The 230,156-nt window shown below is 63.1% G+C and carries 210 protein-coding genes, 3 tRNA genes, 3 rRNA genes and 4 pseudogenes (2 of these 220 running past the window's edge); 108 read left to right on the plus strand and 112 right to left on the minus strand.

Translation table 11 applies throughout. The features are described from left to right. The 5 genes from B1756_RS08925 to B1756_RS08945 all read left to right on the plus strand — a co-directional run. Window positions 1-751, plus strand: partial view of a glycosyltransferase family 87 protein gene (locus B1756_RS08925; RefSeq protein ID WP_228434562.1) — the 3' portion only. It extends 560 nt beyond the left edge of the window; the window shows 751 of its 1,311 coding nt (coding positions 561-1,311); its start codon lies off the left edge, out of view; its stop codon occupies window positions 749-751. Window positions 752-774: 23 nt separating this feature from the next. Further along, a complete protein-coding gene (locus tag B1756_RS08930; protein WP_086888227.1) occupies window positions 775-2,010 on the plus strand; it encodes an MFS transporter in 1,236 nt (411 codons plus the stop codon). Between the two features lie 92 nt (window positions 2,011-2,102). Next, entirely contained in the window at window positions 2,103-2,576 is a 474-nt protein-coding gene (locus tag B1756_RS08935; RefSeq protein ID WP_086888228.1) for a plastocyanin/azurin family copper-binding protein, read from the plus strand. Window positions 2,577-2,731: 155 nt separating this feature from the next. Then, entirely contained in the window at window positions 2,732-3,844 is a 1,113-nt protein-coding gene (locus tag B1756_RS08940) for a pyridoxal-phosphate-dependent aminotransferase family protein (RefSeq protein WP_086890115.1), read from the plus strand. Between the two features lie 91 nt (window positions 3,845-3,935). Continuing rightward, complete coding sequence (locus B1756_RS08945; RefSeq protein ID WP_086888229.1) at window positions 3,936-4,349, plus strand: hypothetical protein; 414 nt, start codon at window positions 3,936-3,938, stop codon at window positions 4,347-4,349. Window positions 4,350-4,362: 13 nt separating this feature from the next. Here B1756_RS08945 and B1756_RS08950 read toward each other — a convergent pair whose 3' ends face one another. Both B1756_RS08950 and radA read right to left on the minus strand, forming a co-directional pair. Beyond that, window positions 4,363-4,551 (minus strand): hypothetical protein, encoded by a 189-nt coding sequence (locus B1756_RS08950; protein WP_086888230.1) that lies wholly within the window; start codon window positions 4,549-4,551, stop codon window positions 4,363-4,365. A 57-nt stretch (window positions 4,552-4,608) separates the two neighbouring features. Continuing rightward, a complete protein-coding gene (gene radA / locus B1756_RS08955; RefSeq protein ID WP_086888231.1) occupies window positions 4,609-5,640 on the minus strand; it encodes a DNA repair and recombination protein RadA in 1,032 nt (343 codons plus the stop codon). Window positions 5,641-5,805: 165 nt separating this feature from the next. On the opposite strand from radA, the gene B1756_RS08960 reads away from it, so the two are divergent. The 3 genes from B1756_RS08960 (at window position 5,806) to B1756_RS08970 (ending at window position 10,196) form a co-directional block, all read left to right on the plus strand. Further along, window positions 5,806-7,098, plus strand: a complete 1,293-nt coding sequence (locus B1756_RS08960) for an amidohydrolase (protein WP_086888232.1) — start codon at window positions 5,806-5,808, stop codon at window positions 7,096-7,098. Window positions 7,099-7,305: 207 nt separating this feature from the next. After that, entirely contained in the window at window positions 7,306-8,661 is a 1,356-nt protein-coding gene (locus tag B1756_RS08965; RefSeq protein ID WP_086888233.1) for a proline-rich domain-containing protein, read from the plus strand. A gap of 245 nt (window positions 8,662-8,906) precedes the next feature. Beyond that, entirely contained in the window at window positions 8,907-10,196 is a 1,290-nt protein-coding gene (locus B1756_RS08970; RefSeq protein ID WP_086888234.1) for an adenosylhomocysteinase, read from the plus strand. Window positions 10,197-10,460: 264 nt separating this feature from the next. Here the strand turns inward: B1756_RS08970 and B1756_RS08975 are convergent. Beyond that, a pseudogene (locus tag B1756_RS08975) lies at window positions 10,461-10,679 on the minus strand (DUF8008 family protein); the annotation flags it as partial. Between the two features lie 189 nt (window positions 10,680-10,868). Between B1756_RS08975 and B1756_RS08980 the strand changes: the two are divergent. Together B1756_RS08980 and B1756_RS08985 are read left to right on the plus strand one after the other, a co-directional pair. Beyond that, on the plus strand, window positions 10,869-11,213 hold the full coding sequence (locus B1756_RS08980) for a MarR family transcriptional regulator (protein WP_086888235.1): 345 nt from the start codon (window positions 10,869-10,871) through the stop codon (window positions 11,211-11,213). Further along, window positions 11,214-11,549, plus strand: coding sequence for a growth inhibitor (locus B1756_RS08985; RefSeq protein WP_086888236.1), 336 nt, complete (start codon window positions 11,214-11,216; stop codon window positions 11,547-11,549). 733 nt (window positions 11,550-12,282) lie between these two features. On the opposite strand, the gene B1756_RS08990 is transcribed toward B1756_RS08985, so the two are convergent. Further along, the gene (locus tag B1756_RS08990) at window positions 12,283-13,455 is read right to left on the minus strand and encodes a DUF8008 family protein (protein ID WP_228434564.1); all 1,173 of its coding nucleotides are present in this window, start codon (window positions 13,453-13,455) and stop codon (window positions 12,283-12,285) included. Then, entirely contained in the window at window positions 13,448-13,984 is a 537-nt protein-coding gene (locus tag B1756_RS08995) for a hypothetical protein (RefSeq protein WP_086888237.1), read from the minus strand. Before B1756_RS08995 ends, B1756_RS08990 begins: the two co-directional genes overlap by 8 nt. A 243-nt stretch (window positions 13,985-14,227) precedes the next feature. On the opposite strand from B1756_RS08995, the gene B1756_RS09000 reads away from it, so the two are divergent. The 4 genes from B1756_RS09000 (at window position 14,228) to B1756_RS09015 (ending at window position 16,066) form a co-directional block, all read left to right on the plus strand. Next, complete coding sequence (locus tag B1756_RS09000) at window positions 14,228-14,488, plus strand: hypothetical protein (protein WP_086888238.1); 261 nt, start codon at window positions 14,228-14,230, stop codon at window positions 14,486-14,488. A 132-nt stretch (window positions 14,489-14,620) separates the two neighbouring features. Then, window positions 14,621-14,908, plus strand: a complete 288-nt coding sequence (locus B1756_RS09005) for a transcriptional regulator (RefSeq protein ID WP_228434566.1) — start codon at window positions 14,621-14,623, stop codon at window positions 14,906-14,908. 389 nt (window positions 14,909-15,297) lie between these two features. Then, window positions 15,298-15,555 (plus strand): MarR family transcriptional regulator, encoded by a 258-nt coding sequence (locus tag B1756_RS09010; protein WP_186336523.1) that lies wholly within the window; start codon window positions 15,298-15,300, stop codon window positions 15,553-15,555. 247 nt (window positions 15,556-15,802) lie between these two features. After that, window positions 15,803-16,066 (plus strand): phage repressor protein, encoded by a 264-nt coding sequence (locus B1756_RS09015; protein ID WP_086888240.1) that lies wholly within the window; start codon window positions 15,803-15,805, stop codon window positions 16,064-16,066. Window positions 16,067-16,288: 222 nt separating this feature from the next. Here the strand turns inward: B1756_RS09015 and B1756_RS20220 are convergent, their stop codons facing one another. After that, on the minus strand, window positions 16,289-16,735 hold the full coding sequence (locus tag B1756_RS20220) for a PGF-CTERM sorting domain-containing protein (RefSeq protein WP_186336524.1): 447 nt from the start codon (window positions 16,733-16,735) through the stop codon (window positions 16,289-16,291). On the opposite strand from B1756_RS20220, the gene B1756_RS09025 reads away from it, so the two are divergent. The 3 genes from B1756_RS09025 to B1756_RS09035 are packed head-to-tail and all read left to right on the plus strand — an operon-like array spanning window position 16,640 to window position 19,458. Beyond that, on the plus strand, window positions 16,640-17,839 hold the full coding sequence (locus B1756_RS09025; protein ID WP_086888241.1) for a bacterio-opsin activator domain-containing protein: 1,200 nt from the start codon (window positions 16,640-16,642) through the stop codon (window positions 17,837-17,839). The genes B1756_RS20220 and B1756_RS09025 overlap by 96 nt on opposite strands. Before the next feature lie 53 nt (window positions 17,840-17,892). Next, complete coding sequence (locus B1756_RS09030; RefSeq protein ID WP_086888242.1) at window positions 17,893-18,939, plus strand: ABC transporter substrate-binding protein; 1,047 nt, start codon at window positions 17,893-17,895, stop codon at window positions 18,937-18,939. 6 nt (window positions 18,940-18,945) lie between these two features. Then, window positions 18,946-19,458: a desampylase gene (locus B1756_RS09035; protein ID WP_086888243.1), complete on the plus strand. Its 513-nt coding sequence runs from the start codon at window positions 18,946-18,948 to the stop codon at window positions 19,456-19,458. Window positions 19,459-20,154: 696 nt separating this feature from the next. Here the strand turns inward: B1756_RS09035 and B1756_RS09040 are convergent. The 8 genes from B1756_RS09040 to B1756_RS09075 all read right to left on the minus strand — a co-directional run bounded on the left by B1756_RS09040 (window position 20,155) and on the right by B1756_RS09075 (window position 27,562). After that, entirely contained in the window at window positions 20,155-20,658 is a 504-nt protein-coding gene (locus B1756_RS09040) for a hypothetical protein (RefSeq protein WP_086888244.1), read from the minus strand. Between the two features lie 120 nt (window positions 20,659-20,778). Continuing rightward, window positions 20,779-22,335 carry a sulfatase family protein gene (locus B1756_RS09045; RefSeq protein ID WP_086888245.1) on the minus strand — a complete coding sequence of 519 codons (1,557 nt, stop codon included), beginning with the start codon at window positions 22,333-22,335 and terminating at the stop codon, window positions 20,779-20,781. A gap of 115 nt (window positions 22,336-22,450) precedes the next feature. Continuing rightward, a complete protein-coding gene (locus B1756_RS09050) occupies window positions 22,451-22,831 on the minus strand; it encodes a PaaI family thioesterase (protein WP_086888246.1) in 381 nt (126 codons plus the stop codon). Between the two features lie 97 nt (window positions 22,832-22,928). Next, window positions 22,929-23,681, minus strand: a complete 753-nt coding sequence (locus tag B1756_RS09055; RefSeq protein ID WP_086888247.1) for an SDR family NAD(P)-dependent oxidoreductase — start codon at window positions 23,679-23,681, stop codon at window positions 22,929-22,931. 70 nt (window positions 23,682-23,751) lie between these two features. Next, entirely contained in the window at window positions 23,752-25,050 is a 1,299-nt protein-coding gene (gene hisS, locus B1756_RS09060; RefSeq protein WP_086890118.1) for a histidine--tRNA ligase, read from the minus strand. A gap of 56 nt (window positions 25,051-25,106) precedes the next feature. After that, window positions 25,107-25,715 (minus strand): DUF7411 family protein, encoded by a 609-nt coding sequence (locus tag B1756_RS09065; RefSeq protein WP_086888248.1) that lies wholly within the window; start codon window positions 25,713-25,715, stop codon window positions 25,107-25,109. Between the two features lie 27 nt (window positions 25,716-25,742). Further along, window positions 25,743-26,096, minus strand: coding sequence for a DNA-binding protein (locus B1756_RS09070; protein WP_086888249.1), 354 nt, complete (start codon window positions 26,094-26,096; stop codon window positions 25,743-25,745). Between the two features lie 194 nt (window positions 26,097-26,290). Then, window positions 26,291-27,562, minus strand: a complete 1,272-nt coding sequence (locus B1756_RS09075; RefSeq protein ID WP_086888250.1) for an RNA-guided endonuclease InsQ/TnpB family protein — start codon at window positions 27,560-27,562, stop codon at window positions 26,291-26,293. Between the two features lie 53 nt (window positions 27,563-27,615). Here B1756_RS09075 and B1756_RS19625 point away from each other — a divergent pair, with 53 nt between their 5' ends. Further along, on the plus strand, window positions 27,616-27,759 hold the full coding sequence (locus B1756_RS19625) for a hypothetical protein (RefSeq protein ID WP_174811710.1): 144 nt from the start codon (window positions 27,616-27,618) through the stop codon (window positions 27,757-27,759). Window positions 27,760-27,999: 240 nt separating this feature from the next. Next, window positions 28,000-28,548, plus strand: coding sequence for a DUF7529 family protein (locus B1756_RS09085; protein ID WP_086888252.1), 549 nt, complete (start codon window positions 28,000-28,002; stop codon window positions 28,546-28,548). A 330-nt stretch (window positions 28,549-28,878) separates the two neighbouring features. On the opposite strand, the gene B1756_RS09090 is transcribed toward B1756_RS09085, so the two are convergent. Then, a complete protein-coding gene (locus B1756_RS09090) occupies window positions 28,879-29,676 on the minus strand; it encodes a DUF5806 family protein (protein ID WP_086888253.1) in 798 nt (265 codons plus the stop codon). 180 nt (window positions 29,677-29,856) lie between these two features. Here B1756_RS09090 and B1756_RS09095 point away from each other — a divergent pair, with 180 nt between their 5' ends. Together B1756_RS09095 and B1756_RS09100 are read left to right on the plus strand one after the other, a co-directional pair. Continuing rightward, window positions 29,857-30,993, plus strand: a complete 1,137-nt coding sequence (locus B1756_RS09095; RefSeq protein ID WP_086888254.1) for a thiolase family protein — start codon at window positions 29,857-29,859, stop codon at window positions 30,991-30,993. A gap of 258 nt (window positions 30,994-31,251) precedes the next feature. Continuing rightward, window positions 31,252-31,677, plus strand: a complete 426-nt coding sequence (locus B1756_RS09100; protein WP_228434570.1) for a hypothetical protein — start codon at window positions 31,252-31,254, stop codon at window positions 31,675-31,677. Window positions 31,678-31,833: 156 nt separating this feature from the next. Here B1756_RS09100 and B1756_RS09105 read toward each other — a convergent pair whose 3' ends face one another. From B1756_RS09105 to B1756_RS09120, 4 genes are all read right to left on the minus strand, one after another. Beyond that, window positions 31,834-33,525, minus strand: a complete 1,692-nt coding sequence (locus B1756_RS09105; RefSeq protein WP_086888255.1) for an aldehyde ferredoxin oxidoreductase family protein — start codon at window positions 33,523-33,525, stop codon at window positions 31,834-31,836. A 114-nt stretch (window positions 33,526-33,639) separates the two neighbouring features. Then, window positions 33,640-35,610 (minus strand): AMP-dependent synthetase/ligase, encoded by a 1,971-nt coding sequence (locus B1756_RS09110; protein ID WP_086888256.1) that lies wholly within the window; start codon window positions 35,608-35,610, stop codon window positions 33,640-33,642. A 265-nt stretch (window positions 35,611-35,875) separates the two neighbouring features. After that, window positions 35,876-37,822 carry an AMP-dependent synthetase/ligase gene (locus B1756_RS09115; protein WP_086888257.1) on the minus strand — a complete coding sequence of 649 codons (1,947 nt, stop codon included), beginning with the start codon at window positions 37,820-37,822 and terminating at the stop codon, window positions 35,876-35,878. Window positions 37,823-37,951: 129 nt separating this feature from the next. Further along, window positions 37,952-38,872, minus strand: coding sequence for an MBL fold metallo-hydrolase (locus B1756_RS09120; RefSeq protein ID WP_086888258.1), 921 nt, complete (start codon window positions 38,870-38,872; stop codon window positions 37,952-37,954). A 179-nt stretch (window positions 38,873-39,051) separates the two neighbouring features. Between B1756_RS09120 and B1756_RS09125 the strand changes: the two genes are divergently transcribed. Further along, complete coding sequence (locus B1756_RS09125) at window positions 39,052-40,335, plus strand: ATP-binding protein (protein WP_086888259.1); 1,284 nt, start codon at window positions 39,052-39,054, stop codon at window positions 40,333-40,335. A 91-nt stretch (window positions 40,336-40,426) separates the two neighbouring features. On the opposite strand, the gene lysS is transcribed toward B1756_RS09125, so the two are convergent. The 3 genes from lysS to B1756_RS09140 all read right to left on the minus strand — a co-directional run bounded on the left by lysS (window position 40,427) and on the right by B1756_RS09140 (window position 44,017). After that, window positions 40,427-42,172 (minus strand): lysine--tRNA ligase, encoded by a 1,746-nt coding sequence (lysS, locus tag B1756_RS09130; protein ID WP_086888260.1) that lies wholly within the window; start codon window positions 42,170-42,172, stop codon window positions 40,427-40,429. Then, entirely contained in the window at window positions 42,169-42,894 is a 726-nt protein-coding gene (gene pyrH / locus B1756_RS09135) for a UMP kinase (protein ID WP_086888261.1), read from the minus strand. Before pyrH ends, lysS begins: the two co-directional genes overlap by 4 nt. A gap of 127 nt (window positions 42,895-43,021) precedes the next feature. Next, window positions 43,022-44,017, minus strand: coding sequence for a CapA family protein (locus B1756_RS09140; protein WP_086890119.1), 996 nt, complete (start codon window positions 44,015-44,017; stop codon window positions 43,022-43,024). 125 nt (window positions 44,018-44,142) lie between these two features. Between B1756_RS09140 and B1756_RS09145 the strand changes: the two genes are divergently transcribed. The 3 genes from B1756_RS09145 (at window position 44,143) to B1756_RS09155 (ending at window position 47,179) form a co-directional block, all read left to right on the plus strand. Then, window positions 44,143-45,009 (plus strand): molybdopterin synthase, encoded by an 867-nt coding sequence (locus B1756_RS09145; RefSeq protein ID WP_086888262.1) that lies wholly within the window; start codon window positions 44,143-44,145, stop codon window positions 45,007-45,009. A 375-nt stretch (window positions 45,010-45,384) separates the two neighbouring features. Beyond that, window positions 45,385-45,630 (plus strand): DUF7123 family protein, encoded by a 246-nt coding sequence (locus B1756_RS09150; protein ID WP_086888263.1) that lies wholly within the window; start codon window positions 45,385-45,387, stop codon window positions 45,628-45,630. A 400-nt stretch (window positions 45,631-46,030) separates the two neighbouring features. Continuing rightward, window positions 46,031-47,179 carry a site-2 protease family protein gene (locus B1756_RS09155; protein ID WP_086888264.1) on the plus strand — a complete coding sequence of 383 codons (1,149 nt, stop codon included), beginning with the start codon at window positions 46,031-46,033 and terminating at the stop codon, window positions 47,177-47,179. 41 nt (window positions 47,180-47,220) lie between these two features. Here the strand turns inward: B1756_RS09155 and thiL are convergent, their stop codons facing one another. After that, window positions 47,221-48,156 (minus strand): thiamine-phosphate kinase, encoded by a 936-nt coding sequence (thiL, locus tag B1756_RS09160; protein ID WP_086888265.1) that lies wholly within the window; start codon window positions 48,154-48,156, stop codon window positions 47,221-47,223. Window positions 48,157-48,286: 130 nt separating this feature from the next. Between thiL and B1756_RS09165 the strand changes: the two genes are divergently transcribed. Then, window positions 48,287-48,742, plus strand: coding sequence for a 30S ribosomal protein S19e (locus B1756_RS09165; RefSeq protein WP_086888266.1), 456 nt, complete (start codon window positions 48,287-48,289; stop codon window positions 48,740-48,742). Window positions 48,743-48,839: 97 nt separating this feature from the next. Here B1756_RS09165 and B1756_RS09170 read toward each other — a convergent pair whose 3' ends face one another. Next, a complete protein-coding gene (locus B1756_RS09170; RefSeq protein ID WP_086888267.1) occupies window positions 48,840-49,550 on the minus strand; it encodes a lipoyl protein ligase domain-containing protein in 711 nt (236 codons plus the stop codon). A gap of 58 nt (window positions 49,551-49,608) precedes the next feature. Between B1756_RS09170 and B1756_RS09175 the strand changes: the two genes are divergently transcribed. Both B1756_RS09175 and B1756_RS09180 read left to right on the plus strand, forming a co-directional pair. Continuing rightward, window positions 49,609-50,580 (plus strand): DUF8155 domain-containing protein, encoded by a 972-nt coding sequence (locus B1756_RS09175; protein WP_228434572.1) that lies wholly within the window; start codon window positions 49,609-49,611, stop codon window positions 50,578-50,580. 120 nt (window positions 50,581-50,700) lie between these two features. Then, window positions 50,701-51,183, plus strand: coding sequence for a PaaI family thioesterase (locus B1756_RS09180; RefSeq protein WP_086888268.1), 483 nt, complete (start codon window positions 50,701-50,703; stop codon window positions 51,181-51,183). Between the two features lie 51 nt (window positions 51,184-51,234). Here B1756_RS09180 and B1756_RS19385 read toward each other — a convergent pair whose 3' ends face one another. Further along, entirely contained in the window at window positions 51,235-51,390 is a 156-nt protein-coding gene (locus tag B1756_RS19385; RefSeq protein WP_161493164.1) for a hypothetical protein, read from the minus strand. A gap of 132 nt (window positions 51,391-51,522) precedes the next feature. Between B1756_RS19385 and B1756_RS09185 the strand changes: the two genes are divergently transcribed. After that, window positions 51,523-52,173 (plus strand): HAD family hydrolase, encoded by a 651-nt coding sequence (locus B1756_RS09185; protein WP_086888269.1) that lies wholly within the window; start codon window positions 51,523-51,525, stop codon window positions 52,171-52,173. A 692-nt stretch (window positions 52,174-52,865) separates the two neighbouring features. Here B1756_RS09185 and B1756_RS19200 read toward each other — a convergent pair. From B1756_RS19200 to B1756_RS09220, 6 genes and pseudogenes are all read right to left on the minus strand, one after another. Continuing rightward, window positions 52,866-53,804 carry a hypothetical protein gene (locus B1756_RS19200; protein ID WP_152031286.1) on the minus strand — a complete coding sequence of 313 codons (939 nt, stop codon included), beginning with the start codon at window positions 53,802-53,804 and terminating at the stop codon, window positions 52,866-52,868. 535 nt (window positions 53,805-54,339) lie between these two features. Continuing rightward, on the minus strand, window positions 54,340-56,721 hold the full coding sequence (locus B1756_RS09200) for a DEAD/DEAH box helicase (protein WP_086888272.1): 2,382 nt from the start codon (window positions 56,719-56,721) through the stop codon (window positions 54,340-54,342). Window positions 56,722-56,840: 119 nt separating this feature from the next. Beyond that, window positions 56,841-57,152: a TM2 domain-containing protein gene (locus tag B1756_RS09205; protein ID WP_086888273.1), complete on the minus strand. Its 312-nt coding sequence runs from the start codon at window positions 57,150-57,152 to the stop codon at window positions 56,841-56,843. A 99-nt stretch (window positions 57,153-57,251) separates the two neighbouring features. After that, window positions 57,252-57,863, minus strand: a complete 612-nt coding sequence (locus B1756_RS09210) for a DUF7978 family protein (protein ID WP_086888274.1) — start codon at window positions 57,861-57,863, stop codon at window positions 57,252-57,254. Between the two features lie 87 nt (window positions 57,864-57,950). Beyond that, a complete protein-coding gene (locus B1756_RS09215) occupies window positions 57,951-58,466 on the minus strand; it encodes a PH domain-containing protein (RefSeq protein WP_086888275.1) in 516 nt (171 codons plus the stop codon). 232 nt (window positions 58,467-58,698) lie between these two features. Then, window positions 58,699-59,031 (minus strand): annotated as a pseudogene (locus tag B1756_RS09220) (DUF7471 family protein); the annotation flags it as partial. Between the two features lie 451 nt (window positions 59,032-59,482). On the opposite strand from B1756_RS09220, the gene lipA reads away from it, so the two are divergent. The 5 genes from lipA (at window position 59,483) to B1756_RS09245 (ending at window position 66,137) form a co-directional block, all read left to right on the plus strand. Continuing rightward, complete coding sequence (gene lipA, locus B1756_RS09225; RefSeq protein ID WP_086890121.1) at window positions 59,483-60,451, plus strand: lipoyl synthase; 969 nt, start codon at window positions 59,483-59,485, stop codon at window positions 60,449-60,451. A 300-nt stretch (window positions 60,452-60,751) separates the two neighbouring features. Continuing rightward, window positions 60,752-61,882 carry a pyruvate dehydrogenase (acetyl-transferring) E1 component subunit alpha gene (pdhA, locus tag B1756_RS09230; protein WP_086888276.1) on the plus strand — a complete coding sequence of 377 codons (1,131 nt, stop codon included), beginning with the start codon at window positions 60,752-60,754 and terminating at the stop codon, window positions 61,880-61,882. A gap of 1 nt (window position 61,883) precedes the next feature. Continuing rightward, on the plus strand, window positions 61,884-62,909 hold the full coding sequence (locus B1756_RS09235) for an alpha-ketoacid dehydrogenase subunit beta (protein WP_086888277.1): 1,026 nt from the start codon (window positions 61,884-61,886) through the stop codon (window positions 62,907-62,909). 1 nt (window position 62,910) lies between these two features. Continuing rightward, window positions 62,911-64,512 (plus strand): dihydrolipoamide acetyltransferase family protein, encoded by a 1,602-nt coding sequence (locus B1756_RS09240; protein ID WP_086888278.1) that lies wholly within the window; start codon window positions 62,911-62,913, stop codon window positions 64,510-64,512. 110 nt (window positions 64,513-64,622) lie between these two features. Beyond that, entirely contained in the window at window positions 64,623-66,137 is a 1,515-nt protein-coding gene (locus tag B1756_RS09245; RefSeq protein WP_086888279.1) for a dihydrolipoyl dehydrogenase family protein, read from the plus strand. Between the two features lie 23 nt (window positions 66,138-66,160). On the opposite strand, the gene B1756_RS09250 is transcribed toward B1756_RS09245, so the two are convergent. Next, window positions 66,161-66,451, minus strand: a complete 291-nt coding sequence (locus B1756_RS09250; protein WP_086888280.1) for a DUF7521 family protein — start codon at window positions 66,449-66,451, stop codon at window positions 66,161-66,163. After that, a complete protein-coding gene (locus B1756_RS09255) occupies window positions 66,448-66,825 on the minus strand; it encodes a winged helix-turn-helix domain-containing protein (RefSeq protein ID WP_086888281.1) in 378 nt (125 codons plus the stop codon). The genes B1756_RS09250 and B1756_RS09255 overlap by 4 nt, the downstream gene beginning before the upstream one ends. A 1,067-nt stretch (window positions 66,826-67,892) precedes the next feature. Here B1756_RS09255 and B1756_RS09260 point away from each other — a divergent pair. From B1756_RS09260 to B1756_RS09305, 10 genes are all read left to right on the plus strand, one after another. Next, window positions 67,893-69,366 (plus strand): 16S ribosomal RNA (locus B1756_RS09260). Between the two features lie 163 nt (window positions 69,367-69,529). Next, window positions 69,530-69,601, plus strand: a tRNA-Ala gene (locus tag B1756_RS09265). A gap of 222 nt (window positions 69,602-69,823) precedes the next feature. Further along, a 23S ribosomal RNA gene (locus B1756_RS09270) occupies window positions 69,824-72,740 on the plus strand. 147 nt (window positions 72,741-72,887) lie between these two features. Beyond that, window positions 72,888-73,009: ribosomal RNA gene (rrf, locus tag B1756_RS09275) — 5S ribosomal RNA — on the plus strand. Together the 16S, 23S and 5S rRNA genes with 1 tRNA gene alongside form the textbook arrangement of a ribosomal RNA operon. A gap of 342 nt (window positions 73,010-73,351) precedes the next feature. Continuing rightward, window positions 73,352-73,567, plus strand: coding sequence for a hypothetical protein (locus tag B1756_RS09280; protein ID WP_152031287.1), 216 nt, complete (start codon window positions 73,352-73,354; stop codon window positions 73,565-73,567). A gap of 48 nt (window positions 73,568-73,615) precedes the next feature. Then, window positions 73,616-73,691: transfer RNA gene (locus B1756_RS09285), tRNA-Cys, on the plus strand. A 117-nt stretch (window positions 73,692-73,808) separates the two neighbouring features. After that, complete coding sequence (locus tag B1756_RS09290) at window positions 73,809-74,081, plus strand: DUF7563 family protein (protein ID WP_086888283.1); 273 nt, start codon at window positions 73,809-73,811, stop codon at window positions 74,079-74,081. A gap of 89 nt (window positions 74,082-74,170) precedes the next feature. Beyond that, window positions 74,171-74,773 (plus strand): DUF488 domain-containing protein, encoded by a 603-nt coding sequence (locus B1756_RS09295; protein ID WP_228434574.1) that lies wholly within the window; start codon window positions 74,171-74,173, stop codon window positions 74,771-74,773. Window positions 74,774-75,043: 270 nt separating this feature from the next. Continuing rightward, window positions 75,044-75,247 carry a hypothetical protein gene (locus tag B1756_RS09300; protein ID WP_086888285.1) on the plus strand — a complete coding sequence of 68 codons (204 nt, stop codon included), beginning with the start codon at window positions 75,044-75,046 and terminating at the stop codon, window positions 75,245-75,247. After that, window positions 75,237-77,021, plus strand: a complete 1,785-nt coding sequence (locus B1756_RS09305; protein WP_086888286.1) for a hypothetical protein — start codon at window positions 75,237-75,239, stop codon at window positions 77,019-77,021. Before B1756_RS09300 ends, B1756_RS09305 begins: the two co-directional genes overlap by 11 nt. Before the next feature lie 456 nt (window positions 77,022-77,477). Here the strand turns inward: B1756_RS09305 and B1756_RS19205 are convergent, their stop codons facing one another. From B1756_RS19205 to B1756_RS09320, 4 genes and pseudogenes are all read right to left on the minus strand, one after another. Continuing rightward, complete coding sequence (locus B1756_RS19205) at window positions 77,478-77,963, minus strand: GIY-YIG nuclease family protein (protein ID WP_152031288.1); 486 nt, start codon at window positions 77,961-77,963, stop codon at window positions 77,478-77,480. Window positions 77,964-79,054: 1,091 nt separating this feature from the next. Continuing rightward, window positions 79,055-79,333, minus strand: a pseudogene (locus tag B1756_RS09310) (IS4 family transposase); the annotation flags it as partial. Window positions 79,334-79,545: 212 nt separating this feature from the next. Next, a pseudogene (locus B1756_RS09315) lies at window positions 79,546-79,824 on the minus strand (IS4 family transposase); the annotation flags it as partial. Between the two features lie 212 nt (window positions 79,825-80,036). Next, complete coding sequence (locus B1756_RS09320) at window positions 80,037-81,365, minus strand: IS4 family transposase (RefSeq protein WP_086887708.1); 1,329 nt, start codon at window positions 81,363-81,365, stop codon at window positions 80,037-80,039. Between the two features lie 451 nt (window positions 81,366-81,816). Between B1756_RS09320 and B1756_RS19630 the strand changes: the two genes are divergently transcribed. Next, a complete protein-coding gene (locus B1756_RS19630) occupies window positions 81,817-81,963 on the plus strand; it encodes a hypothetical protein (protein WP_186336545.1) in 147 nt (48 codons plus the stop codon). 141 nt (window positions 81,964-82,104) lie between these two features. On the opposite strand, the gene B1756_RS09325 is transcribed toward B1756_RS19630, so the two are convergent. The 21 genes from B1756_RS09325 to B1756_RS09420 all read right to left on the minus strand — a co-directional run bounded on the left by B1756_RS09325 (window position 82,105) and on the right by B1756_RS09420 (window position 99,280). Further along, a complete protein-coding gene (locus B1756_RS09325) occupies window positions 82,105-82,692 on the minus strand; it encodes a tyrosine-type recombinase/integrase (protein WP_086888288.1) in 588 nt (195 codons plus the stop codon). A 172-nt stretch (window positions 82,693-82,864) separates the two neighbouring features. After that, on the minus strand, window positions 82,865-83,035 hold the full coding sequence (locus B1756_RS19390; protein ID WP_161493165.1) for a hypothetical protein: 171 nt from the start codon (window positions 83,033-83,035) through the stop codon (window positions 82,865-82,867). 72 nt (window positions 83,036-83,107) lie between these two features. Further along, the gene (locus B1756_RS09330) at window positions 83,108-84,079 is read right to left on the minus strand and encodes a DUF7983 family protein (protein ID WP_086888289.1); all 972 of its coding nucleotides are present in this window, start codon (window positions 84,077-84,079) and stop codon (window positions 83,108-83,110) included. Window positions 84,080-84,230: 151 nt separating this feature from the next. Beyond that, window positions 84,231-85,076 (minus strand): DUF6036 family nucleotidyltransferase, encoded by an 846-nt coding sequence (locus B1756_RS19395; protein ID WP_161493166.1) that lies wholly within the window; start codon window positions 85,074-85,076, stop codon window positions 84,231-84,233. Then, window positions 85,073-86,023 (minus strand): helix-turn-helix domain-containing protein, encoded by a 951-nt coding sequence (locus B1756_RS09340; protein WP_086888291.1) that lies wholly within the window; start codon window positions 86,021-86,023, stop codon window positions 85,073-85,075. The genes B1756_RS19395 and B1756_RS09340 overlap by 4 nt, the downstream gene beginning before the upstream one ends. Before the next feature lie 406 nt (window positions 86,024-86,429). Continuing rightward, on the minus strand, window positions 86,430-86,894 hold the full coding sequence (locus B1756_RS09345) for a hypothetical protein (RefSeq protein ID WP_086888292.1): 465 nt from the start codon (window positions 86,892-86,894) through the stop codon (window positions 86,430-86,432). A gap of 69 nt (window positions 86,895-86,963) precedes the next feature. After that, complete coding sequence (locus tag B1756_RS09350; RefSeq protein ID WP_228434576.1) at window positions 86,964-87,488, minus strand: DUF7342 family protein; 525 nt, start codon at window positions 87,486-87,488, stop codon at window positions 86,964-86,966. A 96-nt stretch (window positions 87,489-87,584) separates the two neighbouring features. Beyond that, window positions 87,585-87,938: a hypothetical protein gene (locus B1756_RS09355; RefSeq protein WP_086888293.1), complete on the minus strand. Its 354-nt coding sequence runs from the start codon at window positions 87,936-87,938 to the stop codon at window positions 87,585-87,587. Next, on the minus strand, window positions 87,935-88,252 hold the full coding sequence (locus B1756_RS09360; protein WP_086888294.1) for a hypothetical protein: 318 nt from the start codon (window positions 88,250-88,252) through the stop codon (window positions 87,935-87,937). The genes B1756_RS09355 and B1756_RS09360 overlap by 4 nt, the downstream gene beginning before the upstream one ends. After that, window positions 88,249-88,611, minus strand: a complete 363-nt coding sequence (locus B1756_RS09365) for a hypothetical protein (RefSeq protein WP_086888295.1) — start codon at window positions 88,609-88,611, stop codon at window positions 88,249-88,251. Before B1756_RS09365 ends, B1756_RS09360 begins: the two co-directional genes overlap by 4 nt. 11 nt (window positions 88,612-88,622) lie before the next feature. After that, on the minus strand, window positions 88,623-90,722 hold the full coding sequence (locus B1756_RS09370; protein ID WP_086888296.1) for a hypothetical protein: 2,100 nt from the start codon (window positions 90,720-90,722) through the stop codon (window positions 88,623-88,625). A gap of 100 nt (window positions 90,723-90,822) precedes the next feature. Then, window positions 90,823-91,107 (minus strand): hypothetical protein, encoded by a 285-nt coding sequence (locus tag B1756_RS19400; protein WP_086888297.1) that lies wholly within the window; start codon window positions 91,105-91,107, stop codon window positions 90,823-90,825. Beyond that, a complete protein-coding gene (locus B1756_RS09380) occupies window positions 91,108-91,353 on the minus strand; it encodes a hypothetical protein (protein WP_152031289.1) in 246 nt (81 codons plus the stop codon). It abuts the gene before it with no gap. After that, window positions 91,353-94,601, minus strand: coding sequence for a coiled-coil domain-containing protein (locus tag B1756_RS09385; protein WP_086888299.1), 3,249 nt, complete (start codon window positions 94,599-94,601; stop codon window positions 91,353-91,355). The genes B1756_RS09380 and B1756_RS09385 overlap by 1 nt, the downstream gene beginning before the upstream one ends. Before the next feature lie 2 nt (window positions 94,602-94,603). Continuing rightward, window positions 94,604-95,674, minus strand: coding sequence for a hypothetical protein (locus B1756_RS09390; RefSeq protein WP_086888300.1), 1,071 nt, complete (start codon window positions 95,672-95,674; stop codon window positions 94,604-94,606). Then, the gene (locus B1756_RS09395; protein ID WP_152031290.1) at window positions 95,667-96,008 is read right to left on the minus strand and encodes a hypothetical protein; all 342 of its coding nucleotides are present in this window, start codon (window positions 96,006-96,008) and stop codon (window positions 95,667-95,669) included. Before B1756_RS09395 ends, B1756_RS09390 begins: the two co-directional genes overlap by 8 nt. Further along, window positions 96,005-96,574 carry a hypothetical protein gene (locus B1756_RS09400; RefSeq protein WP_086888302.1) on the minus strand — a complete coding sequence of 190 codons (570 nt, stop codon included), beginning with the start codon at window positions 96,572-96,574 and terminating at the stop codon, window positions 96,005-96,007. Before B1756_RS09400 ends, B1756_RS09395 begins: the two co-directional genes overlap by 4 nt. After that, window positions 96,571-98,085 (minus strand): hypothetical protein, encoded by a 1,515-nt coding sequence (locus B1756_RS09405; protein ID WP_086888303.1) that lies wholly within the window; start codon window positions 98,083-98,085, stop codon window positions 96,571-96,573. Before B1756_RS09405 ends, B1756_RS09400 begins: the two co-directional genes overlap by 4 nt. After that, entirely contained in the window at window positions 98,082-98,384 is a 303-nt protein-coding gene (locus tag B1756_RS09410) for a hypothetical protein (RefSeq protein WP_086888304.1), read from the minus strand. The genes B1756_RS09405 and B1756_RS09410 overlap by 4 nt, the downstream gene beginning before the upstream one ends. Then, window positions 98,384-98,821 (minus strand): hypothetical protein, encoded by a 438-nt coding sequence (locus tag B1756_RS19405; protein ID WP_086888305.1) that lies wholly within the window; start codon window positions 98,819-98,821, stop codon window positions 98,384-98,386. The genes B1756_RS09410 and B1756_RS19405 overlap by 1 nt, the downstream gene beginning before the upstream one ends. 63 nt (window positions 98,822-98,884) lie before the next feature. After that, entirely contained in the window at window positions 98,885-99,280 is a 396-nt protein-coding gene (locus B1756_RS09420) for a hypothetical protein (protein ID WP_086888306.1), read from the minus strand. 128 nt (window positions 99,281-99,408) lie between these two features. Between B1756_RS09420 and B1756_RS09425 the strand changes: the two genes are divergently transcribed. From B1756_RS09425 to B1756_RS09480, 12 genes are all read left to right on the plus strand, one after another. After that, a complete protein-coding gene (locus B1756_RS09425) occupies window positions 99,409-99,633 on the plus strand; it encodes a hypothetical protein (protein ID WP_086888307.1) in 225 nt (74 codons plus the stop codon). After that, the gene (locus tag B1756_RS09430; protein ID WP_086888308.1) at window positions 99,626-100,192 is read left to right on the plus strand and encodes a hypothetical protein; all 567 of its coding nucleotides are present in this window, start codon (window positions 99,626-99,628) and stop codon (window positions 100,190-100,192) included. The genes B1756_RS09425 and B1756_RS09430 overlap by 8 nt, the downstream gene beginning before the upstream one ends. Then, window positions 100,192-101,109: a hypothetical protein gene (locus B1756_RS09435; RefSeq protein ID WP_086888309.1), complete on the plus strand. Its 918-nt coding sequence runs from the start codon at window positions 100,192-100,194 to the stop codon at window positions 101,107-101,109. The genes B1756_RS09430 and B1756_RS09435 overlap by 1 nt, the downstream gene beginning before the upstream one ends. A 171-nt stretch (window positions 101,110-101,280) precedes the next feature. Further along, window positions 101,281-102,057 (plus strand): hypothetical protein, encoded by a 777-nt coding sequence (locus tag B1756_RS19210; protein WP_161493167.1) that lies wholly within the window; start codon window positions 101,281-101,283, stop codon window positions 102,055-102,057. Between the two features lie 67 nt (window positions 102,058-102,124). Next, the gene (locus B1756_RS09440) at window positions 102,125-103,453 is read left to right on the plus strand and encodes an IS4 family transposase (protein ID WP_086887708.1); all 1,329 of its coding nucleotides are present in this window, start codon (window positions 102,125-102,127) and stop codon (window positions 103,451-103,453) included. Window positions 103,454-104,321: 868 nt separating this feature from the next. After that, window positions 104,322-106,184: an ATP-binding protein gene (locus B1756_RS09450; protein ID WP_086888310.1), complete on the plus strand. Its 1,863-nt coding sequence runs from the start codon at window positions 104,322-104,324 to the stop codon at window positions 106,182-106,184. Window positions 106,185-106,229: 45 nt separating this feature from the next. Further along, entirely contained in the window at window positions 106,230-107,138 is a 909-nt protein-coding gene (locus B1756_RS09455) for a DNA adenine methylase (protein ID WP_086888311.1), read from the plus strand. Window positions 107,139-107,368: 230 nt separating this feature from the next. Further along, window positions 107,369-109,024 carry a DNA phosphorothioation-dependent restriction protein DptF gene (gene dptF / locus B1756_RS09460; RefSeq protein ID WP_161493168.1) on the plus strand — a complete coding sequence of 552 codons (1,656 nt, stop codon included), beginning with the start codon at window positions 107,369-107,371 and terminating at the stop codon, window positions 109,022-109,024. Continuing rightward, window positions 109,021-110,475, plus strand: coding sequence for a DNA phosphorothioation-dependent restriction protein DptG (gene dptG / locus B1756_RS09465; RefSeq protein WP_086888313.1), 1,455 nt, complete (start codon window positions 109,021-109,023; stop codon window positions 110,473-110,475). Before dptF ends, dptG begins: the two co-directional genes overlap by 4 nt. After that, window positions 110,459-116,170: an FtsK/SpoIIIE domain-containing protein gene (locus tag B1756_RS09470; RefSeq protein ID WP_086888314.1), complete on the plus strand. Its 5,712-nt coding sequence runs from the start codon at window positions 110,459-110,461 to the stop codon at window positions 116,168-116,170. The genes dptG and B1756_RS09470 overlap by 17 nt, the downstream gene beginning before the upstream one ends. Window positions 116,171-116,265: 95 nt before the next feature. Beyond that, window positions 116,266-117,279, plus strand: a complete 1,014-nt coding sequence (locus tag B1756_RS09475; RefSeq protein ID WP_086888315.1) for a Cdc6/Cdc18 family protein — start codon at window positions 116,266-116,268, stop codon at window positions 117,277-117,279. Between the two features lie 138 nt (window positions 117,280-117,417). Continuing rightward, entirely contained in the window at window positions 117,418-117,681 is a 264-nt protein-coding gene (locus B1756_RS09480) for an AN1-type zinc finger protein (RefSeq protein WP_086888316.1), read from the plus strand. A 283-nt stretch (window positions 117,682-117,964) separates the two neighbouring features. Here B1756_RS09480 and B1756_RS09485 read toward each other — a convergent pair whose 3' ends face one another. Both B1756_RS09485 and B1756_RS09490 read right to left on the minus strand, forming a co-directional pair. Beyond that, window positions 117,965-119,134: an ISH3 family transposase gene (locus tag B1756_RS09485; protein ID WP_086888317.1), complete on the minus strand. Its 1,170-nt coding sequence runs from the start codon at window positions 119,132-119,134 to the stop codon at window positions 117,965-117,967. A 20-nt stretch (window positions 119,135-119,154) separates the two neighbouring features. Beyond that, window positions 119,155-119,709 carry a hypothetical protein gene (locus tag B1756_RS09490; protein ID WP_086888318.1) on the minus strand — a complete coding sequence of 185 codons (555 nt, stop codon included), beginning with the start codon at window positions 119,707-119,709 and terminating at the stop codon, window positions 119,155-119,157. Between the two features lie 317 nt (window positions 119,710-120,026). Between B1756_RS09490 and B1756_RS09495 the strand changes: the two genes are divergently transcribed. Continuing rightward, window positions 120,027-120,317 carry a hypothetical protein gene (locus B1756_RS09495; protein WP_086888319.1) on the plus strand — a complete coding sequence of 97 codons (291 nt, stop codon included), beginning with the start codon at window positions 120,027-120,029 and terminating at the stop codon, window positions 120,315-120,317. A 58-nt stretch (window positions 120,318-120,375) separates the two neighbouring features. Here B1756_RS09495 and B1756_RS09500 read toward each other — a convergent pair whose 3' ends face one another. Next, window positions 120,376-120,639 (minus strand): type II toxin-antitoxin system HicB family antitoxin, encoded by a 264-nt coding sequence (locus B1756_RS09500; protein WP_086888320.1) that lies wholly within the window; start codon window positions 120,637-120,639, stop codon window positions 120,376-120,378. Between the two features lie 37 nt (window positions 120,640-120,676). Further along, on the minus strand, window positions 120,677-120,937 hold the full coding sequence (locus B1756_RS09505; protein WP_086888321.1) for a transcriptional regulator: 261 nt from the start codon (window positions 120,935-120,937) through the stop codon (window positions 120,677-120,679). A 333-nt stretch (window positions 120,938-121,270) separates the two neighbouring features. Between B1756_RS09505 and B1756_RS19870 the strand changes: the two genes are divergently transcribed. The 3 genes from B1756_RS19870 (at window position 121,271) to B1756_RS19635 (ending at window position 122,746) form a co-directional block, all read left to right on the plus strand. Beyond that, on the plus strand, window positions 121,271-122,059 hold the full coding sequence (locus B1756_RS19870) for a PadR family transcriptional regulator (RefSeq protein WP_228434578.1): 789 nt from the start codon (window positions 121,271-121,273) through the stop codon (window positions 122,057-122,059). After that, window positions 122,056-122,376 carry a hypothetical protein gene (locus tag B1756_RS09515; protein WP_086888322.1) on the plus strand — a complete coding sequence of 107 codons (321 nt, stop codon included), beginning with the start codon at window positions 122,056-122,058 and terminating at the stop codon, window positions 122,374-122,376. Before B1756_RS19870 ends, B1756_RS09515 begins: the two co-directional genes overlap by 4 nt. A 205-nt stretch (window positions 122,377-122,581) precedes the next feature. Beyond that, entirely contained in the window at window positions 122,582-122,746 is a 165-nt protein-coding gene (locus B1756_RS19635) for a hypothetical protein (protein WP_186336525.1), read from the plus strand. A 20-nt stretch (window positions 122,747-122,766) separates the two neighbouring features. Here B1756_RS19635 and B1756_RS09525 read toward each other — a convergent pair whose 3' ends face one another. Further along, window positions 122,767-123,978: a tyrosine-type recombinase/integrase gene (locus B1756_RS09525; protein WP_086888324.1), complete on the minus strand. Its 1,212-nt coding sequence runs from the start codon at window positions 123,976-123,978 to the stop codon at window positions 122,767-122,769. A gap of 320 nt (window positions 123,979-124,298) precedes the next feature. On the opposite strand from B1756_RS09525, the gene B1756_RS09530 reads away from it, so the two are divergent. Continuing rightward, window positions 124,299-124,712, plus strand: a complete 414-nt coding sequence (locus B1756_RS09530) for a hypothetical protein (RefSeq protein WP_152031292.1) — start codon at window positions 124,299-124,301, stop codon at window positions 124,710-124,712. 99 nt (window positions 124,713-124,811) lie between these two features. Here the strand turns inward: B1756_RS09530 and glmU are convergent, their stop codons facing one another. Next, window positions 124,812-125,996 (minus strand): bifunctional sugar-1-phosphate nucleotidylyltransferase/acetyltransferase, encoded by a 1,185-nt coding sequence (gene glmU / locus B1756_RS09535; RefSeq protein ID WP_086888326.1) that lies wholly within the window; start codon window positions 125,994-125,996, stop codon window positions 124,812-124,814. Window positions 125,997-126,128: 132 nt separating this feature from the next. Between glmU and glmM the strand changes: the two genes are divergently transcribed. From glmM to B1756_RS09565, 6 genes are all read left to right on the plus strand, one after another. Beyond that, window positions 126,129-127,463 carry a phosphoglucosamine mutase gene (gene glmM, locus B1756_RS09540; protein WP_086888327.1) on the plus strand — a complete coding sequence of 445 codons (1,335 nt, stop codon included), beginning with the start codon at window positions 126,129-126,131 and terminating at the stop codon, window positions 127,461-127,463. Between the two features lie 94 nt (window positions 127,464-127,557). Beyond that, window positions 127,558-128,769, plus strand: a complete 1,212-nt coding sequence (locus tag B1756_RS09545; RefSeq protein WP_086888328.1) for a sugar phosphate nucleotidyltransferase — start codon at window positions 127,558-127,560, stop codon at window positions 128,767-128,769. Next, window positions 128,769-130,574, plus strand: a complete 1,806-nt coding sequence (glmS, locus tag B1756_RS09550; RefSeq protein WP_086888329.1) for a glutamine--fructose-6-phosphate transaminase (isomerizing) — start codon at window positions 128,769-128,771, stop codon at window positions 130,572-130,574. Before B1756_RS09545 ends, glmS begins: the two co-directional genes overlap by 1 nt. Before the next feature lie 32 nt (window positions 130,575-130,606). Beyond that, window positions 130,607-130,888, plus strand: coding sequence for a DUF8044 family membrane protein (locus B1756_RS09555; protein WP_086888330.1), 282 nt, complete (start codon window positions 130,607-130,609; stop codon window positions 130,886-130,888). Window positions 130,889-130,895: 7 nt separating this feature from the next. After that, window positions 130,896-132,158 (plus strand): DUF4350 domain-containing protein, encoded by a 1,263-nt coding sequence (locus B1756_RS09560; protein WP_086888331.1) that lies wholly within the window; start codon window positions 130,896-130,898, stop codon window positions 132,156-132,158. Further along, complete coding sequence (locus B1756_RS09565; protein ID WP_086888332.1) at window positions 132,155-133,222, plus strand: AAA family ATPase; 1,068 nt, start codon at window positions 132,155-132,157, stop codon at window positions 133,220-133,222. Before B1756_RS09560 ends, B1756_RS09565 begins: the two co-directional genes overlap by 4 nt. Before the next feature lie 17 nt (window positions 133,223-133,239). On the opposite strand, the gene B1756_RS09570 is transcribed toward B1756_RS09565, so the two are convergent. From B1756_RS09570 to B1756_RS09580, 3 genes are read right to left on the minus strand one after another with little or no spacing between them, the layout of a single operon-like run. After that, window positions 133,240-134,400: a bZIP transcription factor gene (locus B1756_RS09570; protein ID WP_186336526.1), complete on the minus strand. Its 1,161-nt coding sequence runs from the start codon at window positions 134,398-134,400 to the stop codon at window positions 133,240-133,242. A gap of 34 nt (window positions 134,401-134,434) precedes the next feature. Then, entirely contained in the window at window positions 134,435-135,091 is a 657-nt protein-coding gene (locus tag B1756_RS09575) for a hypothetical protein (protein ID WP_086888333.1), read from the minus strand. Further along, the gene (locus B1756_RS09580) at window positions 135,088-136,614 is read right to left on the minus strand and encodes a DUF58 domain-containing protein (protein ID WP_228434580.1); all 1,527 of its coding nucleotides are present in this window, start codon (window positions 136,612-136,614) and stop codon (window positions 135,088-135,090) included. Before B1756_RS09580 ends, B1756_RS09575 begins: the two co-directional genes overlap by 4 nt. 68 nt (window positions 136,615-136,682) lie before the next feature. Between B1756_RS09580 and B1756_RS09585 the strand changes: the two genes are divergently transcribed. Then, a complete protein-coding gene (locus tag B1756_RS09585) occupies window positions 136,683-138,953 on the plus strand; it encodes a hypothetical protein (protein WP_152031293.1) in 2,271 nt (756 codons plus the stop codon). 96 nt (window positions 138,954-139,049) lie between these two features. Continuing rightward, window positions 139,050-140,162 carry a DUF1616 domain-containing protein gene (locus B1756_RS09590; protein WP_086888335.1) on the plus strand — a complete coding sequence of 371 codons (1,113 nt, stop codon included), beginning with the start codon at window positions 139,050-139,052 and terminating at the stop codon, window positions 140,160-140,162. A gap of 10 nt (window positions 140,163-140,172) precedes the next feature. Here the strand turns inward: B1756_RS09590 and B1756_RS09595 are convergent, their stop codons facing one another. Beyond that, the gene (locus B1756_RS09595) at window positions 140,173-140,694 is read right to left on the minus strand and encodes a metal-dependent hydrolase (RefSeq protein WP_086888336.1); all 522 of its coding nucleotides are present in this window, start codon (window positions 140,692-140,694) and stop codon (window positions 140,173-140,175) included. Further along, window positions 140,687-141,343 (minus strand): OB-like fold-containing membrane protein, encoded by a 657-nt coding sequence (locus tag B1756_RS09600; protein WP_086888337.1) that lies wholly within the window; start codon window positions 141,341-141,343, stop codon window positions 140,687-140,689. The genes B1756_RS09595 and B1756_RS09600 overlap by 8 nt, the downstream gene beginning before the upstream one ends. A gap of 161 nt (window positions 141,344-141,504) precedes the next feature. On the opposite strand from B1756_RS09600, the gene B1756_RS09605 reads away from it, so the two are divergent. From B1756_RS09605 to B1756_RS19060, 4 genes are all read left to right on the plus strand, one after another. Beyond that, a complete protein-coding gene (locus B1756_RS09605; protein WP_086888338.1) occupies window positions 141,505-141,816 on the plus strand; it encodes a PqqD family protein in 312 nt (103 codons plus the stop codon). Window positions 141,817-141,828: 12 nt separating this feature from the next. Beyond that, complete coding sequence (locus B1756_RS09610; RefSeq protein ID WP_086888339.1) at window positions 141,829-142,332, plus strand: lasso peptide biosynthesis B2 protein; 504 nt, start codon at window positions 141,829-141,831, stop codon at window positions 142,330-142,332. Further along, the gene (locus tag B1756_RS09615; protein ID WP_086888340.1) at window positions 142,329-144,302 is read left to right on the plus strand and encodes an asparagine synthase-related protein; all 1,974 of its coding nucleotides are present in this window, start codon (window positions 142,329-142,331) and stop codon (window positions 144,300-144,302) included. Before B1756_RS09610 ends, B1756_RS09615 begins: the two co-directional genes overlap by 4 nt. A 64-nt stretch (window positions 144,303-144,366) precedes the next feature. Then, window positions 144,367-144,510: a lasso RiPP family leader peptide-containing protein gene (locus B1756_RS19060; protein WP_228434582.1), complete on the plus strand. Its 144-nt coding sequence runs from the start codon at window positions 144,367-144,369 to the stop codon at window positions 144,508-144,510. 174 nt (window positions 144,511-144,684) lie between these two features. Here the strand turns inward: B1756_RS19060 and B1756_RS09620 are convergent, their stop codons facing one another. The 3 genes from B1756_RS09620 to B1756_RS09630 form a co-directional block, all read right to left on the minus strand. Next, window positions 144,685-145,614, minus strand: coding sequence for a hypothetical protein (locus B1756_RS09620; protein WP_086888341.1), 930 nt, complete (start codon window positions 145,612-145,614; stop codon window positions 144,685-144,687). Window positions 145,615-145,744: 130 nt separating this feature from the next. Beyond that, window positions 145,745-147,559 carry an ABC transporter ATP-binding protein gene (locus B1756_RS09625; protein WP_086888342.1) on the minus strand — a complete coding sequence of 605 codons (1,815 nt, stop codon included), beginning with the start codon at window positions 147,557-147,559 and terminating at the stop codon, window positions 145,745-145,747. 99 nt (window positions 147,560-147,658) lie between these two features. Next, entirely contained in the window at window positions 147,659-148,930 is a 1,272-nt protein-coding gene (locus tag B1756_RS09630; protein WP_086888343.1) for a nucleotidyltransferase domain-containing protein, read from the minus strand. A 306-nt stretch (window positions 148,931-149,236) separates the two neighbouring features. Between B1756_RS09630 and B1756_RS09635 the strand changes: the two genes are divergently transcribed. Then, a complete protein-coding gene (locus B1756_RS09635) occupies window positions 149,237-149,635 on the plus strand; it encodes a hypothetical protein (RefSeq protein WP_086888344.1) in 399 nt (132 codons plus the stop codon). A gap of 118 nt (window positions 149,636-149,753) precedes the next feature. Continuing rightward, window positions 149,754-150,974 carry a polysaccharide lyase gene (locus tag B1756_RS09640; protein ID WP_152031294.1) on the plus strand — a complete coding sequence of 407 codons (1,221 nt, stop codon included), beginning with the start codon at window positions 149,754-149,756 and terminating at the stop codon, window positions 150,972-150,974. Here B1756_RS09640 and B1756_RS09645 read toward each other — a convergent pair. Beyond that, a complete protein-coding gene (locus B1756_RS09645) occupies window positions 150,967-151,914 on the minus strand; it encodes an NAD-dependent epimerase/dehydratase family protein (RefSeq protein ID WP_086888346.1) in 948 nt (315 codons plus the stop codon). The two genes, B1756_RS09640 and B1756_RS09645, sit on opposite strands and share 8 nt — an antisense overlap. A 347-nt stretch (window positions 151,915-152,261) precedes the next feature. On the opposite strand from B1756_RS09645, the gene B1756_RS09650 reads away from it, so the two are divergent. Together B1756_RS09650 and B1756_RS09655 are read left to right on the plus strand one after the other, a co-directional pair. After that, window positions 152,262-153,104 (plus strand): hypothetical protein, encoded by an 843-nt coding sequence (locus B1756_RS09650; protein ID WP_152031295.1) that lies wholly within the window; start codon window positions 152,262-152,264, stop codon window positions 153,102-153,104. 157 nt (window positions 153,105-153,261) lie between these two features. Beyond that, on the plus strand, window positions 153,262-154,716 hold the full coding sequence (locus B1756_RS09655) for a flippase (RefSeq protein ID WP_228434584.1): 1,455 nt from the start codon (window positions 153,262-153,264) through the stop codon (window positions 154,714-154,716). 50 nt (window positions 154,717-154,766) lie between these two features. Here the strand turns inward: B1756_RS09655 and B1756_RS09660 are convergent, their stop codons facing one another. Continuing rightward, window positions 154,767-155,759 (minus strand): FkbM family methyltransferase, encoded by a 993-nt coding sequence (locus B1756_RS09660; protein ID WP_161493169.1) that lies wholly within the window; start codon window positions 155,757-155,759, stop codon window positions 154,767-154,769. Then, window positions 155,756-157,711 carry a hypothetical protein gene (locus B1756_RS19410; RefSeq protein WP_161493170.1) on the minus strand — a complete coding sequence of 652 codons (1,956 nt, stop codon included), beginning with the start codon at window positions 157,709-157,711 and terminating at the stop codon, window positions 155,756-155,758. The genes B1756_RS09660 and B1756_RS19410 overlap by 4 nt, the downstream gene beginning before the upstream one ends. Before the next feature lie 73 nt (window positions 157,712-157,784). On the opposite strand from B1756_RS19410, the gene B1756_RS09665 reads away from it, so the two are divergent. Then, on the plus strand, window positions 157,785-159,107 hold the full coding sequence (locus tag B1756_RS09665) for a glycosyltransferase family 2 protein (RefSeq protein WP_086888349.1): 1,323 nt from the start codon (window positions 157,785-157,787) through the stop codon (window positions 159,105-159,107). A gap of 18 nt (window positions 159,108-159,125) precedes the next feature. Then, the gene (locus B1756_RS09670; RefSeq protein WP_086888350.1) at window positions 159,126-160,487 is read left to right on the plus strand and encodes a glycosyltransferase family 4 protein; all 1,362 of its coding nucleotides are present in this window, start codon (window positions 159,126-159,128) and stop codon (window positions 160,485-160,487) included. 19 nt (window positions 160,488-160,506) lie between these two features. On the opposite strand, the gene B1756_RS09675 is transcribed toward B1756_RS09670, so the two are convergent. The 11 genes from B1756_RS09675 to B1756_RS19640 form a co-directional block, all read right to left on the minus strand. Continuing rightward, window positions 160,507-161,244, minus strand: coding sequence for a hypothetical protein (locus tag B1756_RS09675; protein ID WP_086888351.1), 738 nt, complete (start codon window positions 161,242-161,244; stop codon window positions 160,507-160,509). Between the two features lie 3 nt (window positions 161,245-161,247). Continuing rightward, window positions 161,248-162,366: a glycosyltransferase family 4 protein gene (locus B1756_RS09680; RefSeq protein WP_086888352.1), complete on the minus strand. Its 1,119-nt coding sequence runs from the start codon at window positions 162,364-162,366 to the stop codon at window positions 161,248-161,250. Beyond that, window positions 162,363-163,553, minus strand: coding sequence for a glycosyltransferase (locus B1756_RS09685; RefSeq protein ID WP_086888353.1), 1,191 nt, complete (start codon window positions 163,551-163,553; stop codon window positions 162,363-162,365). Before B1756_RS09685 ends, B1756_RS09680 begins: the two co-directional genes overlap by 4 nt. A 294-nt stretch (window positions 163,554-163,847) precedes the next feature. Further along, window positions 163,848-164,972: a glycosyltransferase family 4 protein gene (locus B1756_RS09690; RefSeq protein WP_086888354.1), complete on the minus strand. Its 1,125-nt coding sequence runs from the start codon at window positions 164,970-164,972 to the stop codon at window positions 163,848-163,850. Beyond that, window positions 164,969-166,159 carry a glycosyltransferase gene (locus B1756_RS09695; RefSeq protein ID WP_086888355.1) on the minus strand — a complete coding sequence of 397 codons (1,191 nt, stop codon included), beginning with the start codon at window positions 166,157-166,159 and terminating at the stop codon, window positions 164,969-164,971. Before B1756_RS09695 ends, B1756_RS09690 begins: the two co-directional genes overlap by 4 nt. Beyond that, a complete protein-coding gene (locus B1756_RS09700; RefSeq protein ID WP_086888356.1) occupies window positions 166,156-168,126 on the minus strand; it encodes an alginate lyase family protein in 1,971 nt (656 codons plus the stop codon). Before B1756_RS09700 ends, B1756_RS09695 begins: the two co-directional genes overlap by 4 nt. A gap of 95 nt (window positions 168,127-168,221) precedes the next feature. Next, window positions 168,222-169,511, minus strand: a complete 1,290-nt coding sequence (locus B1756_RS09705) for a nucleotide sugar dehydrogenase (protein ID WP_186336442.1) — start codon at window positions 169,509-169,511, stop codon at window positions 168,222-168,224. Then, on the minus strand, window positions 169,508-170,635 hold the full coding sequence (gene wecB / locus B1756_RS09710; RefSeq protein ID WP_228434311.1) for a non-hydrolyzing UDP-N-acetylglucosamine 2-epimerase: 1,128 nt from the start codon (window positions 170,633-170,635) through the stop codon (window positions 169,508-169,510). The genes B1756_RS09705 and wecB overlap by 4 nt, the downstream gene beginning before the upstream one ends. A gap of 801 nt (window positions 170,636-171,436) precedes the next feature. Next, window positions 171,437-171,510, minus strand: a tRNA-Lys gene (locus tag B1756_RS09715). Window positions 171,511-171,658: 148 nt separating this feature from the next. Beyond that, a complete protein-coding gene (locus B1756_RS09720; RefSeq protein ID WP_086888357.1) occupies window positions 171,659-172,336 on the minus strand; it encodes a DUF7119 family protein in 678 nt (225 codons plus the stop codon). A gap of 106 nt (window positions 172,337-172,442) precedes the next feature. After that, on the minus strand, window positions 172,443-172,592 hold the full coding sequence (locus B1756_RS19640) for a hypothetical protein (RefSeq protein WP_186336443.1): 150 nt from the start codon (window positions 172,590-172,592) through the stop codon (window positions 172,443-172,445). 314 nt (window positions 172,593-172,906) lie between these two features. On the opposite strand from B1756_RS19640, the gene rimI reads away from it, so the two are divergent. From rimI to B1756_RS09740, 4 genes are all read left to right on the plus strand, one after another. Then, on the plus strand, window positions 172,907-173,383 hold the full coding sequence (gene rimI / locus B1756_RS09725) for a ribosomal protein S18-alanine N-acetyltransferase (protein WP_086888358.1): 477 nt from the start codon (window positions 172,907-172,909) through the stop codon (window positions 173,381-173,383). Between the two features lie 87 nt (window positions 173,384-173,470). Then, window positions 173,471-173,995 carry a DUF5810 domain-containing protein gene (locus B1756_RS09730; RefSeq protein WP_086888359.1) on the plus strand — a complete coding sequence of 175 codons (525 nt, stop codon included), beginning with the start codon at window positions 173,471-173,473 and terminating at the stop codon, window positions 173,993-173,995. Between the two features lie 25 nt (window positions 173,996-174,020). Beyond that, the gene (locus B1756_RS09735) at window positions 174,021-174,440 is read left to right on the plus strand and encodes a DUF5809 family protein (protein WP_086888360.1); all 420 of its coding nucleotides are present in this window, start codon (window positions 174,021-174,023) and stop codon (window positions 174,438-174,440) included. A gap of 56 nt (window positions 174,441-174,496) precedes the next feature. Further along, window positions 174,497-175,141: an NUDIX hydrolase gene (locus B1756_RS09740; protein WP_086888361.1), complete on the plus strand. Its 645-nt coding sequence runs from the start codon at window positions 174,497-174,499 to the stop codon at window positions 175,139-175,141. A gap of 41 nt (window positions 175,142-175,182) precedes the next feature. Here the strand turns inward: B1756_RS09740 and B1756_RS09745 are convergent, their stop codons facing one another. Beyond that, the gene (locus B1756_RS09745) at window positions 175,183-176,433 is read right to left on the minus strand and encodes an MFS transporter (RefSeq protein WP_086888362.1); all 1,251 of its coding nucleotides are present in this window, start codon (window positions 176,431-176,433) and stop codon (window positions 175,183-175,185) included. A 179-nt stretch (window positions 176,434-176,612) separates the two neighbouring features. On the opposite strand from B1756_RS09745, the gene hisG reads away from it, so the two are divergent. Further along, entirely contained in the window at window positions 176,613-177,464 is an 852-nt protein-coding gene (gene hisG, locus B1756_RS09750; RefSeq protein WP_086888363.1) for an ATP phosphoribosyltransferase, read from the plus strand. Between the two features lie 31 nt (window positions 177,465-177,495). On the opposite strand, the gene B1756_RS19415 is transcribed toward hisG, so the two are convergent. From B1756_RS19415 to B1756_RS09785, 7 genes are all read right to left on the minus strand, one after another. Continuing rightward, window positions 177,496-177,831 carry a hypothetical protein gene (locus B1756_RS19415; RefSeq protein WP_161493171.1) on the minus strand — a complete coding sequence of 112 codons (336 nt, stop codon included), beginning with the start codon at window positions 177,829-177,831 and terminating at the stop codon, window positions 177,496-177,498. A 5-nt stretch (window positions 177,832-177,836) separates the two neighbouring features. Further along, the gene (locus B1756_RS09760; protein WP_086888364.1) at window positions 177,837-178,358 is read right to left on the minus strand and encodes a hypothetical protein; all 522 of its coding nucleotides are present in this window, start codon (window positions 178,356-178,358) and stop codon (window positions 177,837-177,839) included. Between the two features lie 94 nt (window positions 178,359-178,452). Further along, on the minus strand, window positions 178,453-178,653 hold the full coding sequence (locus B1756_RS09765; protein ID WP_086888365.1) for a hypothetical protein: 201 nt from the start codon (window positions 178,651-178,653) through the stop codon (window positions 178,453-178,455). A 53-nt stretch (window positions 178,654-178,706) separates the two neighbouring features. Next, window positions 178,707-179,453: an SDR family oxidoreductase gene (locus B1756_RS09770; RefSeq protein WP_086888366.1), complete on the minus strand. Its 747-nt coding sequence runs from the start codon at window positions 179,451-179,453 to the stop codon at window positions 178,707-178,709. 51 nt (window positions 179,454-179,504) lie between these two features. After that, a complete protein-coding gene (locus tag B1756_RS09775; RefSeq protein WP_086890128.1) occupies window positions 179,505-180,143 on the minus strand; it encodes a phospholipase D family protein in 639 nt (212 codons plus the stop codon). Between the two features lie 138 nt (window positions 180,144-180,281). After that, window positions 180,282-180,884 (minus strand): metal-dependent hydrolase, encoded by a 603-nt coding sequence (locus B1756_RS09780; protein WP_086888367.1) that lies wholly within the window; start codon window positions 180,882-180,884, stop codon window positions 180,282-180,284. Between the two features lie 127 nt (window positions 180,885-181,011). Further along, window positions 181,012-182,613, minus strand: coding sequence for a carboxypeptidase M32 (locus B1756_RS09785; RefSeq protein WP_086888368.1), 1,602 nt, complete (start codon window positions 182,611-182,613; stop codon window positions 181,012-181,014). Window positions 182,614-182,776: 163 nt separating this feature from the next. On the opposite strand from B1756_RS09785, the gene B1756_RS09790 reads away from it, so the two are divergent. The 4 genes from B1756_RS09790 to B1756_RS09800 all read left to right on the plus strand — a co-directional run bounded on the left by B1756_RS09790 (window position 182,777) and on the right by B1756_RS09800 (window position 186,332). Continuing rightward, on the plus strand, window positions 182,777-183,133 hold the full coding sequence (locus B1756_RS09790) for a hypothetical protein (RefSeq protein WP_086888369.1): 357 nt from the start codon (window positions 182,777-182,779) through the stop codon (window positions 183,131-183,133). 70 nt (window positions 183,134-183,203) lie between these two features. Continuing rightward, entirely contained in the window at window positions 183,204-183,374 is a 171-nt protein-coding gene (locus B1756_RS19065) for a hypothetical protein (RefSeq protein ID WP_228434313.1), read from the plus strand. Window positions 183,375-183,518: 144 nt separating this feature from the next. Beyond that, window positions 183,519-184,526, plus strand: a complete 1,008-nt coding sequence (locus B1756_RS09795) for a DUF7351 domain-containing protein (protein WP_086888370.1) — start codon at window positions 183,519-183,521, stop codon at window positions 184,524-184,526. A gap of 180 nt (window positions 184,527-184,706) precedes the next feature. Next, window positions 184,707-186,332 (plus strand): outer membrane protein assembly factor BamB family protein, encoded by a 1,626-nt coding sequence (locus tag B1756_RS09800; RefSeq protein ID WP_161493172.1) that lies wholly within the window; start codon window positions 184,707-184,709, stop codon window positions 186,330-186,332. 6 nt (window positions 186,333-186,338) lie between these two features. Here the strand turns inward: B1756_RS09800 and B1756_RS09805 are convergent, their stop codons facing one another. Then, entirely contained in the window at window positions 186,339-187,322 is a 984-nt protein-coding gene (locus B1756_RS09805) for a hypothetical protein (RefSeq protein ID WP_086888372.1), read from the minus strand. Between the two features lie 394 nt (window positions 187,323-187,716). Here B1756_RS09805 and B1756_RS09810 point away from each other — a divergent pair, with 394 nt between their 5' ends. After that, window positions 187,717-188,154, plus strand: coding sequence for an ester cyclase (locus B1756_RS09810; protein ID WP_086888373.1), 438 nt, complete (start codon window positions 187,717-187,719; stop codon window positions 188,152-188,154). A gap of 118 nt (window positions 188,155-188,272) precedes the next feature. Beyond that, a complete protein-coding gene (locus B1756_RS09815) occupies window positions 188,273-191,251 on the plus strand; it encodes an outer membrane protein assembly factor BamB family protein (protein WP_161493173.1) in 2,979 nt (992 codons plus the stop codon). A 93-nt stretch (window positions 191,252-191,344) separates the two neighbouring features. Here B1756_RS09815 and B1756_RS09820 read toward each other — a convergent pair whose 3' ends face one another. Both B1756_RS09820 and B1756_RS09825 read right to left on the minus strand, forming a co-directional pair. Continuing rightward, complete coding sequence (locus B1756_RS09820; RefSeq protein ID WP_086888375.1) at window positions 191,345-192,484, minus strand: M20 family metallopeptidase; 1,140 nt, start codon at window positions 192,482-192,484, stop codon at window positions 191,345-191,347. 33 nt (window positions 192,485-192,517) lie between these two features. Beyond that, the gene (locus B1756_RS09825) at window positions 192,518-194,158 is read right to left on the minus strand and encodes a globin-coupled sensor protein (protein ID WP_086888376.1); all 1,641 of its coding nucleotides are present in this window, start codon (window positions 194,156-194,158) and stop codon (window positions 192,518-192,520) included. 177 nt (window positions 194,159-194,335) lie between these two features. Between B1756_RS09825 and B1756_RS09830 the strand changes: the two genes are divergently transcribed. After that, window positions 194,336-196,219: a PINc/VapC family ATPase gene (locus tag B1756_RS09830; RefSeq protein ID WP_086888377.1), complete on the plus strand. Its 1,884-nt coding sequence runs from the start codon at window positions 194,336-194,338 to the stop codon at window positions 196,217-196,219. Window positions 196,220-196,528: 309 nt separating this feature from the next. Here the strand turns inward: B1756_RS09830 and B1756_RS09835 are convergent, their stop codons facing one another. The 5 genes from B1756_RS09835 to B1756_RS09855 form a co-directional block, all read right to left on the minus strand. Next, window positions 196,529-198,181: a polysaccharide deacetylase gene (locus B1756_RS09835; protein ID WP_323368195.1), complete on the minus strand. Its 1,653-nt coding sequence runs from the start codon at window positions 198,179-198,181 to the stop codon at window positions 196,529-196,531. A gap of 416 nt (window positions 198,182-198,597) precedes the next feature. After that, window positions 198,598-199,269, minus strand: coding sequence for a metal-dependent hydrolase (locus B1756_RS09840; protein WP_086888378.1), 672 nt, complete (start codon window positions 199,267-199,269; stop codon window positions 198,598-198,600). Further along, on the minus strand, window positions 199,269-199,913 hold the full coding sequence (locus B1756_RS09845; protein ID WP_086888379.1) for a hypothetical protein: 645 nt from the start codon (window positions 199,911-199,913) through the stop codon (window positions 199,269-199,271). Before B1756_RS09845 ends, B1756_RS09840 begins: the two co-directional genes overlap by 1 nt. A 119-nt stretch (window positions 199,914-200,032) precedes the next feature. Continuing rightward, window positions 200,033-200,446 carry a hypothetical protein gene (locus tag B1756_RS09850; RefSeq protein ID WP_086888380.1) on the minus strand — a complete coding sequence of 138 codons (414 nt, stop codon included), beginning with the start codon at window positions 200,444-200,446 and terminating at the stop codon, window positions 200,033-200,035. A gap of 56 nt (window positions 200,447-200,502) precedes the next feature. Continuing rightward, the gene (locus tag B1756_RS09855; RefSeq protein ID WP_086888381.1) at window positions 200,503-200,796 is read right to left on the minus strand and encodes a MarR family transcriptional regulator; all 294 of its coding nucleotides are present in this window, start codon (window positions 200,794-200,796) and stop codon (window positions 200,503-200,505) included. Between the two features lie 335 nt (window positions 200,797-201,131). Between B1756_RS09855 and B1756_RS09860 the strand changes: the two genes are divergently transcribed. From B1756_RS09860 to B1756_RS09870, 3 genes are all read left to right on the plus strand, one after another. Next, entirely contained in the window at window positions 201,132-204,266 is a 3,135-nt protein-coding gene (locus tag B1756_RS09860) for a DUF7289 family protein (protein ID WP_152031297.1), read from the plus strand. Between the two features lie 117 nt (window positions 204,267-204,383). Then, window positions 204,384-204,713, plus strand: a complete 330-nt coding sequence (locus B1756_RS09865; protein ID WP_086888383.1) for an EMC6-like membrane protein — start codon at window positions 204,384-204,386, stop codon at window positions 204,711-204,713. A 1-nt stretch (window position 204,714) separates the two neighbouring features. After that, a complete protein-coding gene (locus B1756_RS09870; protein ID WP_086888384.1) occupies window positions 204,715-206,529 on the plus strand; it encodes a ribosome biogenesis/translation initiation ATPase RLI in 1,815 nt (604 codons plus the stop codon). A gap of 34 nt (window positions 206,530-206,563) precedes the next feature. Here B1756_RS09870 and B1756_RS09875 read toward each other — a convergent pair whose 3' ends face one another. The 3 genes from B1756_RS09875 to B1756_RS09885 form a co-directional block, all read right to left on the minus strand. Continuing rightward, window positions 206,564-207,388, minus strand: coding sequence for a hypothetical protein (locus B1756_RS09875; RefSeq protein WP_086888385.1), 825 nt, complete (start codon window positions 207,386-207,388; stop codon window positions 206,564-206,566). 67 nt (window positions 207,389-207,455) lie between these two features. Continuing rightward, on the minus strand, window positions 207,456-208,115 hold the full coding sequence (locus tag B1756_RS09880; protein ID WP_086888386.1) for a class I SAM-dependent methyltransferase: 660 nt from the start codon (window positions 208,113-208,115) through the stop codon (window positions 207,456-207,458). 71 nt (window positions 208,116-208,186) lie between these two features. Next, window positions 208,187-208,708: an archaemetzincin family Zn-dependent metalloprotease gene (locus B1756_RS09885; RefSeq protein WP_086888387.1), complete on the minus strand. Its 522-nt coding sequence runs from the start codon at window positions 208,706-208,708 to the stop codon at window positions 208,187-208,189. Between the two features lie 39 nt (window positions 208,709-208,747). On the opposite strand from B1756_RS09885, the gene B1756_RS09890 reads away from it, so the two are divergent. Continuing rightward, window positions 208,748-209,158 (plus strand): UPF0146 family protein, encoded by a 411-nt coding sequence (locus B1756_RS09890; RefSeq protein ID WP_267128185.1) that lies wholly within the window; start codon window positions 208,748-208,750, stop codon window positions 209,156-209,158. Between the two features lie 64 nt (window positions 209,159-209,222). On the opposite strand, the gene B1756_RS09895 is transcribed toward B1756_RS09890, so the two are convergent. The 3 genes from B1756_RS09895 to B1756_RS09905 form a co-directional block, all read right to left on the minus strand. After that, entirely contained in the window at window positions 209,223-209,996 is a 774-nt protein-coding gene (locus B1756_RS09895; protein ID WP_086888388.1) for a methyltransferase domain-containing protein, read from the minus strand. Between the two features lie 8 nt (window positions 209,997-210,004). Then, the gene (locus B1756_RS09900) at window positions 210,005-210,610 is read right to left on the minus strand and encodes an OsmC family protein (protein ID WP_086888389.1); all 606 of its coding nucleotides are present in this window, start codon (window positions 210,608-210,610) and stop codon (window positions 210,005-210,007) included. 248 nt (window positions 210,611-210,858) lie between these two features. Then, on the minus strand, window positions 210,859-211,683 hold the full coding sequence (locus B1756_RS09905; RefSeq protein ID WP_186336444.1) for a helix-turn-helix transcriptional regulator: 825 nt from the start codon (window positions 211,681-211,683) through the stop codon (window positions 210,859-210,861). An 89-nt stretch (window positions 211,684-211,772) separates the two neighbouring features. Between B1756_RS09905 and B1756_RS09910 the strand changes: the two genes are divergently transcribed. From B1756_RS09910 to B1756_RS09930, 5 genes are all read left to right on the plus strand, one after another. Next, entirely contained in the window at window positions 211,773-212,648 is an 876-nt protein-coding gene (locus tag B1756_RS09910) for a TIGR01548 family HAD-type hydrolase (protein ID WP_086888390.1), read from the plus strand. A gap of 133 nt (window positions 212,649-212,781) precedes the next feature. Further along, complete coding sequence (locus B1756_RS09915) at window positions 212,782-213,954, plus strand: tubulin/FtsZ family protein (RefSeq protein ID WP_086888391.1); 1,173 nt, start codon at window positions 212,782-212,784, stop codon at window positions 213,952-213,954. A gap of 24 nt (window positions 213,955-213,978) precedes the next feature. Beyond that, complete coding sequence (locus B1756_RS19875; protein WP_228434315.1) at window positions 213,979-215,355, plus strand: tubulin/FtsZ family protein; 1,377 nt, start codon at window positions 213,979-213,981, stop codon at window positions 215,353-215,355. Window positions 215,356-215,409: 54 nt separating this feature from the next. Continuing rightward, complete coding sequence (locus B1756_RS09925) at window positions 215,410-217,023, plus strand: FAD-dependent oxidoreductase (RefSeq protein ID WP_086888392.1); 1,614 nt, start codon at window positions 215,410-215,412, stop codon at window positions 217,021-217,023. 72 nt (window positions 217,024-217,095) lie between these two features. Beyond that, window positions 217,096-217,779: a hypothetical protein gene (locus B1756_RS09930; RefSeq protein WP_086888393.1), complete on the plus strand. Its 684-nt coding sequence runs from the start codon at window positions 217,096-217,098 to the stop codon at window positions 217,777-217,779. A 21-nt stretch (window positions 217,780-217,800) separates the two neighbouring features. Here the strand turns inward: B1756_RS09930 and B1756_RS09935 are convergent, their stop codons facing one another. Continuing rightward, entirely contained in the window at window positions 217,801-218,625 is an 825-nt protein-coding gene (locus tag B1756_RS09935) for a glycerophosphodiester phosphodiesterase (protein WP_086888394.1), read from the minus strand. 113 nt (window positions 218,626-218,738) lie between these two features. Here B1756_RS09935 and B1756_RS09940 point away from each other — a divergent pair, with 113 nt between their 5' ends. The 4 genes from B1756_RS09940 to purD all read left to right on the plus strand — a co-directional run bounded on the left by B1756_RS09940 (window position 218,739) and on the right by purD (window position 222,736). Continuing rightward, window positions 218,739-218,996: a hypothetical protein gene (locus tag B1756_RS09940; RefSeq protein WP_086890131.1), complete on the plus strand. Its 258-nt coding sequence runs from the start codon at window positions 218,739-218,741 to the stop codon at window positions 218,994-218,996. A 301-nt stretch (window positions 218,997-219,297) separates the two neighbouring features. Beyond that, window positions 219,298-220,644: a hypothetical protein gene (locus B1756_RS09945; protein WP_086888395.1), complete on the plus strand. Its 1,347-nt coding sequence runs from the start codon at window positions 219,298-219,300 to the stop codon at window positions 220,642-220,644. Between the two features lie 85 nt (window positions 220,645-220,729). Then, a complete protein-coding gene (locus B1756_RS09950) occupies window positions 220,730-221,263 on the plus strand; it encodes a DUF5815 family protein (RefSeq protein WP_086888396.1) in 534 nt (177 codons plus the stop codon). Between the two features lie 117 nt (window positions 221,264-221,380). Beyond that, the gene (gene purD / locus B1756_RS09955) at window positions 221,381-222,736 is read left to right on the plus strand and encodes a phosphoribosylamine--glycine ligase (protein WP_086888397.1); all 1,356 of its coding nucleotides are present in this window, start codon (window positions 221,381-221,383) and stop codon (window positions 222,734-222,736) included. Between the two features lie 65 nt (window positions 222,737-222,801). On the opposite strand, the gene B1756_RS09960 is transcribed toward purD, so the two are convergent. From B1756_RS09960 to B1756_RS09970, 3 genes are all read right to left on the minus strand, one after another. Further along, window positions 222,802-223,173 (minus strand): hypothetical protein, encoded by a 372-nt coding sequence (locus B1756_RS09960; RefSeq protein WP_086888398.1) that lies wholly within the window; start codon window positions 223,171-223,173, stop codon window positions 222,802-222,804. A gap of 137 nt (window positions 223,174-223,310) precedes the next feature. Beyond that, window positions 223,311-224,600, minus strand: coding sequence for an MgtC/SapB family protein (locus B1756_RS09965; protein WP_086890132.1), 1,290 nt, complete (start codon window positions 224,598-224,600; stop codon window positions 223,311-223,313). A 264-nt stretch (window positions 224,601-224,864) separates the two neighbouring features. Continuing rightward, window positions 224,865-225,314 carry a TRAM domain-containing protein gene (locus tag B1756_RS09970; RefSeq protein ID WP_086888399.1) on the minus strand — a complete coding sequence of 150 codons (450 nt, stop codon included), beginning with the start codon at window positions 225,312-225,314 and terminating at the stop codon, window positions 224,865-224,867. Window positions 225,315-225,520: 206 nt separating this feature from the next. On the opposite strand from B1756_RS09970, the gene B1756_RS09975 reads away from it, so the two are divergent. The 3 genes from B1756_RS09975 to B1756_RS09985 all read left to right on the plus strand — a co-directional run. After that, window positions 225,521-226,312 carry an electron transfer flavoprotein subunit beta/FixA family protein gene (locus tag B1756_RS09975; protein ID WP_086888400.1) on the plus strand — a complete coding sequence of 264 codons (792 nt, stop codon included), beginning with the start codon at window positions 225,521-225,523 and terminating at the stop codon, window positions 226,310-226,312. Next, window positions 226,309-227,262, plus strand: coding sequence for an electron transfer flavoprotein subunit alpha/FixB family protein (locus B1756_RS09980; RefSeq protein WP_086888401.1), 954 nt, complete (start codon window positions 226,309-226,311; stop codon window positions 227,260-227,262). Before B1756_RS09975 ends, B1756_RS09980 begins: the two co-directional genes overlap by 4 nt. Window positions 227,263-227,890: 628 nt before the next feature. Then, on the plus strand, window positions 227,891-230,156 hold the 5' portion of the coding sequence (locus B1756_RS09985) for a methyl-accepting chemotaxis protein (RefSeq protein WP_086888402.1). It continues 290 nt past the right edge of the window; only the first 2,266 of its 2,556 coding nucleotides appear in the window; it begins with the start codon at window positions 227,891-227,893; its stop codon lies off the right edge, out of view.

Here is a 230,156-nt window from a genome sequence, read left to right on the forward strand (position 1 = left end):
GGTCGCTCTCGCGGGTGCGGCCCTGCTCAAGGTCTTCCCGGCTGCGATCGGCGTCCTGTTACTGCACCTGCGCGCCTGGCGTGCGGTCGCCGGCGCGCTCGTGACCGGGCTCGGCGGTCTCGCCCTCGGCGCTTTGCTCTTCGGTGCGGGACGCACTCGACAGTTCTTCGTCGACGTGCTCTTCCCCCGCACCGACGACGAGGCGTTCGTCGGCGGCCTCGAGCCGTCTGCGGCCTACGTCACCGTCCGGCGGCCCATCTCCGTCCTCACGCCCGAGATCGAGCCGACGCTGTACACCGTCTTCGCCCTCGCCGTTCTCGCGCCGCCGGTCGCCTACGTCTACACCGACCTCGAGACGTCCACCGACCGGCTGGTCGCCGCCCACGCGACGCTGGTCGCGATCTTCGTCTTCTTCCCCTCCTATCCGCTCTACTACCCCATCGTCTTCGCCACGCTCGTTCCGGCTCTCTACCTCGTCGTCGACCCGCTCGCCCGGTGGTTGCTCGTCGCCGGTGCCCTGCTCGCCAACGTCGTCCTCATGGGACCGACCCTCGAGTCGGTCGTGCTCGCCGCGCCACCCGCGATCGGCGGCCCGCTCGAGACGGTCGGGTTCGCCGTCCTCACGGTCGCGTCGCCGGTCCTGCTGGGCTGTCTGGTAATGGTCGCTGGCTGCGTCGTCTACCGGTATCGTCGGTCACGAGGGATCGCTGACGGTGATCGGTCCGGTCGCTCGAGACGAACGAGTTCTTAGCCCCCCGGTTCCAACGACCGTTCGTGCACCCGACCGATCGCGACCGGATCGTGCTCGCCGCGGTCGTCTTTACCGTGCTCTTCTCCCAGCTGTTGCTCTACCCCGGCATCGCGACGCTCGTCGAGGCCCTCGGTGCAGACGCCGACGCGGGAACCTCGCCGTTCGCCGCGACCGAACTCGACGCCAGCATGTGGTTTCTCGTCGCCGAGTTCGTCGGCTACGTCACGTTCGTCGGCATCTGGGGCGTCCTGAGCGACGTCACCGGCCGGCGAACGCCGTTCGTCGTCGCTGGCGCGCTCGCCGGCGCAGTCGGTTACGCCACTCTCGCCGTCGTCCCCGCGATCGGTTCGCTCTCGTTCGACGCCGTCCTCGTCGTCCGGTTCTTCCAGGGTGCGATGACCATCGGGGCCTTCTCGCTCACCATCACCATGCTGATGGACCTGGAGGGCGGCCACGGCCGGAACATGGGGGCTGCGGGCATCGCCATCGGCCTCGGGGCCGCCCTCGGCGCGCCGATCGGCGGCCAGCTCACCGGCCTCTCACCCGTCGCGCCGCTGTTCGCTGCTGCTGCACTGCTCGTCGTGGTCGGCACGCTCGTCGCCACACTCGAGGACCGCGCGCCGGAGACGCGCCGGACTCCACGCGCACTGCTCGAGGGCGTCCGTCGGCGGCCGACGCTGTCGATTCCCTACGCGTTCGGGTTCGTCGACCGGATGACTGCGGGCTTTTTCGCGCTCGTGGGGACGCTGTACTTTCAGGCGACATTCGGCGTCGACGCGGCGACGACCGGCCTGCTGCTCGCGTGTTTCTTCGCTCCGTTCGCACTCCTGCAGTATCCACTCGGGATGCTCTCCGATCGCATCGGCCGGACGATCCCCATCGTCGTCGGCTCGCTCTGTTACGGCGGCGGAATCCTCCTCGTCGGTGCCGCGCCGTCGGTCCTGACCGCCGCACTCGCGATGATCCTCGTCGGTGTCCTCGGCGCGCTCGTCTCGCCCGCGACGATGGCGCTGGTTACCGATCTGGCCGACGACCGCGAACGTGGCGTCGCGATGGCCGGCTTCAACGTCGCCGGCAGCCTCGGTTTTCTCGGTGGCTTCCTCGTCGGCGGCGTCGTCGCCGGCCGCTACGGCTACGATCCGGCGTTTCTCGTCGTCGGCGGCCTCGAGATTGCGATCGCGGTCGTCGCCGTGCCGGCGTTTCTCAAGCTCGGCCTCGAATCGTCCGATGCAGTCGAACGCGGTGACCCAAATGCGTGAAGAACCTGTCGATATATCGTGGTATGTCCACACATGGCGATGTACGTTCGGAGGATATCCATTTTTATGTACGCACACCTAACCGGTCGGTGATGACGCGAGACAGTGCGATTTCGCGGCGAACGGCGTTGAAACTCACCGGTGGCGCGGCCGCGACAGCCCTCGTCGCTGGGTGTAATGATAACGGGAACGGCAACGGCGAGGACGACGATGCCGATGCCGAGCCCGACGGCTTCGAGATCGAGCCCGGGACGGAGATCGAGTTCGACGCCCAGACTCCCGGCTGGGTCGGTATGGAGCCTGCCGAAATCGACGGCGAGGAGAACCCGACGCTCATCCTCGAGGAAGGCGAGGAGTACACGATGGGCTGGAACGAGGGCGACGGTGCCGAACACAACATCGAGATCCGCGACGACGGCGGCGACGTCGTGGACGATCTCCAGACCGAGGAAGTCACCGAAGGCGGCGAGGACCAGTTCCTCACCTTCGAGGCCAGCTCGGAGATGGCTGCCTACGTCTGTGATCCCCACGAGACGACGATGAACGGCGACCTCGTCGTCGAGTAACTGCCTCGATCGATCTTCGATTCGTTCTCTCGACGGCCGGTAGTCGTGAGCCGCTGCTCTGGTTTTCTGCCAGTCGTCGGTCACCCCGACTGGCAGCAGCGCATCAAAAGTGCCATACCGTCTCCGCTCGCACAGTGGCCTATCAGGTGAGTTTCGTGACCGAGAAACGCGAGTACACGGGCGACTATCCCGACAAGACGCTGTACATTCCGGGCCCGACCGAGGTGCGCGAGGACGTCATCGAGGCGATGTGCGAACCAACCTTCGGCCACCGAATGGACCGAATGACCGACCTCTACACGACCATCGTCGAGGACACGAAGACGTTCCTCGGGACCGACAACGAGGTCATCATCCTCACGGGCTCCGGAACGGAGTTCTGGGAGGCATCGACGCTGAACCTCGTCGACGAGAACATCCTCGTTCCGACCTGTGGCAGCTTCAGCGAGCGCCACGCCAACGTCGCCGAACGACTTGGCAAAGACGTCGACCGCCTCGAGTACGAGTGGGGACAGGCGATCAAGCCCGACGACATCCGCGAGACACTCGAGACGAGCGACAAACACTACGACGTGGTCGCGACCGTGATGAACGAGAGTTCCACGGGCGTCCGCAATCCCATCGAGGAGATCGGCGACGTCGTCGCGGAGTACCCGGACACCTACTTCGTCGTCGACGCCGTCTCCGCACTCGGCGGTGACTACGTCGACATCGACGAGCACGACATCGACGTCATCTTCACCTCGACCCAGAAGGCCTTCGCCATGCCGCCGGGACTCGCCGTCTGCGTCGTCAGTAACGAGGCCTACGAGCGCGAACTCGAGAAGGAATCTGCCTCGTGGTACGGCGGCTTCCAGCGCTGTCTCGACTACTACGAGCGCAAGGGCCAGACCCACTCGACGCCCGCCATTCCGATCATGCTCGCCTACCGAAAACAGATGAAACACATGCTCGAGGAAGGCCACGACGCCCGCGACGAGCGCCACCGCGAGATGGCCGAGTACACTCGCGAGTGGGCCCGCGAGCACTTCGACATGTTCCCCGAGGAGGGCTACGAGTCCCAGACCGTCAGCTGTATCGAGAACACGCAGGAGATCGACGTCGCCGCCACCATCGACGCCGTCAGCGAGGAGTACGACTTCGTCTTCTCGAACGGCTACGGCTCCGCACTCGGCGAGCAAACGTTCCGTATCGGCCACATGGGCGAACACGACCTCGAGTCGATTCAGGCGTTGACCGACGCGATCGAAGACGTCGCTGGACTCTGAGTTGGCGGCGGCCCTCGTCGCGGGTCGGCCAGCAATTCGTTTCCATGGTTGCCAGCCCCGCGCTTACCCCTCCAGTTGCCGTGGAATGCCCATGGTCGACACCGCGATCGGGTTCGTCCTCGGGGCAGTCATCGGTGCCATCGCCACCGCCGCCGGCTCGTACCTGCTGTACTGGAAACGCGAACGCGACGCCACCCGTCGACTCCGCCGGGCGTTCGCCGAAGAACTTCGCTCTTACGAGTACGTCGACGACGTCGTTGCCGAGGGCGGCTACGAACGCATCACGGCGCGCGTCGAACGCCCGGTGATCTACGAGTCCGCCGCCGGCGACCTCGGCCTCCTCACGGAACGAGAAATCGGTCGCCTCGTGGCCTTCTACAGCGCGCTCTCGTGGCTCGAGGGACTCGAGGATCCGGAGGACAAGAAAGAGCGAATCGAGAGCGTCGTCGAAAAACGACAGGCAGCGCTCGAGACACTCGAATCTGCGGACACCCGCGACCGCTAACGGTTCGCCCCAGTCACTCCCAGTTCGCTCGCTCCTGCTCGAGAAATTCGGCTGAATCGGCCGATTTTCCAGTGGACTTTGCCCGCTCTCTTGCTCGCTCGAGACGATTGCGGGGGTCCGTGGGGACGCGAACGGTGCGATAGTCCCCGTCGAGAGTCGGCCTGACGATGGTCGTCGTCGTCTCGTTCGAGTCGTCACTCATCGGGTAGCAAAATGCGGGAGTGGAAAATATGCGTTTCCCAGGCGCGCGGTCGGACCGTTACTCGGGCTTCAGCCCGTCTTCTTCGACGCGCATAACGGCCTCGCCGTCGGCGAGGTTCGGCGCGTCGACCAGTCGGACGATCCGCTTGTCACCCTTCGACTTCCGGAGGTAGATTCGGAACGTCGACTTGTGGCCTAAGATGTTCCCACCGATGGGTTTGGTCGGGTCGCCGAAGAACGCGTCGGGGTTCGAGGTGACCTGGTTGGTGACGATGACGGCGGCGTTGTAGAGGTTGCCGACCTTGTCGATGTCGTGGAGGTGCTTGTTCAGCTTCTGCTGGCGGTTCGCGAGTTCGCCACGGCCGACGTACTCGGCGCGGAAGTGGGCGGTCAGCGAGTCGACACAGAGCAACTTGACGGGATACTCCGAGTCCTCGTGTTCGCCCGCGAGTTCTTTGGCCTTCTCTGCGAGCAGCATCTGGTGGTTCGAGTTGAACGCCTTCGCGACGTGGATGTACTCGAGGAACGAGTCGACCAGTTCCTCGAGGGCGGCCTCGTCGTCCGGCGTGCCTTCGATCTCGCGGTCTTCCATCGCGGCGGCGATGGCGTCGTCCGGCAGTCCCCGGACCATGTCGTCGATTCGCTCGGGACGGAACGTGTCCTCGCTGTCGATGAAGATACAGGAGCCGTGGAGTCCGCCGACTTCCTGGGGAAGCTGGACGTTGACGGCCATCTGGTGGGTGACCTGCGATTTACCGGAGCCGAACTCGCCGTAAACTTCGGTGATCGACTGGGTCTCGATGCCACCACCTAGCAGGTCGTCGACTTCGTCGATGTGCCAGCTCAGCTTCCCGATCTTGTTCCGGCGCTCGAGGACGGTCGAGCCGGTCTCGAAGCCGCCGACGTCGGCGGCGTCCCGGGCCGCACGGACGATGTCGCCAGCGGTCGAGTCACCGACGTCCGCGGTGTTCGACAGCTCTGCGGGAGCGGCGACGGCCAGGCTCTCGAACGAGTCGTAGCCTGCGTCTTTGAGTTTGTCTGCGGTCGCCGGTCCGACGCCGGGGAGTTCCTCGAGATCTGCTTCGGGCATACTCCACCGTTGTGCCGGACCCCTCATAAACCTCCGTTAACAGGAGAGTGAAAGTGAAAGTGCCGGACTGCGACGGGGTGATCGAGCCGCTGGCTCGTCGTGACTGGTCGTACGTCCGGTCCAGTGTGTGGGCGTATAAGGCGGTCGGGCGACTACCCTCGAGCGATGACGACGCTCTCGATCACCGGCGGGCAGGTCCTGTTGCCCGACGGGACGGTGACGCGCGCGGACGTACTGGTCGATCAGGATTCCGGCGAAATCCTCGAAACCGGGGCCGACCTGGAAGGCGACGCGACGCTCGATGCAGCCGACTCGCTCGTGACGCCCGGGTTCGTCAACGGCCACTGTCACGTCGCGATGACGCTCCTGCGTGGCGCAGCAGACGACAAGCCCCTCGACGCGTGGCTGCAGGAGGACATCTGGCCCGTCGAGGCCGAGTTGACCCCCGAGGACGTCCGCGCCGGGGCCGAACTGGGCATCCTCGAGATGATCAAAGGCGGCGTCACGGCCTTCTCGGACATGTACTTCCACGTCCCCGAGATCGCAACCGCCGTCGAGAAAGCCGGCGTTCGTGCCGTGCTCGGCCACACCGCCATCACCATCGGCAAGGACGAGGCGGACGCGAGGGCGGATATGGAGGAGAGCCTCGCGGTGGCGACCGACCTCGACGGGGCGGCAGACGGCCGAATCTCGACCACGTTCCAGCCACACAGCCTGACCACCGTCGGCGAGGAGTACCTGCGAGAGTACGTCCCGCGGGCGCGCGAGGTGGGGCTCCCGATTCACTTCCACGCCAACGAGACGACGAACGAGGTCGACCCCATCGTCGAGGAACACGGCGTCCGACCGCTCGAGTACGCCCGCGACGTCGGCCTGCTCGAGGCCGAGGACTTCGTCGCCCACGGGGTACACGTCGACGGGACCGAGATCGACCTCCTGTCGGAGACGGGCGCGAGCGTGATCCACTGCCCTGCATCGAACATGAAACTGGCGAGCGGGATGGCCCCGGTCCAGCGACTGCGCGAAGCGGGCGTCACCGTCGGCCTTGGAACCGACGGTGCGGCCTCGAACAACGACCTCTCGCTGCTCGACGAGGGCCGCGACGCCGCGATGATCGGCAAACTCGCCGCCGAGGACGCCAGTGCCGTCCCCGCCGATGCCGTCGTCGAGATGCTGACCCAGGGCAGTGCCGACGCCATGGGCCTTCCTGTCGGGCGACTCGAGGCCGGTGCGCCCGCGGATCTTGCCGTGATCGACCTCGAGCGACCCCACCTCACGCCGGCTCACGACCTGGTGAGCCACCTCGTCTACGCCGCGGCCGCGTCGGACGTCCGCCACACCGTCTGTGACGGACAGGTGCTCATGCGCGACCGCGAGGTCACCACGCTCGAGGAGGATGCGGTACTCGAGCGTGCCAGCGAGGCGGCGACGCAACTGTTCGAGCGCGCCGAAGGGTAACTACTCGCGTGGGTGGGGACTTCGGAGCCACTATCTGCCGTTCTGATCGTTCGCTTTTCCCGTTGTGCCATCGCTGGATGGAACGCGAAACTAAACGCTCACTGGTGCCGATAAACCCTCTGAACGACTCTCGGTTCGTTTCGAAGGGACTGAACGAGGCGGAACTGCCGGCGGGGTTTATCCACGATATCGTGAACGTCCAACTGGATGATCAGGTTGAACCATCTCGCGGTGGCGCTCGCGTTCGCCATGCTCGTCGCTGCGGTCGCTCCGGTCGGGGCGGCTGCAGCCGACCCCGACGACGACGAACTGTCGCTCGTAATCAGCGACGGCGTCGTCTCGGTACAGTCGAACGACAGCGCCGTCGAGAACGCGACGGTCGAGGTATCGCTCGTAGACGACGAAGACGACGACGCATCGTACGAAGGCACGGGAACGTACACGACCGACGCCGACGGCGAGGTCGCCCTCCCCGAACCCAACGAGTCGGTCGAGGTGACCGTCGTCGCGTCCACGAGTGCCGATAGCGTCGAGACCGACGCGACGCTCGAGCCTGCGGCTGACGAGGAAGACGACGAGGGCGATGAAGGGGACGACAAGGAAGACGAGGCTGACGACGCTGACGACGAAGAAACCGACGATGCTGACGACCTCGTCGAGAATCTCTCCGTCGACGTCACGCAGGACGACGACGCGAACGTGACCGTCACCGTCACGGACGACGACGCAGACGAAGATAGCGAGAACGCGACCCTCGAGAACGCGTCGGTCGACGTGACCGCAAACGTCTCCTACGACGGCACGGGCGAGTACGTGACCGACGCGAACGGCACCGTCTCGCTCGTCGCGCCGACCGACCCCGTCGAGGTGACCGTCGAGGCGAGCTACGAGAACGGCTCGGCCGAGGCGACCGCGGTGCTCGAGCCCGCGGCAGACGACGAGGAAGACGACGCTGAGGACGAGCGACCCGACGACGACGGCCCATTCGGTGCGATCGTCTCGTGGTTCGTCCAGACGCTCGAGACCGACGGCCCGCCGGGACAGGCCATCTCTGACTTCGTCACGAGTAACAACCCCGGTGACACGCCCGACCACGCCGGACCGCCGGCCGACAACGAGAGCGATCAGGGGCCGCCAGCACACGCTGGCCCGGGTGCCGACAACGAGAGCAATCAGGGGCCGCCAGCACACGCTGGCCCGGGTGCCGACAACGAGAGCGATCAGGGGCCGCCAGCACACGCTGGCCCGGGTGCCGACAACGAGAGCGATCAGGGGCCGCCAGCACACGCTGGCCCGGGTGCCGATGCCGACGACGGTGAGAGCGACGATGACGCCGGTGACGACAACGATGGCGACGACGCCGACTCGAACGTCACCGCGACCGGCGCAACAGACGATAGTCAGCAGGGACCACCGGATCACGCCGGCCCCTCGAGTGACCGGGCTGGTGGCGACGACAACGGGAACGGGAACGGGAACGGGAACGGGAACGGGAACGCTGCTGGTGGAAGTGGGAACGGGAACGGAAATGGTGGCGGACCACCCGGACACGCCGGTCCATAACGGCCGGCACCTGCTCATCCGGCCCTGAACCCCGACGCACACCCCTCGAGCCCACACCGACGCCCATCGACGCACGACTGCCGTCAGAGGCACACCGTCACGGCGTCGGCCGGACTCGAGGTGCACTGCGCTCGAGCGACTCGAGCGTGAGACGATCCACCCCGGCCCGGATCCTCGATCGAACTGTTCTGGCACCCCGACCATGCTTCGGTAGCGTTTTGCCTCCGGTACCACTCTATCGAGCCATGACCGAACACGCGTATCCGCCGATCAGCGACCAGCTGGACGATGTGGACGCAGCCCGCGAGGAGGGCCGTCGGAAGATGGACTGGGCCGCCCAGCACATGCCGATCATGGAGGCCGTCCGCGAGGAGTTCGTCGCCGACCAGCCCCTCGAGGGCGAGAGTATCGCGATGGCGATGCACGTCGAGGCGAAGACCGCGGTCCTCGTCGAGACGCTCGCCGAGGGTGGTGCCGACGTTGCGGTGACGGGCTGCAACCCGCTGTCGACCCACGATGACGTGAGCGCGGCCCTCGACGCCCACGAGTCGATCACCTGCTACGCAAAGCGCGGCGTCGACGACGAGGAGTACTACGACGCCATCGAGGCCGTCATCGCCCACGAACCCACCATCACGGTCGACGACGGGATGGACCTCGTCGCCGCGATTCACGAGGACTACCCCGAACTGATCGACGGCATCGTCGGCGGTGCCGAGGAGACGACCACGGGTGTCCACCGCCTGCGCGCGATGGACGACGACGGGGCCCTCGAGTACCCGGTGTTCGCCGTCAACGACACGCCGATGAAGCGGCTGTTCGACAACGTTCACGGCACCGGCGAGTCCTCGCTGGCCTCGATTGCCATGACCACGAACCTCTCGTGGGCCGGGAAGAACGTCGTCGTCGCCGGCTTCGGTTACTGCGGCAAGGGCGTCGCCCGCAAGGCCGCCGGCCAGAACGCGAACGTGATCGTGACGGAGGTCGAACCCCGCCGCGCGCTCGAGGCCCACATGGAAGGCTACGAGGTGTTGCCTATGTCGAAGGCTGCGGCGGTCGGCGACGTCTTCCTCACGACGACTGGCAACCGCGACGTCATCGTCGAAGAGCACTTCGAGAAAATGGGAGACGGCGTCTTGCTCGCCAACGCCGGTCACTTCGACATCGAGATCGACCTCGAGGCCCTCGAAGACCTCGCCGTCGACACCTACGAGGCCCGCGACGGCGTCGACGCGTACGAACTCGCAGACGGTCGCCGACTCAACGTCGTCGCCGAGGGCCGCCTCGTCAACCTCGCTGCCCCCGTCTCGCTCGGTCATCCCGTCGAAGTGATGGACCAGAGCTTCGGCATTCAGGCCGTTTGCGTGCGCGAACTGCTCGAGAACGGCGACGACTACGATGCGGGCGTCCACGACGTCCCCGACGAACTGGACACAGAGATCGCCGAGATCAAACTCGCAGCCGAGGGCGTCGAGTTCGATTCGCTGACCGACACCCAGCGCGAGTACATGGGCTCGTGGGATCACGGGACCTGATCGGACGCTCGGATTTTTCGATTCGATGGTCGACTGGCCCTGTTCGGACCACCGCTCCCTCGAGTAACGTCTGATAGTCAGTTTGGGCTGGTGCTGGGACCATCGACACCCACTCGAGCGGGACGCCCCACGGTACCTAACCCCCACAGACCGCGTTCCTCCAGTGAGTGGGCGGTACTGATTGACCTGGGGAGTACTCTCTCGAGGTGGTCTGTCTGTCTGTCGCTGTCTCCGTTTCGCGAGGACACCAGCTGCCATCGGCTCTTACGTCTCGTCTCCCCTCGAGTCGTCTCCCCTCGAGTCGTCTCCTGTCGTCTCACCCGGAATCTCGGCGTCGTCGGGGAGCAGGAGTCGTCGCTCGGTGTATGCGAGGCCGTTCTTCCGCCGGTTGCGTTTGCGCACTGCGACGCGGTTGTTCGAGCGCTCGAGGACGGCGTCGATCACCCTCGAGACCAGTTTCTTCGCGTCGGTGTCGCCGACGCCGCTGTTTCACTCGGCGAAATTACCCTCAGATAATCTGGTCACCGTCTTCCGGTCCGCTCTCTCCGTTCAGGATACGTTCACGTGGCGCGTCGTTGGGTGCCGTCCGGTCCTCCCAGCTCTTCCCTTCCACACGTGAGTGACACCAGTGACACACTAACTGTTATGACGTGGGATACAGTAGTGACACCTGTGCCGATCGATATCGAGACGTTCGACGCGAGCTCCGAACACGAACTCACGGGAGAGACGAATGCAGAGCGAATCATCACGTTCCTGGCTCGAAACGATGACAAGGCGTTCACGCCCGCTGAAATAGCCGACGGATCTGGTGTGAAGAAGGGATCGGTCAGTACTGTGTTGAGCCGACTCGAGGATAAACAACTGGTCCGGCATAAGGGTGAATACTGGGCAATCGGAGACATGGACCGCGTTCGTGATGCATACGATTTCCACAGGACCGTTCAGCGATTGGACGACCAGTACGGTGACGAAGACCTCGAAGAGTGGCAGGAACATGCAGCCGAGGATGCGTAGATGGAGTACGATCGAGGAGACGTCGTTATCGGCTACGACAAGTTCAAGGAAGAATCGGCTGGACGTCCGTTTTTGATCATCAGCGACGAAGAGACACCATTTCACGGGGAACAGTACATCGTCCTCTCGCTCACAACACGAACGTGGTACAAGGACCGTCTCCCGATTGACGAATCCGATTGGACCGACGGTGGCGCGCCACGATCGAGCTCGATCATGCCGTGGTCAGTGAACTCCATTAGCGCCACCGAAATCGACGTCAGACAGGGAACACTCAGGGAATCGATCGTCACGACTGCGACGGAACACCTCTCCGAGTACGTTATCGCTGATTGACATCCTCCTCCGCGTAAACGCGGAGGAATCCCGAGCGGTGGGAGTTTCAGGTTTCCAGTCCAACCGGCGGACTACCACACCTTTCGGGCGCGGGTAGTCCCACAGTCTCGGTGTGGTGGACTGCTGGCCATGCCAAGTGGCCGTTACCCCTATCCTCGACCCTGTTTGGCGTCCCGGTGTTGTTTTTGCCACAGGGACGCCAGCAGGTGTCAGCAGAGTCGGGGGTATCGTCGTGCTCGCTTCGAGCAGTCGGCACGTTGGCACACCCTTCGGAGATGTGGCGTTCACGGACTGCTCTTTCGGATATTGTCTCATTACGTGGGTGGACAGGCCACCTCCGCAGGACGGTTCGGAATCCGCTCCGTTCCGACCAACTCCTACTTTCCAGAAGAACGGCCTGTGACTTAAATATCGCCGTGAGAAACTCGGCGAAGCAGCTGAACGGTGGGTTATGACCACAAGTGACGGCGCGTATCCACGGCCTGAAGACCGTGGTATTGCGCCTGTTCAGCGTATAACCGTTGACAGCCGTCGTCTCCGGGCAGCCCCTCGAGCCCTGTCCGTCGTCTTGCCCACCGACGCCCACTCGAGTGAGATACCCACCACTAACCATCCCTCGAGCAGCCGCGGTCGCGTGCGTTGTGCGTGATCGAAGAGAGTCAGTCGACCTCTCTCGAGGCGGTTTTCATCTCAGTGTCCCCGGTCACCCGAGGACACCAGCTGTCACCGGCGCTTACGTCTCTTCGCCACTCGAGCCTTCTCCACTCGAGCCTTCTCCCCTCGAGCCTTCTCCCCTCGAGTCGTCTGTTGTCGTCTCGCCCGGAATCTCGACGTCGGCGGGGAGTACGAGTCTCCGTTCGGTGTACTCGAGGCCGTTCTTCCGCTGATTTCGTTTGCGGACTGCGACGCGGTTGTTCGACAGGTCGAGAACGGCGTCGATCACCCTCGAGACGAGTTTCTTCGCGTAGGTATCGCTGATGCCGGGTTCCTGTCTGCGAATCCAGTGTTTGAGATCGCTGGCTGTGACGTACTCCGCGATGTCCTTGCAGCCGGGCTCCCACGGGTCATCACCGACGCTCGGATCGGTTCGGGCCTGCCAGAGTTTCGCGGCGAGGCGCGTCGGTAACGCGTTCGCCGCCGAGCGCAACATCTCGTCGTCCATCCGGGCCAGTTGCTGAATCGGCAGGAGGTCGCCATAGGCGAGTGTGACGGACCCTCCACGCTCGAGCGGGTCGGCCTGCTCCGGTAATCGGTAGTATTGCCGCCCGTCGTCCTTCCGGATTCGCTCGAGTCGGTTCTCGGGTACCTCGACGGTGTCCACGTCGACGGTCGCTGCGAGCAGGTGGGCTCCCTTCTCGAGTTCGCGGGACTGGAGTTCGGCGATCCGGTCTTTGTTGGCCGCGAGCTTGCGTTCGTGGGCTGTGAGGCGGGCCTCGATGGGGTCCGGGTCTGTGGGGGTGGTCTGGTCGTGGGTGGTGTGGGTCTCGTCGGGTTCGTCGGTCTGGTGGGTTTCGGTGGTCTCGTCGGGTTCGTTGGCCTCGAGCCCGTCCAGCCGGTCGACCGTGGTCGACAGCTGCGTCTCGAGCTGGGTGACGGTCTGCTCGAGGGTGGTGAGGCGGTCGTGGTCGTCGTGGTCCTGATCGGATCGTGGTGCGTCCGCTCGAGTCCCCTCACCCTCGAGTCGGTCGCGATCGGTTCGGGCTGCCTGCTGATCGGCCTCGAGTCGTTCGACTCGAACCACCAGTTCGTCGACTCGCCTCGTCAGATCGTCCAGCGCGGTCAGCAAGTGCTCGAGTGACGCCGACTGGGTGTGGTGCTCGCGTGGCTGGTGGTCATGCTCGCGCTCGGCTCTGGGTTCGGATTCAGGCGGCTGGCGTGGTGACTCCTCGTCGTCTCCGTCACTCATCGTCATCACCGCTACGGGTTGGCTCGCTCGAGTCTGTGAGTGAGTCGGCTGGGTTGGTGGGTGAGTGGTCGCTCGAGTCGGCTGGGTCAGTGGGTGAGTGGTCGCTCGAGTCGGCTGGGTCAGTGGGTGAGTGGTCGCTCGAGTCGGCTGGGTCAGTGGGTGAGTGGCCGCTCGAGTCGGCTGGGTCAGTGGGTGAGTGGCCGCTCGAGTCGCTGGTCGAATTCGCTGTCGACCCGTCACCCGGTCGGTACGAAATCGCCCCCTCCGGGCCGAGCACCGTCAACCCGACCTGACTCGCCTCCGCCCTGATCTGGAGCAGGTGTCGGCGGACTGCCTGTCGCTCCCGATCGGACAGGTCGTCGATCGCGTCGTCTTCGGGGGCCGGGGCCTCGAGCGCCGCGAGCAAGGTACTGGTCAGGGCGTCGACCTGCTCGAGGTGACTGTGAATCAGTTCGGGGGTGGGGTGGTCTCGAGTCGGTGCGTCCGGTCGGTCGGGGCTTTGATTACCCCGTGAATCGTCGTTGGACATGGCTTCCGTAGGTGCGTTACGGGAGCTGTGGCAGGGGGTGCGCTACCACCACCCTGCTATTCTGCGGACAATCTCGAGTGATCAGTCCGAAGTATCCCGTTGGCCTGTATTGTATTCTGCTCTACAAAAAACTATTCTATAAGCAGTTTGGAAAACCTATACAGTCGCTAAAGCAACCTTATAGCTGTTAGGATCTCTCTTCTTGCGTACTTTCTTTGAACACTGCTTTACATAGCTAGAGAGATGCGAAAGCGAGCCGACTGGATGACCCGGACGGACGACGAGATACTCGAGTACCTTGACGAGCAGGGTGCAGGCACTCCCAAGGCGATCGCCGATGCGATCGATCGAAATAACCAGTACATCGGGGTCCGGTGTCGGACGCTCGCTTCCTACGGATTGGTGGAGAAACCGTCTCGAGGATTCTACGTGATTACCGACGACGGTCGTTCCTATCTGGAAGGCGAACTCGATGCCAGCAAACTCACCGAAAGCGAGCAGTAACTGCTCTCTCAACGGGTGCTTGCGTAACGACCTGCAGTGGAAATCGCCGGCGAGCAGATACACTCGAGAAGTAAAACGTATCTTCTGGTCGACCGCAGCTACGGCTAACGCATGCGAGCCCGTGTCTCGTGGATGAATCAGGCAGACGATGCCATCCTCGAGTACCTTCAGGAACTCGAGACGGAACCGGGCCACCGAATTTCGCTGCCACCAACTACCGTCTGGTACAACCTCGTCGAACAACTCGGCGTACTCGACCGTAGCCAGAACACGATCGCCCGTCGCATGAACATCCTCTCCGAGGCTGGCCTGCTCGAGAAAACCGACGAAAAACGCGGCTACTACCGACTCACGGATCGCGGCATCGCATATCTCGAGGGCGAACTCGAGGCTGCTGACCTCGAACTCGAGGACGACTGATTCTGGACGCTGTCTCGAGAGTGCGAATGGCTGCTGAGTCGGAACCCACTGACCGTGGTGTAGGCTGAAATAGACTCGAGTCAGCGCGTCGAACTCGAGTGCTGGCAACAGGCATGGTCTGTCGGGGGTTCCGTTCTCCCGTGAGTCGTCGCTTGACATGGCTTCTGTCGGCTGGATGCGGGAGCTACCTGCGGACTCGGGAGCTACCACCGGTCTGCGTTCTGGGGCTCGTCGCCGTGGCGAGTCACGGATAGCTTCCGTAGTGGCGACTATATTCTCCACTGACATAAGTTTTGACAACGTACGATGTTATTTTAGCGTATCGATTGGGCATATTGCTCTGCAGATAGTGCTGCTTTTTCTACTCCGATGCTGGCTATTCTCGAACGATGGTCGAGCGGGTTTCGTGGATGGCACCTGTCGATTACGAGATCATGCTCTTTTTCGACGAGTATCCGATTCTGGTCTCCCCGAAGATACTCGCCGTCAATATCGACTACGATCGCCACTACGTCAGTCGACGATGCAGTGCACTTTCGGATGCTGGTCTTCTGGAACCCGTCGACACTGGCCTCTACCAGCTTACCGACACCGGCCGCGACTATCTCGAGGGCGACCTTGACGTGTGCGAACTCGAGGACGACTGATTCCGGTCGCCGTCTCGAGGGTGTGAGTGACCGTCGATCCATCATCGGGAGTCATTGTTGCTACCACTGGCCCACTGCTGGAACCCATCGCCGCAGAGAGTCGCGTATAGCTTCCGTAGTGTCGACGATGTTCTCCACTGACATAAGTTTTGACTACATACGTCGTTCTCACGGAACTACGAAAGTCGTCTACTACTCTCTGGATACTACTGATTTTTCCGTTCAGCTACCGGCACATCGTGAATAGATGGTCGAGCGGGTTTCGTGGATGGCTCCAGTGGACTACGAGATCATGCTGTTCTTCGACGAGCACGCCATTCAGGTCTCCCCGCGAGTCCTCGCCGCAAACATCGACTACGACCGACAGTACGTGAGCAAGCGCTGCCGGGTGCTTTCCGAGGCAGACCTTCTGGAATCTGTCCAAACTGGCCTCTACCAGCTTACCGACACCGGACACGACTATCTCGAGGGCGAGCTTGACGTGCGCGAACTCGAGGACGACGAGGACTGAGGGTTCTACGACTGGGAGTACAACACTCTGAAAGCCCCTGCCGCGCTCGGCGGCTGCGACTCGCTGCGCTCCTCGTTTCACTGCGGTGCTTGCTTCGTCTCGCTCGCCGAGCCCGCCAGCCCCTTTCATTCCCACCCTGGTGGTTGGCCGGGTGGCTGTTGCTCGGTGGGTAGCGCGATAAAAAATGACGCGAGTGGTGGTCGGTCGTCGTGGGTCTCCGTCCTAGCGGCGGACGGCGAGCACGACGGCCGAGAGCAGTGCGGCTACGGCGACGAAGGCCCCGAAGCCGGGGATTCCGTCGTCATCGTCGTCTGCGACGTCGTCAGCCGGATCGTCGGCCGGGTCGTCGTCCGCGACGGGGTCGTCATCTGCTGGGTCGTCATCCGCGACTGGGTCATCGTCTGCTGGGTCGTCGTCTGCGACCGCGGTGTCATCGGCTGGGTCGTCGTCTGCGACATCGTCGTCATCGTCGTCAGCTGGTGGTGATGCACCACCGCCACCGCCACCGGGGCTGGTGTCATCGGTCTCTTCTTCCTCTTCGAACGTTCCCGCTGGGAACTCGAGGTCTACTTCGTGGACGCCGGACTCGAGTACGTGAGCGACCTCAACGAGACGATCCGGTCGCTGTACACGGCGCTGATCGACGCCGACTCTCGAGCCGAGATTCACCGCTCTGTCTGTCAGGCGCTGACGACGATCGACCGTGTCGACGCTGCCTGGATCGGGACGGTCGATCACGACCGGAACGTGGTCGAACCCGCCGCACAGGCACACCTCCCGCCGGAGTTTCTGGACGACCAGTCGTTCTCGCTCGCCGACGACCGGCCAGCGCCCGAAGCGCAGGTTGCAGACGAGCGAACGGTCGTCGACGTCGATCGGATTCCGGTCGGCGTCCACGAGGAGCCGTGGCGAAACACGGCGTTGATCCACGGCTTCCGGTCGGTCGTCGCCGTCCCGATTCGACACGAGGAACTGTTTTACGGGACGCTTACCGTCTACAGTACCGAGACGGACGCACTCGACGAGCGAACGACGCGCCTCCTCGAGGAGTTCGGGACGCTGGTCGGGTTCGTCACGAACGCCGTCGAGCGCCGGGATGCCTTCGGTGACGACCAGATGGTCGATCTCACTGTCGACGTCGAACCCGGCGAGGAAGACGTCTGCGTGGCCCTCGCGTCCAGACTCGAGACGACCGTCGAGGTCGGGAACGTGACCCGTCGGAATCGCAACTCGCACGTGCTCCACTGTTCGATCGACGACGTCGATCCCGGGACGGTGACCGACGTGGTCGCGGAGATTCCGGGTCTCGAGTCGATCCGCCCGCTTTCTGAATCTGCCAGCACGGCCTACGAACTCGTCGTCGTCGACCAGTGTGTCGCCTCGCGGGCGGTCCCGATCAGTGCGCTCCTTCGGTCGATCCGGGTCACGCCGACGAACTGTCAGATCGTCTTTTCGGTCCCCGAGTACAGGGACTATCAGCGATTCCTCGAGCAGGTTCGTGACGTCTTTTCGGCTGCTACGCTCGTGGCCAAGCGACAGGCGTCGGAAGCCGGCTCCGTTCCCGTTCCGGAACTGCTCGAGGCGTCTCTCTCGGAGAAGCAAGACGAAGCGCTGCGAACGGCCTATCACAGCGGCTACTTCGACGACGATCGAAAGCGAACGGGTGCAGAGATCGCCACGTCGCTGGGGATCGCCCAGCCGACGTTCTCGAAGCGACTGCGCTCCGCCCAGCGGGATCTTCTGGCCGCTATTCTCGAATCCGACTCCCTCTAGTCCCTCGTCCCGCGAGCCGGACGCTTTTGCCTACCCGGCCCCAACCGGAGTCCATGCAAATCGTGACGACGCTCCCGTCGGCGACCGAGACGGTCGCCCGGCTGGGCCTCGAGCCGGTCGGTGTCTCCCACGAGTGTGACTATCCGCCGGGCGTCGAGTCCCGGCCCTCGATCACGCGCTCGCGCGTCGACGCACGTGGCTCGAGCGCCGAGATCGATCGGCAGGTACTCTCGGTTACAGGCACGGATGGGGACGGTGACACCGACACGGGCGTCTACGACGTCGACGCCGAGACGCTCGAGGCCCTCGAGCCGGAGCTGATCGTCACGCAGGGGATGTGTGACGTCTGTGCGGTCGACGAGGTTGTCGTCGCCGACGCCGTCGATCAAATCAGTGCCGATCCGGAGGTGTTGACGACCGATCCGCACACCGTCGGGGACGTGCTGGACGACGTCGAGCGGATCGGCCGGGCAGTTGGCCGGGCGGGTCGAGCCGTGGACGTACGCCGGCGACTCGAGGAGCGAATCGATCGCGTGCGCGAGCGGACGGCCGGCCTCGAGCCGGACGAGCGCCCGCGGGTGGCCATCTTCGACTGGACCGATCCCGTGATGATCGCGGGTCACTGGACGGCGGAACTGGTCGAGTGGGCCGGTGGTGAGTACGGGCTGGCCGGCGTTGGCGACCGGTCACAACCCCGCGAGTGGGCCGACATCCGCGAGTACGACCCCGAGGTCGTGATCGTCGGCCCCTGTGGGTTCGACCTCGAGCAGGTCGCCGATAACCGGACGGACCTCACCGAACGCGAGGGCTGGGCGGACCTGACGGCCGTTCGTGAGGGTCGCGTCTGGGCGATGGATGGCAACCACTACCTGAATCGACCGGGGCCCCGGCTGGTCGAGACGCTCGAGGCGCTCGCCCGGATCGTCCAGCCCGATCGGTTCGGCGACGCCGCGTCCGAGGCTGCAGGTGACACACTCGAGGCCGGCGATGGGGCAGTTACGGTCGACGGCGACACACTCAAGGTCGACGGCGAACCGATCGCCATGCCGTTCGCCGACCTGACGGGCCGACTCGAGGCCGGGGGCCAGCCCAGCGTCTGATCCCCGATGGCTCCTGAATCGCCACCCGAAGACGGGCCAGTGCTCCGGGTGCCAGCAGAAATCCGCGACGCGATCCTCGAGCGCGCTCGCGCGGGCGAACCCGAAGAAATATGCGGTGTCTTCGGCGGGACGTTCGACCCGGAAGAGAGCCGCGTCCAGTCCCAGTATCCGGCCGACAACGTCGCCGATACCCCCCGGACCCGCTATCGGATCGATCCCGAAGCCCAGCTCGAGATTTTCGACCGGCTCGAGGCTCGCGGCGAGTCGATCGTCGGATTCTACCACTCACACCCGGCGGGCCCGCCACACCCCAGCGAGACCGATGCCGCGGCGGCCGCCTGGCCGGATCGATCGTACCTGATCGTCTCGCTCGAGCCCCGGGTCGTTGGGTCGTGGCGCTGGCGTACGACCGACGATGGTGACGACGGTGTCGATGGTGACGATACTACCGACGGCGACCGTGCTGCGGAGACGGGACACGACGGGACGTTCGAACGTGAACGGCTCGTCCTCGAGTGAGCGAGTTCCCGAACGCGACGTTGATCTCGAGTGGCCGGCTTTCGAACTGTGCTGGTTCCAACACCCCAACTAGTAGTGTATCAAGTATACTCTCATCAATCCAGCCACCAGTTTGAGAAAATCACAGAGAATGAGAACACGACGAAAGCCCTCAGCACGCTCACGCCCGCTCAGCCGGATATCCTCGCTCGCGCTCGGATAGAGCCGCCTGAGCGACCGCGAGCGCGCTTCGCCCTTTCAATCCACCAGGGACGCAGTTGGCCTGCCCTTCCCCGAGTCACGCGCCACCGCGCGGCTTGCGCGGTGACGCGTTCCCGGCCGGCTGGCGCGCAGACGAGCCGTCCGAGCACTGTGAGGACGGTTCGTCGAAGCGCGAGGGGCGAGCGAACGCAGTGAGCGAGTCGGATGGGGAGGGTGTGGCCTGGGAGGAATGAAAGGGGCCGGTGCGGTCGCGGCCGCTGGTGGCCGGTAGCACCGCAGGTGAGCGGAGCGAGGCGAGGCGCGCACGACGCCAGCGGCCGCGAGCGGGCCGGGGGCTTTCGAGGTGTTCATCACCGAACCAATATCTTATCACTGAAAGCCAATACCTCAATATCTGAACTGGGCTCGAGAGCAATGATTGACTCCTAGCCGGGGTGTTTCAGTGGGGTGTCGAACGGAATCCTCGAGCGGCCTCACGCTCCGACGCAAATCCGATTACCCGTCCTGCCCGTCTGAATCCTCGAGTTCGGCGGCTTCCTGTCGTTTTTTGGCGGCCCGTTCTCGAAAGTCGTCGATCTCGTCCTGAAGTTCGCGTCCGACCTGGTACGTAAAATCGTCTGGCATGAGCCCGCGCTGGATCTCGAGGGTGACCATCGCGTCGCAGTCGTCGACGATTTCGGGTGCCCACTTGCCCTGTGCGAGTTTGGAGACGTCGGTGACGGTGGCCGTGGGCTGGGTGCTGTCGTCTTCGTCTGCATCGTCACCGGTCGTTCGGCTATCGCCGTCTTCCGCGCCCTCGACCACGATGAACGCGGTCGCGGTGTTCCAGAGGTTTGGGTTGGCGGTCGTCACCTGATCGAACAGCTCCTCGAGCCGGGAGTCTTTGACGGGGTCGTCACGGACCTCGACGAGCAGGTCCTCGAGCGCGGCGACGATCCGGTCGTATCGCTCGGCTTCCGTCCGGAGGGACTCGGGGGTGTCGTGGTGGTCCCAGCTCATGGTGTGGGCCTCCCTCGAGCGAGTGACTGTCGAATCGGTATCCGGTGGGTGGGCATGGACGCACCTAGCCGCTTGATCGCTGTAAACGTACGCTTCTGTGACAGGGTCCGCTGTGTCGACTCAGGGCGCTCGCTCGAGCACCGCGGGCACCCAGCCGCGATTCGGATCGTCGGTCCGCTCCATCCACGCGATCAGCCGCTCGCGCATAGTCTCCCGGACGTCGGCGTAGTCGGGGTGGTCGATCAGGTTCTGTAACTCCGCCGGGTCGGCCTCGAGGTCGTAGAGTTCGTCGATATCGGGGCCGTTGTAGACGTACTTGTAACGTCTCGTCCGGACCATCCGCTGGGTGTAGAGGCCGAACTCGTCGCCGTGGTACTGGGCGAAGGCGGCGTCGGGCCAGTCGCCGGGGGCCGAGCCTGTTTTGCCCTCGCCTCTATCCCCATCTCCACCTCCCCCACCATTCCCACTTCCACCCTCGAGTAACCCCACGAGACTCCGGGCGTCGAAAGCGTCGGGAGTCTCACAGCCGGCCATCTCGAGGAACGTCGGTGCGAGGTCGTGGAGGTGGACCGGGTGGTCGCAGGTCGAGTCCGGCTCTGTCACTCCCGGCCATCGCACCTGAAGTGGGATGCGGTAGGTGTCGTCGTACATCAGCGGCCCCTTGTTGAACTGGCGGTGCCCACCGGCGAAGTCGCCGTGGTCCGACGCGTGGACGACGACCGTCTCCCCCGCCAGTCCCGTCGACTCGAGCGTCTCGAGAATGCGCGCGAGCTGGTCGTCGATCATGGTGACGAATCCGCGGTACTTTGCGATCACCTCGGCCCAGATCTCCCAGTCGAAGTGCTCGACGCCCCGGTAGTGGCGGTAGTTCTCGTGGACGCCGGGTTTGCCGTCGAAGGTCTCGGCGTAGCTCCCCGGTGGGTCGATTTCGTCGGGATCGTACATCGACGCGTAGGGTTCGGGAACCACGTAGGGGTGGTGTGGGCCGTAGAAGTCAGCCCGGTGGAAGAATCGCGGGCTTGCGTCGGCACCGTTCGCGCCCTCAACTCCGTCGTCTCCACCCGCTCCGAACGTCTCGAGCGCCTCGATCGTCCGGTCGGCGAGGAAGTACGGCCGGGTGTCCTCGACGTCGACGGACGTTTTCGCGGCGACGAACGTCCCCTCGCGCTCGTCTCGCGGATCGTCACCGGTGTAGACGACCTCCTCGAGGGTCTCCTCGCCGACTGGCGTGCCGCGCTCGCGGCGGTACTCCCGAAATGCTTCGTCGATGTCGTCGTGGTGGGTGTCGCTCCCGCCGAGGTAGGTGAAGCCGACCGATTCGGGCGTCTCGTCGTCGCCGACGTGCCACTTTCCCGTATACGTGCAGTCGTAGCCGTTCGCGTCGAGGAGTTCGGAAAACGTCGGAATCTCTGGTGGCAGGTTCCGCTGGATGGCGTCGGCCTCGTGGCTGTTGTTCAGCATGCCGTGATTGTGGGGGTACTGTCCGGTCAGCAAGGAGGCCCGCGCGCTCGAGCAGATGCTGATCGGCGTGATCGCCCGGGTAAAGCGCATCCCCGTCGCAGAGAGGTGATCCATCGCGTCGGTCTCGACCGGCGGTCCCTCGGGTGCGCTGTAGTCGTACCGCTCCTGGTCGGTCAGCAAGAGCAAGACGTTCGGCGGTGACTCGGAGTCGACCATCGGCCGTCGTACACCGCTGGGACAGGTAATGGTTGCACCTGCTCGAGGGCCGTGCCATCCGCTCGTTGCCTTGCGCTCGACCGCTGGTACCTCCGTCAGTCGTCTCGACGGCCAGTCAGGGCGTGAAAATCGAGAACGACCCCGTCGCCCGCGCGACGACGCTGTCCTCGTGGCTGATCTCCGACTCGAGGAAGGCGATCGAGCCGCCCCGCCGCAGGAGGCTCGTCTCGCAGACCACGGTCCCCTCGGTGACCGGCTCGAGGTAACTGATCTTGATTTCGATCGTCGCACACCGCTCTTCGGGCTCGAGTTCCGACTGGAGGGCGACCGCCATTCCCGTGTCCGCCATCGTGTAGGTCGCCCCGCCGTGGAGCACCCCGTTCGGATTCGTCAACTCGTCGCTGACGGTCACCTCGCCGCGAGACCACCCCTCGCCCCTGTCGGTGAACTCGAGGCCGATCACCGCCGAGAACGTTTCCGGAGTCCCGTCTGTCATCGTCTCGATACAGAGGGCACGCCCTCATAGAAGTTCGCTGTGGATCGGTAGCGTGCTGGACTGAACTCGAAGCTACCGTCGACCTCCAACCGCCGCCTCAATCGACGAGCCAGCCGCCGTCGACGTCGACGGCGCTCCCGTGGACGAACGAGGCCTCGTCGCTCGCGAGAAACAGCGCGACGGCGGCGACCTCTTCTGACTGGGCGTGGCGGCCTGCGGGCGTCTCGGCGACCATCGGCTCGATCTCACCGGCGTCGATCAACTCCTCGGTCATCCCCGTCTCGATAGCCCCCGGACAGATCGCGTTCGCCCGGATCTCGGGGCCGTAGTCGTGGGACAGTTGCTTCGTAAAGCCGATGACGCCGTGTTTCGAGGACGTGTAGGCTGCCCCACCGCCACCGGCGACCTTCCCCGCGATCGAGGCGGTGTTGATAACGACGCCCTCTTCGTCGCCCTCGAGCAGTTTCGGCAGGGCCGCCTTCGTCAGCATGAAGACGCCGTCGAGGTTGACGCCGATAACCGCGTTCCACTGCTCGAGGGAGGTCTCACCGACCGGCGCGTAGTCGTCGAGGATGCCCGCGTTGTTGATCAGGACGTCGACCGTCCCGTACTCGTCGACCGCGCGGTCGACGACGCCCTCGACGCTGTCCGGGTCTGTGACGTCGCCGTGGACCCCGATCGCCTCGCCACCATCGTCGTCGATCTTCGCGACGACGCGTTCGATGCCGTCGTCGTCGACGTCCACCACGACGACCGACGCACCCTCGCCCGCGAACTCGAGTGCCATCGACCGGCCCATACCCGACGCTGCTCCGGTGACGACCACGACGCTGTCGGTAAGTTCGACCATACCACATCCTGAGCACCTGTGAGAAAATAAACACGGCACCTGAATTTCGTGGGTAATGCCCTCCCAGCGACTACGAGTAATCCTCGAACGTCGGCCGCGTCGCGTCGCCGGGGAACGCCTCGACCGGCACCTGCGTCTGGTCGCCCGAGGCCATGTCTTTGATCGTCACCTCGTCGTTCGCGAGGTCCTGCTCGCCGACGATGACGACCGTCTCGGCGTCGATCGAGTCCGCGTAGTTCATCTGCGCGCCGAACGAGCGACCCGCGACGTCGGTCTCGACGACGTGGCCACGGTCGCGCAACTCGCGGGTGATTCGCGCGGCTTCCGCCCGGGTATCGCCGACTGTGAGGACGTAGTAGTCGGTCGTCACCGCCTCCTCGGGCCAGACGCCCGCGCGCTGACAGAGCAACGAGAGGGTGGCGTGACCCGGTGCGACGCCGACGGCGGGGGTCGGCTGGCCGCCGAAGGACTCGATCAGGTCGTCGTACCGGCCGCCACCGAAGATCGACCGCGAGACCTCGCCAGTGGAGTCGAAACACTCGAAGACGACGCCCGTGTAGTAATCGAGCCCGCGTGCGGTCTCGAGGGAGATCGTACAGTACTCTCGCGCCCCGAAGTCCTCGGCCGCGGCGAGGACCGCCTGCAAGTTCTCGACGGCGTCGTCGACGCGCTCGGTGTCGGCGAACGCCTTCACGTCCTCGAGATCGCCGGCGGCGATCAACTCGTCGAACTCGGCGGCCTGATCGTAGGTGAGACCGGCCTCGACCAGCAGGTCGTGGTACTCGGCCTGCGAAATCTTGTCGGACTTGTCGACGGCGCGAATCGCCTCGTCGATCTCGACGTCGGCGTCGTAGGTTTCGAGCACGCCGCCCAGAATGTCGCGGTGGGAGATGCGGAACTCGAAGTGCTCGCCCGTCAGACCGAGGCTCGTCAGTGCGTCGGCGGCCCACGCCAGAATCTCGGCGTCGGCTTCGGGTTCTGCCGAGCCGAAGATGTCGACGTTGGTCTGGTAGAACTCCCGCTGGCGACCCTGCTGGACCTGCTCGTAGCGCCAGAACGGCCGCGTCGAGAACCACTTGATCGGCTTCGACAGTTCCTGTTGCTTCGCGACGACCATCCGCGCGACCGTCGGCGTCAGTTCGGGCGTCAGCGTGACGTGTCGCCCGCCCTGGTCTTCGAAGGCGTACAGTTCCTCGACGATGTCGTCGCCGCTCTTGTCCGTCCACAGTTCCGCGCGCTCGAGCGCCGGTGTCCCGATTTCGCGGAAGCCATACTGCCGTGCGGTGTCCTCGAGGACGTCCGTCGCCTGCCGGCGGGCGGCCATCTCGCCGGGGTAGAAGTCACGAAAGCCCTTGATCCGGTCGTACATGGCCGTCGGTTCGGGGACGGCAAACTTCACTCTGTTCGTTTGGCCACCGGGTGGTGTCAGATTCCGCTGTGAGGCTGCCGGACGTCCGTCACGTACGTCTGTTCGTGTGCCGGGAACAGGTCCTCGATCGCTTCTGTCCCTTCCTCGTCGGCGATAATCGCCCGCAACTCCGCCTCGTAGTCGGCCCGGCGAATCTCCTCGCTCGGCCCGACGGTCACCTCGAGGGTCGACTCGACCAGTCGATCCACTGCAGCGCGGCCGAAGCCCGATAGCGGCGCGACGTAGTCGACGTCGTGGCGATCCTCGAGACTCTGGGCCTGCGCCCGGGAGACCGTCGGCACCCGGTCGTCACGGCGGGTGCCGTCGGCGATCGCGTCGTAGCCGTCGGCGGCCAGCCGCTCGAGGGCGTGGACGTGTACCTGCTGGATGCCGTTGCGTGGAAAGCCGTCCTCGCGGATCGTCGTGGCGGCCTCTTCGGCGACCGCACGGTCGAGCTCGAGCCGGTCGAACTCGAAGCCGATCCGGTCGGCGGTCTCGCGGGCGTGTCGCCAGTCGTCGGTGACGCCGAAGTGGCCGGTCACCAGGGTAACGTCGTAGAAGTCGTCGAGGAAGAGCGCCGCCAGCGTCGAGTCTTTCCCCCCACTGTAGAGCAATCCGAGGTCCATCGGCCGTCGGGTACTCACCGCGGGTCCTTAGCGTCGTTGGATGTCGAAGCGTTTCGAGTCGGGTTTCAGTTCCGAGAGGAGCTGTTTCATCTTGTCGTCGTCGATCTTGCCCTGGATGCGCCCGCTCTGGGCCAGCGCGACGACCTGCCGTTCGACCTGCTCGCCGAACTGGGGCTTGCTCATCTTGACCGTGTTGAGCCGTTTTCGGGCCTCGTCGGTCAGGTGCTGCCGGAGCAACGCCTGCTTCTGGGCCTCGGCTTGCTGCTGGGCGGCCTCCTGTTCGGAACCGCCTTCTTGCTGGGCTTCGGCCTGTTCCTGTAACTGCTCCATCTTCTTCTGTCGTAGCTCCTCGAGTTTCTCCTCGTCTGGCGTTCCGCTCATAGCTCTACCCGACGGTTACGCTCGCGCGTGGGAAAATGATTACGAAAAGCGGGGTACTCGCGGTATCGAACTCGAGTTTCGCCGTGGCCTGAGACGGCCTGCTGTGATTGACATCCTCCACGCGCCTAAAGGCGCGGGAATCCTCACGTTGGGAGTCTCGGCTCATGCCGAACCACCACGCGAGCGACTTTCTCCTACGCCGATTGTAGGATACTCTGGTTTGTGCGCGCTTCTTTGGGACTTTCGTGAGGGTGTGGTTTCCCCGACCATCCGTGGTCGTCCCACTCGAATCGCACGGGCCGTGCCATCGGCCGTGGTACGTCTGTTTCGTGCCGTCTCAGGAACGTCTCGCTTGCCGTGAGGTCCGCGTGGCCCTCGAAACCACAGGGACACGTCAACGTGTCTTGGTGCCGAGTCGTGTCCTCGATTGAACCGCAGTTCGGACACGTCTGACTTGTCCACGCTTCCGTGCGAACTTCGACGGTGATGCCGAACTCTTCGGCCGTACAGGCGAGTCGATCGATGAACGCGCAGAACGCCCAGAAGTTGTGCGTCTTCGCGTTCGTCCGCACCGACCAGTGGGTCTCGAGAACGTCGGTGAGATCACCGACGTACACCGTCGAGACACCTTCGTCGTACAGTCGTTCGATCAAGTCGCGGGCAAGCGCGTCCATCGCATGGTCGCGCCGTCGCGTCCGGCGTCGGTACAGCTGTCGAATCCGCTTGGAACTGTAGCGCCCCTCGCGGAGTTTCGACTGTAGCCGGGCGATCTCTCGCGTCGTCTCGCGGAACCGTTCGAACAGGTCGCGGCATCCGTACAGGTACTGCTTGCCGGTCGTGGTCGTGCAGGCGACGATGTTGTTCGCACCGATATCCAGAGCGGCCGTTTCGTCGGCCAGTGGTGAATCCAGTCGAGAATGATCGACAGTGACTGGCTGAAAGGCCCTGAACGTCTCGCTCACGTCGTCGTAATACAGTTCCAACCGGCCCTGTTTGCCGTCCCACTTCGGATCGCCTGCAACTTCGAGGCGAAGGCGCTCGGTGTGTCCGAGGCCGTACTTTTCCTTGAGTTCCTTCCCGACGGGAATCTCGAGTCGAGAGCGGTCGCCCATTTCCAGTGTGTACTGGTCGTTTCGAACGTAGGTCCGCAATGTTCGACCGTCGTCCTCGTTGCCCCAGTAGCCGGGCGGGGAACACTTCTCGCCGTCTTCTTTGAGCGAGAAGAATGAGTTCCACGCGCTCTTGCTCTTTCGGATGAGCTGCTGGGCGGTTGCACTTCCGAGAACGCCGACGTACTGTTTGCGATAGTCGGCGGTGTCCCAGACGCTTTCGCCGTCGAAGTATTGCTGGCGTCGTTCGTAGGTGAGTTCGTTCCAGAGGCTGGCAGAAGCGTCCAACAGTTCGTGCAGTAGCTCCCGGTCCTGTTCGGATCGGGGGCGAACGACGAACTGATTGGTCCGCTTCATCAACTATCTCTTGTGGCGTAAAACACATAACTGTGTGGTTTGTGTGATTGTGTATGGTTGAGATCCGAATCGAGTTCGACGACGATGAACAGTACGAGCGGTTGAAGGAACTGAAGCAACACCACGGGCTGACGTGGAAGGGGTTGCTCCTTGAAGGCGAGAAGCGCGTCCGCGAGGAGACCCCAGACGGCCAGTAGTCGGCGGTTGTTCGCCAGTGCCTACCGCTCGACCCCCGCCTGAAGGCGGGGGCATGCGCTTTATTTTCTGTCATTTGTCGACGGAACCGGGGACGGATCCCTGGTACGCCGACACTGCCATGGGGAGCCAGTCTGTGTCGCTCGTGGACGACACCGTTTTCCGCCTCGAGCGAGCGCTGTCACACATGATCGACGGCTCCCTGACCGAGATGGCGGGTCGAGACGGGCCGGTGAGTAGCCGTGACTGACGACGCGACTGGACCGGCCGACGCACCCGAACCCGAGTGGTCGGAACTGCTCGCCGACGCCGCGGACATCGCAGACCGGTACCGCGAGGTGGGCTGGGACGCGATCGTCTGTGATCCCGCCGACGTCGCCCCGAACACGAACGGAGAGCGGTTCGGCCTCGAGGTCGCCGTCGCCGACGAGACCACAGAGTTGCTCGACTCGCTGCTCGAGCGCGAGGTCACCTTCGACGATGCCGAAGTGTACTACCGGCCGGGAGACGGGGCAGATCAGCGAGTCGCGCTCGCGGTCGAACGCGCGACGGGCGCGGAGACGGCCGTGTTCGTCCCGCTGACCTACTCGATCGCGGCCGCCCGACCGGTGTTCGAGACCGCACTGCTCGAGGGCGAACTGCTGATTCACCTCCGACCTGTCGATTCGGCGGCTGGCGCGCTCGCAGACGCCGACGACCCGGACACGTGGGTGACGTTCGCCCACGACGACCCGTCGCTCTTTCTCGAGGAGGCAGACCTCGAGGCGTGGCAGGCAGGCTCGAGCGACTGAGAGGGAAGATGACAAAAGCTAGTGGACTATCCCGTTTCTATCTACTAGCTGGAACATATGGCCTGCTGGATACACAGCGCGAACTTTTTGCGCGTCGGGTTCGCCGGAGGCGAACCGCTCGCGCAAAACCTTCGATGAAAAAGGCGGACGGCTCGGCCCACGGCCTCGCCGCCCGAGAACCGGGCTCGCTTTGCTCGCCCGGATGCTGGTGATGAACCCACTCTCTGAATCTTGCACGCCAATTTCAACGTAACTACGACCTGCTATATTGAGGCGTGCGAGGAGCGACGCAATCCCTACAGTCGGTGACGCGCTGACCGACGAACCCGCCTACGAGTCGGTCTCTTCGTCTCGTAACGCCTTGCTGGCTTCCCTGACCTCTCGCATGACACTCGAGATGCGCTCTTCGGCCTCGAGTTCTTCGTCGACGGTGAGGTCGACGCCTTCGACCTCGAGTAAGAATTTGGCGACCTCGGTGACCTCGTACATGACGTCGTCGAGTTCCTCCGCGGTGTAGAAGTCGCACATCGCGCCGTAGAGGAACGTTGCGCCGGCTTTCCGGACCTTGTCGTCGAACGACGACCGGGCCTGGTTGACCGCCTGCGGGGTGTAGGTGTCGGTCATGAACGGGACCAGTTCGGGCAGGTTCTCCCCGATTTTGGTCATCTCGACGCCGGTCTCGGTCCGGAAATCGGCACAGAGGCGGGCGATGGCCCACTCGCGGGCCGTGATGTAGGTTCGATCTCGCAGGAACTCGTTGACCCGATCGTACTGCGCGCCGTCCATCTTCTTGAAGCGGGCGTACTTTCGGACGTCTTCGGGAACCTCGTCCTCCGGGTCCGGCTCTGGATCGGGGACGTTCGGCATCGGTCCTCCGTCTTCGCCGTCGACGTCGGCTGCGTCGTACTCGAGTGTGGTCTCCCCAGCGCCAGTATCACCTTCCCCGTGCGCGTCGCCCGATTCGGCCGTGGATGGGGGGCTCGTCGTCTTTGCATCCGGCTCCCGGCTCCTGTCGTCTGCGTCGCCAGCAGCGTTGGGTCGGTCGTCGTCGGTCTCGTCCTCGGACGCGTCGTCACCGTGGTCCCGGTCGTCGTCGCGGTCGACGCCGTCCAGTCCATCGTCGCTCATACGCGTTCTTTCCCAGAGATACGGGATAAGGGTTGTTCTCGTCGGTTCGATTCCAGAGGACGGTCAGCCGCCGACCGGCCGGGGCTGCCCGGCCTGGCAGCCGGTCTGGAACCCGTAAACGGCTAGCGCCAGAACAAACGTTCTACCGGATTTAAGTTCGTGAAGGATGTCTGAGTGAGTATGTCACAGACGCCTGTCGTAGTGAAGGCTGTCCGGACGCCACAGGGGAAAGAAGGCGGCGTATTCGAAGACGCCCGGAGTGAGGACCTCTCGGTCGCGCTGATCGACGAGATCCTCGCCGAGACCGGCATCGAGGCCGACGCCGTCGACGATCTGATGTGGGGGTGTGCCCAGCAGCGCGGCGAGCAGGACAACAACCTCGCCCGTATCATCGCTATGCTCTCGGAACTCGGCGAGGGGACCCCCGCGACGACGATCAACCGCTGGTGTGCCTCCTCGATGCAGGCCGTCATGTCCGCCTCCGACGCTATCGCCGCGGGCAACCGCGACGCGATCATCGCCGGCGGCGTCGAGCACATGACCCGCGTCCCGATGGACAGCGCGGGCAGCGAGTACCACCCCGACCTCCTCGAGGAGTATAACATCATGGAACTCCAGATGGGGATGACCGCAGAAGCCGTCGCCGAAGAGTACGACATCAGCCGCGAGCAACAGGACGAGTACGCCGCCCAGAGCCAGCAAAACGCCGTCGAGGCGACCGAGGAAGGCCGCTTCGAGGACGAGATCGTCCCGATCGAGACCGACGACGGGACGGTCACCGAAGACGAGGGCATCCGCCCCGGTACCACCGCCGAGAAACTCGCCGACCTCCCGACGGTGTTCAAATCCGACGGGAGCGTCACCCCCGGCAACGCCTCTCAGATCTCCGACGGCGCGGCCGCCCTGCTCATCACGAGCAAGGAGTTCGCCGAGAACAACGACCTCGAGATCCTCGCGGAAGTCGGCATGAACAACGTCGCCGGCGTCGACCCGCGCGTGATGGGGATCGGTCCGGTGCCTGCGACCCGCGGCCTGCTCGAGCGCAACGGTCGTGACATCGACGACTACGACCTCGTCGAACTCAACGAGGCGTTCGCGAGCCAGACGGTCTACTCGCGTGACGAACTCGGCATCGACCCCGACATCTTCAACGTCAACGGCGGTGCGATCGCGATCGGTCACCCGCTTGGTGCCTCGGGTGCACGCCTGCCGGTGAGCCTGATCCACGAACTCAAAAAGCGCGGTGGCGGTCTCGGACTGGCGACGCTCTGTGTCGGCTTCGGACAGGGTGCAGCGATCGAGTTCGAGGTTAACTAACGCGCGGTTCGACGGTCCATTGGACCGAGAACCGCGATCAGTGAGCGGGGAACGGAGTGACCCGCGAGCAAGCACCTGCTGGGACTTCTTGGCTCCTGGCGAACTGCACGAGTGAGTTTCCGATGTTCTCTCGAACAGAACTGAATTCGGGGGGACGGACCGGTACCCGGTTCAGTACGTTCTGGTTGGCCGTACCCACCTGCCAGGGCCCGCCATCGAAGTGCGGCCAGTTTTGTACGCCCGGCACAAAATACGGCTATGAGCAGACTCCTGCTGGGGATCATCGTGGGGATTCCGCTGGCCTGGCACCTCGGGCTCACCGCCGTGGCCTACTGGGACGCCGGCCGGGTGGGCCTCGAGCCGCCGCTGAAGTGGGCTGCGATCACGTTTTTCGTCCCGCTGTTTGGCTTTTTCATCTACCTGTTCGAACGCAGCGAACTCGACTATAATCCGGACGAAGATCCCTACAAGGGGCACAACTTCAACATTCATCCGTCGCGGGCCGACGACGCGCCGCTGCGCTCGCGGGGTGACGACCGACTCGACACGGACCTCGAAGTCGAGCGCTGGGGCGAGGACGGCGACGGCGACGCAGACGGTGCCAGTAGTGGTGGCCGTGGGGATGCACCGACAGGCGCAGGCGAGGCCGACGACGGTGAGACCAGCCACGACGACCGATCCTGACCGGTGGTCTGGGTCCGGTCTCGAGCCGCTGGATGGGTGAGGTGACACTCGATTCGCGCGCTCTGATACTCGAGCCTCGAGTCCGAAGGCTCGAGAATCGACGTACGAACCGCAGAACCCACGTTCGAACCGCGAAACCGAATTCCGTCCTCTCGCTCAGTCGTCGGCCGGCGCACCGGACGGGCCGGTCTCCTCGAGCACGCTGTCTGGAACGGTACCGTCGTCGTTCCAGTCGCGCAGGTCGTAGTACTCCTCGAGTCCCTCTTCGAAGTCGGGAATCTCGTAGGGCAGCGTGTCGTCTTCGCGGTCGAAGCCGCGCTGGTTGTTGAAGTGGCGCTCGAGGGCGACGGTGCGTTCGCCGACGGCCAGCAACTCTTCGTAGTCGGCGTCGAGCAGCGTCTCGAGGCGTTCTTCGCTGATGAAGTCCCGCGAGAACTTACAGAGGACGGCGCTGTCTTTGACGACGTTCAGGTTCTCGAGTTCGACGAGTTTCGGGGGCTTGCCCTCGAGTCCGTCTTTCTCGAAGGCGTCGTCCTTGCCGACGAGGGGGTACTCGTAGGGGTAGAACTCGGCGTACATGTGGTCTGCGCCGCGGTTGGAGGTGGCGAATGCCAGCCCTTGCCCGTTCAGGGTGCGGCCGTCGTGGGCGGCGAACTCGAGGCCCTTGACGGTCCAGTTTTCGACGCCGAGGTCGTCGTGGAAGCGGTCGACGCCCTCCGCGAGCGTGTCGCCGATGCCGTCGCGGTAGGCGATCTTCTCGACGGTCTCGTGGATCAGGTCGGCGTCGCCGAAGGCGTCCTCGCTCGCGAGGTACGCGGAGACGACGTCGCCGGCGGAGATGGTGTCCATGCCGAGTTCGTCACAGAGCTTGTTCGATTGCATCACGTCGACGACGTCGTCGATGCCGGCGTTCGAGCCGAAGGCCATCACGGTCTCGTATTCCGGCCCCTCGGTCTCGAGGCCGGTCTCTTCGTCGCGGGTGGGAAGCTTGCAGGCGAATGCACAGGCCGAGCAGGTCCCTTTCTTGTACTTCTTCTCGGCGACGGCGTCGCCGCCGATGTCTGCAGCACCCTCGAACTCGAGTTCCGAGAAGTAGCGGGTCGGCAGCGCGCCGACCATGTTCGCGTATTCGGTGACGGAGGTCGTCCCCGCTTCTTTCATCGGGTGGTCGGCCTGGGCGGCCTCGCCGTGGATCTCCATCTGCAGCGGTGGAATCTCGACGTCGTTGGTGGAGTCGCCCTCGAAGGTGATCGCCTTGACGTTCTTCGAGCCGAGGACGGCACCGAGGCCGCCGCGACCGAAGGCACGCTCTTTCGAGGTCATGATCGAGGCGAAGCGAACCCGGTTCTCGCCGGCCGGCCCGATGGCGACCGTGTGGTCTTCTGGCAGGTCGGACTTCTCTTCGATGTACTCGCAGGTCTCGGAGACGGTGGCCTCCTCGAGTTCCGGGACGGCCTCGAATTCGACGCCGTCGTCGGTGACGTGGACGATCACGAGGTCGTCGCTCTCGCCGCTGATCTCGACGGCGCTGTAGCCGGTACCGGTGAAGTTTCGCGAGAGGAAGCCGCCGGCGTTCGAGGAGAGCAGGCCGTCGGTCAGCGGTGAGAGGCCCGTCGCCGACATTCGGCCGGTGAAGCTCATCGTCGAGTGCTGGAGCGGCCCGGTCGCGAAGAAGACGCTGTTTTCGGGCCCGAACGGATCGGCGTCGAACGGAATCCGCTCGTGGGCCAGCGCCGTCCCGAGAGCGCGGCCGCCGATCGTCGACTCGAGGACGTCGTCGATATCCTCAGTTTCGGCTGTCTGCTCTCCGACGTCGATCGTACACAGTGGTCCCCGGACGTGTTTCATATGGGGTTGTGTGACGGCCCGCTGCAAAATGGTTCTGGTTGCGGTGGTCTCGGGTGAGTGTCTCGTCCCGCGGAACGTCTGGAACGTCCCTCGACGAGGTGACGTCGGGCGGATTCAGGCTTCCGGCGCCTGTTCGGTTTCTGCCTCGGTATAGATCGATTCGACTTCCGCCTCGAATTCGTCTAAGATCGCCCGGCGTTTCTTCTTCATCGTGGGGGTAAGCAACTCGTTTTCTTCGGTGAACTCGATCGGAGTCAGCCGGTACTCTTTGATCGTCTCGTAGGACTCGAAGTTCTCGTTTGCCGCCGCGACTTCCTCGTCGACCTGCTCGCGGACCCACTCGTGTTCGCAGGCAGCGTCGTCGTCTGCGGGCAGGGAGACGCCAGCGTCCTCGGCGCGTCGGCGCAGTCCCTCCATGTTTGGCACGATCAGCGCGCCGATGAACTTCTCGCCGTCGCCGACGACCATACACTGCTCGACGATCTCACTCGAGGCGAACGAGTCCTCGATGGGCGCGGGCGCGACGTTCTTGCCGGTCGAGAGCACCAGGATCTGCTTCGTCCGCTCTACGAACTCGATGTAGCCGTCGGGTCGGATGGTGACGATGTCGCCGGTCCGGAAGTAGCCGTCGTCGGTGAAGGCTCGATCGGTCTCGGCGGGCTTGTTCCAGTAGCCCTCGAAGACGTTCGGCCCCTTGACGAGCAGTTCGCCGGTCTCGCCTTCGGTACCTGCTGCTTCATCCTCGGAGACGACCGAGTCGTCGACTTTCACCTCGCAGTCGACGATTGCCGGGCCGACGCTCCCGATTTTCGGCTCTTCCGGCGGGTTCGTCGCGACGACGGGCGAGGTCTCGGTCAGGCCGTAGCCCTCGAAGATGGGCAGCCCCATGCCGTGGTAGAGGGTACAGAGATCCGACGAGAGCGTCCCGCCGCCGCTGACGAGCATCTCGACGTTGCCTCCGAGGGCCTCCTTGACCTGACTGAACACCAGCTTGTCGGCGACCGAGAGCTTGAACTCGAGTACCGGCCCGGGATCGTCGGTTCGCTGGTACTCCCTGCCGACCTCGGTCGCCCAGTTGAAGATCCGCTCTTTGACCGCCGACTCGCTGGCCTGTTCGCGGATGGCGTCGTAGATCTTCTCGTAGACCCGGGGGACGCTCGTTGCGCCGGTGGGCTGGACGAGGCCGAAGTCCTCTTGCAGGGTCTCTGAGTCTTCCGCGTAGGCGACGGTTGCCCCGGCGGCGAACAGCAAGAAGTGTCCGGCCGTTCGCTCGAAGACGTGCGCCAGCGGCAGGTAGGAGACGAGTTTACTCTCCTCGTCGATGACGGGGACGTCGTCGTCCTTGTCCGGTCGCGGCCCGTACCGCCGGTAGACCTGGTTGACGTTCGTCCGGAAGTTGCGGTGGGTGAGCTGGACGCCCTTCGGCTTGCCGGTCGTCCCGCTCGTGTAGATGATGCTCGCGAGGTCGTCGAACTCCACCGAGTCGAGCCACTCCTCGTAGGCCTCCGGATCGTAACACTCCGACCCGCGCTCGTAGACGTCCGCGAGCGTCAGAACGTCCTCGCGGTCGTCGTACCCCGAGAGCTCGTCCATCGAGACGATGAACTCGAGGTCGAGATCGTCTTCGACCGCGAGGATACGCTCTAACAGCTCCTCGTTCTCGACGAGGACGCCGGTCGCCCCCGGGTCGTCGAGCAGGTACTGTGCCTTCTCCGGCGAGGAACTCTTGTAGACGGTGGTGACGACCGCCCCGGCCGACAGCAGCGCGAAGTCGGACTGGGCCCACTCGAGTCGAGTCTGGGAGAAAATTCCCACTCTGTCGCCGGTCTCGACGCCGAGGTCTCTGAACCCGGCGGCAAGATACCGGACGATCTCGCCCATCTCGTCGTAGGTCAGACTCGCGTAGTCACCCGACAGTGCGGGGTCGAACGCGACCCCGGCCAGACTCCGGTCGTAGATTCCTCCTTTGTACTGCTGGGCGACCCGATCGCCGTTTCGCTCGACCGTCTGTTGAAACATCCGCCCGAGTGGTTCCGTTCCCAGCACCTCGCTCTCGAACTCCCGTTCTGCGCGCTCCCAGTCCATGGTGTGTCTCCCCATGGTCCCTGATACACATTAAACGTATGTATTGTTTTGCATCAATATGGGGTGATTGGAGGTGACGTGTGACACACTCGAGCCGGTGGACAGTCGTCTCGCTGCTCGCGATAGTGTCCGCTCACTCCGCTCGATGGAACGGAGCTGATGGTAATCCGTTCCTGTGCGGCGAGTTACGTCACGCGATGGCACTCGAGAGCGACTGCGAAAACGAGAGTGGAGCGGTGTTCCGGTCTCGACCTCGAGGGTGGTGTCAGGCGTCGGCGTAGATCCGTTCGACGCGGTCTTCGAACTCGTCTAAGATGACCCGGCGTTTCTTCTTCATCGTGGGGGTAAGCATCTCGTTTTCCTCGGTGAACTCCTGGGGGACGAGTTCGAACTGCTTGATCGTCTCGTGTTTCTCGAAGTGCTCGTTGACGCGGTCGACTTCGTCCTGAATGTATTCGCGGACGCGCTCGTGGTCACACATCGCGTCGGGGTCGTCGGGGAGGTCGATGCCTTCCTCGTCGGCCCAGTTCCGGATGTGGTCGGTGTTCGGGACGAGCAACGCGCCGATGAACTTCTCGTCGTTGCCGACGACCATCGCCTGCTCGACGATCTCGCTGGCAGCGAACTTGTCCTCGATCGGACCCGGGGCGACGTTCTTGCCTGTCGAGAGGACGACGAGCTGTTTGAGTCGGTCCCGGAACTCGAGGTAGCCGTCGGGGCGGATGTGGACGACGTCGCCGGTGCGGAAGAAGCCGTCCTCGGTGAACGACCGGTCGGTCGCACTCGGCCGGTTCCAGTAGCCCTCGGTCACGTTCGGTCCCTTGACGAGCAGTTCGCCGACCTCGCCGGGGTCGTCTTCGAACGGTGCCTGATCGACGACGCTCTCGTCGACTTTCACCTCGACGTTCTCGAGTGCGGGGCCGATGGTGCCGGTCTTGGCCGCTTCCGGCGGGTTCGTCGTGACCACGGGAGAGGTCTCGGTCAGGCCGTAGCCCTCGAAGATGGGCAGTCCCATCGCGTGGTAGAGCTGACAGAGTTCCGGCGAGAGGCTGCCGCCCCCGCTGATGAGCAGTTCGATCTCTCCACCCAGCGCCTCCCGAACCGAAGAGAAGACGAGTTTGTCCGCGAGCGACCGTTTGAGTTCGAGGATCGCTCCCGGCGAGTCGGCGCGCTGGTACTCGACGCCGACGTCGGTCGCCCACTCGAAGATCTTCCGTTTGACGCCGGATTCGCTCGCCTGTTCGCGGATGGCGTCGTAGATTTTCTCGTAGACGCGCGGGACGCTCGTCGCCTCCGTCGGCTGGACCGTCGCGAAGTCCTCCTGAAGGGTGTCCGGACTCTCCGCGTAGCCGACGGCGACGCCGCTCGAGAACCGGACGAAGTGGCCGGCCGTCCGCTCGAAGACGTGTGCCAGCGGCAGGTACGCCACGGCGACCGACTCCTCGTCGATGACGGGGACGTCGTCGTCTTTGTCGGGGCGCGGGCCGTAGCGCTTGCGGATCGCGTTGACGTTCGACCGGAAGTTCCAGTGGGTCAGCTGGACGCCCTTCGGCTTGCCGGTCGTCCCGCTCGTGTAGATCAGGCTCGCGAGGTCGTCGAGGTCGACGGCGTCGATCCGCTCCTGGTAGGCCTCGAGGTCGAAGCACTCCCGACCGCGGTGGTAGATCTCCTCGAGGGTGTAGATATCGTCGCGGTCGTCGTATCCCGAGAGTTCGTCCATCGAGACGATGAACTCGAGGTCGAGGTCGTCTTCGACCGCGAGGACGCGCTCGAGTAGTTCCTCGTTCTCGACGACGACGGCCGAGGCGTCTGGATCGTCGAGCAGGTACTGGACCTGTTCTGGCGAGGAACTCGTGTAGACGGTCGTGATGACCGCCCCGAGGCTCAACAGGGCGAAGTCGGTCTGGGCCCACTCCATGCGGGTGTTCGCGAAGATACCCACGCGGTCGCCCTTCTCGACGCCGAGGTCGTGGAAGCCGGCCGAGAGGTTCCGGACGATGTCGCGCATCTCGGCGTATGAGATGGGCGCGAACTCGCCGGGCGGTGCCTCAGGAACGACCGCGTCGGTCAACGACCGGTCGTAGATCCCACCTTTGTACAGCTGGGCCCGCCGATCGCCGTACCGTTCGGCGGCGTCCTCGTACATGCGGGCGAGGTTCGTCTCCCCGATCACCTCGTCGTCGTGGTTGCGTTCGGCCTCCCGCCAGTTCATATTCTTATTCTCGGATTCTCCATGCGATAAAATGTGACGAAACTCCAGTCATCGGTCGGCTGGTTTATCAGGCGTTGCCGACGGTTCGATTCAGCTGTCTGTCTCGCTGGTCGATGTTCGGCCCCGTCGTCAGTCTCGCTGATCGAGGTACTCGAGTACGCCGCGCGTGTTCATCGCCGCCTCTGCGCGAATCTTGCGATCGTTCCAGGCACCCGGAAGCGAGGCCGTCTCTGCGAAGTGGTCGACGACCGCCTCGTCGTCGTCCAGTTCCACCCGTTTCTCCTCGACGGACTCGACCCACTCGGTGAGAACGGACTCGTACTCTGCGAGTGCCGCCTCGAGGTCGTCGCTCACCTCCCGGGGACCGAAGTGAGTGTAACAGAGGACGTCGGGGTCGACCTCACGGATCATTTCGAGGTCGGCCAGACAGCCCTCGAGATCGAAGTCGTTCGGCGGGGAGGTCTCTTTGATCTCTTCGCGTTCGGGAACCCAGATACCGGCGGCATCCCCGGTGAACATCGCGTCCATGTCGGGATCGTAGAAGACGACCTGGTGGAACGCGTGGCCGGGCGCGCCGTACACCTCGAGGGTGTGGTCGCCGAGGTCGATCTCGTCGCCGTCGTCGATCTCGACGATCCGCTCGTCGTCGAGGGGTTCCGGTTCGACGTAGAACTCCCACTGGTCGCCGACGGCGGCTTTCGTCCCGTCGACGAGGCGGTCGGGTTCGACGAGCAACCCGGCGGCGACGCCCGGGACGTAGACGTCGGCGTTCGGGCACGCCTCGGCGAGAAAGCCTGCCCCGCCAGCGTGATCGAGGTGGATGTGGGTCACGGCGATCGCCGCCAGTTCGGCGCGCTCGATCCCGAGTTCATCGAGTGCCTCGAGGACGTACTCGTGGTTGGTTCCGATGCCGCTCTCGACGACCGCTGGTCGATCGGCGTCGAGGACGTACGCGGCACCGTACCGTTCCGTGTCGTACATTCCGGTGTCGACGTAGTAACAGTCCGCACAGCCGTCGATGTCGACTTCGTGAACGTCTCCGGGAGCCATACAGGACGATGTTCGCCACCCGATAAAAACGGTCCGTTCGCCCACATTCGGTCACGACGAAACGTGTCGTCTTATCGTCACTTCGCGACGGATATCACCGGTACATCCATTTTGTCTGAGTTCCTGCGCTCTGACATGGATTCGATAGTCGCTGTCACGGGACGGTCGGAGTCCCCGACATGACCGACGGCGACATCGGCCGAGGCCGCTCGGCGGTCGTTTCGAGAGGCATCTCGATTGCTGGCCTCGCGCTGTTTGCCACCGTTTTCGTCTGGTGGTGGACCTTTCGGGACGAACTCGACGCCCTCGCGATCGTCTTCGCGTTCGTCTTCAGTGCCGGCCCCGCACTCGTTCTGGTCTGGGGTGGGCACAAACTCGAGAGCTACGCCGTCCCGCCGAATCGCTGCCGGCGAGTCCTCGGCTGGACGGCCGTCGGCCTCGTCGTCATGCTCGTGCTCAACGTACCGACGATGCTCGCGTTCCCCTGGGAGAACACCGCCGGAAACGCGGCCTGGCTCCACTTTTCGGTTAGCGTCGGTGCCGCCGGCGGCTTCGTCGTCGGCTACGTCGAACTCAGAGCCATCACTCGCGAGGTCGACTCGACAGCCACCGCACTCAGGGCCTCCCACCTCGAGGACGAACGCGCGGTGCTCGGCTACCTCAACGACCTCCTCAGACACGAAGTGTTGAACAGCATCCAGATCGTCGACGGCCACGCCTCACTGTTGCTCGCCGAGGAGGACGATCACGAAACCCGCGAACGGCTCGAGACCATTCGCAGCGAGACCCAGTCGCTCGCCGTCGTCGTCGACGACGTTCGCGCGATGCTCGAGGCCAATCAGGAACCCGACCGTTCGAGCACCGTCGATCTCGTCCCCCTCCTCGAAGACGTCGTCTCGACGGCCCGAACGACCCAACCGGAAGCGGTGATCGAGACGTCGATCCCCGGGACGATGCCGGTTCGCGGTAACGAGGGCCTCAGGTGGGTCTTCTCGAACCTGCTCGAGAACGCGATCGAACACAACGACGCCGAGACGCCACGCGTTTCGGTGACAGTCACGGTCGACGACGGTGCACCAGTCCACGTCGACGCCACCGGAGCGACGAACGGGAACAGGACCACCGACGCTGCTGCCGAGACAGTCACCGTCGTCGTCGCCGACGACGGCCCCGGCATCCCGCCCGAGATCCAGGACACCCTGTTCGAGCGCCGCTCGAGCAACCACGGCCTCGGTCTCTACCTCGCACACATCCTCGCAGCACGATACGACGGGCGCGTCGACCTCGCAAAGACCGGTCCCGACGGCTCGACGTTCACCGTGACCCTCCCTCGAGTGGACGCAGACCTCGACGACTCCGGTCAGCGTACCCGCTCGAGCGCCATCTCTGTGTCCAGCGACGGCTCGTCCGACGTCGAAACGCCTGCCAGCGAGGCGCTCGAGTCGACTCCAGAGGAACGCTGACGGCACGACGACGCGATCGACTCCCCTCCGGCGACCCGACGCCACTCACTCGCGGAGGCTAAAAACTGCCGCTGGGACGGTTGCTGCCGTCTTATCGTTCCCGGCGCAATCGATCGATCACGAACTCACGGTCGACTTTCGCGAGGAACGTCCCCAGTTTCGGCCCCTGTTCTTCGTCGAAGAACAGCCGGTAGCCTGCGGAGAAGAAGTCCCCCACCGGCACGTCGTTTCGCTTGGCCGTCTCGTAGATCTCGCCCTGCAGTTCCTCGGGATCGACGTCCTCGTCGGCTGCGACGAAGTCCGCGAGTTCGTCGAGTGCGGCCTCCGTCGCCGCGTCGAACTCGTGGGCCGGTAGCTCCGAGCGCTTGAGTTCGTAGTCGAACTCGTTTTCGGTTCTGCGGGCCCAGTTTCGGGCCCGTTCGACGCGCTCGAGGGCGCTCTCGACGGCCCACTCGGGAGCGTCCTCGGGGATGTGACCCTCGCGACGGGCGATCTCCTCGCGGAGGTCGGGGTCGTCGGTCATCCCGAGCACCGCGGCGAAGGTGTACGGAAGGCGGATTCGCTCCTCGGGTTCGTTCGCGCGCCCGTCGACGCGCTCGGTTTCGGCGTCCTCCGCCGCCCCCTCGACGACGAGCGGATAGACGCGCTCGGCGAACTGGCGTTCGTCCTCGGTTCCCTCGACCTCGCCGACGTAGATCGCCTCGAAGCGGTCGAACTCGTCGACGAGCTGGTCGAGGCGCTCGACGCTGAAATCCCGCGCTTTCGACGGGTCTTTCGCGAAGAAATACCGCAGGACTTCGGGTTCGATCAACTCGAGGACGTCCGAGACGAGGATGACGTTCCCCGCAGAGGACGAGAACGGTTCGCCGTCCAGGGTGAACCACTCGTAGACCATCGGGACGGGGGGTTCGATCTCGAGGACGTTTCGTGCGACGTCGTCGCCGCTGGGCCAGGAACCTTCGGCGTGGTCCTTGCCGAACGGTTCGAAGTCGACACCCAGCACCTGCCACTGGCCGGGCCACTCGAACCGCCAGGGCATCTTCCCTTCACGGATCGTCGCGGTTCCCTCGTGGCCACAGCCGTCGATCGTCTGGTCCCCGGCGTCCATGTCCGTACAGCGGTAGTCGACCGTCGGTGGCTCGGCCTCGAGGTCGACCCCTGTCACCGTCTCGGTGAGCTTTCCACACTCCGAACAGATCGGGTTGAACGGGACGTAATCACCCTCGGCGTCGACTTTGTCCTGGTACTGCGAGAGCACTTCGCGCGCGCGATCTGCGTGCTCGAGGACGTGTTCGGTCACCTCGTCGAACTCGCCGGCCTCGTAGCAGTCGGTGTTCGAGACGAGCTCGATCGGGACGTCGACGGCGTCGGCGCTGTCGGCGATGATCTGCGAGAAGTGTTCGCCGTAGGAGTCACAGCAGCCGAACGGATCGGGGATGTCGGTGTAGGGTGCACCGAGATTGCGCCCGAGTGCGCCGGCGTCGACGTCGCCAAGGTCGACGAGGTTCCCCTCGAGGTCACAGAGCGTTCGCGGGAGCCCGCGAAGCGGGTCGCGGTCGTCGGCGGTGAACACCTGGCGGACCTCGTAGCCCCGTTCTCGGAGGACCTCGGCGACGTAGTAGCCGCGCATGATCTCGTTGACGTTCCCGAGGTGGGGGACGCCCGACGGCGAGATGCCACCTTTGACGACGATCGGTTCGTCCGGATCGCGCTCGAGGATTCGGTCTGCGACCGCGTCGGCCCAGAACGCGTGGTGGTCGTCACTCTCCTCGCGCTGGAGCGTGTACGGGCTCGTCGCCGCGTCTTCCGGATCGTCGGTGGGAGCGTCGTCGCTCATCGTTCGTTCTCGGCCCAGTAGGTCGGTTCCTCGCCGACGCCCTCCGGGATCACGTCCGTGCCGTCGTGGTCGCCGTGACGGACCGCGCGGGCGATCCGCTCTGGGTCGGTGCCGTCGAGGACGATGGTGCGCATCCCCGACCGCTGGATGATCTTCGCCGCGAGCAGGTCGACCGGAGAGGACGCACCGGCGGTCATCTCGAGGCCGCCGATGACGTCGACGAGTTCGGTCGCGGTGAGTTCGTCGTACTTCGTCGCGTCGTCGTCCTCGTTCGGATCGGCGCTGAAGACGCCGGGGACGCTCGTCGCGTAGACGAGCAGGTCGGCGTCGACGTACTCGGCGAGGGCGGCCCCGACGGCGTCGGTGGTCTGGGCTGGCGCGACCCCGCCCATGACCGAAACGTCACCCTGGCGGATGGCCTCGCCGGCTTCGTCGTAATCTCTCGCGGGCGCGGTGATCGTATCCTCGCCGAGTGCGGCGATGAGTAACCGGGCGTTGAGCCTGGTGACGTCGATCCCCAGCTGGTCGAGTTCGATCTCGTTGGCCCCCAGTTCGCGCGCCGCGGTGATGTACTCGCGGGCGACGCCGCCGCCCCCGACGACGGCACCGACGCGACAGCCGTCCGCGACGAGGTCCTCGACGACGGCCGCGTGTTCGGCCACCCGATCCCCGCCCGGCTCGGGCACGAGCACGCTCCCGCCGATAGAAACGACCACTTTCATGCTAATCCGGTGTAGCCGGGTTGCTCTCTTAAGGATTGCCAACTGCCGGGGTCCCGGAGCGTGCTCGCACGTCACACGTGGCTTCGAATCTGTCTCGAGCGCGGCCGACTCGTCACGTCTCCCCCGGTCACCCCTCGAGCGAACAGACCAGCGCCTCGTCGTCGCGCTCGAACGTGGTCCCGAACGGTTCCGAGAGTTGTCGCATCCGGTCTCGCGCCCACTCGGCTGCGCCGGGGCTGGCCTCGTGGACCGCACAATCGTCGATCTCGGTGGGGTACAGGCGAAGGTCCTCGTGTGCACCGTCCGCCGAGGTCGAGAGGACGAACAGGAAGCTCCGGTCGTTTCGCAACTCGGGGTCGACCCGGTAGTCGTCGACGAAGTCGCCCGCGTCGTAGACGATCGGGACGCCGTCGTACACCTCGAGCCCATGGAAAACGTGAGCGCTGTGGCCGTGGACGAATCCCACGCCGTGGTCGACGAGGTATCGGGCGAACTCGCGAAACGACTCGGGCGGTTCGGTGACCATGTTCGGCCCCCAGTGCAGCGAAGCGACGAGCAGGTCGGGGTTCGTCTCGCGCGCCCGCTCGAGCGCGGTTTCGACCCGCTCGCGCGTCGTCTCGTCCTCGACGTCCACCGGTATCCACGCGGTGCCGGGCGAGTCCTCGTCGGCCGCGTACTCGGGCGTGTTGTCGGTCAGCGAGACGACGGCGACGTCGACGTCTCCCGCGGCGAATCGGGCGGGCTCGAGTGCCTCGTCGATCGTCTCGCCGGCTCCAGCGTGGGCGATTCCGGCCTCGTCCAGGTGTTCGAGGGTATCCCGTAGCGCCACCGTCTCGTAGTCGAGAACGTGATTGTTCGCGAGCGCGCAGACGTCGACGCCCGCGCGTTCGAGGGCGGGGACGGCCCAGTCCGGATCGGCCCTGAAGTGAAACGGTCGATACGTTCGCTGCCACGGCGTGCCCCGCGTCGAGAGGACGCACTCGAGGTTGCTCACCAGCCCGTCGAGGTGCTGTAAGCGCTCGAGAGTCGATCCCCAGACGGCGTCGACCGGTCGGCGACGCTGGCGATCGTCGACGACCCGGCCCAGCATGACGTCGCCCGTGAAGCCGATTCGTGGGGACATGAGCGGTCGTTCGCCGGCCACGGACAAAATCCCTCGTCGTCGACCAGACCCTGGCACATCGCGTTCGTATCGACGCCGGCCGGGGCCCCGATAGCTACAAACCGTGACCAGCGCATAGAACTGGTATGTACGTACTCGGAGTGCACGATCACGGTGCCGACCGGGACCGACTCGATCGGGTCGTCGATCGGGTCGTCGATCGGTTCTCGCGGGAGGGGCGGGTGGGCGTCGTTCGCTACGACGCGACCATCGCCGACGGCACGACGGCGGCGGAAGCGCTTACCGTCGGTGGGGACGTCACCTACGGCCTCGGGGCCGACGGCGACTGGACGGCCACCGGGACGGGGATGGACGTCGCCAGCGCGCTCGACCAGTTGACGCCGACGTGTGACTACGCCGTCGTCGTCGGTGTGCCCGGGCTGCGGTACCCGTCGGTGCTCGTCGACCCAGCGACCGCGGTGGACGACGCTGCCGAGGGACCCGACGACACGGACGCCGCTGGTGAGGTCCTCGCCACCGTCGAATCGCCGGCCGACGTAGACGAAGACGCCCTCCTCGAGTCGCTGCACGCGACCGAACCTCACGAGACCCTCGAGTCGCTCGTCACCCGCGTCAAGCGCTCTCCGAAGGCAGAACGATCGGGAGCGATCGCCACCTTCACCGGACGCGTCCGGACGAAAGACGACCCCGACGACGACCCGACGGAGTACCTCGAGTTCGAGAAGTACGAAGGTGTCGCCGAAGAGCGGATGGCCACCATCGAGCGCGAACTCGAGGCCCGCGACGGCGTTCTCGAGGTCGAACTCTACCACCGGACCGGCGTCGTCGAACGCGGCGAGGACATCGTCTTCGTGGTCGTCCTCGCCGGGCACCGCGAGGAGGCGTTTCGAACGGTCGAAGACGGCATCAACCGCCTCAAAGACGAGGTGCCGCTGTTCAAGAAGGAAGTGACCGTCGACGACGAGTTCTGGGTGCACGAGCGCTCGGCGTGACCGGCCAGACCTCCACGGGTCTCTGGGTGTCTCTGTTCTGTCCGTTCGGCCTGATCTTGCTCGAGTGGACGCTCTCTGTTCGGTCTCTGTCACGGTGGGATGCGAGCGCGCACACTCACCGTTCGGCCCGACTCTCCGGCGAAAACAGTCCAGATGTATCGACGGTTCTGAAAAAAAGAGTGACATAAGTATCGATGGGTTGTTTGGAGAGATAATGAATTAGGAGCGGTTCTAAAAGGTCTGGAAGATTCTGAGGCCCTATCAAAACACGTCGTGAACGTGGATAAAAGATTTATTACTGGTGAAATCGCTGAACACAATCGAAATTTCCCGAAGTAACCTTCCTTTATAACAGGTAGTCGCCAGAAGGGGTAGATGTCGATGAGCACGACAGCACAACCCTCCACGGAAAGCAAGGAACGCCGCCTGAAACGCTACCTGCGCGAACGCGCCGAAGACGGTGAACTCTACTTCAAGGGTAAGTTCATCGCAGACGACGTCGGTATGTCCCCCAAAGAGATCGGCGCGCTCATGGTCAAGCTCTCGGAGTCCGTCGAAGACCTCGAGATCGAGAAGTGGTCGTACACGAGCGCGACCACGTGGCGCGTCGCACCCGCGTAACTGTCTGCCATCGGCGACCACACCGACCCGATCCGAGATGGACCACTGGACCACCACCGGACCACCCGCTGAACGCAACCGCACTGTCACGCACGCCACGAATCGACGCGGATTCCTGATCCGCGGTCCCCATTCCCATCCATCCCATCGACGGCCCTGACGCCGTCCCCGACTCCCATCCGACTCCCATCCACCGCCGCGCTGGCGCGTCACAGACGCCATCCGGCGCGGGTCACCATCCGTTTTCGAGCGACGGCGTCTGACGTCGCCGTAGCGACAGTCCCGCCACGGGCTCGATCACACGAGCCCGAGCGTCACGCACTATCCTGACGAGTTCGGAGAGACGGACGAGCCTGCCGTCGGCAGTCGATTTATACGAGCCGGTGATGAACCTCGGGTGATGGACGACGGGACGCGACCCGCGGCGGAGCCGCCGTGGGTCACCCCACCGCCGGACGGACCGCCACTCGAGCGCCTCCGACCGGTATTTGCGGTGTACGAGGTAACTCGAGAGGACGACCGACTGATCTACTACGGCGTCGCTCGCGCAGACGGGACGACCGTTCTCGAGGAGCTGTGGCCGGTCTTTCGCGAGTGCGGGTACGAACTCGAACTCGAACAGCGCGCGGGCGGCCACGCGCTGGTCGCCGAGCCGAGTTCGGTCGGGATCGACGGCGTGCCGTGGACGAATCTCCTGTTGTTCGTGTTGACGGTCCTCTCGACGCTCTTTGCGGGCTCGATGTGGTATCACATCGATCCGTTCACGAACCCGACGGAGATCTGGCGCGCCTGGCCGTTCACGGCCGCGATCATCGGCGTCCTCGGGGTTCACGAGATGGGCCACTACGTGATGAGCCGCTACCATCAGGTCGACGCCTCGCTGCCGTACTTCATCCCGGTGCCGACGCTCATCGGGACGATGGGGGCGGTGATCAAGATGAACGGCCGGATGCCCGACCGACGGGCGCTGTTCGACATCGGTGTCGCCGGGCCGCTGGCTGGCCTCGTGGCGACGGTCGCCATCGCGATCGTCGGGCTGCACCTGCCGCCAGTGCAGGCCCCCCAGTCGGTGATCGACCACCCCGATGCGGTCCAGATCCAGCTCGGGTATCCGCCGCTACTCGAGTTGCTGGCTCTGGCGTTCGACCAGCAACTCTACTACGAGGGTGGAGCGCACGTGAATCCGGTCGTCGTCGGTGCCTGGGTCGGTCTGTTCGTCACCTTCCTCAACTTGATTCCCGTCGGGCAACTCGACGGCGGGCACATCCTCCGGGCGATGGCCGGCGAGTACCAGCCCCTGATCGCGGCGCTGGTCCCCGGGGCGCTGTTCGGGCTCGCGGCGTACCTCTACACCGTCGGTGACGCCGGGATCAACGCTGTCGTCATCTGGGCGATCTGGGGCGTCTTCACCGCAGTCCTCGCGACGGCGGGGCCGGTTCGGCCGGTCCGGGACGAGTCACTCGGCCCGGGCCGATTCCTCCTTGGAATCCTCACGTTCGCACTCGGCGTGCTCTGTTTCGCGCCGGTCCCCGTCGAGGTCGTCGTCTGACGTGATCGATTCGCCGCACTTTCACGCCGGTAGCCACGCGATCAGGGATCGCCGTGGGTGAACCCCCGATCCGGGAGCAGGTCGCCGTCGATCGTGACGCCTTCTTCCCGGTCGACGACTTGCCCAACTCGAGTGAGCGGGACCGGACACGCCGCCCGTGCCGATTCGAGTGCGTCTTCGGGGAGGGTGACGACCAGTTCGAAGTCCTCGCCGAACGTGAGCGCTCGCTCGAGAGTGTCCCCGGTCCTCTCGTCGCCGTCGCCGATGGCCGCGAGCGCGTCGGCGATCGGGACCCGATCTGCCTCGATCGCGAACCCACAGCCGCTCGCCTCGCCTAACTGGTGGAGCGACCGTGAGAGGCCGTCACTCGAGTCCATCATCGCGGTCGCGTGTGAGGCGAGCGCCAGCCCGGCGTCGACGCGCGGTTCGAAGCGAAAGAGGTCGTTGGCCCGCTCGCGGATGTCGGCATCGGGTTTCTCGGTTCTGTCCGGGGTCGCTCGCTCGGCTCGCTGGAATAGCTCGAGAGCGGCGGCGCTTCGGCCGAGGTTGCCCGTGACGCAGACGACGTCGCCGGGACTGGCTCCGCTGCGCAACACCGGGTCGTCAGTGTGACCGATGGCAGTCGTCGTCACCGTAAACTCCTGGTGGCCATCGAGGTCGCCGCCGACGTAGCGAGCCCCCACCAGTTCGCAGACGTCGCGCGCGCCGCGGACGAACGCGAGTAGCTCGTCGGGGTCGAACTCGGGAGCCGCGTAGGCGGCGACCGCGGCCGTCGCCTCGGCACCCATCGCGGCGACGTCAGAGAGCGAGGCACCGACGGCCCGCCAGCCGGCGGTGTAGCGGCTCGTCCCCGGTGGAAAGTCCGTCCGCTCGTGGAGCATGTCGGTCGTGACCACGAGGTCGTCGACAATCGCGGCGTCGTCGCCGACGGCCTCGAGTTCCTCGGCCAGTAGCGTCAGGGCGGCCCGCTCGTCCATACCCGCCGTTTCCCGTGGAGGGGCAAAAACGGTCCGGCGCGGCCGCGTCCCGTTGCATAACTGGGCTCAGCCCGACTCGCGCGTCCGGAAGACGATGGCCTTAAATGCTGCCGACGGGAACCAGACCCCAATGGCTACGATGTACGACGTTCCGGCGGACGACCTCATCGAGGCGGTCGCCGAGGAACTCGAGGACACGCTCGAGGAACCGGAGTGGAACCAGTTCGCGAAAGCTGGCGTCGACCGTGAACTGCCTCCCGAACAGGAGAACTTCTGGGCGATCCGCGCAGCGAGTCTGCTGCGGAAGGTCGCCGACCGCGGACCGATCGGCGTCGAGCGACTCTCGACGGAATACGGTGGCTCGAAACCCGGCTCGAACCGCTACCGCGTTGCTCCCGACAAGCGCGCCGACGGCTCGCGCAACGTGATCCGAACGATCCTCCAGCAACTCGAGGACGAAGACCTCGTCGAGACCGCCGAAGGGCAGGGCCGCCGCATCACCCCCGAGGGTCGCAGCCTGCTCGACGACACCGCTGGCTCCGTCCTCGAGGACCTCGACCGTCCGGAACTCGAGCGCTACGCCTGATCTCGCGGGGCTCTTTTCGACGACGTGCGTGATCGCGGTTCGACCGCACCATCGCTCACCGTTCTCGAGCGGCGGTGCTCGCTGAATCGCCGTGTGATCAGGTTTCGACGAGGGTGTCGACCGACCGGATCGTCGCAGATCGGTCACCGACGAGCGCATTCTCGAGTGCGGCTGCGACCGCGTCGGGGTCTGTGGGTCCGTCGCCGGTTGCGACGCTACCGACGGAGGCTGGATCGAACGGGACCTCGAGTGCGTCGTAGACGGCCTCGAGGGCGGTCGCCAGTTCGTCCCGGCGGTCGACGACGACGATGCCGGCGGTGAGTGCAGCGTCGTGTCGGACGCGCTGGGCGATGCCGACGACCTTCTCGAGGCCAGCTCCACGTGTGACCGACAGCGAGTGCGCACCCGGACAGAAGGAGTTCGCCGGTTCACCCCGCTGGACGGAGTCGAGGCCGACCTCTCTGAGTGCGTTTTCGACGGCTGCCGTCACGCGCTCGTAGCGCTCGTCGGTCCCGCGGCGGAGGTCGGCGACCGGGGCCGCGCGGGCGAACGCGAGCGTCGTCTCGCCGTCGTAGGCGACCGCCCGCCCGCCGACCTCGCGCTCGAGCGGCGGAAACCCTCGGTCGCGGGCGCGTTCGCGGGCCCGGTCGTAGCCCTCGAGTCGTCGATCTCGGCGGCCGAAAGCGAACTGTCGGTGGGGTGTCCAGACGCGAACGGCGGAGTCGCCGCCGGCCGCGTGCTCGAGCAGCCGCTCGCTGACGGACCGGTCGACTGTGACGTCGGCTGCACGACCCCGGTAGACGTACACGACTCAGGGTTTCGGTCGACGGGGCTAAAGGGTCTCGGCTCCGAGCGCTCTCCCAGGCATGGGACAGCGCGACGACGGCGCGATCGCGAGCACGACCACTGACGGGACCGAGCCAGCACGCCAGCTATCGACTTCGGACGCGGTCAGGCTCCCCGAGTCGCTGCTGGCCCGCTACCGTCGATTCTCGCTGTACAACTCTCCGTACCCCGCCCACGACGCAGGCTGTGCGATCGATTGCTATCCTGGGACGCTCCGGGACGGGCGCACCACCGCCGCACCCAGTCCCGTCGCCGGCACCGTCCTCGAGACGCGCACGGTCCGTGCGCCGCCGAAACCCTACGCGGTCGAGCACGACCACCTGATCCTGCTCGAGTGTGACGGCCCGCCGCCGCTCTCCGGGCTGGTCGCCCGTATCCTCCACGTCGAGCCCACGGTGACGGCCGGCGACCGGGTCGAACCGGGCGACTCGCTCGGCGAACTCGTTCGCGTCGGCTTCTTCGCACCGTGGGTCGACAACCACCTCCACGTCGGCTTTCGCCGGCCGGACCAGCACCTCCACCGGGCGACGGGCTCGCTTCCGCTCGAACTCGGGGTCGACGTCGAGCCCCTCGAGTGGGACGGCACGGGCCGGGTCGTCGCGACCGGCGAGACCTACGCGGTCCTCGACGCGCCTGCCCATCCCGATCCCGGCGAGCGATTCGTCGGCATCGGAACGGACGACGACGGCGTCCTCGACGGTGGCGTTCCGCACTACGACGGTGGCGGCGTCCACGGCCGGGTCCGACAGGGGGGCGATCACTCCGCAGCAATCGGGTTGCTCGGCTCTCGACTCGGGACGCTCGCGGGCGACGGGCGAACGATCGCGTGGGACGCTCTCGAGGTGACCGTCGACGGTCATCCGATCACGGGGCTCTCGACGTTTTGCGCGCGAGACGACGGATTCGGCGCGAAGCTCATCTGTCCGGATCACGGCCTCTCGGTGGGCGAGACGGTCGCAGTCGACGTTCGATCTCCGGTGGACGACGCGTGATCTGTTGGTTTCCGGCGTGGCGAGGGCGAGCGATTGCTATCCGTCGGCGTCGAACAACCCTCGGCAACTGACGGCACGGGAAACGGTGGGGTCAAGGCAGTCGCTGGCTGAAAGGCGTCCATGACCGACGACTTCGAGTCGATGATCGCGTCGTTCGACGACATCGAGTCGATGCTCCAGTACTTCATCGAGGAGAATCACGAGTTTCTCTCGTGGATCGGCACGACCGTCGAGAACGTCGACGAGGGCACGATGACCCTCGACGTGCCCTACGACGAGAAACTGACGAACACGCGCCCGAACGCGAACGGCGAGCGGGCGGACATCCACGGCGGCATCGCCGCGACGCTGATCGACACCGCCGGCGGCCTCTCGCTGCGGACGACGCTCGAGGAACCCTTCGGTGCCCGAATCGCGACGATCAACCTGAACGTCAACTACCTGCGTCCGGCGACAGGCGACCTGTCTGCGACCTCGAACGTGATCCGTGCGGGCGGCAGCGTTGGCGTCAGCGAGGTCACCGTCGAGAGCACGACTCCCGACGGGGAGACCAAGGAAGTGGCGACCGGGCAGGGTGCCTACCGGATCTTCAGGTCACCGTAAGGGCGGTTTCGCGTTGGGCCCGGGCCCGCAGGGACCTGATCGGATCGGATCTCAGTTCGGACTGGCTCGCTCACCGCGGCGGTTTCGTCGCCACGCCTTCCAGAGTCGTACGTGGAGGTAGCCACCGATTCCCGCGACGACGACGAAGTAGCCGTAGATCACGACCTCGAGCTGGGGCGAAATCGGGTCGATCATCGACTGATCCATCGCTCCCAGACGCCGTAGCGTCGTGGCTGTACAGATACAGCCGTTATCCGTGTCCAGCCGTGGACCATCTGCCGACTCAGCGGAGTTGCCGTCGCCAACGTCTTTACCCGTGACCCGGTATCACCGCTCCGTATGAGCGCAGTTCTGTTCGACATGGATGGCGTCCTCGTCGACAGCGAGGACTACTGGGTCGACTTCCAGCGCGAGGAAATCTTCCCAGCGGCCGTCCCCGACGAATCGGTCGAGGCCGCCGAGACCAGCGGCATGAACTACCGCGAAATATACGACTACCTCGAGGCCGAGTACGGCACTGCCATCTCGCGTGCGGAGTTCGAGCAGCGGTTCGCCGAGGCCGCCCACGAGATCTACACCGAGCACGTCGAAGCCCTCGACGGCCTTCCTGCCCTCCTCGCGGAACTCGAGGCCCGCGACGTTCCCACGGCGGTCGTCTCCTCGTCGCCACACGAGTGGATCGGCTGGGCACTCGAGCGCTTCGACCTCGAGGATTCTTTCGACCACGTCGTCAGCGCCGACGATATCGACGGGGCGAGCAAGCCAGAACCGGACGTCTTCACCCACGCCGCCGACGTCGTCGGCGTCCCGATCGAAGCGTGCGTCGTCGTCGAGGATTCTGAAAACGGCATCGAGGCCGGCGCTCGAGCCGACGCGACCGTCGTCGCCTACCGGATCGACGCCCACGGCGACATCGACCGCTCGCCGGCGGATGTCGTCGTCGACGCACCGGACGGACTTTGGGAGACCGTGCTGAAACTGACCGACTGAGCGGGTATCAATTGTGTTGGACCGAGGTGAGCCAGTACGAGTCCACCGCTCACGTTCTGTACTCTCCGCTGACGTAGCTGTCCATGAGGAACAACACTTCGAAGACGCCGACCGCAAAGTCGAGCGCAACACCGCCGTTCAGGTGTGGGAAGAACGCGCGTCAGCCGAGCTAACTAAATCCATCGCGAACCATCGAAAAGATACAAATTCAAGCGACGGCTGTGTGCTTACCGTTCACAAATCATTGAATCGACTATCTCGTCACATGGATGGGGTGAAAATTCGACATCTTCATTGCTCCACGAGGGTGAGGGTATGATACGGACTGCCACACAATTTTCGTGGTCGATATGTGGGACATCAAATGACACCCATTCACCATTTTCTCGGCGGGCTTTAATCTCATATTGATTTCGGCTTGCTGACCAGTCACAATCAGGGAGACTGTAAGTGGTATCGTCTCCTTCTGGTTCTGTTAATTCATGGATGGATGAGTGTACTCTCGTACCGTTTTCGAACACTTCGAGTTCGATACGCTGTGGTTCATCGGTTGGGTTTTCTAGCACGATCGTCCCAAGTTCGATAGCCTTGCTAGAGGACAGCGTACACCCTGCGAACAGACTCATAAGTCCACTACAAAGAACTGATCTTCTAAAAATAGTCCTCACTACTTCTCATTACTTCTGAGTCAGCTAATAATTTTCCGATATAATTTCGCGTCTTCTTTCCTCTTTCGCTTGAGAGTCATATATCGCTCCAGTTTCGATTGAGACTTCGGCGTCCGGGCTAATATGTACCTCTCCTTCTCTTTCGATTTCCGCTTCAGCAATCGGACTCAGATTGTATTCGGCTTTGTTCTCTTCTGTTACTGTTTCCGCATCAGATGGTCTATCACCTACACCAACTGCAACCCACATATCTGTTATCGCTACGCGCTCACTTTCCCCGAAAGCGACATTTTCCATCTCCACTGTTTCAGATGTCTGCTCAGGGATTTGTCGTCGGTATACTCTATACACACCGAGTTCATCCTGTGGAATGGGTGGTTGCCACTCATCACACACTCCTGAACATGATAGGTCTCCGATGTATTCTGCAAAATCTTGTGCGAGGCCTGCAGCAGTGAACGATGCTCCGATCAATGGATTAATCCTTGCGGTTGCGAGGCTAAGTACACTTGTCAGAGTATCATTATCAGACATATCATCTGAATTGGGTGAGGTTGCCCCATACCAAGCCTCATTATCTCTACTATAGAAGTCACCAACATCATCATACCCAGAAATTTCAAGGGTTTGTCTCCAAACATCACCTGATACAACTCCACCAGTATCGGCATCTTCTGTCACCGCAACGCTGCCAAAGGCGTAGTCAACCTCCCATTTTTCAATGGATGGTGCCCATCGGGGGTCATACACTTCGAGACTGGTTGCCAGTGTGATTACATCTCCTTGAACTTCGAAATTATCATCATCGACTCGTTCTCGAATTGTCTCACCACCGCCACCGCCACCGGGGTCAAGTTGCGGATCAGCATGTCCATCGTCATTCGCAGAGACGTTCGATGCAAGTCCTGTCAGGGCTACGCTACCGGCAATGGTTGTGTTTTTCAATAATTGCCTTCTCCTCATGAATTTCCAAGTAATATGCTTTGACTGAAATATAAAAATATTTCAGTTATAATCAGAAGATGAAAACTGATATTTGAATCATAAAACAAACTGGTTTGTGCTGAATCTGAAACCCTAATTCTGTCCATCGTATGTCCACCACCCGATTCGCCTCGACTGGAATCTGCGGATTCTGGGGAAGGAAACGCTCACAGTGTACTTGAGTACGTCCGAATCTGCCTGAGAACGCTGATCAGTACGGTAACGCTTGGACGCGCTTACAAGGCCGTCGGAGTGTGGGTAGCCCGTGTTCGCCCGCCGGACGGGCAACCCCAGCGGATCAGCCTTCGATCGAACGCACCAAGATGGTCGCGGATCGGGTCGATCTCGAGGATTGTCATGAAATCGGTCCGCGATATCAGCCCGACCAACGAGCCGTCCGATTCCGTGACGAGAATCCGACCGATGTCCTCGCGCTGGAGCGTGCCGAGCGCCGTCGTTGACTCGCCGGCGGAGTTGCGCGAGCGGATTCTCGAGAACACGTCGTGAGCAACGATTACTGGACTTCGACGGTTCGACTCCGTTCGACCGGCAACAGGGGTTCCTCGGGGAACGCCACGCTGACGGTGTACTCGAGGCCGTCTTCGTCGGCACCGAAAACGCCCACGGGAACCGTCTCCGTGTCCCGAAGGTAGGTGCTGGTCGCGGTCATCTCGACGCCGTTGACCGTCACTCGAACGCCGGCCCGCGCGGGCTCGCCGACGTTTTCGATCACGACCTCGCGAACGTCACTCTCGCCGGAGGCGACCGTCTCGGGGAACGCGCCCCAGTCGACCTCGACCGCCGGGAGTGACTGGGCCGCTTCGGAGACTCGTTCGGCGACGCCTTCCGAGAGCCCGGCCTCGACGAGCCCCGAAACTCCCGCGTCGACGACGTCACCGGGGCTCGAGATGCCCTCGGTCGCGAGTTTACTCGCTCGGCCGGGACCGACGCCGTCGATGGCGGTGAGGCCCACGGCGTCGTCGGCGACGCCGTTCTCGACGCGGGCTTCGACCCGGCGAACGAGGTTCGCCGAGTGGGGGTCGGCGAGTCGGTCGAGAAACGCACCGAGCGCCGAGAGCAGTCGGGTCGCGTTCTGGCGGATCACCCACGCGTCGCTTCGCAACTCCGCGGGAAGCCGGCCGTCGGCCCCGCTGCGCAGGATGGCGAGCACCTTCCGTTCGCCCGCATCGAGGTCGCCGGTATCGACGCCGACCAGCACCGCGCTGATGGCGTCGCGTTCGTCCTGTCTGGCCGAGACCGAGTCGAACTCCTCGGCGGTCGCGACGGCCTCGAGGACGTCGTCGGTCTCGAGGGTCGTTCCCTCACCGCGCTGTCTCTCGCTTTCGCTCACTCGATCGGCGAGTTCTGCGAACGTCGCGGCCGTCTCGAGGCGCAGGTAGTACTTCGAGGCGAGGACCCCACGCGGGGTTGCTTCGATCGAGAGGTCACCCGACCGCCCGAGTTCGACGAAGCCGCGGTCGACCAGGTCCTCGAGACAGTCCCGGACGCGCTCGCGCAGGTTCGGGAAGTCGTACAGGTCGGGTTTCGACTGGCCCCGGACGTAGTAGTAGGTCGTCTCGAGCCAGTCCATCACGTCGTCGAGATCGGTGATCGTCCCCATCGCGATCTCGGCGTTGAGGTGGGTCTCGAGACTCTCGGCCAGTCGCGACTCGATCTCTTTGCCCTCCGAGAGGAGGCGGCGGTACTTGTCGGCCTCGGCGGCGTCGCAGACGACCCAGCCGTAGCCGACGTCGTCGTATCCCGGCCGCCCCGCGCGCCCGAGCATCTGGAGGACGTCGAGCGGACTCATGTCCACCTCACCCTCGAGTGGATCGTGGAGTTTCGTGTCGCGGATGACGACGCAGCGGGCGGGCATGTTGACGCCCCAGGCGAGCGTCGATGTCGAGAACAGGAGTTCGACGTGGCCGGCCTTGAACCACTCCTCGACGAGGTCGCGGTCGTTCTTCGAGAGGCCCGCGTGGTGGAACGCGACGCCGTCGAGGACCGACTGGCGGAGGGTGTCGTTCTCGAGGTTCTGGGCCTCGGTGTGGAAGTCGTAGTCGCCGCGGACGCCCATCGGGACGTCGCGTTCGGCGATTTCGTCTCTGGCCTTCGTCGCCGCGCGGACGGTGTCCTGCCGGGAGGCGACGAACACGAGTGCCTGGCCGTCATCCCGGAGGTGTGGTTCGGCGAGGTCTATCGCCCGGTAGAGACGGCGGTACTTGTCCGCAAAGGAGTTCTCGCCGTGGGTGTACGTCTTGACGCCCGCGTTGAGGTCGACCGGGCGGTACTCGTCGTCGAATTCGAAGGTCGTCTCCTCGGGAGCGTCGAGCCACGCGGCCACGTCGTCGACGTTCGGCATCGTCGCCGACAGCGCCACGATGCGTGGCTCACAGAGCCGTCGCAGGCGGGAGATGGCCACCTCGAGCACCGATCCCCGGCGGTCGGCGTCGAGGAGGTGGACCTCGTCGATGACGCAGACGTCGACGTCGGTGACGAAGTCGTAGCGTCGAGAATCGTGCTTGCGCGTCGCCGAGTCGAGTTTCTCCGGGGTCATCACGAGGATGTCCGCCCGACGAGCACGCCGCGGGTTGAGGTCGCGTTCGCCCGTGACGACGTAGACCGAGTAGTCGAGTTCCTCGAAGCGGTCCCAGTCGTCTTCTTTCTCGTTGGTCAGCGCGCGCAGGGGCGCGATGAACAGGGCCGTCCCCCCGTCGGCCAGTGCCTTGCAGATCGCGAGTTCGGCCAGTGCCGTCTTGCCCGAGGCCGTCGGCGCGCTCGCGACGACGTTTTCCTCTCGCTCGAGCAGGGCTGGCAGGGCCTCGCGTTGCATCCGGTTGAACGCCTCGAAGGCGAAGGCGTCTGCGAAGTCGGGGAGAACCTCGGCAACCTCCATCACTCAGAGACGGGAAGTGGCGGGTCAAAGGCGTTTCCTTCGCGGTGGCCGTGGCGTTCGGCGTCGCTGTCGCTTTCCTGCTGTGCCAAAGAAAATCGTGGATGGTCAGTGTAGGCCGCTCAGACCGTGATTTCGCCCGAGTTGATCTTGTTCGCCTGGTTGTAGCCGTCGTACGCTGCTGCGATGTGGACGAAGGGCCACAGGAGGTACAGCAGGAATCCGAGGCCGAGGGTCAACGTTCCGACGATTGGAACGAAGAACCACCAGAAGCCGACCCCGATGACGAGCCATGCCACGAGAACGATTGCGCCTCGCTGCATTTCACCGTTGTAGAGGTTGCCGACTCCTGGAATGAAAAACGAAAGGATCGCGGATACGATTGGATTGACTTCGTCCCCACTACCGCTTGCAGTTGGTGTTGCTTCTGCCATAGCTGTGTTCAGCCTATCAAAGAGATTTGACTTATACCTTTCTGCCAAATTCTGTTGCTCGTTTATCGTCGGAACCGGTCGGGAAAAACGAGACGACGCTTACTTTCGGACGAGGACTGCGACGACGACTGCCCCTGCAGTCGCGAACACGAGCGGGTAGAGGAGTCCCCCGAGGACGACCGCGGGGACGAGTTCGGGTGCCATCGAGCCCGAGGCCTCGATTCCGAAGAACTCGGCTTCCGACGTCGTCTCCGCGACGACCGCGCCGAGGCCCATGACGATCACGTAGCCGAGCGTGACGGGTGCGCCAACGGAGACGGCGGCCCCGACGTTGGTGGCCCCCAGGTGGTACGCGAGGACCGCACCGACGAGCACCAGCACCAGTGGCGGCACGACATACAGCAGGCTCACGCGCGCGGTCTCCGACTGGGCGATCAGGTCCATCGTCCCGCCGCTGCTGACGCTCCCGAAGTCGCCGAAGTCGGCACCACCACTGACTTCGATCTCGACGAGGTGAGCGTTGTAGTAGTACCACGCGACTGCCTTCCACGAGGCGACGTCTTCGCCGACGGCCGAACGGACGTCCGCTGGAACCAGTACGTACGTGGTGAGCACCCCGACGATGGCCGCCAGGACGCCGAGTCCGGCACTGGCTGCGACGCTCGAGCCGGTCGGGACCCCCGTCGTGGATGCGTATCGTGATCGCGCCATTGTACCGCCGCCGATGACACTTGGTATAATATGCTTTGTGTTCGAACGTGTGGGTGTTAGACGCTGACCCGCCTCAGATTTCCTGCGTCAGACCGTCACGTCTTCGTCTGCGACCGCCTCGAGCTGGTCGCTCAGCAGGCTCGAGGCGTGTTCCGGGCGCGGGACGTGCTCGAAGGTCAACTCCGGATCACCGGAGCCGGCGGTGTAGACGGTCAGGTTGCCATACCCCAGTGCGCGACCGACCATCGTCTGGTTCAGGCTGGTGTTCTGGACCCGCGAGAGCCGAAACTGGGTGACGTCCCGCGAGATCACGCCCCGTTTCTTGTACAGTTCGCTCGAGGTGATGACGTAGCGGGTGTTCGTCCAGAAGAGGTAGCGGACGAACGCGAAGCCGCCGGCGACGAGTGTGAACCCGAGGCCCAAGAGCGTGAGCGCGAGGACATTCTCGACGAGCCCCCAGGCGAGCACCCCGAGTCCGAGGACGATCACACCGACGGCGACCGGGAAGCCGGCCCCGAGTTCGATCGGGTGGGGGCGACTCTCCCAGACGAGTTCCTCGTCGTCCCCGATGTGAAACCAGTCGGGCGTGGAGCCGAGGGCCATCGAACGCGGGTATCACGTCCTCTCGCGTAAAACTACCGCCGGTACGGACGGCTTTCCGGGTGCCAGCCGGGTGTCGTCACTCCTCTCCGCTCGAGCCGGAACGGGTACTCGACTCCGCGTTCAACCTCGAAGTCGGTTCTTGATCCCGTCTCGAGCGGGCGGCCGTCGACGGAGTTGTCGCCGACGTTGCCGATGTCTCTGCTGTTGCCGACGACTTCGGGCTGGACGAACGTTCCGGGCGTCGGGACGAACTCGTCGAGCCGTGTGTGTACAGTACGTACAACAACAACCCGGCGATCACAACGTCGATTCCGTGTTCGACGAGGTGGTGGACGACCATGGGAACGACGCCGAAGACCGTCCCGAGACCGACGATCGATCTGACGACGAGCAACCCGAGAACGACCGCGATCGTCCCATGTCTTACCGTTCGCCGGCGGCGGTACCCCACAACCCCGGCCAGAAAGAGGACCGTCGTCCCGACCGCCGCCAGCAGGATGACCGTGACCAACACCGGCGCGGCCGTCGGTGAGAGCCAGCTGTCGACCGTAGGTGTCCAGAACAGTGTCGTCGCCCTCTCGAGTCCGACTTCCGTCGCGTAGCCGGACGACTGCACAGTCATCGCCGCTTTTCACCTCCGGCAGATCCCGGACACTCGCGTGGCGCTCGAGGTCGATGGTGCTGCCGGTGCTCGTGTCGGTGGCGATGGTGGCGAGCTCGGGTTATGGCAGGTAGCGGTCGGTACACGTGTCGGTGGCTGTTCGGTAATCGGTCGACGAGTTCGTGGATCGTCGTGATTGATTTCGGTCGGTCGCGAACGTGTCGTCCCTTCGGCGATATCGAGCCGGTACAGTTTGCCGCTCTCGTTCGTACGATAATCCACGACTCACTCCCCTAAACCCCATTTGGTAGTGTTCTCGAATCCGCTCGGGGCGGTCTCCGGGTGACCGACACCGGGTCGTCGAATCCCACCGCGATGGCGACGCTTTTTGACCGTGGGTGCCTACCTCCCGAGTATGAGCAGCGCGCGCAAGCCCGACTGGTTGAAGATGCGACCGCCGTCGGGCCGGGAGTTCGCCGACATCCGCGAGACCCTGCGCGACCACGGCCTGCACACCGTCTGTGAGGAGGCGAACTGTCCGAACCTCGGGGAGTGCTGGTCCGGGCGCAGCCGGTCGTCGGGGACGGGACCGGACGGCACCGACGACGCCGGCGGGACGGCCACCTTCATGTTGATGGGCGATCGGTGTTCTCGGGGCTGTAACTTCTGTGACGTCGAGACCGGGGGAATGGAACCGCTCGATCCGGACGAGCCCGCGAACGTCGCGAGCGCGGTCGCCGAAATCGGCCTCGATTACGTCGTCCTGACGAGCGTCGACCGGGACGACCTCCCCGATCAGGGAGCAGGTCACTTCGCCGAGACCATCCGCGAGATCAAAAAGCGCCACCCCGGCATTCTGGTCGAGGTCCTCATCCCCGACTTCCAGGGCGAGGAAGAGCTGGTCCAGCAGATCGTCGACGCCGAACCGGACGTGATCGCTCACAACGTCGAGACCGTCTCCCGCCTCCAGGTTCCCGTCCGCGACCGCCGAGCAGGCTACGAGCAGAGTCTCTCGGTGCTCGAGTACGTCGACCGGGTCTCTGATATTCACACCAAGACCTCGATCATGCTCGGCCACGGCGAGTACGACCACGAGGTCTACCAGACGCTCGCCGACTGCCGCGAACGCGGCGTCGACATCGTCACGCTCGGTCAGTACCTCCAGCCATCCCACAGCCACCTCGACGTGAAACGGTACGACCACCCGGACAAGTACGAGACGTGGCGACGCGTCGCCGAGGACGAACTGGGGTTCCTGTACTGTGCCAGCGGGCCGATGGTCCGCTCGTCGTACAAGGCGGGCGAGCTGTTCGTCGACGCACTGCTCCGGGAGGGCTCGAGTGTGGAGGAGGCACGCCAGCGAGCGCGAGCGTCGGCTGACTAACACCGGCGGCAACGCATTTTCCCGGCTCATTTCGATCGCTGACCGAACGAGTACGGTATCGACGTTTCTATCGGAACCCGTGAATACGCGGCGAACGCCCGCAATCGGGCAACGCTCGGTCACATCGCTGCTCACTCGAGTACGTCGCCAGCCACATCCGCACACGTGACCGCTTTTTCGCCGATAGGTCGAACAGACGGGGACTGGTGTGGCAAGAATCTCATAGACAGTAACGTATATCGGGGAAAATCCTTTATCCTGAGCGATATATTGTGTGGGTATGTGCCGGAGGGTCTCCCCGTGAGTACGTTACAGCGCGATCCCCGGGAGCGAGTACAGATCTTAGACGAGTCCGGCCGGGTCAGGGAGGGTGCCGAGGTTCCGGACCTCTCGCCGGACGACCTCCGTGAGATGTACGAGCAGATGCGTCTGGTTCGTCACTTCGACGAGCGAGCGGTGAGCCTCCAGCGACAGGGGCGGATGGGAACGTACCCGCCGCTGTCCGGCCAGGAAGCCGCCCAGATCGGTAGCGCCCACGCTCTCGACGACGAAGACTGGGTGTTCCCGAGCTACCGCGAGCACGGCGTCGGGCTGGTCCGCGGGATGAGCCTCGAGCGAACGTTGCTGTACTGGATGGGCCACGAGCGCGGGAACGCGATTCCGGAGGACGTCAACATGTTCTCGGTGGCAGTGCCGATCGCGACCCAGATTCCCCACGCGACGGGTGCTGCATGGGCGTCGAAGCTCAAGGGTGAGCAGAAGGCGTTTATCTGCTACTTCGGCGACGGCGCGACCTCGGAGGGTGACTTCCACGAGGGACTCAACTTCGCCGGCGTCTTCGACACCCCGACGGTCTTCTTCTGTAACAACAACCAGTGGGCGATCTCGGTACCGCGGGAACGCCAGACGGCGAGCGCGACGCTCGCCCAGAAGGCACGGGCCTACGGCTTCGAGGGCGTTCAGGTCGACGGCATGGACCCACTGGCGGTCTACACGGTCACCCGCGAGGCAGTCGAGAAGGCCAAAGACCCGACGGCGATCGAAGACGATGCGATGGGGTACGCGACCCGGCCGACGCTCATCGAGGCCGTCCAGTACCGATTTGGCGCTCACACGACCGCGGACGATCCGTCGGTCTACCGCGACGCCGACGAGGTCGATCGCTGGAAGCAAAAGGACCCGATTCCGCGACTCGAGAGCTACCTTCGTTCACGTGGCATCCTCGACGACGAACGGGTCGACGCGATCGAAGAACGAATCCACGAACAGGTTGGCGAGGCGATCGAGATGGCAGAGTCGACGGCGCGACCCGAGCCAGCGGAAATCTTCGCGCACGTCTACGCGGGAATGCCCAAACGATTACGGCGACAACGCGAGTACCTCGAGACCATCCGCGACCGACACGGTGACGACGACCTCATGGAGGGATAACATGGCGACAGAACCAGAGACAGACACGGACGCGCAGGCCGACGCGGCGACGACCGAGCAGCGGACGCTGGTCGAAGCGGTCCGCGACGGCCTCTATACCGAGATGCACCGCGACGAGGACGTGATCGTCCTCGGGGAAGACGTCGGCGAGAACGGCGGCGTGTTCCGCGCGACGGAGGGACTGTACGAGGAGTTCGGCGAGGACCGGGTGATCGATACCCCGCTCGCCGAGTCGGCCATCGTCGGCACGTCGATCGGGATGGCCGCCTACGGGATGCGACCCGTCCCCGAGATCCAGTTCATGGGTTTCATCTACCCTGCGTTCGACCAGATCGTCTCCCACGCCGCCCGCCTGCGGACGCGATCGCGCGGCCGATTCACCTGCCCGCTGGTGATCCGCGCTCCCTACGGCGGCGGCATCCGCGCGCCCGAGCACCACTCCGAGTCGACCGAGGCGATGTTCGTCCACCAGCCCGGGCTGAAAGTCGTCGTCCCCTCGACGCCCTACGACGCGAAAGGACTGCTGGCGAGTGCGATCCGCAGTCCCGACCCCGTCGTCTTCCTCGAGCCGAAACTCATCTACCGGGCCTTCCGAGAGGACGTACCGACCGACGCCTACGAGGTCCCGATCGGCGAGGCCGCCGTCCGCCGCGAGGGCGAGGACGTCTCGGTGTTCACCTGGGGAGCGATGACCCGGCCGACGCTCGAGGCCGCCGAGAACCTCGCGGGCGAAATCGACGTCGAAGTGGTCGACCTCCGGACGCTCTCGCCGCTGCCCGAGGAGGCGATCCTCGAGTCGTTCGAGAAGACTGGCCGGGCGGCGGTCGTCCACGAGGCCCCCAAAACCGGTGGGCTGGCCGGTGAGATCATCGCCACCATTCAGGAGGAAGCGTTGCTCTACCAGGAAGCGCCGGTGACGCGCATCACGGGCTTCGACACGCCGTTCCCGCTGTACGCGCTCGAGGACTACTACCTGCCCGAGGCGGCCCGCATCGAAGACGGCATTCGCGAGGCGGTGACGTTCTGACATGGTCCGTGAATTCAAACTGCCGGACGTCGGCGAGGGAGTCGCCGAAGGGGAACTGGTCTCGTGGCTGGTCGCCGAGGGCGACGAGGTGAGCGAGGACCAGCCGGTCGCGGAAGTCGAGACCGACAAGGCCCTCGTGGAGGTGCCCTCGCCCGTCGACGGCACCGTCCGTGAACTGCACTACGCGGAAGGTGACGTGATCCCGGTCGGTGAGGTGTTCGTGACGTTCGACGTCGCAGGAGAGGCCGAGGAAGACGGCGACATCGACGTCGACGCCGACGATCTCGGTGAAGCCGACGTCGAGAGCGACCCTGCTGGCGACCCCGGCGCGACGGGTGCGACCACCGAGACTGTCGACACGCCTCAGGATCGAATCTTCGCGCCCCCGCGCGTGCGCCAACTCGCTCGAGAAGAGGGGGTCGACCTCTCGACGCTCGAGGGGAGCGGCCCGGGTGGCCGGCTCACGACGACGGACGTGCTGGCTGCGACTGGTGACGCGCCAGCGGCGAGCGCGTCGACCGCGGAGGCGGATCCGACGGACCCTGACGGGGCGACCACCACGACGACAGACGCGGCCGAGACAGCAGCCGACGAATCGACGGCGGACTCGAGCCCGGCTCTCTCCGCGGACGCACCGTCGACGCCGACCGATCGCGAGTCGGCCGACCGGGACCGGACGCTCGCGGCCCCGGCGACCCGACGGATCGCCGAGGAGGAAGGCGTCGACATCGACGCCGTGCCTGCAGTCGAGGAACGCGACGGGGAGGCGTTCGTCACGCCCGAGGCGGTCCGGGAGTACGCCGCGGCGCAGACGCGGGCACAGGAGGCCGACCGGGAGGCGGTCGCGGCCGGCGAACCGAGTGGGACGGGGGCGGCGTTCGAACCCGGCGAGCGAGAACGACGGGAACCGTTCACGGGCGTCCGCAAGCGCATCGCGGAGTCGATGGTCGATTCGAAGTACACCGCCCCGCACGTCACCCACCACGACGAGGTCGACGTGACCGCGCTCGTCGAGGCCCGCGAACGCCTCGAGTCACGCGCCACCGATCAGGGGATCCGACTGACCTACCTCCCGTTCGTGACGAAGGCGGCCGTCGCCGCGCTGAAAGAATTCCCCGAGATGAACGCCGTCATCGACGACGAAGCCGACGAGATCGTCTATCGCGACTACTACAACGTCGGCATCGCCACGGCGACCGACGCGGGCCTGATGGTGCCGGTGCTCGAGGACGCAGACCAGAAAGGTCTCCTGCAACTGGCCTCGGAGACGAACGAACTCGCCGAAAAAGCCCGCGAACGGACGATCAGTCCGGACGAACTGCGGGGCTCGACGTTCACGATCACCAACATCGGCGGCATCGGCGGCGAGTACGCCACGCCGATCCTCAACTACCCCGAGGCCGGAATCCTCGCGCTCGGACGGATCACCCGGAAACCCCGCGTGGTGACCGCCGACGACGGAACCGAGTCGATCGAACCCCGCTCGATCCTGCCGCTGTCGCTGTCGGTCGACCACCGACTGATCGACGGCGCCGTCGCCGCCCGCTTTACGAACGAACTCGCGGAGTACCTCGAGTCGCCGGAACTGCTCTTGCTCGAGTGACCCTCTGATCCGGCCAGCATCGGTGGCTGGTCGACGACCGTCGACCTGTTCAGGGTTACTGGTCTCCCGACGCCGTGTACAATTAAACCCTCGCGGGCGAGACTAGACCTATGGTCGTCGGAGACGTCACCACCGGGACTGAGGTACTGGTCATCGGCGCGGGGCCCGCAGGCTACGTGGCTGCGATTCGCGCCGGACAACTCGACCTCGACGTCACGCTCGTCGAGAAAGACGCTTACGGAGGCACCTGCCTGAACTACGGCTGTATCCCCTCGAAGGCGATGATCACCGCCACCGATATCGCCCACGAGGCCCGCCACGCGGAGGCGATGGGCATCCACGCCGACCCCGCGATCGACCTCTCTGGGATGGTCGGCTGGAAAGACGACGTCGTCTCCCAGCTCACGAGCGGCGTCGAGAAACTCTGCAAGGCAAACGGCGTGAACTTGCTCGAGGGAACGGCCACCTTCGTCGACGAGAACACTGCCCGGATCGCCCACGGCGGTGAGGGACAGGGCTCGGAGACGATCGAGTTCGAACACGCCATCGTCGCCACTGGTTCTCGCCCCATCTCCATCCCCGATTTCTCGTTCGACGACCCGCCCGTCCTGAACTCCCGGCAGGCGCTCTCACTCGAGTCCGTCCCCGACTCGATGGCCGTCGTCGGTGCCGGCTACATCGGGATGGAACTGGCGAACGTCTTCGCCAAGCTCGGCACCGACGTGACGGTGATCGAGATGATGGATTCGATCCTGCCGGGGTACGACGACGACCTCAAACGTCCGGTGAAAAAACGAGCCGAAGATCTCGGGATCGACTTCCACTTCGGCTACACCGCCTCGGAGTGGTACGAGCCGGGCGTCGACATCCGCGTGGTAGCCGAACCGGTCGATGGCGCGGCAGCCAATGGGGGAAGCGAGGCGCCACGGGCCTCGGAAACTGGGAGCGGTGAATCCGCGAGCGCGAGTCGAGAGACCATCGAGGACGAACGCCTCGAGCTCGACGTCGAAACGGTTCTGATCGCTGTCGGTCGTGAGCCCGTCTCGGACGCGCTCGACCTCGAGGCCGCGGGCGTCGAGACCGACGAGGGCGGGTTCATCGAAACCGATTCGCGCGCGCGAACGACCGTCGACCACATCTACGCCGTCGGTGACGTCGCGGGGGAACCGATGCTCGCCCACACGGGCAGCGCGGAAGGCCAGGTCGCCGCGGAGGTGATCGCCGGCGAACCCGCAGCGCTCGATCACCAGGCGATGCCAGCCGTGGTCTTCACCGATCCCGAAATCGCGACGGTCGGCATGACCGAGACCGAAGCCGCGGAGGCTGGATTCGACCCCGTCGTCGGCCAGTTCCCGTTCCGGGCCAGCGGCCGCGCGCTAACCACGGGTGAGTCCGACGGCTTCGTCAAGGTCGTCGCCGAGGAAGACGACGGATTCGTCCTCGGCGCGAGCATCGTCGGCCCCGAGGCCTCCGAACTCATCGCCGAACTCGGGCTGGCGATCGAACTCGGGGCGACCCTCGAGGACGTCGCCGCGACCGTCCACGCCCATCCGACGCTCGGGGAGTCGGTGATGGAAGCCGCCGAGAACGCTCTCAGTCGAGCGATTCACACACTGAATCGGTGACCGACGTCACCGGGCTGGGACGGTCACTGCACGTACAGGGAGTACGCGATCACGACGAACCCCGCCAGGACGAGCAGACTCTCGAGCAGGATACCGGTCTCGAGGCTGACCCCGAGAATCTCGTAGAGCATTCCCGCGAGGACGAACCCGAGCGTCACCAGCCCGAACCCAAGCGCGAGCAGGCCGAGCGCCCGTTGTCTGGTCCGTCGATACGCCTTGAACGAGAAGTAGGTGATAACGCCCCCGACGAGGAGGAGCAGCGCCTTCACGACCGCGAGCGCGATCGCCACTTCGATTGCACCGATTGTACTCATGTCTCCTTTCGCACCTCCGACCACAGATCCGCGAGCCGCTCGTCGGCCGTCCGGGCTGGTCGCTCGATTTCGACCGATAGCTCTCGGTTCTCGTCCAGCGAAACCGTGATCTCGTCGAACGCAACCGAATACTTGCTCGCGTGATGACCGTCGCGCCTGATCTCCGTCGACTCCTCGAGCAGCGTCGCGTCGGTCAACAACTCGAGTTTCCGATAGAGCGTCGACTGGGGAATATCACACCGATCGGTCAACTCGGCAGCCGTCATCGGCTCCTCGAGATTCCGGATAATCTCACGGCAGTCGGGGTCGTCGAGGGCGGAACAGATCTCCGCCGCCGTTGGCGCCGACTCCGACGCGAGCGGGTCCCGGACCATTCGTACACCCCTTACGACCCAGGTGGTTTATCGCCATCGATACCGCACTCTCGGCCCGCCTCGAGTCGTCTGGCTCCTAACCTGACTCGTCGATCGTCCTGATTACCGTCCGATGAATAACACGTCTCGAGCCACGGACGTCTCGCGATCGCGACGTATCGACGTCCGTGCCAGTTCTTCAGCCCCCGACTCGACTCTCATCCCGGACCCGAGCCAGCACGGCCGAACAAAGCCTTCTTGCGCGTGCGCACCCGAGCGAGATGCACGCGGGTCTGACCCGGTCCGACCACACCTGCGAGGGCGGGATGACCGACCGACCTCCGCCCGCGTGACACTCTTCGACGGCCAGCGGCGCCGGTAGGTGGTGACTCGAGCGATGAGTTCCCACTTCGACACGCACGCGCGTCGGATTGTGAACTGATACGGACTCGAGTCAGTCGTACCGATCGCTCGATGTGGCGTGAAACTGGCTCCCGTGGTAGAGGGTTCCGGAGCCTCTCGTCTTCGACGGCCTTATGTATGGACCCGGGACTCTGATAGAATGCAAACGACGTGGCCCACCCGGGCCGCGTCCTCCGGCCTCACCGGCACGGAGGTGGAAACGGTATCCCAGTGTCCGGTCGCTCACCGCGACTGCACGCGGATACGGATCGACGCGAACTCGAGACGACGCCCTTATATACACAGGGCGGTTCGGTTGGGGTACGCAGAAATCGGCTGCCGGATGCGGTTTCCGGGGGCCGAACCCGATCCGTAGCCCTTAAGTGTATCAGGGCACTCGGATACGGTTACACGACGCGTGATGGCGAGGCCATCTGGGCCTCGTCGTCGGGCCGATCGCGAGTCCGAAGACGAAGGGGTTATGTACCCCGGACGGACTACGATCAGGTCCGAAGGAAATGAGGATCCTACCCCTGCGGTCTTCCGTACAGATGGGATCTGATGTTAGCCTTGGTAGTTCGGTGACGCCCGATCGGTTGACGGTTGGTGTCATCGAACGTGGACCTTTGTGTGAGTGCATTGCATTCACCGCCAAACTAGACCTCCCCGCAGTAGCGGGGAAGAGCATTCCGGTTGATCCTGCCGGAGGTCATTGCTAGTGGAGTCCGATTTAGCCATGCTAGTCGCACGAGTTCAGACTCGTGGCAGATAGCTCAGTAACACGTGGCCAAACTACCCTCTGGACGCGGATAACCTCGGGAAACTGAGGCTAATCCGTGATAGCGCTTCCATGCTGGAACTGCAGGGAGCGTGAAACGCTCCGGCGCCAGAGGATGTGGCTGCGGCCGATTAGGTAGACGGTGGGGTAACGGCCCACCGTGCCGATAATCGGTACGGGTTGTGAGAGCAAGAGCCCGGAGACGGTATCTGAGACAAGATACCGGGCCCTACGGGGCGCAGCAGGCGCGAAACCTTTACACTGCACGCCAGTGCGATAAGGGGACTCCATCTGCGAGGGCATATCGTCCTCGCTTTTTCCTACCGTAAGGTGGTAGGCGAATAAGGGCTGGGCAAGACCGGTGCCAGCCGCCGCGGTAATACCGGCAGCCCGAGTGATGACCGCTCTTATTGGGCCTAAAGCGTCCGTAGCTGGCCTCGCAAGTCCATCGGGAAATCCGCGCGCTCAACGCGCGGGCGTCCGGTGGAAACTGCGTGGCTTGGGACCGGAAGACCCGAGGGGTACGTCTGGGGTAGGAGTGAAATCCCGTAATCCTGGACGGACCACCGGTGGCGAAAGCGCCTCGGGAGGACGGATCCGACGGTGAGGGACGAAAGCCAGGGTCACGAACCGGATTAGATACCCGGGTAGTCCTGGCCGTAAACGATGTCTGCTAGGTGTGTCACAGGCTACGAGCCTGTGATGTGCCGTAGGGAAGCCGTGAAGCAGACCGCCTGGGAAGTACGTCCGCAAGGATGAAACTTAAAGGAATTGGCGGGGGAGCACTACAACCGGAGGAGCCTGCGGTTTAATTGGACTCAACGCCGGACATCTCACCAGCACCGACAGTATGCTGTGAAGCTCAGTGTGATGAGCTTAGTGGAGCTACTGAGAGGAGGTGCATGGCCGCCGTCAGCTCGTACCGTGAGGCGTCCTGTTAAGTCAGGCAACGAGCGAGACCCACGTCCCTAATTGCCAGCAACACCCTCGTGGTGGTTGGGTACATTAGGGAGACTGCCAGTGCCAAACTGGAGGAAGGAATGGGCAACGGTAGGTCAGTATGCCCCGAATGTGCTGGGCGACACGCGGGCTACAATGGTCGAGACAGTGGGATGCTACGCCGAGAGGCGACGCTAATCTCCGAAACTCGATCGTAGTTCGGATTGCGGGTTGAAACTCACCCGCATGAAGCTGGATTCGGTAGTAATCGCGCCTCAGAAGGGCGCGGTGAATACGTCCCTGCTCCTTGCACACACCGCCCGTCAAAGCACCCGAGTGAGGTCCGGATGAGGCCCCTGTACGGGGGTCGAATCTGGGCTTCGCAAGGGGGCTTAAGTCGTAACAAGGTAGCCGTAGGGGAATCTGCGGCTGGATCACCTCCACAGACCGGGATCAGGGCGATGCCCTGACCCACCTAAAGTCGTGGCCTGACGGGCCGCGCACTCCACGTTCGATCGACCCACCGTTGGCCGATCGGGCACCTTTGAACTACCAAGGCTAACGCAAGCTCCCTCGTCCCGACCGATGGTGGTCGGGGCGAGGGATGGGCCCATAGCTCAGTGGGAGAGTGCCTCCTTTGCAAGGAGGATGCCCTGGGTTCGAATCCCAGTGGGTCCATGTCTCGGAGCGAATCGAGATCCGTGCCCTTAAGTGTGGCAGGGGACTCTGATTCAATCCGAACGCAAACCGATGCACCACCTCGCGCAAGCGGAGGTGGGAAGGGTTGATGCAGCCCCGTTTGTCAGCGGGGGTGCGGATGAGACCGTGTGTACGTGTAGTCCAGGCGTCCACTGGACCCGTTCCCGGGTCACAATCGTTGCATCTGCAACGTCGATCCGATGAACGTGGCTACTGTGCCAGCTGGTGGATCGCTCGGCTTGAGAGCTGAAGAAGGACGTGCCAAGCTGCGATAAGCCCAAGGGACCCGCACGGAGGGGAAGAACTTGGGATCTCCGAATGGGAATCCCCACCGCAATTGCTTCGCGCAATGGGGAACGCCGAGAACTGAAACATCTCAGTATCGGCAGGAAAAGAAAGCAAACGCGATGTCGTTAGTAACGGCGAGTGAACGCGACGCAGTCCAAACCGAAGCCTTCGGGCAATGTGGTGTTCGGACTGACGATCACTCTCCGACCGTCTACAAGAAGTCTCCTGGAACGGAGCACGAAACAGGGTGACAGTCCCGTACTGTAGACCAGTAAGAGACGAGTCAGCTCCAGAGTATCGGGGATTGGATATTCCTCGTGAAGATCGCGGGCATCGACCGCGAAGACTAAACACTCCTCAAGACCGATAGCGAACAAGTAGTGTGAACGAACGCTGAAAAGCACCCCAAGAAGGGAGGTGCAATAGGGCGTGAAATCAGTTGGCGATAGAGCGACGGGGCTTACAAGGCCCCGAGAGAAACGACCGAGGTGCGAACCTCCAGTAGGAATCTCGGGGAGCCGAAGTTCCGTCGTACGTTTTGAAAAACGGACCAGGGAGTGTACCTGTTTGGCGAGTCTAACTCGATCATCGAGGAAGGCATAGGGAAACCGACATGGCCGCAGCGCTTTGCGCGAGGGCCGCCGTCTTCAAGGGCGGGGAGTCAAACGGGTACAACCCGAAACCGGATGATCTAGGCGTGGGCAGGGTGAAGCGTGCCGAAAGGCACGTGGAGGCCCGTTAGCGTTGGTGTCCTACAATACCCTCGCGTGACCTACGTCTAGGGGTGAAAGGCCCATCGAATCCGGAAACAGCTGGTTCCGACCGAAACATGTCGAAGCATGACCTCTGCCGAGGTAGTTCGTGGGGTAGAGCGACGGATTGGGAGATCGCACTCCGAGAGGAGTGTGCCTCCCTGTCCAACTCCGAACCTACGAACGCCGTTCGACGCAGGGAGTCCGGTGCGCGGGGTAAGCCTGTGTACCGTGAGGGAGACAACCCAGAGCTGGGTTAAGGTCCCCAAGTGTGGACTAAGTGCGATCGAAGGTGGTCGCAAGCCCTAGACAGCCGGGAGGTGAGCTTAGAAGCAGCTACCCTCTAAGAAAAGCGTAACAGCTTACCGGCCGAGGTTTGCGGCGCCGAAAATGATCGGGGCTCAAGTCCACCACCGAGACCTAGCCGCACCCATCAGGGTGATCGCGTAGGTCGGCGTTCTGTTCGGGCGGAAGCACGGCCGAGAGGTCGTGTGGACCGTGCAGTAACGAAAATCCTGGTCATAGTAGCAGCGTGAGTCGGGTGAGAACCCCGACGGCCGAACGAGTAAGGGTTCCTCAGCAATGTTTATCAGCTGAGGGTTAGCCGGTCCTAAGTCAGCCCGTAAGTCGAAGCTGACGAAAGGGAAATAGGTTAATATTCCTATGCCAGTGTGCACTCAAAGCCGACGCTTTGGGGCCGCCTCTACTGGGCACTCGCCCAGTCGAACAGTCGAAGTTCGTGGAAGCCGTAATGGCAGGAAGCGAACGAATGGCTGGATAGCGCAAGAGAGGTCAACCTAGAGCCCGTGAAAAGGTGAGCACACTGTCCGTACCGAGATCCGACACAGGTACTCGTGGCGGCGAAAGCCAAGGCCTGTCGGGAATAACCGACGTTAGGGAATTCGGCAAGTTAGTCCCGTACCTTCGGAAGAAGGGATGCCTGCCACGGAAAGTGGCAGGTCGCAGTGACTCGGACGCTCCAACTGTCTAGTAACAACATAGGTGACCGCAAATCCGCAAGGACTCGTACGGTCACTGAATCCTGCCCAGTGCGGGTATCTGAACACCCAGTACAATGGGACGAAGGACCCGTTAACGGCGGGGGTAACTATGACCCTCTTAAGGTAGCGTAGTACCTTGCCGCTTCAGTAGCGGCTTGCATGAATGGATGAATGAGAGCGTCACTGTCCCAACGTTGGGCCCGGTGAACTGTACGTTCCAGTGCGGAGTCTGGAGACCCCCAAGGGGAAGCGAAGACCCTATAGAGCTTTACTGCAGGCTGTCGCTGAGACGTGGTCGCTATTGTGCAGCATAGGTAGGAGGCGATACACAGGTACCCGCGCCAGCGGGCCACCGAGCCACCACTGAAATACTACCCGATAGTGACTGCGACTCTCACTCCTGGCGGAGGACACCGGTAGCCGGGCAGTTTGACTGGGGCGGTACGCGCTTGAAAAGATATCGAGCGCGCCCCAAGGTTTCCTCACTCGGGTCGGAGACCCGAGGAAGAGCGCAAGAGCAAACGGAAGCCTGACAGTGACGGGCACAACAACCGTCGCTGACGCGAGAGCGTGGTCTAGCGAACCAATTAGGCTGCTTGATGCGGCCAATTGCTGACAGAAAAGCTACCTTAGGGATAACAGAGTCGTCACCCGCAAGAGCACATATCGACCGGGTGGCTTGCTACCTCGATGTCGGTTCCCTCCATCCTGCCCGTGCAGCAGCGGGCAAGGGTGAGGTTGTTCGCCTATTAAAGGAGGTCGTGAGCTGGGTTTAGACCGTCGTGAGACAGGTCGGCTGCTATCTATTGGGGGTGTTATGGTTCCTGACGGGAACGTTCGTATAGTACGAGAGGAACTACGAATGGGTGCCACTGGTGTACCGGTTGTTCGAGAGAGCACGTGCCGGGCAGCCACGCACCACGGGGTAACGGCTGAACGCATCTAAGCCGGAAACCCACCTGGAAAAGAGGAACCACCGAGATCACTCGTAGAAGACGAGTTCGATAGACTCGGGGTGTACGCACCGAGGCAACGAGGTGTTGAGCCCGCGAGCACTAACCGATCGAGCCACACACTCATACTACAACGCATCTGGATCGGACCCGAGAACGGGTCCAGACGCAAACTGGACTACACGTAGACGCGGTTTCTGAGTACGCAGCATGTCGTACCACCGGACGACCGATACTGGTATCATCACGGTTCGAATCCGTGAATCGGCGTTACGGCGGCCAGAGCGGCGGGGTACCTCCCGTACCCGTTCCGAACACGGAAGATAAGCCCGCCTGCGTATCGGCAACTACTGGAGTGGGAGACCCTCTGGGAACGTCGATTCGCCGCCGACTCCTCATACTTCATTCACAGGCCCACACAGCACACGCTGTGTGGGCCATTTTCAGTTCGGACAGCGAGCGATAGCGTCGCGAATCCCGTTCTCTCCGATAGACTCATCGTTCGAGTGAGATATCTTGTCGCTATGACAGCACTATCGAACGAGTCAGAGACGCATATCTCCACAGTGAGGTTCGACCTCGAGTTCGACGACGTGTGGTCGATGTTGACGAACCCGCTCGAGTTTCCCGCGCTGGTTCCGAACTGGGTAGTGTCGGTCGTGTGTGACGACGGCGTGTGCCGCGGAACCGGACCGGCGGGCGACGAGTTCACGATCGAGCAGGTGGTCGATCGCAGTGTGGGGGGTGATCGATGTCGAGGTCGTCGCCGGGGATGGCAACGTCGAGCGCTCGCGATCGCGGCTGTTCGCCCTCGAGGGTGGTCGGTGCCAGTGGGTCCACCTGGCCCAGCGGTGGGCGGGCGTCACTGACGAGGGGTGGCGTGCACACGTCGAGGCAACCGATCAGGATCTCGAGACTGCAAAACGGGTGCTCGAGGAGCGTGTCGGGTGAACCGGGGACCGTAACCGTTATGCGCGCGACGCGACTACGATGAGGTGCGCCAAGGTGGCAGAGTCCGGCCGAACGCAGCGGCCTGCAGAGCCGCCTACCGCCGGTTCAAATCCGGCCCTTGGCTTGAATCTTCAGGTTCAAAGCGTCTACCTTCTGGTACCGTTATTCTCGAGGCTTCTGGGTCGAGTAGCGATCCGAACCTCAGGTTCGAAGCCGTTGCAAGTTCGGGAGGTGTCGCGGCATGATGCGGCTCGAGTTCGAGTCGCAGGACCCCTCTCGCTGTCGAACCTGCGAGTCCCACGTCACGCTCCAGTTCAGGCGAAGCTACGGCGACGACAACGACGTCGCTCACCGCTGCACCGAGTGTGATACTTACGAACGCCTGAGCAACGGGAGTGCTGCGGGGAAAGTCGTCGACCTTCCCGACCCGATCACGGATCCGTCGCGGTTCAACTGCGGATTCGAGGTGCCATCGTCAGTAGCCGGCGACGACGGAGGTGAGGTCGATGGCTGACGGGACCCTCGAGGAGGTGTTCTTCCGGGCGACGATCGTCGAGTCCAATGACGGTCTCGAGGTCGAGCGGGATCTTCGGGGTGGTGAGTGTGACTGAACGCAGCACTCCATCGAGCGGTGCTGATCGATCTGAACGCGCTCGAGGAGACTGCGGATCGTCGACGACGGTCCACACGACGTACTTCGGCGGCATCAGTCAGTTTGATCCGTCCGAATCAGCCGACGTCTTCGGCGTCGTTCGCTATCCGAAGGACTTCGTCGAGCGCGTCACCGACCGGAACATCCCGGCCGTCGCACCACCTTCGGACCTGCTGGACGCCTACAGAACGGTCGAGGACGCCGCCGAGACCAACGGTGAACCGAATCCGTCGGCAGTCGCGTGGAACTCCGTCGATTTCGAGCGACGGTACCACGAACACCTCGAGCAGCCGGAACAGCGGGCAGTGATCGACGAGCTGGTCGATCGTGCTCGAGAGCGGGACATCTGGCTCGTCTGCTGGGAGAAAGACTGCAGATGGTGTCACCGGCGGCTGCTCGCGAACGCCGTCATCGCTCACCTTGGGGACGCGGAGGTCGTCCACCATCCGGACCCATCGACGATCCCGGTCGACGAGGAGCTCGACGTCGAGGGCGGTTCGACGCTGACCGATCTCGAGCAGTTCGCGACCGACGGAGGTGAGTCCCGTGACTGAGCCGTTCGTTCGCGCGAATCGGCTCTACGACGTCGAGACCCGGACCACGACGGTCGTATACTGGGCACTCGCGTCGGATGAAGGACCAGTGATCACCGGGTCTGAGGCCGGTGATCGTGAATGACGGTTCGACAAACCGCTGATGGGCTTCGTGGGAACCGTACGATAGTCGTTTCTGCGAATTACGATAAATACCTCGATACAGCGTTCTGTCCCGCCTGTGGGAAGGATCTTTCCGATACGGTCGGGACCCCATCAGTTCCCGCGTCGATGATCGACGCCGATCTGGATCAGGATCCAGTTCCGGTGTTTGGCTGGCGGTGTGACTGTCGTCGCGCGGAGATGGCCGTCGTTGCTCCAGCCGAACACGCGCCGGAGAACTACGTCTCGGTCGGTCTGCTCAGGGACGACGTCACGATCGCCGTTCCCTCGCCGGTCGTCGACGGTGTGGAGGTGACCGTCGATGGCTGCTGAGGCACCCCCTCGAAACGTCGCTGGAGCACTCGACAGGCCACAGGCGACGCTTCCTGCAGTGGGTGACGAAGATCACGAGAACCTCGTCACCGGTCATACGCTCCACGACTACCCCGATCCGATCGATCACGGTCACGGTGTCGAGGTCGTCCTCGAGGACAAAGCGGACGGGCCGCACGAAGAGATGTTTTATACCCGTATCTGGCGCGGCTGGGGTGATTTCGTCGGCGATCGCGATGCAGAACCGTACGTACTCGTCGAGGACGTCCACCAGCTGTTCGACTGGCTCCACGACGACTATCCGGCCCATCTGGTACTCAAATCGAAGGGGTGGATGGTCGGACGAGACGCACAGGACGGTGAACTCGTGGGCCAGTACTACGAGTACAGCGTTCAGGTGATGCGCTACGACGAGGACTCTGGAAAACTCGCCGACGAAATCGACGCGAACCTCCGCGCGCCGACGTCGTTCCAGTGCTGGATCCAGCCACAAAACTCCGATCTCGTCCTCCCGAGCGGTGATCCGATGGTCTGCCAGCACGGGGAAGGGACGAAGTTCAAGACGCAGACGACCTATGCGGGTTCTCGAGAGTCGTTCACCCGAACGGTCGAAGTGATGAATCTGGTCGCTGGCGCGCTCGATATCGAGCGACCGGCGTGGGAAACGATGAACCGTGGCTCTTGGAAGGCCTGGAAAGGTGAAGTCCACCACCGATTCACGAAGTCAAAGATGCAGACTGCCGTCCACCGGCTGCAGGAGGCGAAGAGCCTCCTTGAGTACGGTGGTGGAGGCGACGTCCACTCTAGCGGGAAGATGCGGAAAGGCCGTCACGTTGAGGAGTACGTCGTGAGCGATCGGTGGGAGAAACTCGGGATCGCGATCCCCGAACCACTCGATGACGCGAAATTCGGGGTCAAGGTCTATCGGATCAACGGAAACCCCGCAGACAAACGCCTGCAGGAGCCAAAACTCGAGGCGTTCCTCGCTGGCTCCGGGGACGAACTCCCGCACGCAGACGACTGGCCGATGATCCGGTCGGTCCTCCGCCAGCTCGTCGATACGTTCGCCGTTCGCTCGAACCTGAACCTCGGTGATCTCAAGGAAGACGACTACTACAAACCGCGCGACCGGCCGATGCTCGACTTCTACCTCCCGGAAGGATGGCGTCACGCCGTTCAGGAGGCGAACGAGGTACGGCTGATGAAAATGACCGACGTCGTCCGTGCGGCACAGACGTCGTCGAAGCTCGACATCGTCTGGACCGTCGCCGATCGTAACGGTGCGAGTTACGACGAACTCGCTGCCGTCACTGGTCTGTCGAAAGACCGTGTCCAGGAGATCGTCGCCGAGTTCGTCGACCAGGACGTCCTCCTGCGACTTGCGATGCCCCGGATCATCGCGTTCGACAACGAGGAGTTGCGGCTGAACGTCCTCGACGAACTCGAGGCACGCTTCCCGGACGACGCCGATCCGCGGGCGATCGAGAAGCGAGCTGACGAACGTCGAGAACGGCGTCGCCGTCTCCGTGAGAAACGACAGCAACAGGAAGAGGGTGACGACGCCGTCGACGAGGCCACCGAGGATAGGAACGCTGCCGACGACCTCGATCAGGATGATCGCGACGATAGTGACCTCGAGGACGAATGGCAGCGCGTCGACCTCCTGAAGTACTGTCGCGAGGACGTCGGTCGATTTATCGAACGTGGAGACATTCCGGCCCGAGACGTCAAGGTGCGCGTGTCAGCCCATCGGTGGCTGATACCGCACGGATAGCGGGCCGAGAGGCCCACGGGCCAGCCGGTCCGTAGTGGCGACACTCTCGTTTCTGACTTTTTTACGCCGGAATGGCTGGAGAAAACCACGGGCGCACGCGAAATTTCATCTTTCAGCTACTTCGTTGGCGATCAGGACGCCGTCTCGAGCGACGATCGCGAAAATCTCGACCTGTTGCTCGAGTCGTTGTGAGGCCAGTATTGGCTTCTTTCGCTACCCTAGTGGCCCAATTCTGGCGTTTCAACGGTTCCGGTAGTTTCCTTTCTCCCCCAGGGGGCCTACGGTAGTTGCCCGTAGGCGGCAGTACCAATTGCGCGGCTCGCAGAACGCTCGCCGCGCGTAGTGGCTGGTCGGTTTGGCCGATACCCAGCGGTAAAACAGCTGAAACCCTCCGGTTTCCCCTATCACGCTGGGGGATTAACCACCCTCAACATCCCTACGGTAAGATTCACCCCGTCAACCCGGCTGCGAGACAAATGCCTTGTCCAGATGTTTTCGAAGGTGCTGGGCCTTCTTTGGTTCTTCACGATAGCTATCTGCCAGGGTTGGGTGCCAGTCAATATCCAGAAGACGGACCGGTGGAAACACCTTCGTGAAATTCGCTCCCCGTGCTGTTGCGTGGTGCCATATTCGCGTTACTGGTCGCTTTGATAGGCCGACGTAGAGTAGTCGTTCACTCCGGGCCGCACCGATAACCCACCCTGGAACGCTCTTGACGTCGAGCGCATTGATCGCGAGCAACTTGGCGCTCTTCTCTGGTCTATGGCGACACTCGAGAACGTAGACAGCGTGGTTGAAATACGGGTTATCTCGTGTTTTTCCAACCATTCTGCTGATTTCACTCTGTGAGGAGGCATGGCAGAGACAGTCATCAGGGCATGGATCGGCTTCCCACCACGGTGTGAGGAACCGGTCCTCGACCAATTTTTCCTCCAGAATCATTATTTATCCCATTCCGACGGTGTTATATAATATTCACTTTGAGTTCGATGCTATCACCCTGTACTCCGCACAAGGTGATGCCGGAAACGACTGCTCACAAATCGTCGACGCTACCGTTGAAAAAAGAACGATCGCATAGATTACCACCCAGGCGCTGGGTGGGGCTGTACGGCGTGTACCGTAAGGGTACACGCGGGCCTGACGGCCCGCTCAACAAAGAACCAGGGCTCAACAGGATGCACGTGAAACAATGGTTGTCCGAAGAAATACGGGGAAGTGATCTCCCTTTGCTATTGCTAAATAGGGGTTAAAAATGAGTTTTATGTATTCGTATTCTCACCCACAAGATTCTTGTTACGATGGCGCGTAGGGAAGGCATGGGATTTAGGTTAATTGACACTATTGTAAAACTAATTGTAATAGCGATTATTATATTTGCACTCTGGTTCTACTTTTCAACCAACTTGTGGCTTTTTTACTTACTGGTTGGATTAGTTGGTAGCGTCCTTTTATTTGGAGTTATTGTTTATTTATACGATAGGATCAGATATAGAATTAATATATAAATCAGATTATATTTAGTCTAGAGATTCATAGCTAATAGTCTGAAGATCTAGGCCCCTACCTCCTGTATAATAATCAACGCTTGAACCGCCACCACCGGAGGACGCCTCAACGTAGATCTCCCCCCAAGCCATTATCGTACCAATGTCTGATGGGAAATAGAATTGTGCAGTGGATTCATTGTATCCTTCATCTCGACCAGTTGGCGTTTCTAGCTCAGCAGTTACAGTGTTAAACTGACCACCACTAATGTAGTTTATTTCAAGATTTATTTCGGCATCTCCAGTTACAGCATCCCCATATCGGCATCCGTTCTAGCTTAGCGACTAACTGAGACGGTGATCACGCCGAAAATGCGTCGAGTCTCACCGCAATCATACCGAGATAGCTGCTGCTCAAGCAAACCAGCCGGTTCTTGGTCATGTCTCCCGTCGAAGGCGGCGCACTCGCAGTCGTGAGTGCGCCGCCGTTCCAGAGCCGTCGCTGACCAGCCTGGGCGATCCAGCCCGTCTCGTCAGGCGAGTTCGTTACCAGAACTCGCCTGACTCCACCTGTTCACGTAACCTCGGACGGTGTGGATTTGGATCTCGTGACGACCACAGCAACAACGAATCGAGATCCGGTAGCTCGTACCCCAGATCCAACATCAGGTACAACTGGATCAGATGAGCGTGGCGTTCGACAGCGTGTGAACATCGTCGTCGAGGAAGCCGCGTCGACGACGCCGCGGCGTCGTCGGCGCAGTCTCGCTGCTTTGCGTCCAGTTTCTGGAGTTCGTCGACGATAACCCGGCTCATCATCCGTTCTAGCTTAGCGACTAACTGAGACGGTGATCACGCCGAAAATGCGTCGAGTCTCACCGCAATCATACCGAGATAGCTGCTGCTCAAGCAAACCAGCCGGTTCTTGGTCATGTCTCCCGTCGAAGGCGGCGCACTCGCAGTCGTGAGTGCGCCGCCGTTCCAGAGCCGTCGCTGACCAGCCTGGGCGATCCAGCCCGTCTCGTCAGGCGAGTTCGTTACCAGAACTCGCCTGACTCCACCTGTTCACGTAACCTCGGACGGTGTGGATTTGGATCTCGTGACGACCACAGCAACAACGAATCGAGATCCGGTAGCTCGTACCCCAGATCCAACATCAGGTACAACTGGATCAGATGAGCGTGGCGTTCGACAGCGTGTGAACATCGTCGTCGAGGAAGCCGCGTCGACGACGCCGCGGCGTCGTCGGCGCAGTCTCGCTGCTTTGCGTCCAGTTTCTGGAGTTCGTCGACGATAACCCGGCTCATCATCCGTTCTAGCTTAGCGACTAACTGAGACGGTGATCACGCCGAAAATGCGTCGAGTCTCACCGCAATCATACCGAGATAGCTGCTGCTCAAGCAAACCAGCCGGTTCTTGGTCATGTCTCCCGTCGAAGGCGGCGCACTCGCAGTCGTGAGTGCGCCGCCGTTCCAGAGCCGTCGCTGACCAGCCTGGGCGATCCAGCCCGTCTCGTCAGGCGAGTTCGTTACCAGAACTCGCCTGACTCCACCTGTTCACGTAACCTCGGACGGTGTGGATTTGGATCTCGTGACGACCACAGCAACAACGAATCGAGATCCGGTAGCTCGTACCCCAGATCCAACATCAGGTACAACTGGATCAGATGAGCGTGGCGTTCGACAGCGTGTGAACATCGTCGTCGAGGAAGCCGCGTCGACGACGCCGCGGCGTCGTCGGCGCAGTCTCGCTGCTTTGCGTCCAGTTTCTGGAGTTCGTCGACGATAACCCGGCTCATCAGCAGCGAGAGTGCTGCCATGATGATCAGCGCCTCGATGATGTAGGCGTCGGTCGTGTTGATCTCGTCCAGACCGAACCGTGATTTGAGTTCTTTGAACAGCAGTTCGATCTCCCAGCGCGCCCGATAGAGCTGTGCGATATCGGGCGCGCGGTAGTCGTCTCTCTCCAGATTCGTCAGGTACAGATGATACTCGCCGCTGTCATCGTTGCGAACGCCGACTAATCGGAAGGTTCGGGTCGCGCTGGCGCCCGACCCTCGTTTGCGGTCGAACGAGAGCGTGATCTGTACGTCAATTTCCTGTCGCTTCAGGTCGTCGAGGACGGCCTGCAGCGACTGGCCTTCTAGCGGAATGCTGTTCCCTCGCCACGTCCGGAGTTCTTCGACGATTTCGAAGTCTGCGTTTTCTTTGACGCGAGAGACGAACCAGCCATCATTGGCGTCAATGCGGTCGAACAGCCAGAAATCGTAGTAGCCGAGATCGAACAGAATGAGGGCGCCAGCTACCCACTCGCCGGTGGGTAGCTGGCTCCGTTCATGGGTGCTCGCGTCGGTCGTCCGAAATCGCGTTGGAAGTCCCGTTGAGAGCGATTCGGTGAGATGGAGTTTCGCCCCGGCTCGGTCATCATCGAGTGCGTAGACATCTTTGGCGTCTTGGTAGAGCGAGATGATCGTCGCGTCGACGATGAGGACGTCTCGAAATCGTTCGAGACGTCCGCTCAGCTCGGTTTGGCCGGTGTCGAGATTCTCGATGGCCTCATCGAGAATCTCTCGAAGGAGTGCGACGAACCCTGGTTTGAACCAGCCGTGAAACGTCGCATACGAGAGTTCGTCGCAGTCAGCCATCTCGACGTAGCGTTCGAGAAACGCCTGAATGGATCGATCAGAACCAGCGGCAAAGCCGAGGGAGAGCGTGTAAAACAACGCGACGACGTCGAGTTTCCGCTCTCGCTGGATAAGATTCGTTGCGCGAGCACGCTCGCGCAACTCATCGGATGGAAACGCTCTTTGAATTCGGTTCACAACTACTGAATCCGGTGGTTTGTACACACTTCCCACCGGATTCTCACATTCCTAGTTACTGACGATTCTAGCTTGGCGTCTCTGGATACCCCGACCTGTTAAACTAGAACGGATGGGGTGTTGGTGAAGTCTAATGCTCGACCAGCTAGTCGAACGGGAACGCGATCAAAGAGGGTACCCCGAGAAGATACACCGATCGAACAGCGGTTGAAACGGCGTTTCTGTACCATCTGGGTCTCTCGTACCAACAGGTGGGCGAGTGGATCGGCTACTCGCATCAGGCGGTTTTTCGACTGCTTTCCGTACAGAAGCTCGTGGCAGTCAGTTGACCGCTGGACGAAAGATTTTAAGACCCTACACTATAGGGGGTTACCGCTAACACCCTTGGAAATGCCCCTGTGGAGCGAAAAGCAGGATCATGCCAGGATCCATGCCTTCGCGGCTATTGACGTGAACATCCTCACAGGGTTTTGCAACCAGCACCTGTATGCTCGGGAATGAGCCTCACCATCGACGACTTCACCAGTTCATCGGTGATGATCCCGACAACAACGAGGAGGCCCCGCTAGGTAACGCGCTCAAAGAGTTGGCCGTCGGGGTCGATTCTATCGAAGCGGTGCGAAACGTTCGCTAGCGTAGTGAAGCTATTTTCTATCCGAACATCATCGTCGCGGTAGTTACGCGAGATACTGACCGGTCTGATACTGCCGCCACAACGCTCAACGAGTTCGACGATACGTACACCTGATTCAGGAACGATTCTGGCAACGTCCGGTCAAAGCCAGGGAATCTTTTCCCGCTCTCGTTTCTGTGCTTCGGGTGAGAAACTACCCTTGTAATGCTTGAGGAACGTCTCGAGATCGTTCCAGCCACCCCAGTCACAGACGAGCAACGGATCCACGTCAGCTGAAGCCAGTGCCGTCGCCCAGGTCCGCCGCAGGTCGTGAAACCCGAGGTGACTCCAGCCGATGTCTCCGGTCTGCTCGTGCAGCTGGTCGACGGCCGATCGAAGCCAACGGCGCAACGAGCGTGTGCTCGAGATCTCGATCAGCGGCGCGCTCGAAGGAGCGTCGCGAACGTCGTCAACGGTCCGGATCGTCGTCGCGAGATCTCGAGGCACGGGCGTCTCTCGCATCTTGTCTCCTTTGCCGTGCCATACGCGAATCATGGTACCGGCATTGGTGTCGACGACGTCCTCGGGAGCGACCTCGAGGACCTCGTGGGACCGAAGGCCACAGCGAGCACCGAGGGCAAACGCGATTCGTTGCTGGGTTCCGTCGGCCGTCTCGAGTAACTGTTCCACTTCGGACTGACTGAGCCAGACCTTCATGTCGTCGCGGTTCTCGTGCTGCTGGAGATTCATGTCCGGGAAGCGGGCTACCCGGCCAGTTTCGAGGGGGAATCGTAGCTGTTTCGGTGGTCACCCCATCTCGATCGGAGCCGATCGACGGGGTCGGTGTCCGACTTTGGGGGAAGAGTCGGACACTGTGACCGTAGCAACGAAACGAGAACATCCAGAATGCATATTGAGTAGTTCAAATGAGGCTGCGAAGAATATCAACTGCTGCAGACATGCCCGGTTGCTCGTCTTCATGATACCATCGGAGAGCCAGCGTTGTACCTAATAACGAGCCAACAGTGATGAATCCGAAGAGAACGACAAGCGACATTAAGAACCGAAGTACTGGAATGATAATGTTCTCCATACCTTAATTGCTAGCTGTCAATTAATATTGGTTTTGATCACTATATAACCTATACTTGCCACGCTTCCAGTATCAATCGTCGACATCAGCACCAGTCTGAAAACTCGTGAGGTCGTTAATCCGCTCTTCGAGCGCATCGATTTCCCGGCGAAGCGTTTCAGCGTCTTCACCCCCAGTCGCAGCGAGTTGTTCCTTGAGCCCCTGAAGACGGGATTCTTTGACGTCTTCGTCGACGTCGGCCTTGCGAACGTAATCCCGGTCCTCGATCTCGTATACTGCTGACTCGGAGAGATCCGTGACCTCGAGTGCGTCGTCGACTTTCGAGCGGTCGAGTCCCAGCACGCGCTCGCGGTCAATTCCGGCTTCCTCTAGGGCGTCGAATACCTCGTCTTCGTCTTTGAGCGAACGGTTTCGCCGAGTCGTCCGCTGGACAGACCCGAACGGCCCACTGACTGGGCGGTCGTGATGGAGCCGGTTCAACAAGACGTCTGAAACGTCCGTGCGGAGATCGTTTGCGTTGCGCTGGACGTCCGAGAGTAGCGTGTAGAGCGTCACGAGTGTCCCGGTCTCGAGGTCCTCCATCGCGGTGACGTCGTGGCGCTCGAGTGTATCGACGAGCAAGAGCGCGTCTGCGTAAATGTCCAGCTCTGGCTCGGTTCGGGGCTCGTGTGCATCAGCTGATCCGGTGTCGTCGAGGACGTGACTCGAGGAGGGATCGTCGGTCTCGAGGATCGCCCCTGCCTCTTCGTCGATCTCGTAGTGTGGGTGGAGACTCACCACCGCTGGATATGGATCCCCATCCGGTGGCAACCGCTCGAGGTCGAAGCGGCCGTTTTCGTCTCGAATTCGCCGAAAGAGCGTCTCGAACTGTTCTCGTTGCAACGGTCGCTTCTCGTCTCGGTCGTCGAACTCGATCACGACCCGGTGTTCCTGAACGTCGCTAATCTGGAACGAGCTGTGAGATAGCGGTGTGAGTAGCGTCACGTCCGGTGGAAGCGACTCGAGTTCTTCGAGAAGGGTATACCAGTGCTCAGTGGCGCTCATACATCGATATTGCTCGACGACGGTAAAATGGTATTCCAGAGCGGCCAGCGTCTGGCAATTCGATTATTATAACCCTGTTTTTGCTGTAATCAACAACAGAGCCACTAACTCACAATTTTGCAGAAGGTTCAACCGTCGCAGCAGGGTCTATTTACGATCGCGTGAATTCGTCGTGCTTTCCTGTATCGCGAATTCCCTCGGACGTTCGTTCAGCAAACCCGTACTGTTCGAGGTACGCATATCGACGTTCGACCTCCTCGTCAGAAACGCTCAACTCCGTGGCCAGTTCGCTCACAGACTTCGGAGTGTCCTCTTCTAACTGCATTCGGAGTTCGTGACCCTTCATATACCGCAGATAGTACTCATGAACGGCGTCATCGAGTGGCGTTTGGATTCCCTCATTTTCGTCGAGTCGCTCCAGGGATTCGGAGACCACCGTGACGAAGAACTCCCCACCAAGGAGCTTTACCTGGCGTTCGAGCTCGGATTCGATGACGTCGAAGTCGAGATCCGTCTGAACGAGCGTGGCCATGTCGCCGATATCGTCTGGGCGCTCTGCGACGGCTTTGAAAAGAAAGATGTCCTCGAATGAGACGAGGCCGACCGAGAAATCCTCCTCCGAGAGAAATGGTTTGCTTCGCGCTTGCATCCCATCGCTGAAAAACAGCTTATCGGCGATCTGTCGATAGAAAACATCGAACTGACAGCCAGCGTCGTTTCGTACGCAGTGGCGTGCGCCCAGCCGATCGTACTCGGCACCGAGATCGGAGACTTCCTCGTACCCGAGGTCGTCGAGTGCCCCCATCAGGCGGCCGAGAGCCGCTTCGTCCACGACAACGAGATCGATATCTTTGGTCGTGTCCTTGAGAGACGGCTCGTGGAGAGACATCGCGCCACCGCCGATGAGATACGCCTCGACGTCAGTCTGGAGATGAGCTGCGATCCGCCGGAGTTCGGCCTCGATATAGTCACGGCCGAATCGTTCACGAGAACTCATACAGTAACCTCATACTCTCTGGCTGTTTGTTTGAAGTCTTCCCAGTCGGGCAGTTGCTCAGCCGTGTTAGTGCCCTCTGACTCCAGAAATTCGATGAGTTCGTCGATAATAGCGTATAGATCGATTGTCGCCTCGGATACGTAGTGTTCAGCGCGCTCTCGGAGTACAGTTCGATCGAGTTCCTGTTTTTGGATCAGCAACAGACAATACGTTCGATATCGCGAGTCATCATCGATGAGCAGCGTCTGGCAGACTAACTCTGCGGGGGTGATTTCCGAGAGCCGATTCGTTCGGAAGTAATGTCGTCGATCACGGGTGAGAAGTGGAACGCCGAACTCACCGAACAGTGCTGGCCCAGTCAGATGAAACCCATCAGCGCTAACGTCGGAGTCGCACGCGAAGAGATACTCGTCGTGTGTTTCCCAGATGAAATTGAGTCCAGTCGCATATTTCTCTACTTCGCGCCGGTGTTTCTGGTGGAACAGCCCTCTGGCTATCGAGACCAGTACTGTAAACGGATCGTTGAGACGATACCGAGACTTCGATTTCCCGACGACGCCAACGCGCTGGAGGTCATCCAGGCGACGGTACACCGTTGCCTGGCTAACACCACTCCGCTCGGCCAACTCGGTCGCAGTCCGTCCGTGATCGAGATAATAGAGAACCTGTAACCCAGAACCGGCGATGAGGCCGGAGAAATCCATATGGCTGTATTCGGCGAGGAGCCCCTCGAGTTGCTCGATCGGTTCGATATCCGTAAGCGAGACCAGCTTTTGCCGACCGCTCTGGTTGGTCTGGACGTACCCGTACGCTTCTAGTTCGGAGACGATGCGTGAAGCGTGGCCAGGGCTCCAGTCGAGTTGATCAGCGAGCGTGCTGATACTCACTTCCGATTCACCCTCTTCTATGAGGTGTGATACAACCCGGAAGTGACTCTCTTTGACCATATCGTCTCAAAATAGGCAAACGGAATATAAATCCCTTTCGTGATTTGAGAGGACTGGTCCGCATTCCAATAGATAGACCCTCAGAAATTACTAATGAGATATCTATCTCAGAGAGGGAGAACCATCTCTGTTGTAGACTCCTAAGTGTCTATTCGGAAGAAACAGTCTCAGTACTTCACAAAGCGACCTGTTTGGGTGCTTTGAGGTAACCGACACTTGGAATCGCATATGCGATCCAGTATCCTGTCAAGAGCAACGGAACTGTCCACTGGTTCGGTATCACCACGACGAGCCAACTCCCCACTAACGGTGCCACGGTCAGGCCGACGCCGGGCAACAGCCCGCCACTGCCTCGCCGGCGAAGCCGCCGTAGATCTCGAGCACCAGCTCGAGTGAGGCTGGGAGATCACGTATCAAAGCCAACGAGATCGTCACCGTCCCAGATCACCCGGGTCAGAACGTTGGGAAGCTGTTCTAAGCGCCGATAAAAGATCGCGCCGGGATGTTCGTCGATGGGGTCGACAGACATCCGATCGACGACCGAGCCACCCTGAGTTATCTGGAGGTGTGTCGGACCGAGGTCGGGATGATCGTCGTCCCGGTGCCACCCGAGCATAAACGAGCGCTCTGGTTCGATCCAGTTCATCCAGTACCAGTAGTCGGTATCTTCCGGTGAGTCGGTAAATCCGACCTCGAGACGCGCATCAGTCGCCGGATAGTCAGGGTCCTCGAGAATCCAGTTCGTTCGCGTCGATCCGACGACGCGGTAGGATCCTCGCTCCCGCGGTCCCGCGAGTCGAAACCGTACCGTCTCGAATCGGTCGTCGTTCTGGAGCGCCTGTGTGAGGTGGACTCGATGGAGAGCCCGCATCCCGGGTCGCATCCAGTTAACGAGGAATATCGGAATAGAAACCACCTGAAAGGGAGGAGAACGGATCGGTCATACGGTAATCGGCGTGTCTCCGTTCGACTGCGATAGCTGTGAGAGATCGTCGTACAGCTGGAGGGCGTTTTTCAGTAATCGAATCTCGAGTTCGAGTGCTCCCCAGGTGTCGCTGACGTTACGGATCTCCCGGATCTCGTCGGCTGAAACGTCATCGTCGGTCAGTAGTTCACGGAGATTCTGGGCCGAGGCGACGTCGTACTCCGACTCCAGCGACTCGACTTCCTCCTGATATTCCTGTAGCTGCGACTCGAGTTCGGCTCGCGAGTGGGTTTCGATCAGGCGAACGATCTGATCGAGGAACTGCCGAACTGGATTCACCTCGTATCGGCCATCCTCTCGCTTTCGAACGGTGTTCTCCGCCTCGAGCCGAGACAGTTCCTTGTCTGCGGTTTCCCACGCGACAGCCGCGCGCTCGGCGATGCTGTTGACCGTCGCTGGCTCCTCGAGCGTGTCGACCACCAGCCGAACGCGTTCGCGTCCACTGGTGTGATCGGTCCAGTCGTCCGGCGGTGTGTCCATCAGGTACTAGTGACGGGTTGAGACTCAAATAATTTGCCCCAGTCTCGATAATCTCGAACTGGTTGGAGTGGTGCTGGACTGGAACAGTCGTCTGGCTCACTCCGGAACTGTAAGGTCACCAGCACTTGGGATCGTGTAAACGGTCCAGTACCCCACCAGAAGCACCGCCACCGTCCAATGCACCGATGTTTCCAAGACGAGCCAACTCCCAACCAGCGGTGCCATGGTCACTCCGACGGTCGTGGGAGCGAGCTTCGCGAGGCGGCAACGCCACCGGGGTGCGTCTGCACACCAGACAACCGCGACGGCCGGTACAGGCCAGACCTCGAGCCGGACGTCCTCCGCGACGGGTTTCGCGAACACGTAGTGAGTCGCTTCGTGGGCGACGATTGCAGGCACGAGGAGGAGTGTCCCGAGCAGACAGACGAACCGCACGAACCGGCGGATCATACCACGTACCTCCAGAGCAGCGTGAACGTGGCACTGACTCCGCCGAGGATGATGAACACCACGGCGATCTGCTGGTAGTCGCCCGGCAGCACACCGTAAAGCACCGGCGAGATCAACAGCAACACCACCGTCGGCAACGCCATATCGCCGGAGTGGACGTACAGCGCCACCATCAGGCCGACGCCGAGCAATAGCCCGACCACGGCCTCGCCGGCGAAACCGCCGTAGATCTCGAGCACCAGCTCGAGCCACGCGCCGGGACCCTCGGCGAACACCTGCGGATCGAGTTCCGGACCGATCTCGAGTGGAATCATTGGATGACGAACCCCCGGATCAGCTGTGCGAAGCCGAGCGCCAGGATCAACTGTGACACCCGGCCGAAGAGCGTTGCGAACCAGCCGGGAAACCCGAGCGCCTCGAGTGTCGACGGGAGGTAGATCAGCACGCTCCCGATCGAGGTGACGGTGTTGACGGCCTGGATGGTCGACCCGAGGAGGCTGTCGCCACCTCCCTCGTCAGGGTCGAACTCGCCGTCCGTGGTTTCCTCGGCTGCCGTGTCGAACTGTTCGTCGATGTCGGTCTCGGGGCTGTGTCCCAGCTCGTCGGCGACGCCCGAGAGCTGGAACGCGCTGATCGACAGTGCGACCGCGATCGCGAAGACGAGGACTGGCATCAATCTCATGACTATGGTGGGTAGGCCTGCGGGTGGCTCCCCGCGTCGGCGAACTTGAACACGAGCGCGACCATCCCGGCGAAGACCAGGATCGAGTACGGGATATCGATCGCACCGAAGGCGGTCAGTCCGAAGGCGACGACGACGGTGACGACGGCACCAGTTCGGGACATCGAGCCACCGAACAGCGTCGCGACGCCGACGATCGCGAACAGCGCGAACGCCGCCAGCCACGAGCCGTCGATCGGCCAGTCGAGCGGGCCGACTCCGCCGATCGGTATCGTCCCGGTCGCTGGCTCGGTCGGATCGTCCTCGATGACCTCGTACTCGAGGTGCCAGTTCTGTTCCACCTCGTCAGCGTCGAGGCGATACAGCTGCTGGTGTCTCGTTGAACCGGTCACCTCGGTCTCGGTCAGGAGGTTGCTCTCGTTGTGACGTTCGTAGATTCGATACTCCAGCCGGTCGACGCTGTCACCGCGATCGAGGAATCGAACTGCGATCACGTCGCCGCCGAGCTCCCCTTCGATGGTTTCGATCCCGGCGTCGATCGTCCAGGCGTCGTCCTCTCCCACATCGAGCGGAACGTTCCCGACCTCGAGGGGCAGGATATCGTCGGTCTCGGGCGTGTGTGACCCGAGGACGCGCGAGTCGCCGTCGGTGTTTTCGACGGTCAGCCGGTAACGCTCCCCGCGCTCGAGGATCGCGGTGAACTCGCCGTGAGCACCGAAGTAGTCGCCGGCGATCACCTGGTACTCCTCGTCCTCGCCAGCGGGAAGCGGTCGCTCGATATACATCCGGGTCTCCGAACTGTCGAAGTCGCCCGTCCGGTCCTCGAGGGCGAACTCGTTGAGCACCGAGTCGGCGTCCTCGTCGAGGAGGTAGACCGCGTTCTGTCGGTAGATGTTCTCGACGATAATCCGGCGATCCTCGTACCCCTCGGCGCTGGCGAAGACGACGAATTCCTGATTGGCGGGCAGGTCACCCATGTCGACGGTACCGTCGTCGGTCTCGCGGGTGATGACCTCGTCTGCGGAGATTTCGCCGTCTTCCTCGACGAAGAACCGGACCTCGACGTCGGCGTCGTCATCGGCGATCAACTCCTGAGTCTGCTCGTCGCGGATCTCGATCTCGTCGGGAGCTTCGAACGTGAACGTCTCCGAGACAGTTTCCCCGCCGTAGGCGTCCGTGGCCACGACGTACCATTCGTTTTCACCCGTCAGCGTCGAGTCAGGGTTCGCGACGACGCGGTCTGCCTCGATGATCGTCTCCTCGTGGATCAGCTCGTCGTCACCGTCGCGGAATTCGACGTCGACCTGATCGCCCTGAACGGTATCGAACTGCGCGTCGTCAACGTCGATCTCGAGGGTGGGTGCGAACTCGGAGAGGAACTCGTCGTCGGGGCTCGCATTGGAGAGTTGCGGAGCCTCGTTCTCGAATCGGACACCGTCCTCGAGGATCTCGGCGTTCCAGTCGTCGGCCCCGCTGTCGCGATCGAGGTCGATTTCGACGCGCCACTCGTCGTACTCGTCGCCGTGGGCCGAGAGATCGGTCGTGTGCTCGCCGCTCTCGGACACCTCGTCGGTGGCGACCGTTTCCCACGTGTCGCCGTCGTGGCCTTCCCAGTTGACGGTCACCGAACTGTCCTCGAGGACGAGATCGACGTAGCCTTCCTCGACGTCCTCGGCAACGTGGGGCGCTCTGGTGAGATCGTCTCTGTAGTAGTGGAACGTGCCGACCTCGATGGTACTGTTCTCCGGAGAGATCGACGTTTCAGACTCGTCAGAATCTCCCCAGTAGGGGTTCGACAGGACACTCGTTCCCTGCCCGACTGATGTGGAGGTCGTAACCGGTCCCTGATCGATCTCGAGGGCGGTTTCGGCTTCAGCGTCGAGATCCACCGTCCATTGGTCCGGCTCGATCGCGAGAGAGTGCTCGAAGTGGACCGTAAACCCGTCCGGGACGTCCCTATTCTCCTCGAACTGCTCGACCAGCTGGTCAGGCTCCTCGTTGGCAATCTCACCGGTGTTCGTCTCGACTGCCCCGACGACTGGACTCAGGGTTGCACAGCAGACGATCACGAGAACGAACGCCAGCACGGTCGTCCGCCTCATTCGTCGCTCACCTCGAGTTGCGTGGCTACCGGTGGACGCTCTGGATCGATCTCGACGTCGAGACAGGTCTCGTCCCGGAGGCGCTCGAGGTCCTCGGTCGTCATGGCGGGCCAACCCTCCGTTGCTGTTCTTCCCGACGCGTCCGGACGATCGGGCCGACCAGCAGCCAGACGAACAGCCCGACCAGCATGATCGCGATCGGGAAGTAGCGGATGTCGACGGCAAGCTGGAACGGCGTGCTGAACGGCCCCTCGGAAAGCCCGTACTGCTCGCCGAGTTCGATGATCGGAACCGTGACGCCGTCGATCACTATCCCCAGAACGAGCAGCGCCAGAAACGCGATCAACACGAGGATGATCCGGCGCAGGTGGCTCAACACGGACATTCAGATCCCTCCGTAAGCACTCGAGCGGTTGTAGATCGCGCCCGCGACCAGCAGGACGACGATCGAGAGCAGTACCACGAACGGCATCCACTCGGCGGCCTCGGTGAACCAGCCGACCAGTGGCGACTCCGCAGGCCCAACGTCCTCGAGAACGGCGACCAGTTCCCGGACCGGGTGGAGCCAGAACCAGATCGCGACGGCTGCCGCGAGAAAGACGATCGCGGCCGCCAGCAGGATCCAGAACATCAGGACCACCCCCACGGGTCACCGGATTCCTCTACATCGTCCCCGAAGATGGCCTGACCCTCGGGAAGGTCCTCGGCCTCCGCGATCGGGACGTCGAACTCCGCCGCATCCATGTCGAACCATGCGCCTCCCGTGTCCGCAGGCTCTGGATCCTGCTCGGGCCACTCCGGGAACGGCGTTCGACGAGGTGCTGGTCGCGTGGGCGGTCGAACGGGTGTCCGCGTCGCAGTGGGCTGGTCGACAGTCGTCGTCAGCTCCTGATCCATCACCGTCGGCTGGTCCGTCGCGAGCGTGGTGTCGAGTCCGACGGCCTGCGTGACCGTCTGATCGAGTGTCGTCTCGAGATCCGTCGTCGGGTCCACAGTGAGGTCCTCGTCGACAGTCGGATCGGCGAACGGAGCCTCGAGGTCCAGTTCCGCATCTGCTACTGTGTCGACTGCCGTCGCCGTCTCCTGACCAGTCGGATCCGTGAACGCAGTGTCCAGCTCGAGGTCTCCCGTGGGATCAACATATTCGTCCGTCGCAACTATCTCGGAAGCCGCTCCGGGATCGCCGTACACCGTTGCGGTGCGCTGCTGGGCCGGAGGGCCGACGACGGCGTCCGCGGTCGTCGTCTCGAGCGCTCCGGGGTCACCATACGGGCTCTGGACGTCGGCCTGCTGCTGGGTCTGCTGGAGTTGCTGGCGTTGTTCGAGCTGCTGGCGCTGCTCGAGTTCGCGCGCCCGCTGGAGTTCGCGCTGGTACTCGTCCCAGCTGCCGAACTCGTCGCGCATCTGCCGGATTCGCTCGACGGGCGTTGCGTCAGGCTCGACCTGTGGGCCAGCCTGCTCGACCTGTTCGCGAAGGATCTCCTCCTCACGACGTCGAAGCGCCTGCTGGTAGGCCTCGTCACTGGGAAAGGCCTCTCGAGGCGGCGCTCGGCCCTCGGGCGTCGGTGCTGTCGGGTCCGCGGGCTCGAAGGCCTCGTCGGGGAGGTCTCGCTGACGCTCGCGCTGGATGGTGAGTTCCATCTGGCCGCGATCGTCGCGGGCGAACGATCGCCGACGTCCCGCCTGTCCACTGAGGAACCTCGTCCCGCGGACCGCTGCCCCGGGAACACCGACTCCGGTACCGATCGCGGCCCCGGCGGACGCACTGGCCTCGAGGGGCTGGAAGTCGCCGTCGTCCCGGATGGTCGACTCGAGAGTCGACTCCGTCCACTCGAGACCGGTCTCGAAGGCGTATTCGCCACCCGAGCGAACGCGACCTCCCGCGTGCTGTGCACCAGTCGAGGCCTCGAGGCCGAGGGCAGCCCCGTGGACGGGATCGTCACGAAAATCCTCGTAGTCCATCGTCGCGAGGTCCTGGGCAGCCTCGAACTGCGCTCGTCGCCAGTCGACGTTTTCCTCGATCGCCCAGCGACCGGTGTCGCCCGCAGTGAGTGCGAGACCCGCCGGATCCAGTACGCTGATGCCGGTCTCGACAGCCCCGCCACCGATGTCACCGAGCGCTTCCTCGGTCGTGATCGGAACCGGATCACCGGCGAACGTCGGCGTCGTCGCGAGCGTCACCTCGACCTCTCCGGGGACGCGATCGCGAACCGCGTCACCGGCGCGTTCTGCACCCGACTGCCAGCTGTCGCTCCAGCCCTCGAGCGTTCGGCCGACCCATGTCGCACGCCCCTCGTCGATCTCCGCCCGGAGTTCGCCGTCGACGGTCTCGACCGTGACGTCGTCTGGGTCGACGTCCTCTTCGTCGGCGACCTGCTCCCGGAGGAGTTCCTCCTGTGCGTCCTGCGTTGGCCGAACGCCGGGAGCCCCGTGCTGGAACGTCGGGACGAACTGCTCGGGCTCGAGGCCAGTCTCTTCAGCAGCTTCCTCCTGGAGCGCCTCGAGTTCTTCTTCCTCGAGCGTGGCCGCGGGCTCACCGCGCAACTGTGAGAGGGCGGGGCCGAGCGTCTGCTGGGCGAACTCGCCGACGATGGGTTGCTGGAACGACTGCGACATCTCGTCGTCCCGTGCCATCGCAGTCCGGGCCTCGTCGGTCAACTCGAGTCGTGGTTCGTCGCCACCGAAGTCGATCGCCTCGACGTCGTCGGCCTCGATCTCGTCGGCCCCGGCGAGGAGATCGTCCAGGAACTCGTCGTCGACGTCATCCGGGTCGACGACTTCCGTAGGACGGAAGTCGACGCCATCGTCGGTCTCGATCTGCTCGAGTTCGGCGGGCTGAACGCCGTAGGCGTCGACCTGTTCCCGGCGGAATTCCTCGAGCTGGTGCTCGTGGACAGCGTCCTCGTCGACCTGTATACGCTGACCGCCGTCCTCGAAGTCGACGTCCACTGCCGACGCTGGAACGGTCGCATCGTGTTCCTCGCTAAGCGCCTGTGCCTGTTCTTCGGCGATCCGCTCTCGAGCGTCGCTCCGAAGTTCGACATCGGGACCAGAGCGGCCAGTCGGATCGACGTGTACGTCGACGTCGTCGATCCGGATAGCAGGGTCACGGGCGATCTCCTCGGCGATCGTTTCCTCGCGCTGTCGAGCCGCGTCCCGTCGCTGGCCACCGACGTGAAGGCTCTCCTCGAGCGGCGTCGCTCGTTCGACGAACCGATCTTCGTGCTCACGAACTTCCTCGAGGAAGGCGACAGGATCGTCCTCGGCCAGCTGCCGTCGACGCTCGATCGCCTCGAGTTCCTCCTCGACGCGCTGTTCGGCGTCGACGTTCAGGGAGTTGCCCCAGAACTCCTCGAAGCGATCTGGATCGGTTCGCTCGAGTGCCTCGACGGGGCTCCCGACGGCTTCCCGGCCCTCGAGGGTCGCGTCGACCTCCGAAACGCTCTCGATCCGACCGCTCTCGAGTTCCTGCCGGTAGATATCCAGAACTGGTGCACTCCCCTCGAGCGGGACGTACACGTCGTCAGGGTGAGCGAGTTCGTCCTGCATCCGCTCGATCCGGTGGCGTGCGACGCGTTCCTCTGCGTCCTCGGTGAGCCGAACCTCGTCATCCTGGACGACGACGTCCTCGCGGTAATCGAGGTCGACACCGTCGACCTGCTCGGTCAGCTCACGGCGGGCCTGGATCTCGGGATGGACCTCGACGTCGCCATCCTCGGTGACGATCGTCCCGTCGCTCGGCGAAACACCTTCCTCCTCGGCCAGTTCGCGGCGCTCACGCTCGATCTCACGGCGTTCGGCACGCTGCTGGGCAACCTCCCGCTGCCGTCGCCGCTCCTCGAGGCGGTCATCCCGGCCATCGTTCACAGATGCCGCCATGGTTACCACCCCAGCAGGAGCGGCTGGACGGCCATCGGGATACTCGAACCACCGCCGTCACCGCCGCCGATCGAGCCGATCAGTTCCGGCGCGAGCATGATCCCAAGGGTCAGTGCAACCCCGAGCAGCAGGTAGACGATCTTCGACCGGGCGTCGTCGCCGAAGGCCTCAGCGAGGCGACCGCGGTCCTCCTGCTTTTTCATCTCCTCGTTGCCCGCCTGACTGTGCTGGAGTTCGTAGTGCTTCTCGAGGCTGACGATCATCCCCTCGGCGTCGGGGTTCGAGTTCGCCCAGTTGATGTAGACGTCCTCGAAGGGCTCGCCGTTCCACTGGTTCAACGAGCGGGCGAACAGGCCGGTCGCGGAGTAGTTGCCGCCGTCGGCACGGACCTGCTGTCCGCCTGCAGCGGTGGCCGCTGGCTCGTGGCCTTTCTGCTGATTGGCCTTCACCCGCTGGTTGAAGTTCTGGACGTAGACGGCGTCTTTGAGGTCGAGTTTCTCCGCGGTTCGCGCACCGACGGGGGTCACCAGTTCGTGGGCGTCCGCGACGCCCCAGACGACGTTTGCCTCGCCGAGGGTGTAAGACTGTAGTCCGTCGGGCAAAGACCACTGCTCGCCGTTTTTCGTCCGGATCACCTGCTCTTCCTCGTCGACCTCCGCGAGTCGCGGGACGATCTCGCGATCGCCGTAGATCGTCATCGCGATCAGGTGTGCCCCGGTCTTTTTCTGGAGCCCTTTGAACCCGAGGTCGATGCACTTCCTGTACACACGGACCCGGCCGGGAATCCGGTTCGCGACGACCACCACCGGCGAGACGAGGAGCAACAGGATCGTCGCGCTGAACCCGAGGACGCGAGCCCACGCACTGTGAATCCGCGACGTGCGCCCTTCCCCGGCGTGAGCCTCGAGGACGTTCGGTTCGCCTTCTGGGATGTCGTCCGTCTCCTCTGATTCACCGGTCTCGTCGTCGGAGGACTCTGTCCCGATACGGTCCAGCGTCTCGTCGACCTCGCTCACGACGCGTTTCGTCTCGTCGTCCAGATCGTCGGAATCGGATGGAATCTCGTCAGTCATGATCCTGCAGGAATCGCTCGCTGTGGAATTCGTAGCCGGTACGTGCGCCGACCGGGTGCGGGAGCCACCGGTAGAAAACGCGACAGTAGCCGTCGTGAGTCTCGGCCCGGAAACGACTGAAGAACACGACGCTCCAGAAGAGACCGAAGTAGCCCCAGGCGACCGTCTCCGGGTTACCGAACGAGGATCCGATCGCGAGGAGCAGGAAGCCCGCGATGAAAAACAGGCTCCCGAGGACCATCAGCTCGGTGAGCTGGTGAGAAGAAATCAGGCGCTCGGCCTCGAGCGTGTCCCGGTCAGGATCGACACTCCGGAACGGGTTGTCCCCCATCATTTGCCGAACACCCGTGAGAAGGCTGCGCCCATTCGGCCCTGCTCTTGCTCGTCGCCACCCTCCTTCCGGGTGACTGCGGTCGACTCGGTGACGGCCTTCAGGCCGCGGTTCCCGATCGCGAGGCTCTGAAAGGCAGTCTTGACCTTCGAGGCATCCCAGACCATGCGTCGCTCCTGGTCGGTGAACTCGACGTTCACCGGCTGGTCCGTCCGGTGGACGCCCTGGGCGACGGCCGCGACCGGGCCCTTGCAGAGACGACCGGGGTTGTGTTCCGCGATGATCCGCTCGGCAAGATTCTCGTTCAGCCAGAAGTGGCGGTTGAACTCCTCTTTCCCCTCGTTCGCGAGCATCAGCGGCCGGGCCATCTCCGGGCCCAGCAGCGACTCGAGGTGCGGGAAGAACTCCGAGTCGACCTCGGGGTCGCTCAGCTTGTCCAGGAACTCGGCACTCTGGAGTTCCTCGAGTTGCTGGGTCGCGTGCTGTGCCATGTTGGAGGCAGCAGCCTGGTGGGCTGCCATCTCCTCGCGTCGGCGTTGCTGGTCGTCTGCGTCAGGATGTTTGCTCATGGATTATCCTCCGGTGTGAACTGGCCTGTCTCGCGATCCCGCATGATGCCGGGATCCGTTCGATTCTCTGGCGAGGGGACGAAGAGCCCCGACCGGGCAGACCGCTCACCCGGTGGGAACCGCGTCTGGACGGTGTCCGTCGAGACCATCTGGCCCGAGGCCGTCGAGCGTTCGATCTCGACGGCCACGCGACGGCGGAACTCCTGTTCGGAGATTTCACCAGTCTCGACCTGCCTGCGGAGCGCCTCGACCTCCGATTCGTCCATGTCGCAGTCCTCTTTCAGGACGCGACAGGCGGCCTCGTGGCCGTCCTCGCAGCCACTGCGAGCATGGTCGCACTCCTCGTCCATCACGCGATGATGGGCGCGGGCCATCCGGCCCAGCCGGGCGGCCTCGGTGTCGTCGTGATCGAGTCGATCACCACGATCGTCGCGACGGGCACGGTCGGCGATCGATCGGTGTTCGTCGACGGACAGCGTTGGATCGTAAATCGCCAGCCAGTCCGTGATCCCTTCGCCCGTGAGCACACCCTTAACGGCCTGTGCGTGGGGGACGTTCGTCTCCGAAAAGTCGATTCGCTCCCGTTCGGACTCGGTGAGCTCCAGCTGGCCGTGCTGTTCGGCCTCGTGTGCGCGGGAGTCCGCTGCCATCCCGACGACGCGATCGAGCGACCGGTCGTCGACCTCGTCGACGTCGATCTCGATCGTCCGGTGTCGCCCGTCGTACCGGTCGGTGACGAGCGCCCCGTCGTCGAGTTCCGCTCGAGCGCGTCTGGCGGCGTCTCGGGAGCCGAATTCGATCGTCTCCGTCCGCTGCGGTCGATCGAACAGGTCGTCGGGGGCGTGCTCGCTGTCTCCGTTCGGCCCGCTCGGCTCGAGAACGCCAGCGGCCGCCGCGGCCTCGAGGTTGTCCTCGATCTCGTCGCGATCGTGAACGCTCGCGAGGTCCTCGGCGATCAGATCCTCCATGGGATCGGCGTCGAAGCTGTCCAGATCGGAAGCGTAGCGACTCCGGGACGCGGCCGGCTCTTCGAAGTCGTCGGGTGCCAGTCCGGTCCCGAGGAACTCCCGTTCGTCGTGGCCGCCGTTGACGTCGAGATAGTCCCACTCGCCGTAGTCAGCGGGCGACGGGCCCGGATCGTAGACGTCGGCGAAGACGTCGGCAGTGCCAGCTCCCGGTTCCATCCAGTCTGGTTCCTCCTGGACCCGGGCGACATCGCCGAAGAGGTCCGCCTGCTCCTCGAGTTCTTCCTCGACGGCGAACAGGCCGGTCTGCTCGCTCTCGGTTCGACCTCGCCGGTCGGCTGAGTCGTCGACGAACGCTGCGGATCCCTCGAGACTCGAGTCACGCCGAGATCGACCCCGTGTGCGGGCAGCCTCGTCGCCGACATCGAGCGTGGCCTGCCGATCACGATCGTCGACGAACCACGACGAACCATCCTCGCCGGCGTCGGTCCACGCACTCGAGGCGCGCTCTACGACGTCTTCGGCGTCGTCGTCACTCGGGATCATAGTTCGAAATCACTCCATAGCGGATCGCGGTCCTCGGGATACCAGCCCATCAGTGCGCCGAGGAACGCGGCGAGTGAGAGGATCGCCAGTCCGGCGAACACGTACTGGGCGGCACCGGCGGTCACCGTCGACGTGGTTCCATCGGAGACGACGTCGATCGCGCCGCCAGAGACGGCCGCGATCCCCCAGCCGGCCCCGGCGACGGCGGCCATGAACTCGACGGAGCGCTCCTCGACGACGTAGAAGTACGTTGCGACGCCAGCGATCGCGAGCACGGCGAGGTAGACACCGGCCCACATCACAGCTCACCCCACGCTGCCGCTGCGAGTGCCGCGGCGAGACACGTGAAGAGGACGATCGCCTCGACGTACCAGCCGTCGAAGACCGACAGGAGGTTTCCGACGTTCCTGGTCTCTTCCGTCCGGATCTCCGCTGGATACTCGATCTGGGCAGTCGCTCCGTCGAGGTCCTCCTCGAGGGTTACGACGTCCCCGCTGTGCCACTCGAAGTCGTCGCCCGGCTCGAGTTGGTCACTCTCGACGACGATCGTCACGTCCTCCGCCGTCGCGAGTGCTTCGCTGGCGTACTCGACGGAGACCGGCTCCTCGGCGTCGAGCGTGAGTTCCTCGTCGACGAGACGCTCTCGCTCGGCGTCGTCGAAGCTGATCCCGACCGCGGGGAGCATGACACCGACGAAGACGAAGGCAATCAGGACGACGAACAGTTTTCCGTTCATAGTGGGTGCTCAGGGTACAGTGTGGTCGAAAAACGGGACACGACGCGGAGCCTGACCTCGGTATCACCGGGTGGCAAAGCCGCTGCCCCCGAAGAAGCGCATGACCGCCGACGCGGCGACGACGATCAGCGCGAGGACGAGGATCACCAGCGCGGTAACGCCGGTCGACTCGAGGGAGTCGGCGACGTCCTGGAACGGCCCCTCCTCGATCTCGATCGAGTTGTAGATCTCGTTGAGGACGAATACGATCAGGAAGATCATGATGAGGGCCCCGCCGACAAGCTGGACCTCCCGCATGATCGGCATCCGATCGTACACTCGTTCCTCGTAGTGGGCCGCCGTCGGTCGCGCCAGGAGCAGCGCATTGGTCGTGACTCGATCTGCGAACTGTGCGAACGATCTCAGGAACGCGAGCGCCAGAAGGGCGAACGCGAGGGGGTTAGTGCGGATCCGGCTCATGTGTTTGCAACATGGCGCGAGGCCATGCTCGGCCGGTCACTACTGGGCCGTATCAAAATTGCCGCGAGTACAAACCGTGGTTTAAACTCGGGTTTAAACTTATGTAAGGTGGTCAAATACGGCGGGCCATGGCACCCATCACCGCCGAGGAACTGGAACGCCGTGGCATCGAAACGGACGACTCGAGGATCAAGCGGATCGGCGACGGGAAGGTCCAGCGAATCTCCAATGCCCACTACGCCGCGATCCTCGATCCGGCGCTGAAGGCCTTCGGGGTCGAGAAAGGCGACGAGTTCACCGAGTACGCCGACTTCGAGAACGGCATTGTCATCTTCACCTTCGACGATGAGTGACGAGGAATACAACCCGATCGCCTACTCGAGGACGCTGAACGAGGCGATCCAGCGAATGCACCGGGCCCGCTCGCTGTTCCTCCGCCAGCGGATCAAGGAGGGCGGCGTCTCGCACGACACGCTGACCGATTTCGAGGAGGCGATCGTCACGATGTACTACGAACTGCGGCCACACGCCGCAACCGACAAACGAACCAAAGAAGAGTGGGAGAATCATCAGATCGACCGAACCGTCCAGCAATGTGGCCAGCTCGTCGAACAATCCGGCGAGTTCACTGGCGGCGGGATCGTCCAGCAAAAACGCGAGTCGACTGTCAACCACCTCGATGGGGCGATTCTGCTGCGGCTCTCTCGGGTATTCGACGAGATGTCCCACGAACTCGGCTTCGGCGCGCCGACCTCAAGCGAGCCCCACGAGGACAACCCCGGTCTCGGCGATCTTCGCGGCCTGCTCATCGATCGTGGACAGACCGAGGCAGCCGAGCAGCTTCCGAACCTACGAGGCGACGGTCGGGAGGAAGACGAGGACGCAAACGACCTCGAGGACGGTGATTCCTGATGGCAGTCGACGACCGAACCGGCTATCGCGAGGCGTTCCTGACGCCGTCGCTCGATCCCGAGAAGTTCGAGACCAGCGTCGAGGGAGAACCGCCAGAGATCGAGGAGCGACCCGACGCCGAACTCCCGGTCGACAGCATGGGCAGCTTCCAGGGGCCGTTCTTTCAGGCCGTCGGGAAACGCAAACTCGAGAGCCGGGACGCCAAGATACTCGTCACAGCAGACCACGCACAGACCGGCGTCGGCAAGTCGAACTGCTGTGACTTCCTCGGGTACGTCCTCGACACGACCGAGCGCGGCTTCGCCCCGCACAAGATCGCGATCGACCCGCCAGAGTTCTTCGCCATGTACGGCAAGGTCCCACTCGAGTCGGCGATCGTCCTCGAGGAAGGCGAGCAACTGGACCCACGGCGAGCGATGTCCAACCAGAACGTCGACGCCCGGCAGACGTGGGCGAAAGAGCGCGTTCGCGAACTCGTGGCGCTGATCAACCTCCCCAGCCCGGAGATGATCGACGGCGACCTCGAGCTACTCGCCGACTTCTGGGTCAACGTCGAACGCCGCGGTCGGGCCAAGATCTACCAGAAGAAGGTCAACCGGATGAAAGGCCTCGTCTACTACGAGACCATGCAGATTCTCGAGTGGCCCAACATGGACGGTTCGGAGACCTTCAGGAAGATGAACCGGGAGAAGATGGACCACCTCGACGACGACCAGGCCGCCGACAACTGGATCCGACAGAGCGAGGTCGACGAACTGCTCGAGCGACGAGAAACGGAGGTCCGAACCGAGGTCCGAGACGACCTCCTGACGTCGCTCTATCGGGAGACGGAGCTCACCGCTGCGGACATCGCTCGTTGTTCTGCGGTCGAGATCGGAGCCAGTCGCGTCAGGCAGATCGCCAACAGGAGCGGCTAACGCTTACCCACTGAGAAACGCACGACGGAGAACGGGTGCACTGTCGTTAGTGACCGGAGAGACAGTATACATACACCCAAACGCGCATAGCAAGTCGGCTGGACCTGATTACGTAGCAGATTGCATTTCTAATTCAAAAGCATGTCGTGGAGCGCAAAGTAGATTCACCGCATGAATATCTGGGGAAGACTTAATACCAATACAAAATATATAGAATTCATGGTTGGAAAACCTAATAAAATGTCTCGGAGGAAAGGGATTAAAGCAGCTGCAGGAACCATTTCTGGGCTAGCAGTTTTCCCAATATCTGTTTCAGGTCAGTCCGAATCAGAACTCAAATCAGACCTGAAACAAGCGTACGGGGAAAAGGAAGGAGAGATTCTCTACGATATCATAAAGGATAAGCAAATATCAGATGGAGGGCTACAATCACATGAAACTAAAAATCAGTACGAAGAAATCACTGAGGAAGTTTTGGATAATTCAAACCTCAAAAATGTTAAAGAGGAAATTGAACGTATTGACCGTCGAAAACCCAAAACCAGAAGGGATGGTGAAGAGGACGGTTTGACAAGAAACGGGCATAAAATTTACCGAGTTGATGTCGAAGAAGCAACTAAAGATGGGAAAGAAATTATTGAAAGGTTGGAAAAGGGTGATAAAGAGAGGTTAGAGGAGTTGGAATTAGACACACACGATTCAGAAGAAACATCAACCTGGCAGTATGGCGATTCGGATGCTGAGGACGGCTCCCTTGGTTCGGCTAGGGCAAGAACAGAAAGAGAGACCGGGTCCTCTTATTATGAATCAGCACACGCAGAAGCGAATGTCTATGGATATGGAACGGCTTGGGCGTACGCACGTCTTCAAGCGGCTCAAGTAGATCTTGAGGGAGGAGCAAATTATAATGTTACGGTTGACTATAACCGATATGGGCATCCGTTCTAGTTTAACAGGTCGGGGTATCCAGAGACGCCAAGCTAGAATCGTCAGTAACTAGGAATGTGAGAATCCGGTGGGAAGTGTGTACAAACCACCGGATTCAGTAGTTGTGAACCGAATTCAAAGAGCGTTTCCATCCGATGAGTTGCGCGAGCGTGCTCGCGCAACGAATCTTATCCAGCGAGAGCGGAAACTCGACGTCGTCGCGTTGTTTTACACGCTCTCCCTCGGCTTTGCCGCTGGTTCTGATCGATCCATTCAGGCGTTTCTCGAACGCTACGTCGAGATGGCTGACTGCGACGAACTCTCGTATGCGACGTTTCACGGCTGGTTCAAACCAGGGTTCGTCGCACTCCTTCGAGAGATTCTCGATGAGGCCATCGAGAATCTCGACACCGGCCAAACCGAGCTGAGCGGACGTCTCGAACGATTTCGAGACGTCCTCATCGTCGACGCGACGATCATCTCGCTCTACCAAGACGCCAAAGATGTCTACGCACTCGATGATGACCGAGCCGGGGCGAAACTCCATCTCACCGAATCGCTCTCAACGGGACTTCCAACGCGATTTCGGACGACCGACGCGAGCACCCATGAACGGAGCCAGCTACCCACCGGCGAGTGGGTAGCTGGCGCCCTCATTCTGTTCGATCTCGGCTACTACGATTTCTGGCTGTTCGACCGCATTGACGCCAATGATGGCTGGTTCGTCTCTCGCGTCAAAGAAAACGCAGACTTCGAAATCGTCGAAGAACTCCGGACGTGGCGAGGGAACAGCATTCCGCTAGAAGGCCAGTCGCTGCAGGCCGTCCTCGACGACCTGAAGCGACAGGAAATTGACGTACAGATCACGCTCTCGTTCGACCGCAAACGAGGGTCGGGCGCCAGCGCGACCCGAACCTTCCGATTAGTCGGCGTTCGCAACGATGACAGCGGCGAGTATCATCTGTACCTGACGAATCTGGAGAGAGACGACTACCGCGCGCCCGATATCGCACAGCTCTATCGGGCGCGCTGGGAGATCGAACTGCTGTTCAAAGAACTCAAATCACGGTTCGGTCTGGACGAGATCAACACGACCGACGCCTACATCATCGAGGCGCTGATCATCATGGCAGCACTCTCGCTGCTGATGAGCCGGGTTATCGTCGACGAACTCCAGAAACTGGACGCAAAGCAGCGAGACTGCGCCGACGACGCCGCGGCGTCGTCGACGCGGCTTCCTCGACGACGATGTTCACACGCTGTCGAACGCCACGCTCATCTGATCCAGTTGTACCTGATGTTGGATCTGGGGTACGAGCTACCGGATCTCGATTCGTTGTTGCTGTGGTCGTCACGAGATCCAAATCCACACCGTCCGAGGTTACGTGAACAGGTGGAGTCAGGCGAGTTCTGGTAACGAACTCGCCTGACGAGACGGGCTGGATCGCCCAGGCTGGTCAGCGACGGCTCTGGAACGGCGGCGCACTCACGACTGCGAGTGCGCCGCCTTCGACGGGAGACATGACCAAGAACCGGCTGGTTTGCTTGAGCAGCAGCTATCTCGGTATGATTGCGGTGAGACTCGACGCATTTTCGGCGTGATCACCGTCTCAGTTAGTCGCTAAGCTAGAACGGATGACCAACACCCATTAGCTCGTGCATTTCCATCCTCATATCACTGACACCCCTTTCGCTTCACCCTCCAGAAGCTCACTATACACACAGACATCCACTCAGCCCACGTCGAGAGCCTTGGCAAGAGTACGGCTGGCGTCGTTCGGTCGATCCTCCACGATCTCCCGGTATTGACCCGGCGACGAACACTCCACGCGAGGATCTATGCATCGAGCTACGCGAACGCGTCGACCGGTCGACGATCGTCATCCTCGACGAGGCGTATGACCTGCCAGCGACTGCTGCGCTGGATCGGCTGGGCGACGTAGATAGGCTATTCGTCGCCGCGATATGCCACGACTGCGAGCAGTGGCTCTCACAGTTAGGGAGTCAGCTCCGTTGACGGCTGTTGCAGAAGGAGCTGACACTCGACCGCTTCGGCGTGAACGAACTGGCGGACAAACTCGAAGCGCGCGCGACGTGGGCTACCCTCGGGTGTGGTCACGCGCGAGCAGTTGGAGGAGATGGGTAGATAATGAGTCCAATGGCGGTAATTTTGGTGAAAGACAGAATATCTCCAATTCAAATAGATTTCTACTCTATATGGTAAATCAAATAACATCGATCAATTTCCCGGAACCTTTAAGCTAGTATCGATCTCGTTAAAGACTATGTCCCAATTCTATCAGGATGCGACCCCTGATCAAGCTCAACTTTTACCCACGAAGGACACACTCACTGCGCTCAAGTCTGACGTAACGCTCGAATCAGCGATTCTGGAGCTGTGCGACAATTCACTTGATGCCTGGAAACGGTCCACTGATAGGACAACACCTACACAAATCGAAATCGAGATTGAGGAGAATCAGAACAAGACGGAACTAATCATTCGTGACACTGCGGGTGGGATTCCCCGAGAGGATGCAGCGATGCTGTTTGGACTTGGCAAGACGGCCAAGAACGAGGTCCCTGGTGCGATTGGTACGTTTGGAGTTGGTGCAAAGAAGAGTCTCGTGAATCTAGGCCTCCCATTCCAAATCATCTCGCGAGATGAGTCTGCTGACACAGGTTGGACCTATCGTATCACAGAGGGCTGGTTCGATGACGACGAAGACTGGACAGTTCCAGTACACGATGCGGACGATATCCCCCCGGGAACAACTGAGATCCACATTGAGGATCTCAATTACAACTGGACTGAGGAGACCGCCAATGGATTGAGGGACCGACTCGGAAGAGCGTACAACCTATTCCTAAGCGAAGATATGCAGGAGCTCCGAGGTACGGACTACGAACTAGATATCATCGTCGACGGAACCCCCGTTGAACCTGAAGGGATTCCTGACTGGTCGTACCCTCCACTTGATGGACTCCATGCTCGTCGGTATGAGAATATCGAACTGGATCTTGAGGAATTCGACGAGACCGTTTACCTCCACATCACAGTAGGCCTGCTGACTAAGAAAGATAATCAAAAGGCAGGCACAGATATTTACTGTCAGGAGCGGAAAGTCGCAGGCCGACTTCGTGATGACCAAGGTGGGTTCGGGACTGGGAAGAATAGACTTGGCAATTTCAACCCTCGTCATCAACGTCTGAAGGTAATCGTTGAACTAGAAACTGAGGGCGATGGCCAAGCACTCCCGTGGGACACACAGAAATCCTCAATCGACAGACACAACCCGCTGATGCGAGGGACCGACGACTGCCGTGGCGTATACAATTGGCTTCGGAGGACTGTCCAGGCATACTTCGACATGGATGCAGATCGAGTTCCGCGCGCCTTCTTCGAGCCATATGACGCAGATCATCCCGCAGCAGCTAACGGAGGAAAGCCAGAAGTCCACGACTATTCCGGTCGGGCGCATGTAACAAAGGAACACCGCCCAGACACAGATATCCCCCAGGTCAAACTGGTAATGCAAAAGGCACAGTCAGATGCTATTTTGCGAATCTCTCGTGAAAATGTTATAGAGGACGGCCTGGTTGATGCATACAAAATTCAGCTTGAGCACGAGAGTGACCGAAACCGAGAGAATTTGACCCAGATCACCTCGGAACCACCAGAAGAAGCGGTCAAAAGGACACACGAAATAGCAGGCCAAATTGGTGAGCTGGCGCGGCGCCATTATGATAAAGGCGTTTATTATCCTGATGAGTTGGAAGATTGGGAGGCTGCCCGTTATAATTCCTTCATGGAGCGACACGGGAAACAGGACTTGAGAGTGGTTGATGAACTTTCAGGAGTTCTCCCAGCCTCCCGGGAAGAATTGTCTTTATCAGACGGGAGTCAGGCTACAACTGAACATAGTGCTGCTGTCTATACGGGTAAGGAACTTGAGGACGACTCAAAAACAAGTGAGGACGCTGAGCTCTTCCTCGTGTTAGGTGGCGAAGGCGAAGATGAACGAGGGTCGAAAGTAATGGACACCACCCGTCGCGAGCTAATCGGACAACTCAATATTGACCAGTCGGCGTCTGACGAAGTTCTCTGGGAAGAAGTGAAACACCGACTCGAGGATGCGCTGAACTGAATACCGGGCAACTTTAGAGATGCCGCCTTCATGTGAATAACAGGAATGGCAGACCCGATTTTGCGTTGGGCTGGCGGGAAGCGCCAGATTATCGACGACATCGTTACTAGGTTGCCCCCCGAAAGAGATTACAACGACTATTACGAGCCGTTCTTTGGAGGCGGTGCTGTCTTCTTTGAATTGGAGCCCGACAACGGGTACATCAACGACATTAATGAGACTCTAATGAATTTTTACGAGTTGTTCAAGGACAATATAGATCACATAATCAGGGAAAATAAGAAGATAGACGACGACCTCAATCGTTACAATACACTTGACGAAAAGAAAGAGTTCTATTATACCCGGAGAAGGGAGTTCAACGAGTTGCAAAACGGATGTTGTGAGGATGAGTTGCGGGAAGCAGTTCTCTTTCTATTCCTGAATCGAACTTGCTTCAATGGTCTCTATCGTACCAACGAGAAAGGTGATTTCAATGTCCCGATGAAAAAGAAGGTGATTATGACCGAATCAATTGAGGATAATCTAAAAAAAGGTCATAAAGTATTACAGAGTGCAAAAATACACTCTCGAGATTTCAAATATATCCGAGATGAAGTTCAAGGCGGTGATCTCGTATTTTTGGATCCGCCTTATATTAATAACTCCGATGCGAGATACTTCGATCAGTATAGTCCAGGTGGATTCGATAGAGATCAGCAGGTTAAACTCCGAGACATTGCTCTAGAACTACACCATCGAGGTGCGTATGTGATGATCACGAACTCTGCTCAAGCTGAAGACCTGTATAGGAGTGACGATAACTTCATGGAACACTTCAGAATTAAGCCAGTCGAAGCTGCTCGCTCGATCAACAGTGACTCATCTCAGCGGTCGCAGATTGGAACTACTGATATTATTGTCACTAATTCGCCACAGTTCTGGGAACAGAGAAATTTTGACGATTACCGATGATAGGTGCATAATCTATGGCCCGTGACAGCCGTCATTGACTTATATGACACTTAGGTTTGCAGGGTTGAACTACAATTAAATTCGAGGTGCAGTTGTGTCGTAGGGATATCCCTTAGCAAAGATTTATCTTATACTACTCAAACATATCAGGCGACACGACGCCAATGCCACTAACAAAATCAAGTGATTCTCTTTACGACTTGTTGTATGCCTGTCAACGTGGACAGCGAGTGGCAATCGTTGGAAGCCATACAGACGAAGACACCCTCCGTGAGGGGTTGTATGTACAACAAGATCAGGATGAACGTATTGCCGATTTTTTTGAGAAAGAGTACGACGACGATGGGCGACTGATGATACTGACCGGAAGTGCTGGTGATGGCAAGAGTGCTTTGATAGCCCGTGGCTATGAGAAGGCCAAAGAGAAAATCCCTGAAGAGCGCGTGAAGATGGACGCGACAGAGGCACGACGACGGGATGAAAATTATTCTGACCGCCTCACCTCTTTTTTCGAAAAAATTGAACCTGACGTTCAGTCTGAGTCTGGCCCACGAAGTGCGATTGCTATCAACTATGGTCTTGCCATCGACTATTTTCAGCGGAAAGGGATGGCAGACACCTTTGATGGGATCTGGAGTGCAATCGACGAATCACAGAATGAACTCTTCCACCAGTCGGACGAGCACAATATTTCTGTACTCAATCTAAGTCACCGCGAGACATACGTGACTGATCCTGACTCATTGGGCGAAGGGTTAGTTTATGACCTGATTGATCGCTTTGACCCAACGAACGAAAATAGTCCGTTCGCAGAGGCGTACGAAAGGGAAAAGTCAGAGTGTCCCGCCGGGGATAACTGCCCACTTCAATACAATATCCGCCAACTTACGAGCACATCAGTCAAACGGCAACTTGCGCGGTTATTTGCAGGATGGAGTGTGGTCACTGGTTCGTATCTGAATCCACGGACCATAATTGACAATATTGCCTCGCTCCTACTCCCCAAATCGCAGCCTCACGATCAAGACCATGAGGTCTGTCCCATCGGTGCTGCAATCGAGAATGGTACCACAACTGCACACCCAGAGGACCTCATATGGAACGCAACTTTCCGTACATTGGGGACAAATAACCGGACTGAAGCAAGTAAAATCGATCCTGCAAGTCATACAACATTCGCAATTGACCAACAAGCGTTGGAGTGGGCAACTGAGGCTAACGGGACCGAAGAAAAACTGCCTTCGCTTCCAGCCGTTGAATTCGACGGATCGGTCGAACGCGTCCGTACAGTCTTGCGAAAGCAATACCTGAACAGTGGCGATGGGGAAACCATCATTGATAACCCAACATTCAAAGAGTTTGCCGCCGCACTGACGTTCTTCAACAATGATCAGCCGCAAAAACACGTTCGTCGGACACAGGAGTTGCTCAGCACTGTGCAAAAGGCTTTGGGTGGCTGGACTGGCCGGCAAAGAGACGATGGCCTGGTTGAGTTCATTGACGCAAAACGGTCCGCGTCATATCGATACCTCTCGGACTGGGAACAGCCTGAGTTTGATGCTGAAATGTGTGCAAAGGAAACCGAATCGCTAGCCGTTCCTGGACGTCTCAAACTAATGGCCAAGCCGTCGAGCAGCGAAGAGTCACTTATTCCGATCCCGATCTCGTTCAATATCTATCAATTATTGACACAAGTAAGCGAGGGGTATACTCCCAATGCAACAGACCTCAATCAGTCGCACGCTATCAGGGTACTCCACTCACGCTTGGAAGACTTCACGAACAAGCGAGAAAATGTGGTCATTGAAGGCCGATCAAATAAAACGAAAGTGATTATCGAAGACGACAACCTCGCTTTGCGAATATCTCGAGAGGTCAGCAAATGACATATCGCGGGTTTGGGTTCATCCCGGAATTCGATTCCGCACCTGGTCGGACAAATCAGCGTGCGTACTTCCCGGTATCAATATCCGCGACAGTCCGAGAAGCAACATTCTCCGAGACGCTATCCGGAATCTTAGATGCCAATCCTAGCCACGACATTGCTGATTTGGAGCAGTCGTTCAAGGATCTACCAGAACTGGAGGGTGATGACGAGACAGCAGAGGAGTTGTGGACTGCCTTCATCTCTAGCTACGGTGTCTCAGCTGAAGGATTTGGTCGAAAGAATGATGAAGCGGACTACCTAGTACCGTTCAATCACGCAGTGGCGTCAGCAATCAAGATCGACCAACGCCGCTGGTCACGCCTCTATTGGCTATTGATGACCGACCCAGAGCATGGTGTCGCTGAAAATCTCCATTCAGAATTCGTCGATGCTCTCTTCGATATGGAGACATCAAATCTCCTGGAGGAGATTGTAATTAGCGGGATTGAGAATCTTGAGGGTGTTGAGCTGGCGTCAGATGCTACTGAAATTCTCTCCAATCAGACGCCAATTGAAATTGATCCGCTCGTTCCGGGGTGTGCGGAAGCATTTCGAGAAGATCTCAGAGCGTGGCTCAACGTCCGAGAATCTGAATCTGCCTCCCGGTGGATGCTTGGACTGCGGGATATCCTTAACTTCCATTATATGATGTACGTCATCCAAACCGCCTATACACTCCAAGAAGAATACAAGACGATCAAAGATGAGCAATCGTACGAGTACTCATTTGACATCATTCCAGTGCCGTTTGGATTAGCGAGTGAAACTGCATCCAAATCTAGGGAGTTCGTGGATATCTGGAAAGGCGATGGTCTATCGAGAGCCCTGTACGACTCTTGGGGTCGGCTTGCGGTATTAAATCACGTTGTGAGCGTTGCGATGGAATCCAAAAATCAGATTGAGGCAAAGCCCTACACACTCTCAGGAGCACTTGAAGCATTCCCAGATGACCTCCAACAGGAAGTTATCGATCGGTTACTCGATGAGTTCCCCGATGAACAACGACCTGATGTCGACTCCGACCTCGGAGACGTAGCGATCAGATTTACACATTCAGTCCGACGATACTACGAAAATATGGGTAAAACACCGTCATCACAAACCGCCTATTCGGCAGGCGAGAATTCAGTTCGCGATCTTGGAACAGGTGCGGAACGACAATTTATAGAGCGACGTCGTGGCGTCGGGACGATTCTCCGTCTGGACAGAGGGAGCCTTCGGTTGTTTGCTCGACTCTTTGACGCGCGGAAGCAGCGGGGTCACATAGACGAATTCTGGGAGTATATGCGAGGGAGGGGAATTAGATTTGACCGCCGGTCAAAAGAGGAAGTCATCTCACAATTAGAGGCAATGGGACTGCTGCAGAAGCAAAGCGACAGTGGGGAGGCAATGTATGTCGAGACCCTTTGAGCAGAACGTCGCTCGGTGGTTCCATGAACAGATGCCGGAACTGGATCCTCAGCCTGGGGACCGGTATGCAGGGAAGCTACCAGACCCCGGGACGGCCGAGAAAATTACTGAATATATCCTCGATAACTCCGGGGGGTCAGTTAGGTCTCAGACTGTCGAGTATGAGGGCGAACAACAGGAAGTTCCGGTGATTGATCTCGATGGAACGTCTGTGATCGTAGTTTCTGTCCGGAGAGAGGGCGATGCTGTGAGCCGTGACTTTGAGGTATCCCGATCGTACGCTACAACGTTACGGAACATTATCGCTGAGGGGGAAGATGACCTCTCTGATAATGCGCTCGTCATGATTTATGAGTCCGGTGTGGCCATTGAAACGCTTGAGACCACTCACCTTCTCTTTGCACACGACGAACAACTACCCCTAACTGACTTCCAAGAACGGATACTCGGAAGCAAAGAAAAGCTGCCTATCCCTGGACAGGCGCTTATCGAGATCGTTGAATCGCGAATTGACCTTCCGGATAACCCACTAGACAACCTGGATCCGCTCCGTACGTATTGTGATATCTACGATGCCTGTATGCGGTCCGATGGGGATGTAGTGCCCGGCCTCATTCCGAAAATTGGCACATACCTGACAGAGACTGCCTTTGATGACGAATGGTTTGACAAAACAAATAGCAAGTCTGAACTCCAAAGCCAGGCCGAACAGATCCTAGAACGTAATCAACAACATGCAGAGCGGATTGCGGACGCAAAGAGTGTTACAAAGGATGAGGAAACAGAACTGGGAGCATACTACACAGAGGAGTTTATCGAAAGTGTCGTCAGCAGATCAGACTGGGGAACGATAACTCGGTCTGACGCTGCTGAAGGAGAAGTCAGTACTATGGATAGTGGCAGTTCTACGGGGTCAGGCTCTGGAACCAGTGGTAAAACCATGAGTACCTCAGGTACGTCTAGAACTGCGGCAAGTCGAGATCCGAAATTCCAGGACATAAGCATCGAGCAAGACTTGGTCCGGATCTACGGAGCTGGAAGTCAGACGGAGGGTGACCGGAATGTCATCATCGGGATGACCAGTGGAAACCTCTCAGTAGCGATCGAGTATGATATCGATGTCTCAGGAGAGCCGGTGAAGCTAACTGATGGGGCTGGTAATGAGAAGGATGCCTGGGAAAAACAAAACAATGAGCTCAAGATCTCGTTGTCGGGACTCGATCCAGATGTGCCCCAGTTCTACCGCCTTGAAGTGTATATCGGACACAAGACGAAGCGTGGAACGCCACAAAACCAATTCGATTTTGCACTCATCCCTGAGTCATTATTCAACACGTTACCGACTGGTGATAAGACGTTCGGTGTCGATGTTGGCGAGGAATCTCTAACAGCATTTGACGAGGAATTGATCGAGCTTACACCGCCGGGAGCAGATGAGAGTAGTAACCCAGAAACGGTTGAAATCACTGAGAAGACCTATTATGAAGCAGATCAGCATGCCCTTCTCCGGCCCAAGCCACTCCCTGGAGACAGACAGGTCCGGTGTAAACTCACACTTCCATCAGGAACACCTGTACCACTTAATATTGACTTCATATCTGAGGTAGATGAGCCGACAAAGGAAGAAGTCCAATTTCCGCTATCTTTCGCCGCACTGATGTCACCGACAGACTGGGCAGAGGATGATTCATTAGAAATCGATTCTGCAGTCGTCACCAACATTGACATTGGCGAATTCCACTCGCCGACCCGCGGCCGGATTGAAATCCCCGACCCTGATCGGAAACTGCTTGCTCTAGAACAGGGAATTGTGCAAGAAGGGACGATAGCTCCTCGTGAGACAGCACAAGTCGATGTTGGACTGGGAGTCGCTCCTGATGACGGGCTTGAGAATATCGCACCAGATCTCATCAGTGCATATACGGCATTGCTTGAACACTTCGATCAACGTGATACTATACCGTCGACAGACATTTGGGACCAGGAAACGCAGGACTGCGTTGAAGCGGTTTTGGAGAATTATAGGAAAGCGATACAAGCGTTGGAGACGGGAAAAACCACTCCCCAATTCAATCCGTATCGGCGGCTCGGCACGATTCAGTCAACATCCGCGAATGTCGTTTGGTTGACCCCCTTCCATCCCCTGATGTTGGCATATGGGCTGCGGGTAACACGATGGCGGGATGAACTGTCGGAAGCTGGACTGACTGATGGATTTAGATTTAGCAGGTTTCGGTCGCTGTTCAACCCCGTTGGGTTCTCACCGTTCAGGTGGAGCCAAAGCGACGGTGGAAACATACTTTCAGGGCACACGATGGAAAACAACCACCTTTGGGCTTCTTATGCCCCTATCTCGGGCCCGGGATCAGACACTCCAAACTATATTGCTGATGTAATCTCGGATAAGTTGGAGGCATTCGCCAGAGCGTTCCCACTCCTATTCAAACTGCATAAGGACCGAACTCTCCGCATTAATCTAGTGAATATGGGGGACCTAGGACCGGTAATTGAGGGGCTTTATGACTTCTTCAAATATGTCGACGACCATCCAGAGTTGAATCTCCCACAGGTCAATCTGCAAATCTACGGCGGTCCCAATGAAGGCCGGACGATCGAGCGGTTCTTTGCAACAGATAGTGGGGACTCGCCACTTCGAGAGCAGTTAGGGGGCTCGTCAGATACAGATGAGATCCTGGAAAAGTTAGACCGGCGTGTGAGCTATGTCCGGGCTGATTCTGAATTCAACGAGGACACTCAGCGATCCGCCCATCTTACGCTTTTCCGCGGCATTCTGGAAGAACAGCCAGGCGCTGTGAAAACTGAAAGCTTCCCCAGAGCAACACGGCTGAATGGTCTCCTGCCCAGAGACCAAATCCAAGTCGAGTCCGCAGGGAGTGAGATCGTTTCCCGCTCAGGCTCTGCATTCGATCCATCTGAGAGCGGAATTCTCAGTGAGATCGGTGCCGCTGTCAACACATTGGAAGCGAGTATGCGTGACAGTGAGTTCAACTACGGCCGGACACTCAGCAAAGTGGTCACGACTGGTGGGCGGGCAAACCTGCCGCACATATGGAACCAATCGCTGTGGGTCCTCCACGTCGAGCCAAAAGTGGATCTCAGCTTCTACATCAATTCTACTTCCCAGTCGTCGGACATCTCAGACGAGGCCTTGATGATCCACTACAGCGATCAATATGACGCCGCGTCTCCCGGATTCGATATTATCACAACGACGGACAAGCGAGATCCATATATCAAGACTCTGGAAAGAGAGTTAGGGGCAACTCCAGGTTTGGACGGATTGGACCCTGAATCTGTGCTCACGCGCTTAGTTGCTATAGACGGAGAATTGGCGTTAGATCTCCAAAGCGCAGAAAACAACACCGTCATGGAACTACTCGGTCTGGTTGGTGGACTGGCAGTCAGCGGAGAGTTGCTTGCGCGGGAATTACCTGAGTATGAGTGGATCCCAATTAGTTTAGACGAATTTGCTCGCCACGATCGCAAATATCGCGGCGGACAGGAAGGCCTGCTTCAGTACTTCGGTGAGGGAGCAGCGTCGGATGATTTGTGTTTCGTCGGAGTCCCGAAGGACGTGGAGTCCGGAGATCTCAACCTCTATCTTTGGATTGTCGAGACAAAAGGCGGAACATCGGGCATCTCGAAAGGAGTCGAGCAGGTCAAAGGGGCAAAAGAGAACCTCACAGAGCTGTTTGACCCGGACGAGGATTATGCAGATACCGAGGTTCTCCGTAGTGAATTTGGCGATGTTATCCTGCAGATCGCGCGTAGACTGTATCACTACGGGGTGATGTCTGAAGCACAGCTACAGACAACCGAACAACATACAGAGTCCCTAGTCGACGGTGAATACTCAATCAACCTGTTAGAGGATAGCCAACGAAGAATTGGAGAAGTTATTCGAATACAACGAGATATTGCGCTTCCCGACTTGCAGACTCAAGATGGTGTTCGCGTTCTCAAACTACCGGCCGACGTGCTATCACTGATCAATAGTAACAACCTTGGAGAGAATGAGATCCATCAGGACCTGAAAGCCGAGGAAGTCTCATTCGAAGCACCGGCAAATGCAGAAGAGACAGAGACGACTGTAGCCGAGGCCGCCACCTCCGAACAGACACAAACGGCTGAAGCCACGTCAGCAAGCGCTGAGGGGACAGAACCGACTGAAACCCCCTTTTCAGGCTCGGAAGAGACAGAGGCAGAAACCTCTGAATCAGCAAGCTCGACAGACTCAGATGCTCAAACTGAGCAATCTGAAAACCAACCGGAACAAACAGAACATTCTGAGACAGCCAGCGGACAGGAATGTGATACTGACACTGCTGCGGCTGAGAAACAGAGCGAACAACAAGAGGAGGAAGGGGCAACTGATAGTACCGACACTGAAGAGGCTCCAGCATCCACCCAGAGTCAGAAGTCCGAAGGTGATGAGGAAGACTCTGACAGTGAAGTAGATGAGGACACAGCAGAAGTCTCGGGCACACAGGCGGCGGACACACGCGGCACGAGGGCCTACTCATGGACATCGAGTGACAGACAGAAATTGATCGAGACATTGGACCCGAGTCCTGAACAAGAATTATCTCTAGACGTAACACGGCTCACGACCGACCTAAAGGAGCAATTCGAATCGTTAGGGATCAATATCTACGAACCGAACCCTGCCGATGTGTCAGTCGGTCCACGGAAAATCAGCGTGAATATTCGACCGAAATCGGGGCAGAAAGTTGACAGTATACTTAATGTTCTGAACTCGGTGAGTGTGCATATCCAAGCGTCAGGTTCCGTCACTGGTGTCGCCAACCCCGCGGAAGGGGCAATCCGGCTAGAAATCCCGCACGGAGAACCGCGAGACATCCACCTTCGTGAGGGGCTAGAGGCGTCGGCTGAGTCGTTTGATGAGCCGCTTCACATCCCACTTGGAGTGACCACAGAAAACGAACACAAAACGATCGATTTGCTTGAGGAACATCATGCACTGATTGGTGGTGCCACAGGCTCTGGCAAGTCGAATTTCCTCGCATCTGTTATTTGCAGTCTCGCCGTCAATTACTCGCCCGACCAAGTCAAGATGAGTCTACTCGATCCCAAAGGAATTGACTTTGGCCGATTCGAGCCTCTACCACAGGTAGATACCTACTTAGACACTGGCGAACAGTGCGTTGAGTACTTAGAGGGCCTCCTTGAGTCCGAATTAGAAGAACGTCGTGACCTACTGCAGGAAATGGGTGCGTCATCGGTACAAGAGTACAACCAGCTCGCAGAGACACACGATATCGCTCCGATTCCCTATCGCGTCATCATCATCGACGAGTACGCTGACCTCATTATGGCTCTATCTGATAGCCAGCAGGAATTTGAAGATGCAGTGGGCCGGCTTGCGCAGATAGGAAGGGCTCTTGGCTACTCGATTTTGCTTGCGACTCAGCGACCCGACGCCAATATCGTGTCCGGCAATATTAAGACAAACTTCAACTGTCGGATTAGCTTTGAACTCCCTTCAAACACTGACTCTCGGGTCATCCTTGATCAGCCGGGCGCAGAAGATCTGGAGGGTGCTGGAGACATGATTGCCCTGACGTCTGCCGGGGAGGAATATCACCTGCAGTCTTATCTACTTCGTCCCGAGGACGCTCTAGCTATTAGGGGGGAAATCACCGGCAATGATTAGCCCCTAACAATATCTTAATTATAATATATTGATATATTTGACTTTACTATCGTAATCAAGTTCCATTTATTGCGGTCGTGTGAACAGATAAGACTATGATATGCAATGCTCGAGCGCTCGAGACAGCCTATGTCCCCCAGGATCTCGAGCACCGGGATGGCCAGATCAGCCAGCTGGCCGCGGCACTGAAACCGATCACGGAGGGGCTCAGTGGTGAGCACTGTCTGATCTTCGGCCCGTCGGGATCGGGAAAGACGACGCTCGCGAAGTACGTGGTCAGGATGCTTCGCGAGGAGTCGTTCGGCGTCAGGCGGGCGTACTGGAACTGTATGTCGGGATCCTCGAAAACGGAGGTCCTCCACGGACTCGCCCAGGACTCCGAGGTCGGCCGGTATCTTTCGAAAGACGGCACTGCCGCAAGCACGTTTATCGAGGAGTTCCGGTCGATCGACGACCACGTCGTCGCGATCATCGACGAGGTCGACGTCCTCGAGGACGAGACGCTGTTGCTCGGACTCGGGAACCTGCCGAACGTGACGATCGTCGCGATCACGATCGACGAGGACGACTTCTTCGCGAACCATCGGCTCAACGGTCGGGTGAAATCCCGGTTTTCGAGTGCCGAAACCCTGCGGCTCCGGAAGTATACCACCGACCAATTGACCGACATCCTTCTTGCACGGATCAACGCTGGCCTGCGTCCGGGTGTGATCGACGAGACGGTCGTCGAGTACATCGCCGACTACGCCGCCGGTGACGCTCGCACGGCGATCAAGGTACTCAAGAAGGCCGTAATCCGGGTCGATCGCGAAGAGCGTTCGAGCGTCACGCTCGAGGACGTCGACGCGGTTCACGACGAGGCACTGGTCGATCTCCATCAGGAAGACGTCGAGTCGCTCGGGACCCACAAGCGGTTACTGTACGACATCGTCGCCGAAGCTGGCGAAATCGGCGTCACTCAGCTCCATGCACGGTACGAGGAACGGGCACCGGACCCGAAGGCCAACCGGACCCGTCGACGGTATCTCTCGACGCTCGAGGGGAAGTACGGCCTGCTCGAGTCGACAGGGAGCGGGAAAGGGAAGATCTACACGATCCCTGACCCGTGAACCTCGCTCATTTTGGATTAGGCTATCTCACTATTCTTGTGGTATTTATATCTGTAAAATACACTCCATACATGGAACATCTATCTAAGTTATGACAAAATACTAATTACTATGATGGTTCCTGAATAACCGTGCTCTATGCCAAAATGCGATGCCTGTGGAGAAGGAACCAATATGCCCTACACGTGCAACTACTGTGGGCAAGAACATTGTAAGAAACATCAACTACCGGAGAACCACAATTGTCCTAACATCGCTGAAGCAAATACACTCGGTCCTGAACTCAGACGCGAGTATCAAACTGTCCCTTCGACCTCTAAATCAAAATTAGAGGACAAACGAGTGTGGATTACGGTTGCAGTCGTTCTCGTAGGACTTCTGACGGTTTTGCTACTGCTGTGAAATAACAACAGTCAACTTTTGTTGTCTGGTGAGGATTCAATAGAACCGTTATTTCAGATTCTCCAAAATCTGGAGGAACCGAAATGCGGGGGCACCGTAGTCAGAAGTATCAGTACCTCACAAAGCGTCCCTGCCAGCTTGGACTGAAGCCGCAGTTTCATCCTGATCGGTAGTGATTGACGGGAGTTCTGACCGAAGATCGAGCAGAGTCGTCGCTGTCGGCGGCGGTCAGCCGCCGACGCGACGGCGTTGCCACTCGCAGGAAGGCTGACTTGGTCGGGCCTTAGCGGTGGAACCGATCGTCCGGTGGCCGATTTGCAGGGACGGCCCGACGCACCGCGAGGGCCGTCCATGTTGCCCGGCACAGCATCTTGATGAACTCCTTGAACGACCAGGACCAGAGGCGACGCCCGCCACGGCGGGGCGTCGCCACGTACTCCCAGTGCAAGTACCGCCAGACGTTCTGTAACAGCAAGCTCACCACAACGTACAGCAGCCGTACTACCGGGTTTTGTGTCGTCGTTGTTGCAATACTTTGCTCGGAGAGCCGGTACGTCGCCTCGATACCGAAGCGTTTCGCGTAATGGTATCGAGCGTCTCGTGGTGAGTTGATGAAAGGCGCGTCAGCGGCGTAGCCGTGACGCGCCACCCCGTGTTCGTCGTATCGCCCGTTTTGGTAGGTGCAGTCGATGTAGACGGGAAACTCGACGGTCCAGCTGTGACCGTCGAGTTTCGCCGTCAGATCGTGCTGGATGACGCGGCTCCAACCTTCCGAGAGTTCCTGCTTGATCGTCTGTCCCCAGCGGATGATCGGCATCACATAGGCGTGGTTGTGCGCCTGAAGCAGCGTGAGACACTTGCTATCGTAGAATTCACGGTCAAGATAGACGGCCTTGACGCTGAGGTCAAGGCCGTCGAGAATACCGAGAAACTCGGCGAGGACGCTGCTGGCGGTGTCGCCGTCGGTGAGACGGCGCACCGCCAGCGTATAGCGCTTGTTCTGTACACGCGCGTAGAGTGTAGCATAGGCGTGGAATGCGGTAGTTCCACGTTTCGCTTCCGAATGATAGAGGCCGTCTGTGTCGTCTTCGTCACCGTAGTAGGGCCGCAGGTGGAGGTCTGCGCAGACCTCCACCTGCTCAGGAAGCACAGTGAGTACGTCCTTCTGGAGAAGCGTGTTCCCAACTTGTTCAACCGATTCGAGGTCGAATTTCTCGCGGAGATGGTACAGAACGGTGTTTTGGTGAGGAGAGTCTTCACTGTCCTCGCAGAGTGTCGAGACCGAGGTCCCGTCGGCGCACGCGCCGACGAGGACCTCATAGATGTCTTCAGCATCGATTTGAGCATTATCGCTCAGACCGAGAGAAACTTCCTCGTCAATCGTGTTGACGAGGAAGTTAAGGAGCTGGTCCTCGTGGATTGAACCGTCTGCTTGCTGTGGGTTCTTAGGCACAACTTCAGCAAGCAGACGTCTCAACTAACCAGCTTTGTGAAGTACTGAGTATCTCCCTTTGCTTCCTCACGAAGAGAACGGATACGCTCAGTGTAATCCTGATTGATAACGAGCTCGAGTTCTTCACCCGTTTCGTCTTCAAACCGCCTGCCGAGTTCCTCGAGGCCGTCGATTAACCCACTCCCTCTTGCCCAACCGGTGACCACGGGTGCCCAGAACTGGTACACGTGATCGTCGGCATTCGCAAAAGTATCATTCACGTAGTCGTAGTCCTTGGAGAACTTCTGCTCGAGCTTTTGAAGCGAGAACCGGTGTGCTTTGGTGTTTGTGAATTGGTCCCACCAGCCTTCCTCGGGATCTCCCGAGTAAAGTTTTCCACTCATGTGAGTAACGACTTCACAGACGTAGACAGTCTGCTGATCCGTATCCCGATCGTTGTCGATCGCGATAACATCAGCTTCCATCTGGTTCCCACGCTCTCTAGAACGGTTGTTATAGCTGATGACTTCACACCCATTCATCCGTTTGTGGTACGCTCCAACCAGCAGTTCACCCCAGGTTGCATTTATCGGCATTGCGCGTAAATTGTGCTAATTTGATAAGAGACCTTGGGTACAGAGAGTCACCAGAAATGTCTAATTCCGACGCATGCGTCACTATCTGACTCTCCAGTAAATCGACAATAAATGTAGAGCTACCACTTGTTTATAAATGAGGTCTTGAGCATCTATTCGCTGAATCGACTGTGCCGATTTCCCGGCCAGTTTCCGGCCAGTTTCCGGCCACGAAGTACAGCCTCTCTCGTGCGTGTCTTTCGGCCCATGAGCCGATATGACGATTTTCCGGCCATCACCGGTGTAGCAATATCACCAATGGCATCTTCGAGTCTGGTATGTCTCAGAGTACTACCAGTACACCCCCGAAAGCAACCGATTCGCTCGGAAGGTTCGACGTCGAGACACCGGAGGGATCGGGAACAGTAGAGGTAGCCGGAACACCGACCAACCGGGCCCGGATCGACGTCGAACTCGAGAGCGGTCGCCGGTGGATCTTCGGTGTCAACGACGACGTCGCGGCGCTGGTCCTGGTGTTGAACGAGAACGGTGCACGCGTCGACCCGGAACTGCCCAGCTGGATCGAGCCGGTGATTCAGCAAACTGGGCTCGAGGGGGTCGAATCGTGATGTCTGCGATGATCATCGATCCATGCAAACCGGGAGTCGGAGTCCGTCGTCCGTCGTGCTACTGCATGAAGTCCGGGAGCTCACGGCCGTCGGTGTCGACGACTTCGTCGGGATCGATCCCGATCTCGCGAAGGAACTCCTCTTCGTCCTCGATCGGTTCGCCTGCCTCTCCTGTGTGGAGTGCTACCGCCTCATCGAGGTTATCGAGTGCTTCCTCGCGGGTTTTGCCCTGGCTGGCGACGCCGACCCCCTCGTCGATCGCCGACCACCAGCCGTCGTCTTCTTCGATCAGACGAATCTCGCGACGGTCCTGTGCGCCCATGGAAGAGATTATGACTGACCTGCAGATAAGCGTTCGATCACTCTGGCTCGAGATCGTCCGCGTCGAGTTCACCCTCGAGGTACGCTCGACCATCCTCAGTGATCACGTAGTATCCTGCATCGTCAACCTTCTGGACAAATCCGACACTGCAGAGTGGCCGAAGACGATCTTGTATTGTCTTTCTAGACCTATCGACGTTGAAGCCGATAACTGCGGGCTTGAGTGCGAGATCAGTATCCAATATCTCGAGAATGCGGTCGTCGGTGGGCTGTTGCATCCAAGAGCCCGGTTTTTTCATCAACGGACAAACGACCTCCGACCCTTTACTTGGTTCGGAACCACCACCTCGTCTCCCTATATAGTAAGACTTTCCGGACTATTTAGACATAATATTTATTGCGACGTGTCCCAGACTGTTCAGATAGCGCGAGTTACACATGGGCCTAACCGTCCGTCGGGCCCAGTGCAAAATGCGGTCCGGTGCTTGCGACACCGGTTCCGCGAGGCTCGCGTAGATCCGGTACGCAAGCCATGCGACGTAAGGATACTCGGGGACTTGAATACCCCGACCGACCAGACGAATCGCTCTCCAACCGACCCGACGGCTCCATCGACGCTCGAGGTGAGCGCGATGGGGCGTAAGTGCCGGCGCTGCAGCCAGCGAACCGGGCCGAAGCGTCGCCTTTGCAAGTCCTGTGCTCGCGAAGAGCGATTCGACGGGCGACCGTCACCGACGACGCCGCTCGAGACCGTCGACGGCGAACCAGTTCGTTCATGGGTCGACGTCGACGGGACGTGGCACGCGTCGATCGCGTTCGACGGACACGAGCACGTCTTCGCCTGCGGTACCGTTTTCACGGCGTTCCCTGCGGACGCGGTGACACAGTATCTGGGACGCCTCGAGCCGGATACGGTCTGTCCGGACTGTCGAGCGGCACTGGACCACGAGACGATTCCCGGGCCGTGGGCACGGGCGATTTTCCACGAGGATACCACCATGACGACTGACGAGACCACTACGACGGAGGAACAGAATAACGAACTCATCGCGGACGGCGGCGTCGACTGGATCGATCTGACCGGCTTCCAGCGCGACATCCTGGAGGCGATCTCCAGGCTCGAGCGCGACGGCGAGAAATGCCACGGGCTCGGCATCAGGGACGTCCTCGAGCGGCAGTACGAGGAAGTGCATCACGGGCGGCTGTACCCGAATCTGGACAGGCTCGTCAACTGTGGTTTCGTGGAGAAACGAGTCCTCGACAAGCGGACGAACGAGTACACGCTCACTGACGAGGGACGTGCAGTCCTACGAGAGCGCGTCGAGGCACTCGCCGAGGCGTGCGATCTGGCAGTCGCCGCTACCGACGGTACTGGAGAGGCTTCCATTGCCGATCACTCCGCGAGCGAGGACGAGCGATGATCGACGTCGACGAACTCTCCGCGGAGGAGATCGAGGCCGTCGTCAACACGCGCGGCTTCCAGAAGATGCTCGCCTACCGGCGGCTCTCGGACGGGATCGAGGTCCTCGAGGACGAGGACCAGATCTTCGAGTCGATGGTCGCCTCGATCACGAAACAGCACTCGCAGGTGCGATCAGAGGAGAGCACCCGCGAGTTCTTCCGCCTCTTCCGTGACGAGGTGGAGACGTTCACCGAGGGACTTGCCGATCAGGAGAACGCCGCCGACGAGGACGCCCTCGAGGATCTGATCGTCGAGGACGGTGGTCTACGTGGTTGACGGGTGTCTCGCACTCGAGCCACACACAGACGAGCACGCGCGTGGGGTGGCTGATCACCGCCCTGCGCCGACCACACGACGCGATCGAGCCGGCTCCCCACTCCAGAGAAACCACTCGAGTCGGCCGACGATCGCGAACGAACCACTGACGACTACCCCGGATTCCGCCGGGGCCAGTCCAGACGCGTCCAGTTTTCGCGAACCCATGAGTTCACAGTCTACTTTCAGATCGCCCGATAGCGATCACGATCCGTGGGAAGAGCTTGCCGAACACGAAGAGACACTCGAGATGCTCATCGAGGAGGACGTCCCGATGGCACGAGATGCCGAGATCCTGCTCGAGGAACTCGAAAAGCGGGGGTACAGATGACTGTCGCCGTCGACACCGGATCAGCGGCCCAGCAGGGCGTTCTTGATCTCGGGGTCGTCGAGGACCTGCATGGCCTCGAGGACCTCCTCGGCCTTCCCGGGCGGGAGCTCGGCAAGCGACCTCGACTCTCGTTCACCGGCCTCGTCGAGTTCGGTAGCGGCCTGCGGGTCCATCGCCTGCCCACACCAGACGCAGATCGGTTCCTTCCGGGGCGTGTCCCGCCCGCAGCGGGGACACTCGAGCGGGGCCGTCGGGTCGGGTTCCTCGTCCTCGACGTCGATCCCGTGGACGCGCGCAATCTCGCGCTCGCTCTCCTCGGCGAAGACGCTGATGTACCGGGAGGCGACTCTCGAGCCGCGGACCCAGCCGTGGTGTTCCTCGATGTGGGCCTGGTTGAGGTTTCGCGAGGCGAGGAAGGCGGCGCTGGACTTCCGGAAGTTGGTGAGCGTGACGGGCTTGGTGACGCCGGCTCGCTCGGCAGCCTCGTCGAGAATCTTCGAGACCATCCGGTCGGAGATGCCCTCCGGCTCGGTGATCTTCGACCACAGTGGTGCGTCGGGGTCGTCCCGGTCGGGGTGGGCGTCGAGCCAGCGGTTGACGTAGGGAACCGCCGGGATGAGCATGACCGTCCGGCGGCCCTGCTTGCCCTCGACGGTCACCTGCAGCCCGTGTTTGTGGTCCTGGACGTCGCCGACGGTGAGGTCCTTGAACTCGCCACCGCGGAGGCCGGCGTCGAACTGCAGGGCGATCATGGCCGCGTCGCGTGCGTTGTAACACTCGTCGATCATCGGCTCGACGTGCTCCTCCCATCGGAGCATGTTCCGCGGATCGGGCGTCGGGTCGTAGTTGCTCGAGGTGTTGGTCGGGACCCACTCGATCGACTCCGGTGGATCATCGCCGTCGGTGACGCGCTTCGAGAAGACGCGCAGGGCCGACCGGTAGTCCCGGTTTGTCTCCTCGTTGTCGTAGGTCCGGTTGATCCAGCCGACGATTCGCTCGGCGGGCCCACGGTCCTCGAGGGCGTCGGCCAGCGTGCCGCCCTCGAGTTCTTCGGCCATGATGGTACAGTGTCGGAGGAGCTTCTCGTGCCGGTAGTCGGAGTACTGCTGTGCGAGGAGGTCGAGCCGATCGCTGAAGGCGAGGAGCAGTTCACGATCGCGCTCTGCGATCTCGTCGCTGTCCTCGATGCGATCCCGGAGATTGTCGATTCGATCTCTTGGTGTCGACGCCATAAGTCATTAATCGAACTCGATTACCTTATAATTGAAGCTTTGAACCTCGAGTTAGAATCCGGCCCTTGGCTTTTCGGTGCCGAAACGTCGTGACCGGCTGGTCGAGCCGGGGAGAGTTTGTGTCTGGTTGTGCTCCGGTTCGGGTGTGGGTGTGATTCCGTGTACAGTGTTTTGCTGGCGTCGTTCAGAAACGGCGTTGTGGCCCATTGGGACGACAGGACGGGGAGACACGTTCCCAAAACCGACGTGAACTACTCTTTAGTGATATTTCGAAACTCGAACACCAAAATTTCATAGTGTGCCAGCAGGATGGAAACCGTATGCGACTATCGCGACGAGCGCTGTTCGGACTGGCGGGTGTGGGTGGGCTCACGCTCGCTGGATATCTTGGTGTTAGCTGGCTCGGCGACTCGGAGGTGTCAGAAACGTCGTCCGACGACGGTTCCGAGGGGTACGGAAACGAGACGGCGTCGGCCGGGCAACCGGCTGCGATCGAATCAGGGGGCGACTCTGGGGGAGACGACGCGGGTGCAATAGATGAGCAATCGTCGGCCAGTAGCGGCGGGAGCGGTGGTGGGAGCAGTGGTGCAGCTGTGAACCCATCGACCAGTGACGACGGCGAGGCTGACGAGTCAGCCGTGTCCAACGACGGTGACGACACGGCAGAGCCAGACGATGAGATCACGGAGACGACCCGGGGTTACGGCCGCGATCCATACGGTCATCCCGCGTGAACGGTCGGCACTGGGAGTAGACCTCTACGCACCGTTCGGGCTGTGACCACGGCGTGACAGGTCTGTTTTACCGTGCGTGATCGGTCCTCGAGAGTCGCCTCACCGATCGCGGTCGACGACTTCGCCCGGGAGGGTGGTCGCACCCGCGGAGAGTTTGACGCCGGGGTAGAGACTCGAGTTGATGCCGGTTTTGACGTCGGGGCCGACGACGACGCCGAATTTGCGGCGGTCGGTGGAGACGCGGTCGCCTTTGACGTCGAGCGAGACGGGCTCGTCGTCGTGGCGGAGGTTGGCGACGGTGGTGCCGGCGCCGAAGTTGACGTTGCGCCCGAGGAGGCTGTCGCCGACGTAGGAGAGGTGGCTGACGGTGGCACCGGTCATGAGAACGCTGTTTTTGATTTCGACGGCGTTGCCGACGCTGGCGTCGCGGTCGATGAGGGTTGCGCCGCGGACGTAGGCGTTGGGGCCGACGCTCGCGCCGGAGCGGACTATCGCGGGGCCTTCGATTACGACGCCGGGTTCGACGGTGGCACCGTCCTCGACGACGACCGCGCCCCGGAGGTCGGCGTCGTCGCTGACGTCGCCGTCGAGTCGTCGTTCGAGATCGGCGAGCTTCCACTCGTTGGCGGAGAGCAGTTCCCAGGGGCGGCCGACGTCGAGCCAGCGCTCGAGGGTGACGGGTGTGACGGTGTAGGTATCGATGACGCGGGCGATGACGTCGGTGATCTCGTACTCGCCGCGGTCGCTCTCGGGGACCTCGAGCCAGTCGCGGGCGTCGCCGGGGAAGACGTAGGCGCCGGCGTTGGCGAGCGTGGAGGGTGGTTCCTCGGGTTTTTCGACGATGCCGGTGACGGCGCCGTCGGCGGTCTCGAGGACGCCGTAGTTACGGGGGTCGTCGACCTCGACGGCGGCGACGGCGGGGGCGGCGTCGAAGAGGCGGGCGATCGAGTCGGGGTCGTAGAGGTTGTCGCCGTTGAGGACGGCGAACGGCTCGTCGGTGAGGTGGTCGCTGGCGGCGGCGACGGCGTCGGCGGTGCCGCGCTGACGTTCCTGAACGGCGTAGCTGACGGGCGTGTCGCGGTAGCTGTCGCCGAAGTAGTCGCGAACGGCGTCAGCCTCGTAGCCGACGACGAGGACGAGTTCGGTGGCGCCGGCGTCGATGGCGGCGTCGGCGGTGTGGGCGACGAGTGGACGGTCGGCGACGGGGAGCATCGGTTTCGGGACGTCCGCAGAGAGCGGCCTGATCCGTGTGCCTTCTCCGGCGGCGAGCAGGACTGCTTTCATCGTGGGCGGATATTCCGTCCGGTGATTTATAAGCAGGGGGTCGGGGCGAAGAAAATACCCCGGTATCGGGGAACGCTAATTCAGCGCCGGGACCACGCGATTTTATACGTTCGTTCGATGAACGGTCGGGACATGTTTGGTACGAGCGGTATTCGTGGTGAAGTTGGTACGGACGTGACGGCGGCGCTGGCGCTTGGCGTCGGGCGTGCCCTGCCAGCCGAGGGGTACGACCGCGTGGTCGTCGGTCGGGACGCCCGACCCAGCGGGCGGTTGCTCGTGGATGCACTCGCCGCTGGCGTCAGAGAGTGCGGTGGCGACGTGATCGACGTCGGCGTGGCGGCGACGCCGACGGTCGCTCGCGGCGTCGCCTCCCTCGAGGCGGACGTGGGCGTGGTCGTGACGGCCTCGCACAATCCGCCGTCGGACAACGGGATCAAACTCTGGAACCCATCGGGGCAGTCGTTCGACGGCGACCAGCAGGCGGCGATCAGCGAGCGGGTTCGAGAGGACGCGGCGCCGCTGTGTGGCTGGAAGGACATCGGCGAGCGGTACTGTCGTGACGATGGTACGCTGTACGACGAACACGTCGCGGCGATCTGTGCCGCCGTCGGCGAGTCGGCGTCGGCGCTTTCGGAGCTCACCGTCGTCGTCGACGTCGGTAACGGGACCGGCGGCGTCACCGCTGACGCGCTGTACGAACTCGGCTGTACGGTACAGACGTTGAACGGCCAGCCCGACGGCCGGTTCCCCGCGCGGCCCAGTGAGCCGAATGCGGAGACCCTCGAGACCTTGCTACAGACGGTCGGGGCCACCGATGCAGACCTCGGGATCGGTCACGACGGCGACGCCGACCGGATGGTCGCGGTCGACGAGACGGGAACGTTCGTCCCGAAGGACCTCCTCCTCGCGCTGTTCGCCCGGGAGGCCGCGGGTGACGGCGATCAGGTCGCCGCGCCGCTGAACACGAGCCTCGCGGTCGACGACGCACTCGAGGCGGTTGGCGCGTCGGTGACGCGGACGCCCGTCGGTGACGTCCACGTGGCCGAGCGCGCGAGCGAGTCGAGCGTGGTCTTCGGTGGCGAGCCGAGCGGGGCGTGGATCTGGCCCGACGAGACCCTGTGTCCGGACGGTCCACTCGCGGCCACGAAACTCGCCGCGCTGGTGGCCCGTCGCGGCCCGCTCTCCGAACTGGTTGGCGCGCTCGAGACGTATCCGATCCGGCGGGATTCGATCGCGGTCGAGGACAAGGAGGCGGTGATGTCGGCCGTCGAGTCGGCGGTTCGCGAGCGCGGGGACGTCTTCGACGCGATGGACGGTGTCCGAATCGAGGGCGACGACGGCTGGACGTTGATCCGACCGAGTGGGACCGAGTCGCTCGTCCGGGTGACCGCCGAAGCGCGCGAACCAGACCGCGCCGACGCGCTCTTCGAGGACGCCCACGGGCTCGTACTCGAGGTGAGTTCCTGACGAACGCAGGTATTTTCTCGAACATTTTAGTTTATTCTATCGTGGATCAGCTAGTTATATATGGGTCGGGTGGCTACGAAATTAGCAGACACACATGGGTTCGCTCTCTGCAGTCGTCCTCGCAGCCGGTGAAGGCAAGCGGCTTCGACCGTTGACGCGGAATCGACCGAAGCCGATGTTGCCCGCGGCGACGACGCCGATTCTTCAGCGCGTCTTCGACGAACTCATCGGCGCGGGGATCACGGATATCACGGTCGTGGTCGGCTACCGACGCGAACGCGTCCAGTCGTACTTCGGCCCGACCTACCGGAACGTCCCCCTGGCCTACGTGCGTCAGGCGAAACAGCTCGGCACCGGTCACGCCCTGTCGGTCGCCGTCGAAGCCGTCGACGGCCCGTTCGTCGTGGTCAACGGGGACCAGATCGTCGACCGTCAGATCGTCGAGGACGTGGCCACGACCCACCGATCCGGCGACGCGACGGCGACACTCGGACTCCTCTCCCGTCGCGACGTCAGCGGCTACGGCGGCGTCATCATTGAGCGCGCAGACGGCGTCGCGGGTGATGGATACGTCCGCGAACTCGTCGAGCGGCCACGGGACGACCGGGACTATCGTCTCAACGCGGGCGTCTACGCGTTCGAGCCACCGATCTTCGACGCGATCGCGGAGACGGAACCGCAGGCAGGTGAACACTCACTGATCGATGCCATCTCCCGGCTGATCGCCGACGAGACGACGCCGATCCAGGGCGTCGAGTCCGACGGACTGTGGGTCGATGCGACCTATCCGTGGGATCTCCTCTACGTCTCGCGGGAGTTACTCGAGCGCTCGACGGACGGCCCGGAGCGCCGCCATCGGGTCAGCAATCTCGCGTCGGTCCACGAGGCTGCGGTCGTCCGCGGTCCGGTCGTCGTCGAGGACGACTGCGAGATCGGTCCCGGTGCGGTCGTCGGGCCCTACGCCTGTCTCGGTGAGAACGTCACCGTCGAGTCCGGCGCCGTCGTCGAGCGAAGCGTCCTCGACTCGGACGCGCGCGTCCGTCCGAACGCGACCGTCCTCGAGTGTGTCGCCGGCCAGGGCGTCGAGATCGGTCCGAACACGACGATCCCGGGTGGTCCGGGTGACGTCCGCGTCGGCGACCGCGTCTTCGAGGACGAGTCCCTCGGTGCGCTCCTGGCCGACCGCGTCCGCGACGACGGTGACGCTACCTACGTCCCGGGCACGGTCGTCGGACCGGACGCGTCGGTCGCCGCCGGCGCGACCGTCCGTGGAACCGTTCCTGGCGAGACGGAGGTGCGTTCCTGATGTGTGGCATCATCGGCTACGTCGGCGACGACGCGACCGCCGCAGACGACGCCGTCCTCGACGTACTCATGACGGGCCTCTCGGGACTCGAGTACCGCGGCTACGACTCTGCGGGCGTCGCCGTCGCCAACTCTTCACTTGCTCTCTACAAACGCGAAGGCGACATCTCGGCGCTCGAGTCGGCACTGCCCGACGGCAGCGTCGACGGCGTCGCCGGCATCGGGCACACCCGCTGGAGCACCCACGGTCCTCCGTCTGACGCCAACGCCCACCCACACACCGATCCCGCCGAGCGCGTCGCGGTCGTCCACAACGGGATCATCGAGAATTACCAGTCCCTGCGCGACGAACTCGAGGCCGACGGCCACGCCTTCGAGAGCGATACCGATACCGAGGTCGTTCCCCACCTGATCGCCGACGCACTCGAGTCGGGAGTCGACCGCGAGACGGCGTTCCGCCGGGCGATCGACCGGATCGATGGCAGTTACGCGATAGCCGCGGTGTTCGCCGGCAGCGAGGTCGTGTACGCGGCCCGGAACGAGTCGCCGCTGGTACTCGGCGTCGGTGACGACGGCCACTACCTCGCGAGCGACGTCCCCGCGTTCATCGAGTACACGGATCGGGTGATCTACCTCGACGACGGGGAGTTCGCTCGAATCGGCCCCGACGACCTCGTCGTCACTGACGAGAACGGGACCGTCGTCGACGCCGCCGTCGAGACGATCGAGTGGGACGCCGCAGACGCGGGCAAGTCCGGCTACGATCACTACATGCTCAAAGAGATTCACGAACAGCCGACGGCGGTTCGCCAGTGTCTGAGCGAGCGGGTCTCCGGCCTCGAGCGGACGATCGACGTCGACTCGATCGCCGATCTCGAGCCGCCGGCGCGGGTCCAGTTCGTCGCCTGCGGGACATCCTATCACGCGGCGCTGTACGGTACTCGATTGCTTCGTGAACGCGGGGTCACCGCACAGGCGTTCCTCGCCAGCGAGTACGACGCCGACTCGGTGCCGGTCGACGAGGAGACGCTGGTCGTCGGCGTCACCCAGAGCGGCGAGACTGCAGACACGATGACTGCGCTGCGTGATGCAACCAGTGCGGGCGCGACGACGCTCGCGGTGACCAACGTCGTCGGCAGTTCGGCAGCCAGGATGTGCGATCACGTCGTCTACGTCAGGGCTGGCCCCGAGATTGGCGTCGCGGCCACGAAGACGTTCGTCTCCCAGCAGATCGCCCTCGCGCTGGTGGCGTGTGAACTCACCGGAACCTACGACGACGATCTGGTCGAGGCGCTTCGAGCACTCCCCGACCAGCTACAGGCGGTACTCGACGAGTCTGCCACCCGTGACGTCGCCGAGGAGTACCTCGAGTCCGACGCCTACTTCTTCATCGGCCGGGGGTACAACGCACCGGTCGCACTCGAGGGGGCGCTCAAGATGAAAGAGATTACCTACAAACACGCGGAAGGCTTCGCCGCTGGCGAACTGAAACACGGGCCGCTGGCGCTCGTGACCGACCGAACGCCGGTGTTTGCGATCGTGACCGGGGGAGCGAACCCCCGAAAGACCGTCGGCAACGTCAAGGAAGTCGAGACCCGCGGCGCGCCGGTGGTTGCCGTCACCGACGGCTGCGTGGACGTCGAACGCTACGCCGACCACGTCCTCCCGGTTCCGGAGAGCCACCCCGCACTCACGCCGATCCTCGCGAACGTCCAGTTGCAGCTGGTCTCCTACTGGGTCGCAAACCGGCTGGGTCGATCGATCGACAAGCCGCGAAACCTCGCCAAGAGCGTCACCGTCGAGTGACCGAAAGAGACACCCGTGTCCCTGCTCCAGCCATGACGACCGCTCGTCGAATGCGATTCGTCCACGCCCAGCTTGCGTGGATGCTCGGGACGGTGCTCGTCCTCACTGTCCTCGACTCGCTGTCGTTCGAGCTTTTCTTCCTTTGCTCGTTGATCGGACTGCTCGTCCTCGTCGAGCTTACGGCACCGGTAAACGTCGCTCCGCGCTGGCGCCGCCGACTTCCGTGGCTGGTCGCACTCGGAATAGTCGGGTTCGCCCTGTACGTGGTCCGACGGCTCCTCGAGATCCTCCCCCCGGAGGTGCTGACGTGGTGAAGTACCGATGACGGCTCACCCCGACGACGGCGGCGATGGCGACAGCGCAGCCGCGTCTACAGACGACGAAGCGGGGATGGACGCCGGCCGTTCGCTCGAGGTCGACTGGACTCGACTCCTGACCTACGGGCTTGCCGGGGCGGTACTGATCACGTTGCTCGTCGGTGCGACGACGTCGACGGTCGCGTTCGGGCTGTTCAACCCCGCGTGGGACGGTGCTACGGACCTTCGCGGCCAGCTCGATTCGGCCCCTGGGGCTGAACCAGTCGTCGTCCGCGAGACTGGCTCCTACGGGGACCATTCACCGACGGAGACGACGGCGTTCGTCGTCGCACCCGAGGAGCCGTACGATCGGGCCGCGATGGACGACGTCGCCGCGTTCGTCGAGGCCGGCGGAACGCTCGTCGTTATGGACGACGGAACCGCGGGGAACCGCCTGCTCGAGGGCGTCGGCGCGGACGCGCGCTTCGACGGACGGGTCGTCCGGGACGAGCGGGAATACGATCAGGGACCGCAGATGCCGGTCGTCACCGCCGTTGCTGACGACGCCCTCGTCGCAACTGTCGACGAGGTCACACTCAATCGTGGGACGGCGATCGAGACCGGTGACGACGAGGGGTCGGCCGAGTGGAACGCCTCCGGGACAGACGACGAGGCGACGGTGTTGCTCGGGACGAGCGAGTACGCCAGTCTCTCTCCGACTGGGTCCGACCGCGAACCAGCCAGTGTGGCGCCACCATCGGGTCCGTACCCGGTGGCGACGGTCGAGTCGGTCGGTGACGGTCGGGTCGTCGCCGTCGGCGATCCCAGCATCGCTATCAACGTGATGGTCGACCGGTCGGACAACGAGGCGTTCCTCCACGCACTCGCTGGCGACGGCACCGTCCTCTTCGACCGGTCACACGGCGGCGACTTGCCACCGCTCTCGAGTGCGGCGTTGACGATCCGTGAATCGCCGTCCCTGCAGGCGCTGGTCGGATTTGGCGCCATCTTCGGCGTGGTGGCTGCAACGAGTCGCCGCGGTCGTCGGGTCGTTACCGGTGTTCGCTCTCGGTGTCTCACGCTCGTCGCTATCCTGGCTGCTACTACCGCCAGTGACACTCGGCCGTCGTCGGCGTCCGCTGGGGACGACCGATCACGTCTCTCCCCGGCAGCACAGGCACGGTACCTGCGGTCGAACCATCCGGAGTGGGACGAGGAACTGATCGAGGGCACGATAGGAAAATTCAACATGGAACGGGACGAACACATCGGGAGAAACGACGAATGAACGGATCGAACGACGGCACTGACGGTACTGGGGGTGACCAGCACGGCAACCCTGCTGCGGTGTACGACGCACTGCGAGGCGAGATCAAACGCGTACTCGTCGGAAACGACGAACCGATCACTGCGCTCACGGTCGCCATGCTCTCTCGGGGGCACGTCCTGATCGAGGGTGTTCCCGGCATCGCAAAGACGACGGTCGCGACGCTGTTCGCACGGGCAAGCGGTCTCGAACAAAGCCGTATCCAGATGACGCCGGACGTGTTACCGGCCGACGTCACCGGAACGACCGTCTATCGTGAGCACACCGGTGAGTTCGAACTGAAACGGGGGCCTGTCTTCGCGAATCTGGTCGTCGCGGACGAGCTCAACCGTGCGACGCCGAAGACCCAGTCGGCGCTGCTCGAGGCGATGGGCGAACGACAGGTGACGATCGAGGACGAGACCTGTCAGTTGCCGACGCCGTTTATGGTCGTTGCGACGCAGAACCCCATCGAGATGGAGGGGGTCTTCGAACTGCCGGAAGCCCAGCGTGACCGGTTCCAGTTCAAACTCGAGATGGACGTCCCGGACCGGGCGGCCGAACGAACGCTGGTCGACCGGTACGATTCGACGCCGGACCTTGGACCGGGGACGGTCGATCCGGTCGTTTCACCCGAGGAGGTGCTGGCTGCACGACGGGCGGTCGAGCAACGACACGTCGCGCCGGCGGTCAAAGAGTACGTTCTCGATCTGGTAGCGGCGACCCGCGATCATCCGAACGTCGCTCACGGGTGCTCGCCACGGGCGACGCTCGCGTTTTTGATCTCGGCGAAAGCCCACGCGGCGATCAACGGGCGAGCGTACGTCATCCCTGACGACGTCAAGCGCTTTGCGACGCCGATTCTCGCCCACCGACTCGTGTTGAGCACCGATGCGGACCTCGGTGGCGTCACGGCCGACGATATCGTCGACGACGTCGTCGAGTCGGTCGAACCGCCGGGGGCCGAGGCGTTCGGTCGCGGGCACGGCGGTGAGTCAGAGTCGACGGCCGAGACCGACGGCGGGTGGGGCTCGCGCTCGCGGTGACCGCTGTCGGTCCCCGGCTACCCGTCGGTGGCGGTTGCGTCGCCCCGGTTTTTCTCGTTTTCTGTCGTCGTGGGTTCGTCGACGTCTGTCTCGACGTCGCTGGCTGGCTGTTGGCCGTCGGCAGGCGAGTCGGTCGAGACTGATCGGTCGGACTCCTCGATCGTCGCTTTTTCCCCACTCACGCCGGCTCGCTGTGGCTCGTCTCCGTCCGTTACGTTCGATTCGGCTGCTGTCGCCGTCTCGTCGGCACGGTCGCTTTCTGCCCACCGGCAGGTCACGAGCCAGTCGGCGCGGCCGTCACCGCGCGTCACCTCGAGGTCGACCGGTTGCTCGAGACCGATCGCGAGCCCGGTTGCGAGAAACGAGGCGATGGGGTGATCGAATCGATCGACGTCGCCGACGGCGCTCTCGCTGATCGCGACCGTGACCTGTGCGGGTTCGACGCTCGCTTCGGCACTGGTAGCGAGCTCGAATTGCTCGACCAGCGCGTCTGTAAGCTGGTTCGCGAGCGGTCCGGGTCGCGTCGCGAGGTCGCTCGTCAGGCCACGTTCGAACGTCTCGAAGAGCGCGTGTCCAGTCGGCTCGAGCACGAGGCCTCGCGTCTCCTCGTCGGTGACGATCGGCCCGTCGACGGCGTCTTCGGGGAGGTCGACGTCGGGGTGGTGAGGTACGAACAGTCGACAGGCGCTCTCCTCGTGGCCGGGGACGTAGAGTCGTCGGTCGTCCAGTCCGAGTGATCCAGCGAGATCGGCCAGGTTCCCCGCGAGCGCGGCGTAGATTCGTTCGCCGACGTCGGCAGCGACGAATGCACCGGGTGAGAGGTAGTACGTCAACACGCCACCGATGGCCCCGATCGCAGCGAGGACGAACAGTACGTCCCGAACGCCGGGGAAGACGGCAGCGCCGGCAACTGCCAGGATGGCGATCGCGAGCAGTCCCAGTGCTCTCGTGCGATTTCGTGACTGCCTGAGTCGGGCGTATTCAGTACGGAGCCGCCGATTCTCCGCCTCGAGCAGGTCGGCGCGTGCCTGAAGAGCGAGGTGCTGGTCGACGTCGGCCGATCGACCCGGCTCGCCACCGGCAGCAGCACCTGGATCGTCGTCGATATCGGGGGTCGTCGCACCCTCGCTCGAGGGGGGCTGTGTCGCCTGTTGATCGTCGAATTCGAACGTGCTCATGGATTCTTCGGGTTCGGGGAAAGGTCACAACGGCTCAGCGATCTCCGCTGGTTCGCTGATCGGTGGTCCTCGAGTCGGTGCTCTCGTTCGTGTCGTCGTTTACCGGGCCCTCGTTCCCGAGTTCGGGAGCGGCGGCGTCGGGTTCGAACCCGGTCTCGAGTGTGTCGACGACGAGTCGTCCGTACCGGTCGATTCCGACGGCTCCGATGGCGAGGAGGCCGAGGAGGACGATGCCGACGGCCCACAGCGGGAGGGCCGGGCCGGCGAGCAGGAGCGAACTCGTCAGGACGAGCCCCGCACTCGCGCCGGTCGTCGCGAGCACGACCGTTTTCGGGTGTGCCGTCCCTTCCCAGTCGGTGCTCACGAGCGCAACGAGCGCGAGCGGGGCGAGCCACGCGAGCTGTGGCTCGATCTGGACGCCGGCGTCGATCTCGACCCCGAGCCTGAACGTATAGCTCGGGGCCGCGACGAGGCCGACGGTTCCAACCCCGATCGCGACGGGCGTCTCGAGGAGGAACCACGTGAGCGCGATCGCGAGCCAGATCACGGCACCGGGCCAGCCGGCAGTGACGAGCAGTGCAGGAGCGGCCAGCGCGAGGCTGGCGAGTTGTGCGGTCGGCCGTCGTCGCGCTCCGTCGCGTCGACGTCTGCCGCCGACTGCCCGACGTATCGTCGCCGGTTTCCCGCTCATCGAGGCTCACCTCCCGTGGCTGGAGCACGCGCCCGACTCGAGCGTTCGTCCCGGCGTCGCTGTCGGTGTCCCTGCCGTCCGGCGCCGAGGACAGTCGAGAGTCGGTCGCCGGGTCCGACCTCGAGGGCGGTGACGCCGTCGAGGCGGGAGAGGTCTCGGCGCACCTGTTCGAACGCGACGTAGCGGTCGAATGCCGACTCGAGTTCGGTCAGGTTGTCGGTCTCGTAGAGAACCGAGGCGGCGATGACGACGACAACCTCGTTGCCGCGGGCGCGTGCGAGCGCGATCGTTTCACGGAGGTCGCCGGGGCGTTCGTCGTCGGTGAATATCACCGTTCGGCGACGCCGTTGCTGGTTGGTGAGCGTGGCTTTGAGCCCGTCTCTGAGTGACTCGACGGCGACGTGTTCGGCCCCGCCTGCTCGCGCTTCGAAGAACGGGCGGAGTGTGTCCGCGAACGGATCGTCGTCGCTCCCGGTGATCGAGGTGAGGTGCGATCGGGCCGCGTCGCCGGTGAGGTGCCGTTCGGTGGCGCGACTCCCGTCGCTCGGGCGCAGATCGAGAAGTCGTCGCCTGATCGTCCGGTGGCCACTTCCCCCGGTGGCGTGCTCGAGGTGAGTCTCGATGCCGTCGTCGTCGACGGTAACGAGGCCGACTGGATCGCCACGGTCGATGGCGCGTTCGGCCATCGAGAGGGCGACCTCGCGGAGGTGATCGAACTTGGTGGCACCGGTCGGGCCGTCTGCGAGCGTCGAGCGGTTGTCGATCAGGAGCGTCGTTTCGCGGTTGATCTGGGTATCGTACTCCCGGACGTAGGCCGTTCCGAAGCGTGCCGTCGCCTTCCAGTCGATTCTGTCTGCGGTGTCGCCGGGGACGTACTCACGAGCCTCCGCGGGTTCGTCGCCGGATCCGAGTCGGCCACCGTCGTGATCACCGTAGGCCGTGCCGATTCGTTCGCCGCCACGTCCGACGTGAACCGGTTCGGATTCGCGGGGTTCGACGGTGATCGTCGCCTGCACGTCGAGAGTGAGCGTCTCCCGGAAGCCGTCGGTGGCTGCGGTGACCGTGACGGGATCGAATTCGTGCCGGCCGGAGATCGGCCATCTGACGTCTTCGTGATCGTCGGCGGCGACGGCACCCGGCTCGAGCGTCACCATCGGAGTCGTCTCCCCGGGTTCGATCGTCGCCTGTCGGGGGACGCCGGCGGTCACGGTGACCGACAGCGGCGTCGGATGGTCGAGTCTTGCGTGGAGTCCGACCGGAGTCACGTCGTCGGTCCGGACGGCGTCTCGCACCGCGCGCTGGTCGATCGAGAGCGTCTCCGTAACCGACTGTAGATCACGCGTAAACGCGACCTGTCGCCCGAGAAGCCAGCCCCCGACGAGGCCCGCCCCGACGAGCGCCAGAACGTCCTGTGTAAGGACGGCGTACCCGGTCAGAACGACGGCGATCGAGCCGTGTGTGCGTGTTTTCGTCGTGAAATCCATCGTCTGTGTGGCCGTCGCCTCGACGGCACTGACTGTCACGGTACATGGCGACTTCGATTGAATAACTTTTTGATTTTAGGGTCGAACGTAGATATGTGAACTCGAGAGTGGATCGACGAATATCTGTGGCGTCGCTGCTGGTCGTCTTGCTCGTTGCCGGGAGCGTCGCGACGGTCGGGGGGACGAGTGCGGCCGTCGATACGGGGGCCGACCCGGCGACTACGTCGGGCGCGACAGCGCCGCTACTGACGAACGAGGTGAGTGTTCAGGCAGATTCTGGCGACGCAAATCAGTCGGAACCCCACGTTAATCCCGACGAATACGACGAAGACGGCGATCTATCCGACGTTCGCACCTGGCAGGTCCAGCAACTCGCGAACCACATCCAGAACGCCACCGACGACCTCGAGACGGGTGACGACGTCGAGGACCACTTCGACGAGTCGTATCGGGAACACTACGACGAGTACGCCGGACTCGTCCGCGAGGACGGTGGATTCGACCAGTCTGACACCGACTTCGCTACTGGGATCGACCTTCCCGACGCGTTCGAGGACGTGGCCGACGACCTCGTGACCTTCGCCGTCGCACTCGAGAGATACGACGACGTGGCCGACGACTACGAGCGTGCTGTCGAGCGAGGCGACGAGGACAGCGCTCGCGATATCGCACTCGAGCTCGACGTCTACGCAGCCGAGGTCGAGGAGACGGGATCGCGACTCGACGAGCAGTTCGACGCGATCGAGGCCCACACCGCGGCCGACCTCGGTGACGCACCGGAGGCCGTCGCCTCACACCGTGACCGCGTCCGTGAGGCCCACGCGGACGTCGCAGCCGAGCAGTTCGTCGAGACGCCGATCGACGCGACGGCGGACGCAGACGCCATCACGCCGGCCGACACCGTCACCGTAACCGGTTCGATCGACGTCGACGACCGGTGGCCCGACGACCGTGAGGCCGTCACGATCGAGGTCAACGGCGATCCCCACACGGTCCCGCTCGTTCGAAATCCAGATCGCGAGGGGACCGGAATCGATCACGACGGGGACTTCTCACTCGAGTACCAGCCCGATCCGTTCGCCCCGACGACCGACGAACTGACCGTCACGTACGTCCCGACGCCGGGCATCGGGCATCGAGCGGCCGAAACGACGGTCCCGGTCGCCGTCGAACCCGTCGACCCATCGGTGTCGGTCTTCGGCCCGGAGCACGCCGCCTACGGTGACACCGTGCTCGTCGAAGCCGAACTCGAGGTCGACGGCGACCCCCTCGACGACGTTCCGATCGCCCTGAGCCTCGGGGGCGAGGAACTCGAGGTCCTCGAGACGACAGACGGTACTGTCGCGCAGCTCGTCACGATTCCCGCCGCCGTTCCTGCGGGCGAACCCGATCTGGTCGCGACCGTCGACCTCGAAGGGAGTGCGATCGGCACCGCCGAGGACTGGACGCCGGTGCGTGTCGACGAACTCGGGACGCAACTGTCGGTGACGGCCACGAGCGCCGAGGCGGACGACGAGATCGTCGTCGACGGGACGTTACGGACCGACGGCGGCCAGCCAGTCGGCGGCCAGCCGATCCAGTTCGCCGTCGACGACGAACCAGCCGGGGAGACACAGACGGCTTCGGATGGTTCCTTCGAGCAGTCGGTTTCTGCACCAGCAGACGGCGAGAACGCGACGGTCACGGCGTCGTTCGACGGTGGTAACGGAAACCTCGAGTCGACCCAGGAGCGAACGACCGTTCAGACGACGACGGGTTCCTGGCTCGAGGACCTCCCTGCGGTCGCGTTCGTCCTCGCCGGAAGTATCGTCCTCGGCGGCGTTCTGGTCGGTCTCTGGCGGTTGACTCGATATTACCGGACCAGTCGCGGTGGCACCGCCGGTAGACCCCTCGCGTCGAGCGGGCCGTCCCCGGGGACACAGGGCATCTCGTTCGATCCGTCCGAGGGAACGTTCTCCGTAGAGAGGGGAGATGGGGTCGACGAGTCGATGTTCGACGATCGTCTCCCCGTTACGGTCGGTCCATCCCACGCCGAGGAACTCCTCAAACAGGCCTCGACGCAACTCTCGAACGGCCAGACCAACGACGCCGTCCAGTCGGCCTACGTCGCTGCCAGGACCGAACTCCAGTCGTACTTCCCGGAGGGGAAGGCCCTCACGCACTGGGAGTTCCAGGAACGATATTCTGGCCCGCACGCCGACGCGCTGGCCGAAATCACCGAACAGTACGAACGGGCGGCGTTCGGTCTCGAGCGAATTTCACGAGAAGAGGCATCGAACGTCGTCGTCTCGGCGCGTCATCTGGTCGAGGGGATGCGAGGCGGTGACGCCGACGCCGCTTCAGAATCGGGAGCCGACGGCGTCATCCTCGAGGAGTGAACTTCACTGGGCGATTTCGATCGCTGCCAGCCTCTGCATTGTTATCTCACACGAAACCGTTCAATTTTTACGAATCTGGGGAAAACAAGATCTTCGATGAGTATCGGTCGACCCATCCGTCTCCTCGCCGTGCGGATTCGGCGTCTCTGCCCACCCGATCTCGCGGCGATCCTCGCGTTGACGATCCTCGTCAACGTGGTGGCAGTGACGCCGGGACTTCGAGCGTCGGCGGTGCGGATCCCGCTGGGGCTCTTCTTTCTCCTCGTGGTACCGGGGTACGCTGTTCTCGCGGTGGTCTACCCCGAGTCCGGCGACGCACCAGCCGCTGATCGCTTGCGGTCAGCTGGTGGGTCGTCCGCCATGGGGACGGGTGGCTCGACCGGCGTCGATGTGCGCGATCGACCGCTGGTCTCGAACGGCGAGTCTCCCGCCGGTGGCGCACGCGGTATCGACGGGATCGAGCGAATCGTTCTGGCCGCCGTTTGTAGCGTCGCTATCGTGCCGCTGATCGGCCTCGTCTTGCACGCGAGTCCCTGGGGTATCAGCGGCGGGTCGTACCTGCTTGCCACGTCCGCGTTCGTCGTCGCGACGACGATCGTTGCCATCCAGCGCCGGCGCGCCCTTCCAGCGTCAGCACGCTATTCGTTCCCCGTTACAGACTGGGTCGAAACCGGGCGATCTCACCTCGTCGCGGCTCCCACGCGCATGGACGCACTCCTGAACGTCGCGGTGGTCGCGTCGCTCCTCGTCGCCGCCGGTGCCGTCGGCTTCGCCGTCGCGACGCCAGCGGTCGGTGAACAGTACTCTGCGGTCTACGTCGGGACCGAAGACGAAGACGGCGAGTTCCTCGCGGCGAATTATCCGTCGACACTCGAGGTCGGCGACGCAGCCGACGTGGTCGTCGGCGTCGAGAACGCCGAACAGCGCCCGGTGGAGTACACGGTCGTGGCGGTCGAACAGGAGATCGACCGTCACGACGAGACCACGGTTTCCGTGACCGACCAGCGTGAACTCGAGCGGTTCGAGCCCGAACTCGACCACGGTGATAGCTGGACGCAGACGCACGCGATCGAGCCGACGGTCGACGGCGAGGTTCGGATCGTCTGGCTGCTCTTTACCGACTCGGTCCCTGCCGAGGACGATCTCTCGATTTCGGCAGCCGACGAGTACGTGCACCTCTGGCTCGACGTCGAGGAACCACTGGAGTGATCGGGGTAGATCAGCCTGTGTTCGCGTCCGTTCGACCGGCCGGTGAGCGGTCGACGCGTCGGCGAAGCTGCCAGAGGGCCGCCGCGATTACGCTCGAGAGGGCTGCTGGCAACCAGTCAGAGCTGTGAAAGAGGTTGCCAGCGGGTGGTCGGTACTCGGTGAGCGGCCAGAAGATGGGGTAGGTGTATCCCGTTCTGGTGACGAGCAGCGCGTCGAGGACGTGATGTGAGGCGACGCCGACTGCGAGGAGCGCGATCACCCGTCGTCGGTAGGCGGGACCGACGAGTAACGACCACAGTAACAGCGTAACGACCGTGCCGCCGAGTGTGTGCAGCGCGAACCAGTCCCACGGGATGCCGAGTACAGCCATCACCTCGTATCGGGAGATGAGGAGGTTGATCTTCGCCAGATCCGGCAGGGCGGCGCCGATCATGACGACGGTCACGTGTGCCGGTCGAATCCACTCGTACCGGAACGAGAGGATCGTCCCGAGGATGTACCCCGCGAGGACGTGCGTCAGCAGGTCAGGCATCGTCGTTCCCCGGTGTGGTCGTCGTTGCGTTTCTCTCGGCGGTCGTTACGGTGGGCGGGTCGTCAGTGGCCGTTTCGTGGACTCGCTCCCGGTGGATCGTTCGCTGCGGTTGCCGCTGGTGGTGACCCTGAACGCACGCCTCTGGTCGTGCTTGTACGGCCGGTGTCGCCCGTGGAACGAACGCGAGTTGCGCCCGATCGAACCGCCAGCCACGGACGAATCGAACGACGACCCAGAGCACCGCCACCGCCGAGACGCCGTACATGTAGTACGATTCCCACGGTTCGCGGGTCTCGCTCCCGACGACGACGATCGTCGACTCGTCGACGAGGTCACCGGTGACGAGTTCCCGTGAGTCCATCGATGGCTCGGCGACGTAACCCTCGAGGACGAACTCGGTCGTCCGGTCGTCGCCGTAGGTGACTTCCATGACTACCGGGTCGGTCTCGACGATCGTTCCGACTACAACGACCCGCTCGCCGACGTATGCGTCCGGCTCGGGGGCGAACTCGTCTTCGGTCGGGAGTCGATCGCCCAGCGGTTCGTTTCCGACTTCGCCGTAGCCGACGATCAGGCCGACGAGACAGCCGACGAGAGCGATGGCGATCAGGACGCGACCAATCTGGCCAAACGGTTCGTGCGTCGTCATCCGTCGATACTCGGTCACCTGCTCTCCGACGCTGGCTAACCTATTCTTTTCGGTTCGTCTGTCGTTCGTTTTTCTATGATTGGTTATGCGCTATCTATCTCTAAATAATTATTCTACTTGATATCGATATAATTTATACCACTGGATGGATTGTACTGTCTATGGGGAACGGAGACGAATTACCCGGAACTGCGGTGATAGTCGCGACGGACGACCAGCTCGCCACGACGGTGGACGACGAGACGGTCCTCTTGCAGACCGATACCGGTACGTACTACGGTTTCAACGAAGTCGCTGCCCGCGTCTGGGACGTCGTTCAGGAAGCCACGACAGTGACCGAAGTCGTCGAGACCATCCGCGCCGAGTACGACGTCGACGCGTCACAGTGTCGACGCGACGTCGAATCGATCCTCCACGAGATGGAAGCGGCCGACCTCGTTCGGATCGACCTCGAGCCGGCGACGGCCGACTGACACCGTCAGCGTATGGGTCGAGTCGCCGGGTTCCTCGCCGTGTCGGTGGGTGAGAAGTTCCGACTACTCCTCGCTGCAACCGTGCTCCTGACCGTTCGCGTCGGGATCGTGGTCGGATCGTTCGACCAGTGCAGACGCTGGCTGCTGGTACCGGCCCGACTCCTCTCGGGGATCGTCCCCGGCTCCCCGTCACCGGTCCGCGTCGCGTGGGCGGTCGACGCGGCCGATCGATCCATTCCGGGCCACCGAACCTGCCTGATGCGCTCGCTCTCGTCGGAGGTGCTCCACGTTCTCTACGGCCACGACGTGGTCCACCGGATCGGCGTCGACGCGAATCCGCCACCGGACGCTGACCGGCCACGCCGGCCGTCGCGCGCGGCCATCACACCACCCGCTGGGATCGACTTCGAGGCGCACAGCTGGATCGAGTACGACGGGGAGGTCATCATCGGTCACCTCGAGGACCTCTCCCGGTTCGAACCGCTGCCGCCGTTGAACGACCACGGGGACCCATGAGCGGGATCTGTGGGGTCTTCGATCGGGCCGATGGGTCGGTGATGGGCGACGACGTGGCGACGGTTCACGCCGAGCTTTCCCACCGTGGCCCGGACGGTGACGGACTCTGGCGAGCCGACCGGGTGGGGCTGGGCCACCACCAACTCGAGACGACGCCGCAGGCCCGGTTCGACGACCAGCCGATCGTCACCGACGACCTCGTCGTTACCGCTGACGCTCGCCTCGACAACCGCGAGGCGCTGCTCGCCGCCCTTGCCGTTGCAGCGCCATACGAACGGGTCCCGGACAGCCAGCTCGTCTCGGCGGCCTACCGGCGGTGGGGACCACAGTGCGTCGAGCACCTGCTCGGGTCGTTCGCGTTCGCCATCTGGGATCGACGGGCGAACCGACTGTTCTGTGCCCGCGACCGCATCGGCGTCAAACCGCTGTACTATCACGCAGGCGACGACGCGTTCGCGTTCGCCTCCGAACCCGGCTCGCTCCTCACACTCGAGGCCGTCCCGGACGGCATCGACGACCGGCGTATTGGCGACTTCCTCACTGGCCGGCTCGAGGACGAGCGCGTCTCGTTTTACGAGTCGATCGAACGACTGCCGCCGGCCCACGCGATAATCGTGACTGCCACCGACGCCGATCGCTGGCAGTACTGGGACCTCGACCCGACGCGGACGATCACGCTCGCCTCGGACGCGGCTTACGAACGCGAGTTCCGCCGGTTGCTCGAGCAGGCCGTTCGCTGTCGGCTGCGCGCGCCAAGCCGGGATGGCGCGGCCGGTTCCCGGAACACTCGAGTCGAAACCCCACGTCAGGGAGGTGTCGGCACCGAACTGAGCGGTGGACTCGACTCCTCGTCGATTACGGTACTGGCGAGGGACCTGTTGCCGGACGACGTTTCGCTCCCGACGTTCTCGAACGTCTTCGAGGATGCGCCCTCGAGCGACGAACGGGAGTTCATCGACCCGATCGCCGATCGCAACGGGATCGTCCCCGAGTACGTCTTCCTCGACGAGCGCGGCGTCCTCACCGATCGAGAGCGCGTCTTCGGGGGCCTCGACGTGCCGCCGCACAACACCCTTCACTTCGGCGAGTGGACGCTGTTGAACCGTGCATCCGACGCCGGGGTCTCGGTCCTGTTGAACGGGGCCGTCGGGGACAGTGCGACCAACTACGGGCTGGGACTGTTACCGCAGTGGTTTCGAACGGGTCGCTGGCGAGCGCTCGCCCGCGAACTCACCGCGATGAGTGAGGTCCTTCGAACCTCCAGACCGCAGGCGTTCCGTGACCACGTTCTGACGCCGCTGGTTCCACCGCCTGCGAAACGACAGTACCGTCGGTTGCGCGGCGAACCAATTCTCGAGGCGGCGGCCAACCCGACGCTCGCCGACTCGTTCGTCGACCGGGTCGACCTCCGGAAGCGGTACCGTCGCCTCGATTCGACGTCGGTCCGGAGCCAGACCACCGATCGCCTGCGCCAGTATCGCTCGCTTCGGTCGGGTCGACACGCGGCGAACCTCGAGGTGCGTGATCACCTCTGTAGCGCGGTCGGCATCGAACCACGGTACCCGTTTACCGACGCCCGACTGCTCGAGTTTTCGCTCGCGATCCCACCCACACAACAGTTTTCCGACGGGTACACGCGGTCGATCGTTCGGCGGTCACTCGACGACCTGTTACCGGCGGTCGTGCAGTGGCGACCCTGGAAGACGATGTTGAACGAAGGCTTCTGGAACGCACTCGCGCGCGAAGACGACGCCCTTCAGACACTGATCGCCGACCCCGCGCCCGTCGACGACTACGTCGATCCCGACGCGCTGGCGCGTGCGTACGACCGGTTCGACGCCGACCCGACGTCGACGGACGCCCGCGCCCTCTGGCGGGCCCTCTCGCTGTCGACCTGGCTCGAGTGCCAGCCAGCGCGGCCATCGACAGCAACCACGGGAACACTCGAGCCAGTGAATAATTCCGAATGACGCTTCTAGTAATTACACAATAGCTAGATGAAATTTATGTGGGTGGGGGTTCAACCATCTGATGATGTCTCAGGACACATCACGCGGATACGAACGACCAGAACTGACCGAGTACGGAAGCGTCGAATCGATCACGCAGAACGACAAGATCGGTAACGGGGAAGACCAGTACTCCGGTGCCACGTCGCTGACCGGTTCGATCGTCTAGGCCGGCGACCGAGTCCCGGACGAGCGTTGGGGGACGATGGAGTGTCGGCGTCCCAGCACAGCGCCCAATCACTGTGAACTATTTTTCGCGGAAACGAATCGCTATCGCTGGCCGTGAGCACCTGTCTCGAGTACCGACGGTCGATCAGCGCCAGCCCGACCGGTGGCCGAATCGTTAGACGGACGAGGAGACGGGAGCGAACTCGCGGAGGTCAGCCGCCACTCGTTCGACGAGCGTCGGGAGTTCGTCGTGGCGCTGTGGGCGGGACAGCCGTCGAAACGGAACCGTCGTCGCGACCTTCGAACAGTGTTCGAGGTTGGTTCCCGTCGCATCGGTCTCCTCGAGCATGCCGCCGGTGTACGTTCTCGAGATGAGTTCGATCACGCGGCGCTGGGGATCGACCGGTTCGAGTGAGAGCGTCTCGCCGGTCGTGAGGAGGTAACAGGCTACCAACGGGACCGGCTCGTGACGCGGCTCGAGTTGCTTGTAGCGTTTCACCGAGTCGGTCCCGTCTTCCGGGCGCGTGGTTCCCTCGATTTCGAGGGCGTCGATGGCGTCGGGTTTGAGTCGCAGTTGCGGAACGCCGGGGAGGACGATGGGCCCGTCTTCGCCCGGCTGGATGCCGACGACGTCGTCCTCGAGCGTCGTGTAGCCCGCCGCGTGGAACGCAGCAGCTGTCGTCGACTTCCCTGCCCCACGCGGGCCGAGGAACACTGCTGCGCGTCCCTCGACGGCGACTGCACTCGCGTGGAGGACGAGCGCTCCTCGCTGGTGACAGAGGACGCCCATCATTTCGTTTTCGAAGAGCCGACGGACGACCTTTCGAGGGACGTCACCGGCGGTGATCGAATCGTCTTCGGCGTCGAACGTGACGCGTGAGCCATCCTCGACGAGGAACGTTCCGATGCCGTCGTACGTGAGTCGACACTGGGTCGGCGTGGCCTGAATTCGACGCGTACCTTCGCCGGGCACCGAGTCCGGGACCGGCTCGAGCTGGCCGTCGTCGATGACCACGTCGGGGGACGGGACGTCGTCTCTCGTCGGTAACTCCGGGAGTTCGAACGCCGACCGAATCGTGAACCCGTAGGCGGTATACCGAAACATAGGTTTCTTTCACACGTGTCCTATTTAGTTGTACTATATTCATTCTTCCAATGATCGCCTTCTACCGCAGCTAGTTCGAAATCTCACACGCGCTCGGCCCGTCGTCGCGTGCGGTTGACCGCCGGGCCAGTCACGGCGACGGCTGACTCGACTCGAGTTGTGAGTCGTACAGCTGGGCGTACGCCGAGTCCTCACTCAGGAGGTCTGTGTGAGTCCCCGATTCGACGATTTCGCCGTCGACGACGGTGTAGATGCGATCGGCATCGCTGACGGTCGAGAGCCAGTGGCCGATGACGACCGTCGCGTACTCGCGATCCATCTCGTCGATGGCCTCGAGGATCGCCGCCTCGGTCGGCGAGTCGAGTTCGCTCGTGGCCTCGTCGAGGATCAAGACGTCGGCGTCTGCAAGCAACGCCCGTGCGATGGCGATACGCTGGCGTTGCCCGCCCGAGAGGCGCACGCCGTCGTCACCGAGTTCGGTGTCGAGGCCCTCGGGTAACTCATCGAGAAACGTCGACACCTGGCTGCGCTCGCAGGCTCGCTCGATGGCCGCCTCGTCGGCGCTCGGATCGCCGATCGTGACGTTCTCCCGGAGGGTACCGGTGAACAGGAACGGCTGCTGGGGAACGACGGTGACACGCTCGTGCCACTCGTGGCGGTCGAGTCGCTCGAGGGGAACGCCGTCGACGGTGATTTGACCCCGGTCTGGTTCGTAGAGTCGTGCCAGCAAGGAGACGATCGTGGACTTGCCGGCGCCGGAGGGACCGACCAGCGCGATCGTCTCGCCGCGATCGACGGTGAGCGAAACGTTCCGTACGTCGGTTCGATCCGCGTCGTCGTCGTAGCGAAAACACACGTCCTCGAACTCGACGGCTGTCCGGTCGGGAACTGGCTCCCCACTGGTGGGCCGGGTGTGTTCGCCGAATTCCTCGATGAGCGCCTGTGCCCGGACGAGGTGTGGCAGCGTGCCGTCGATCGAGTACAGGGTGTTGTTGAGTGCGCTGATCAGCGGTGAGAGTCGATAGATCGCGAACAGGAACGTCCCCAGGGTTGCAAAGTCAAGCGCCAGATACTGGATGGCGACGTAGACGAGGCCGAAGACGACGAACGCGTTGAGCAACTGGTTGAAACTGCCGAGAGCGACGTGGTTTCGCTCGAGCCTGACGCGCGTCTCGACCAGTCGATCGTGAGCCCGGTCGAACTGGTCGGCGAGATCAGATTGCATAGTGAACAGCCTGATCTCGCGAGTTCCCTGCGTCGCAGCGTTGATCAGTGACTGGATCTCCTCGTTGGCCGTCGCGACGCCGTCGCCGACGTCGTATCCCGAATCGAGGCCGAACCGGGTGAGAACTACCACGAACCCGAGCACGACGATCGTCGCGATCGTCAGCGCGGGCGACAGGACGATCGCGATCGTCGCGTACACACCCGCGAACAGCACTTTCTCGACGGCGCTGAGGACGTCACCGACGACCCGACCGGCAGCACGGGTTTCCGTGACGACGGTGTTGACGACCTCGTCGCCATCCTGCCGGTCGACGTACGCCACGTCAGCGGCGAGCAACGCCTCGTACGACCGACGGCGGAGCGCCGCCATGTACGTCGTCGTGAGCGATGCCTGAAGCCAGCCGATCAGGAAACTCACGCTGTACCGGATGGTCATCACGATGGCGAGCCCGAGGATCAACGTCTCGAGCGTGGCGGGAATTCCAAGCGCGTCGTATGCCCGAACGAAGACCGCAGCGATCGGTGATGCGTCTTCGCCGAGTCCGTCGCTGGTCATCGCGAGTTCGATGATCGGAAGCAAGAACGTGAGTCCGATCCCCTCGAACACGGCCGCGAAGAGTTTCAACACCAGAATCGCCGCCGCCAGCGCCGGCCGGTGTCCCATCGCTCGCCGGAGCGCCTCGAGTTTCTCGGCGAGTGTCGGCTCGCGGTCGATCATCGCGTGTGCCTCGTGGGGTGGTCGCTGGCTTCGTCGACTACGGTAGCGAGACGGGCACGCGCCGCTCCAGCACCCGTTTTCGGGACGCGAGCGATCATCTCACCGTCCCTCCGCCTGCGGGTGGTCGCTCGTTCGGACGCCATTGCAAAGCGCCCCCGTCGCGATTCGAACCGGCCTGACGACGCCGTACAGTGGCGCGAGCGGTCGGGGGAGTGCGATCGCCTCCACGTCGGACCGGTTGGGCTTGAACAGCCAGTTCGCCCAGAACGCGACTCGATCGCGAGTGCGATCGAGTGTCCGCGCCTGGAACCGCCGTTCCTCGAACTCCCGATAGGGACGATCCGTGAAGAGCCGATCCTCGACTGCCGCGAGCAGCCCCTCGAGTGTCTGGTCTGTCGCAATCTGTCGACGAACGCGATCGGGCACCGACACGTCGTAGAGCCAGTCAGTCACGGCGAGTCCGAGCAAGAACAGTCGACGGCAGTCGTGTCTTTGCGCGCGCTCGAGGATTGCGTCCCAGTCGACGGGCTGGTTCTCGAGTGCGACGGCGACGTCGTAACTCCAGTGGAGCCGCTCCCACCGGTGACGACTTCCGTGAATACAACAGGCGAGTAGCCGATCTTCCGGGGAAAACACCGGGACCTCGGTACCGGCGACGGTCGTCGTCGACCGTCGATCCCACAGGCACTCGAGGTCGAATTCGGTCGGAAAGTGCCTCGAGAGGACTCGCCAGTGGAGTTCGACCTCGAGGTCGTCTCGCTCACGGTAAAACGTGTACTCGCGTTCGACGCGCCGGTAGGCCCACTCCTGAGTCGGCGTCAGTTCCGTCACCGAATCGTCGAGGTAGACTGGTTCGAATCCCAGTCCCTCGAGGATCGACTTGATCGCCGGGATGTCCTCGCGCGCGACGAGCACGTCTACGTCGCGAAACTCTCGACACCCGACGTCGCCGTAGAGGTGGCTGGCGATGACGGGGCCGCGATACGGAATCGCCCGGATCCCCTCGGACTGGAGCGTCGACGACAGGTTCGCGACCGCCCCGAGGAGGCGAAGGTTTCGCCGCGCGACGAACTGGGATCGTTCTCGAAACGTCTCGAGCACTTCCGTGGGGACCTGAGGAGCTTCCATCGTCGTTTCGGTCGTCTGCCCCGTTTTGCACCCTGGTCCCGTCTCCAGGGCCGATTCGGCCTGATCCGTGACATCCTGTAGTGCTTCGTACACCAGTGGTGAGACCGTGTGCCGGGTCGCACCATCGAGAACGCCGTCCCAGTCGACCGACTCGAAGTCGGTCGTCTCGAGGCTCGAATCGTGTATTCCCGCTCGAAGACACTGGACGACGAACTGCGTCTCTGTCGTGCACCCTTCCCCCATTCTATCGATATTCTCAGGGTGGTGGATAATAAAATTCACTATGATTGGCTTGGTACTTTCGTCCTGGTGGCCGCTCGACTGCCAGAACTCACAGGCTCCAGCATCGGTGGGCAGCGCTCAGAACACTCCACTGCTATTATGGGGACTGGATAGCAAATAATTAAGGTGGATAACGAGAGAATCAATCGTATCGTCGATCCGAACGTGCGTTCTGGAAACCACCGCCACAGTTCGCTGGCAGGCCGATTCCGGCTCGAGCACGTGCGACCGACGGATCGACAGCGAGCCCCTGACGCCTGATCACCTATGGTCGAAAAAACACCAAACCACGGACTTCACACGTACGAGCAGGGCGAAACTGACTGGACGCACACGCCCGATATGGAGACGATCGAGGAGCGACTCGTCGTTCGAGCGCCCGAATCTGAACGCGACGAGTACGAACCACACCCTGCCGCGACGTTCGTCGCGATCGATACTGGTGCCGTCTACGACGGAAACGGGTCGACGTGGTTCCGTGCGACGCGTCGATACGAAACCACACGGGCTGAAGAGACGACGACGGAGTCGTTCGTCGCCGAGGACGCACTCGCGATCCCGACCTACGAGAGCCGCGACGCGATGGAATCGGCCATCGACGACCCGGGCAGTTACCTCGGCCTCGTCGACGGCTCACTCGAGGTCGTCACGATCGAAGACCAATGAGTGACCGTCGGCTTCTGCCCCATCGTTCCATCCGGCTGGACGGCTCATTCCGTCGCCTCGCGTTCGATGGCTCCAGCTCTTACCGGGCCGTCCGAGTAACCCAGCGGGGTGTTCGGCCGTGGTAGACCGCACGCCGAACCACGGGCTGCACCTGTACGAACCCGGAGAGACGGACTGGTCGCACTCACCGGACATGGAGACGATCGAGAAACGGCTCGTCGTTCGTGCACTCGACGCCGACCGATCCGCGTACGAACCACACCCCGGTGCGACGTTCGTCGCGATCGACACCTTCGCCGTCTACGACGGGGACGGCTCGCGGTGGGTGCCCGCGACACGAGAGTACGAGACGGTTCGTACGACCGATGGACGGACGGGCCACCTCGCAGTCGACGACGCATTCCGCGTCCCCGAGTACGACGACCGTGCCGAGATGATCGGCACCATCGACGGCGGCCACGCCTATCTCGGTCTCGTCGACGGCTCACTCGAGGTGATCGACGCCACCTCGGTTTCCGAGATCGGTGACCAGTACGTCCACGTCGCGTTCGACGACGAGGCACACGTGGGCTCTCGTCCCGATCGAAACGAGATCGTTCCGGACCCGAGCGGTCTCGGAGACGTCTTGCGAGTCGCATTTCCAGAGGAAGGTGACGTCTACGGCGCGTCGTGGTCCTACCACGTCGGAGACTACTTCGAGGTCGATTACGACGACCCCGTCGAGGATGCCCACGCCCGGTTCGAGGTGTACTTCCCCGGGGCGTTCGAGTACTACGACCTCCACCCACACGGTGGTGGAAAACTTCCCGGATTCGCCGACCGCCGAAACCCCGAGGCAGAAGACAGTGCCGGGTGGGGCAGTCGTGACCCACGGGACGACGACCGGGACGGCTGGGGTGGTCGGCTCAACTTCTACAAACCCGGCCACTCCTGGGGGGACGAGACCAGCGGTGTCGCCGGTCTCGGAACCCAGCTCTCTCACTACGCGTCGTCCGCTGACGGATACAGCGAGGCCGTCGGCGGTGGACCACTGGGCGAGGCGCCGGGACGATGGGTCCAGGTCGACCAGTACGTCGAGATGAACGACCCCGGCGAGGCAAACGGCCTCCTCGTCGTCTGGGTCGACGGTGAACTCCTCTACGACAAAGACGACGTCATGTACCGCGACGAAGACGCCACCTTCCTCGGCGCACACGAGTTCTGGTTCAACGTCTACTACGGCGGCAGTCACGGCGCACAGCGAGACGACGAGTGGCTCGCCTTCCGCGACCTCGAGCTCTGGTGGGACCGTGGCCCCCAGTTATCGCTTTCCGGGGATTCCGACGGTTCGGTCAGTTGAACGCCTCTGTACGGTCGCGGTACCACTCGATCGTTCGTTCGAGTCCGTCGCGAACGGTCACCGTCGGCTCGAATCCCAGGTGGTCGTTCGCCCGCGAGATGTCGGCTCTCGAGTGATCGACGTCGCCCGCTCTGGGATCGACGTGGACGATCTCCGAATCGGTCCCGGTGAGATCACGGATTACCTCGGCCAGTTCGCGGATCGTGATCGCGGTCCCGGTTCCGACGTTGTACGCGGTGCCGACGCTGTCGGTCGTCGCCGCAAGGTGGTTCGCGCGGACGACGTCGTCGACGGCGACGAAGTCCCGCGTCTGCTCGCCGTCACCCTCGACGGTGATGGGGTCGCCCGCGAGCGCCTGCTCGACGAAGATGCTGATGACGCCGCTGTAATCACCCGCGACCTGGCCCGGCCCGTAGACGTTGAAGTACCGGAGGGCGACGGTCTCGAGCCCGTAGAGATCGTGATAGCGGCGCGCGTACTGGTCGACGGCGTGCTTTTCGATTCCGTACGGCGAGGCCGGGTCTTTCGGCTCGTCTTCGGCGATCGGGACCGAGTCCGGTGAGCCATAGATCGCCGCACTCGAGGCCAGGACGACCCGGGCGTCGTAGTCGCGGGCGGCCTCGAGCAGCGAGAGCGTCGCCCGGACGTTGATTTCGTGGCTCGCGGTGGGATCGTCGATCGACTGGTCGACGCTCACGAGTGCCGCTTCGTGGAAGACGACGTCGACGTCCGTCATCGCCCTCGAGAGCGTCTCCTCCTCGCGAACGTCTCCTTCGATGAGCGTCGCCGCTGGCGGAACGTTCGACCGATCGCCAGTCGTGAGCGAGTCGAGTACGCGAACGTCGTTTTCGTCGACGAGCGACCGGGTGAGGTGGCTACCGATAAAGCCGGCACCGCCGGTTACCAGTACGCGCTTCCCGGTGAGCGTGCCGTCGATCATACCTTCTCCCACGTGCGCCCGTGCGGTTCGACAGCCGATCCGCTACTCGGCACACCGGTAGTCGCCCGGTGGGTGGCCTCGTCGCGACAGCGTGTTCGTCGTATCATCATTGCGTTAGGGTAGATCTGGAACTGCTCGACGTGGCCGGTCGAGCATCCGGTAGTTATCGATCAGCAAAAACATAACTAAACTTTTCTATGTAGACACAATCAAAAACTATTTCGTTCCAGTGTGATTCGGATCGAATAGTATGGCCAGTGCGGTAGATTTCGGGTTCCCGATCGTCTCACACGCGGCCGTAGCTGACGGTGACGCTGCCCTACCGACCGCCGTACCGAGGACGAAGCATGGCCACTAACCGCTCGAGAGCCGCGTTACTCACGCTCCGAAAGGAAGGGTTCGCTCCGCTCGTCAGAAAGGGGACCTCTCGAGTCCTGTGGAATAAGCTCTTGCTCCCGATCTCGCCACGGCTCGCGCTGGGTACGTGGGATCAGTATCGGCGCGGACGCACCATGATCCAGCGGATCCGACACCGTCGATCACCCGATCGGTTCACGGATGCTGATCCGACCAAACGTCTTTCGGTCGATCCAGACCGGATTACGTACAAGATTCCGAGCACCGCGCCGCTCGAAACGGACCGGCCAGTTGGCCGCGTTGCAGACGGTCCGTGGGATCGTCATCGGATCAGGATCACCGAGCGGACGTTCTACCAGTCACTCGAGTCGGTGTACGTCGACGGTGCCAACTGGGAGTCGACCGAGTATTATCGGGCCGTCCTCGACGCCATCGAGTCGGGGCAGCGACGGTGGGGCTGTAGCTCTCCGGCAGATCTCGAGAGTAAATGTTCCCACGTCGATACGCTGTACGAAGCATTGCAATCGGAGGGATACCACGGACAGCGCGAACTCGTCGCTCGCGGTGAGGAACGATTTCCGTTGCGAGATCCGCTCGTTGCGATCGGGCGGGACGGCACAATCTTGCACCTTCGGGATGGGAACCACCGAATCGGACTTTCGAAGCTGCTGGAACTCGAGTCGATCACGGTTCGAGTTGGTCCTCGACACGCCCACTGGCAACGAATTCGAGACGCCATCGCCGACGCGGACACGGTGGCCGACCTGGAGCCGTCGGTGCGGTCACACCGTCGCCATCCGGATCTTGCGGATCTCGTCGACCAGCTGGTGTGAGCATGGCTGTTACAATTACCGTTCGTCACGAGCCACGTGCCCTCGCTTTCACCGCTGTGGTCGCTGGGACGGCCGCTTCGGAACGACGCACTCGCTCACCTCGTCGATCGATCCGTTCGTATTGGAGTCGGGCGTTCGCCGTCGGAGGTGACTTCCGGTGAGTCTTCGATCCCGGTTCACCGCGGAATTCCTCGGGAAACTCTTCGCAGCGATCACGGGAATGCTGGTAGTGGTTCTGCTGGCACGGTGGCTCGACCCAGCGGAGTACGGGCTCCTCTTTCTCGCTCTTTCCGTGATTGGGTTAGTAAAGTTCCTCTCGAAACTCGGCATCGGGAAGTCGACGGCACGGTACGTCAGCGAGTACAAGGAGTCAGACCCTGGGCAGGTCCCCCACATCGTCCGGACGGGACTCGCGTTCAACCTCGTGACCATCGTCGTCGTCGCGGTAGCCTTCGGTCTCACTTACGAACACGTGGCTCTCTTGCTGGGCGAACCCGACCTCTCACCGTACCTCGCGCTCGGCACCCTCTTTCTCGTCGTCGGAACGCTCAAGACCTACGTTCGAAAGGTACTGCAGGGCTACGAGGCGATCGAGAGTGCAGCGGCAGTAAAGGTCGTCGGTAACGGAGCCAAACTCTGTTTCGTCGTTGGCTTCGTCTCACTCGGCTACGGTGGACTCGGTGCACTGGGTGGATACGTGCTGGGGTACGGGCTGGCTGTCGCCGTCGGCCTGTACCTGATCGCAACTCGTGTCTACTGGCGACACGAACCGGCCCCATCGATCGAACCGGGACTTCGACGACGAATCGCCGAATACACCGTTCCACTGACGGCGACGAGTACGGCAAACACCCTCGAGAAACGGCTCGACACGGTTCTGGTCGGTTTCTTCCTGACGCCGGTCGCCGTCGGCTACTATACGATCGCGAAACAGGTGGTCCAGTTTCTCGAGACCCCGGCGTCCGCACTCGGCTTCGCGATCTCGCCGTCGTACAGTGCCGCCAAGGCACGTGGTGACCCAGCAGCGGCAGCCAGACTCTACGAAACGGCACTCGTCAACTCGTTGCTCGTGTACGTCCCCGCTGCCGCCGGCATCATTCTCGTCGCGGAACCGTTCGTCACCGTGCTCTTCGGTGCCGAGTACGTCGGTGCCACCACTGTGGTGCAGGTGATGGCACTGTACGCTGTCACGATGTCCGTGACGGACATCACCAGTAACGGACTCGATTTTCTCGGGCGGGCCCGGATCAGAGCGATCGTCAAGACCGGGACCGCTGTGTTGAACGTCGGCCTGAACGTCCTTTTGATTCCCACGATCGGTGTCGAGGGGGCAGCGATCGCGACGGTCGTCTCCCATTCGATCTACACTGTCGTGAGCGTCTTCCTCATTCACACTGAATTCGACCTGCGGGTTCGACATCTCGTCTCCAAGCTAGCACAGATCCTCACGATCACGCTCGTGATGTCCGTCGTCGTCTTCGCACTGACGGTCACCGTCCACGGCTGGTTCGCCGTGGTTGGTGGTGCCGTCCTCGGTGTGCTCGTCTGGGTGACGCTGTCGTCGGCCGCCGGACTCGTCGACCTGCGTATCATCACGGCAGCGCTCACCTGACAGACCGATACTGCGGAAAGGGCTGACTGACTCGACGTAGCGGAGCATCCTCACCGCCGAAAGAAGACTCGATAGCCGTGCTCGATCTCTACGAGGTCCTCGAACGACAGTTCCCGTCGTTCTTCGAACCCGAGATACGAGATCTGTCCCTCGATCGAGACGGACTCGACGACGAACCCGGCGTTTTCGAGCGTCTCGAGGAACGCCTTCGTCTGTTCGTGACGCAACATGTGGGGGTGCATCTCGAGGAACAACAGGAGTGGGTGATCCGACTCGAGGAGACGTTTCATTCCGTCGATAATTTCGATTTCGTATCCCTCGACGTCCATCCGGACGGCACCGACTGCCGCTGGATCGATTTCGCTGGTCCTCAGGTAGGAGTCGATCGACTCCATCGTGACCTGTCTGGTCGACTGGACGGCTTTGGTGTGGGCACCGATCTCGTCTGTCCGGATCTGGTTCAGGTTCGAGTGACTCGCCAGTTCGATGGTTGCAGCTCCCGGTTCGGGGCCAATCGCCAGCTCTTCGACGGTCACTCGATCGGCGTAGCCGTTTCGCTCGACATTTTCGCCCAACAGCGGGAGCGTCCGTCCGTCCGGTTCGAACGCGATCAGATCCGTCTCCTCGCTCGTCGCCCCGAGTGCGCTCAGCGCGAAGTAGCCGGCGTTCGATCCGACGTCGAGGACGACCATCGGCTCGTTTCGTTCGCGCTCGACGCGCTCGAGTTCGCGCTCGTAGATGCGCGTCGTGTTGTGTTCTCGTGTTCCGAACAGGTAGAGGTCACGTGACAGTCCGTCGTCGCTCACGTCGACGACCATTTGGTGTTCGCCGACGTCGACGCAGCGGCGATCACTACCCTTTCGCCGGACTCGCTCGAAGTACGTGTCGTAGTATTTGCGGCCGGTGAGGAGGTGACAGAACGCGATTGCGGCGGCGACGAACCGGAACCGTCTGGTCAGAATCGCGACTTCCGGGAGCTTCCGTCGGAAAAAGTACTTGGCTGCCGATGCGTCTGACCACGCTGACTGAATTCGTCGAATCATGGGGTTCGAGTCTTTCCGATCCGCACCTCGCCGTTCGTGTAGATGCGGTTCGCCGTTCGGTCCTGGTGCAAGCGGTCGTAGTCGTCCTCGGTGATTCGAACCAGGTCGTCGTGTCGCCATTCGGGGTGAGCTTCGTGCCAGACGAGGTCTTCGGTTCGCAAGAGCACGTAGCCGTCTTCGGGTAGCCACTCGCCGACGGTCTCGGTCTCGTGATAGCCGAGGTGTGGTGCCAGTAATTCGAGGCTCGAGACGTACATGTCGTCGTTAGCTCTGTCTCTGGTCTCTGCGTACCCGTAGTAGCTGAACGGGTAGACGTCACCACCCATACTGTCGCCGTAACTGACGACCGACTCGTCTTTGGTCTCGAGGTGCCAGTCGTACCCGTCGCTGCCGGCGTGGGTCATGTGATAGTTGTCGGAATAGCCCGTCGAGACCGAGAAGACGAGTCCGCCGAGCACCAGTCCGAGCACCAGCAGGCAGACGACGCCGGCGACTTTCGACTCGTTTCGTCGTCTCGCGGCGAACCAGAGTGCGAGACCGACGAGGAAGATGGAGACGAGTATTCCGTACTGTGCCGCTCTGGTGACACCACCTGCGTGGATGTCGAACACCATGAACGCGACACCGATGACACCACCGACCGGATAGTGGACGGCGACGTGGCCTTCGTAGAACGTTGCTTTCGAGGACTGGACGAAATATCGCACGGCAACGTACACTGTGGCCACACCACCGATCCCCAGATAGAGCAGGAGGACGCCCCAGTTTGGGACGAGAAAGTAGTAGACTAACTGCCATATTGTGTAGCCAACCTCTGTTGCAGTTGAGGCCGTCTGTGCACTCCCGCCGGGCTGCCGTTCGACGAGCGAGAGTGCCGTGCTGCGAATGCTTCCGTCGACCGTTCGGTGATAGAGATGCCAGCCGAGAAGACCCGCGAATCCGCCGAATACGAGTCCGACCCCTCGAGTAGCCGGGGTGGATATGTCAGCCCGCACGTGTCTGCCAGCGAATACGGCGGCGAGAAACACCGCACACGCGACAAAACTGAACAGCGCAGAGATCGGATGATAGATGACGACTGCTCCGCCGACGAGAGCGAACGTCGAGACGGCACGGCGTTGATTCCCGATTGCGTGTTCGTGAACGGCGTAGAGGAGTATCGGCAACAGTGTCAATCCAAAGACCCACGGTGCGAGCGTGAACCGGTTCTGCGAGTAGAAGATGGGGAGTGCAGCGAGCAACGTAAGTATCGCCAGCGCGGGCCGTCGCGATTGTGCCCTCGTGAACACGAACACGCCACCGACGAGCAATACCTTGAACCAGAACGCGATCAGGGGTGTCGTCGTCTCCACCTCGACTCCAGTCAGCTGACTCACGCTAACACTAAGGAGGTGTGTCGCAGGATACTGCAGGTCTGAAATGGTGCCCCTGTTCGCGATGTCGTCGATGAGACCAACGTGTACCCACACGTCGAACCCGTAGCCTGCATACTGGACGTATCCGCGGGTGAGTGGGAGTCCAAAGTACCCAGCGTAGGCAACGAGCGCACACGCGGTGGCGACCATCCACAGCCGTGACCGCCGAAGCGCCGAGTGAAAGAGCAACGCTCCGCTGCCGACGAGAACCGCGTATAGCAGGCCCCGTGCTGCGACGTGTCTCGAGGTGAACACCGACACTTCGTACTCCGTCGCTGGCGGCAACAGAGCGACGTAACTGATCCAGAGTGCAGTCAGGACAACCAGGAGTTTTCCACCCCTGTTTGCCCACGTCGCCGGGGGATTGGCCCAGTTCGATTCACACGAGTCCATAACCTGGTGGCCAGTGTCTGGTCCGACTGCTGGCGTCCACCACTCGTTCCAAACGCGCCCGCTTAGTAATTTCGAATCCGAATGCAAAATGTATAGTGGGAGAATATAATATACCTCAGAACCAATATTATGATTACTTCTCATCGACAGTATTTTATCCCCTTCTGGCGATTTTCTGGTGACGATCTCGCGCCCTGTGAAGGCCGGACGATACACAATGACGCAAGTGACATACGCCGATGGACGGATCGAACAGGAGGTCTCGGTGTCCACCGACGATCCCGTCGTCGGCATGGTGCTGACCCCAGACCGTGGTGCGACCGTTCCGGCGGCGATCCTCCGGGCCCGACAGCACGGCTGGCACACTATCGTCACCACTACCGATCCCGACCTCGAGTGGTTCGCGGTCGTCCAGGAGATGGACGACGTCCTGACGGTGTCGCCGACGGATCTCGATACCGACGGTGTCACCGATCCGTGGGAAAACCTCACGCGGACCGCTCGATCCGCTGGCTTTCCGGGAGTGGTGGCCCACTGCGATCCGACCGTTCCGGTCGACTACGACGCGAGCGCACAGCGCCTCGCCGAGACCGACCGGTACAGCGTCGAGGCAGTCGCGACGCCGCCGGTCGACACGGAAGCAACCGTTCTCGCGGCGATCCCGGCGTTCAACGAGGCGGCGGAGATCGATACCGTCGTCTCGAGCGCACTCGAGTACGCAGACGAGGTGCTCGTCGTCGACGACGGGAGCACGGACGGGACGCCGTCGATCGCTCGCGAGGCCGGTGCCACGGTCGTCGAACACGAGCGCAACCGGGGGTACGGTGGTTCGTTGAAGACGATCTTCGGCCAGGCGGCTCGCTCGCAGGCCACACACCTCGTGATCCTCGACGGTGACGGCCAGCACGATCCGGCCGACATTCCAGCGCTGGTCGACGCCCAGCGCGATTCGGAGGCCGAACTCGTAATCGGCAGTCGATTCGCACCGGGCTCTGAGACGTCGCTGCCAGCGTACCGGCGGGTCGGCCTCTTCGTCGTAAACGTCCTGACGAACCTCAGCCTCGGCGTCGTCAGGCCCCGCTCGTGGGTGGGGGATACCCAGAGTGGGTTTCGAGCCTACGACAGACGTGCGATCGAATCGCTCGCGATGGACGACTCGATCGGCGACGAGATGGGTGCGAGCACGGACATCCTCCACCACGCCCACAGCCACGACTACCACATCGACGAGGTCGGAACGACGATCGACTACGACGTCGACAACGCCAGCAGCCAGAATCCCGTCACCCACGGGTTACACCTCGTGGTCAACATCCTTCGGACGGTCGAAGAAGAACGCCCGCTCTCGAGTCTCGGCCTTCCCGGATTCGCCAGTACCATCGTCGGTGTCGGCGTCGCCTACCTGACGATGACGACCTACATCGACGCAGGGACGTTCCCGCTCGGACTCGCACTGGTGTCGGTGTTTCTCACTCTCGCCGGCATCTTCGCGTGTTTCACCTCGATCATCCTTCACTCGCTGAACCGCCACGTCGATTGACCGACTCCTGTCCAAGACATGCTCCTGACACTCCTCGATGCACTCGTCGACGGAATCGTCTCCAGTTCACACGCTCGAACTGACGACACGGGCGACGACCCGAACGTACTCGTCGTCTCCCAGAAGTATCCGCCCGAGAACGGTGGCAACGCCGCACGAATCGGTGACCTGACCCGGCACATGACCGAAGACGCCGACGTCACGGTGCTCGCTCCACCGCCGTGTTACCCGCCGACCGCGTTCGAGTGGTCCTGGAAACGCGCTCGTACCGAAACCCGCGACGGTGTTCGGGTCCACCGGCTCTGGGCCGTCCAGCTTCGCGGGACCGATCCGTCGTTTCTCGAGCGGATGGCCTACTACCTCACCTTTGCCGTCCACGCGTGCCTGTGGCTCTGCTGGCACCGCCGGGAGTTCGACGTCGTGGTGACGACCTCGCCGCCGATCTTCACCGGCTTTGGGGCCTTTCCCGTCCACCTGCTCGGGTCGATCACGTGGGTCGTCGATATCCGCGACCTCTGGATCGACGTCTCGGCGGACCTCGGATTCATCGACGACGACGGCCTCGCCGCCCGACTCAGCCGCCGCTATCGCGAACTCGAGTTACGTCGGGCGGATCTGCTCACCGTCACCTCCCCTGGAACGACCGAGCAGTTACGCGAACAGTACGACTTCGAGACTCCGGTCTCGCTCGTCCCTAACGGCGTCGATACGCGACGGTTCAGGCCTGCTGGCGACGTCGCGGTCGACCGCGAAGCGTCCGACCGCAGGCGTTCTACCCACACCCACCCCGAGGTGGCAACCAGCGGCTCGGGTGCCTCGCAGGCCCCGACCGAGGTCGACCTGATCTACACCGGTAACCTCGGTTACGCACAGGACCTCGAGACCTGCATTCGGGCGCTTTCTCACACGGAGCGAGCGGTCACCCTCCGGATCGTCGGCGACGGCGACCGGCGAGACGCACTCGAGGAACTCGCTGTCGAGGTGGGCGTCGACGAGCAGGTCGAGTTCACGGGACTGGTCGATCGCGAGACCGTCCCGGATCTGCTCACCGACGCCCGGATCGGCCTCGCCCCGCTCGAGGACCGCGAGTCGCTTTCCTACGCGGTGCCGACGAAACTCTACGAGTACATGGCCTGTGGGCTGCCCGTCCTCGCGACCGGACGCGGCCAGATCGAGCGTCACGTCGACGACTCGGGCGCTGGCGTGGTCGCGGCCGACGATCCGGCGGCTGTCGCTGCGGTGATCGACGACTTGCTCGACGACGAGCAGGTGCGCCGCGAGTACGGTCGCCGTGGCCGCGAATTCGTCACCGACCAGTACGATCGACGTGCGATCGCCCGGTCGTTCGCGGCCGACCTCGACCGACTCTCGTCGACGTGATCGGTCTCGAGGCTTTCGATTAGAGCCCTGCGAGGTCGGGGTGGCCGGGGTCTTCGACCACTTCGGCTCCGTTTGCAACTCGGTCGCGTTTTGCCTGCCACTCGCTGTGCCGGACGAACACCCGAACCGGAACTTCCTCGAGGCCGAGCACTTTCGACATGGTACATCGGTGCCAGCCGTCCCAGAAGATAAACTCGCCGTCACGAGCGACGTTGACCGAAATTTCGTGAAGTTCTGGGCAGTAGTAGGCCCACGTGTGCCCCATCTCGTTGTCGGTCGATCCGTGAATGAGCTCTCGCTGGGTCGTGTACCCGTTTTCGCGGATGTTCTCGAAGACGGCGTCTAGCCCCGAACACCGCTCGTAAAACTCCTCGGCGCTCTCACAGCCGTACAGCGTCAACCCCTGATCTTCGATTTCGCTCGTCACGCGCTGTACCCAGGGCGTTTCCTGCCAATCGGCCCCCTCGAGGAAGTGTTGTTCGAATGAGACGTACATGTCGTGATCTTCGAACCGGCTCACCTGCCGGTCCCAGTCGCCGTCCTCGACGAGACAGACCGCAGACGAGCGGTTCCGGAACCGGGATCGTCCCTCCTGTAACAGCTCGATCGTCGCTGGGTCGACCCACTGGAGCTCGAACGGATCGATGGGCGCGTCGTAGCGACGTGCAGTCGTCATCCACGTCTGCAGGCTCGCGCGATTTCGTTTGTACAGTGAGTAGAGGAGATGGAGTCGCGACCGAAATACGTCCGGCACCATTAGTTAAGACACTGAACCGACTGCAGTTAACAATTTTGCTCCGACACTCGACATCGAATTATCCTCTGTGACCCGTGTACGAGCTGCTTGCCCGATTCGAGACCGCCGATCGTCGTCTGTCAGTAACTCGCGGACGGCCGTCGCGATCGCACCCGATTCGGTCGGATCTGCGACGACGCCGGTCTCGTCGTGGTCGATCTGGTCGACCATCCCGACGGCATCGTTGGCGACGACGGGCAGTCCCATCCCCTGAGCCTCGAGAACGGCGTTCGGATAGCCGTCGAGGTGTGAGACGTAGACGAAGACGTCGGCGGCGGCGTACAGCGAGGCGACGTCGTCGACGAATCCGGCGACGGTGACCCGCTCCCTGACGTCCGCCGACACAGCGCATTCGACGGTCGTTCGAAGGGCCTGCTCGTACTGGCCACCGCCTGCGACCACGTAGTGGGCGTTCGGTCGCGCCTCGAGGACGCCCTCGAGTTCGTCGAGTGCGGTGTAGACGCCTCGAAACTTCCGTTCGAACGAGAGATTGGTCACGGTGAGCACGAGTTCGTCACACTCGACGTCGGGCGGAAGTGGGGATTCGGCTCTACCGGATCCAGTGGCTGGCGAGTTAGCGGTCGGATCGAACGCCTCCGGTCGAAACGGAACCGGGACGACCGCGACGGACTCATCCTCGAAGACGCCGCGATCGACGTACCGGTCCCGGAGATCACTCGAGACGACGATCGCACCGGTTGCGGTCTCGAGAATCTCCTCGCTCAGGCGTTTCGAGACCTGCCAGCTCACGTAGCGACCGTAATTCCCAGCGTTCCAGGCGCTCTCGAGGCGATCGGCGATCAGGTCGCCCGTCCGGTCGCCAACCAGACGCATCACGAGTGGGACGTCGTGACGGGCTGCGAGGCGGGCCGTGAGCACTCCCGGGAGTTCGTACAGGTCGAGCAAGACGACGTCCGGTTCGAACCGTTCGAATCGGTCGGTGAGTTCGCAGTAGGCATCCCGGAGCCGCTGTGTTCGTGACCGTGAGGGGTCGATCTGGATCGTCGAGACCGTCGCATCGGTCGTCTCGAGCGGTTCGGTGAGTTCCCACGGCCGATGTGAGGTGACGACGAGGATCCTCACGCGTCGATCGCCTCCTCGTGGAGCGACTCGAGTCGCTTCGCGTGAGCATCCCAGGTCCACCCCTGCTCGAGCAGGCGCTGGTATCCAGCCGTTCCCATCTGTCGCTGTCGCTCTGGCTGGTCACAGAGAGAACACAGCACGTCTCGAAGCCGATCGGCGTCTTTCGGGGGGACGACGTACCCGGTCTCGCCGTCGGCGACCTGTTCGGGAATCCCGCCGACGTCCGTCCCGATGACGGCCGTGCGGGCGGCCATCGCCTCGTAGATGACCGTCGGCCGTCCCTCGCTGTGACTCGGGAGCACGAAGACGTCGGCGATGGCGTACAGTCTCCGGAGTGCGAGTGGCGCGAGGTCGTGGTGGACCGTCGTCTGTTCGGTCAATCCGTGGGAGACGATCTCCCGCTCGAGTGCTGGTCGACGTCGTCCGTCGTGACCGACGAAGAAGACGTGAACGTCCCGTCCGTCGATCGCTGGAAGGACGTCGATGAGTTCGTCGATTCCTTTTTTCGTGGTGAACCGACCACAGAAGAGCACGATCGTCTCGTCCGCCGGGAGGTCGAGTTCGCGCCTGATGCGATCGGCAGACCCGGTCGGGAATCGGTCGGGATCGGCACCGATCGGGACGACCGTCGACGTTGCAGTCGGACAGATCCGGTCGACGCGGTCTGCGAGTGCCCGGCTCACACAGAGGACGCCCTCGCTCTCACGAAGCGTCCGTCGGATTCGAGCCTGAACGGTCCGGGAGAACCTCGAGAATTCGTTGATCAACGTCCCCTGCACGGCGACGAACAGCGGGAGGTCGTGTCGATCACAGTACTCGAGCATACCGAACCCGTCCGGATACACGTGGTAGGCGTGGACGAGGTCCGGCACTGGGAACGTCCGCTCGACGTACTCGGGGACGCGTCGAGCGTACGAGCGCCCGGAGAGCCCGTAGAACAATCGCTTCGGAAGGAGGTAGAAAAACCGTGGATGGTGAACCTCGTACCGTCGGGTCTGTGCGATTCGTGGGATCCGGCGGTACTCGGCGTAGGGACCGAGTGGCGGGGCGAACGGTCGGGGGGAGACGACGTCGACGGTCGTCCCACGACTACACAGCGACCTGATCGACCGTGCGTTGAAGATACCGTGATACGGGTCGATGACGTCGGGATGGGTCGCCGTCACGGCGAGTGCGCGATAGCTCATCGTCGTCTTACCGACCCCTCGAGCTGCGTAACGTAGCCCCCCACCGGGCTGTCTGATCGGCCTTGCGGTCTGCCGAACGAGTACCGGCCGGTGCCTGCCTCCAGCGTCTGACCGCCCTGGGCCGTGTCCACTGTGAAAGTGATTCGAAAGACGCCGTATCCTTCCTCTTTGCGTCTTCCCCTGCCCCACCACAGAGTCCACTGCTCCCCAGGATTGTCCGCGCCGGTGTCCCCCTCGAGTCAGTTATTTGTTTCCGCATCTGTCTGTTTGTGTTAAAACACTCGTTTTCCGTACTCATCTGGCGCTTCTGAGTCGGCACAGCGCCGACACCAGTTGGGTACCAATGACCGAAACCGCGTTTTCCGTGTCGACTCTGTTTCGAGCGTTCTCCCCGAGTCGACGCCCTTCGTCGGGTGACTCGAGGAGTCGTTCGACTGCGTTTCTGAGTGCTCCAGATTCGTCGGGGTCCACGAGCAGACCTGTTTCACCGTCCTGAATCTGGTCGACCATCCCAAAATCCTCGTTGGCGACGACGGGCAGTCCCATCCCCTGGGCCTCGAGGACGGCGTTCGGATACCCGTCGAGATAGGAAACGTAGACGAAGATGTCCGCGCTCCGGTAGAGGCTGGTGACGTCCTCGACGTAGCCAGTGACGGTCACCCGTTCGCGGATGGACGGCGGAAGACGTTCTATGACGTCGCGTCGAAGCCGATCCTCGAAGACCCCCCCGCCGGCGATTACGTACTCGAGGTCTTCGTGGGTTCCCAAGAGCGGCGTAATCTCCGAGAGGATCGTCCGAACGCCGTCGTACTTGCTCTGGTACTTCAGATTCGTCACCGTCAGGAGGCGGGTTCTCGGTTCTGCGACCTGTTCCTCCTGAACCAACTGTCTACGGTTCGTATCGACGGTGTTGCCACCGTCGGAGAGCGTCTCCATCCGGAACGGAACCGGAACGACAGCGACGCGTTCTGGGCGGAACGTGCCCCGCGAACACAGCGTCCGTTTCAGGTCCGTAGAGACGACGATCGCACCGTCTGCGTTCGAAATCACCACCGAACTCAACAGGTACATCAGCCTGTAGACGAGTTCAGATCGTCGATCACCCGACGCACGAGCCGACTGGATCTGATCGAGCAAAACACCTCCCGTCCGGTCGCCGACGAGCCGAACGACGACGTTCGTCCGGGCCAGTCGGCTGAACAGGAGGGTCAACAGGCCGGACACCTCGTAGACGTCTACGACGACGATATCTGGTCGATCACCTCGAAACTCTCGGTACAGTCCGCGAACGGTATCGATCGTCCGCTGGACCAGCGACCGCGAGGCGTCGATCTCGAGGGTCGTGACGGATACGTCGGTCGTCTCGAGCGGTTCGGTGAGTTCCCACGGTCGGTGGGAGGTGACGACGAGCACGTTCATCGATCGATCGCCTCGCGGTAGTGTCGATCCAGTCGGGCGGCGTGGTCGGTCCACGTCCACCCGTGGTCGCGCAGTCGCTCGAGGCCGGCCGTGGCGAAGGTCTCACGCTGCCCTGGGTCTGCACACAGCAACTCGAGTTCGTGGGCCAGCGCGTCGGGCTCACCGGGTGGGATCACCACGCCGGTTTCGCCGTCGGTGACCTGTTCGGGGACGCCGCCGACGGACGTCGCGAGCACGGCTGTGCGGGCGGCCATCGCCTCGTAGATGACCGTCGGCCGTCCCTCGCTGTGACTCGGGAGGACGAAGACGTCGGCGACGGCGAACAGTCGCCGTAGCGCGAGCGGGGGGACGTCACACATGACGGTCGCCCGGTCTGCGAGCCCAGCGTCGACGATGGCCGTCTCGAGCGGGACGCGGCGGTCGCCATCCCGGCCCGTAAAGAAGTAGTGGGCGTCGGTTTCGGCCAGCGTCGGGAGGGTCTCGATGAGGTCGTCGACGCCCTTCTGTCGGCTGAAGTGTCCACAGAAGAGCACGACGGGGCTCTCATCCGGAATGTCCAGTTCGTGGCGAATCTGATCGGTCTGGTCGGTCGGGAATCGACTCGGATCGGCACCGATCGGGACGACTGCGGTGTCTGCGTCCGGACAGTACTCCCGGACTCGTTTCTCGAGTGCGTCGCTGACACAGAGGACGCGTTCACACGCACGCAGCGTCGCACGGATCTTCGAGCGAACGCCGCGACTGTACGATTCGAACTGGTTGAGCAAGGTTCCGTGTGCCGTCGCGAACAGCGGGACGTCGCGGTCGTCACAGTAGTCGCTGAATCCGTAGGCGTCGGGGTAGAGGTGGAACCCGTGGACGACGTCAGGCCGGTCGAACGTCCGGTCGGCGTACGCCGGCACGCGGGATGCATACGAGCGGCCGGTAAGTCCGTATCCCAGGCGTTTCGGGATTGCATACAGGAATCGCGGATGGTGGACCGTGTATCCCCGGGCTGGCGACGTTCGGGGGATGCGTCGGTACGACGAGTACGGGCCGATCGGCGGCGCGAACGGGCGCGGAACGACCGCGTCGACGGTCACGTCCCGATCGGCGAGCGCCCCGATCGACCTGGCGTTGAAGACGCCGACGTACGGATTGACCGGATCTGGATGATTCGTCGCGGCAGCGAGGAGTCGGTAGCTCATCGTCGTCGACTCTCGGTTCGGAGGGGCTCGATGCGATCTTCGGCTGGCAACTCACCGTCCGTTCGGAGCACGTACCTGCACGTCCTCCCGTGTTCGACCTCGAACTCGAGTGTGGTCCGTTGCTCACGGACACCGAATGCCGGATAGTACTCACTCGCGACGGCTCGACTCGCGGCATCGGTCGTCAGGACCGAGACGAAAAGCTGCGTGCGAGCGGTATCGTCGGTGGCAACGTACGTTCCCGGTTCGATCTCCCGAACCGTCACGGTGGGATGGAAGTGGAGCCGGCTCGTAAACGGCGTCTCGTCGACCGTGTCCGTCACCAGAACGTGCGCGTCGGCGGCGACGATCGTCCGCCGGTGCGTGTAGCCCCCTGTCCGATCCGCTTTGACCCCCGGAACCGAGCCGACCACGTCGCGGAGTCCTCCCGGTGCCCGGAACCGGCCCTCGAAGCGGGCCGGTTCGGTGGGTTCGTACCGCCGCACCGTCGGGGCCGCTCGAGCCCCCATCGCGTACTGGCCGGCGAGGGCGATCGGTTCGCTCTCACCGACCTGCACGGTGTTGTGGGCGCGGACACTTCGACTGTACCGCCGCCGAACCGTCGGCGCGTACTCGTAGGTTCCCGTGTCGACGATCATCGGCGTCTCGTCGACCCAGAGACAGAACTGAAGCTGATCGTTGTGGGAGTGACCGGGGAGGTGGCGCGGTCCGACGGGGCCGCCGTCGACGAGCACTCGAGCGTCACCCGCTTCGAGCCAGTAGTAGCCCGACGCCGTCGGTGCCCTCGATCCTTCGACTGGCGTCTGGGACCGATCGCTCCCGGGGTCGATGCCGGCGGCGGCCGCGTACGACCGGAGGGTCTGGATCGTCTCGACCTCCTCGTAGACTGCGTCGTTGAGCAGTGGGATCCGACCGTTCGGTGGCTCGAGTGCGTCGAGAAATGCGACACCGTTCGCTGCTGTCTCCTCGATGAACCGGGGGACGTCCCGTCCGGCCTCCGTGAGGACGCTCGCGGCCGTGAGGTATCGACTGACCGTCATGACGTGGTACATGGGGCTGCGTTCGAAGTGGCCACCGTCGTCGAGAAACTGCGTCTCGGTGGCGTGCTCGAGGACGTCGAGGCCGGTTTCGATCCAGCCAGTCTCGTGGTCGTCGAACAGGACGCCGGCGACCACGAGTGCCGCGGCGTTCTCGATCAGGTGGTTGCCACCGACGTCCCACTCGACGTGGTTCGCGAGGAACGCGGCGTTCTTGTAGATCTCGTGGTAGAGCGTCCGTCCGGCGGCCGTCGACCCGTCGTGGCCGGCCCACACAGCGTATCGACACCAGTTGAGGAGCCGAAGCGAGACGGCGTGTGGAATCCACGAGCGACGCAGGTACTGCCGGGTACCGACCGGGTTCGACCCCGCCCAGTCGCAGATCCAGCGGTCGAATCGCTCGTCGAGTCCGTCGCTCGCGTCCGGCCTCCCGTAGCCGAGGACGAGCCACTCGAGCGGTTCGAACGCCTGCAACTTGAGCCGCCACAGCAGCGGTAACTCGGTGAGGCGATCGTGATCCCAGTCCGGAACCGGTCCCTCGAAGTCGATCGACTGACCGAGGAACGTGACCGTTCCCGTCGCCGCCGCCGATGCACCGTCGCGATACCGCGCTCGCGTCGCGTCGTCGAGGGCAGCCCTGTACCGTTCCGTATCACGGGCGATCGGCTCGCGCCGAACGCGAACGCGGGCGGGAACCGTCCGATCGTACCGGCCGTCGAAATCGACCGGGAGTCGAGGGATCACCGCGTGTCTCGCCGTTCGCTCGAGGATTCCGGCGAGCTGGCGGGGCTGCATTCGCAGTGCAGTCTGGAGCGGAACGATACACGACTCGAGGTCGGCGGCCGGTCCGGATCGGTCCGTCGACTCGCTCGCGGCCGTGACGATCGACCGCTCGCGGTCGACCGGCCGCCCGGGTGAGGACTCGCTCACGGTCGATCCCCCCGTTCGTGGTGGTTCGTCGGCTGTGGACGGCTTCTGGAAGCGACACAGATCGGCATCGTCGTCGAAGTATCGAACATGCGCGATCAGATCGTTCGAACCGGATAGCCAGCGTCTTCGAATCGGTCGGTGTCGAGGATCGCCCGCGAGTCGACGACGACCGGCGGCCCGGACGGTTCGTCGTCGAAATCGGCGGGCGTTAGCCGCTCGTACTCGTCGTGGTCCGTGACGATCGCGACGCCGTCGGCGGCGTCGAGAGCCGACTCGAGTGACTCGAGGTCGATGGTCTGGTCGGTCACGTACGGATCGTGCAGGGCGACTTCGACTGGCGAGCGGGGCTCGCTGCCTGTCGTTTCGGTACGTTCCTGCAGGTGTCTCGCCAGCGCGAGGCCGGGACTCTTCCGCGGGTCGCCGACGTTCCCCTTGTACGCGACGCCCAGTACGGCGATTTTCGCCCCCTCGAGCGAACCGAGCCCTGCCTCGAGCAGATCGCCGACGTACGCGACCATTCCCTCGTTGATCGCGCGAGCGCGTTCGATCAGGTCGAGTCGGTCCGAGTCTGCCCCGAGGAACCACGGATCGATCGGAAGGCAGTGCCCGCCGACGCCGGGTCCGGGCTGGAGGACGTCGACCCGGGGATGGTTGTTCGCCAGCGCGATCGTCTCGCGGGAGTCGACCCCGTAATCTGCAGCGATCGTCGCGAGTTCGTTCGCCAGCGCGACGTTCACGTCCCGGTAGGTGTTCTGGACCAGCTTGACGAACTCGGCGACCGTCGGGGAGTGCGTCCGGTGGATCTCACCGTCGACGATACCGTCGTAGAGCGATGCCGCCGCGTCGGTGGCATCGGCGTCGACCCCACCGACGATGCGGTCGTTCTCGAGGAGTTCCGTGACCACGTTCCCCGGCAACACCGTTTCGGGTGCGTAGGCCAGATGGAACTCCTCGCCAGCGCCCAGCCCCGATTCCTCGAGTATCGGCCCGAAGACGTCCGTCGTCGTTCGCGGCGGCACGGTCGACTCGAGGACGACCGTGTCCCCGTGCTCGAGTACGTCGGCGATCGACGTTCCCGCCGCTCGGACGGCCGAGAGGTCGGCGTCGGTCGTCTCCTCGTCGAACGGCGTCGGCACGCAGACCAGATGGAAGTCGGCGGGGACGACCTCGTCGCTGATCGTGAGCGTTCCGCCATCGAGCGCGCGGTGGACGAGGTCCTCGAGTTCGGGTTCGTCGACGTGGACCTCGCCCGCGGCGAGTTGCGCTCGGAGCGTCTCGTCGACGTCGTAGCCGACGACCTCGTGGCCGGACGCCGCGAACGCGGCGGCCGTCGGTAACCCGACGTAGCCCAGCCCGTGGACGCAGATGCGATCGGCTCGGCTCACTGGGCGACCTCCTGGACGGGTGTCTCGAGGAGCGGTTCGAGAATTCGGTCTGTCGCTTTCCCGTCGCCGAACGGATTCTCCCAGTTGCCGACGTCGTCGACGGTTTCGAGCGTTCGATCCAGAATCGAATCGGGATCGGTGCCGGCCAGCCGGTTCGCGCCGACGTCGACGGTCTCCGGACGTTCCGTGTTGTCCCGGAGAGTAACACACGGGACGCCGAGGATACAGGCTTCTTCCTGAATACCGCCGGAATCCGTCAGAACGACGCTCGCCTCGTCTTGCAGGACGAGGAAGTCGAGGTAGTCCTGTGGCTCGATCACGCGAACTCCGTCGGGAACCTCGAGCCCGAACGTGTCGATGGCTTCCTCGGCCCGTGGGTGGATCGGATAGACGATCTCGATCCCGAACTGCGTGGCGACCCGGTCTGCGCCCTCGAGGATGCCAGCGAACCGTTCCGCGTCGTCGACGTTCTCGGCACGATGGGCCGTCATCAGCCCGAACGCGCCGGGCTCGAGGTCGAGATCGGGGAGCACAGTGCTTTTCGCCGCCGCTAGCTCGCGATTCTGGTCGACGGCGTCGACGACCGTGTTCCCGGTGACGTAGATCCGGTCTCGATCGATCCCCTCCTCGAGAAGGTGCGTTCTGGACTGGGGGGTCGGCGCGAAGAGGTACTCCGCGGTGTGGTCGGCGATCACTCGATTCGTCTCCTCGGGCATCGTCCGGTCGAAGCTCCGGAGTCCTGCTTCGACGTGACCGAGGTCGATCTCGAGTTTGCTCGTCGCCATCGTCCCTGCCAGCACCGAATTCGTATCTCCCTGCACCAGGACGACGTCCGGTTGCTCCTCGAGCAGCACCTGTTCGATGCCGACCATCATCTCAGCCGTCTGTTCGGCGTGAGTGCCAGACCCCACCGCGAGGTGGTGGTCGGGTTCGCGGAGCTCGAGTTGGTCGAAAAAGACCGCGTCGAGTGACTCCGTGTAGTGCTGGCCCGTATGGATGACCGTGTGTGGAAGCCGACTCTCTGTACAGGCCCGCAAGAGCGGAGAGAGTTTGATGATCTCGGGTCTCGTTCCGAGGACGATCGCGAGTTTCGTCCCCATACTGGACGCCTCTTCCTCGATCATCGGTCCTCGCTCCGCTGTTCGATCGGTGACCGAGTGGTGTCGATCCGACTGGAAGGCGAGCGATCGAGACTACACCACGTGTGGCGGCGTCCGACTGGATTCCCTGACCGCACCGCCCGATTACTACACATGTTATTCATATTGATTTACCCGTAGACGTGGTTGACTGAACGTAGCTTCATCTACGTAGGTAAAGAAATTAACGAAAATGCGACCGAACTAATTGGGGGTCGACCCGCTCGTTAGCCGTACGCCCTCACAGGAGCCGGTATTGTCGCCGCAAACCGAACAGAACTGGGAACCGCCCACGCCCCCGACGCGGAAGTACGTGTCTCCGCCGACGACAGGCATCACTGGAGGATGCAACTCAGTCGACTGTCCATCGTTGGATCGAAGAAGCCGGCCGTTAGGTCCAAGGTGTTCACCCCCTACGGTGAATGTACGCGCGGTCAGTGGGCCGGCTCGTTGCGTCGGCGAGGCAGTCTGCAGCCGTGGGGACCAGTGCGTGGCAACGACAGTGCGTCCCCTCCTCGCCACCTCACCGGTACGAGCCCCTGATATAAATATTTTGGCCGGAATCGGTCGGATAAATCGATATTTCTCGCCGGCCGGTATCTCTCACCGACTGGCATCTCTCCCTGTTTCGGTGTACTCGAGGGTTGTTCTTGGATCTGTTCGCGACAGGAACGCGGGCCGGGCGCGATTTGGACACACGGTCGGACGTGCTCTCTCAGTTGCGCGCTCCCTGCGTTCGAATCGCTCTGGCCGCTTTGCTCCTCACGAAAGTGTTCGTCGCAAAAGCGGGCCGGGCGCGATTTGAACACGCGACCGTCTGGTTAAAAGCCAGACGCTCTGCCGGACTGAGCTACCGGCCCTCACCACGACCTACCGGTGAGAAGCGGTTAAACGTTTCTTTCTCTTTGCGCCGATCACCAGCCGGCAGTTACAGCTACTGTACGTCGGTTCCGGCGCACCCGCGCCCCGTCCTTCGGTTGGTCCGGTACATCGGTACAGCAAACCGTATCACTCGAAGTAGGTCTCGAGCGCCTCCGTGACGATCTCGCCGGGATCGACGTTATCGAGGGAGGCCTGCTGGCGCAGCAGTCGGTAGACGTCCGGGTCGATCCGGACGTCGATGCGACCGAGGGTGACGTCGTGGTCTGTGAGTGCACGTTCGATCGACGTGCCGTCGTTGACGGCGCTGGCGACGTTTCGCACCTGTCTGACGGTGAGGTCGCCGTCGAGGGTCGCCCACGCGAGCAGGAGTCTGCCCTCGCCGCTGACGCGGGCGATGTGTTTGGCTGCCGTCGGTGCGATCGCCCCGAGTGCGACCTGCTTGCGGACGGCTCGCGGGAGGTCGTGAACGCGGGCCCACTTGCGGATAAACGAGACGGTGACACCGTCACCGGCCCGTTCGGCGGCTGCTTTGTACGATCCTTCCCCGCGAACCAGGGCGGCACAGGCTGCGGCCCCGCGGAGCATGTAGAGGTGGTCGTCTTCGATCGCGCCGTCGGCGAACTGGGCGACGATCTCGGCCGCTTCGGCGAGGCTCTCGGGATCGTCGGGGTCGAACTGGACGGCCTCGCGGGCTCGCTGGCCCGTGACGGTCTCGTCACCCCTGATCACGGGTTCGCCGACGGGAGATTCTCGGTCTGTTGGGATCGATCGCTCGCGCGACCGATCACCGGGTTCGGGAGTCATGTCTTCTCGTAGGGGGGTTGGTGATAAAAAGTCGGTCCCTGTGAGACTCGCCTCGAGTCGAGGCGTGGTGACCGACCGCCAGAGGTACTCTCAGTGGCGTTCGGGGTCACTCCTCGCGTTTCTCCGCGAGGTGTTCCCAGATTTCCGTGCAGCCGGCTCCCTCTTCGAGGTCGTCGAGGTGGGCGTCGCTTCGCTCGTCGGCGGACTCGGCGTCGATCGGTTCTGACTTCCGGTCACATTCGACTACATCGGTCATGACCCACCGTTCGAAGGGTGGTTGCATAAGGGTCGCTTCAGATGCAAGGGATACCCGTGCTGAGTCATGTGGGCCAGTGCTGCCGGTATCTCAGACGGCCCGCAGTCGCCGAACGGCTTCCAGTCGGTCGATTCCGACTGAGATCCTCGTCACGAACGTACTACGGATTTGACGGGAACGGGAGTGCGCATCATCGAAGGTATTGAACCCGCTCGCGGACGTCTGAGAGGAGACTCCGCTCTTCCAGCGATCGATACACGTTGTTCAGATTCGTGACGGATAGGCCTTTTAGGACACGACCAGTACGCTCACACGTGACGGTTCGCGCTCCGGCGGCGACCGACGACGACCTCACGGTCAGGCCGGCCGAGCGGGTCGACCTGCTCGCGATCGTCTCCATCGAGAACGCGTCGTTCGACCAGCCCTGGCCCTACGACGCTTTCGACAGTTTCCTCGGTTCGCCCGGCTTTCTCGTCGCCGACCGAGACGGTCAGGTCGCAGGGTACATCGTCGCCGACGTGAGTCGCTCGCTCGGACACCGGTTCGGCCACGTCAAGGACATCGCCGTTCACCCCGACTGTCGCGGCGAGGGAGTCGGCTCCGTATTACTCGCGCGTGCACTCGGTGTCGTGGCTGGCCGTGGTGCCGACTCGGTCAAACTCGAGGTCCGGCGCTCGAACGAAGGTGCCCAGCGTCTCTACCGGCAATTCGGTTTCGAACCGCTTCGCGTGGTCTCGGGCTACTACCACGACGACGAGGACGCGATTATCATGATCCGCTCGCTCGAGTGATCGCCGCGACGCTGGCCCTGCGTTCGGTCCCCGGCCCCGCCGTCCGCGAGCGTGGACGTTTTACCCACTGCCGACGACCGTCCCGACATGGGATACGCCTGCCCCGTCTGCGGCGTCGAACAGCCCGACGCTGCCCACCTCGCGAACCACCTCGCCGTCACCGCGTCGCTCGGCCGGGAAGACCACGAGGAGTGGCTCGCAGAACGCGTCCCCGACTGGGGTGAGATGGGCCCGACGGAACTCGGCGACCGCCTGACTGAGTACGCGCCAGCCGTCGACACACCCGATCCGGTGACGGGCCCGGAGCCGAGTCCACAGCACGGACGCGGACACGACCACGGTCACAGCCACGCTCACGACCACGATGGTGCCCGCCCGTCCGGGCTCGAGGACGCACTGGCCCACCAGAGCCGCCAGCCCGGTCGCGGCTCACTCTCGGCGGAGGCCCGCGGGGCCCTCGAGGAGGCACGCGAGTTGACCCGGCAGATGTACGAGTCGGGGTCGGATGCGACATCTGACGCTGAGTCCACACCCGATCCTGCCGATGGCGGAGACGCTGGTGGTGACGGAACCGCCAGCGACGAGACCGGGACCGCGAACGAAAACGCGTAACTTGGCCCCGCTCGAGTCTGTGTGCATGGAGACGACAGGGCAGTTTACGTTCACCTCGAGTGCGGAGGCGCGGGAGGCCTACGAGTCGATCGGCCCGGCCGCCCAGACGGTCGTTCGCGAGGTCGCACGCGCCATGGACTTCGACCGCGAGGAGTACGACGACCGGGTCACGGGCGAGGTCGTCGAGACCGCCCGCGACGCACTCTTCGCCAGCTTGCTCGAGGTGCACGTCGGGACCCGCGAGGAGTTCGACGACTGGCAGGCCGACTACGACGGCGAGGTAACTGTCGCCGGCCACGAGGCGGTCGACAACGTCGTCTGGCACGCCGGCCCCGGGGGCGAGGCCGTCGCAGCGACGTTCCAGCAGGAAGAGCAGGCAGCCATCGCGACGCTTCGCCGGCAGGCGTTCGGCCGGCTCTACCGCGATCTTTTCGCGTCCGAATAGGAGACGATGGCGGACGAAGCGTCACCTCTTTTCAGACGGCGACGACTCATTCTGCTATGACCGAGTTCGACGCAGCCGACGTTCCCGACGACTGGACGCTCCTCGAGGAAGATATCGAGTACGAGACGCCGTGGTACGTCGGCGGATACGACCGCTACGAACAGCCAGATGGAACCGAACAGAACTACTACTGGGCCGACTTGCCGGCGGCGGTCGTCGTCGTCGCCCGGATCGAGTCGACGGTGGCCGCGTCGCTGGACGGTGGCTCGGCGGCCGGTGGCAGCGACGCCAGCGCCGACAGTGACGGCCACAACGAAGGTGACGGCGACCACCTCCTCTTCGTCGAACAGTACCGACCGGCGATCCGCGAGACCCACCTCGAATTGCCTGCCGGAATCGTCGAGGACGGCGAGTCCTACACCGCAGCGGCCGCTCGCGAACTCGAGGAGGAGACCGGCTTCCGCCCCTCGAGTACGGCTCTGCTACAGGAGTACGCGGTCGCGACGGGCGTCCTCAGGCACGATCGGGGGGTCGTCTACGCGGAGGGGCTCGAGCCGGGCGAGCGCGACCTCGACACCAACGAGTTCCTCGAGGTGACGACGGTGCCGGTCGAGGAGGCGATCGATCGGGCCCGGGAGCAGCCGGCGAACGATTCGACGATGTCGGCGCTGTTGCTGGCGAGTGAAGACGGCCTGCTCTGAGGGTTCCTCAGGGTGTATCACCGAGTCCGAAGATCGCGTGATCACCGCTCGGGGAGCCACACGACGAGCACGAGCGCGAGCGCGCTGGCGGCCGCGAGCAGGTAAAACCCCTCGTCGAAGAAGCCGCGGTCGGCAACCAGTCCGAAGACCAGTGGACTCACTGCCCCGACGGTCATGTAGATCGTCCGGAGCGTCCCGAGGCCCGTGTTCTGGATCTCGTCGGGAACGACGGTCGTCATGTACGAGAGGACGACGGTTCCGGTGCCGAGCATGATACTCACGAGCGCGGTCACCGCCGCGACGGCGAGGACGCTCTCGACCCGGGGTAACAGCACGAGCGCACCGCCTGAGATGCCGAGGACGACGACCAGGGTTCGCCGCGTCCCCACCCGGTCGTAGGCCCTGCCGGCGAGGGGTTTGACGACGATACCGAACGCGAAAAACGCCGCGAACAGTCCGCTCGCGAGCGTCGGCGAGAACTCCTTGACCTCGATGAGGTAGGTCGGAAAGAACCCCGTAAACGCCTGATAGACCGCATTTCCGACGATCTGAATCGCCGTAATGAGCGCGATCGACTGGACGGCCAGCTTCGAGATCGTCCGTCGGGCACCGTGAACCGAGCGGCCGCTCCCAGCGACCCGGTTCCCGCCACCATCGCTCTGGGCTTCTGCCTTCTCGCCAATCGATCTGCTCGAGGTCCGCGAGGGGACGGTCACGAAGATGCCGACGGCGACGACGGCGAACAGGCCGATGGTGAATCCGAAGCCGAACTGCCAGGCCAGCGCGACGGCGAGGACGCTGGCGACCGGCGGCAAGATGGTGTTTCCGAAGTCGCCAACGGCGGACATGATTCCGATCGCGGTCCCGACCTGCTCGGGGTAGACGTCTGCGAGCGCGCTCAGTCGGACGACGCCGAAGAGAGCGGTCGCGAAGCCAAAGAGTGCGGTCGCGACGAACAGCAGCCACGTCGGCCCTCCAAGGACGATCAGCGTCACGGTCCCTGCCGCGGCTGCCATGCTCACGACCATGGTCGTCCCCTCGCCGACCCGATCGGCGAGGACGCCCCCCGGAAGCTGGCCGGCAGCGTAGGCGAACCAGAGAACGGACAGCAACAACCCAGCGGTCGCGAGCGTCAGGTCGTAGGCCTCCTGGAGGTGCGGCAGCAACACCGGAAATGCCTGTCTGACGCCGATCGAGAGGAACCAGCCGGCCGAAATCGCGGCCAGGACTTTCCCACGGCCGTCGGCCCAGTGCCTGCGGGTCGTCGCGACGATGTCTGTAAGCGACTGCACGTGCGTCGGTCCGTATCCGCTCTCACGGACGAAGCTACTTGAACGCTCGAGTCTCAGCCGCCCTTGCCTCGAGCCCGTTGGGCTGGCGGTTGCTGGATCGCGTCGCCCGAGCCACACCCGCTCCCACCGACCGACGAAAGTAGAAAGACAGTTCCGCGGCCGCCCCGAACAGTCGGCAAATGCGAATCGCCGTTCCCAACAAGGGCCGCCTGCACGAGCCGACGATCGACCTCCTCGAGCGGGCGGGGCTCCATCTCGAGAACGGGGCCGACCGGAAACTCTACGCCGACACCGTCGACCCCGACGTCTCCGTCCTCTTCGCTCGCGCCGCGGACATCCCGGAGTACGTCGCCGACGGCGCGGCCGACCTCGGAATCACGGGCTACGATCAGGTCCGGGAAGCCGACGTTCCGAGCGTCGCAGAACTGCTCGACCTCGAGTTCGGCCGCTGTCGTCTCGTCCTTGCGGCACCCGAGGACGGCGACATCGAGGCCGTCGGCGACCTTGCGGGTGGCACCGTCGCGACCGAGTTTCCCACGATCACCCGCGAGTTCTTCGCCGAGGCTGGCGTCGACCCCGACGTGGTCGAGGTCTCGGGTGCGACCGAGTTGACTCCCCACGTCGAGATGGCCGACGCCATCGTCGACATCACCTCGACCGGGACGACGCTGAAGATGAACCGTCTGGCCGTCGTCTGTGAGGTCCTCTCGAGTTCCGTTCGGCTGTTCGGTCGCGAGGACGTCCTCGAGGACCCCAAAGTCGAGGAGGTCCGGACGGCCCTCTCGTCGGTCAAACAGGCCGAAGGCAAACGCTACCTGATGATGAACGTCCCAGAAGAGCGTCTCGAGGACGTCCGCGACGTGATTCCGGGGATGGGCGGGCCGACGGTGATGGACGTTGCGAACGGGGGCGAGAAGGTCGCCGTCCACGCCGTCGTCGACGAACGCGACGTCTTCGAGACGATCACCGAGGTCAAAAGGGCGGGTGCGAGCGACATTCTCGTGACCGAAATCGAGCGGTTGATCGAGTAGGGTTCGTGGCCTGCACGCTCGAGTAACCGGATCAGCCGTCGGTCCGGTCGCCTCCCTCGTTTTCGTCGTCGGGATCGACCGGCGGTTCGTCGTCGGTCGCCTCCTCTTCTTCCTCCTCCTCGACGAGTTCCGGATCCTCGTCGTCGATCGGTGCCTCGGTGTCGTCCTCTTCGGGGGTGGTGGGGTCGTCTTCTTCGTCCGTCTCTGGGTCGTCCTCTTCCTCGTCTTCGTCCTCCGCATCGTCATCGTCGTCTTCCACCAGGAACCCGTTACATCCTGCGAGTACCGCAGCACCGCTGACTGCCCCCGCTCCACCCGCGAGGAGCCGTCGCCGCTCGAGGGCGCAGTCAGTTTCGTCTCCCGACACGCCGATCACCGCTCGTTGCCGCTATCGAAGCTCCCGTCGCCGGTGTCGGCGTCGTCTTCGAATCGATCGGTCGCCTCGAGATCGAACTCGTCGGTCTCGAGTTCGTCGCCGTCGGCGGTGATGGAGCCGTCCTGAATCTCGATGGTCAGTCCCTCCGTGTCGGTGGGGCGACCGAGCAGGTCGTTGGTCGCTGACTCGACAGCGCGGTTGACCGACCAGACGAACCGGAGGACGGCCTCTACGTCGTCGCCAGCGTCGCGGATGGACCGACCGGGTCGACCGGGGCCGCTGGGCCCGGGGGTTCCGAGGCTCTGGGCTCCCTCTGGGTGGAGGTACTGGAGCGGGTGATCCGACGGCACCTCGCGGAGGTCCACCTCGAACGACCAGAGGTACGGCAGGAACTGGATGGCGTACCCCTTCGGCTTGGGTGCGTAGCGGCCGGCGGCGGTGAGCGCGACGCCGATGGCCGTCGAACCGGTGTTCGTGTCGTAGTAGACGCCGGGCATTCCGGGGATGGAGAGTCGCATACTCGAGTGGAGTCGCTCCCGACGGAAGCGGTCACACCCGGCAGTGTCACGCTCGAGTTTCCGACCCCCGTGTCTGCCTATGGCCCGCTCGTCGTCACTCGCCCTCGAGGTCGTCCAGCCGGGCTTCCAGCGTGGCGACCCGGCTGGCGAGTTCCACGGTGACGACGGTGAGGCCGATGCACAGTCCGACCACGAGCCCGAATCCGAGCCCGACCATACCACCGAACACGATGCCGACGAAGCCCAGCACGAGCGCAGGGAGGACGAGAAAGACGGGTTCCGTCTCGATCTCCATCGGTACCCGGTTCCGTCTATCACTCTCTCACCATTACGGATTGGTCCCTCGGGCTAGAACCCGTCTGCGAACTTGTCGCGCCTGTTGACGTCGATCTCGCTGATACTCGAGCCAGCCCGCGTCGCGGCGAAGACGATGGCGTCGGCGACCTCCTCGGGTTCGCTGGCCTCGCCCTCCTCGAATGCTTCGGCGAACGTCGCCCCGTCGGTGGTCTCGAACTCCGAGCGGACCTCGGCGGGGTTGACGACCGTGACGCCGACGCCGTCGTCGCCGACCTGCGCCGCGACGCTCTTTGCGAATCCGCGGGTCCACCACTTCGAGGCCGCGTAGACGGGGTTGAACGACCGCGGGTACTGGCCGGCGAAGCTCCCGACGAAGATCAGGTGGCCCTCGCGCTCGCGGACGTGGGGGATCGCCGCTCGCGTCGCGTAGAAGACGCCGTCGACGTTGGTCTCTTGCATCGTCTCGTAGTCGACAGTCGAGAGGTCCTCGACGTCGCTGCCACGCGAGAGGCCCGCGTTGTTCACGAGGACGTCGACCCCGCCGAAGCTCTCGACGGTCTTCTCGATCAGTGTCTCGACGTCCGCTTCCTCGCGGACGTTCGTCGGGACGACCAGCGTCTCGACGCCGTACTCGGTCTCGAGGTCGTCGGCCAGTTCGGCGAGTCGGTCTTCGCTCCGGGCGGCGAGGACGACATCTGCGCCCTCGTTCGCGAGGCCGTGGCAGGTTGCCGCGCCGATGCCCGAACTCGCGCCGGTGACGACCGCGACCTGTCCTGCGAGCCTGTCTGCTACTGTCATGGTCACCGCTCAGTGGAACGTGCAGGACCGTCGATGTTTCGCTCTCTCGAGTCAGGCGAACAGGAACAGCCACACCAGATACGCGAGGACGAGGTACACCGCACGGTGGGCGAACACGGCTCGAGAGGGCAGCAACTTCCCCTTGTTCGCCCAGTTGACGAGCGTCTTGCTCATCATGATCGGTTTGAACAGGTCTCGTCGGCGAATCGGCTCACAGACCTCGAGCAGGTCGTCGATCCACTCGAGAAACACCGTGAGCCGCTCGTCTTCGGGGCCGTCGCACTCGACGTAGGCGCTCAACTCGAGGTTCTGGCGGAACGCGACCTGCGTCAGGTTGGCCGATCCGATGACGACCGCGGGGTTCTCGCCGGTGCGGACGTACAGTTTCGCGTGGAGGAAGCCGTTGGGGTACTTGTAGAGGTGGACCTGGTCGCCGTCGTCGACGCTCCGTAACTCGCGGGCGATGGTCGGCGAGAACTGGTCTGCGGCTGGCCCGACGACGATCACGAGTTCGTTGTCACGGTTCCGTGAGAGGAAATCCTCGATCTCAGAACGGAGCGCATGGTAGGCGTTGTAGGTGAAAAACCCCGTCACGAGGTAGATCGTCCCGTCCTCGGCGAAGAGACGTCTGATCTGGTCGTCGACGGTCTGGCTGCCCCAGCGGTTGTTGACGAGTTCGATGTCGCTCACGTCGTCCACCTCCGTTCGGTCGCATCACTCTTCGACGAGGGTCGGCATATGCTTTCCGTGAGTTTGACATTCACTTCCTCTCGACCGAAAGAGCGTTTGAGAACGTCCGTATTTTGTGGACGAACATTGGCCGACCGGTCAGACGAGGTACCGTTCCGGCACGTACCGCCTGAGCCCTGCTGGAAGGAATCGCACTCCCCAGCAGGCGACGTGCTCGAGCCGTTTTCGAGACACGGTGTACCCGATCGAGACGACCAGCAGGCCGCTGACCAGCAGTTCCCACTGGCCCTCGAGCGTGAACAGCAACGGAACTGCGAGGACGCCGGCGATTGCGAGATCTTCCGGGGAGCCGTCGTAGGGGATCACCCGACGTGGCGGGACCCAGCGGCCGCGGACGTGGTCGAAGACGGCGCGATCGGAGGGTGGGTTCTCCCACGGGCGGGCACCGAGGCCGCAACTGAGCACGTCGCCGTAGCAGTGCAGTGCAGCGGCGGCGAGGAACACGGCGAGGGCGATGGTCAGTGCGGACGGGGAAAGCAGCGCGAGCGGGAGAGCGGCGATCGCGCCGCCGGCGGCCACGACGGGTGCGTGGAACGTCTTCCGGTGGGTCGCGACGACGTCGAAGTCGGGGAGGATGCCGCCAGCGACGCCCGCGGCGAGCGCGACGGGTGCGTGATCGGGTGCGAAGAAGACGACCGGCAGGGCGATCAGGAGCCCCACCAGCGCGTGGGTCGTCACCATCATCGACCGATAACAGGGGCTATCGAACCAAAAACGCTCCGTCTGTGTGATCAGACTGTCTGGTGACAGGTCCTCGACTGGAACGATTCTCCGAATTCGAGACACACCGCGTCCGCTCGCCGCCTCGTCAGGCCTCGAGATCGTACAGCGCGCCGTACTTCTCGGTGACGTACTCGAGGAAGGGATCGGCGGTGAGCTCCTGCCCGGTCGCGCGTTCGATCAGTTCCTGGGTGGTGTAGCGTTTGCCGTGACGGTGGACGTTCTCGCGGAGCCAGCCGTTGAGGGCGTCGAAGTCACCCTCGCGGATATCGTCGTCGAGGTCCCCGAGTTCGGCTTCGGCCGCGGCGTAGAGCTGGGCGGCGAGCACGGAGCCAAGCGAGTACGTCGAGAAGTACCCGAAGCTGCCGTGAGACCAGTGGATGTCCTGCAGGCAGCCCTCGGCGTCGGTCTCGGGACGAACGCCGAGGTACTCCTCGTACCTGTCGTTCCAGACCTGCGGGACCTCCGAGACCTCGAGGTCGCCCGAAATGAGATCGCGTTCGATCTCGAAGCGGATGACGATGTGGAGGTGGTAGGTGAGCTCGTCCGCCTCGACGCGGATGAGGTTGTCGTCGTAGACCTGGTTGGCCGACTCGTAGGCCTCGCGGGGGCTGACGTCCTCGAGTTCGGGGAATCGCTCACGGGCGGTCGGGAGAAAGTACTCCCAGAAGGCCTCCGACCGGCCCACGTGGTTCTCCCAGAGGCGAGACTGGGATTCGTGGACCGAGAGGTCACGGGCGTCGCCCAGCGGCGTGCCGTAGCCCTCGTCGGGCAGCCCGAGCGTGTAGTTCGCGTGGCCGAACTCGTGGATGGTCGAGGTGAGCGACCCGAGGAGGTCGTCCGCTTCGAATCGCGTCGTGACGCGGGCGTCGAACTGCGTCCCCGAGGAGAACGGGTGCGGGGCGGTGTCGAGTCGCCCGCGGGACCAGTCGTAGCCCAGCGCGTCGAGGGCGTCTCGCGCGAGCGCTTCCTGATCGTCGTCGTCGAACTGGCCTGCGAAGGCGTCGGTCTCGAGGTCGACCGCGCTCGCCTCGACCTGCTCGATGAGGGGAACGAGTTCGTCGCGCAGGCGCTCGAGCACCCGTTCTGCGGTCTCGAGGTCGATGTAGGGTTCGTAGTCGGCGAACAGGACCTCGTATGGGTCGGCGTCGGGGTCGATGCACTCGGCGTACTCCCGCTTGAGATCGACCAGCTTCTCGAGCGTGGGCGCGAAGGTCTCGAAGTCGTCGTTCTCCGTGGCCTCCTTCCAGACGGGGTGGGCGTTCGCCGTCGTCTCGGCGATCTCGGCGACGAGTTCCTCGGGGACGCTCGTCGCACGGTCGTACTCCCGGCGGACCTCGCGGACGACGGCGGTCTGGTCGCCCTCGAGCGTCCCGTCGTCGGCTTCGTTGTCGGCGGCCTCGCCATCGCCTGCGTCGCGGTCCTCGAGCGCTGCGAGCAGGTCGCCGGTCTCTTCGTCCGTGAGCAGTTCGTGGCTGATCGAGGAGAGTGTCGAGAGTTGCTGGGCGCGTGCGGGCGTCCCCTCGTCGGGCATTACGACTTCCTGGTCCCACTGGAGGACGCCGGCGGCGGCGCTCACGTTCGAGATGCGGCGGACGCGGTCTTCGAAGGCCTCGTAGGCGTCCGGCTGGGCGGTCTCGTCGCCGTCTGCCTCGGCGGCTGGGTCGCGCTGGGTGTCGTCGGTCGCCATATGGGCCAGTACACCAGCCGTGGGCGTATCAACGTCGTGGTTTCGGAGACTCACGCGAGGCTCGACGATCTATCAGCCATTCCGAGGTCGGGCAGCGCCCATCACGAGAGTGGAACGTGCAAGCCACGAACGGTTCCCCCTTCCTGACGTGTTCTCGGGTGCTATGGTTCTCGCATCCGCGATCGTGTTCGCCGTCAGCCTGCTGATCGGTGCACTGGGAATCTACGTCGGAGCGCGCGTCATCGTCGGTGCCGACGACTACGATCACGCGATCGTCACCGCACTCATCGGGGCGATCGTCTGGGCGGTCGTCGGCTTCCTGGTGGGGTGGATACCCCTGCTGGGTCCCCTGCTCGCGCTCGTCGCGTACGTCGCGGTGATCAACGTCCGGTACCCCGGCGAGTGGACCGCGGCCGCGATGATCGGCCTCGTCGCCTGGGTCACCGTCCTCATCGTGTTGTACGTTCTCGCGGTGGTCGGGGTCACCGGCTTCGAGGCCGTCGGCGTTCCCGGCGTGTGAGGATTCGAATTGCGCCAGGATGGCCCCCTGGCGGTGAACGCTTATCAGATTCGGCCGTTCTGTAGGAATAATGGGTTTCTTCGAAGACCTCGGGCGGAAAGTCGGCGAGTTCACGCACGAGGCGAAACGCGCCGCAGACGAAGAGGCCGAATACCCCTGCGAGAGCTGCGGCGAACGCTTCTACGCGGACAGGGAGGTCTGTCAGGAGTGTGGAGGCGGCGACGTCGTCCCGCTCGAGTGACCAACGGCGGGTGCCCCGACGTGTCTCTAGCGCCCGATCTCCTGACGCGTCTCCCATAGCGCCGTCAGTGCGCGGATATCGTCGCTCGAGTGGTTGCGTCCTCTCGAGCGGAACACTTTACATGTCTTAGTGGTATCTGCGACCATGTCACGAGGGGGACGTGACGACTCGAGCACCCTCCCACCGGGGGACGCCTTCGCCGTCCTCGGTAACGAGACGCGCTTCGAGATCGTCCGGACGCTGTGGGAGCTGTACGAACCGGAGGACCCGGCCAACGTCGTCAAGTTCGCGGATCTGTACGACGGGGATACCGCCGTCTCGTTCTCGGAGCTGTACGAGGCTGTCGGCTACGGTGACTCCGGGAACTTCAACTACCACCTGGAGCAACTCACCGACCACTTCGTCCGCCGGACGGACGCGGGGTACGAACTCACCGAGGCCGGTTTCGAGATCGCTCGATCCGTCGTCGCGGGGACGGTCGGCGAGAAACTGCGACTCGACAGCGTCGAGGTCGACGAGCCCTGTCCCCGCTGTGGTGCCCCCGTCGTGATCGACTACGACAACCACCACCTCGCCGCTTCCTGTAGCCAGTGTCCGGGAATCTGGCAAGATGCGACGGGTGACGACGGCGTCCTCTTTACCTTCGCCGTTCCGCCGTCCGGCCTCACGGACCGGACCCCTGAGGAGGTGTTTCACGCCACGCTCCGATACAATCTCAACCGGATCCGATCGTTCATCGACGGCGTCTGCCCCGACTGCTCGAGCGCGGTCGAGCAATCGCTCGACGTCTGTGACGACCACGAACCGCGCGAGGGGGGTGGCTGCCCGCACTGTCACCGCCAGCACGCGATCGAAGTCGCGGAACGCTGTCACCAGTGTAAGTCGGTCGCCCGTGGCCCGCTCACGATCGCCATCCTCGCTCACCCGAGCGTGACGGCGTTCTACCACGACCGCGGAATCGTCCACGACTTTACCGCATGGGAGACGTTCCGGCGCGCTCAGACGCTCGAGACTGAACTCCTCGAGACCGACCCGTACCGCATTCGGGTCACGATCCCCTGCGACGGTGATCGACTGCGACTCACCCTCGACGAGACGCTCGCGGTCGTCGACGTGGTCCAGGAACTGTCGTCAGCGACGAGCACCGACTGAACTTCCCCGTACTGTCCGCTTTCTGACTGTACTGTCGTACAGATTATGCTTATTGCGAATCCAGCGAGTGGCGCTCGATACACAATGGCGCTCGAGCCAGACGCAACCAACGGACGGTCGGAACCGACGCAGACGAACGGAAAACGACAGCCGACGACGAACCAGTCCAGGGGAGTGTCAATGACGGACGCGCGTTCAGAATCGGCCGCAGGCCGATCACGCGCTCGAGTTCGCCCCGACGCTCGTTCCCACGACCGTACCGACCTCTCGGCCTGCTCTCGAGGGGGTGGGCTCTCCCGGCGACGAGTGCTCCGGACGGGTATCGCCGCGGGTCTGGCCGCCGCGGGGTTCGTGACGACGGTCGGGACCGTCAACGCCGAAAACGTGGGGGACGTTCGGTGGACCTTCACGGCGCAAGGGTTCGTCGAGTCCTCGCCGACGGTCGTTGACGGCGTGGTGTACGTCGGGGACGAGAGCGGGGCCGTCCACGCGATCGACACCGACACCGGCCGTCCACAGTGGTCGTTCCAGACCGGCGCGCAGGTGCGCTCCGACGCCCAGGTCGTCGACGGCGACGTCTACGTGGGAAGCACCGACGGGAACGTCTACGCGATCGACGCCGCCTCGGGCGAGGAGCGCTGGCGGTTCGAGACCGGGTCCTACGTCAACTCCTCGCCGACGCGAGTCGGTGGCATCGTCTACGTCGGCAGCGAGGACGGGAACGTCTACGCGATCGACGCCGCGGGCGGCACGGAGCGGTGGCGCTACACGACGGGGGATATCGTCACGACCGCGCCGACGGTGGTCGACGGGATCGTTTACGTCGGGAGCCACGACCGCCACGTCTACGCGCTCGCCGCCGCGGACGGCTCCCTCGTGTGGCGGTATCGAACCGGCCTCTGGGTCAACTCCGCGGTGACCGTCGTCGACGGCGTCGCCTACGTCGGCAGCGACGACTCGACGCTGTACGCGCTGTCGGCAACCGACGGCTCACTCGAGTGGGAGTTCACCGACCCCGACGCGCACGTCATCTCGGCGACCACGGTTCACGACGGCGTGGTCTACGTGGGGACCGACGACGAAACCTACGGGGTCGCCGACGACCCGACCGAGGCGGTCCTCTACGCCGTCGACGCCGCCACCGGAACCGAGCGCTGGTCGTTCGCCGTCGACGGCTCGGACGATACAGACGACTGGCAGTTCCACGCCTCGCCGACGGTCGCCGACGGCGTGGTTTACGCGAGCAACACGAACGGCACCGTCTACGGACTCGAGGCGGCCACCGGTGACGTAGTCTGGGCGTACGAGACACGCGACGACGTCTGGAGTTCACCGACGGTCGTCGACGGCGTCGTCTACGTCGGGAGCGACGACGGAACCCTCTACGCACTCGAGGGAGCCGGCGACGGCTCGAGCGTGGACTCCCGGGTCGAACTCGGGACGCTGGGCCACCACGACGGGTGGGCGGCCACTGCGGCCGCGGCGGAGACGCCCACGACGCCGCCCGACGTCGGGAGCGGTGACGATGGCGACGGGACGAACGGTGCCGACCGGTCGGCCGCCGAACTCGAGCGCGAACTGGCCGAGACCGCGGCCGACGAGGGTGGCCAGCAGGAACTCGTCGAGGTCGACCTCGACGGCGTCCCCGGGATGGGCGTGACCGCCAGTCTGGCGAGTCTCGGGGGCGTCTCGTACGTGCTCAAACGTCGTCTGGACCGACTCGAGGCCGTGGACCGACTCGAGGCCGGGAGCGAGAACGAGGGTGAGTCTCAGGACGAAGCCGAAAAAGCGGCCGAAGACGACTGACCCGACCTATCCTGGCGTGCCCACCGTGGGCTCCTCGTCGTGCCGTTCGTCGACCCGGCCCGGCGACGGATCGTCCTCGGCTTCTGCTTTCCTGACCACGTCGGCGAACTCGCTCGAGCGGTCGGCGATGTAGTCCATCGTGTCGCTGTCGGGGGTCTTGCCCTCCGCTTCGACGAGGTAGGTCGTGATCACGACGGTCTTGATCCACGGGGAGAGGACGCCGAAATAGCCGACGGCGACGATCCCGCCGACGACGAGCCAGACGGCTGTCTCGAGGACGGTCCCGAATCCACCGAGTACGCCGGAGGCGAGCGCGAGGCCGCCGGCGAAGAGGAGCGCCGTGCCCTGCAACCCGACGACGATCAGCAGCGTCGAGCCGAGGACGGGTTTCCAGGTCTTTCCGTAGAGGACGAGTCCGTCGCGGGCGGCCGTCCAGGTGCCCTTCTCGTCGTGGAGGAACATGTGTGCGAGGATCGCCTGGTCGATGTAAGACGCCGCGAGGCCGATCGCCTGGGTGACGATGGCCACGAGCTGTTTGAGCGCGGGGACGAAGTCGGCCATTCGGCCGATCGAAGCGACGGCCTGGTTGAACTGTTTGATGACCGTCTTGATAACCTGGTCGACGGCGAACAGCGCGCTGGCCTCGACGAACCGGTCGGTTACCTGCTGTTTGCCGAACTGGAGCTGGTTGTCCGGTACCTCGCCCGTGTCGACGGCGTGGGCGATGACAGCGACGTGTCCCGCGGTTACCAGGTAGAGCACGTACCGCCGAAGGAGCGTGACGAGCCCGCCGAATACCACGGTGGCGACGAGCAGGACCACGACCCCGACCAGCCCGGAGACGCCGATCGAGCCGAACACGAGCCACAGGATGATCCCGAACCAGAGGACCGCGAGCAGCGCGAACGCCGCGCCGACGACGAACCGCAGCGCAACCCACGGGAGCGTCTTCAGGAAGATGCCCGTTGCTTTGCCGAAGTGGAGTACCATGGCACCTGTATCATACGCTAGCCGATATTAATGTTTGGTAGACAGGTCTGTATTATTATACAGTAGGATAAGTTATAGGTAATCGGATCTCTCGGAGAGTTGCTGAGAGGCTACGACCGTGAAAAACCAGCAACGAAGTAACTGGTTGCTGATGTGGATTCGGCGAGAATCGAGCCGGTATCCTGTGCGGGTCGGCGGGCATCGTCTGCTGTCGATCACCAGTCGACCGCTCGAGCGCGGAAAACTGGCACCGGACGTCCCGGCGCGCGCTCGCTCTCGAGTACATCTGGGCGTCTCTTACGATGGAGACTGTATCAGGTTACAGAAGCCAATTTTACAATAGTATTATACTGGTTATATTTATGATTTAGACGGGAGTGATAATCTCTCGAGAATGTCTCCAGATGGCGATCGAGGTTCGACCGCGAGTCCAGCCCTCCAGTTACTGCGGGAGGTCTGGAGCGGGGGTGACCTTGCACTGATCGACGAACTGGTAACCGACGACTACGTCCACTCCGATTCGGTGCTTCCGGACTTACTCGAGGGGCCGGCGGCGCTGCGGGAGTGGGTCGAGACGGTTCGGACGGGCACGCCCGACATGACCAAGACCGTGCGCGAGACGTACGTCGACGGCGACGCGGTGATCATCGCCTACACCGCGAGAGGGACCCACGAGGGAGATATCTTCGGCATCGCGCCAACTGGTCGCTCGCTCGAGGTCGACGGGGTGTGCGTCTCTCGAGTGGCGGACGGCCGACTCGTGGAATCGACCGACGTCTGGGACGCGTTCGGGCTGTTTGCGCAACTCGGAACGTTTCTGGAGGGATTCTGACATGTTTCGGAGCAGTTCTGAACTAGGGCCGTCGCGAAAGTGTCGGTCGGCACGATCAGGTGGATGGTTGAAACCGGATCGAGGGACGAGGGTCGTGTTGTCGATTCTGCTGATAGCGATGGTAGCGCTTGTGGGCGGGATTTCAGGCGTGGTCGCCGACGGGGAGACCGAGGACGGCTGGCCCCAGTACCAGTCCGACACCACCAACACGGGAGCGATCGATGCGTCGGGACCTGAAGACGAACTGTCGACGGCGTGGAGCGCACTGGACGATCACGTACACTCGAGCCCCGCTATCGTTGACGATGTTGTCTACGTGGGTAGCAACGACGGATCCGTCTACGCGCTGGACGCGGACGATGGCGACGAGAACTGGTCGCTGGAGATCGGAGATGGTGTTGACTCGTCGCCCGTCGTAGACCAGGGCGTGGTCTACGTTGGAAACGACAGCGGCGGCCTCTTCGCGATTGACGCTGACACCGGCGACGAGGTGTGGGCGCACACGTTCGACGTCGGTGGGTTTACGGAGTCCGCAAAGGCGGTGTCCACGCCAGCGATCTCCGATGGGTACGTGTTCGCTCACGTCGGAAACGGTCTACACGCACACGACGCCACCGACGGGGCCGAACAGTGGAACGCGACCTCCGGACACAATTCCGGCACCCCTCCCGCCCCGACGGTGGCTGGCGGCGTCGTCTACGTCGGTGCCGGATTTGACGACCACAGGGGTCGCGGTGGGTACGTCCGTGGTTTCGATGTCGACGACGGGACCGAGGTATTCTCGCCAACGTTCTGGCCTCAAGCGGACGGCTCGCCAGCCGTGGAAGACGATACGCTCTATCTCGGTGGAGGTGGCGCGACCAGCGGGTACATGTACGCGATCAACGTCGAGACGGAGTCCGAGGAATGGAGAGACGATAGGGAAGGGAGCAAGACCGCACCGACAGTCGTCGACGAAACGGTGTACTTCGGAAATAGCGAGGCTGGAATTGGTTCGGAATACCACGTAGTCGCACTGAACGCGACGACCAACGAAGAGAAGTGGACCTTCGAGCTCGCGCACCGAATCGACGGCTCGCCAGCCGTCGTCGACGGGCGCGTGTACGCCACCGACTACTATGGCAACGTCTACACGCTCGATGCGGAGAGCGGTGATCTACTGGAATCGACCCAACTCCGAGACCCGGACGACTCGAGTACGATGTTCACCTCGCCCGTCGTAACTGGGGATACCGTCTACCTCGGGGCGAACGTTTTCGCTAGCGACGACGACACGTTCTACGCGTTGCGCGACGGCGACGGTCTCGTTTCCCCTGACCTCGAGGTCGCCTCCGCGACACTCAGTGATGACGAACTCAAAGCGGACGAGTCGGTAACGATCACCGTAAAGATCGCGAACGACGGCGACGCGGTCGGAACGCACACCGCCGAACTCGAGGTCGACGGCGACGTCGAGGCCACCGAAACGGTCTCGGTCGACGGAGGCTCCACGACGGAGGTCACGTTCACCCACACCTTCGACGAGACTGGTGAGTTCGACGTTCACGTCGACGGCCTCGAGGCGGGTACCGTCACGGTCACCGCGGACGAGGAATCGTCCCAGTCGCCGACCCCTTCAGTACCATCCGGTTCGATATCCGGCCCGTCGTCGCTTCCGCCGCTCGATCCGGTATCCGAACCAGTAATCTCGGTCGACCCGCTCGAGTCCGGCGCAGCCGTCACGGTGACGGACGCGGTCGCACACGAACCGACCGCGATCTCGCTCGAGGACGGCGCCGGGACCGACGACACCTCGCTCACCCAGCTCGCGGTGACGCCCGCGACGGACACCGACTTCGACGTGACGGTGGTAACCAGCGACGACCTCTCGGACGACGTCGACGAGTTGCCGGACGACGCAGCGCTCTTGCAGGCGCTCGAGGTGGAGTCCTCGCTCGAGCGCGACGAGATCGAAAACGCGACGTTCGAGTTCGTCGTCACGGCCGACGAACTGGAAGAGCGTGGGCTCGAGCCCGAGGACGTGACGCTGTACCACGACGTCGACGGGGAGTGGGTCGAACGCGAGACAGAAATCGCTGCCTACCCTGGCGACATGTGGGAGGAAGCTGGTGCCGACCATCCCGAAGCGCTCTTCCCGGGCGATCACTGGGCAGAAACCGAGCCGGCCGAAGATCTCTTCCCGGGCGATCACTGGACGGAAGCCGAGACAGCCGAGGACCTCTTCCCGGGAGACCATTGGGAGGAAGCAGGCGTGGATGATCCGGACGCGCTCTTCCCCGAGGAGCGGATCGAAGCAGCCGAGAAGGCCGAAGATCTCTTCCCGGGTGATCACTGGGCGGAAGCCGAGACGGCCGAGGACCTCTTCCCAGGTGATCATTGGGAGGAAGCAGGCGTCGACGATCCGGACGCGCTCTTCCCCGGCGACACGTGGGAGGAAGCCGAGACAGCCGAAGATCTCTTCCCCAGCGACACGTGGGAGGAAGCCGAGACAGCCGAAGATCTCTTCCCCGGCGACACGTGGGAGGAGGCCGAAACTGCCGAGGACCTCTTTCCCGGTGACACGTGGGAGGAGGCGTACCCCGGTGACATGTGGGATACCGTCACCTACGAAGCCGAGACGCCCCACTTCTCGGCGTTCGCCCTCGCCGCAGATCGCCCTGGTCTCGAGGTGGACGCACCGTCGATCTCGCCCACAGAGCCGTCGGCCGGCGAGGAGCTAACGATCGAAACGACGGTCACAAACGACCGCAGCACACCCGACGAGATCGACCTCCTCCTCGAGGTCGACGGGACGGTCGTGACGACGAAGACCGTCTCTCTCGAGCCGGATGAGAAACGCCTCGTCACGTTCACGCACACGTTCGACGAACCCGGCGTGTTCGACGTTCGCGTCGGCGACCTCGAGGTCGGTACGGTGACGGTCGACGCCGAGACGGACGAGGACGGGACTGGCGACGACGCGGCCGACGAGGGTGGAGCCGCCGAAGACGGAACCGATGGCGTCCCCGGATTCGGCGTTCTCGTAACCGTCGCCGTGATGCTCGTCGTCGCGACGCTGTTCGCTGCCGTGACGCGCTCGACCCGTCCCCGACCGTAGCGAATCGGATCACCGTCGGTCACACACGACGGCGACCGGTCGGCTCGAGGCGGTGGCCTCGACCATTTCTCCCGAAAACTCCGAGACTACTCCCTACCACAGCCACGTCTCCGCTACCCGCCGGTAGGTCTCGGAACAGCGCTCGAGCACCGCCACCGACACACTTTCGTCCGCCGTGTGGGCTTCGCCGGGCTCTGCGGGACCGCAGATAACGCACTCGGTGCCGGCCTCGGAAAGCCAGCCGGCGTCGGTCGCGTGCGGCTTGGTCACGAGTTCCGGCGTCTCCGCCTGGGCGGCGTCGGCGGCCTCGAGCACCGTCTCGGCGAACGCGTCGTCGCCACACCGCATCGGCGGGACGTCCTGGTCGACGCGCACGGAGACGCCCTCGACGTCCTCGACGCGCTCGAGCGGCGCGCGTTCGCCCGGAACCGTCCGCTCGTCGATCGTCACCGTACACTGGTCGGGAACGACGTTCATCGCGGTCCCGCCTTCGATTTCGGTGACCGTCAGGCTCCCCTCGAGTGCTTCCCCCGCGATCTCGACGCCCGGCGGTGATTCGGCGAGGTTCCGGACGATCGAGACGGCCTCCGTGGCCCGGTAGATGGCGTTTTCGCCCTCGCCGATCTCGCTCGCGTGGGCGGCGCTTCCGGTCGCCTCGATCGTACTCCCGCGGCGACCCTTGTGGGCGACGGCGACGTCGGTCGTTCCGGGGCTCGAGTAACCGGTCGAGCCCTCGCCGACGATGGCGTAGTCGGGCGCGAAGCCCTCCTCGATGGCGTGCCGTGCGCCGACGCCGCCGACTTCCTCGCCGACGAAGCTGGCGAAGACGAGTTCACCCGCCGGGTCGCCGTCGCCGGACGGCTCTGGACTGCTCGAGGTGCCGGGAACCTCGCTGTCGCGGAACGCGAGCATGGCCGCGGCGACTGCGCCTTTCATGTCTGCCGTCCCGCGGCCGTAGAGACGGCCGTCGCGTTCCTCGACGACGTACTCGCCGTCGTCGTCGATCCGCACCTGCTCGTCGGTGGGTTCGACGACGTCGTGGTGACCCACGAGTGCGAGCGACGGGTCGCCCGCTCCCCGGCGAGCGATGACGTTGCCGACGTCGTCCCGTCGGACCGTCGCGTTCGTCTCCGCGCGGAGCCACTCCTCGATGGCGTCGCCGACTGCCGTCTCGTCGTCGTGGCTCGGAATCGACGCGAGATCGCGCGTCAGCGCTACGAGTTCACTGCTCATACCCGCGACGACGCACTCGAGGGGAAAGAGCGTTTACCGCTCGAGGTTCTCCACCGGGCCGGCGTACATCGCGGAGACGTCTTCGTCGTCGGTGAGCCGCGAGACCGTTTCGTCGACGGCTGCGAGACTGGCGGTCTGTTCCTGACTGGCGGCGGCGACCGACTCGGCGGCGGCAGCGACGCGATCGGCGGTATCGGCGATTTCGTCGACGGTGTTGGCAGCCCGTTCGACGTTCCGGGCCTGCTGGTCGGTCGCCGTCGCCACGTCCTCGACGCTCGCGGCCGTTTCGCTCGCCGCCTCGTGGATCGTCTCGAGCGAGCCGATCGTCTCGCGCACTCGGTCGGTTCCCTGGTCGACCCGCTCGGCAGCGTCTTCGGTGGCGGCTGCGGCCTCGTCGGCCTCCTCTCGAACGGCCGTCACGGCCGCCTCGATCGCCTCGACGTCGGTGCGCGTCTGGGCGGCGAACGACTCGACCTCGTCGGCGATGACGGCCATCGGACCGGCCCCCTCGCCGGTCGACCGGCTGGCCTCGATCTTTGCGTTCTTCGCGAGGATCGACGTCCGTTCGGTGACGTCCTCGAGTCGCTCGAGTGCTGCGTCGATCTCGTCGGTTCGGGCCTCGAGTCTGGCTGCTGCCTCTGCAGCCCGGTCGGTCGCGGCCTCGATCGCTGCGAGTTCGGAGACGGTCTCGTCGGCCGAATCGACGCCCGCGGCCGCCAGTCGCTCGGTTCGCGTACTCTCCTGGTGGACCTCTGTGGCAGCACTGGCGATCTCTTCGACGGCGGCGCTCACCTCGGCCAGTTCCGCCGCCACGTCGTCGACGGCGACTGCCTGCGTCGAGGTGTGATCGCTGATCGCTTCCGCTCGCCCGGCGACGACCTGACTCGCCTCGTGGAGTTCTCCGATCGGTCCCTGCACGTCGGTCTCGACGTCTTTTGCCAGTCGCTGCTGGCGCTCGATCGCCCGCTCGAGTCGCTGGGCGTAGGCGTCGACGTAAGTGTCGGCGGCGACCTGCATGTCGAGGTTGACGATCCGCAACAGCGCGAGGACGTCCATCATTCCGTCGTCGATCGCCTCCCGGATGGTCGCCTCGAACCCGGCCTCGAGCCCGTCCTGTTCCGTCTCGCCACCGAACCCGAGCGCGCTGGCCAGTCCACCGAGTCCGCCCGCGTCGTCCTGTTCGGCGGCCCACTCTTCGACGGCGTCGACGACCTGCTGCTGAATCCGCTCGTTCAACTGCTCGAGCAGCAGGTCGTAGTAGACGCCGTACTGCCCGAGGTAGTGTTTCAGCGGCATGTCGAGCAGTTCGTGAAGTTTGCCGATCCGGGCGCGCTGTTCGAAGTACCGCCGGTCGTATTCGCCGCCTGCGAGCGAGACGAGATAGTCTCGCTGGGTCTCCTTGAGTGCCTCGACGCCCTTCGGCGAACGGCCGACGATTTCCCGAGCGGAGTCGTGGGCCAGCAGGTTGTCGTAGAAGTCGTCGGCGATCCGGTCGCTGTTCGCCCGGAGAAGCGGCTCGAGGTCGGCCAGCCGTTCGGCGTCGGTTTCGTCGAAGCCGACGAACTCCTTTCGCCAGGCAATCTCATCGTCGTCGAGTCCGACGTTTTCGACCAGCTGCGCGACGTCGACGTATTCGTTCAGTCCACCGCGTCCAAACGTCTCCTCCGGGTCCATACCGGACGCTCTCGCTTTCGTTCCTAAAACGAATCGGAAAATTCTCGGCGGACAGGATTCCTTCGAAACTCCACCGTTCCCGTCACGGTATCGTGGTGGGGGTTCACAGGGGTCGTACAAGAGTGCCGTTCGATCGTCTCCCGCACCCTTTTACGCGCTGGCTCCGAATTTACCGACATGAACGTCGTGCCGGATACGAGCGTGGTCATCGACGGTCGCGTCTCGACGGCGATCGAAGACGGGCAGTTCGAGGGAGCGACGATTTCGGTACCGGAGGCCGTGGTCGCAGAACTCGAGGCGCAGGCCAACGACGGCATCGAGACCGGATGGGACGGCCTGGAGGAGCTGAAACGGCTCGCCGACCTGGCCGACGACGGGGCGATCGACCTCGAGTACGTCGGGGATCGTCCCAGCGCGATCGAACGCGGTCACGCTTCCGAGGGCGAGATCGACGCCGTGATTCGCGACCTCGCGGAGGAACTGGGAGCCACGTTCGTCACGAGCGACGTCGTCCAGGCCGAAGTCGCCGAGGCCAAGGGTCTCGAGGTCGAGCACGTCTCGCCGGAGACTCGTGAAGTGGGCACGCTCTCCGTCGAGGGCTACTTCGACGAGAGTACGATGAGCGTCCACCTCAAGACGGGCGCAGTGCCGATGGCAAAGCGGGGCGCTCTCGGCGACATGCACTACGAGCCGATCGCCGACGAGCCACTCGACGAGGGGACGATGGACGAGTACGCCCGCGAGGTCGTCGACGGCGCGAAGGAGTCCGCCGAGGGGTTCATCGAACTCTCCGAGCCGGGCATGAAGATCGTCCAGTTCCGGGACTACCGGATCGCGATCGGCCGCCCACCGTTCGCCGACGGCATCGAGATTACGGCCGTTCGACCCATCGCCCAGACCGACCTCGAGGACTACGAGAACGCCGACGAGTTGAAAGAGCGGCTGCTCGAGCGCCAGCGCGGCGTCCTGATCTCGGGGTCGCCCGGGGCGGGGAAGTCGACGTTCGCGCAGGCGGTCGCCCGTTTCATCTCCGAGCACGACTACGCAGTCAAGACGATGGAGAAACCGCGAGACCTCCAGGTCGGCCCCGAGATCACCCAGTACACCGAACTCGGCGGCGAGATGGCCAAGACCGCCGACGCCCTGCTGATGGTCCGGCCCGACTACACCATCTACGACGAGGTCAGGAAGACCGACGACTTCGAGGTCTTCGCGGACATGCGTCTGGCAGGCGTCGGGATGATCGGCGTCGTCCACGCCACGCGACCGATCGACGCCCTCCAGCGCCTCGTCGGCCGGGTCGAACTCGGGATGATCCCGCAGGTCGTCGACACCGTCGTCTACGTCGACGCCGGTGAGGTCCACACCGTCTACGACGTCCGGACGGAGGTCAAGGTCCCCGCTGGCCTCACCGAGGAAGACCTCGCCCGCCCCGTCATCCAGGTCACGAACTTCGAGACCGGCGAACCCGAGTACGAGATCTACACGTTCAACCGCCAGGTCGTCACCGTCCCCCTCAAAGACGAAGAGGGCGGCCCCGCCCAGGAATCCGGCGTCGACCGCATCGCCAAACAGGAGATCGAACGCGAGATCCGCTCGATCGCCCGCGGCTACGTCGACGTCGAACTCAAGAGCCAGGACAGGGCCGTCGTCTACGTCGAACAGGACGACATCTCGAGTGTCATCGGCAAAGGCGGCGGTCGGATCACCGACGTCGAGAACCGCCTCGGAATCGATATCGACGTCCGAACCCACGACGAGAACCCACACCACGGCACGAGTGCCGGCGGTGCGAGCGCCAACGGCGGTGGAGGCGGTGGCGGTGCTGGCTCACAGGCGGGCCAGATGGTCACGCCCGAAGTCACCTCGAGACACATCGTCATCCCGGTCGACGGGAACCACGGCGAGACCGTCGAGGTCCAGGCCGGCGGCGAGTACCTCTTCACCGCCACCGTGAGCCGCGGCGGCGAGATTCAGGTCTCGAGGGGCAGTGCGATCGCGGACGAACTCGAGTCGGCGATCGATCGGAAGCGGCCGATTACGGTCGTGCCGTCCTCGTAAACTGTACCGCGAGCGACCGTCGGGAGCGAGCGGCTTTTTAGCGTAGATTTTTCGAGGAGTGGTGAGCGACCATTGAGAGCGAACCCGACGAGAAAAAGGTACGTGTGCGAGATTCAGGTCTCGAGGGGCAGTGCGATCGCGGACGAACTCGAGTCGGCGATCGATCGGAAGCGGCCGATTACGGTCGTGCCGTCCTCGTAAACTGTTTCGGGAGCGACGCGCGATTCGACACGACTGCGGAGGTGAGATCCGCGAATCCGAACGGGGAGTGAGTGATCCGTGAGCGCACCGAGTCAGTCCGAATCGTGGTCAGCCACCGTTGCGGAGCCCTTCTCCGGGACCGATCTCGTCCCATCCGCGGTCCGCCGCTTCGGATGCGTCCCCCGGTGACTCCTCATCTGTCTCACCGATGACGTCGTTTTCGGTTACCTCGAGTTCGCCACCGTCGCCGCTGTCGGTGGGCTGACCCGGTTCCGTCTCCGCTCCCGACTCCGTTTCAGGTTCTGACTCCGGGCCCGTGCTCTCGTCCGCACCCGCGTCTCGATCTGGCTCCTGATCGGTGCCCTCGACTGCGTCTCGTTCGGCTTCTTCGATCACTTCCTCGTCGGGATCGACGGCGTCTTCCGTCTCGTCGTCCTCGATCGCCTGTTCGTCTGGATCGTCGACGACGTCGTCGCCGACCTCGGCCTCGCCAGCGCGTTCCTCGAGGTCGGCCTCGAGTTCGCTGGCACCGGCGAGTAGCTGGCCTGGCGTCGCCACCTGCAACAGGCCCTGTGTCACCAGCTCGTCGATCCGGGAGACGAGGTCCTCGAGCGCCTCGCGATCGTCCTCGCTGTCGAACGTGGTAAACGCGATCGACGTGAAGCCGCCGCGGGCGGCGGTCCACTCGAGGAGCTCGACGGCCTGGTCCGGGCTGGGGTCGGTGACGACCGCACAGCGATGCGGGTCGGCGGGATACCCCTGTGAGATCCCCCACCCCGAAAACGCCAGATCGTAGTGCTCGCGAACCGCCTCGTAGGAGTCAGCAGAGTACCGTGAGCCCGGAACCGCGAGGAACCGGGCGCCATCGTCGAAGCCGCGGTCGGTGAGCCACTCGATAGGACCGACGATATTCTGCTCCATGACCTCGCCAGCGCCGCTGATCGTGGTTCCGCGGGCGCCGTAACTTCCGATCGTCCACCCGGCCGACGAGAGAGTCTCGAGCTGGTCGAGCGTCAGTCGGTCGTCGTCGGTCTCCTCGCTTCCTGTCTCCCGAATTCGGTCGGTTGGCACGAACGCTGTCGCGGGGATATCGGTCTCGGCGTCGTCGACGATCTGGGCGGCTGCCATGTGGGACTCGTAGCCGCCGTGGAACTGGAGGAGGACGGTTCCCGTCCCGACGGTCGGCACGAAATAGAAGTCGTCGATCCAGAGTTGCCCCTCCCCGAACCAGCTGACGATCTGCAGTGTGACGACGTCCGTGAGGTCCGGCTCGCCGCTGACGCGGGTCAGCCCGAAGTTGTCGCGAACGAACGGCATCCCCTCCCTGACCTGTCGGCTGAACTCGACGTAGTGGCCGTCGCTGTCTTGCAACTGGATGCGAACCCTCGCTGACCGGTCGGCAGCCACCGCGAGACCTGGTGCGACGCCCCGGACGTCGATCGGTTCGTCCAGTTCCCGACGGACGCGAACCTGCCCGTCTTCCTCGCTCGACTCGAGGAGTGCAGACTGCGTTCCCGTAGCGACGTAGTCGGTCGCCGCCGAAATCGACCCGATGTCCTGGTAGGCACGCCACGACTCGAGGGATTCGAAGTCGTCGAACGTTCCGACGAGGTCGGTGGGTCCCAGGGGATCCCCGTTCCCGGCCTCGTCGTCAGCGTCGCCACCGCCGTCGTCGGTGTCGTCTCCGTCTTCGGCCAGTTGATACGAAATCGGCACGCCTGCCATCGATGCCATCGTCGACAGATACGCTCGGCGCTCCATGCTCGAGGGGAGTCCACACGTGATCGGATGACTGGGCTGCCGGCAGTGACAGGGCGTTTTTCAGGGACCACGACGCCGTCTTCGTATTGTTTTCCTGTCACGAAAACGGGGTCGATGACACCCGACTGGTCCCGCTACCGACGGCTCGACTGCGTCTCGAATCGTCGGGTTTCCCGCGAAAAATCCTCCACTGCGCAGTCGTCTCGAGTCGACGTACCGACGAATCCCCGGTCTCTCGACGTGGCGGCTGGGAGTCGAGTATCGACGTGCGTGTTTCGTTTCGGATCGTTTCGAGGGTGACTATGTGCGCCTACCGGGACCGCTACGGCGACCGTACCGGGAGTACGCCCGGCCTATCGATGTGGCCGATGCGTTCTGCGGGAACTACAGCAACTGATCCCGACCGAACCGTCCGATCACTCCTCGTACTCGCGACGGTCCTGAAACCGCCGCGCGACCAGCACGAACAGCCCCGAGAGCGCGAGATATAGCTGCCAGCCGCTCTCGGCGATCGGCACCAGAAGCGGATCGTCGGGCTCCGGTTCCGGCGAGAGTTCGACGGGATTGGCCACGTGGGTGTCCGCCGTCGTCCCGACTGCCCCGACGTCCCGGGTCGTTTCTCCCGTCGTCGGGTCGGTCTGGAACTCCACGAACGTCTGGACGATCCCGTCGGCACTCGAGAGGTACAGTTTCCCCTCGAGTCGGACGAACGTATCGTAGAGGGGGTAGAACGCGTTGATCCCCTCGAGGTGGGCGTAATCGAGCAGGACGTGGGCGAACAGGTGGACGAAGAGTGCGACCCACGCGACGCGAACGCCCCACGCGCCCCAGCGACGACGAATCCAGCTTCGCTCTCGAGCGCGCAGGCGGGTGTCCCAGGTGAGCCAGACCCCTGCTACGATGGGGATAGTGAGGTTGTGCAACACGGCGCGGTGGGCACCGTCGATCCACGGGCCGAGGAGCGTGTCGGCTTCGGGAAGGACGACGATCACGAGCAAGACTGCCAGTGCGCGTCGGTCGAACGCTCCCTTCAGGAGGCCAGCAGCGAGCAGGAGGGCGAATCCGGCGTGGACGATCGTCGACGGCATTACCGATCACGCTCCTCCCAGCCTCGAACCGCGAGCGCGACCGCAGCCGCGCACACGACGATCAGTTGCCAGCCCGTCTCGACCAGGTGCAGTCGACGCCCTCTGCCGGTCTCGAAGCCGGTCCCCGGGGTGGGGTTCACCCACGTCGCGACGTGGTGCTCTGCGGTCGTCCCGAGAGCGGTGAGCGGAAGCACTCCCTCGCCGCCCTCGACGAAGGTGAGGATCACGCCCTCGTCGCTCGAGAGCAGGAAGGTACCTACGACGGCGTAGAACTGGTCGTGGACGGGGTACAGCAGATTCACCCCTTCGGTCCCGAAGAGGTCGAGGCCGATCCCGGCGACGAGGTAGGCGGCGAGGGAAACCCAGGCGACCCGGATGCCGTACCAGCCGTAGCGACCGCCGAGCCACGACCGATCTCGGAGGCAGGTGTCCCAGTAGAGAGCGACGAACGCGAGTCCTGGTATCCAGAGCGTGTGAAAGAGGGCGTTGGTCCCGCCGTGGACGACCAGACTCGCGACGGCGTCGAGGTCGGGGAGGGCAGCTGCGAGGGCGACGACGGCGATCGAGCGACGATCGAACGCCGCACCCAGCAGTGCGAGGCCGAGCAGGACGCCCACGGCCACGTTCACGAGCGTCGGTGCCATGGGTGGGAATACCCATCGGGGACCGTAACTGTGTCGACGGGAGAACTGTCAGCAAGCGACGAGACTGTGCTCCTCGGGCGAACCGATGTCGTCGGTAGCTCTTCCGGGACTGGAACCGTTCACCGCGTCGACTCGGGCCGGTAGACCTCGGGATTGCGCCACCAGAATAGTCCCCAGCCGAGCGCGAATCCGACGCCCATCGCCACGAGTTCCTCGAGGATCCACGGGAGGCCGCTGCCGAGCAACCCGACGAGCGCGATCGACGATCCGACAGCGGCACCGACGATTACGAACACCACGTCACCGACGATTCGGGTGCTCGAGTGCTCCCAGTACCCGCGCCGTTCCTCGTCGTACCAGACGCCGACGTAGATGAACACTGGTGCCATCGCGGTGATGACCGTCAGCACGAAGTACTCCTCCGGGAGCCCGACGGGGCCGAGTATCAGGAAGTTCACGAGGTTCGCGAAAATCGCGGCGGCGAACAGTCCGCCGAGCATCCAGCCCCACCGTGGGAGCGTGTCCCTGTCCATACCGGTGGTGGGTCAGCCAGTCAAAATAATCCTGCCGTTTCTACACCTGTGAGCCGTCACTCCGCGCAGCAGGCGTCCTTTTTCGGCGCCTCCTCGACGCCGTTGCCGTCGGCGGCGACGCGTTCTTCGAGGCGATAGAGACTCTGACGAGCGTCCGCAAAGTAGATGTCCTCGTCGACGATTCCGATCTCCTCGAGTCGCTCGAGGGCGTATCGGACCGTACGGGCCGACAGCATCGACTCCTCGACGATCTGTTTCTGGGTCAGCGGGCCGTCGTACTCGAGCACCTTGAAAACGAGTTTCGCACTCGGTGGCAGGTCTTCGATATCCTCCCCGTCGGTGTCTACCATGTTACGAATCGAAATCCTCCAGCAGTATAAAAGTTGACCCTCACCGGGCTGTTGCCACGATCGTTTGCGAGCGAAAACGGGCTGAATCGTTCGCCTCGGGTCGTGAAACGCTCGATTCACTGACTGATTAACCGGTCAGTCAGTGTCGAAATCGCTCGCTGTGTGTCGTCGCTTTTCCGTCGAAAACGCTCGGCGTCGGCGATTCCGAAACCTGCCACTTCCAGCCGCGTGTTTCCCGTTCTCGAAGGCCGTGCGTGGAACTTCAGGCGCAGCCACGATTACAATAACGCCGATTGTGGGAATATTTTTATACCTCAGGTGTGATGACTCATAAAATGGCGGGGAAGAACGGCGTCGCTCCATGGGATACCGGAAGCCGTGGTGCAAGTCCGATCGTTGGAATCGTGATCCTGTTCGGGCTGGTGATTCTGGGCGCAGCGCTGGTCTTCGTTTCGGGGTCGGCGATGATCGACGCCCTCGAGTCGGAGGCCGATCGGGAACGGCTTTCGCTGTGTATCGACGAGACCGATCACCGGCTCGGAACCGTTGCCGGGACGGGTCACGAGATGCCACTCGACTTCGACGACCCGAGCTGTCAGTCAGAACTGATCGAAGACGGCGTAATCGAGGTGGTCTGGTACAACGACTCCCCGGACTGGGACGACAACGTCTCGACGGAACTGAACGCACTCGAGTTCGAGTCGGACGGACAGACGGTCGCCCACCAGGGCGGCGGCATCTGGGAAGATACCGGCGACGAGATCCGGGTCATCTCCGATCCGGCGATCCAGTACGACAACGAGACGCTCCAGTTCAACCTGATGGCCCTCGAGGAGGGTGATCTCGAAGGATCGACACCGATCGCTCGCGCAAATCATTCGCAGGCCTCTGACTTCTCGGACGAGGTCATGGACGAAGCGCGACTCCACGAGAACATCGCGTTCCGGGTCGATAGTTCGTATCACGACGGCTGGAATCGGTCGCTCCACGACACTCTCGGCAGCGGGGTTCATCCGGGCGTCACGATCGATCACCGGCCCGGGGAAGGTGAGAACGGCGTCGTCGAAGTTACGATCGAGGACGTCCTGGAGGAGCACGAAGAGACCGAACTTGCGGTTGTTGATGACGACGGACTAAAAGAACGGAACGGGAACCCGATCGATCCACAGGTGATCGACGGTCCAGGTGGCGGGAACCCTGTGTTCCATCTCGGCGGTGTCCTCGAGAACGTCGGTGACGAACCGGTGACTCAGGAAGTAACGGGAACGATCTTGGATCCGTCGGGTACCGAGGTGCTGAACGCCAGCGAAACCGTCGGACCGGTTGATCCCGGTGACGAAGTACATCTCGGCGACCCCGGCGGTGAAAATCTCCAGTTCGAGCCGGCTCAATACGAGGGCAACTTCGAGTACGGCACTACCTACAACTATACGATCGAAACCCAGGACGACGAACTGGACGATCCCGGCTCGTTCTACTACGGAATGGCTGGCTCGAACTTCAACGTCACCGACATCGATACGAGCGAGACATCCGACAACGCGACCGTCACGGCCACCATCACGAACCGCGGCGTCGAAGACGGCACACAGTACGTCTCACTCGAGGTCGAATCGATCAACGGAACTGCCAACCAGTCTGTCGACCTCGAGTACGGTTCGTCGACGACGGTCGAGTGGACACTGAACCGGTCGGTGCTGCCTGCCGGTTCGAGTACGGTCACCGTCTCGACGGAAGACGATTCGGATACCGATTCGGTAACCGGCAATCCGATCGACGCCGAAGACACGTTCATCGTCGAGGACGGTGGTGTCGGTGACGACTACATCGTCGAAATCGGAACCGAGGCCACCTTCGAGGTGAACGTCACGAGTTATTACCTGACCGATGGCGTCACCGAGGATGTCGAACTGTCGATCCCGGGTGCCAATCCCGACGTCGAATCCAAAGAGGTTACCCTCGACAGCGGAGAAACCACGACCCTCGAGTTCGACGTCGACGTCGACCGTGATACCTTCTCGTCGGGGACCGCCTACGAGTACAACGTGACGACCGACAGCACCGGGTTTGCCGATCCGGGTACCTTCTTCGTCGGCGAACCTGGATCCGAGTTCGAACTGTCGAATCCGAACGTATCCATCGAAGACGACGAGGACTTCGCGTACGTCACTGCCGATCTGGAGAACATCGGCGTCGAGAACGGATCACAGGACGTCGAGTTCGACCTCGAGTACCTCGATCCGATGCCAGACGAACTCGTGGACGAGGGGCTGTACGACGACATTCCGCTGGAGGACGAGTCCGTCACTCGCGAACCCGGCGAGATCGGGACGATAGCGTTGCCGATCAATCAGACGTTGCTTCTGGACGGGCCGTACGAGGCGACGATCTGGACGGACGACGCCGGTCCGGTCTCGACGACGTTCGAGATCACCGCTGGTGTCGATCCCGACACTGCTGGACTGGACGACATCGAGAACGCGACGGTCGAAATCTCGATCGTCAGTTCGCAGGTCTCCGGGATCAACAGGGGTGACCACCAGCTCGGGACGATGACGCTCGAGGTATTGACCGAGCGTGACGGGGTGGCACACTCCGAACACACCTTCCAGAACACCCAGGGAGGAAACAACGTCAACACCTACCCCGCCTGGGAAGAACAGAGCCAGCACACGTTCAACACGACTCTCGAGATCGAAGAGAAGTCGACGCTGACGCTCGCGTCCCGGTCGTACGGCACACCGAACTCGCACGTCTGTGACGTGGAAACTGCGAATCGTGTGGGCGGCGGTAATCACATCTGGTGTACGGACATCGACACTCAGCAGGCGAATACCATGGTCGACCCGGTCGACGCAACGGCCGACGAAGAAGAACAGAACCTCCGCGTCAGGACGGCCGAGGACAACGAACTGCCCGATCAACTCGAGCCGGGGAACGAAGAACAGTTGAGTCTGCCAGATATGCTCGAGGACATCAACGACCCGGCAATCGACCGTGACAGCCTCTGGTCGGACGGCGAACTCGACCTGCGAGACAACGAGTTCCTGTTCATCTTCGAGACGACGATCGAGTGTGGGTACGGATGGGGTGGGACGACCACGAGCGCCTGCTCGCGCCACGGTGGGATGAACGATCAGGACGCCCTCTGGAACTACGCCATCGAGGAGGGACCGAACGATCCGAACTTCAACGACCTCGTCGTCTACGTCCGGGTCGAACGTGCGGACGTCGATCCGGGAACCCCGGAAATCACGATCACGCCTGCCGAAAGTGAGACCGGCGACTTCGGTGGCGGTACCCCTCCCAACGGTGGTACTGAACCCGCCGATTCAGAACTCGTCGTCGATGACGGTATCGATGGGACTGACGGACCAGAACTCGGTCCCGGTCAGGCGAGTGACGAGGACGGCGACTGGTCACGTCCGTCCGGGATCGACGTCGGCTCCGATCACATCGTCATCGGCTAGAGATCGCGACCCTCGAGTCGTCGGCCTCGAGTCGGGCCGTCACGCTCTATCTCGGCGCTGAATCGCCACCAGCCCTAACCCGAACCCCTTTTCACCCCCGACCACGGACGCACGTGTATGTCGACCGAATCGATCAGCGACCGGCGCGAGCACATCCGCTCGATCAGCGTGACGGCGCTGTCGGCGCTGCTGGGTGTGGGCGTCGCCGTTGCCACGCTGATGCTCGCGGGTGACTGGGCCGGGGACCCGGAAGCCGTCGCGACGGACACCCGGGGCGTGGTGCTCGTGCTGACGGCGATTCTCGCGCAGTTCATCCTCTACGATTTCACGAGTATCTACGGTGAAGACGAGTTCGGCGTCAAACACTACCTGTTCATCGTGTTCATGACGTTCTCGTTCTGGTTCCTGACGCTCGGAATCCTGCTCACCGCCGCATTCCAGGGATAACATGGCAGACGATAGTATCGCCGTCGTCGATCTGGATCGATGCCAGCCCGATCGCTGTAGCTACGAGTGTAAAAACTACTGTCCGCCAAATCGCACCGGCAAGGAGTGCATCACCCTCCGGGGCGAGGAGACAGACCAGGGCCAGCCCGAACAGATCCACATCTCCGAAGAGATCTGTCTCGGCGAGACCTGCGGCATCTGCGTCGAGAAGTGTCCGTTCGACGCCATCGAGATCATCAACCTCCCGCAGGAACTGCAGGACGATCCGGCCCACCGCTACGGCGAGAACGCCTTCTCGCTGTACGGTCTTCCCGCACCTCAGGAGGGGAAGGTGACCGGCATCCTCGGTCCGAACGGGATCGGGAAGACGACCGCCGTGCGCATCCTCGCGGGCGAACTCGAGCCCAACCTCGGTCGCCACGACGAACCAGTCGACTGGGACGACGTGCTCGAGGCCTACCGCGGGACCGAGATCCAGGATTACATCGCCGACGTTCGCGACGGTGAGGTGACCGTCGCCCGCAAACCCCAGTACGTCGACCAGATTCCAAACACGTTCGACGGCAACACCCGCGAACTGCTCGAGCAGACGGACGAGCGCGGCGAACTCGAGTCGCTTGTCGAACGCCTCTCGATCGACCCGGTGATGGACCAGTCGATCGACGACCTCTCTGGCGGGGAACTCCAGCGGGTGGCTCTCGCCGCCACGCTGGCTCGAGACACCGATTTCTACTTCTTAGACGAGATCACGCCGTACCTCGACATCGGCCAGCGGGTGACCGCAGCGCGGCTCATCCGCGAACTCGCCGAGGAGGAAGACCGATCGATGCTCGTGGTCGAGCACGACCTCGCGATCCTCGACCTGCTCGCGGACACCCTTCACGTCGCCTACGGTGAACCCGGCGCGTACGGTGTCGTCACCGCACCCAAGTCCGTCCGAAACGGGATCAACGAGTATCTCGCGGGCTATCTCGACAACGAGAACATGCGGATCCGTCCGGACGCTATCGAGTTCGAGGAACACGCGCCCCGAACTGCGACCCGGGCCGACACGCTCGTCGAGTACCCCGACCTCACCAAGTGCTACGGCGAGGACGAGTTCACCCTCGAGGTCGAGGGCGGCGAGATTCGCGAGAACGAGGTGCTGGGAATCGTCGGACCGAACGGGATCGGGAAGTCGACGTTCGCGAAGCTACTGACGGGGAACCTCGAACCCGACGAGGGTGACGCCGATCTCGACCTCGAAATCTCTTACAAGCCCCAGTACGTGACGATCGACCAGCACATGCGGGTCGACGCGTTCCTCTCGTCGATCACGGACCAGTTCGGTTCCTCTTACTGGAACACCGAGATCGCCCAGCCGCTCCAGCTAGAGCGCATCATGGAGCAGAACCTCTCGGATCTCTCCGGTGGGGAACGTCAGCGCGTGGCCATCGCCGCGTGTCTCTCCGACTCGGCGGACCTGTACCTGCTCGACGAGCCCTCCGCGCACCTGGACGTCGAACAGCGCGTGCAGGCGACCAGTGCCATCCGGCGCTACGCTGAACAGCAGGACGCGACGGTGCTAGTGATCGACCACGACATCTACATGATGGACCTGCTCGCGGATCGGCTCATGGTCTTCGACGGCGAACCCGCCGTCCACGGACGTGCCGGCACGCCACAGTCGATGCGCGACGGCATGAACGAGTTCCTCGCGAACCTCGAGGTCACGTTCCGACGGGACGAGCGCACCTCCCGGCCGCGGATCAACAAGCCCGATTCGCAACTCGACAAACAGCAGCGCAGCGAGGGCGAGTACTACTACGCTCCCTGAAGCCGAGTTCTCACTTCTTACGGACGTCACGGTCTCAGTCTCCCGATTCCGATCGCAGGAGCACCGCGAGGCCGAAAAGCACGAGCAGCAGGCCGACGAGTGCGTAGCCGACGACGGCACTCGAGAAGACCACTCCACCGGTCGCGCCGACGACGGCACCGATGGCGGCGAGGATGGTCCCGAGAACGACCAGTCCTGCCCCTGCGAGATCCTCGACGACGCGGTCGTCTCCGTCAGCCGTCCCATCTGCGCGCTCGAGCGGGTCGACGAGGTCCCACTTCCGTTCGCGTTCGCGCTCGAGTCGGAAGCGGCCGCCCGACAGCGACGTCAGCGCGGCGTCACCTGCAGCCGCTATCGACAGCGACCACCAGTCGTCCTTCTCGGGGCCGGAGTCGGTTCGTTCGAGATAGATCGGTTCGCCCACGACGTAGTCGATCGAGGCCGCGTCGTAGCCGACGTCTTCGACGATGCGGGCGAGGAGGAACTCCTCGGACCACGGAATCGGTTTCTCGAGCGTGAACGCGGTCGTCTCGCCGTGGGGGAGCGAGACGACGAGTTCGACCGTCGTGGCGTCGACTGCAGCGACGTCGGCGATCTGTCCTTCGACGTAGCCCTCGGGTGTGGTCATCACGTCGATACGGCCGAGTTCGTCCGCGAGGTCGGTTTCGTGGCGCTCGCGACCGGTTTCACGCGGAACGTTCCCGTGGCGAGACTCACCGGGGTCGGTCGGGTCACCTTCGGGGTCGGTTCGGGCTTCCGATTCGTCGGCTCGACCGCTCGTGACCTCGATTTCGACTTCACCGTCGCTGTCGCTAGTCGTACAGTCGTCGTCCGTCGATTCTCCGGGTCCGTCACTCACGACTGGTCTCGCCTCGAGTGTACGGAATCGAGTGAGGTAAACTCGTCCCCGACACGAGCGGCCCGTCTCACTCGGCCGGTCGCGCCCGGACGACGGCGAACAGTCCGTCGCCGTGGCCCTCGCGGACCTCCGCGCTCTTGACCGGGTTGGTCTCGAGGTCGGCAGGGTCGTCGAAGATCGTCTGTAAGCGCACCTCGATCGTGAAGCCGGCCGACTCGAGGGCTGCACACGTCGCCTCGCCGCTCAGGAAATCAGCGTCGGCGTAGAACGGACTCGCTTCCTTGCGGTCCTCGTAGCTGGCTCCGAGCGGGCTCTCTCTGTCGAGGACGGCCACGACGAGCGCTCCGTCGGGCGTGAGCACGCGACGGAGCTCCTCGAGGGTCGCCTCGAGGTCGTCGACGAACGCGAGGGCGGTGACGACGACGGCGAGGTCGATCGCGTCGGTCGTGATCGGGAGTGATTCCGCGACGCCCCGGACCGGGTCGATCCCCCGCTCACGAGCCAGTTCGAGCGAGTTCCGGGCGGGGTCGACGCCCACCGGAATCCCGAGCCCATCGGCAAAACGTCCGGTGCCGACGCCGACCTCGAGTGCCCGGTCACTGCCGGGATCGAACGCGTCGGGGATGGCGTGCTCGAGCGCGAACAGTTCCGCACGAAATGCTCCCCGGTTCTCGTCGTACCACGCGTCGTATTCGTCGGCCAGCTGGTCGAAGGGAGCGTGTGGCATCGAGATCAGTCGATGGGGAAAATGCAGCGGTACAGTTACTAAGTGTTTCGGGAAACCCGCCGAATCGAACGTTAGCTGATGCGACGCTGACAGCTCCCACAGAGGTTCTCTTCTTTGATGTCGACTTCGCGAACGGTCGGCGAGAAGTTCATCACGCAGCGGTTGTTGTCGCAGTGTTCGAGTCCGTAGGTGTGGCCGATTTCGTGGACGATCTCCTTGCGGACCCGGTTTTCGAAGATCTCTGCGGCGCTCTTGTTAGAGAAGCCGCCGTCAGATGAGGTCTGGAGTCGGTAGGTGGAGACGACGCTCCCGCTCCCGTCCAGGTAGGCGAGGCCGAAGACGTAGTTTCGCCGGCGGTAGAAGAGGTCGTGTGGGGTGATGGCGATGTTCTTGTCACCCCGACCGACCCGTTCTGCCAGCTGGATGAAGGGCTCTGCTGAGTACTGATTGCGGCCGGAGTCGTACGCGCCGTTCGGGACGGACTGCGAGTCGGTGATAGAGACGTCGCAGTCGTAAACCGATCGCAGCGCCGCGGAGGCCGCCCGCTTGACGTCCGCGGAGACGCTGCCGACCGGCACGATATCGACGAGCATAGCGAAGGCTTAGGGGGGAGCCGTCATAAACGTCCCGCCGTGTGCGACTCTCGTCAACCTGCGTCTCCGCCGACCCTGTTCGACCACCTCCATCGATACGACCGCGTCCTCGAGGTGGGCATCGGCCGACGAACCGACCTCGCGGCGGCGCTCGCGGCCGACGGTGTCTCGGTGACCGGGATCGATGTTCATCGCCGGGAGGTCCCCGAAGGCGTGACGTTCGTCCGCGACGATATCGTCGACCCCGACCGGTCGGTCTACGAGGGCTGTGAGGCGATCTACGCCCGGAACCTGCCGCCGGAACTGCACCGACCTGCACTCGAGGTCGCCCGCGCGGTCGGCGCGGACTTCCTGTTTACGACGCTTGGCGGCGACCAGCCCGCGGTACCGGTCGAGCGGAAGACGATTCGCGAGGGGACGCTGTACGTCGTCGTCGCCGACCGCGGGTAACGGGTCCGTCCTCGCGGTTTCGCCACCGTCGTCTCAGGATACGACGGGAGCCGAGGTCGGTCCCTCAGTCGCGTTTCCGGCCGCTCACGGAGCAGCTCTTGACGCCGTAGGTCTCACAGGCGTTCGTCGCTCGCTCGGAGGTAAACTCGTAGTCGTCGTTTTCGACGACGGCGGTCACGTCGACGCCTGCCGCTTCGACGACGTCTGTGTAGCGGTCGACGTGTTCAGCGCCGCCGATACACGCGGCCCAGAGGTCCGCGTCGCTCTTGATGGAGGCCGGCAGTTGTTCCTCGCTGACGATGTCCGCGATGGCGAGTCGCCCCTCGGGTCGAAGCACCCGGACCGCCTCCTCGAAGACGCGGCCTTTCTCGGCAGAGAGGTTGATGACGCCGTTCGAGATCACGACGTCGAACGATTCGTCGTCGAACGGAAGGTCCTCGATGTACCCCTCTCGAATCTCGACGTTGTGGAACCCGTGTTCTGCCGCGAGGGTCCGGGACTTCGCTACCTGTTCGGGCGTCATGTCGACGCCAGTGACCGTCCCGGTCTCGGTCACCTGCATGGCCGCGACGAACGCGTCCATGCCCGACCCGCTCCCGAGGTCGAGCACCGTCTCGCCCGCCTCGAGGGCAGCGAGGTCGAACGGGTTCCCAACGCCCGCGAAGGAGTCGATCGCGGCGTCCGGGACGTACTCGAGGTCGACAGGGTCGTAGCCGAGCCTGTCGGCGAGTTCCCGTCCCGTCTCGAAGTGGAACTCGGCGTCGCCTGCGGTCGCGACGTCCCGATACATCGAGGTGACCTCGCGCTCGAGTTTCGCCGTGTCGAGTGTGTCGCTCATCGGTTTCCTCAGTCGTCACCCGCCACCTGGGCGGGCGTGTCGATGGTCATTTCGACGTCCTGTTCGAGCGAGACGAGCGTGTAGACTGGTGCCCGTCGTGCCCACTCGTCGATCTGTTCGGGTTCGAGGTCCGGCCCCTCGATCCGGACGTCGGCGGTCAGGTTCTCGAAGACCGAAGCCGACTCGCCGAGGTCCGCGAGGCTGAAGAGGACCGCCGGATCGAAGTCTGCCTGTACGCTGGTCTCGAGGTGATCGATCGTCACGTCGTTCGCGGCGGCGTTGATGGTGATACCGACGTTGATACAGGCCGCGAGTGCCGAGAGGGCCGCTTCGACCGGTTCCAGCCGGTCGGTCGGGTCGACCCAGCCGCCGGCCTCGAGCACTTCCTTCCAGCCGCCGTAGGGAAGGGTGTACTCCCGGGTTTCCCGGGTGATCGTCTCGCCACCGAGGTCGTAGTCGTCGATCTTCGCCAGACTGTGGGCCGCTGTCCCCTCGTAGGTCGCCCTCGCGCCGAGGCCGAGTTGAACTGCCGCTGGCTCTTCGGCCGCGTGTTCGGCGAACCCCTCGAGTGTCTCGAGGTCAATTCCGTGTGCGATGTGCATTTCGTCGGTCATGTGTCTCGCCCCCTGCAACCTGTGCTACGAACTGCCACGACTTCTAGCTATTTCGTGACGAATATCCAGTTTCTGGTGGAGTTTCACCGGCTGCAACCGAGTCACTGGTTGCAGTTTTCGCACCTGCCGCCAGCGAACGCTCCCGGTCACCGTCGGGGCGGCGTGGCCCGATTCCCTGCAGACAGCGTGTGGGGTCGACCCGGTGTCGGCACCGAACGTCCGACCGAGTAGCCGATCGCTCGAGTGAGTCACTCGAGGGGGCGCGGTGGGTCGAACGGTCGGGCAGTGGCCGCGTACCGATCGTAGACGGTGTTTGCCCACTCGCGAATCGTCGGATCGTCGGTATCGACCATCGCCTGCACCGTTCCACTTTCCTCTTCGTAGGCGGTGACGACGACGCGTTCGTCGAGGAGCCCGGTTCCGTACGCTGGAAGGTCCTGGGCTTCTAGGACGGTGAAATTCTCCTGCTCGAGCAGTTTCGAACACTGCTCGGGATACGTCGAGACGAAGTACGCGTGGCAGTTCGGTCGGTCGATCAGTGTCACGTCGACGCCCTCGTCGATCCGTCTGCACAGGTGGTCGAACGATGGATCCATCAACGCAACCTCCGGCCGGAGAAACCGTATCGTGGACGTCTGCTCGAGCAACGACTTGAATCGGTCGACCGGCCGGTACGGAGCGTCGGGTTCCGCGACCGTGATCGTGAGCCCGGTCCACGTCTCGACCGGAGCCTCGCGTATCTCGTCGGGCAGCCAGTGCCAGTTGTCACGCACCATCTGTTCGGTTTCGACGAGGTCGAGCAGGTCGCTCATTCCGGCGGCGACCGTCTCTCCCAGTCGCGTCGCCGCGTACTCGTAGCCCTCTTTGTGGACCCAGTGTCGGTCCTCGAACTCGGCCAGCGTTCGTCGCATCGTCGACGATGACACTTCGGTTAACTCACAGAGTTCGGGGCGACCGCGTGGGCGTTCGGTCAGCGCGAGGAGAGCCGGAACACGGTGTTCGGACCGGGCCAGATAGGCGATGTCGCCAATCGGCGAATCGGGCGTACGGAACGCTGTGCTATTCGGACCCATGGTGGGAGTACACGACAGGGAGCGAAAACGGTTGGCCTACCCGTTCGAAAATCGACCGTCTTTATTCGCGCCGGCACGTTCGTGGTGGTATGAACGCAGACGCCGTCGTGTTAGACGTCGACGGAGTGCTCGTCGACGTCGCCGACTCCTACCGCCGAGCGATCGTCGAGTCCGTCGAGGTCGTCTACGACCGGACGATCCGCACGGAGGACATCCAGCAGTTCAAGGACGCAGGCGGGTTCAACAACGACTGGGAACTCACCTACGCGGCCGCGCTGTACGTCCTCGCGGCCGGCGAGGGGTACGCCGCCTCGATCGACGAGTATACCAACTCCATCGCCGAGTCCGGCGGCGGACTCGACGCTGCCGAGACCGTCGTCCGGGACGCGATCGGCGCGCAGGCGTTCCAGCGCGTCGACGGTCGCTGGGACCGCGAGCGCCTGCGCGACGTCTTCCAGCAGCTGTACCTCGGGGCCGACCTCTACCGCGGCATCGAGGGCGGCGAACCAGACCGCGAGACTCGCGGGTTCATCCACGACGAACCCGTCCTGCTCGAGGCCGACGCCCGGGATGCGCTGCTCGCCGAGTACGACGTCGGAATCCTGACGGGGCGTCCGGAAGCCGAGGCCGAGATCGCCCTCGAGCGCGTGGGACTGGACGACGAAATCCCGCTCGAACACCGCTTTACGATGGACGACTGGGAGGAGGGTAAGCCCCACCCGCGCGCGCTGATGACGCTCGCCGAGCGGTTCGACGCCGACTCGGTCGCGTTCGTCGGCGACACGCTCGACGACGTGCGGACGGCCGTCAACGCGAGCGAGGAAGACCCGGGCCGCGAATACGGGGGAATCGGCGTTCTCACGGGCGGCCTCACCGGTGACGACGGTCGAGATAAGTACGAGGCTGAGGGCGCTGCCGCGGTCCTCGAGTCGGTCAACGAGGTTCCGGGCTGGCTCGAGGGCTGACCGACCGGTTCCGGATTCAGTCTCCTTTCTGACACTCCTCTGGGGCGACCGTACCCTTGCTCGTCACGTCGATACTATCATCAATTTGAATATAAACAAAAGCGAGTTATTCTAGGCACTGAATTACCAGTGTATGAAGCTCGCGACAATCGGCGTCGGTAACGCCGGGAGCAAGATCATCGACCGGATGCTCGAGTTCGAACAGGAGACCGGTCGAAACCTCTGCCGTCACGTTCTCGTTATCAACTCTGCTCGCACTGACCTCGCCAAGCCAGATTACGTCCCCGAAGATCGCCGCGTGCTGATCGGCGACACCCACCAGAAGGCCAAGGGCCACGGCGTTGGCGGCGACGTCGAGGTCGGCGCGGAGGTCGCGAAACACGACATCGACGAGATCCGCCGCGCGTTCGACGACGTCGAGATCCACGAGGTCGACGCCATCCTCGTCGCCGCGGGGCTGGGCGGCGGCACCGGCAGCGGTGCCGGCCCGGTCGTCATCGACGAACTCCAGAAGATGTACGACGAGCCGGTCTACGGACTGGGCATCCTCCCCGGCGAGTACGAGGGCGGCCGGCCCGCGCTCAACGCCGCCCGCTCGCTCCAGTCGTTCGTCACCAAGGTGGACAACTTCATCGCCTTCGACAACGACGCCTGGCGCTCCCGCGGCCAGACGATCGAGGAGGGCTACGAGGAGATGAACCGCGAACTCGCCGTCCGAATCGTCACCCTGCTCGCCGCCGGCGAGATCGACGAGACCGAGGTCGCCGAGAACGCCATGGACTCGAGTGACATCATGCGGACGCTCGACACCGACGGCGTCTCCTCGATCGGCTACGCTTCCACGCGGATCGAACAGGACGGCGAGGGCTTACTCGACCGATTCCGCGAGGAACGCGACGATCCCGGCGAGGCGACCGACGCGGCGAAGATCAAGGGCCTCGTTCGTCGGGCGGTCAACTCCCGGCTCACGCTCCCGTGTGAGATCTCGAGTGCCGATCGGGCGCTGATCGTCCTCTCCGGCCCGTCGGAACTCATCTCCCGCAAGGGGATCGAGAGCGCTCGCCAGTGGTTAGAAGACGCGGCTGACACCGTCGACATCCTCGCAGGCGACGACCCCCGGCCGAACGCCGACGAACTCGCGGCGGTCGTCCTCCTCTCGAACGTCACCGAGACGCCGCGGATCAAGGAGATCCAGAGTCAGGCCGTCGACGCCCAGGACAAGATCGAGGAACTCGAGGCCGTCCGTGAACAGGAGATCGAGGACCTGATCACCGACGACGACGACAAACTGGACCCCGTCGTCTGATCGCCGAGTCATGCGAGGAGATCTATGAAACTCGCGTTCGTCGGCGTCGGTGGTGCCGGCACCCGGATCGTCGACCGCCTGCTCGCTCGCGAGGCCGAGACCGACCGGACCGTCAGCAGGGGCAACGCCATCGTCTTCGACACTGCCGAACCCGGCGACGCGTTCCGGGGCGTCGAACACGTTCCCGAGGAGTGTCGGGTCACCTTCGGCGACGTCCACCCCGACGTCGGCCCCGCGGGTACCGGCGGCAATCCGGACCTCGGCGTCGCCGCGGCCCGCGAGGACGTCTACGAACTCCGCCGGGCGTTCGACGCCCTCGAGTTCACCGACGTCGACGGCGCGGTACTCGTCGCGGGGCTGGCCGGGGGGACCGGTGGCGGCGCAGGGGCCGTCTTGCTCGAGGAACTGCAGGAAGTCTGTGACGACCCGGTGTACGCGCTGGCGGTGTTGCCGTCGGCCGACGAACCCGCCGGCCGGGCGCTGACCGCCGCGCGATCGCTCCAGTCGTTCGTCCGCATCGCCGACAACGTGGTCTGTTTCGACAACGAAGCCTGGGACTCCGAAATCGGCCCGCTCGAGGATCTCGAGTCCCGGACGCTCTCCTACGAGGAGTCGGTCGATGCAGACGCCGAGTCGACCGACGACTCGAGTCCAGCCGTCGACGCTGACGCCGATGCCGACGCCGACTCGAGAGGGCCCTCGAGCGACGTCGCCAGCGACGACCCCGACGCCGAGGACGACTCACCGCCCCACCCCTACGAGACGGTCAATCGCGCCGCAGCCGACCGCCTCCTCTCGATCCTCGGAGCGGGCGAACTCGAGTCGATGACTATCGCCGAAAACCGGATCGACGCCAGCGACGTCGCGCGAACGCTCGAGACCGGCGGCGTCTCGACGATCGGGCAGGCGACGCTCGAACTCGAGCAGCGCCAGCGAGCACCCGACTGGCTGCCGGTTCCCTCGTGGTTGCCCGCGTCGTTCCGGGGGTGGCTCACGGATTCGCCCGAGGACTCTGGACCGACCGACGCCGCGAGGGTCAAGGACCTCGTCCAGCGGGCCGTCGAGTCCCGGCTCACCGTTCCGTGCGCCGTCGACAGCGCCGATCGCACGCTGATCGTCCTCTCCGGGCCGCCGTCGTCTGTCTCCCGGAAGGGATTCGAGAGCGCCCGCCACTGGCTCGAGGGAGAAGCCGACACCGTCGACGTGATGGCCGGCGACGAACCGCGAGACGCCGCAGAACTCACCGCGACCGTCTTGCTCTCGAACGTCACCGAGGTCCCGCCGGTCGAGGCCGTACAAGAGCGGGCACTCGAGGCGCTCGAACTCCTCGAGGACCGTGACGGCAGGAAGTCGACCGCGAATGCGGACGATGCCGCCGGAGAGAACGAGTTCATCTGGTAACTCCCGGGGCCCACCCGTTTTTTGCCCGTGGTCGCCGTAGCCTGCTGGCGAGTCATGCCTGACTTCTCCTGTGACCCCGGCCTGCCCGGTGTCCCGACGTCGCCCTGGCTCGCGAGCACGCTCGAGGGCGACGACGCAGACGACTTCCACGAGACGGACCTGCGAGATGGGGCCGACGACGGCGACAGTGATCGGGTCGCCGACGCCGGGGAACCACAACTCGAGGGGATCGAATCGGCCGACGTGGCCGTGATCGGTGCCGGCATCGCGGGGCTCTCGACGGCGATCGAACTCCGGGAGCGAGGGCAGTCGGTCGTCGTCCTCGAGCGCGACCGGGTGGCAACGGGGGTCACGGGGAAGTCGACGGCGAAGCTGACGAGTCAGCACGGACAGATCTACGACCACCTGCGGTCGGAGTTCGGCCCGCAGGCGGCCCGTCGGTACGGCCAGCTTCAGGAGCGGGCGATCGACACGGTCGAGCAACGGATCGAGGACCTCGGGATCGACGCCGGTTTCGAGCGGGTCCCCTCCTACCTCTACGGGAACGATCCGGGACCGCTCGAGCGGGAGGCGAAGGCAGCCCAGGCGGCGGGGCTCGAGGCCACCTACGTGACGTCGGTACCGCCGTTCGAGCGGGCGGAGGCGGCGGTGCGATTCGACGAGCAGGCGTGGTTTCACCCGCGCCGGTACCTGTGTGCGATCGCCGACGAACTGCGGGCCGACGAGGAGGCGACGATCTACGAGCGAACGCGGGTCACCGACCTCGATCCCGGCCAGCCCAACCGGGTGTACACCCGCGACGGCGTCGTCCACGCTCGACAGGTCGTCCTCGCGACGGGGTTCCCGCTGCTCGACCGGGCGGGCTACTTCGCGCGGATGCACCCGAAGCGCTCGTACGTCCTCGGTCTGGAACTCGAGGGGCCGCATCCGGAGGGGATGTACTACCGATCCGGCGAGAACTACCGCTCGGTCCGGAGTTACCGGGGGGACGATGGCGACCTCCTGCTCGTCGGCGGCGAGAACCACAAGACGGGACAGGGTGGATCGACCGCCCAGCGGTACCGGCGACTGCTCCGCTGGGCCCGCGAGCGATTCTCCGTCGACTCCGTCGCGTACCACTGGTCGACCCAGGACTACGTGTCGGCCGACCGGGTGCCGCTCGTGGGACGTGCCGGGCCCGGCACCTCGACCGTCTACGTCGCGACCGGCTTTCGCGGCTGGGGGATGACCAACGGCGTCGCCGCCGGTCGCCTGCTCGCGCGGCTCTGTACCGGCGAGCGTCCCCCGGCGGCCGACCTGTTCAGGCCGCTCCGGTTTACCCCGAAACCCGCACTCGGATCGACGATCACCGAGAACGCCGACGTCGCGAGCCAGTTTCTCACCGACTGGGCGCGAGCGCTCGTCTCCTCGAGTCCACCGCCGCTCGACCCCGGCGAGGGACAGGTCGTCCGCGAGGGTGGGACGCCCGTCGCCTACGCCCGGGACGAAGACGGCCAGACTCACGCCGTCTCGGCCGTCTGCTCGCACATGGCCTGTCTGGTCGAGTGGAACGACGCCGAGTGTAGCTGGGACTGCCCCTGTCACGGCTCCCGGTTTTCCCCCGACGGTGCCGTCCTCGAGGGGCCCGCGACCGACGACCTCTCGGACCGGGACCCACCTGAACGATAGGATCGTTCGGACACTGCGATCGGTAATATTTTACCGACACTCGACGAAGTATTGACAACTCGGTGACCTCGAGTGACGAGAACCGTCAGGCGGTTCCAGACGATCGCCCGCGCTGCGATCGGCGAGATCCTCGCGGCGATCGGCACGTTCGTCCTCCTCTCGTGGACTGGCCTCCACCTCGTGCGCACGCTCGACGTGGCTGTTACCGCGACGATCGACGCTGCCGTCCCCGAACTGTGGCGCTGGGTGGTCGTCCTCGCGGTCGCGGCGGCACTCACGATCTGGCTCGAGCGCGGGGGGTACCGCCGGCTGGGCGCCGATCCGACTGGTGGAGGAACCGCCGCGCTGCTGGCCGTCGTCTCGCTTCCGCTCTCGGTGCTTCCCGTCGGCATCGTGATCGCGTCGCTGGGGGCACTCCCGGCTGCGCTCGTGAATCCGTTTCTCCTCGGCTGCGTCGCAATCGCCTGCTGGCTCGCCCTCTACGACGGTCTCGACCGTCTGGATCTCGAGTCCTCACAGTTCCTCGTCGCGGCGGCGCTCGCCTGCTGTCCGCTGCTGGCGGTCGCCGTGGCCGACGCACTGTTCGGGCTCGGCGGCGCGGTGACGACCGTCACAGCGTCGGACCTCGCCACCGTCGTGACGGTCGTGCTGGCGGCCGGCTGGCAGACCGTCGTACTCGTTCTGGCGTTCGTTCGGCCGGTCTCCGTGGGCGAGCGACGGCCGGCGTTCCCGGACCTCGAGCGCGGGTCCTCGTAGCGTCTCGGACGGCTGATCTGATCAGTCACACTCGAGCAGGCCCGGATACTCCGCGATGACGCCGTCGACGCCCGCTTCGAGCAACTGGTCTGCCTCGAGCCAGGTCTCGACCGTCCACGCGTTGACCGTCCGACCTTCCTCGTGGGCCGTCTCGACGACGTCGACGTCCGGCTCGCCGACGTCGCCCCCTCCGTACGCGACCCCCTCGAGACCGCTGCCGACGATCGCGTTCTTCGGCGGATGGATCGCCTCGCAGTCGTACCGGCGGGCGATCTCGAGGCCGGCCTCGGAGTCGTCCCAGACGAGCGGTGCGGCGGCGTAGCCGGGCGCGACCTCGCGCAGAGCGGCGATCGCTCCCTCGCAGAACGACGAGAAGGTGATCTCGCCGCCGAAGTCATCGCAGTCGGTGACGACCCGATCGACGAACGGCTGCCAGACGGCCTGGCGTTCGGCCCGCTCGTCGTCGGGGAGGGACTCGCCCGCGCGCAGGTCGGTCGCCCCCGGATTCTTGAGTTCCACGTTGACGCCCATCGTCTCGGGGATCGCCTCGAGCAGGGCCGCGAGCGTCGGCACCGTCTCCCCGGTTCCGAGGACGTGCGCCGACTGGAGGGTCTCGAGCGGCGTCTCCCAGACCAGCCCCTCGCCGTCGGTGAGCGGTCGGCCGCGATCTGCGGTGCCCTCGAGTCGCTCGTCGTGGATCACGACCGGCGTCCCGCAAGCGGCTGGCTGGACGTCGATTTCGATCGCCGTCGTTTCGGGCTGGGCGGCCGCGAACGAGGCGGCGGCGACGGTGTTTTCGGGGACGACGCCGGCGTAGCCCCGGTGGGCGATGACGGCTGGTTCCATACGGGCTCTCTCGGACGGCGGGCTAATGGATGCACTGCCCGGATGCACGACCCGGTGAGAGGCCGGCGACTCCCGGCACGACGTTCAGAACGCTCGAGTACCGACACCCGTTCGTGACAGATCCCACGCTCGAGGACGTCGAACGGCGACTCGACCGGGTGACCGATCTCGAAGAGGAAGCGGCCGTGTCGGTGCTCCGGGGGCTCCGCGAGGACCTGCAGGCGCTGGGAAACGACCCCGACGTCGACGAGCAAACGCGACAGGAACTCGAGACGCAGCTCGACCAGCACGTCCGCGCGGTCACTGAACGGGAGGCCTACGAGGGTGAACTGGGCGCAGCGATGAACCCGGAGGACGAAGACGCGCCGTAGCCCACCGATGCTAACTCGGCCGTTCGTGCCTGCATTCCGCGTTCGAGGGCTCTCGAGCCGTGTAATCGCCGCCTGAACCGGCGCATCGACTGCACCCCGGTTCAGTCGCCGACTTCTGCAACCGAGGGTTCGATTCGTCTTCATCTGCCTCCACCAGTTCGCTCGACACGCCCGTAATCGCTGCCTACGACGTTTCCAGGCCCTCCTTCCGGTGAGGTGGCCTCGAGCGCCGGGAGCTAACGACACCTTGCACCTGCAACCGTCCGGTTGCTTTATCAGTCGGTCGGCGGGAGGCCGCCACATGGACGGATCTACGCGTCGTCGATTGCTCGAGGGCGTCTCCGCGGCCAGTTTTCTCGCCATCGCGATCGGTGGTACCGGGACCGTCGGCGGCCAGTCGACCGCCGACGAGACGGGCCCGCTCGAGGTGTCGATCGCCGAGACTGACTCGCCGGTGGCCGCCGGCGACTACCTCCGCGTGACGACGGAGTTACGGAATCGAAGTGACGAGGACGTTCGAACCGACCTGGAACTGTTCGTCGGTGTGGACGCTGAATCGATCGGACGGCGAACGCTGACGGTGCCAGCGGGGGAGACGGAGACGGTCAGGCAAGGATTTTACACCTACCCGGTCCCGACCGACGACTCGTTCCCCGTCCGCGTCGAAACCGACTACGGCGATGACGTGGCGACAGTCTCCGTCCGTGGGGCCTCCCCGCTTCCCGAATCGCGGCCCGACTCCGACCCGACGGTCACTCCCGGGACGACGCTGTTCTTCGAGGCGTTCGCCATCGATCCCGACGACTTCCAGCAGACGATCTGGTGGGTCGACGGCGAGCAAGAAGGTGGGGTCGTCGGCGGCCCCTGGCAGGCGACCTACTTCGCCGAGGTCGGTGCTGACTACTTCCAGTACGAGTTCGACGACCCGGGGACCTACGAGGTCGCTGCCGCCGTGTTGCCCGACGGCGGTGGTCCGGGAGACGACGGTGCCGACGAATCGTACGTGGCCACCTGGACGGTCGACGTCGACCCCGCCGGCAACCGCGAGCCGACGATCGACGATCGCTCGCCGGACGTCGAGGCACTCGAGCTCGCCCGCGGCGAGTCCTACGAGGTCGAACTGACGGCCACGGACCCGGACGGCGACCTCGAGCGCGTCGTCTGGTGGCTCACCCAGGCCGATCAGATCGTCGAGATTACGGACCTCGAGGGGGCGACCGACACGGCGCGGCTCTCGACGGACGCTTTCTGTCACACGTGTTCGATCCTCCCGTGGGTGATCGCAAGCGACGGCACCCTCGCCGTGGCACCGGACTGGCAGCTGTTCGAAGCGGACGATCCCGGGGCCGACGGCGAGTGTTCGGTCACGATTCGCTCGACGAACGCCCCCGTCGACGCTGGCGCAGATCTCGCGGTGACCGCCGAGGTGCAAAACAGTGGCAACCGTCCGGTAACGCGGGAGGTCGACTACGTCGTCGGACACGATCCGGAGACGGTCGACTCGCAAACGGTCTCGCTCGAGGCTGGCGAGTCGCGCCGGCTGACGCTCTCCTACGAGACGTATCCGGTCGCTCACGATCAGCAGTTCCCGATTCGAGTCGACTGCGGTGACGACGAAGACGAGGTGACGGTACTCGTCGAGGCCTGATCGGCCGCTCGGTGGCTGACTGTGTTCCGACATCGTCGTTCTCGGAGTCGCCGTCCTTTTGTCCGCGCGAGTCCAAGACTGGCCGATGGCAACGCCTCGCGTTCCGGGCCCGCCCGACGACCGCCTCGAGGTGCCCTGCGGCGAGACGGTCGATCCCCACGAGATCGACCTCGGGACCTACGAACTCCAGTGTGACTGCGGGGAGCGTCACGCCGTCGTCCTCGATCCGCACCCGCTGTCGCGGTTCGTCCCAGAGTCGCTTGTCGCCGTCCTCGAGGAGGTGATCGAGACCGACGACGAGTTCGAGACCTTCTCGACGCCGCACCTGATGGCGATCGTCGCGGAAGACAACCCAGATGACGTCGCGGTCTACGACGCCAGCGACGACGGCGCGGTGGGCTACGCCCTCCTGTGGGTCACCGACCCCGACGCCCGCGAGTTCCACGAGCGCGTGGTCGACCGACTCCTCGAGCTGATGGACCACGCGATCGGTCACGCCGAAGACGCCGACGCAAAACACTCGTTCCAGCGCCAGCTCGAGGAGTTCGACGTGCCGACGTTCGTCGAGCAGTACCGTGCCGAGCGGGACTTCGAGAGCGAGCGGGACGTTGCGCGCTGATCGACTGCACTCTGGAACCGTTACCGTTTTTCGCGGCCCGTCCTCCGAGATCGCTTCTCGAGAACCACCGTCCGGCAAAGAGCAACGCTTACGGGGGCGTGCGTTCCGCTATCGACCATGACCGAAACCGTGCTCCTGATCGGCGGTGGCGGCCGCGAACACGCCATCGCTCGCGCACTCGAGGGCAGCGACGCCGACTGCTACGCCTGTGCGGGCAACCGCAACCCCGGCATCGCTCGCATCGCCGAGGGCTTCGAGACGCTCGAGACGACAGACCCCGAGGCCGTCGTTTCCTACGCCGAGGACGTCGGGGCGACGATCGGCGTCGTCGGTCCCGAGGCACCCCTCGACGCCGGTGTCGCCGACGCACTCGAGGAAGCCGGCATCTACGCTTTCGGCCCGAAGCAGGACGACGCCCGGATCGAGACGGACAAGGCCTTCCAGCGCCGGTTCATGGCCGAGGAGGACATCCCCGGCTGCCCGGACTTCGAGACCTTCGACGACGCCGAGGCCGCCTGTGAGTTCATCGACGAGTACGACGGCGACCTCGCGATCAAGCCCGCCGGCCTCACCGGTGGCAAGGGCGTGAAGGTCATCGGCGATCAGGTCACCCCCGAGGAGGGCAAGGAGTACATCCGCGACTCCGGGTACGACCGGATCGTCCTCGAGGAACGACTGATCGGCGAGGAGTTCACCGTCCAGGCGTTCGTCGCTAACGGCACGCTCGAGACCGCACCCGCAGTCCAGGACCACAAGCGCGCCTACGAGGGTGACGAGGGACCGAACACCGGCGGGATGGGCAGCTACTCCGACGCGACCCGGGAACTGCCGTTCATGACCGAAGACGATTACGAGGAGGCCGTCTCGATCATCGAGGCGACCGTCGACGCCCTCGAGGATTATCGGGGGATTCTGTACGGCCAGTTCATGCTCACCGCCGAGGGCCCGAAGGTCATCGAGTTCAACGCCCGCTTCGGCGACCCCGAGGCGATGAACACCCTGCCCGTCCTCGAGACGGACTTCCTCGACGTACTCACCGCCGCTCGAGACGGTGAGCCGGTGCCCGACCTCGAGTTCGCAGATCAGGCGACCGTCTGCAAGTACGCGGTTCCGGAGGGCTATCCGACGGACCCGGAGGCAGGTGCGAAGGTCAAAGTCGATGAGGAGAGCGTAGCGCGGGTGGTCCGCGCCACGGCGGACTCGAGCGGGGAGGGAAGTGACCCGCGAGAGAGTGCCGGTGACGCCCTGCTGTACTACGCGAGCGTCGACGAGCGCGACGACGGCATCTACACGACGACCTCTCGATCGTTCGCCGTCGTCGGTCTCGCCGATTCGATCACGGAAGCCGAAAAGATCGCCGAGGACGCGCTGGCGGTCGCCGGCGACGAGGGACTGCACATGCGCCACGACATCGGCAAACCGGAGCTCGTCCAGCAGCGGATCGACCACGTCGAGGAACTCCGCGGGAACTGACGCCGCCGAGTACCGTTCGACGTCGACTCGAGGCTTTCTTTGCCACTTGGCCCCGCAGTGCACCGTCAGTATCCGTCAGCGCCGGTCGAACCCATACCGTTGTCCCTCTCGAGTGCATCGCGCTCTCGGTCGACCGACGACTGGAGGTCCGAGACGTCGACGCCTTTCTCGAGTTCGTCCGGGTGGATCGCCTGCTCGAGCGTTCCGACGTCGGTCACGGCCTCGAGGCCGCGTTCGTCGACGGCGGTCTGGATCGACTGGGCGTCGATGGCAGCGGTGAGTGAGTCCTCGTCGGCAGCCGTCGCGGACCGTACCGCGCGTTTGACGATGACGTAGCCGACCAGGGCTGCGCCACCCGTGGCGACCGCACCGGGGACGCCGTAGCGTTTGAACCCGAACGTCGCCGCCTTCTTGCCGATGGTGTAGGCACCGATCATGTCGGGCGGGAGGTGCGGTTCCCGGATACGACTCCGGCTTTCGTACGCCGACACTCAGACGGTTTACTGTCCGTCAGTTCCGGCCCAACCGCTGCCTGGGTCGCGGTTGCGCCGGCACATCGGTACAGGAATCCGCATCAGATCACGAGCAGCACCGACGCCGCTGCGCCCCCGAGCAACAGGAGCGCGCTGTAGGTCACCACCTGCACGCGGAAATCGCGATCACTCGAGGTTCCCGCGAGCGCCGCCTTCACCACGATACTCGAGACCGTCGCCAGCAGGATGGCGATGGTCGCCTCCGTCGGCCCGAGCTGGCCACCGCGATAGAGCACGACTGCCGAGGTGGTCGCACCGGCACTCGAGACGAAGCCGCTCGCGACCGCCGTCGCGTAGAACCCGAGGGTGCCGAACCACGCCTCCGCGAGGGAGCCGAACACGAGGACGACGAGGAAGACGCCGCCGAACGCGAGTGCGTTCTGCATCGAAAACGGGCTCTCGAGGTCGATCGGCGTCGATTCACGCCAGTCGGCGGTCCAGGCGGCGACCCCCACCGCAAGCAGGATCACCGCCCCGAGCGGGATGACCGCCTCGATGAGCACGTCGCTCCCGCTTCCGATCGTGAAACCGACGGCGATCGCGAGGTTTCGGGTTGCCATCGCCGCGTTGGCCAGCAGAATCGCCGCGACGGCGTAGGAGGCGGCTTCGGGCCGCTGACTCACGTGGTCGAGCATCGTCCCGACGACTGCCGTCGAGGATGCGAGGCCGCCGAAAAAGCCCGTCACCGCGATCCCGCGGCCACCGTAGGTGGAGACGATCGCGTAGTTGACGATGCCGATCCCCGCGACAGCGACGACCATCAGCCAGATGATCTGGGGCTCGAGCGGCAGGAGGAGTCCGGCGACCTCGACGTCGTACTCCGGCGGCAACAGCGGGTAGATCACGAACGCGAGGATGGCGAACTCCGTCGTCGCGCGCATCTCCTCGCGAGAGAGCCCCCACGCGAACTCGTGGAGTTCGCGTTTCAACACGAGCAGCAACGACGAGAGGACGGCGACGGTGACGCCCTCGAGGATGAATCCGGCGGCGACCAGCACGCCGACGCCGTAGGCGACCAGCATCGAGACCGACGTCGTCAGCGAGAGCCCCGCGTCTTCGCCCCCGAGAAGCCCCTGGACGGCCAGTACGCTGCCCTGGACGATGACGAGGATGCCACCGAGGACGAGCAATGCGACGCCGAGGGTCGTCTCGAGCGCCAGCAGGGTGAACACCGCTGCGAGCAGACTGATCAGCGAGAACGTCCGGATGCCAGCCGGCTTCTGTGACCACTCCCGCTCGAGGCCGAGAAACATCCCCAGTGCAGCGGCGAGCGCCAGTCGGACCACCGTCTCGTCGAGCGGTGCGTCGGCCAGCTGAAGCTGGAGGCGCACCTGCGAGTGGAGTTGCGCGTACACTCGCAGGTGCACGTCCAGGTGCGACGGATCGTCGATCACTCACGGCCGTACCCCGCGGGCGAATATAAGCAGCGTGCCGAGTCGAAACTGGTGCGAACGCGTGGTCACACTTCCGGACCTGCGGTCACCCGGTGACTGTCCACAGCCGACGACCGCGTTCTCGTCCGGACGTTCGGGTCACTCACTACCGTCGATCGATGGCCGGCCGGGCCGGCCGGACGACCTGTTCGTGCCGATCGATCAGGACCCCCAGAAGTTCTCTCGACTGCCCAGTTCTGGTGGTCGGGTCGGCCCGTCAGACGCGTCCGTCTCACTCTCACCCGCGTCGTCATCAGCGTCGCCCTCGTCGTCTTCCTCGAGCGGGAGGGTCTCGATCTCCTCGGCCCGAGCGTGGTTGCTGTGAACGCGCGTGATCTCGACGCGGGCGCGAGCTTCGGGGATGACGCCGTCGACCATCACGATGAACCCGTCTTCGGTTCGACCGACGCCAGCGCCGCTCTCGTGCATGTCGACGACGTCGATGACGACTTCCTCACCCGCCTTGACTGGCTGGGTCTTGAGATCCTGGATCGGCTGGTTGTAGTGATTGCACCACTCTTTTCCGCCACGGTCGCCGTAGTGTTGACACCCCATTCCGGCGATCCGCTCGGAAAAACTCGGACAGTCGTCGGCGAGTGGACAGTCTGCCATAACCCGCACTAGCGGCGGCGTCGTTAAACCGTTTCCGTCTCACCGTCGCGCACCGCTATTGCCGCAAACGCTGGTAGCGGCCGCCGGGAGCCAGACGACCACCGGTAACCGATCGCGTTTCCTCTCCCACACGTGTTAAATGAACGTCACCAACCGGAAGCGGCGTTTCGAAAAGGTTTACGGGTGTGAGGGTGCAGTGACAAACGATGAAGATCCTCGTTACGGTCAAAGAGGTCGCGACCGTCGAAGACGAGTTCGAGATCGACGGTACTGAAATCGCCAGTCAGTACCTGAGCGCCGATCTCAACGAGTGGGACGACTACGCCGTCGAAGAGGCCGTCCAGCTCCAGGAAGCTGGCATCGCCGACGAAGTCGTGACGGTCACGATCGGTCCGGAAGACGCCGAACAGACAATCCGCCAGGCACTTGCGAAGGGTGCCGACCGCGCCATCCGCGTCTGGGACGACGCCCTCGAGGGCGTCGACCTCCTCGACGTCGGCGCGAAAACCGACATTCTCCAGTCGGTCATCGAAGACGAGGACCCCGACCTCGTCCTGACCGGCGTCCAGTCCGGTGACGACAGCTGGGGCGCAACCGGTGTCGCCCTCGCGAACGAACTCGACTTCGAGTGGGCCGCCGTCGTCAACCACCTCGAGCACGACCTCGAGGACGGCGTCGCCTCCGTCCGCCGCGAACTCGAGGGCGGGATCGAAGAACTCACCGACGTCGAACTGCCTGCGGTGCTGACGATCCAGACCGGGATCAACGAGCCCCGCTACGCCAGCCTGCGCGGGATTCGACAGGCCCAGCGCAAGCCACTCGACGTCCAGAGCCTCGGCGACCTCGGTGTCGACGAGAGCGCCGTCGAGGGTGCGGTCACCCTGACCGACATGTACGAACCAGAAAGCGAGAGCGACGTTACCGTCTGGGAGGGCGGTGCCGACGAGACCGCCGGCGAGTTAGCTGACCTGCTCCGCGACAAGGGGGTGGTCGCATGAGCGACGTTCTCGCGATCACGGACCACCGTCAGGGCGAACTGCGCGACGTCAGCTACGAGATCGTCTCCGCCGGCCGCGACCTCGCCGACCAGACCGGCGGCGACCTCCACCTCGCGGTGATCAACGGCGACGTCGACGCTTTCGCCGCCGACGTCAACCGCGACGGCGTCGACGCCATCCACACCGTCGACGAGGGTGAGGAGTTCGACCACGGCGTCTACGCACAGGCAACCGCCCAGCTCTACGACGAGCTCGCGCCGCAGTACGTTCTCACGCCGAACAGCGTCAACGGCCTCGACTACGCTCCCGCGGTAGCGGCGGACCTCGACCTGCCGATCGTCACCGACGCCGTCGGCCTCAGCGCAGACGGCGACGCGCTGACGGTCACCCGCGAGATGTTCGGCGGCAAGGTCGAGACGACGACCGACCTCGAGGGGCAGGCGATCGTGACGATCCGCGAGGCCGAGTGGGCGGTCGCGGAGGGTGACGGCGACGCGCCGATCGAGGCGTTCGACGCCGACATCGACGAAGGTGCCCTCGGGGCGACGATCACCGGCTTCGAGGAGGTCGGCGGGGGCGACGTCGACATCAGCGAGGCGGACGTGCTCGTCTCCGTTGGCCGTGGGATCGAAGAGGAAGACAACCTGCCGATCATCGAGGAACTGGCCGAGGCGCTCGATGCGACGGTCTCCTCGTCGCGCCCGATCGTCGACAACGGCTGGCTGCCGAAGAACCGGCAGGTCGGCCAGTCCGGGAAGGTCGTCACGCCGGACGTCTACATCGCGATCGGTATCTCCGGTGCCGTCCAGCACGTCGCCGGGATGAAAGGCTCCGACACGATCGTGGCGATCAACACGGACCCCAACGCGCCGATCATGGACATCGCCGACTACGCGATCCACGACGACCTCTTCGACGTGGTGCCGGCGCTGACCGAAGAGTTCCAGTAACGACCGCGAACGAACGCGGTGAGTGAGCGGCATTTCTCGGGAACGAGGGCTCGGAAGAACCCCGTTCTTCCGACGTTTTTTGGTCGAGATTTTTTGCGCGAGCGGTCACGAACGGCGTGAGTGACCCGAGTGGAAAAAAGGTCGTTCTGACGTGGTGCCGGCGCTGACCGAAGCGTTCCAGTAACGACCGCGAACGAACGCGGTGAGTGAGCGGCATTCCTCGGGAACGAGGGCTCGGAAGAACCCCGTTCTTCCGACGTTTTTTGGTCGAGATTTTTTGCGCGAGCGGTCACGAACGGCGTGAGAGCGCGGCGCTTCGTGCCGCGCCATCCCGAACCTCGACGCCGTGAGCGACGCGAACTCGAGTGGGACACGGTCGGGCGCGAAGCGGTCTACGTCTCCTGTTGGCTGGTGTTCGGCGTGGGAACACGAGTTCAGGCACCCGGCCAGACCGAGACGAAGAAACTCTTATCGGGTTGTGAATTCTCTGATGGGTTGTCGGGAATAAAATTGCCGAGTTTGCCTTTGTATGAGGCCTCTACTGAGGTTTAGTCCGGGGCAAGTCGGACAATCTGTATCGAACAATACATCAAAAACACTTATGAAGGGATGATAATATCTATTGCCCATGGCTGATCTCTTTCGGAAACTCGTCCCGCGATTTATTCGGCGCAGTTACGCGCTGAAGTTCGCGATCGCGCTGGTCGTCCTCGGCGTGGCGATCGGTGGCGTCGGACTCGCCGGGACGATGCTCGTTCACGACGGTGTGCAGACGTCGGTGTCGGAGGATCACGGGACCCTCGCACTCCAACAGTCACAGGCCGTGGGGGCGTTCCACGACGACAACGTCCAGACCCTCGAGACGGTCGCCCGGAGTAGTGCCCTCGAGGCCGACTCGGAGACCGTACAGGAGTACGTTCAGACCGAGACGAGCAACCGTGGTGGTGGCGGGGTCGGACAACTCCACTTCCACGTGCTCGAGACCGACGGCGAGGTGCTCGCGAGTTCGAAGGTCAGCCCCGGTGGCGAGTTGCAGGGCGACTGGGTTGGCGACCTCGACGAGCGAGAGGGGACGTACGTGACCGACGCCTACCGGAGCGGTGGCGTCGACGGCAGCGAACCGCGCGTCGCGTACGTGACCGACAGCGGCGACGTCCCGGACGGTCAGGTACTGGTCTACACGGTTCCGCTGTCGGACTACCCCGTCAGCAGCGCCGACGCGACCCATACCGTCGTCGTCGACGGCAGTGGCACGGTCGCGTTCGACGAGACCTGGAGTGCCGTCCTCGAGTCCTACGACGAGGACGACGCACCGATCCGGGCGGCCGGGGAGCTGTCCACGAGTGACGCTGGCGGGATGGAAGTCGAGCAGGCTGGCGGCTTCCTCACCGACGCAGACGTAGTCGGGACGGAGTCGTACGTCGTCGGCTACTCGACGGTCCCCGGCACTGACTGGGTGGCACTCGTCCACACCTCGACCGCTGAGGCCTACGGTTTCGCAGACGACGTCATGCTTTACGGTAGTCTCGCGACGATCGTCGCGGTCGCGCTCGTCGGCGCGGTCGGGGCCGTAATCGGCTGGAACACCTCCCGGTCGATCGATCGACTCACCAGCAAGGCCGCCCGGATGGAGGAGGGCGATCTCGACGTCGACCTCGAGTCCCCGCGGATCGACAGTATCGGCCGCCTCTACGACGGCTTCGACAGCATGCGCTGGTCGCTAAAAGACCAGATCAGGGAGGCGACGGAGGCCCGCGACGAGGCCGAAACCGCTCAGGCCGAGACCGAGCGCATCAACCGCCACCTCGAGTCGAAAGCCCAGGAGTACCGCGAAGTGATGCAGACCTGTGCGACCGGGGACCTGACGGCGCGGATGGATCCCGACAGCGACAACGAGGCGATGACCGAGATCGCCACCGAGTTCAACGAGATGATCGCCGAACTCGAGGCGACGACGGCCGCGGTCAAGTCCTTCGCTCGCGAGGTTGCAACGGCCTCCGAGGAGGTGACGGCCTCGAACGAGGAGGTTCACTCGGCGTCGGTGCAGGTCAGCGAATCGATTCAGGAGATTTCGGCGGGTGCGGACCGGCAGAACGACCAGATGCAGGCAGTGACTGGCGAGATGGAAGACCTGTCGACGACGACCGAGGAGATCGCCGCCTCCTCAGATCAGGTCGCCGACATCGCCGAGCGGACGGCCAAGACGGGTCGGCAGGGTCGGCAGGCTGCCCAGGAAGCGATCGAGGGACTGGACGCGATCGAGTCCGATTCCGAGGCCGCCGTCGAGGAGATCGATCGCCTCGCGGCGGAGGTCGAACAGATCGACGACTTGCTCGAGTTCATCACCGAGGTCGCAGAGCAGACGAACATGCTGGCGCTGAACGCCAACATCGAGGCCTCGCGGTCGGGTGAGTCCAACGAGGGCTTCGCGGCGGTCGCGGGTGAGGTCAAGGAACTGGCCGCGGAGACGAAGTCCGCTGCAAACGACATCGAGCAGCGACTCGCTCGGATCCAGTCCCAGACCGACCAGACGGCCGAGGCCGTCCAGGAAAGCAGCGAGCGGGTGACCGAACACAGCGACTCGATCGAACGCGCTGCCGAAGCGCTCGAGGAGATCGCCGGCTACGCGACCGAGACGAACGTCGGCGTCCAGGAGATCTCTGCGGCGACCGACCAGCAGGCCGCGTCGGTCCAGGAGGTCGTCGCGATGGCCGACGAGGTGGCGACGATCGCCGAAGAGACGAGCGCGGAGAGCGAGACGGTCGCCGCGGCGGCCGAAGAACAGACGACGGCGCTCACGGAGGTCTCCCGGAGTGCGAGCACCCTCGCGGGGCAGGCCGCCCAGCTCTCGGAGTCGCTCGAGCACTTCGAGACGGACCCCGACGCGGGTGCGG

It is taken from the genome of Natrarchaeobaculum aegyptiacum, from assembly GCF_002156705.1.
GTDB classification, from domain to species: Archaea; Halobacteriota; Halobacteria; order Halobacteriales; family Natrialbaceae; genus Natrarchaeobaculum; species Natrarchaeobaculum aegyptiacum.

What these genes read in the sequence shown, in the direction of transcription:
- B1756_RS09430 (WP_086888308.1), top strand. Translation starts at nt 99,626, where the DNA reads ATGAGTGACGAGGAATACAACCCGATCGCCTACTCGAGGACGCTGAAC.
- B1756_RS09370 (WP_086888296.1), bottom strand. Translation starts at nt 90,722, where the DNA reads ATGAGGCGGACGACCGTGCTGGCGTTCGTTCTCGTGATCGTCTGCTGT.
- B1756_RS09910 (WP_086888390.1), top strand. Translation starts at nt 211,773, where the DNA reads ATGAACGCAGACGCCGTCGTGTTAGACGTCGACGGAGTGCTCGTCGAC.
- B1756_RS09045 (WP_086888245.1), bottom strand. Translation starts at nt 22,335, where the DNA reads ATGGTCGACTCCGAGTCACCGCCGAACGTCTTGCTCTTGCTGACCGAC.
- B1756_RS09600 (WP_086888337.1), bottom strand. Translation starts at nt 141,343, where the DNA reads ATGACGACGCACGAACCGTTTGGCCAGATTGGTCGCGTCCTGATCGCC.
- B1756_RS09840 (WP_086888378.1), bottom strand. Translation starts at nt 199,269, where the DNA reads ATGCCGTCGACGATCGTCCACGCCGGATTCGCCCTCCTGCTCGCTGCT.
- B1756_RS09855 (WP_086888381.1), bottom strand. Translation starts at nt 200,796, where the DNA reads ATGGTAGACACCGACGGGGAGGATATCGAAGACCTGCCACCGAGTGCG.
- B1756_RS09010 (WP_186336523.1), top strand. Translation starts at nt 15,298, where the DNA reads ATGGTCGAGCGGGTTTCGTGGATGGCACCTGTCGATTACGAGATCATG.
- B1756_RS09945 (WP_086888395.1), top strand. Translation starts at nt 219,298, where the DNA reads ATGGACGGATCTACGCGTCGTCGATTGCTCGAGGGCGTCTCCGCGGCC.
- B1756_RS08995 (WP_086888237.1), bottom strand. Translation starts at nt 13,984, where the DNA reads ATGTCCAACGACGATTCACGGGGTAATCAAAGCCCCGACCGACCGGAC.
- B1756_RS09925 (WP_086888392.1), top strand. Translation starts at nt 215,410, where the DNA reads ATGCCTGACTTCTCCTGTGACCCCGGCCTGCCCGGTGTCCCGACGTCG.
- B1756_RS09695 (WP_086888355.1), bottom strand. Translation starts at nt 166,159, where the DNA reads ATGAGCTACCGACTCCTCGCTGCCGCGACGAATCATCCAGATCCGGTC.
- B1756_RS19200 (WP_152031286.1), bottom strand. Translation starts at nt 53,804, where the DNA reads ATGAGGAGAAGGCAATTATTGAAAAACACAACCATTGCCGGTAGCGTA.
- B1756_RS09030 (WP_086888242.1), top strand. Translation starts at nt 17,893, where the DNA reads ATGCAAATCGTGACGACGCTCCCGTCGGCGACCGAGACGGTCGCCCGG.
- B1756_RS09300 (WP_086888285.1), top strand. Translation starts at nt 75,044, where the DNA reads ATGATCGACGCCGATCTGGATCAGGATCCAGTTCCGGTGTTTGGCTGG.
- B1756_RS09120 (WP_086888258.1), bottom strand. Translation starts at nt 38,872, where the DNA reads ATGGCTCCCGGAGACGTTCACGAAGTCGACATCGACGGCTGTGCGGAC.
- B1756_RS09210 (WP_086888274.1), bottom strand. Translation starts at nt 57,863, where the DNA reads ATGGCGCGATCACGATACGCATCCACGACGGGGGTCCCGACCGGCTCG.
- B1756_RS09765 (WP_086888365.1), bottom strand. Translation starts at nt 178,653, where the DNA reads ATGGAGATCGAGACGGAACCCGTCTTTCTCGTCCTCCCTGCGCTCGTG.
- B1756_RS08965 (WP_086888233.1), top strand. Translation starts at nt 7,306, where the DNA reads ATGATCAGGTTGAACCATCTCGCGGTGGCGCTCGCGTTCGCCATGCTC.
- B1756_RS09065 (WP_086888248.1), bottom strand. Translation starts at nt 25,715, where the DNA reads ATGGACCTCGGATTGCTCTACAGTGGGGGGAAAGACTCGACGCTGGCG.
- B1756_RS09605 (WP_086888338.1), top strand. Translation starts at nt 141,505, where the DNA reads ATGGGGAACGGAGACGAATTACCCGGAACTGCGGTGATAGTCGCGACG.
- B1756_RS19640 (WP_186336443.1), bottom strand. Translation starts at nt 172,592, where the DNA reads ATGACCGATGTAGTCGAATGTGACCGGAAGTCAGAACCGATCGACGCC.
- B1756_RS09365 (WP_086888295.1), bottom strand. Translation starts at nt 88,611, where the DNA reads ATGCCAGTCCTCGTCTTCGCGATCGCGGTCGCACTGTCGATCAGCGCG.
- B1756_RS09500 (WP_086888320.1), bottom strand. Translation starts at nt 120,639, where the DNA reads ATGGGCGCACAGGACCGTCGCGAGATTCGTCTGATCGAAGAAGACGAC.
- B1756_RS19060 (WP_228434582.1), top strand. Translation starts at nt 144,367, where the DNA reads ATGTCTCAGGACACATCACGCGGATACGAACGACCAGAACTGACCGAG.
- B1756_RS09180 (WP_086888268.1), top strand. Translation starts at nt 50,701, where the DNA reads ATGACCGACGACTTCGAGTCGATGATCGCGTCGTTCGACGACATCGAG.
- B1756_RS09185 (WP_086888269.1), top strand. Translation starts at nt 51,523, where the DNA reads ATGAGCGCAGTTCTGTTCGACATGGATGGCGTCCTCGTCGACAGCGAG.
- pyrH (WP_086888261.1), bottom strand. Translation starts at nt 42,894, where the DNA reads ATGAAAGTGGTCGTTTCTATCGGCGGGAGCGTGCTCGTGCCCGAGCCG.
- B1756_RS09110 (WP_086888256.1), bottom strand. Translation starts at nt 35,610, where the DNA reads ATGGACTGGGAGCGCGCAGAACGGGAGTTCGAGAGCGAGGTGCTGGGA.
- B1756_RS09480 (WP_086888316.1), top strand. Translation starts at nt 117,418, where the DNA reads ATGCCAAAATGCGATGCCTGTGGAGAAGGAACCAATATGCCCTACACG.
- B1756_RS09830 (WP_086888377.1), top strand. Translation starts at nt 194,336, where the DNA reads ATGAACGTCGTGCCGGATACGAGCGTGGTCATCGACGGTCGCGTCTCG.
- purD (WP_086888397.1), top strand. Translation starts at nt 221,381, where the DNA reads ATGACCGAAACCGTGCTCCTGATCGGCGGTGGCGGCCGCGAACACGCC.
- B1756_RS09740 (WP_086888361.1), top strand. Translation starts at nt 174,497, where the DNA reads ATGACCGAGTTCGACGCAGCCGACGTTCCCGACGACTGGACGCTCCTC.
- B1756_RS19405 (WP_086888305.1), bottom strand. Translation starts at nt 98,821, where the DNA reads ATGAACGGAAAACTGTTCGTCGTCCTGATTGCCTTCGTCTTCGTCGGT.
- B1756_RS09255 (WP_086888281.1), bottom strand. Translation starts at nt 66,825, where the DNA reads ATGGTCCGGGACCCGCTCGCGTCGGAGTCGGCGCCAACGGCGGCGGAG.
- B1756_RS09420 (WP_086888306.1), bottom strand. Translation starts at nt 99,280, where the DNA reads ATGAGCCGGATCCGCACTAACCCCCTCGCGTTCGCCCTTCTGGCGCTC.
- B1756_RS09650 (WP_152031295.1), top strand. Translation starts at nt 152,262, where the DNA reads ATGGCCACTAACCGCTCGAGAGCCGCGTTACTCACGCTCCGAAAGGAA.
- B1756_RS09730 (WP_086888359.1), top strand. Translation starts at nt 173,471, where the DNA reads ATGGGATACGCCTGCCCCGTCTGCGGCGTCGAACAGCCCGACGCTGCC.
- B1756_RS09090 (WP_086888253.1), bottom strand. Translation starts at nt 29,676, where the DNA reads ATGAGCGACGATGGACTGGACGGCGTCGACCGCGACGACGACCGGGAC.
- B1756_RS09155 (WP_086888264.1), top strand. Translation starts at nt 46,031, where the DNA reads ATGGACGACGGGACGCGACCCGCGGCGGAGCCGCCGTGGGTCACCCCA.
- B1756_RS09785 (WP_086888368.1), bottom strand. Translation starts at nt 182,613, where the DNA reads ATGGCGACCGACGACACCCAGCGCGACCCAGCCGCCGAGGCAGACGGC.
- B1756_RS09145 (WP_086888262.1), top strand. Translation starts at nt 44,143, where the DNA reads ATGTACGTACTCGGAGTGCACGATCACGGTGCCGACCGGGACCGACTC.
- B1756_RS19635 (WP_186336525.1), top strand. Translation starts at nt 122,582, where the DNA reads ATGAGTTCACAGTCTACTTTCAGATCGCCCGATAGCGATCACGATCCG.
- B1756_RS09385 (WP_086888299.1), bottom strand. Translation starts at nt 94,601, where the DNA reads ATGGCGGCATCTGTGAACGATGGCCGGGATGACCGCCTCGAGGAGCGG.
- B1756_RS09770 (WP_086888366.1), bottom strand. Translation starts at nt 179,453, where the DNA reads ATGACAGTAGCAGACAGGCTCGCAGGACAGGTCGCGGTCGTCACCGGC.
- B1756_RS09115 (WP_086888257.1), bottom strand. Translation starts at nt 37,822, where the DNA reads ATGAACTGGCGGGAGGCCGAACGCAACCACGACGACGAGGTGATCGGG.
- B1756_RS09200 (WP_086888272.1), bottom strand. Translation starts at nt 56,721, where the DNA reads ATGGAGGTTGCCGAGGTTCTCCCCGACTTCGCAGACGCCTTCGCCTTC.
- B1756_RS09670 (WP_086888350.1), top strand. Translation starts at nt 159,126, where the DNA reads ATGCTCCTGACACTCCTCGATGCACTCGTCGACGGAATCGTCTCCAGT.
- B1756_RS09475 (WP_086888315.1), top strand. Translation starts at nt 116,266, where the DNA reads ATGATATGCAATGCTCGAGCGCTCGAGACAGCCTATGTCCCCCAGGAT.
- B1756_RS09140 (WP_086890119.1), bottom strand. Translation starts at nt 44,017, where the DNA reads ATGTCCCCACGAATCGGCTTCACGGGCGACGTCATGCTGGGCCGGGTC.
- B1756_RS08970 (WP_086888234.1), top strand. Translation starts at nt 8,907, where the DNA reads ATGACCGAACACGCGTATCCGCCGATCAGCGACCAGCTGGACGATGTG.
- B1756_RS09810 (WP_086888373.1), top strand. Translation starts at nt 187,717, where the DNA reads ATGTCTCCAGATGGCGATCGAGGTTCGACCGCGAGTCCAGCCCTCCAG.
- B1756_RS09905 (WP_186336444.1), bottom strand. Translation starts at nt 211,683, where the DNA reads ATGGGTCCGAATAGCACAGCGTTCCGTACGCCCGATTCGCCGATTGGC.
- glmM (WP_086888327.1), top strand. Translation starts at nt 126,129, where the DNA reads ATGTTTGGTACGAGCGGTATTCGTGGTGAAGTTGGTACGGACGTGACG.
- hisG (WP_086888363.1), top strand. Translation starts at nt 176,613, where the DNA reads ATGCGAATCGCCGTTCCCAACAAGGGCCGCCTGCACGAGCCGACGATC.
- B1756_RS09880 (WP_086888386.1), bottom strand. Translation starts at nt 208,115, where the DNA reads ATGCCACACGCTCCCTTCGACCAGCTGGCCGACGAATACGACGCGTGG.
- B1756_RS09390 (WP_086888300.1), bottom strand. Translation starts at nt 95,674, where the DNA reads ATGACTGACGAGATTCCATCCGATTCCGACGATCTGGACGACGAGACG.
- B1756_RS09435 (WP_086888309.1), top strand. Translation starts at nt 100,192, where the DNA reads ATGGCAGTCGACGACCGAACCGGCTATCGCGAGGCGTTCCTGACGCCG.
- B1756_RS09405 (WP_086888303.1), bottom strand. Translation starts at nt 98,085, where the DNA reads ATGATCCCGAGTGACGACGACGCCGAAGACGTCGTAGAGCGCGCCTCG.
- B1756_RS09095 (WP_086888254.1), top strand. Translation starts at nt 29,857, where the DNA reads ATGTCACAGACGCCTGTCGTAGTGAAGGCTGTCCGGACGCCACAGGGG.
- B1756_RS09625 (WP_086888342.1), bottom strand. Translation starts at nt 147,559, where the DNA reads ATGATCGACCGCGAGCCGACACTCGCCGAGAAACTCGAGGCGCTCCGG.
- B1756_RS19205 (WP_152031288.1), bottom strand. Translation starts at nt 77,963, where the DNA reads ATGATTCTGGAGGAAAAATTGGTCGAGGACCGGTTCCTCACACCGTGG.
- B1756_RS09150 (WP_086888263.1), top strand. Translation starts at nt 45,385, where the DNA reads ATGTCGATGAGCACGACAGCACAACCCTCCACGGAAAGCAAGGAACGC.
- B1756_RS09970 (WP_086888399.1), bottom strand. Translation starts at nt 225,314, where the DNA reads ATGGCAGACTGTCCACTCGCCGACGACTGTCCGAGTTTTTCCGAGCGG.
- B1756_RS09885 (WP_086888387.1), bottom strand. Translation starts at nt 208,708, where the DNA reads ATGCTCGTCGATATCGTGCCGGTCGGCAGCGTCTCCGCGGACGTCAAG.
- B1756_RS09325 (WP_086888288.1), bottom strand. Translation starts at nt 82,692, where the DNA reads ATGAATCTCCAGCAGCACGAGAACCGCGACGACATGAAGGTCTGGCTC.
- radA (WP_086888231.1), bottom strand. Translation starts at nt 5,640, where the DNA reads ATGCCCGAAGCAGATCTCGAGGAACTCCCCGGCGTCGGACCGGCGACC.
- B1756_RS09165 (WP_086888266.1), top strand. Translation starts at nt 48,287, where the DNA reads ATGGCTACGATGTACGACGTTCCGGCGGACGACCTCATCGAGGCGGTC.
- B1756_RS09340 (WP_086888291.1), bottom strand. Translation starts at nt 86,023, where the DNA reads ATGGTCAAAGAGAGTCACTTCCGGGTTGTATCACACCTCATAGAAGAG.
- B1756_RS09895 (WP_086888388.1), bottom strand. Translation starts at nt 209,996, where the DNA reads ATGAGCGACACACTCGACACGGCGAAACTCGAGCGCGAGGTCACCTCG.
- B1756_RS09665 (WP_086888349.1), top strand. Translation starts at nt 157,785, where the DNA reads ATGACGCAAGTGACATACGCCGATGGACGGATCGAACAGGAGGTCTCG.
- B1756_RS09735 (WP_086888360.1), top strand. Translation starts at nt 174,021, where the DNA reads ATGGAGACGACAGGGCAGTTTACGTTCACCTCGAGTGCGGAGGCGCGG.
- B1756_RS19870 (WP_228434578.1), top strand. Translation starts at nt 121,271, where the DNA reads ATGGGGCGTAAGTGCCGGCGCTGCAGCCAGCGAACCGGGCCGAAGCGT.
- B1756_RS09350 (WP_228434576.1), bottom strand. Translation starts at nt 87,488, where the DNA reads ATGGACACACCGCCGGACGACTGGACCGATCACACCAGTGGACGCGAA.
- B1756_RS09870 (WP_086888384.1), top strand. Translation starts at nt 204,715, where the DNA reads ATGGCAGACGATAGTATCGCCGTCGTCGATCTGGATCGATGCCAGCCC.
- B1756_RS09675 (WP_086888351.1), bottom strand. Translation starts at nt 161,244, where the DNA reads ATGGTGCCGGACGTATTTCGGTCGCGACTCCATCTCCTCTACTCACTG.
- B1756_RS09790 (WP_086888369.1), top strand. Translation starts at nt 182,777, where the DNA reads ATGGTTCTCGCATCCGCGATCGTGTTCGCCGTCAGCCTGCTGATCGGT.
- B1756_RS09805 (WP_086888372.1), bottom strand. Translation starts at nt 187,322, where the DNA reads ATGGTACTCCACTTCGGCAAAGCAACGGGCATCTTCCTGAAGACGCTC.
- B1756_RS09515 (WP_086888322.1), top strand. Translation starts at nt 122,056, where the DNA reads ATGATCGACGTCGACGAACTCTCCGCGGAGGAGATCGAGGCCGTCGTC.
- B1756_RS09360 (WP_086888294.1), bottom strand. Translation starts at nt 88,252, where the DNA reads ATGATTCCACTCGAGATCGGTCCGGAACTCGATCCGCAGGTGTTCGCC.
- B1756_RS09305 (WP_086888286.1), top strand. Translation starts at nt 75,237, where the DNA reads ATGGCTGCTGAGGCACCCCCTCGAAACGTCGCTGGAGCACTCGACAGG.
- B1756_RS09425 (WP_086888307.1), top strand. Translation starts at nt 99,409, where the DNA reads ATGGCACCCATCACCGCCGAGGAACTGGAACGCCGTGGCATCGAAACG.
- glmU (WP_086888326.1), bottom strand. Translation starts at nt 125,996, where the DNA reads ATGAAAGCAGTCCTGCTCGCCGCCGGAGAAGGCACACGGATCAGGCCG.
- B1756_RS09250 (WP_086888280.1), bottom strand. Translation starts at nt 66,451, where the DNA reads ATGAGTACAATCGGTGCAATCGAAGTGGCGATCGCGCTCGCGGTCGTG.
- B1756_RS09125 (WP_086888259.1), top strand. Translation starts at nt 39,052, where the DNA reads ATGACCGACGGCGACATCGGCCGAGGCCGCTCGGCGGTCGTTTCGAGA.
- B1756_RS09575 (WP_086888333.1), bottom strand. Translation starts at nt 135,091, where the DNA reads ATGAGCGGGAAACCGGCGACGATACGTCGGGCAGTCGGCGGCAGACGT.
- B1756_RS09175 (WP_228434572.1), top strand. Translation starts at nt 49,609, where the DNA reads ATGGGACAGCGCGACGACGGCGCGATCGCGAGCACGACCACTGACGGG.
- B1756_RS09860 (WP_152031297.1), top strand. Translation starts at nt 201,132, where the DNA reads ATGGCGGGGAAGAACGGCGTCGCTCCATGGGATACCGGAAGCCGTGGT.
- B1756_RS09935 (WP_086888394.1), bottom strand. Translation starts at nt 218,625, where the DNA reads ATGGAACCAGCCGTCATCGCCCACCGGGGCTACGCCGGCGTCGTCCCC.
- B1756_RS09800 (WP_161493172.1), top strand. Translation starts at nt 184,707, where the DNA reads ATGACGGACGCGCGTTCAGAATCGGCCGCAGGCCGATCACGCGCTCGA.
- B1756_RS09450 (WP_086888310.1), top strand. Translation starts at nt 104,322, where the DNA reads ATGTCCCAATTCTATCAGGATGCGACCCCTGATCAAGCTCAACTTTTA.
- B1756_RS09490 (WP_086888318.1), bottom strand. Translation starts at nt 119,709, where the DNA reads ATGCCGATAAATGCAACCTGGGGTGAACTGCTGGTTGGAGCGTACCAC.
- B1756_RS09555 (WP_086888330.1), top strand. Translation starts at nt 130,607, where the DNA reads ATGACGACCGCTCGTCGAATGCGATTCGTCCACGCCCAGCTTGCGTGG.
- B1756_RS09495 (WP_086888319.1), top strand. Translation starts at nt 120,027, where the DNA reads ATGTCTCAGAGTACTACCAGTACACCCCCGAAAGCAACCGATTCGCTC.
- B1756_RS09635 (WP_086888344.1), top strand. Translation starts at nt 149,237, where the DNA reads ATGGTCGAAAAAACACCAAACCACGGACTTCACACGTACGAGCAGGGC.
- glmS (WP_086888329.1), top strand. Translation starts at nt 128,769, where the DNA reads ATGTGTGGCATCATCGGCTACGTCGGCGACGACGCGACCGCCGCAGAC.
- B1756_RS09620 (WP_086888341.1), bottom strand. Translation starts at nt 145,614, where the DNA reads ATGTTTCGGTATACCGCCTACGGGTTCACGATTCGGTCGGCGTTCGAA.
- B1756_RS09975 (WP_086888400.1), top strand. Translation starts at nt 225,521, where the DNA reads ATGAAGATCCTCGTTACGGTCAAAGAGGTCGCGACCGTCGAAGACGAG.
- B1756_RS09760 (WP_086888364.1), bottom strand. Translation starts at nt 178,358, where the DNA reads ATGCGACTCTCCATCCCCGGAATGCCCGGCGTCTACTACGACACGAAC.
- B1756_RS09950 (WP_086888396.1), top strand. Translation starts at nt 220,730, where the DNA reads ATGGCAACGCCTCGCGTTCCGGGCCCGCCCGACGACCGCCTCGAGGTG.
- B1756_RS19410 (WP_161493170.1), bottom strand. Translation starts at nt 157,711, where the DNA reads ATGAGAAGTAATCATAATATTGGTTCTGAGGTATATTATATTCTCCCA.
- B1756_RS09795 (WP_086888370.1), top strand. Translation starts at nt 183,519, where the DNA reads ATGTCACGAGGGGGACGTGACGACTCGAGCACCCTCCCACCGGGGGAC.
- B1756_RS09050 (WP_086888246.1), bottom strand. Translation starts at nt 22,831, where the DNA reads ATGACAGACGGGACTCCGGAAACGTTCTCGGCGGTGATCGGCCTCGAG.
- B1756_RS09380 (WP_152031289.1), bottom strand. Translation starts at nt 91,353, where the DNA reads ATGTTCTGGATCCTGCTGGCGGCCGCGATCGTCTTTCTCGCGGCAGCC.
- B1756_RS09455 (WP_086888311.1), top strand. Translation starts at nt 106,230, where the DNA reads ATGGCAGACCCGATTTTGCGTTGGGCTGGCGGGAAGCGCCAGATTATC.
- B1756_RS08935 (WP_086888228.1), top strand. Translation starts at nt 2,103, where the DNA reads ATGACGCGAGACAGTGCGATTTCGCGGCGAACGGCGTTGAAACTCACC.
- B1756_RS09330 (WP_086888289.1), bottom strand. Translation starts at nt 84,079, where the DNA reads ATGAGCGCCACTGAGCACTGGTATACCCTTCTCGAAGAACTCGAGTCG.
- B1756_RS09215 (WP_086888275.1), bottom strand. Translation starts at nt 58,466, where the DNA reads ATGGCCCTCGGCTCCACGCCCGACTGGTTTCACATCGGGGACGACGAG.
- B1756_RS09075 (WP_086888250.1), bottom strand. Translation starts at nt 27,562, where the DNA reads ATGAAGCGGACCAATCAGTTCGTCGTTCGCCCCCGATCCGAACAGGAC.
- B1756_RS09525 (WP_086888324.1), bottom strand. Translation starts at nt 123,978, where the DNA reads ATGGCGTCGACACCAAGAGATCGAATCGACAATCTCCGGGATCGCATC.
- B1756_RS09100 (WP_228434570.1), top strand. Translation starts at nt 31,252, where the DNA reads ATGAGCAGACTCCTGCTGGGGATCATCGTGGGGATTCCGCTGGCCTGG.
- B1756_RS19390 (WP_161493165.1), bottom strand. Translation starts at nt 83,035, where the DNA reads ATGGAGAACATTATCATTCCAGTACTTCGGTTCTTAATGTCGCTTGTC.
- B1756_RS09545 (WP_086888328.1), top strand. Translation starts at nt 127,558, where the DNA reads ATGGGTTCGCTCTCTGCAGTCGTCCTCGCAGCCGGTGAAGGCAAGCGG.
- B1756_RS09530 (WP_152031292.1), top strand. Translation starts at nt 124,299, where the DNA reads ATGCGACTATCGCGACGAGCGCTGTTCGGACTGGCGGGTGTGGGTGGG.
- B1756_RS08950 (WP_086888230.1), bottom strand. Translation starts at nt 4,551, where the DNA reads ATGAGTGACGACTCGAACGAGACGACGACGACCATCGTCAGGCCGACT.
- B1756_RS09205 (WP_086888273.1), bottom strand. Translation starts at nt 57,152, where the DNA reads ATGGCAGAAGCAACACCAACTGCAAGCGGTAGTGGGGACGAAGTCAAT.
- B1756_RS09660 (WP_161493169.1), bottom strand. Translation starts at nt 155,759, where the DNA reads ATGATTCGACGAATTCAGTCAGCGTGGTCAGACGCATCGGCAGCCAAG.
- B1756_RS09865 (WP_086888383.1), top strand. Translation starts at nt 204,384, where the DNA reads ATGTCGACCGAATCGATCAGCGACCGGCGCGAGCACATCCGCTCGATC.
- B1756_RS09345 (WP_086888292.1), bottom strand. Translation starts at nt 86,894, where the DNA reads ATGCGGGCTCTCCATCGAGTCCACCTCACACAGGCGCTCCAGAACGAC.
- B1756_RS09645 (WP_086888346.1), bottom strand. Translation starts at nt 151,914, where the DNA reads ATGATCGACGGCACGCTCACCGGGAAGCGCGTACTGGTAACCGGCGGT.
- wecB (WP_228434311.1), bottom strand. Translation starts at nt 170,635, where the DNA reads ATGATCGAGGAAGAGGCGTCCAGTATGGGGACGAAACTCGCGATCGTC.
- B1756_RS09690 (WP_086888354.1), bottom strand. Translation starts at nt 164,972, where the DNA reads ATGAACGTGCTCGTCGTCACCTCCCACCGACCGTGGGAACTCACCGAA.
- B1756_RS09240 (WP_086888278.1), top strand. Translation starts at nt 62,911, where the DNA reads ATGGTCCGTGAATTCAAACTGCCGGACGTCGGCGAGGGAGTCGCCGAA.
- B1756_RS09070 (WP_086888249.1), bottom strand. Translation starts at nt 26,096, where the DNA reads ATGAGCGGAACGCCAGACGAGGAGAAACTCGAGGAGCTACGACAGAAG.
- B1756_RS09850 (WP_086888380.1), bottom strand. Translation starts at nt 200,446, where the DNA reads ATGGACAGGGACACGCTCCCACGGTGGGGCTGGATGCTCGGCGGACTG.
- lipA (WP_086890121.1), top strand. Translation starts at nt 59,483, where the DNA reads ATGAGCAGCGCGCGCAAGCCCGACTGGTTGAAGATGCGACCGCCGTCG.
- B1756_RS09410 (WP_086888304.1), bottom strand. Translation starts at nt 98,384, where the DNA reads ATGTGGGCCGGTGTCTACCTCGCCGTGCTCGCGATCGCTGGCGTCGCA.
- B1756_RS09590 (WP_086888335.1), top strand. Translation starts at nt 139,050, where the DNA reads ATGAGTATCGGTCGACCCATCCGTCTCCTCGCCGTGCGGATTCGGCGT.
- B1756_RS19875 (WP_228434315.1), top strand. Translation starts at nt 213,979, where the DNA reads ATGAAACTCGCGTTCGTCGGCGTCGGTGGTGCCGGCACCCGGATCGTC.
- B1756_RS09820 (WP_086888375.1), bottom strand. Translation starts at nt 192,484, where the DNA reads ATGAGCAGTGAACTCGTAGCGCTGACGCGCGATCTCGCGTCGATTCCG.
- B1756_RS09560 (WP_086888331.1), top strand. Translation starts at nt 130,896, where the DNA reads ATGACGGCTCACCCCGACGACGGCGGCGATGGCGACAGCGCAGCCGCG.
- B1756_RS09780 (WP_086888367.1), bottom strand. Translation starts at nt 180,884, where the DNA reads ATGGTGACGACCCACGCGCTGGTGGGGCTCCTGATCGCCCTGCCGGTC.
- B1756_RS09000 (WP_086888238.1), top strand. Translation starts at nt 14,228, where the DNA reads ATGCGAAAGCGAGCCGACTGGATGACCCGGACGGACGACGAGATACTC.
- B1756_RS09835 (WP_323368195.1), bottom strand. Translation starts at nt 198,181, where the DNA reads ATGGAGCGCCGAGCGTATCTGTCGACGATGGCATCGATGGCAGGCGTG.
- B1756_RS09915 (WP_086888391.1), top strand. Translation starts at nt 212,782, where the DNA reads ATGAAGCTCGCGACAATCGGCGTCGGTAACGCCGGGAGCAAGATCATC.
- B1756_RS09815 (WP_161493173.1), top strand. Translation starts at nt 188,273, where the DNA reads ATGGTAGCGCTTGTGGGCGGGATTTCAGGCGTGGTCGCCGACGGGGAG.
- B1756_RS09900 (WP_086888389.1), bottom strand. Translation starts at nt 210,610, where the DNA reads ATGACCGACGAAATGCACATCGCACACGGAATTGACCTCGAGACACTC.
- B1756_RS09845 (WP_086888379.1), bottom strand. Translation starts at nt 199,913, where the DNA reads ATGGCACCGACGCTCGTGAACGTGGCCGTGGGCGTCCTGCTCGGCCTC.
- B1756_RS09565 (WP_086888332.1), top strand. Translation starts at nt 132,155, where the DNA reads ATGAACGGATCGAACGACGGCACTGACGGTACTGGGGGTGACCAGCAC.
- B1756_RS09980 (WP_086888401.1), top strand. Translation starts at nt 226,309, where the DNA reads ATGAGCGACGTTCTCGCGATCACGGACCACCGTCAGGGCGAACTGCGC.
- B1756_RS08990 (WP_228434564.1), bottom strand. Translation starts at nt 13,455, where the DNA reads ATGAGTGACGGAGACGACGAGGAGTCACCACGCCAGCCGCCTGAATCC.
- B1756_RS09395 (WP_152031290.1), bottom strand. Translation starts at nt 96,008, where the DNA reads ATGATGGGGGACAACCCGTTCCGGAGTGTCGATCCTGACCGGGACACG.
- B1756_RS09825 (WP_086888376.1), bottom strand. Translation starts at nt 194,158, where the DNA reads ATGGACCCGGAGGAGACGTTTGGACGCGGTGGACTGAACGAATACGTC.
- B1756_RS09610 (WP_086888339.1), top strand. Translation starts at nt 141,829, where the DNA reads ATGGGTCGAGTCGCCGGGTTCCTCGCCGTGTCGGTGGGTGAGAAGTTC.
- B1756_RS09245 (WP_086888279.1), top strand. Translation starts at nt 64,623, where the DNA reads ATGGTCGTCGGAGACGTCACCACCGGGACTGAGGTACTGGTCATCGGC.
- B1756_RS09470 (WP_086888314.1), top strand. Translation starts at nt 110,459, where the DNA reads ATGTCGAGACCCTTTGAGCAGAACGTCGCTCGGTGGTTCCATGAACAG.
- thiL (WP_086888265.1), bottom strand. Translation starts at nt 48,156, where the DNA reads ATGGACGAGCGGGCCGCCCTGACGCTACTGGCCGAGGAACTCGAGGCC.
- B1756_RS08960 (WP_086888232.1), top strand. Translation starts at nt 5,806, where the DNA reads ATGACGACGCTCTCGATCACCGGCGGGCAGGTCCTGTTGCCCGACGGG.
- B1756_RS09720 (WP_086888357.1), bottom strand. Translation starts at nt 172,336, where the DNA reads ATGACTCCCGAACCCGGTGATCGGTCGCGCGAGCGATCGATCCCAACA.
- B1756_RS09105 (WP_086888255.1), bottom strand. Translation starts at nt 33,525, where the DNA reads ATGAAACACGTCCGGGGACCACTGTGTACGATCGACGTCGGAGAGCAG.
- B1756_RS09355 (WP_086888293.1), bottom strand. Translation starts at nt 87,938, where the DNA reads ATGATCCGCCGGTTCGTGCGGTTCGTCTGTCTGCTCGGGACACTCCTC.
- B1756_RS08985 (WP_086888236.1), top strand. Translation starts at nt 11,214, where the DNA reads ATGGAGTACGATCGAGGAGACGTCGTTATCGGCTACGACAAGTTCAAG.
- dptG (WP_086888313.1), top strand. Translation starts at nt 109,021, where the DNA reads ATGACATATCGCGGGTTTGGGTTCATCCCGGAATTCGATTCCGCACCT.
- B1756_RS19630 (WP_186336545.1), top strand. Translation starts at nt 81,817, where the DNA reads ATGCTCGGGAATGAGCCTCACCATCGACGACTTCACCAGTTCATCGGT.
- B1756_RS09570 (WP_186336526.1), bottom strand. Translation starts at nt 134,400, where the DNA reads ATGAGCACGTTCGAATTCGACGATCAACAGGCGACACAGCCCCCCTCG.
- B1756_RS08945 (WP_086888229.1), top strand. Translation starts at nt 3,936, where the DNA reads ATGGTCGACACCGCGATCGGGTTCGTCCTCGGGGCAGTCATCGGTGCC.
- B1756_RS09595 (WP_086888336.1), bottom strand. Translation starts at nt 140,694, where the DNA reads ATGCCTGACCTGCTGACGCACGTCCTCGCGGGGTACATCCTCGGGACG.
- B1756_RS19395 (WP_161493166.1), bottom strand. Translation starts at nt 85,076, where the DNA reads ATGAGTTCTCGTGAACGATTCGGCCGTGACTATATCGAGGCCGAACTC.
- B1756_RS09055 (WP_086888247.1), bottom strand. Translation starts at nt 23,681, where the DNA reads ATGGTCGAACTTACCGACAGCGTCGTGGTCGTCACCGGAGCAGCGTCG.
- B1756_RS09400 (WP_086888302.1), bottom strand. Translation starts at nt 96,574, where the DNA reads ATGAGCAAACATCCTGACGCAGACGACCAGCAACGCCGACGCGAGGAG.
- B1756_RS19400 (WP_086888297.1), bottom strand. Translation starts at nt 91,107, where the DNA reads ATGTCCGTGTTGAGCCACCTGCGCCGGATCATCCTCGTGTTGATCGCG.
- B1756_RS09040 (WP_086888244.1), bottom strand. Translation starts at nt 20,658, where the DNA reads ATGAGCTGGGACCACCACGACACCCCCGAGTCCCTCCGGACGGAAGCC.
- B1756_RS09505 (WP_086888321.1), bottom strand. Translation starts at nt 120,937, where the DNA reads ATGAAAAAACCGGGCTCTTGGATGCAACAGCCCACCGACGACCGCATT.
- B1756_RS09035 (WP_086888243.1), top strand. Translation starts at nt 18,946, where the DNA reads ATGGCTCCTGAATCGCCACCCGAAGACGGGCCAGTGCTCCGGGTGCCA.
- B1756_RS09235 (WP_086888277.1), top strand. Translation starts at nt 61,884, where the DNA reads ATGGCGACAGAACCAGAGACAGACACGGACGCGCAGGCCGACGCGGCG.
- B1756_RS09015 (WP_086888240.1), top strand. Translation starts at nt 15,803, where the DNA reads ATGGTCGAGCGGGTTTCGTGGATGGCTCCAGTGGACTACGAGATCATG.
- B1756_RS09290 (WP_086888283.1), top strand. Translation starts at nt 73,809, where the DNA reads ATGATGCGGCTCGAGTTCGAGTCGCAGGACCCCTCTCGCTGTCGAACC.
- B1756_RS19385 (WP_161493164.1), bottom strand. Translation starts at nt 51,390, where the DNA reads ATGGATCAGTCGATGATCGACCCGATTTCGCCCCAGCTCGAGGTCGTG.
- B1756_RS09960 (WP_086888398.1), bottom strand. Translation starts at nt 223,173, where the DNA reads ATGATCGGTGCCTACACCATCGGCAAGAAGGCGGCGACGTTCGGGTTC.
- B1756_RS19065 (WP_228434313.1), top strand. Translation starts at nt 183,204, where the DNA reads ATGGGTTTCTTCGAAGACCTCGGGCGGAAAGTCGGCGAGTTCACGCAC.
- B1756_RS09615 (WP_086888340.1), top strand. Translation starts at nt 142,329, where the DNA reads ATGAGCGGGATCTGTGGGGTCTTCGATCGGGCCGATGGGTCGGTGATG.
- B1756_RS19210 (WP_161493167.1), top strand. Translation starts at nt 101,281, where the DNA reads ATGAATATCTGGGGAAGACTTAATACCAATACAAAATATATAGAATTC.
- B1756_RS09630 (WP_086888343.1), bottom strand. Translation starts at nt 148,930, where the DNA reads ATGGGGGAAGGGTGCACGACAGAGACGCAGTTCGTCGTCCAGTGTCTT.
- lysS (WP_086888260.1), bottom strand. Translation starts at nt 42,172, where the DNA reads ATGAGCGACGACGCTCCCACCGACGATCCGGAAGACGCGGCGACGAGC.
- B1756_RS19625 (WP_174811710.1), top strand. Translation starts at nt 27,616, where the DNA reads ATGGTTGAGATCCGAATCGAGTTCGACGACGATGAACAGTACGAGCGG.
- B1756_RS09005 (WP_228434566.1), top strand. Translation starts at nt 14,621, where the DNA reads ATGAATCAGGCAGACGATGCCATCCTCGAGTACCTTCAGGAACTCGAG.
- hisS (WP_086890118.1), bottom strand. Translation starts at nt 25,050, where the DNA reads ATGTACGACCGGATCAAGGGCTTTCGTGACTTCTACCCCGGCGAGATG.
- B1756_RS09685 (WP_086888353.1), bottom strand. Translation starts at nt 163,553, where the DNA reads ATGAGCTATCGCGCACTCGCCGTGACGGCGACCCATCCCGACGTCATC.